At 66.9% G+C, this 220,646-nt stretch carries 201 protein-coding genes, 4 tRNA genes and 2 pseudogenes; 78 read left to right on the top strand and 129 right to left on the bottom strand.

Annotation, left to right across the window (positions count from 1 at the left end):
• From ABLE94_RS01890 to ABLE94_RS01845, 10 genes are all read right to left on the bottom strand, one after another.
• Positions 1-236 (bottom strand): hypothetical protein (locus ABLE94_RS01890; protein ID WP_348807888.1); only part of this gene is annotated, 236 nt, incomplete at its 3' end.
• Positions 237-884: 648 nt separating this feature from the next.
• Positions 885-2,561, bottom strand: a complete 1,677-nt coding sequence (locus tag ABLE94_RS01885) for a phospho-sugar mutase (protein WP_348807887.1) — start codon at positions 2,559-2,561, stop codon at positions 885-887.
• A 48-nt stretch (positions 2,562-2,609) separates the two neighbouring features.
• The gene (locus ABLE94_RS01880) at positions 2,610-3,485 is read right to left on the bottom strand and encodes an SDR family NAD(P)-dependent oxidoreductase (protein ID WP_425476108.1); all 876 of its coding nucleotides are present in this window, start codon (positions 3,483-3,485) and stop codon (positions 2,610-2,612) included.
• A 14-nt stretch (positions 3,486-3,499) separates the two neighbouring features.
• The gene (locus ABLE94_RS01875) at positions 3,500-4,765 is read right to left on the bottom strand and encodes a hypothetical protein (RefSeq protein WP_348807885.1); all 1,266 of its coding nucleotides are present in this window, start codon (positions 4,763-4,765) and stop codon (positions 3,500-3,502) included.
• 16 nt (positions 4,766-4,781) lie between these two features.
• Positions 4,782-5,324: a Cif family virulence factor gene (locus ABLE94_RS01870; RefSeq protein ID WP_348807884.1), complete on the bottom strand. Its 543-nt coding sequence runs from the start codon at positions 5,322-5,324 to the stop codon at positions 4,782-4,784.
• Between the two features lie 24 nt (positions 5,325-5,348).
• On the bottom strand, positions 5,349-5,543 hold the full coding sequence (locus ABLE94_RS01865; RefSeq protein ID WP_348806829.1) for a ferredoxin: 195 nt from the start codon (positions 5,541-5,543) through the stop codon (positions 5,349-5,351).
• A gap of 2 nt (positions 5,544-5,545) precedes the next feature.
• Entirely contained in the window at positions 5,546-6,904 is a 1,359-nt protein-coding gene (locus ABLE94_RS01860; protein WP_348807883.1) for a cytochrome P450, read from the bottom strand.
• Positions 6,901-7,716 carry an SDR family oxidoreductase gene (locus tag ABLE94_RS01855; protein ID WP_348807882.1) on the bottom strand — a complete coding sequence of 272 codons (816 nt, stop codon included), beginning with the start codon at positions 7,714-7,716 and terminating at the stop codon, positions 6,901-6,903. Before ABLE94_RS01855 ends, ABLE94_RS01860 begins: the two co-directional genes overlap by 4 nt.
• Entirely contained in the window at positions 7,716-8,951 is a 1,236-nt protein-coding gene (locus ABLE94_RS01850; protein WP_348807881.1) for a cytochrome P450, read from the bottom strand. Before ABLE94_RS01850 ends, ABLE94_RS01855 begins: the two co-directional genes overlap by 1 nt.
• Before the next feature lie 13 nt (positions 8,952-8,964).
• Positions 8,965-9,555 carry a TetR/AcrR family transcriptional regulator gene (locus ABLE94_RS01845; RefSeq protein WP_348807880.1) on the bottom strand — a complete coding sequence of 197 codons (591 nt, stop codon included), beginning with the start codon at positions 9,553-9,555 and terminating at the stop codon, positions 8,965-8,967.
• Between the two features lie 94 nt (positions 9,556-9,649).
• Between ABLE94_RS01845 and ABLE94_RS01840 the strand changes: the two genes are divergently transcribed.
• The 6 genes from ABLE94_RS01840 to ABLE94_RS01815 all read left to right on the top strand — a co-directional run bounded on the left by ABLE94_RS01840 (position 9,650) and on the right by ABLE94_RS01815 (position 16,955).
• Positions 9,650-11,116, top strand: a complete 1,467-nt coding sequence (locus ABLE94_RS01840) for an aldehyde dehydrogenase (RefSeq protein ID WP_348807879.1) — start codon at positions 9,650-9,652, stop codon at positions 11,114-11,116.
• Positions 11,117-11,423: 307 nt separating this feature from the next.
• On the top strand, positions 11,424-12,161 hold the full coding sequence (locus ABLE94_RS01835; RefSeq protein WP_348806796.1) for an SDR family oxidoreductase: 738 nt from the start codon (positions 11,424-11,426) through the stop codon (positions 12,159-12,161).
• Positions 12,158-13,045 (top strand): NAD(P)-dependent oxidoreductase, encoded by an 888-nt coding sequence (locus ABLE94_RS01830; RefSeq protein WP_348806795.1) that lies wholly within the window; start codon positions 12,158-12,160, stop codon positions 13,043-13,045. Before ABLE94_RS01835 ends, ABLE94_RS01830 begins: the two co-directional genes overlap by 4 nt.
• Entirely contained in the window at positions 13,042-13,464 is a 423-nt protein-coding gene (locus tag ABLE94_RS01825; RefSeq protein WP_348806794.1) for a carboxymuconolactone decarboxylase family protein, read from the top strand. Before ABLE94_RS01830 ends, ABLE94_RS01825 begins: the two co-directional genes overlap by 4 nt.
• 17 nt (positions 13,465-13,481) lie before the next feature.
• A complete protein-coding gene (locus ABLE94_RS01820; RefSeq protein ID WP_348807878.1) occupies positions 13,482-14,864 on the top strand; it encodes an alpha/beta hydrolase domain-containing protein in 1,383 nt (460 codons plus the stop codon).
• Positions 14,865-15,329: 465 nt separating this feature from the next.
• Positions 15,330-16,955, top strand: a complete 1,626-nt coding sequence (locus ABLE94_RS01815) for an HNH endonuclease signature motif containing protein (protein WP_348807877.1) — start codon at positions 15,330-15,332, stop codon at positions 16,953-16,955.
• A 284-nt stretch (positions 16,956-17,239) separates the two neighbouring features.
• Here the strand turns inward: ABLE94_RS01815 and ABLE94_RS01810 are convergent, their stop codons facing one another.
• Genes ABLE94_RS01810 through ABLE94_RS01795 form a run of 4 tightly spaced genes read right to left on the bottom strand, consistent with a single transcriptional unit; the run spans position 17,240 to position 22,279 of the window.
• Positions 17,240-18,361 (bottom strand): alpha/beta hydrolase family protein, encoded by a 1,122-nt coding sequence (locus ABLE94_RS01810; protein ID WP_348806791.1) that lies wholly within the window; start codon positions 18,359-18,361, stop codon positions 17,240-17,242.
• Positions 18,358-19,779, bottom strand: a complete 1,422-nt coding sequence (locus tag ABLE94_RS01805; RefSeq protein ID WP_348807876.1) for a wax ester/triacylglycerol synthase domain-containing protein — start codon at positions 19,777-19,779, stop codon at positions 18,358-18,360. Before ABLE94_RS01805 ends, ABLE94_RS01810 begins: the two co-directional genes overlap by 4 nt.
• A gap of 4 nt (positions 19,780-19,783) precedes the next feature.
• Entirely contained in the window at positions 19,784-21,487 is a 1,704-nt protein-coding gene (locus tag ABLE94_RS01800) for an AMP-binding protein (RefSeq protein WP_348806789.1), read from the bottom strand.
• A gap of 18 nt (positions 21,488-21,505) precedes the next feature.
• Positions 21,506-22,279, bottom strand: coding sequence for a lysophospholipid acyltransferase family protein (locus tag ABLE94_RS01795; RefSeq protein ID WP_348807875.1), 774 nt, complete (start codon positions 22,277-22,279; stop codon positions 21,506-21,508).
• Positions 22,280-22,390: 111 nt separating this feature from the next.
• On the opposite strand from ABLE94_RS01795, the gene ABLE94_RS01790 reads away from it, so the two are divergent.
• The 4 genes from ABLE94_RS01790 (at position 22,391) to ABLE94_RS01775 (ending at position 26,017) form a co-directional block, all read left to right on the top strand.
• Entirely contained in the window at positions 22,391-23,065 is a 675-nt protein-coding gene (locus tag ABLE94_RS01790) for a PaaI family thioesterase (protein ID WP_348806787.1), read from the top strand.
• 3 nt (positions 23,066-23,068) lie between these two features.
• Positions 23,069-24,073 (top strand): alcohol dehydrogenase catalytic domain-containing protein, encoded by a 1,005-nt coding sequence (locus tag ABLE94_RS01785; RefSeq protein ID WP_348806786.1) that lies wholly within the window; start codon positions 23,069-23,071, stop codon positions 24,071-24,073.
• A gap of 24 nt (positions 24,074-24,097) precedes the next feature.
• Positions 24,098-25,033 (top strand): amidohydrolase family protein, encoded by a 936-nt coding sequence (locus ABLE94_RS01780; RefSeq protein ID WP_348807874.1) that lies wholly within the window; start codon positions 24,098-24,100, stop codon positions 25,031-25,033.
• 261 nt (positions 25,034-25,294) lie between these two features.
• Complete coding sequence (locus tag ABLE94_RS01775; RefSeq protein ID WP_348806784.1) at positions 25,295-26,017, top strand: hypothetical protein; 723 nt, start codon at positions 25,295-25,297, stop codon at positions 26,015-26,017.
• 34 nt (positions 26,018-26,051) lie between these two features.
• On the opposite strand, the gene ABLE94_RS01770 is transcribed toward ABLE94_RS01775, so the two are convergent.
• Positions 26,052-26,321 (bottom strand): DUF2277 domain-containing protein, encoded by a 270-nt coding sequence (locus ABLE94_RS01770; RefSeq protein WP_348806783.1) that lies wholly within the window; start codon positions 26,319-26,321, stop codon positions 26,052-26,054.
• A gap of 117 nt (positions 26,322-26,438) precedes the next feature.
• A complete protein-coding gene (locus tag ABLE94_RS01765; RefSeq protein WP_348807873.1) occupies positions 26,439-27,407 on the bottom strand; it encodes an NADPH:quinone oxidoreductase family protein in 969 nt (322 codons plus the stop codon).
• Between the two features lie 59 nt (positions 27,408-27,466).
• Between ABLE94_RS01765 and ABLE94_RS01760 the strand changes: the two genes are divergently transcribed.
• Positions 27,467-28,165 (top strand): class I SAM-dependent methyltransferase, encoded by a 699-nt coding sequence (locus ABLE94_RS01760; protein WP_348806781.1) that lies wholly within the window; start codon positions 27,467-27,469, stop codon positions 28,163-28,165.
• A 136-nt stretch (positions 28,166-28,301) separates the two neighbouring features.
• Here ABLE94_RS01760 and ABLE94_RS01755 read toward each other — a convergent pair whose 3' ends face one another.
• The 3 genes from ABLE94_RS01755 to ABLE94_RS01745 are packed head-to-tail and all read right to left on the bottom strand — an operon-like array spanning position 28,302 to position 31,380.
• On the bottom strand, positions 28,302-29,057 hold the full coding sequence (locus ABLE94_RS01755; protein ID WP_348807872.1) for an SDR family NAD(P)-dependent oxidoreductase: 756 nt from the start codon (positions 29,055-29,057) through the stop codon (positions 28,302-28,304).
• A complete protein-coding gene (locus tag ABLE94_RS01750) occupies positions 29,054-29,992 on the bottom strand; it encodes an alpha/beta hydrolase (protein WP_348807871.1) in 939 nt (312 codons plus the stop codon). The genes ABLE94_RS01755 and ABLE94_RS01750 overlap by 4 nt, the downstream gene beginning before the upstream one ends.
• Entirely contained in the window at positions 29,989-31,380 is a 1,392-nt protein-coding gene (locus tag ABLE94_RS01745) for a flavin-containing monooxygenase (RefSeq protein ID WP_348807870.1), read from the bottom strand. Before ABLE94_RS01745 ends, ABLE94_RS01750 begins: the two co-directional genes overlap by 4 nt.
• Positions 31,381-31,491: 111 nt before the next feature.
• On the opposite strand from ABLE94_RS01745, the gene ABLE94_RS01740 reads away from it, so the two are divergent.
• Positions 31,492-32,094: a TetR/AcrR family transcriptional regulator gene (locus ABLE94_RS01740; protein ID WP_348806777.1), complete on the top strand. Its 603-nt coding sequence runs from the start codon at positions 31,492-31,494 to the stop codon at positions 32,092-32,094.
• Positions 32,095-33,116: 1,022 nt separating this feature from the next.
• Here the strand turns inward: ABLE94_RS01740 and ABLE94_RS01735 are convergent.
• The 6 genes from ABLE94_RS01735 to ABLE94_RS01710 all read right to left on the bottom strand — a co-directional run bounded on the left by ABLE94_RS01735 (position 33,117) and on the right by ABLE94_RS01710 (position 43,027).
• Complete coding sequence (locus ABLE94_RS01735) at positions 33,117-33,971, bottom strand: LLM class F420-dependent oxidoreductase (protein ID WP_348806776.1); 855 nt, start codon at positions 33,969-33,971, stop codon at positions 33,117-33,119.
• Positions 33,972-34,040: 69 nt separating this feature from the next.
• Positions 34,041-37,958, bottom strand: coding sequence for an nSTAND1 domain-containing NTPase (locus ABLE94_RS01730; RefSeq protein WP_348807869.1), 3,918 nt, complete (start codon positions 37,956-37,958; stop codon positions 34,041-34,043).
• Positions 37,959-38,270: 312 nt separating this feature from the next.
• On the bottom strand, positions 38,271-39,308 hold the full coding sequence (locus ABLE94_RS01725) for a prenyltransferase/squalene oxidase repeat-containing protein (protein ID WP_348806774.1): 1,038 nt from the start codon (positions 39,306-39,308) through the stop codon (positions 38,271-38,273).
• Entirely contained in the window at positions 39,305-40,018 is a 714-nt protein-coding gene (locus ABLE94_RS01720; RefSeq protein ID WP_348806773.1) for a class I SAM-dependent methyltransferase, read from the bottom strand. Before ABLE94_RS01720 ends, ABLE94_RS01725 begins: the two co-directional genes overlap by 4 nt.
• Entirely contained in the window at positions 40,012-41,319 is a 1,308-nt protein-coding gene (locus ABLE94_RS01715) for a glycosyltransferase family 4 protein (RefSeq protein ID WP_348806772.1), read from the bottom strand. Before ABLE94_RS01715 ends, ABLE94_RS01720 begins: the two co-directional genes overlap by 7 nt.
• A gap of 28 nt (positions 41,320-41,347) precedes the next feature.
• On the bottom strand, positions 41,348-43,027 hold the full coding sequence (locus ABLE94_RS01710) for an FAD-dependent oxidoreductase (protein WP_348807868.1): 1,680 nt from the start codon (positions 43,025-43,027) through the stop codon (positions 41,348-41,350).
• Between the two features lie 120 nt (positions 43,028-43,147).
• Between ABLE94_RS01710 and ABLE94_RS01705 the strand changes: the two genes are divergently transcribed.
• The gene (locus tag ABLE94_RS01705) at positions 43,148-43,990 is read left to right on the top strand and encodes an acyl-[acyl-carrier-protein] thioesterase (RefSeq protein ID WP_348807867.1); all 843 of its coding nucleotides are present in this window, start codon (positions 43,148-43,150) and stop codon (positions 43,988-43,990) included.
• On the opposite strand, the gene ABLE94_RS01700 is transcribed toward ABLE94_RS01705, so the two are convergent.
• The 5 genes from ABLE94_RS01700 to ABLE94_RS01680 form a co-directional block, all read right to left on the bottom strand.
• Positions 43,965-44,936, bottom strand: coding sequence for an SMP-30/gluconolactonase/LRE family protein (locus tag ABLE94_RS01700; protein WP_348807866.1), 972 nt, complete (start codon positions 44,934-44,936; stop codon positions 43,965-43,967). The two genes, ABLE94_RS01705 and ABLE94_RS01700, sit on opposite strands and share 26 nt — an antisense overlap.
• A 39-nt stretch (positions 44,937-44,975) precedes the next feature.
• Complete coding sequence (locus ABLE94_RS01695; protein WP_348807865.1) at positions 44,976-45,569, bottom strand: DUF3558 domain-containing protein; 594 nt, start codon at positions 45,567-45,569, stop codon at positions 44,976-44,978.
• Positions 45,566-46,471 (bottom strand): DUF3558 family protein, encoded by a 906-nt coding sequence (locus ABLE94_RS01690; protein ID WP_348807864.1) that lies wholly within the window; start codon positions 46,469-46,471, stop codon positions 45,566-45,568. Before ABLE94_RS01690 ends, ABLE94_RS01695 begins: the two co-directional genes overlap by 4 nt.
• A 3-nt stretch (positions 46,472-46,474) precedes the next feature.
• A complete protein-coding gene (locus ABLE94_RS01685) occupies positions 46,475-46,669 on the bottom strand; it encodes a hypothetical protein (protein ID WP_348807897.1) in 195 nt (64 codons plus the stop codon).
• Between the two features lie 165 nt (positions 46,670-46,834).
• Positions 46,835-48,472: a hypothetical protein gene (locus ABLE94_RS01680; protein WP_348806766.1), complete on the bottom strand. Its 1,638-nt coding sequence runs from the start codon at positions 48,470-48,472 to the stop codon at positions 46,835-46,837.
• Positions 48,473-48,671: 199 nt separating this feature from the next.
• On the opposite strand from ABLE94_RS01680, the gene ABLE94_RS01675 reads away from it, so the two are divergent.
• Entirely contained in the window at positions 48,672-50,912 is a 2,241-nt protein-coding gene (locus tag ABLE94_RS01675) for a DUF222 domain-containing protein (protein WP_348807863.1), read from the top strand.
• 7 nt (positions 50,913-50,919) lie between these two features.
• Here ABLE94_RS01675 and atzF read toward each other — a convergent pair whose 3' ends face one another.
• The 5 genes from atzF to ABLE94_RS01650 are packed head-to-tail and all read right to left on the bottom strand — an operon-like array spanning position 50,920 to position 57,705.
• Complete coding sequence (gene atzF / locus ABLE94_RS01670) at positions 50,920-52,581, bottom strand: allophanate hydrolase (RefSeq protein WP_348806764.1); 1,662 nt, start codon at positions 52,579-52,581, stop codon at positions 50,920-50,922.
• The gene (locus ABLE94_RS01665) at positions 52,578-54,566 is read right to left on the bottom strand and encodes a 5-oxoprolinase/urea amidolyase family protein (RefSeq protein WP_348807862.1); all 1,989 of its coding nucleotides are present in this window, start codon (positions 54,564-54,566) and stop codon (positions 52,578-52,580) included. The genes atzF and ABLE94_RS01665 overlap by 4 nt, the downstream gene beginning before the upstream one ends.
• Positions 54,563-55,237, bottom strand: a complete 675-nt coding sequence (locus tag ABLE94_RS01660) for an urea amidolyase associated protein UAAP2 (protein ID WP_348807861.1) — start codon at positions 55,235-55,237, stop codon at positions 54,563-54,565. The genes ABLE94_RS01665 and ABLE94_RS01660 overlap by 4 nt, the downstream gene beginning before the upstream one ends.
• A gap of 26 nt (positions 55,238-55,263) precedes the next feature.
• A complete protein-coding gene (locus ABLE94_RS01655) occupies positions 55,264-56,127 on the bottom strand; it encodes an urea amidolyase associated protein UAAP1 (protein ID WP_348807860.1) in 864 nt (287 codons plus the stop codon).
• 36 nt (positions 56,128-56,163) lie between these two features.
• Positions 56,164-57,705, bottom strand: a complete 1,542-nt coding sequence (locus ABLE94_RS01650) for an amino acid permease (RefSeq protein WP_348807859.1) — start codon at positions 57,703-57,705, stop codon at positions 56,164-56,166.
• 197 nt (positions 57,706-57,902) lie between these two features.
• Between ABLE94_RS01650 and ABLE94_RS01645 the strand changes: the two genes are divergently transcribed.
• Complete coding sequence (locus ABLE94_RS01645; RefSeq protein WP_348806759.1) at positions 57,903-58,535, top strand: TetR/AcrR family transcriptional regulator; 633 nt, start codon at positions 57,903-57,905, stop codon at positions 58,533-58,535.
• Here ABLE94_RS01645 and ABLE94_RS01640 read toward each other — a convergent pair.
• Entirely contained in the window at positions 58,520-59,023 is a 504-nt protein-coding gene (locus ABLE94_RS01640; protein WP_348806758.1) for a DUF4188 domain-containing protein, read from the bottom strand. The two genes, ABLE94_RS01645 and ABLE94_RS01640, sit on opposite strands and share 16 nt — an antisense overlap.
• Positions 59,024-59,060: 37 nt before the next feature.
• Between ABLE94_RS01640 and ABLE94_RS01635 the strand changes: the two genes are divergently transcribed.
• Together ABLE94_RS01635 and ABLE94_RS01630 are read left to right on the top strand one after the other, a co-directional pair.
• Positions 59,061-59,645 carry a TetR/AcrR family transcriptional regulator gene (locus ABLE94_RS01635; protein ID WP_348806827.1) on the top strand — a complete coding sequence of 195 codons (585 nt, stop codon included), beginning with the start codon at positions 59,061-59,063 and terminating at the stop codon, positions 59,643-59,645.
• Positions 59,646-59,650: 5 nt separating this feature from the next.
• Positions 59,651-60,154: a MarR family transcriptional regulator gene (locus ABLE94_RS01630; protein ID WP_348806757.1), complete on the top strand. Its 504-nt coding sequence runs from the start codon at positions 59,651-59,653 to the stop codon at positions 60,152-60,154.
• Positions 60,155-60,242: 88 nt separating this feature from the next.
• On the opposite strand, the gene mmsB is transcribed toward ABLE94_RS01630, so the two are convergent.
• Genes mmsB through ABLE94_RS01615 form a run of 3 tightly spaced genes read right to left on the bottom strand, consistent with a single transcriptional unit; the run spans position 60,243 to position 63,853 of the window.
• Complete coding sequence (gene mmsB / locus ABLE94_RS01625) at positions 60,243-61,112, bottom strand: 3-hydroxyisobutyrate dehydrogenase (RefSeq protein WP_348806756.1); 870 nt, start codon at positions 61,110-61,112, stop codon at positions 60,243-60,245.
• Positions 61,113-61,147: 35 nt separating this feature from the next.
• Entirely contained in the window at positions 61,148-62,311 is a 1,164-nt protein-coding gene (locus ABLE94_RS01620; RefSeq protein WP_348806755.1) for an acyl-CoA dehydrogenase family protein, read from the bottom strand.
• A 9-nt stretch (positions 62,312-62,320) separates the two neighbouring features.
• Positions 62,321-63,853 carry a CoA-acylating methylmalonate-semialdehyde dehydrogenase gene (locus ABLE94_RS01615; RefSeq protein ID WP_348807858.1) on the bottom strand — a complete coding sequence of 511 codons (1,533 nt, stop codon included), beginning with the start codon at positions 63,851-63,853 and terminating at the stop codon, positions 62,321-62,323.
• A 166-nt stretch (positions 63,854-64,019) separates the two neighbouring features.
• Between ABLE94_RS01615 and ABLE94_RS01610 the strand changes: the two genes are divergently transcribed.
• Positions 64,020-64,478 (top strand): flavodoxin domain-containing protein, encoded by a 459-nt coding sequence (locus tag ABLE94_RS01610; protein WP_348807857.1) that lies wholly within the window; start codon positions 64,020-64,022, stop codon positions 64,476-64,478.
• Here ABLE94_RS01610 and ABLE94_RS01605 read toward each other — a convergent pair.
• Positions 64,408-65,322, bottom strand: a complete 915-nt coding sequence (locus tag ABLE94_RS01605) for a DMT family transporter (protein ID WP_348806752.1) — start codon at positions 65,320-65,322, stop codon at positions 64,408-64,410. The genes ABLE94_RS01610 and ABLE94_RS01605 overlap by 71 nt on opposite strands.
• Positions 65,323-65,405: 83 nt before the next feature.
• Here ABLE94_RS01605 and ABLE94_RS01600 point away from each other — a divergent pair, with 83 nt between their 5' ends.
• From ABLE94_RS01600 to ABLE94_RS01575, 6 genes are all read left to right on the top strand, one after another.
• A complete protein-coding gene (locus ABLE94_RS01600; RefSeq protein WP_348806751.1) occupies positions 65,406-65,690 on the top strand; it encodes a hypothetical protein in 285 nt (94 codons plus the stop codon).
• A 26-nt stretch (positions 65,691-65,716) separates the two neighbouring features.
• Complete coding sequence (locus ABLE94_RS01595; protein ID WP_348806826.1) at positions 65,717-66,181, top strand: SixA phosphatase family protein; 465 nt, start codon at positions 65,717-65,719, stop codon at positions 66,179-66,181.
• A gap of 140 nt (positions 66,182-66,321) precedes the next feature.
• Positions 66,322-66,696, top strand: coding sequence for an ArsR/SmtB family transcription factor (locus ABLE94_RS01590; RefSeq protein WP_348806750.1), 375 nt, complete (start codon positions 66,322-66,324; stop codon positions 66,694-66,696).
• On the top strand, positions 66,693-68,363 hold the full coding sequence (locus ABLE94_RS01585; protein WP_348806749.1) for a SulP family inorganic anion transporter: 1,671 nt from the start codon (positions 66,693-66,695) through the stop codon (positions 68,361-68,363). Before ABLE94_RS01590 ends, ABLE94_RS01585 begins: the two co-directional genes overlap by 4 nt.
• 52 nt (positions 68,364-68,415) lie before the next feature.
• Positions 68,416-68,937 (top strand): TetR/AcrR family transcriptional regulator, encoded by a 522-nt coding sequence (locus ABLE94_RS01580; RefSeq protein WP_348807856.1) that lies wholly within the window; start codon positions 68,416-68,418, stop codon positions 68,935-68,937.
• Positions 68,910-69,032: a hypothetical protein gene (locus ABLE94_RS01575; RefSeq protein WP_348807855.1), complete on the top strand. Its 123-nt coding sequence runs from the start codon at positions 68,910-68,912 to the stop codon at positions 69,030-69,032. Before ABLE94_RS01580 ends, ABLE94_RS01575 begins: the two co-directional genes overlap by 28 nt.
• A 20-nt stretch (positions 69,033-69,052) precedes the next feature.
• On the opposite strand, the gene ABLE94_RS01570 is transcribed toward ABLE94_RS01575, so the two are convergent.
• The 7 genes from ABLE94_RS01570 to ABLE94_RS01540 form a co-directional block, all read right to left on the bottom strand.
• A complete protein-coding gene (locus ABLE94_RS01570; RefSeq protein WP_348806747.1) occupies positions 69,053-70,042 on the bottom strand; it encodes an esterase/lipase family protein in 990 nt (329 codons plus the stop codon).
• A 37-nt stretch (positions 70,043-70,079) separates the two neighbouring features.
• On the bottom strand, positions 70,080-70,901 hold the full coding sequence (locus ABLE94_RS01565; RefSeq protein WP_348807854.1) for a variant leucine-rich repeat-containing protein: 822 nt from the start codon (positions 70,899-70,901) through the stop codon (positions 70,080-70,082).
• A gap of 16 nt (positions 70,902-70,917) precedes the next feature.
• Positions 70,918-71,310, bottom strand: coding sequence for a hypothetical protein (locus ABLE94_RS01560; RefSeq protein ID WP_348806745.1), 393 nt, complete (start codon positions 71,308-71,310; stop codon positions 70,918-70,920).
• Between the two features lie 50 nt (positions 71,311-71,360).
• Entirely contained in the window at positions 71,361-72,548 is a 1,188-nt protein-coding gene (locus ABLE94_RS01555; RefSeq protein ID WP_348807853.1) for a DNA polymerase IV, read from the bottom strand.
• Positions 72,549-72,588: 40 nt separating this feature from the next.
• Positions 72,589-73,338: a hypothetical protein gene (locus ABLE94_RS01550; RefSeq protein WP_348807852.1), complete on the bottom strand. Its 750-nt coding sequence runs from the start codon at positions 73,336-73,338 to the stop codon at positions 72,589-72,591.
• A gap of 171 nt (positions 73,339-73,509) precedes the next feature.
• Complete coding sequence (locus ABLE94_RS01545; RefSeq protein ID WP_348806744.1) at positions 73,510-74,325, bottom strand: carbon-nitrogen hydrolase family protein; 816 nt, start codon at positions 74,323-74,325, stop codon at positions 73,510-73,512.
• 7 nt (positions 74,326-74,332) lie between these two features.
• Positions 74,333-76,045 (bottom strand): flavin monoamine oxidase family protein, encoded by a 1,713-nt coding sequence (locus tag ABLE94_RS01540; RefSeq protein WP_348807851.1) that lies wholly within the window; start codon positions 76,043-76,045, stop codon positions 74,333-74,335.
• Between the two features lie 153 nt (positions 76,046-76,198).
• Between ABLE94_RS01540 and ABLE94_RS01535 the strand changes: the two genes are divergently transcribed.
• The 3 genes from ABLE94_RS01535 to ABLE94_RS01525 are packed head-to-tail and all read left to right on the top strand — an operon-like array spanning position 76,199 to position 79,264.
• The gene (locus tag ABLE94_RS01535) at positions 76,199-77,650 is read left to right on the top strand and encodes a PepSY-associated TM helix domain-containing protein (protein WP_425476107.1); all 1,452 of its coding nucleotides are present in this window, start codon (positions 76,199-76,201) and stop codon (positions 77,648-77,650) included.
• A gap of 10 nt (positions 77,651-77,660) precedes the next feature.
• A complete protein-coding gene (locus ABLE94_RS01530) occupies positions 77,661-78,380 on the top strand; it encodes a DUF5134 domain-containing protein (protein WP_348806742.1) in 720 nt (239 codons plus the stop codon).
• A gap of 5 nt (positions 78,381-78,385) precedes the next feature.
• Entirely contained in the window at positions 78,386-79,264 is an 879-nt protein-coding gene (locus ABLE94_RS01525) for an AlbA family DNA-binding domain-containing protein (protein WP_348807850.1), read from the top strand.
• Positions 79,265-79,277: 13 nt separating this feature from the next.
• Here the strand turns inward: ABLE94_RS01525 and ABLE94_RS01520 are convergent, their stop codons facing one another.
• Both ABLE94_RS01520 and ABLE94_RS01515 read right to left on the bottom strand, forming a co-directional pair.
• On the bottom strand, positions 79,278-80,069 hold the full coding sequence (locus ABLE94_RS01520) for a hypothetical protein (protein ID WP_348804894.1): 792 nt from the start codon (positions 80,067-80,069) through the stop codon (positions 79,278-79,280).
• Complete coding sequence (locus ABLE94_RS01515; protein ID WP_348804895.1) at positions 80,056-80,817, bottom strand: HipA domain-containing protein; 762 nt, start codon at positions 80,815-80,817, stop codon at positions 80,056-80,058. Before ABLE94_RS01515 ends, ABLE94_RS01520 begins: the two co-directional genes overlap by 14 nt.
• A gap of 356 nt (positions 80,818-81,173) precedes the next feature.
• On the opposite strand from ABLE94_RS01515, the gene ABLE94_RS01510 reads away from it, so the two are divergent.
• The gene (locus ABLE94_RS01510) at positions 81,174-81,548 is read left to right on the top strand and encodes a VOC family protein (protein ID WP_348804896.1); all 375 of its coding nucleotides are present in this window, start codon (positions 81,174-81,176) and stop codon (positions 81,546-81,548) included.
• A 102-nt stretch (positions 81,549-81,650) separates the two neighbouring features.
• Here ABLE94_RS01510 and ABLE94_RS01505 read toward each other — a convergent pair whose 3' ends face one another.
• The 4 genes from ABLE94_RS01505 to ABLE94_RS01490 all read right to left on the bottom strand — a co-directional run bounded on the left by ABLE94_RS01505 (position 81,651) and on the right by ABLE94_RS01490 (position 87,255).
• Positions 81,651-82,022, bottom strand: a complete 372-nt coding sequence (locus tag ABLE94_RS01505) for a hypothetical protein (protein ID WP_348804897.1) — start codon at positions 82,020-82,022, stop codon at positions 81,651-81,653.
• A 216-nt stretch (positions 82,023-82,238) separates the two neighbouring features.
• On the bottom strand, positions 82,239-83,963 hold the full coding sequence (locus tag ABLE94_RS01500) for an Hsp70 family protein (RefSeq protein WP_348804898.1): 1,725 nt from the start codon (positions 83,961-83,963) through the stop codon (positions 82,239-82,241).
• An 11-nt stretch (positions 83,964-83,974) separates the two neighbouring features.
• Entirely contained in the window at positions 83,975-85,864 is a 1,890-nt protein-coding gene (locus tag ABLE94_RS01495; RefSeq protein WP_348804899.1) for a dynamin family protein, read from the bottom strand.
• Entirely contained in the window at positions 85,864-87,255 is a 1,392-nt protein-coding gene (locus tag ABLE94_RS01490) for a dynamin family protein (RefSeq protein WP_348804900.1), read from the bottom strand. The genes ABLE94_RS01495 and ABLE94_RS01490 overlap by 1 nt, the downstream gene beginning before the upstream one ends.
• A gap of 146 nt (positions 87,256-87,401) precedes the next feature.
• Between ABLE94_RS01490 and ABLE94_RS01485 the strand changes: the two genes are divergently transcribed.
• The 5 genes from ABLE94_RS01485 to ABLE94_RS01465 all read left to right on the top strand — a co-directional run bounded on the left by ABLE94_RS01485 (position 87,402) and on the right by ABLE94_RS01465 (position 91,911).
• Positions 87,402-87,737, top strand: coding sequence for a hypothetical protein (locus tag ABLE94_RS01485; protein ID WP_348804901.1), 336 nt, complete (start codon positions 87,402-87,404; stop codon positions 87,735-87,737).
• 73 nt (positions 87,738-87,810) lie between these two features.
• Positions 87,811-88,380, top strand: coding sequence for an RNA polymerase sigma factor (locus tag ABLE94_RS01480; protein WP_348804902.1), 570 nt, complete (start codon positions 87,811-87,813; stop codon positions 88,378-88,380).
• A gap of 130 nt (positions 88,381-88,510) precedes the next feature.
• Positions 88,511-88,855 (top strand): hypothetical protein, encoded by a 345-nt coding sequence (locus ABLE94_RS01475; RefSeq protein ID WP_348804903.1) that lies wholly within the window; start codon positions 88,511-88,513, stop codon positions 88,853-88,855.
• Positions 88,856-88,902: 47 nt separating this feature from the next.
• Positions 88,903-89,256, top strand: a complete 354-nt coding sequence (locus tag ABLE94_RS01470; RefSeq protein WP_348804904.1) for a hypothetical protein — start codon at positions 88,903-88,905, stop codon at positions 89,254-89,256.
• Between the two features lie 432 nt (positions 89,257-89,688).
• Positions 89,689-91,911: an HNH endonuclease signature motif containing protein gene (locus ABLE94_RS01465; protein WP_348804905.1), complete on the top strand. Its 2,223-nt coding sequence runs from the start codon at positions 89,689-89,691 to the stop codon at positions 91,909-91,911.
• Positions 91,912-92,195: 284 nt separating this feature from the next.
• Here ABLE94_RS01465 and ABLE94_RS01460 read toward each other — a convergent pair whose 3' ends face one another.
• The 11 genes from ABLE94_RS01460 to ABLE94_RS01410 are packed head-to-tail and all read right to left on the bottom strand — an operon-like array spanning position 92,196 to position 101,524.
• The gene (locus ABLE94_RS01460) at positions 92,196-92,729 is read right to left on the bottom strand and encodes a hypothetical protein (RefSeq protein ID WP_348804906.1); all 534 of its coding nucleotides are present in this window, start codon (positions 92,727-92,729) and stop codon (positions 92,196-92,198) included.
• Entirely contained in the window at positions 92,726-93,631 is a 906-nt protein-coding gene (locus ABLE94_RS01455; RefSeq protein ID WP_348804907.1) for a serine/threonine protein kinase, read from the bottom strand. The genes ABLE94_RS01460 and ABLE94_RS01455 overlap by 4 nt, the downstream gene beginning before the upstream one ends.
• 15 nt (positions 93,632-93,646) lie before the next feature.
• Positions 93,647-94,618, bottom strand: coding sequence for an MlaD family protein (locus ABLE94_RS01450; protein WP_348804908.1), 972 nt, complete (start codon positions 94,616-94,618; stop codon positions 93,647-93,649).
• Complete coding sequence (locus tag ABLE94_RS01445) at positions 94,615-95,676, bottom strand: MlaD family protein (protein ID WP_348804909.1); 1,062 nt, start codon at positions 95,674-95,676, stop codon at positions 94,615-94,617. Before ABLE94_RS01445 ends, ABLE94_RS01450 begins: the two co-directional genes overlap by 4 nt.
• Complete coding sequence (locus tag ABLE94_RS01440; RefSeq protein ID WP_348807849.1) at positions 95,673-96,794, bottom strand: MlaD family protein; 1,122 nt, start codon at positions 96,792-96,794, stop codon at positions 95,673-95,675. The genes ABLE94_RS01445 and ABLE94_RS01440 overlap by 4 nt, the downstream gene beginning before the upstream one ends.
• Complete coding sequence (locus tag ABLE94_RS01435) at positions 96,794-97,543, bottom strand: Mce/MlaD family protein (protein ID WP_348807848.1); 750 nt, start codon at positions 97,541-97,543, stop codon at positions 96,794-96,796. The genes ABLE94_RS01440 and ABLE94_RS01435 overlap by 1 nt, the downstream gene beginning before the upstream one ends.
• Positions 97,540-97,851 (bottom strand): MlaD family protein, encoded by a 312-nt coding sequence (locus tag ABLE94_RS01430; protein WP_348807847.1) that lies wholly within the window; start codon positions 97,849-97,851, stop codon positions 97,540-97,542. Before ABLE94_RS01430 ends, ABLE94_RS01435 begins: the two co-directional genes overlap by 4 nt.
• Positions 97,839-98,855 carry an MlaD family protein gene (locus tag ABLE94_RS01425; protein ID WP_348804912.1) on the bottom strand — a complete coding sequence of 339 codons (1,017 nt, stop codon included), beginning with the start codon at positions 98,853-98,855 and terminating at the stop codon, positions 97,839-97,841. Before ABLE94_RS01425 ends, ABLE94_RS01430 begins: the two co-directional genes overlap by 13 nt.
• Positions 98,856-98,860: 5 nt before the next feature.
• On the bottom strand, positions 98,861-99,883 hold the full coding sequence (locus ABLE94_RS01420; protein ID WP_348807846.1) for an MlaD family protein: 1,023 nt from the start codon (positions 99,881-99,883) through the stop codon (positions 98,861-98,863).
• Positions 99,880-100,743 (bottom strand): MlaE family ABC transporter permease, encoded by an 864-nt coding sequence (locus ABLE94_RS01415; RefSeq protein ID WP_348807845.1) that lies wholly within the window; start codon positions 100,741-100,743, stop codon positions 99,880-99,882. Before ABLE94_RS01415 ends, ABLE94_RS01420 begins: the two co-directional genes overlap by 4 nt.
• Position 100,744: 1 nt before the next feature.
• Entirely contained in the window at positions 100,745-101,524 is a 780-nt protein-coding gene (locus ABLE94_RS01410) for an ABC transporter permease (protein ID WP_348807844.1), read from the bottom strand.
• Between the two features lie 245 nt (positions 101,525-101,769).
• On the opposite strand from ABLE94_RS01410, the gene ABLE94_RS01405 reads away from it, so the two are divergent.
• Positions 101,770-102,387: a TetR/AcrR family transcriptional regulator gene (locus ABLE94_RS01405; protein WP_348807843.1), complete on the top strand. Its 618-nt coding sequence runs from the start codon at positions 101,770-101,772 to the stop codon at positions 102,385-102,387.
• A 24-nt stretch (positions 102,388-102,411) separates the two neighbouring features.
• Here ABLE94_RS01405 and ABLE94_RS01400 read toward each other — a convergent pair whose 3' ends face one another.
• Positions 102,412-103,866 (bottom strand): MFS transporter, encoded by a 1,455-nt coding sequence (locus ABLE94_RS01400; RefSeq protein ID WP_348807842.1) that lies wholly within the window; start codon positions 103,864-103,866, stop codon positions 102,412-102,414.
• Positions 103,867-103,980: 114 nt separating this feature from the next.
• Here ABLE94_RS01400 and ABLE94_RS01395 point away from each other — a divergent pair, with 114 nt between their 5' ends.
• Positions 103,981-104,709: a TetR/AcrR family transcriptional regulator gene (locus ABLE94_RS01395; RefSeq protein WP_348807841.1), complete on the top strand. Its 729-nt coding sequence runs from the start codon at positions 103,981-103,983 to the stop codon at positions 104,707-104,709.
• 110 nt (positions 104,710-104,819) lie between these two features.
• On the opposite strand, the gene ABLE94_RS01390 is transcribed toward ABLE94_RS01395, so the two are convergent.
• The 16 genes from ABLE94_RS01390 to rplJ all read right to left on the bottom strand — a co-directional run bounded on the left by ABLE94_RS01390 (position 104,820) and on the right by rplJ (position 127,729).
• On the bottom strand, positions 104,820-108,779 hold the full coding sequence (locus ABLE94_RS01390) for a DNA-directed RNA polymerase subunit beta' (protein WP_348807840.1): 3,960 nt from the start codon (positions 108,777-108,779) through the stop codon (positions 104,820-104,822).
• Positions 108,780-108,862: 83 nt separating this feature from the next.
• Positions 108,863-112,360, bottom strand: coding sequence for a DNA-directed RNA polymerase subunit beta (rpoB, locus tag ABLE94_RS01385; protein WP_348804920.1), 3,498 nt, complete (start codon positions 112,358-112,360; stop codon positions 108,863-108,865).
• 356 nt (positions 112,361-112,716) lie between these two features.
• Positions 112,717-113,514 (bottom strand): hypothetical protein, encoded by a 798-nt coding sequence (locus ABLE94_RS01380; protein ID WP_348804921.1) that lies wholly within the window; start codon positions 113,512-113,514, stop codon positions 112,717-112,719.
• A 257-nt stretch (positions 113,515-113,771) separates the two neighbouring features.
• The gene (locus ABLE94_RS01375; protein WP_348807839.1) at positions 113,772-114,395 is read right to left on the bottom strand and encodes a hypothetical protein; all 624 of its coding nucleotides are present in this window, start codon (positions 114,393-114,395) and stop codon (positions 113,772-113,774) included.
• A gap of 67 nt (positions 114,396-114,462) precedes the next feature.
• Positions 114,463-115,746 carry an MCE family protein gene (locus ABLE94_RS01370; protein WP_348804923.1) on the bottom strand — a complete coding sequence of 428 codons (1,284 nt, stop codon included), beginning with the start codon at positions 115,744-115,746 and terminating at the stop codon, positions 114,463-114,465.
• Positions 115,743-116,987: an MCE family protein gene (locus tag ABLE94_RS01365; RefSeq protein WP_348805117.1), complete on the bottom strand. Its 1,245-nt coding sequence runs from the start codon at positions 116,985-116,987 to the stop codon at positions 115,743-115,745. The genes ABLE94_RS01370 and ABLE94_RS01365 overlap by 4 nt, the downstream gene beginning before the upstream one ends.
• A gap of 58 nt (positions 116,988-117,045) precedes the next feature.
• Positions 117,046-118,377: an MCE family protein gene (locus ABLE94_RS01360; protein WP_348805118.1), complete on the bottom strand. Its 1,332-nt coding sequence runs from the start codon at positions 118,375-118,377 to the stop codon at positions 117,046-117,048.
• Positions 118,377-119,480: an MCE family protein gene (locus ABLE94_RS01355; protein WP_348804924.1), complete on the bottom strand. Its 1,104-nt coding sequence runs from the start codon at positions 119,478-119,480 to the stop codon at positions 118,377-118,379. Before ABLE94_RS01355 ends, ABLE94_RS01360 begins: the two co-directional genes overlap by 1 nt.
• A gap of 6 nt (positions 119,481-119,486) precedes the next feature.
• Positions 119,487-120,566, bottom strand: a complete 1,080-nt coding sequence (locus ABLE94_RS01350; protein ID WP_348807838.1) for an MCE family protein — start codon at positions 120,564-120,566, stop codon at positions 119,487-119,489.
• On the bottom strand, positions 120,563-121,894 hold the full coding sequence (locus ABLE94_RS01345) for an MCE family protein (protein WP_348807837.1): 1,332 nt from the start codon (positions 121,892-121,894) through the stop codon (positions 120,563-120,565). The genes ABLE94_RS01350 and ABLE94_RS01345 overlap by 4 nt, the downstream gene beginning before the upstream one ends.
• Positions 121,895-121,899: 5 nt before the next feature.
• Positions 121,900-122,775 carry an MlaE family ABC transporter permease gene (locus ABLE94_RS01340; protein WP_348807836.1) on the bottom strand — a complete coding sequence of 292 codons (876 nt, stop codon included), beginning with the start codon at positions 122,773-122,775 and terminating at the stop codon, positions 121,900-121,902.
• 2 nt (positions 122,776-122,777) lie between these two features.
• A complete protein-coding gene (locus ABLE94_RS01335) occupies positions 122,778-123,584 on the bottom strand; it encodes an MlaE family ABC transporter permease (protein ID WP_348807835.1) in 807 nt (268 codons plus the stop codon).
• Between the two features lie 6 nt (positions 123,585-123,590).
• Entirely contained in the window at positions 123,591-124,889 is a 1,299-nt protein-coding gene (locus ABLE94_RS01330; protein ID WP_348807834.1) for an ABC transporter ATP-binding protein, read from the bottom strand.
• Positions 124,890-125,078: 189 nt separating this feature from the next.
• Positions 125,079-126,470, bottom strand: coding sequence for a glycosyltransferase 87 family protein (locus tag ABLE94_RS01325; RefSeq protein ID WP_348804930.1), 1,392 nt, complete (start codon positions 126,468-126,470; stop codon positions 125,079-125,081).
• Positions 126,471-126,703: 233 nt separating this feature from the next.
• Positions 126,704-127,096, bottom strand: coding sequence for a 50S ribosomal protein L7/L12 (gene rplL, locus ABLE94_RS01320; RefSeq protein WP_348804931.1), 393 nt, complete (start codon positions 127,094-127,096; stop codon positions 126,704-126,706).
• Between the two features lie 105 nt (positions 127,097-127,201).
• Positions 127,202-127,729: a 50S ribosomal protein L10 gene (gene rplJ / locus ABLE94_RS01315; protein ID WP_348807833.1), complete on the bottom strand. Its 528-nt coding sequence runs from the start codon at positions 127,727-127,729 to the stop codon at positions 127,202-127,204.
• A gap of 718 nt (positions 127,730-128,447) precedes the next feature.
• On the opposite strand from rplJ, the gene ABLE94_RS01310 reads away from it, so the two are divergent.
• Positions 128,448-130,478, top strand: a complete 2,031-nt coding sequence (locus ABLE94_RS01310) for a CocE/NonD family hydrolase (RefSeq protein WP_348807832.1) — start codon at positions 128,448-128,450, stop codon at positions 130,476-130,478.
• Between the two features lie 341 nt (positions 130,479-130,819).
• On the opposite strand, the gene ABLE94_RS01305 is transcribed toward ABLE94_RS01310, so the two are convergent.
• Both ABLE94_RS01305 and ABLE94_RS01300 read right to left on the bottom strand, forming a co-directional pair.
• Positions 130,820-131,569 (bottom strand): tyrosine-protein phosphatase, encoded by a 750-nt coding sequence (locus ABLE94_RS01305; protein ID WP_348807831.1) that lies wholly within the window; start codon positions 131,567-131,569, stop codon positions 130,820-130,822.
• A 50-nt stretch (positions 131,570-131,619) separates the two neighbouring features.
• On the bottom strand, positions 131,620-132,126 hold the full coding sequence (locus ABLE94_RS01300) for a TIGR04338 family metallohydrolase (protein ID WP_348804935.1): 507 nt from the start codon (positions 132,124-132,126) through the stop codon (positions 131,620-131,622).
• A gap of 120 nt (positions 132,127-132,246) precedes the next feature.
• Here ABLE94_RS01300 and ABLE94_RS01295 point away from each other — a divergent pair, with 120 nt between their 5' ends.
• Positions 132,247-133,383: a hypothetical protein gene (locus ABLE94_RS01295; RefSeq protein ID WP_348807830.1), complete on the top strand. Its 1,137-nt coding sequence runs from the start codon at positions 132,247-132,249 to the stop codon at positions 133,381-133,383.
• The gene (locus ABLE94_RS01290; protein WP_348807829.1) at positions 133,274-133,714 is read left to right on the top strand and encodes a hypothetical protein; all 441 of its coding nucleotides are present in this window, start codon (positions 133,274-133,276) and stop codon (positions 133,712-133,714) included. The genes ABLE94_RS01295 and ABLE94_RS01290 overlap by 110 nt, the downstream gene beginning before the upstream one ends.
• Before the next feature lie 42 nt (positions 133,715-133,756).
• Here ABLE94_RS01290 and ABLE94_RS01285 read toward each other — a convergent pair whose 3' ends face one another.
• Both ABLE94_RS01285 and ABLE94_RS01280 read right to left on the bottom strand, forming a co-directional pair.
• Entirely contained in the window at positions 133,757-134,590 is an 834-nt protein-coding gene (locus ABLE94_RS01285; RefSeq protein WP_348804938.1) for a DUF2786 domain-containing protein, read from the bottom strand.
• Between the two features lie 101 nt (positions 134,591-134,691).
• Positions 134,692-135,645 (bottom strand): L-lactate dehydrogenase, encoded by a 954-nt coding sequence (locus tag ABLE94_RS01280; protein WP_348804939.1) that lies wholly within the window; start codon positions 135,643-135,645, stop codon positions 134,692-134,694.
• A gap of 287 nt (positions 135,646-135,932) precedes the next feature.
• On the opposite strand from ABLE94_RS01280, the gene mdo reads away from it, so the two are divergent.
• The 3 genes from mdo (at position 135,933) to madC (ending at position 140,145) form a co-directional block, all read left to right on the top strand.
• Positions 135,933-137,204, top strand: a complete 1,272-nt coding sequence (gene mdo, locus ABLE94_RS01275) for an NDMA-dependent methanol dehydrogenase (protein ID WP_348807828.1) — start codon at positions 135,933-135,935, stop codon at positions 137,202-137,204.
• 325 nt (positions 137,205-137,529) lie between these two features.
• Positions 137,530-138,585: a MadB family AAA-type ATPase gene (locus tag ABLE94_RS01270; RefSeq protein ID WP_348804941.1), complete on the top strand. Its 1,056-nt coding sequence runs from the start codon at positions 137,530-137,532 to the stop codon at positions 138,583-138,585.
• Between the two features lie 18 nt (positions 138,586-138,603).
• Complete coding sequence (gene madC / locus ABLE94_RS01265; RefSeq protein WP_348807827.1) at positions 138,604-140,145, top strand: MadC family VWA domain-containing protein; 1,542 nt, start codon at positions 138,604-138,606, stop codon at positions 140,143-140,145.
• A 179-nt stretch (positions 140,146-140,324) separates the two neighbouring features.
• On the opposite strand, the gene ABLE94_RS01260 is transcribed toward madC, so the two are convergent.
• Positions 140,325-140,576, bottom strand: a complete 252-nt coding sequence (locus ABLE94_RS01260) for an excalibur calcium-binding domain-containing protein (protein ID WP_348805119.1) — start codon at positions 140,574-140,576, stop codon at positions 140,325-140,327.
• Positions 140,577-140,834: 258 nt separating this feature from the next.
• Between ABLE94_RS01260 and ABLE94_RS01255 the strand changes: the two genes are divergently transcribed.
• The 3 genes from ABLE94_RS01255 (at position 140,835) to ABLE94_RS01245 (ending at position 143,665) form a co-directional block, all read left to right on the top strand.
• On the top strand, positions 140,835-142,394 hold the full coding sequence (locus tag ABLE94_RS01255; protein WP_348804943.1) for an amino acid permease: 1,560 nt from the start codon (positions 140,835-140,837) through the stop codon (positions 142,392-142,394).
• An 85-nt stretch (positions 142,395-142,479) separates the two neighbouring features.
• Positions 142,480-143,415: an alpha/beta fold hydrolase gene (locus ABLE94_RS01250; protein WP_348807826.1), complete on the top strand. Its 936-nt coding sequence runs from the start codon at positions 142,480-142,482 to the stop codon at positions 143,413-143,415.
• Positions 143,416-143,524: 109 nt separating this feature from the next.
• Complete coding sequence (locus ABLE94_RS01245) at positions 143,525-143,665, top strand: hypothetical protein (RefSeq protein WP_348804945.1); 141 nt, start codon at positions 143,525-143,527, stop codon at positions 143,663-143,665.
• A 187-nt stretch (positions 143,666-143,852) separates the two neighbouring features.
• On the opposite strand, the gene rplA is transcribed toward ABLE94_RS01245, so the two are convergent.
• From rplA to ABLE94_RS01215, 6 genes are all read right to left on the bottom strand, one after another.
• A complete protein-coding gene (gene rplA, locus ABLE94_RS01240; protein ID WP_348804946.1) occupies positions 143,853-144,569 on the bottom strand; it encodes a 50S ribosomal protein L1 in 717 nt (238 codons plus the stop codon).
• Positions 144,570-144,689: 120 nt separating this feature from the next.
• The gene (gene rplK / locus ABLE94_RS01235; RefSeq protein WP_240860087.1) at positions 144,690-145,124 is read right to left on the bottom strand and encodes a 50S ribosomal protein L11; all 435 of its coding nucleotides are present in this window, start codon (positions 145,122-145,124) and stop codon (positions 144,690-144,692) included.
• A 120-nt stretch (positions 145,125-145,244) separates the two neighbouring features.
• On the bottom strand, positions 145,245-146,132 hold the full coding sequence (nusG, locus tag ABLE94_RS01230) for a transcription termination/antitermination protein NusG (RefSeq protein WP_348807825.1): 888 nt from the start codon (positions 146,130-146,132) through the stop codon (positions 145,245-145,247).
• Positions 146,133-146,259: 127 nt separating this feature from the next.
• The gene (gene secE, locus ABLE94_RS01225; RefSeq protein WP_348804948.1) at positions 146,260-146,754 is read right to left on the bottom strand and encodes a preprotein translocase subunit SecE; all 495 of its coding nucleotides are present in this window, start codon (positions 146,752-146,754) and stop codon (positions 146,260-146,262) included.
• Positions 146,755-146,793: 39 nt separating this feature from the next.
• Positions 146,794-146,866: transfer RNA gene (locus tag ABLE94_RS01220), tRNA-Trp, on the bottom strand.
• A gap of 238 nt (positions 146,867-147,104) precedes the next feature.
• Positions 147,105-148,514, bottom strand: a complete 1,410-nt coding sequence (locus ABLE94_RS01215) for an aminotransferase-like domain-containing protein (RefSeq protein WP_348807824.1) — start codon at positions 148,512-148,514, stop codon at positions 147,105-147,107.
• Between ABLE94_RS01215 and ABLE94_RS01210 the strand changes: the two genes are divergently transcribed.
• Positions 148,513-149,499 (top strand): DMT family transporter, encoded by a 987-nt coding sequence (locus tag ABLE94_RS01210; RefSeq protein ID WP_348807823.1) that lies wholly within the window; start codon positions 148,513-148,515, stop codon positions 149,497-149,499. The genes ABLE94_RS01215 and ABLE94_RS01210 overlap by 2 nt on opposite strands.
• Before the next feature lie 202 nt (positions 149,500-149,701).
• On the opposite strand, the gene ABLE94_RS01205 is transcribed toward ABLE94_RS01210, so the two are convergent.
• A complete protein-coding gene (locus tag ABLE94_RS01205; RefSeq protein ID WP_348807822.1) occupies positions 149,702-150,745 on the bottom strand; it encodes a hypothetical protein in 1,044 nt (347 codons plus the stop codon).
• Between the two features lie 140 nt (positions 150,746-150,885).
• Positions 150,886-151,509 (bottom strand): TetR/AcrR family transcriptional regulator, encoded by a 624-nt coding sequence (locus ABLE94_RS01200; RefSeq protein ID WP_348804952.1) that lies wholly within the window; start codon positions 151,507-151,509, stop codon positions 150,886-150,888.
• 173 nt (positions 151,510-151,682) lie between these two features.
• Between ABLE94_RS01200 and ABLE94_RS01195 the strand changes: the two genes are divergently transcribed.
• On the top strand, positions 151,683-152,870 hold the full coding sequence (locus tag ABLE94_RS01195; RefSeq protein WP_348804953.1) for an aromatic ring-hydroxylating oxygenase subunit alpha: 1,188 nt from the start codon (positions 151,683-151,685) through the stop codon (positions 152,868-152,870).
• A 12-nt stretch (positions 152,871-152,882) separates the two neighbouring features.
• Positions 152,883-154,337, top strand: a complete 1,455-nt coding sequence (locus ABLE94_RS01190; protein WP_348807821.1) for an NAD-dependent epimerase/dehydratase family protein — start codon at positions 152,883-152,885, stop codon at positions 154,335-154,337.
• A gap of 184 nt (positions 154,338-154,521) precedes the next feature.
• Here the strand turns inward: ABLE94_RS01190 and ABLE94_RS01185 are convergent, their stop codons facing one another.
• From ABLE94_RS01185 to ABLE94_RS01165, 5 genes are all read right to left on the bottom strand, one after another.
• On the bottom strand, positions 154,522-155,607 hold the full coding sequence (locus tag ABLE94_RS01185; RefSeq protein ID WP_348807820.1) for a fused (3R)-hydroxyacyl-ACP dehydratase subunits HadA/HadB: 1,086 nt from the start codon (positions 155,605-155,607) through the stop codon (positions 154,522-154,524).
• A 183-nt stretch (positions 155,608-155,790) separates the two neighbouring features.
• Complete coding sequence (gene rpmG, locus ABLE94_RS01180) at positions 155,791-155,958, bottom strand: 50S ribosomal protein L33 (protein WP_005188102.1); 168 nt, start codon at positions 155,956-155,958, stop codon at positions 155,791-155,793.
• Positions 155,959-156,042: 84 nt separating this feature from the next.
• Positions 156,043-156,116, bottom strand: a tRNA-Met gene (locus ABLE94_RS01175).
• Positions 156,117-156,156: 40 nt separating this feature from the next.
• Positions 156,157-156,229 (bottom strand) — tRNA-Thr (locus ABLE94_RS01170).
• 138 nt (positions 156,230-156,367) lie between these two features.
• A tRNA-Tyr gene (locus tag ABLE94_RS01165) sits at positions 156,368-156,448 on the bottom strand.
• A gap of 201 nt (positions 156,449-156,649) precedes the next feature.
• Here ABLE94_RS01165 and ABLE94_RS01160 point away from each other — a divergent pair.
• Positions 156,650-157,141, top strand: a complete 492-nt coding sequence (locus ABLE94_RS01160; protein WP_348804957.1) for a YajQ family cyclic di-GMP-binding protein — start codon at positions 156,650-156,652, stop codon at positions 157,139-157,141.
• 27 nt (positions 157,142-157,168) lie between these two features.
• Here ABLE94_RS01160 and ABLE94_RS01155 read toward each other — a convergent pair whose 3' ends face one another.
• From ABLE94_RS01155 to htpX, 3 genes are all read right to left on the bottom strand, one after another.
• Positions 157,169-157,597 carry a TA system VapC family ribonuclease toxin gene (locus ABLE94_RS01155; protein WP_348804958.1) on the bottom strand — a complete coding sequence of 143 codons (429 nt, stop codon included), beginning with the start codon at positions 157,595-157,597 and terminating at the stop codon, positions 157,169-157,171.
• Positions 157,590-157,817: a hypothetical protein gene (locus tag ABLE94_RS01150; protein ID WP_348804959.1), complete on the bottom strand. Its 228-nt coding sequence runs from the start codon at positions 157,815-157,817 to the stop codon at positions 157,590-157,592. The genes ABLE94_RS01155 and ABLE94_RS01150 overlap by 8 nt, the downstream gene beginning before the upstream one ends.
• Positions 157,818-157,959: 142 nt before the next feature.
• Positions 157,960-158,823 carry a zinc metalloprotease HtpX gene (gene htpX, locus ABLE94_RS01145; protein WP_348807819.1) on the bottom strand — a complete coding sequence of 288 codons (864 nt, stop codon included), beginning with the start codon at positions 158,821-158,823 and terminating at the stop codon, positions 157,960-157,962.
• Positions 158,824-158,945: 122 nt separating this feature from the next.
• Here htpX and ABLE94_RS01140 point away from each other — a divergent pair, with 122 nt between their 5' ends.
• Positions 158,946-159,440 carry a hypothetical protein gene (locus tag ABLE94_RS01140; protein WP_348807818.1) on the top strand — a complete coding sequence of 165 codons (495 nt, stop codon included), beginning with the start codon at positions 158,946-158,948 and terminating at the stop codon, positions 159,438-159,440.
• 34 nt (positions 159,441-159,474) lie between these two features.
• Here the strand turns inward: ABLE94_RS01140 and ABLE94_RS01135 are convergent, their stop codons facing one another.
• Both ABLE94_RS01135 and ABLE94_RS01130 read right to left on the bottom strand, forming a co-directional pair.
• Positions 159,475-159,885: a hypothetical protein gene (locus tag ABLE94_RS01135; RefSeq protein WP_348804962.1), complete on the bottom strand. Its 411-nt coding sequence runs from the start codon at positions 159,883-159,885 to the stop codon at positions 159,475-159,477.
• The gene (locus ABLE94_RS01130) at positions 159,869-160,882 is read right to left on the bottom strand and encodes a polyprenyl synthetase family protein (protein ID WP_348804963.1); all 1,014 of its coding nucleotides are present in this window, start codon (positions 160,880-160,882) and stop codon (positions 159,869-159,871) included. Before ABLE94_RS01130 ends, ABLE94_RS01135 begins: the two co-directional genes overlap by 17 nt.
• A gap of 140 nt (positions 160,883-161,022) precedes the next feature.
• On the opposite strand from ABLE94_RS01130, the gene ABLE94_RS01125 reads away from it, so the two are divergent.
• The 4 genes from ABLE94_RS01125 (at position 161,023) to ABLE94_RS01110 (ending at position 164,658) form a co-directional block, all read left to right on the top strand.
• The gene (locus tag ABLE94_RS01125; RefSeq protein ID WP_348807817.1) at positions 161,023-162,321 is read left to right on the top strand and encodes an FAD-dependent monooxygenase; all 1,299 of its coding nucleotides are present in this window, start codon (positions 161,023-161,025) and stop codon (positions 162,319-162,321) included.
• A 123-nt stretch (positions 162,322-162,444) separates the two neighbouring features.
• Complete coding sequence (locus ABLE94_RS01120) at positions 162,445-163,380, top strand: oxygenase MpaB family protein (protein WP_348807816.1); 936 nt, start codon at positions 162,445-162,447, stop codon at positions 163,378-163,380.
• Positions 163,381-163,592: 212 nt separating this feature from the next.
• Complete coding sequence (locus ABLE94_RS01115) at positions 163,593-164,012, top strand: hypothetical protein (protein WP_348807815.1); 420 nt, start codon at positions 163,593-163,595, stop codon at positions 164,010-164,012.
• A gap of 4 nt (positions 164,013-164,016) precedes the next feature.
• Entirely contained in the window at positions 164,017-164,658 is a 642-nt protein-coding gene (locus tag ABLE94_RS01110) for a DUF3558 family protein (RefSeq protein ID WP_348807814.1), read from the top strand.
• Between the two features lie 100 nt (positions 164,659-164,758).
• Here ABLE94_RS01110 and ABLE94_RS01105 read toward each other — a convergent pair whose 3' ends face one another.
• From ABLE94_RS01105 to ABLE94_RS01085, 5 genes are all read right to left on the bottom strand, one after another.
• Positions 164,759-165,454 carry a demethylmenaquinone methyltransferase gene (locus tag ABLE94_RS01105; protein WP_348804967.1) on the bottom strand — a complete coding sequence of 232 codons (696 nt, stop codon included), beginning with the start codon at positions 165,452-165,454 and terminating at the stop codon, positions 164,759-164,761.
• A 10-nt stretch (positions 165,455-165,464) separates the two neighbouring features.
• A complete protein-coding gene (locus ABLE94_RS01100; RefSeq protein ID WP_348807895.1) occupies positions 165,465-166,631 on the bottom strand; it encodes a glycosyltransferase family 4 protein in 1,167 nt (388 codons plus the stop codon).
• Positions 166,632-166,735: 104 nt separating this feature from the next.
• Positions 166,736-167,281 carry a DUF3592 domain-containing protein gene (locus tag ABLE94_RS01095; protein WP_348804968.1) on the bottom strand — a complete coding sequence of 182 codons (546 nt, stop codon included), beginning with the start codon at positions 167,279-167,281 and terminating at the stop codon, positions 166,736-166,738.
• Positions 167,282-167,321: 40 nt separating this feature from the next.
• Positions 167,322-168,980 carry a 2-succinyl-5-enolpyruvyl-6-hydroxy-3-cyclohexene-1-carboxylic-acid synthase gene (menD, locus tag ABLE94_RS01090; RefSeq protein ID WP_348807813.1) on the bottom strand — a complete coding sequence of 553 codons (1,659 nt, stop codon included), beginning with the start codon at positions 168,978-168,980 and terminating at the stop codon, positions 167,322-167,324.
• 46 nt (positions 168,981-169,026) lie between these two features.
• Positions 169,027-169,908, bottom strand: coding sequence for a type IV toxin-antitoxin system AbiEi family antitoxin domain-containing protein (locus ABLE94_RS01085; protein ID WP_348804970.1), 882 nt, complete (start codon positions 169,906-169,908; stop codon positions 169,027-169,029).
• 251 nt (positions 169,909-170,159) lie between these two features.
• Here ABLE94_RS01085 and ABLE94_RS01080 point away from each other — a divergent pair, with 251 nt between their 5' ends.
• From ABLE94_RS01080 to ABLE94_RS01070, 3 genes are read left to right on the top strand one after another with little or no spacing between them, the layout of a single operon-like run.
• Positions 170,160-170,783, top strand: coding sequence for a class I SAM-dependent methyltransferase (locus ABLE94_RS01080; protein ID WP_348804971.1), 624 nt, complete (start codon positions 170,160-170,162; stop codon positions 170,781-170,783).
• 49 nt (positions 170,784-170,832) lie between these two features.
• Positions 170,833-171,915 (top strand): AbrB family transcriptional regulator, encoded by a 1,083-nt coding sequence (locus ABLE94_RS01075; protein WP_348807812.1) that lies wholly within the window; start codon positions 170,833-170,835, stop codon positions 171,913-171,915.
• Positions 171,916-171,946: 31 nt separating this feature from the next.
• Positions 171,947-173,278, top strand: coding sequence for a saccharopine dehydrogenase family protein (locus ABLE94_RS01070; protein ID WP_348804973.1), 1,332 nt, complete (start codon positions 171,947-171,949; stop codon positions 173,276-173,278).
• A 630-nt stretch (positions 173,279-173,908) separates the two neighbouring features.
• Here the strand turns inward: ABLE94_RS01070 and ABLE94_RS01065 are convergent.
• The 5 genes from ABLE94_RS01065 to ABLE94_RS01045 form a co-directional block, all read right to left on the bottom strand.
• Positions 173,909-174,565 carry a PaaI family thioesterase gene (locus ABLE94_RS01065; RefSeq protein WP_348804974.1) on the bottom strand — a complete coding sequence of 219 codons (657 nt, stop codon included), beginning with the start codon at positions 174,563-174,565 and terminating at the stop codon, positions 173,909-173,911.
• A 44-nt stretch (positions 174,566-174,609) separates the two neighbouring features.
• On the bottom strand, positions 174,610-174,789 hold the full coding sequence (locus ABLE94_RS01060; RefSeq protein ID WP_348804975.1) for a hypothetical protein: 180 nt from the start codon (positions 174,787-174,789) through the stop codon (positions 174,610-174,612).
• Positions 174,790-174,863: 74 nt separating this feature from the next.
• Positions 174,864-176,087: a GNAT family N-acetyltransferase gene (locus tag ABLE94_RS01055; protein ID WP_348804976.1), complete on the bottom strand. Its 1,224-nt coding sequence runs from the start codon at positions 176,085-176,087 to the stop codon at positions 174,864-174,866.
• Positions 176,084-177,616 (bottom strand): oligosaccharide flippase family protein, encoded by a 1,533-nt coding sequence (locus ABLE94_RS01050; protein WP_348804977.1) that lies wholly within the window; start codon positions 177,614-177,616, stop codon positions 176,084-176,086. The genes ABLE94_RS01055 and ABLE94_RS01050 overlap by 4 nt, the downstream gene beginning before the upstream one ends.
• 22 nt (positions 177,617-177,638) lie before the next feature.
• Positions 177,639-178,970 (bottom strand): polysaccharide pyruvyl transferase family protein, encoded by a 1,332-nt coding sequence (locus tag ABLE94_RS01045; RefSeq protein ID WP_348804978.1) that lies wholly within the window; start codon positions 178,968-178,970, stop codon positions 177,639-177,641.
• Positions 178,971-179,318: 348 nt separating this feature from the next.
• Here ABLE94_RS01045 and ABLE94_RS01040 point away from each other — a divergent pair, with 348 nt between their 5' ends.
• Complete coding sequence (locus tag ABLE94_RS01040) at positions 179,319-180,899, top strand: hypothetical protein (protein ID WP_348807811.1); 1,581 nt, start codon at positions 179,319-179,321, stop codon at positions 180,897-180,899.
• A gap of 4 nt (positions 180,900-180,903) precedes the next feature.
• The gene (locus ABLE94_RS01035; RefSeq protein WP_348804980.1) at positions 180,904-182,475 is read left to right on the top strand and encodes an O-antigen ligase family protein; all 1,572 of its coding nucleotides are present in this window, start codon (positions 180,904-180,906) and stop codon (positions 182,473-182,475) included.
• Here the strand turns inward: ABLE94_RS01035 and ABLE94_RS26380 are convergent.
• Positions 182,374-182,595, bottom strand: a pseudogene (locus tag ABLE94_RS26380) (hypothetical protein); the annotation flags it as partial. The gene ABLE94_RS01035 and the pseudogene ABLE94_RS26380 overlap by 102 nt on opposite strands.
• On the opposite strand from ABLE94_RS26380, the gene ABLE94_RS01030 reads away from it, so the two are divergent.
• The 3 genes from ABLE94_RS01030 to ABLE94_RS01020 are packed head-to-tail and all read left to right on the top strand — an operon-like array spanning position 182,510 to position 187,022.
• Entirely contained in the window at positions 182,510-183,544 is a 1,035-nt protein-coding gene (locus ABLE94_RS01030) for a glycosyltransferase family 4 protein (protein WP_425476115.1), read from the top strand. The pseudogene ABLE94_RS26380 and the gene ABLE94_RS01030 sit on opposite strands and share 86 nt — an antisense overlap.
• A complete protein-coding gene (locus ABLE94_RS01025; protein ID WP_348807809.1) occupies positions 183,541-185,829 on the top strand; it encodes a glycosyltransferase in 2,289 nt (762 codons plus the stop codon). Before ABLE94_RS01030 ends, ABLE94_RS01025 begins: the two co-directional genes overlap by 4 nt.
• Complete coding sequence (locus ABLE94_RS01020) at positions 185,826-187,022, top strand: glycosyltransferase family 4 protein (protein ID WP_348807808.1); 1,197 nt, start codon at positions 185,826-185,828, stop codon at positions 187,020-187,022. Before ABLE94_RS01025 ends, ABLE94_RS01020 begins: the two co-directional genes overlap by 4 nt.
• 341 nt (positions 187,023-187,363) lie before the next feature.
• Here the strand turns inward: ABLE94_RS01020 and ABLE94_RS01015 are convergent, their stop codons facing one another.
• Both ABLE94_RS01015 and ABLE94_RS01010 read right to left on the bottom strand, forming a co-directional pair.
• On the bottom strand, positions 187,364-188,746 hold the full coding sequence (locus ABLE94_RS01015; protein WP_348807807.1) for a putative glycoside hydrolase: 1,383 nt from the start codon (positions 188,744-188,746) through the stop codon (positions 187,364-187,366).
• Entirely contained in the window at positions 188,743-190,053 is a 1,311-nt protein-coding gene (locus ABLE94_RS01010; protein WP_348807806.1) for a phenylacetate--CoA ligase family protein, read from the bottom strand. The genes ABLE94_RS01015 and ABLE94_RS01010 overlap by 4 nt, the downstream gene beginning before the upstream one ends.
• Positions 190,054-190,203: 150 nt before the next feature.
• On the opposite strand from ABLE94_RS01010, the gene ABLE94_RS01005 reads away from it, so the two are divergent.
• The 4 genes from ABLE94_RS01005 (at position 190,204) to ABLE94_RS00990 (ending at position 195,340) form a co-directional block, all read left to right on the top strand.
• Positions 190,204-192,384 (top strand): heparinase II/III family protein, encoded by a 2,181-nt coding sequence (locus ABLE94_RS01005; RefSeq protein WP_348807805.1) that lies wholly within the window; start codon positions 190,204-190,206, stop codon positions 192,382-192,384.
• 78 nt (positions 192,385-192,462) lie between these two features.
• Entirely contained in the window at positions 192,463-193,806 is a 1,344-nt protein-coding gene (locus ABLE94_RS01000) for a nucleotide sugar dehydrogenase (RefSeq protein WP_348807804.1), read from the top strand.
• Entirely contained in the window at positions 193,803-194,828 is a 1,026-nt protein-coding gene (locus tag ABLE94_RS00995; RefSeq protein WP_348807803.1) for a glycosyltransferase family 2 protein, read from the top strand. The genes ABLE94_RS01000 and ABLE94_RS00995 overlap by 4 nt, the downstream gene beginning before the upstream one ends.
• Positions 194,825-195,340 (top strand): DUF3558 family protein, encoded by a 516-nt coding sequence (locus ABLE94_RS00990; protein WP_348807802.1) that lies wholly within the window; start codon positions 194,825-194,827, stop codon positions 195,338-195,340. The genes ABLE94_RS00995 and ABLE94_RS00990 overlap by 4 nt, the downstream gene beginning before the upstream one ends.
• A gap of 990 nt (positions 195,341-196,330) precedes the next feature.
• On the opposite strand, the gene ABLE94_RS00985 is transcribed toward ABLE94_RS00990, so the two are convergent.
• Both ABLE94_RS00985 and ABLE94_RS00980 read right to left on the bottom strand, forming a co-directional pair.
• Entirely contained in the window at positions 196,331-197,665 is a 1,335-nt protein-coding gene (locus ABLE94_RS00985; protein ID WP_348807801.1) for a glutamate-1-semialdehyde 2,1-aminomutase, read from the bottom strand.
• Positions 197,665-198,804 carry a class I SAM-dependent methyltransferase gene (locus tag ABLE94_RS00980; RefSeq protein ID WP_348807800.1) on the bottom strand — a complete coding sequence of 380 codons (1,140 nt, stop codon included), beginning with the start codon at positions 198,802-198,804 and terminating at the stop codon, positions 197,665-197,667. The genes ABLE94_RS00985 and ABLE94_RS00980 overlap by 1 nt, the downstream gene beginning before the upstream one ends.
• A 38-nt stretch (positions 198,805-198,842) precedes the next feature.
• Between ABLE94_RS00980 and ABLE94_RS00975 the strand changes: the two genes are divergently transcribed.
• The gene (locus tag ABLE94_RS00975; protein ID WP_348807799.1) at positions 198,843-199,397 is read left to right on the top strand and encodes a dTDP-4-dehydrorhamnose 3,5-epimerase family protein; all 555 of its coding nucleotides are present in this window, start codon (positions 198,843-198,845) and stop codon (positions 199,395-199,397) included.
• Between the two features lie 21 nt (positions 199,398-199,418).
• On the opposite strand, the gene ABLE94_RS00970 is transcribed toward ABLE94_RS00975, so the two are convergent.
• From ABLE94_RS00970 to ABLE94_RS00950, 5 genes are read right to left on the bottom strand one after another with little or no spacing between them, the layout of a single operon-like run.
• Positions 199,419-200,450 carry an NAD-dependent epimerase/dehydratase family protein gene (locus tag ABLE94_RS00970; RefSeq protein ID WP_348807798.1) on the bottom strand — a complete coding sequence of 344 codons (1,032 nt, stop codon included), beginning with the start codon at positions 200,448-200,450 and terminating at the stop codon, positions 199,419-199,421.
• 1 nt (position 200,451) lies between these two features.
• A complete protein-coding gene (locus ABLE94_RS00965; protein ID WP_348807797.1) occupies positions 200,452-201,102 on the bottom strand; it encodes a PIG-L deacetylase family protein in 651 nt (216 codons plus the stop codon).
• Positions 201,099-201,887 (bottom strand): glycosyltransferase family protein, encoded by a 789-nt coding sequence (locus tag ABLE94_RS00960; RefSeq protein ID WP_348804995.1) that lies wholly within the window; start codon positions 201,885-201,887, stop codon positions 201,099-201,101. Before ABLE94_RS00960 ends, ABLE94_RS00965 begins: the two co-directional genes overlap by 4 nt.
• Before the next feature lie 31 nt (positions 201,888-201,918).
• Positions 201,919-203,157 (bottom strand): methyltransferase domain-containing protein, encoded by a 1,239-nt coding sequence (locus tag ABLE94_RS00955; RefSeq protein ID WP_348805121.1) that lies wholly within the window; start codon positions 203,155-203,157, stop codon positions 201,919-201,921.
• A gap of 2 nt (positions 203,158-203,159) precedes the next feature.
• On the bottom strand, positions 203,160-204,560 hold the full coding sequence (locus ABLE94_RS00950) for a sugar transferase (protein ID WP_348807796.1): 1,401 nt from the start codon (positions 204,558-204,560) through the stop codon (positions 203,160-203,162).
• A 542-nt stretch (positions 204,561-205,102) separates the two neighbouring features.
• On the opposite strand from ABLE94_RS00950, the gene ABLE94_RS00945 reads away from it, so the two are divergent.
• Positions 205,103-206,065: a 1,4-dihydroxy-2-naphthoyl-CoA synthase gene (locus ABLE94_RS00945; RefSeq protein WP_348807795.1), complete on the top strand. Its 963-nt coding sequence runs from the start codon at positions 205,103-205,105 to the stop codon at positions 206,063-206,065.
• Positions 206,066-206,081: 16 nt separating this feature from the next.
• Positions 206,082-206,657 (top strand): YdcF family protein, encoded by a 576-nt coding sequence (locus ABLE94_RS00940; protein WP_348807794.1) that lies wholly within the window; start codon positions 206,082-206,084, stop codon positions 206,655-206,657.
• 13 nt (positions 206,658-206,670) lie between these two features.
• Here ABLE94_RS00940 and ABLE94_RS00935 read toward each other — a convergent pair whose 3' ends face one another.
• Entirely contained in the window at positions 206,671-207,876 is a 1,206-nt protein-coding gene (locus tag ABLE94_RS00935) for an EAL domain-containing protein (protein WP_348807793.1), read from the bottom strand.
• A 196-nt stretch (positions 207,877-208,072) separates the two neighbouring features.
• On the bottom strand, positions 208,073-209,131 hold the full coding sequence (locus tag ABLE94_RS00930) for an LLM class F420-dependent oxidoreductase (protein ID WP_348807792.1): 1,059 nt from the start codon (positions 209,129-209,131) through the stop codon (positions 208,073-208,075).
• Positions 209,132-209,344: 213 nt separating this feature from the next.
• Between ABLE94_RS00930 and ABLE94_RS00925 the strand changes: the two genes are divergently transcribed.
• The 7 genes from ABLE94_RS00925 to ABLE94_RS00895 all read left to right on the top strand — a co-directional run bounded on the left by ABLE94_RS00925 (position 209,345) and on the right by ABLE94_RS00895 (position 214,892).
• Positions 209,345-210,595: an inorganic phosphate transporter gene (locus ABLE94_RS00925; protein ID WP_348807791.1), complete on the top strand. Its 1,251-nt coding sequence runs from the start codon at positions 209,345-209,347 to the stop codon at positions 210,593-210,595.
• A 39-nt stretch (positions 210,596-210,634) separates the two neighbouring features.
• A complete protein-coding gene (locus ABLE94_RS00920; RefSeq protein WP_348805002.1) occupies positions 210,635-210,922 on the top strand; it encodes a hypothetical protein in 288 nt (95 codons plus the stop codon).
• A gap of 54 nt (positions 210,923-210,976) precedes the next feature.
• Complete coding sequence (locus ABLE94_RS00915) at positions 210,977-211,288, top strand: DUF3349 domain-containing protein (RefSeq protein ID WP_348805003.1); 312 nt, start codon at positions 210,977-210,979, stop codon at positions 211,286-211,288.
• 159 nt (positions 211,289-211,447) lie between these two features.
• Positions 211,448-211,975, top strand: a complete 528-nt coding sequence (locus ABLE94_RS00910; RefSeq protein WP_348807790.1) for a DUF3349 domain-containing protein — start codon at positions 211,448-211,450, stop codon at positions 211,973-211,975.
• Complete coding sequence (locus ABLE94_RS00905; protein ID WP_348807894.1) at positions 211,972-213,285, top strand: AMP-binding protein; 1,314 nt, start codon at positions 211,972-211,974, stop codon at positions 213,283-213,285. Before ABLE94_RS00910 ends, ABLE94_RS00905 begins: the two co-directional genes overlap by 4 nt.
• A gap of 92 nt (positions 213,286-213,377) precedes the next feature.
• Positions 213,378-214,244 carry a DUF559 domain-containing protein gene (locus ABLE94_RS00900; RefSeq protein WP_348807789.1) on the top strand — a complete coding sequence of 289 codons (867 nt, stop codon included), beginning with the start codon at positions 213,378-213,380 and terminating at the stop codon, positions 214,242-214,244.
• A 363-nt stretch (positions 214,245-214,607) separates the two neighbouring features.
• On the top strand, positions 214,608-214,892 hold the full coding sequence (locus ABLE94_RS00895; RefSeq protein ID WP_348805006.1) for a helix-turn-helix domain-containing protein: 285 nt from the start codon (positions 214,608-214,610) through the stop codon (positions 214,890-214,892).
• An 11-nt stretch (positions 214,893-214,903) separates the two neighbouring features.
• On the opposite strand, the gene ABLE94_RS00890 is transcribed toward ABLE94_RS00895, so the two are convergent.
• Positions 214,904-216,337: an alpha/beta hydrolase gene (locus ABLE94_RS00890; protein ID WP_348807788.1), complete on the bottom strand. Its 1,434-nt coding sequence runs from the start codon at positions 216,335-216,337 to the stop codon at positions 214,904-214,906.
• 227 nt (positions 216,338-216,564) lie between these two features.
• On the opposite strand from ABLE94_RS00890, the gene ABLE94_RS00885 reads away from it, so the two are divergent.
• From ABLE94_RS00885 to ABLE94_RS00875, 3 genes and pseudogenes are all read left to right on the top strand, one after another.
• A complete protein-coding gene (locus ABLE94_RS00885; RefSeq protein WP_425476106.1) occupies positions 216,565-217,494 on the top strand; it encodes a metal ABC transporter substrate-binding protein in 930 nt (309 codons plus the stop codon).
• A pseudogene (locus tag ABLE94_RS00880) lies at positions 217,491-218,256 on the top strand (metal ABC transporter ATP-binding protein). The gene ABLE94_RS00885 and the pseudogene ABLE94_RS00880 overlap by 4 nt, the downstream one beginning before the upstream one ends.
• The gene (locus ABLE94_RS00875) at positions 218,253-219,173 is read left to right on the top strand and encodes a metal ABC transporter permease (RefSeq protein ID WP_348805010.1); all 921 of its coding nucleotides are present in this window, start codon (positions 218,253-218,255) and stop codon (positions 219,171-219,173) included. The pseudogene ABLE94_RS00880 and the gene ABLE94_RS00875 overlap by 4 nt, the downstream one beginning before the upstream one ends.
• A gap of 15 nt (positions 219,174-219,188) precedes the next feature.
• Here ABLE94_RS00875 and ABLE94_RS00870 read toward each other — a convergent pair whose 3' ends face one another.
• Positions 219,189-219,395: a hypothetical protein gene (locus ABLE94_RS00870; RefSeq protein WP_348807787.1), complete on the bottom strand. Its 207-nt coding sequence runs from the start codon at positions 219,393-219,395 to the stop codon at positions 219,189-219,191.
• 537 nt (positions 219,396-219,932) lie between these two features.
• Positions 219,933-220,379, bottom strand: coding sequence for an Hsp20/alpha crystallin family protein (locus tag ABLE94_RS00865; protein WP_348805012.1), 447 nt, complete (start codon positions 220,377-220,379; stop codon positions 219,933-219,935).
• Between the last annotated feature and the right edge of the window lie 267 nt (positions 220,380-220,646).

The following is a 220,646-nucleotide window of genomic DNA, read 5'->3' as shown; positions in this document are numbered from 1 at the left end:
GCACCGGTGGTGTGCACGTTGGTCTGATGGCCCGAGAGCAGCATCTCGTCGTATACGGTGTGCCCGATCCGCGCCGCCGACAACACTTTCCGTGCGATCACTTGTCGTTCCTGGCGTTGCAACGATCGGGCCAGGGCGGTGGCCGCCTCGACGGGGAGGTGATCGATCATGGCCGCGTCGTCGGCGGTCATCGACAACTCTGGTGCCTTGCTACTGCCAATCATGTTGGTGGCCATGATATTCACCTCCTCTGCTCGGTCGGATCAACTGAACTGAGTCAAGTGTAGCGACGACCACCGACAAGTTTTTCCGGCGCGGAATCGGTTGGCGTGGCCCGGTTTGGATGTCCAGTTGCGGAAGTGGCCTCGATACGCGACGAGCTCGCTACGCTCGCGCGGCGCACTCGACCAGCGGGGGTTGCCCACCGCTGGCCGAGTGGGGCGGAGCTTGCGGAGCCCCGTATCGAGGCCACTGTGGTGAGTGGGAGCTGTTGCTTGGGTGGAGCTTTCGACTTGCGGAAGTGGTCTCGACCTCGATAGGCTCGGCCCGGCGGATACGCGACAAGCTCGCTACGCTCGCGCGGCGCACTCGACCAGTGGGGGTTGCGGAACCGGTTGCTTACCCGACACTTTCACCTTGCGAGGGTGGTCTCGACCTCGACAGGCTCGGCCCGGCGGATACGCGACGAGCTCGCTACGCTCGCGCGGCGCACTCGACCAGCGGGGGTAGCTGTTGCGTTGTCGGCATACGGAAGTGGCCTCGACCTCGCCAAGCTCGGCCCGGCGGATACACCGACTCTCAAGATCGCCGGCACTCGGCCAGCGGGGGTTACGTGCACTCGACCAGCGGGCGGACCGGCTCGACCAGCGCGCCTGTCGGTCGAGCTAAAGCTGCAGCAGCGCAGCGAGTTCCGCCTTGATCGTGTCGATGCGCTGTGCTGCGGCTACGCGCGGGATGTCGCCGGCCTCGTCGACGGGCAGGATCACCTCGACGTAGCACTTGAGTTTCGGTTCGGTGCCCGACGGGCGGATGATGACGCGGTCGTCGGCTGCCGTTCGGTACAGCAGCCCGTCCGTCGGCGGCAATCCCGCGTCGCCCAGCGCCAGGTCTGTGTACTGCACCACGGGCGAACCGGCCAGCGACGCAATGCCGTTCGCCCTCAGTCGCGTCATGGCGTCGCCGATCAGCGTCACATCTGCGACGCGGATGCTGAGCTGACCGGTGGCGTGCAACCCGTACATCCGGGCCAGGTGATCGAGTTGATTCTCGAGTGTCTTTCCTTCTGCGGCAAGCTCTTCGATGAGTGTCACGACGCGGACGGCGGCACCGATCCCGTCCTTGTCACGAACCGCCTTCGGGTCGGTGCAGTAGCCGATGGCCTCCTCGTAGCCGAACCGGAGACCGGGGGTGCGCGCGATCCACTTGAATCCGGTGAGGGTCTGCGCCCACCGCAGTCCATGGGCGTCGGCGATACGACCGAGCAACCGGCTCGAGACGATCGAACAGGCCAACACGTCCCCGGACCGCGACGAATCCTCGGCGGCCTGCTCCCCCAGCAGCGCACCGAGCTCATCACCGGTGAGCTGCCGCCAACTCCCGTCGCGTTGCGGGATGGCCACCGAGCATCGGTCGGCGTCCGGGTCGAGGGCGATCACCACGTCGGCGGCCACCTTGACGGCCAGCGCGAGCGCCAGGTCCAGCGCACCGGGCTCCTCCGGGTTGGGGAACGCCACGGTCGGGAAGGCCGGGTCCGGTTCGGACTGCGCCGGCACGGGATGGGCGTCGGTGATGCCGGCGTGATCGAAGACGCGCATCAGTGTGGCACCGCCGACACCGTGCATGGCCGTCGTCACCACGCGCACCGACGACGGTTCCGTCGAGCGCCGGGCCATGGCGTTGACAATGACGTAGAAGTCCACCACGTTCGCTTCGAGGTGAACGATTCCCTCGGTGGTGCGTGGCACCTCATCGGCGGGTGGTGCCACAGTGATGCGCGCGGCGATCTCCGCGTCCGCGGGCGGCACGATCTGCACCCCGGCTCCGTCGGCGTCCGTGGCACGCCCTCCCAGGTACACCTTGTAACCGTTGTCGCCCGGTGGATTGTGCGATGCGGTGATCATGATCCCGGCGTCGGCGCCCGCCCCGCGTACGGTGAATGCCGTCACCGGGGTCGGCAGTCGTTTCGGCAATGCAAGTGCCCGCAACCCCGCCCCCGAGAGCACCTCCAGCGCCGCATCCATGAACTCCGAAGAGCCGTCGCGGGCATCGCAACCCACCACCACGGTGATGTCGTCACCCACCGTGTCCAGCAGGTAGCGCGCCAACCCGGCGGTCGCCCGGATCACCACGGCGACGTTCATCCGGGACTCACCGGCCCCCACCGCAGCACGGAGACCGGCGGTACCGAACTCCAATGGCCCCTCGAAACGTGACGTCAGGTCTGCCAACGCGGCATCGTCGCCGGCCTGCGCGGACGTGATCAGGGTGGTCAGTTCCCTGCGGGTGGCCGCATCCGGGTCGTGCTCGACCCATTCCCGGGCCCGATCGATCAGCGCGCTCATTGCATGGATTGTTCCACGGTGACGCGCCGCCTCGGATCCGGCCCGTCATCACTGTGGAGAGATCGCCTCCGACGCCAGCAACTCGGCCAACTCGGCCATGCTGTACGGCTCGGTCTCCGTGTGGTCACGGTAGGCGATGAAGGTCGGCTGCTGCGGATCGTAGCGGCCGATGAAACCGCCGGACGCGGTGAAGATCTGCCCGGTGATTCCCTCGGCGGCCGGACTGGCGAGGAAGGTGTAGAGCGGCGCAACATATTCCGGCGGAGCCGGGTCGAGGGCCGCATCACGCGTGAAATCGTCGAGGATGCCCCGATCGTGCAGACTCTCGATGTGACGGACGTAGTCATCACCGCTGGACAGCCGCGACTTCGCGCCCGGCATCACCACATTGATCCGCACCCCGAGCGGTTGCAGGTCGCCCGCGGCGGCCAGCGCCAGAGCGTTCACCCCGCCTTTGGCCGCCGGGTAGCCGCTGCCACCGAAGGTCCCCAGCGACGCGGCCGATCCGGTGAGCACGATCGACCCCGAATGTTGCTCGGCGAACACCTTTCCCGAGGCCTGACAGATGTGGAAGGCACTCATCAGGTGGGCGTCGACCTGCTCACGGAACTCGTCGGCGGAGATCGTGAGGACCGTCGAACCGGCGGGTTCGGCGATGCCGGCGCAATTGATGGCGATGTCGAGCGCCCCGAACCCCGACAGTGCCGCGTCGACCATCTTCTCCGCGACACCGGCCTGCCCCGCCGAACCGCACACCCCGACCGCATAGCCACCACCGCCGGTGATCTCGTCGACGGTGGCGGCCACCGCCTCCTCGTCACGTCCGTTGACGACCAGCGACACCCCTCGACCGGCCAGCGCATACGCCACCGCGAGACCGATCCCCCGTGTCGCACCGGCGATCACGGCGACCTGTCCGGCCATGCCCACCCCCGCCATCAGACGCCGCTGGCGACCGGGGTGATCGGAATGGACCGGCCCCGGTCGGTGAACGAGAAGTCGGCCCCGGAACTGAACCGCGCGATCGCCACCTCACCGGATTCCTTCTGCGCGTCACCACCCACGGTGTAGCGCACCCGCAGACCGTCGTCGGTGGTCTCCGCCGCACTGATCGTCCAGTGCGGTTCCACCGCAACACCGATGGCCTGCAACGGCTCACAGTGATCGACGGTGAGCAGCGTGCACCATCCGCCATCGTGCGTCGCCGGCGAATCCGACGGGATGTCGACGATGACGTCGTCGCCGTCGATCGTCGCCGTGACACCGGTGTACTGCCGCGGCCCGAGGACCGGCACCAGGCGGATGACCTCGGCGAGGGCCTGCGCATCCGAACCTAGCCGCAACGCCGACCGCAACCGATCCGCCGACAACCCCGCGATGCCGGTGAACTGTTTGCGGTAGATCTCGGTGACCTGCTCGGCCGATTCGGCGTACCGGCGCAGACTGATCAGGAATCCCAGTGCGAGTAGTTGGTGTTGCAACGCAACCTCTTCAGCGATGCGCACCAACGCCGAATGCGACCATTCGGCGAACTGCAGATCCTCCACCAGGGCACCGCGGTAGTCGACGAGACCGTCGGCGGTCGCGTCGATCGGGCTGAGTTCGAGCTGCGCGGCGTTGGTGGTGAACATCTGCTCCGCATCCACCGGGAGGGGGAGCTCCTCGCGATCGGGTTCGATCGTGACGGTCCACGCGCAGTGCGGATTCCGATCGACGGGACGTCGTGGCGGCCGGTGGATCGGCCGAATCCGCGCACGTCGATTGGTGGCGATCGCGGTGGCGTCGAAGGTGGGGTCCTCGATGTCGTGGCACATCGCGGTGACGTATTCGTCGCCGAGGGGTTCCACATCCATCAGTGCGCCGCAGTGATCGAGCACGAATGATCCGTGGTACTTGTCGGTGATCTCGTACCGGAAGTCCATGAATTGTGGTGGGGCGCCGATGTCGAGTTGCAGACATTTGAACATGTCCTCGACGCCGTCGCCGTCGATGCCGAGCGCGGTCCGCATCCGGTGGGTGTAGACGGGACTGGCGGCCATCCATTCCTCGATGGCCACCTTCGTCATCGTCTCGCGCCCGAAGGCACTGATCAGGTGCGCCATGCCGCTGCGGTCGATCAACTGCCCCGACAGCAACAGTTCCGGCACGAGCCCGGCGAGCTCGTCGCCGGTGAGATCTGAATACGAGTGGGCTGATTCGCTCATCTTCAGTGCGCTCGTCTCACCAGAACGGGACCGGGGCCTTGCCGAACGGATACCAGCCCGGCTGATCTCCGGTGGCCTTCTCGATCCGCTTGAGCATGCCGTCGCTCATGGCGTTGTTCTTCAGCATCTCGATGAACAGCGCCGACACGTTGCCGTAGTCGAAGAAGTCACGCTGCCAGGAGAATTGGAAGTTCCCGGCGTAGCGGAACCAGCTGCCCTGAATCCCTTCGAGGGCGTACCGGCTACCGTCGTCGCGGGTGCCCTCGTACACCTGCTTCCACAGGCCGATCATCGATCCGGTCCGATCGTCGATCACCCACTCCTGGTACGGATACTCCCAGCCCTCGAGACCTTCCATCTCCTGGCCGAGTGCGATCTCCCGGATCTCGTCGCGTCCGACGGCCATGAAGTCCTTGTCCGGCCCGTAGTTCCATCCGTAGGTGGCGTCCTCGGTGTAGAACTCCGCGAGGGGTTTCCAGTCGCCGGCCTTCTCCGCCACGACGTTGGCGTCGAGCCAGCGTTGTTTCATCTCTTCCAGTTCGGCACGATCAAAAGCCATGTTCTCGGTCCTCAATTCTCTCGTTCAGTCGTCTTCGACGATCCGCAAAGCTTGGGTGGGGCAATACATCACGGCGGCCTCGACTTCGGCACGCTGATCCTCGCCGGGATGCGCATCGAGGATCTCCACGTGATCCATCTGTGCCGCAAAGACCTTCGGGGCCTCCAGCTCACACATCCCATGCCCTTGGCACAGGTCGAGATCCACCTCGATGCGCATCATCACGCACCTGTTCGGCCGCGCCGGCGGTAGCGCACCCGGCAGGGTTGCGCCAACTGCACGACCATCTTGGAGTGGTCGTTGTGGTAGGACTCCGGCGGCTGGGCCATCTCGAACTCGTAGTTCTGGAACAGCACCGAGAAGATCGCCTTCAGCTGCATGATCGCGAATTGTGCTCCCACACAACGGTGCCGGCCCGCACCGAACGGAATCCAGGTCCACCGGTTGACCAGATCCTCCTGACGTGGCTTCTCATACCGGTCCGGATCGAAGGAGTCCGCGTCCGGGAAGTCCTCGGAGATCCGATTGGAGACGGCGGGACTGACCGCGATCATCTGACCCTTGGTGACCTCGAACTCCTCGATGTGAAAATCGTTCTGCACCAATCGCATCAAGATGATGAGCGGCGGATGCAACCGCAGCGTCTCCTTGAGGGCGTTCTCCAGCTTCGGCATCTGCCGGGTGTGGGCGAAGGTGTACTCGGGGCGTTCACCGGCAGGTGTGTCACCGTAGATCTCGTCGAGTTCGGCGTACACCTGCGCCATGTACTCGGGGTTGCGCAGCAGTTCGATGAGCGTCCACGCGGCGGTGCCCTGCGTGGTGTGGTGCCCGGCGAACATCATCGAGATGAACATGCCGGTGATGGTGTTGGCGTCGAAACCCACCTGGACGAGCACGTCCATCAGGTCCCGATCCTCTTTGTTCTCGGTGGGATTGGCGATCCGGTCGTTCATCACCCCCTGGATGAACTCGACCAACTCCGCACGTGCGGCGTCGCGGCGGCGGAAGCTCTCGATGTCGGCGTGCATGTCGACATAGGCGATCGGGTCGGTGCCCTTCTCCAGATCGTGGAACAACTCCGACACATGCTTCGTGAGTTGCTCACGGAACTTCCGCCCGATCAGGCAGGCCGACGAGGTGTACAGCGTCAGTTCCCCGAAGAACTCGAGGAGGTCGATCTCGCCGTCCTCACCCCAGTTCGCGATCATCCGCTCTGCCTCATTGGGGATGGTGACCGCATGCTGCTTCATGTGCGCGCCCTTGAGCGCCGAGTTGTGGATCGCCTTCGACCGTTCCTCGGGGCTGGCGTCGAAGACGACACCCTCACCGAACACCGGCGTCATGAAGGGGTAGGCGGCGGCCTGATCGAGATCCTCCTCCGGTGCCCGGAAGAACTCCTCGTTGGCGGCGGCACCGGAGACGAGGACCACCTCGCGGTCGGCGAGCTGGAACTGCCCGACGTCGCCACATTCCTCCCGGACCCGCCAGAACAGGCCGATCGGATCGGACGCGAGTTCGTCGAGGTGGCCGTGTTCGCCGTCGCCACCCGAGACCCGTTTGGGTGTGGTCACCGTGGTCATTGGTCGGGTCCTTCCGATTGTGGGCTGCTGCTGAGTTTGGTCTTGGGTACCGCTCCCTCGGCCTCCACCTCCACCGAGCGCATGTGCGCCCCGCGCGGCATGGTGACCATGGCGGCGACGGCCTGCGCGATGTGTTCGGGGGACAGGAAATTGCCGTGCCGGGCGAGTCCGTGCTTGATCCAGTCGTTGAGCATGTCCTCGGTGGTCTTCGGGTCGAGGTTCATGCCCATGCCGGTGAGGGTCTGGCCGGGCCGGACGACTCCGGCCCGCACTCCGGTGCCCTCGAGTTCGAGTTGGATGGTCGACACCAGGCCGTCGATGCCGGACTTGGCGGCGACGTACGCCGAGGACCACGGTCGTGGGCGGATCGCGACGTCGGAGCCGATGAACACGATATCGCCGCGGGTGCGGTCGATCATGCCGCCGATGACGGCCCGAAAGACGCGGTAGGCGCCGTTGAGGTGGATGTTGATCTGATCGGCGAAGTCCTCGGGCGTGGTCTGGTACGACAGCCCGACGGCCAGATCGCCGGCGCCGAGCACCGCGATCTCCAGATCGCCCAGTGCTGCTTGTGATTTGGCGACGCAGTCGAGCACCGAGGCGTCGTCGGTGACGTCGAGGGGGACGGCGACGGCCTCACCGCCGGCGGCGGTGATCTTGTCGGCGAGTTCCTGCAGTTTCTCGACGCGGCGTGCGGCCAGGGCCACGGGATGGCCTGCGGCGGCGAGCCATTCGGCGGTCGCGGCACCGATGCCGGAGGAGGCACCGGCCACCAGGACCGGACGCCGGGTGGGATGAGGGATGAAGGCCATCAGCGCACCGTCACTTTCACGGGGAGTTCGGCGAATCCGCGGACGTTGACCGAGTGCACGCGGACGGCGTTGTCGATGTCGATGTCGACGGAGGTGATCGAGCGGGCGACCGCCGCGAGTCCGATGTTGGCCTCCAGTCGGGCCAGGTGCGCTCCGAGGCAGAAGTGGGTTCCCATACCGAAACTCATCAGCGCCTGGCTGCAGTCCCGGCCGATCTGGTAGCTCGCCGCGTCGTCGAAGACGTCGTCGTCGCGATTGGCCGAGCCGACGAGCAGCAGGACCCGTTGTCCCGCGGGGATCGTGTGGTCGCCGTAGGTGACGTCGGCGGCCACCCGCCGCAGGACCATCTGGGTGGAGTTGTCATACCGCAGGGTCTCCTCGGTCCAGTCTGGGACGAGGTCGACATCGCTGATCACCTTGGCGAGTTCGGCCGGGTGCCGCCATGCCCAATACAGGGCATTGGCAAGGAGTTTGGTGGTGGTCTCGTTGCCGGCGACCACCATCAGCACCATGAATCCGACGATCTCGTCCTCGGACAGGCTGGTCTTCTCGCCGGTTTCGTCGTCGTCGATCTCGGCGGTGATGAGCGCGGACACGAGGTCGTCACCGAGGTTGTCACGGCGTTCGGCGATCAGCGCGGTGTAGTACTTGTGCAGTTCGATGTAGGCATAGACCGCGGCCTCGGGGATGTCGAGGACGCCCTCTTCACGGTGGAGTAACAGGTCCGATTGCCGGCGCAGGAAGGCGCGGTCACTTTCGGGTACGCCGAGGAGTTCGGAGACGACGTCCATCGGGAGCAGTCCGGCGAAGTCGGCGACGTAGTCGAATTCGCCCTTCTCCAAGCACTTCTCCCAGTGCGCGTCGGTCAGCGCGGTGATCCGTTCGGACAGGTCGTTGACGCGCCGCGGGGTGAATCCCTTGCTCACCAGCTTCCGGATCCGCATGTGCTTCGGATCGTCCATCGCGAGGAAGGACATGGACTTGTGGGCGTCGGGGCCGTAGGACGAGGGGTCCATCGACACGCCCCACGCGTTGGACAGGTTCACCGCGTCACGAAAGGCGCTGCGCACGTCGCCATGCCGGGCCAGCGCCCAGAAATCCTGGGCCTCGTTGTAGTACACCGGCGCGTCGGCGCGCAGCCGCGCATAGGTGGGATACGGATCTTCGTGGAAGTCATAGGCGTACGGATCGAAAGGGATCCGCTGCTCCATGCCGGCGACGGCGAGGTCGGTCATCGGATGTGCTCCATCATTGCGGCTGGTTCTCCATCAGTAGGTGGGCTGCGGCGACAAGGCGATCGGAGGTCTGTTCGTAGCTGAGATGCCCCATCCCGGCGTGGACGAGGCCGCCGGCGTAGAGCATTTCGAGGGCGTCGACGACCGGCCCGGGGTTCTCCGGGTCGACCTCGAGGGCGGCGGCGAGGCGCTGGCGGATGAAGCCACCGATGCGCAGCCGCAGGTGCTCGACGTCGGGGTCGGTGCCCAGCAGTGCGACGGTGACCGCCCCGCCGAGTTGCCCCTCCCCCGCGACCACCAGCGAGACGTCGCGCAGGACCTGTGCCACACGGTCTTTCGGTGCGATGGCCGGGTCCGGTTCGGCGACTCCCTGCGCCAGGCGGCGCCAGAACACCTCGGCGACAAGGTGACTCTTCGACGAGAAGTAGGTGTAGGCGGTCGCCGGCGCAACACCGGCGCGTTTGGCGACCGCCCGGACCGTCAGCCCGTCGAAGCCCTCCTCGTTGAGCACCTCGACGGCCGCGTCGGTCAGTCGGGCAACCGTCTCGGCCTGCTGGGTGGTCAACCGTCGTCGGGTGGATTCCTGGGACACGGGGCTGGACATGTGACCGACGCTACACTAGGTTTGAACGCGAGTCCAGACACCTGTCCAGATGCCCTTCCAGTCAGATGCCCTTCCAGTCATTGGAGCCCAGTTCATGACTCTCAGACCCGAGTCCGCGTCCGACCTCCTCGTCGACGGCAAACTCATTCCCGGTGGCGGCGGCGTTTTCGACGTCGTCAACCCGGCCACCGAGGAGGTGATCGGCGCGGCCGCCGACGCCACCGCCGAGGACATGGACGCGGCCATCGCTGCCGCTCGTCGCGCCTTCGACACCACCGACTGGTCACGCGATCACGCGTTCCGCGCACGCTGCCTCCGACAACTCCGCGACGCCCTGCTCGGCCACGGCGACGAGTTCAAGGCCCTGACCACCGCGGAGGTCGGCGCACCCGCCTTCCTCACCGGCGGCCCCCAGTTCGAGGGACCGGCCACCGACCTCGGCTACTTCGCCGACCTCGCCGAGAACTATCAGTGGACCCGCGACCTCGGCGAGGCCACGCCGATGGGACTGAAGAATCACCGGGAGGTGCGCAGTGAGGCGGTCGGCGTCGTCGGCGCGATCACCCCGTGGAACTTCCCGCACCAGATCAACTTCGCCAAGATCGGGCCGGCGCTGGCCGCCGGGTGCACAGTGGTACTCAAACCCGCACCCGACACCCCGTGGGCGGCGGCGTTGGTCGGCAAGGTGATCGCCGAGGAGACCGATTTCCCGCCCGGCGTCATCAACATCGTCACGTCGTCGGATCATGCTGTCGGAGCACAACTCTCCACCGATCCGCGGGTCGACCTCGTGTCCTTCACCGGGTCCACCGCGACCGGCAAGAAGGTGATGGAGGCGGCGTCGGCGACGCTGAAGAAGGTGTTCCTCGAACTCGGCGGCAAGTCGGCATTCATCGTTCTCGACGACGCCGACCTCAAAAGTGCCTGCGCGATGGCCGCTTTCGCCGTCGTCACCCACGCCGGTCAGGGCTGCGCGATCACCACCCGCCTGCTGGTGCCCCGCACGCAACTCGACGAGGCGATCGCCGCGACCCGCGACGCGATGGCCGGTCTGCCCGCCGCCGACCCGTCCGATCCCGGAACCATCTGTGGCCCGCTGATTTCCGCGCGACAACGCGAGCGCGTCGAGTCCTACATCGCGCTGGCCCGCGAGGAGGGCGGCACCATCGAGATCGGCGGTGGACGCCCGGCCGACAAGGAGAAGGGGTTCTTCGTCGAACCCACCCTCATCTCCGGCCTGGACAACTCCGCCCGCGTCGCCCGGGAGGAGATCTTCGGCCCGGTGCTGGTGATCATCCCGTTCGACGATGACGACGACGCGATCCGCATCGCCAACGACTCGCCCTACGGCCTCTCCGGCATGGTGTACGGCACCGACGAGGACCGGATCAACAAGGTGGTCAACGGAGTTCGTACCGGAACCATGGGCGTCAACGGCGGTATCTGGTATTCCGCCGACGTCCCCTTCGGTGGCTACAAGGCCTCCGGCATCGGCCGGGAGATGGGTGTCGCCGGCTTCGAGGAGTACCTCGAGACGAAGGCCGTCGCCCGGCCGGCGTGAGTCCACCCGCCTCGCTGATCGAGTGCCGCTTACCCGCTAAACGAGATCACCCTCCCCCGCCGGTTGAGTAGCGACGCGCGAGCGAAGCGAGCCCGACGCGTATCGAAACCCCCATCCCCCGTTGATCGAGTGCCGCTTACCCGCTAAACGAGATCACCCTCCCCCGCCGGTTGAGTAGCGACGCGCGAGCGAAGCGAGCCCGACGCGTATCGAAACCCCCATCCCCCGTTGATCGAGTGCCGACGAGCGCCTTGCGTTGAGCTTGTCGAAACGAGTCGGTGTATCGAGATCACAGAAAGAGAACCCCATGACCTCCTCCCGTTTCACCGACAAGACCATGATCGTGACCGGCGCGGCCGGCGGCATCGGCGAAGCCTACGCCCGCGCCTTGGCCGGCGAGGGCGCCAACGTCGTCGTCGCCGACCTCAATGACGAGGCCGGTGAGAAGGTGGCCGCCGACATCGGTGGCCGCTACGTGCACACCGACGTCTCCGACCCGGAGTCGGCGAAAGCGCTGGCGCAGAGCACCGTCGACGCCTACGGCAGTATCGACGGTCTGGTCAACAACGCCGCCATCTACGGCGGCATGAAGCTCGACTTCCTCATCACCGTGCCGTGGGACTATTACAAGAAGTTCATGAGCGTCAATCTCGACGGCGCACTGAACGTCACCCGCGAGGTGTACCCGCACATGACGAACGGCGGCGCCATCGTCAACCAATCCTCCACCGCCGCATGGCTCTACAGCGGCTTCTACGGACTGGCGAAGGTCGGCGTCAACGGTCTGACGCAGCAACTGGCCACCGAACTCGGCGGGCAGAACATCCGCGTCAACGCCATCGCACCCGGACCGATCGACACCGAGGCCACGCGGACCACCACTCCCAAGGAGATGGTCGACGACATCGTGAACCGGCTGCCGCTCAAGCGGTTCGGCACGCCCGAAGACCTTGTGGGAATGTGCTTGTTCCTGTTGAGCGACGAGGCGAGCTGGATCACCGGCCAGATCTTCAATGTCGACGGCGGACAGGTCATCCGGTCGTGAGCGCTGCACAACGCGCCGATGCACCGCGCATCGGCTATGTGGGACTGGGCAATATCGGTGCTCCGATGGCCGCTCGTCTGGCGAAGGCTCCGGGGGGCCTGACGGTTTTCGATCTCTCCGCGGAGGCGGTCGGCAAGCTGGTCGATCAGGGTGCGCAGGCGGCGGATTCGCTTGCCGCACTGGCCGAGACCTCCGACATCATCGGCATCTGCGTGGTCACCGACGACCAGGTACGCACGGTGGTGGCCGGCGACGGCGGCCTGCTGTCGGCGGCGGCTCCCGGCACCGTCATCACCGTTCATTCGACGATCGGCCCGGATACCGCTGTGGAGCTGGCCGAGGTGTGCGCCGCCCAGGGGGTCACACTTCTCGACGCCCCGATCTCCGGTGGCGCGCCCGGCGCCGAACAGGGACGCCTCGCCATCATGGTGGGCGGACCACGCGACGCCTACACCGCGATCAAGGAACCGTTCTCCCTCACCGCGGACATGATCGTGCACGCCGGTGAGCAGGTCGGCGCCGGCACGAAGATGAAGCTGGCCCGGAATCTGTTGCACTTCATCTCGTTCACCGCGACCACCGAGGCATCCCGGTTGGCCGAGGCCGCGGGCATCGACATCGCCAAACTCGGAAAGGTGGTGCGCCACACCGACGCCATCACCGGAGCGGCCGGCGCGATCATGTTGCGCGACACGACCGCCGAGATCGAACCCGACGATTTCTGGTACGGCGTCTTCATTCACGTGCGAACGTTGGGAGAGAAGGACCTGTCCCTGGCATTGGCCCTCGGCGCAGAACTCGGTGTCGAGCTACCCCTCGGAACGCAGGCCTATGAGGATCTGGCACGCGGTCTCGGCGTGCCGCATCACGAAGGAGAGTCATGACCAGCACCGACAGCCCGCAGGCAGCAGCGACACAGACCGAACGGCGACGTCGTGGCCTGGACATGATGACCCAGGTGTACGGCTGGGAGATGTCCGACGGTCCGGGACTGCATTTCGCGCATACCGCCGATCAACTGTTCGCCGAGGTGTGGACGCGTGAGGGCCTGTCCATCCGCGACCGTCGGCTGATCCTGCTCGGTGCGCTCGCGGCCGGCGGGCAGGTCGACGTCGCGGAGATCCAGGCGGGTGCCGCTCTCGGCAACGACGAACTCACCCCGGAACAGCTCGAGGAGATCGCCCTGTTCCTCTGCTACTACGTCGGTTGGCCGATCGGCACCAAGATGAACATGATGTTCGGCGAGGTGATCAAGCGACACCGCAAGGCCACCGCGAAAGCCGCGGCCGACCAGCAGGGCTGACGGATACGATCGAGTACATGACTGCCACGTCCGCACCGACGCAGATCACCTTCACCGAGCTCACCGGGGGAGATGGCCACAACATCCTGTCGGCCAATCCCGGACCGGATCTGTCGGCGGCGGGATACACCGAAACCGAGTACTCCGCATCGGGTCTGGCCCGACGGTTCGCCGCCGACGACGGTGACCTCCGCGAGGTGGACACCGCAGAGTTCGCCACGCGAGTGTTGGTGCGTCGCCCGGAGGACGACGCCGACTTCAACGGGCACGTCGTCGTCGAATGGTTCAACGTGTCCAGCGGAACCGACTCCGCACCCGAATACACCTACCTGGCACCGGAGATCATCCGTTCCGGCTATGCCTGGGTGGGGGTGTCGGCGCAGTACGCCGGCGTCGAGGGCGGCGCCGGATCGGTGGGCATGGATGACGGATCGGCACCGCAACGCCTGGCCGACAAGCATCCTGAACGCTATGCCGCGCTGCATCATCCGGGCGACGGGTACAGCTACGACATCTTCGGCGCGATCGGCGCCGCACTCGCCGATGCCGATGTCGAGGGACATCCGTTGACCGGGTTATCGGTTCGTCGGCTGCTTGCCGCCGGGGAATCCCAGTCGGCGATGGCCTTGACCACCTACACCAATCACTTTGCGCGTCGACACAACGTGTTTCACGGCATCCTGATCCACAGTCGTTCGCTGGGTACGTTGCCACTGGGCGATGCGGGCGGTCCGGTGGACATCACCGAGGCCTACCGCGGTGTTCCCGTACCGATCTCTGCTGATGTCGAGGTACCGGTCTTCGTCGTCCAGACCGAGACCGACGTCCTGACGAACTTCCAGTATGTGCAAGCGCGGCAGCCGGATTCGACGCTTTTCCGCGCCTGGGAGGTGGCCGGCACGTCACATGCCGACATCGCGCAGATCGGCGAGTACGAATCGATGCTGGGGTGTCCGGCACCGGTGAACCGCGGCCAGCAACGCTTTGTGTTGCGAGCGGCGCTGCATCATCTGCGCGAGTGGCTGCGGGATGAGACCGAACCGCCGGTCGCCACACCACTTCTCGTCGTCGACTCCGGCGACGGCATGCGCTTTGAACTCGACACCATCGGCAACGCACGCGACGGCGTGCGAACACCGTGCGTCGACGTGCCGACGCAGATCCTCAGTGGCGTCGTGACCGCCGACGTGCCGCGGATCTGTGTCCTCTTCGGCGTCACCACTCCCCTGCCGCCCACCGTCATCGCCGGGTTGTACACCGGTGACACCGACTATGTGCAGCGGTACGCCGATGCCGTGGACGCTGCGATCGAGGCGGGGTTCGTTCTCTCCGCGGACCGCGATGAACTGCTAGCCGACGCCCGCACCGATCTCGTCGTGGACGCGGAAGCGTTCCGCTGAACGCTGGACCCTTGCGCTGATCGAGTGCACGCAACCCCCCGGCTGGCCGAGTGCGCGCAGCCCCGCTGGCCGAGCGCACGCAACTCCCGCTGGCCGAGTGCCGACGAGCTTGCGAGTCGGTGTATCGAGGCCACTTCCGCATGCCGAAAGCTCCACCCAAGCAACAGCTCCCACTCACCACAGTGGCCTCGACCTCGACAGGCTCGGCCGGCGGATACGGGGCTCCGCAAGCTCCGCCCCACTCGGCCAGCAGTGGGCAACCCTCGCTGGTCGAGTGCGCCGCGCGAGCGAAGCGAGCTCGTCGCGTATCCGCCGGGCCGAGCTCGTCGGGGTCGAGACCACTTCCGCGAATTGACAGCGAAACCGGTCTACCCCCAACCGATTCTGCGCCAACAAAGTTGTCGTACCCCCTCGTTACACTTGACTCAGTTCAGTTGATCCGACCGAGCAGAGGAGGTGAACATCATGGCCACCAACATGATTGGCAGCAGCAAGGCACCAGAGTTGTCGATGACCGCCGCCGACGCCGCCATGATCGATCACCTCCCCGTAGAGGCCGCGACCGCTCTGGCCCGATCCCTGCAACGCCAGGAACGACAGGTGATCGCACGGAAAGTGTTGTCGGCGGCGCGGATCGGGCACACCGTGTACGACGAGATGCTGCTCTCGGGCCATCAATCCAACGTGCACACCACCGGCGCCGTCGACAAAGCCGTCACCGGCAAGGTATCCACCACCCTCGGAGTATCGGTGCCGCAGGCCACATCGTGGATGACGCTCAGCTTCCTGCTGTCAACGCTCCCGACCGTGACCGCCGCATTCCTCGACGGTGACCACTCCCTGGAACGCATCCGCATCATCGCCAACGAGATCGCCGTCCTGTCCGACGACGACGTCCGCGCCTTCGCCGAAACCCGCGCGCTGCAACTGGCCGAACGTAATCAGGCTGATAAGACATTGCGGGATCAGGTCGTCGAGATGGTGATCGCCCTGGATCCCGACGGTGCCGCCGACCGACGCGAAGAAGCCGCCGCACGCGACCAGAACGTGCGAGTGCGTCGGGACACCAACGGGCACTGCAGCATCTCCGTCTACGCCCCCGGAGAAATGGGAGCCCACCTCGCCGCGCGGATCGCGAAAATGATCAGTGAACGGATCTGCCCACGTGATCCGCGTCGTCAAGGTCAGGTGCAGGTCGCGGCATTCGCCGAAATCCAAGGACTACCCGGCGCGTACCTGTCGTGCGAGTGCGGTCGAGGTGACTGCTCCCGGGCGATCCCGCTGCCGGAAGAACCCACCGACCTCGACATCGACCCCGACGACGACGCGACTGATCTGTCTGTCGATGTCGCCGACGATGGGGACGCCGATCCCGAGACGACCGACGATCCCCAGTCGGACGCCGACGTGACCGACGATCCCGAGACGATCACCGACGACGCTGACTGTGACGACGCCGACTGTGCGGCAACGGATACCGTCGAGGCGCAACCGGACACCGACACCGACACCGATTCGCAGTTGTCGCTGTCGTTGATCACCGACCCGTCAGGGCAGCGGGAGGCCCGGCTGGAGTACTTCGGGGTTGTCGACGACGCTCATGCCAGAGCGTTGATCAGTTCAGGACAGTTGGTGACCGTCACCGAGTTTCCCACCCTCGACATCCCCAGCATCAACACCACCACCTCACTGGACCGGATACCGGCGGCATGGCGCCGCCTCGACGATCCGTTCCCCGCGGCACCGATCGACCCCACCGGACACGGCGGACATTTCCTCCCGCCGCCGGGTGCGTTGACGTATCGGATACCGGCGTGGTTGCGGGAGAAGATCATCGAGTTGGATGGCACCTGCCGGTACCCGCACTGCGGGCGACCGGCCAGTGACTGCCAGATCGATCACCTGGTCAAATTCGTGCACCAGGATCCGATCACCGGTGGCTGGACCGTGGAATTCAACCTGATGCCGCTGTGCACCCCGGACCACCAACGAAAACACATGGGCTTGTTGATCCCCACCATGCTCGCCGATCGGGCGGTCATCTGGCGCGATCCGGTCACCGGGGAGACCATCACCACCTATCCGCGGTAGGTCACTGCCGTCGGGTGGTGCTGCGCTGCGATCGGGTTCCAGGACCGTGTTGCGTGGTCTCGAGGCTCGTCGCCCAGGGGCTCCTCGCACCTCGACCGGCGGGAGTCAGGCTGCGCTGCAGTCGGTTTCCGGAACCGGGTTGCGAAGGTGGTCTCGATCTCGACAAGCTCGGCCCGGCGGATATGTTGCGGGAGTGGTCTCGACCTCGACAAGCTCGGCCCGACGGATACGCGACGAGCTCGCCCCGTGACGCCCTGTCCGAGAACCTTCGAATACCCGCGAGCTCAGGTCAGGAAGCTGTCGACGGCGCGGTGGATGTCTCGGGACATGGCATGGCCGACGTGACTTCCGTGGTACCAGTGCACTTTTCCGCCCCAGTGCGCGTGGAGGCGTCGTGCTGCGCCCAGTGAGGTGACGCGGTCGTTGAGGGCCGCGATCACCAGGCGACGATCGGGCGTGGGGTACGGGTCCACCGACAGCGGGTCGATGACGGAGGTGACGGCGGTGACCGGGTCCGAACGCATCAGGGCCGCCAGGTCGCGGCCGCGGGGACCGGCCCGTTCCATGTGATGGGCCAGGGTGCCGTGGACGTCGAGCATCGGCACCACGGCGATGACACCCGACACGCGGGGCTCCAGCGAGGCCACCAGCGCGGCGATCGGTCCGCCCAATGATGTTCCGGACAGCACGATCTCACTCGGATCCCACTGCGAGATCCATTCGATCAGGGCACGGATCTCGGTGACCGCGCGCACCGTGAGCAACACATTGACCAACGGATCCAGGCCCGGATACGCGACGGAACGACGTCGGCGGGCACCGTGCGCAGGGAGAACCGGAAAGGCGACGTCGTAGCCGAGTTGCCCGTACAGGTGTGCGGCCCGGAAGGCGTAGAGATCATCGGATCGACCCTGCGCGGCTCCGTGCACCCAGATCAGCCACCGGCCACCACTCCGACTCCGGCTGAGCACCCGCGCCGAACTGTAGGTTCCCGCATAGGGATCGACGTCGGCAACCGAGGCCGGCAGGAAACCGTCGACCAGATAGTCGACATGATCGAAACGGGTGGTCCCGAACATCTTCCGGGTCTGCGACGCGATCCGCGGAACGCGCGGACGCCGATGAATACCTTCCACACCCAGCCCCGCCAGTTCGGGCGCAACCGCCGCACACCGCTCGACGTATCTCTCGATCGTTTCCGTGGACGGGATCTCGCGGATCACGGAGTTGATGGCGATGAAGAACTCGTCCAGCGCCGTCTCACCGATGGCCCGCGCCCCGGCCGACGTTGGTGGCACCCCTGCGGTGACATCACCGCGGCCGGCGTGACGGGTGCTCGCGATCGCGCGGGGCAACACCCCGGCGAAGAGACCGAGACGTGCAGCCCCCGTGGACCAATCGATCAACGATCGCCCCGAACCAGATCGCCGCCGAGCAGACCGCGATCGGACAGGGCCGCGTGCACCTCGTCGAGGGACTCGGCGACGCGTCGCAGGAACCGGTGTGGATCGGGCATCGACTCCGGTGTTGCGATCAGCCCCATCGACAGCGTGCCGGCGTAACTGTAGGTGGTCAGGTTGACATCGGCGGGTGCGATGGCGAGGGCGAAGGAGATCCAGTCGATCACCTCGACGCCGCCGACCCATCGGGTCTGACGCGGTCCCGGCATGTTCGCGGTCGTGATGGTGTTCATGATCCGAGGCGCCCGGTGCGCGGCGAGGTTACGGAAGGTCGGTGCCAGGCGACCGGTGTACGTCGACATCCGGTCGGTCATCTCGAAGCCCACCTTCTTACGCCGACCGACCGCCGCGGCGCAACTCTCGGCGGTGGCGGTGATCCGTTCCACCGGATCGGCGATGTCGGTGCGCATATACGCTGCGGCAGTGGCGATCTCATTCCCTCGGGTCCGTGTCGACGCGAGATCGCGGCACACCCCGAACACAGTGACCGACCGGTGCGTCAGATCATCTCCGCGATCGGCCAATTCGGACCGCATGGCGCCGGCGATGATGCCGTGCAGGGCACCGTTGACGGTGGTACCCAGCGCAACCGCGATACGTTGGACGTCGGCCAGCGGGATTCCACCGCTCGCACAGACGCGTTCACCGCCCGACGGCGTGTTGAAACTGGTCCGCCGCACGGTCAGGGGACGTGGAATATGTTCGGCGGCATCGGTATCCGAGGCGATCCGGGCCGCTCGCGCGAATGTCGACATGACCCGCGGTATCGCGGCCAGCAGACTCCGCGATTCCCGACGTGCACTGCGGGTGAGGTCGGCTCGGCTCGGCAGGGTGTGCGGACGGCGCACCGGGGCCACCTCGACGACGCCACCCTCCTCCGACGTCGCGGCCATCAGGGTGTTGAGGGCGGCCAGACCGTCGGCGACCGCGTGATGGACCCGCACGACCACCGCCTGACGACCTCCGGCGAGACCGTGCACCAGGGTCAGCGCCCACAGTGCACGCGATCGATCCAGCTGGTGCACAGCGAGTTCCGACAGCGCCGCGTCGAGCTGCGCCCGCCCACCCGGGGCGGGGAGGGAGATCTCGTCGAGGTGGTCGGCCACATCGAAGTCCTCGTCGGCGACCCAGAACGGACGGGCCTTACGCCCCGGTGCGCATTGCACCCGTTGGGTGGCGCGCGGGAACATGCCCAGGTAGTCGGGCAGGACGTCGACCAGTTCGCCCAGCGTCACCGGCCGACCACGACGTCGCGTATCCAGGATCGCCACCTTCAGCGTGTGCATCGGGGTGGTCGGAGTCTCCATGTTGAACATCAGGGCGTCGGGCCCACTGAAGCGTTCGGACCCACTGAAGCGTTCCATCGTCTCAACCCACCTTCCGTTCGCCCGCGGAATCCGAAACCATCTCGCCGAGAGTCCGTTTCACCACTTTCCCGGTGGCATTGCGCGGCAACTCGGAGATGAAATGCACGTCGCGCGGCACCTTGAATCCGGCCAGACGGTCACGCACGTGAGCCCGCAGATCGTCGGCGGTGACCATCGCGTCGGCACTGACGAGACCACCGCCGCGGCGGACCACATAGGCGGCCAGGCGTTGTCCGAAACGTTCGTCGTCGACGCCGACCACCGCGACCTCACCGACGCCCGGACATTCGGCGAGGACCTGCTCGACCTCGAGCGGGTACACGTTCTCTCCGCCGGAGACGATCATCTCGTCGTCACGTCCCACCACGAACAGTCGACCGTTCTCGTCGATCCGGCCCAGGTCGCCGGACACCATGTGCGCGCCGGCGAAATCCTTGGTGTCGTCGGTGGTGTATCCGTCGAAGGCCGAGGCACCGGCGACGACGATGCGCCCGATCTCGCCGGGCGCCACCTCGTGGTCGGCGTCGTCGAGGATGCGGACGTCGGTGCCGACCAGGGGCCGTCCGGCGGTGTCGGGTGCAGCGCGCAGGTCGGCGGGTACGGCGGTGGAGATCAGGCCGGCCTCGGTGGCGTTGTAGCTGTTGTAGACGACGTCGCCGAAACGATTCATGAAGGCCAGCAACGCATCCGACCGCATGCGCGACCCGCTGGCGGTGACGAAACGCAAGGAGGACCCGGTGTACCGGTCGAGCACCTCGTCGGGCAGGTCCATGATCCGTTCGAGCATCACCGGCACCACGGCCAGTCCGGTGGCGCGGTGACGGTCGACGAGGTCGAGGGTGGCCTCCGGGTCGAAGCGGCGGCGCATCACCATGGTGGCGCTCAGCGTGGCCGCGATGGCGACCTGCCCGAATCCCCACGCATGGAAGATGGGTGCGGCGATCACGGTGGGTTCGCCTGCGCGCCAAGGGATGCGGTCGAGGATCGCGGCAAGCGAAGCCACATCGGTGCTGCCGCCACGTCGAGCACCCTTGGGAGTGCCCGTGGTTCCCGAGGTAAGCAGCACGACGCGGCCGGCGCGCGGCGGCGTGGGCACCCGTTGCCCGGCGTGATCGGCGATCACCGATTCGACGGTGCCGACGGCATGCGGCATCGGATAGTTGTCGGGGTCGTCGACCCACGCCCGCAGACAGCGAAGCCGAGGCAGTCGAGCCGCGGCGGAACCGACGAGCTCGCCGAACTCGTCGTCGACGATGAGCAGGTCGGCGCCCTCGCGGTCGAGGACCTCGGCGAACTGGGGGCCGGCGAAACCCGTGTTGAGCAGAATGGCGTCGGCGCCGAGTCGCGATGTGGCAGCCAGGGATTCGACGAGACCGGCGTGGTTGCGGCACATGATGGCCACCCGCGCAGGCCGATCGGGGCGACGCGGCCCGATGAGCTCACCCAAGCCGGCGGCCAGTGCGTCGGCGCGTCGGTCGAGTTGGCCCCAGGTGAGTGAGCCCGCCTCGTCGATGATGGCAACCCGGTCCGGGGTGCGGGCAGCGGCCAGCCCGATGCCGCTGACCGGCGACGGACCGCCGTGCCTCCGCAGGTTCAGGCCCATCCGGACGTAGCGGTCGGGGCGGGCCAGGCTCAGGAACCCGCTGCGCAACAGGACTCCGGTCAGCCAGACGAGGGAACGGAGACGGTCGAGGATCGCGATCATGGTGGTATCCAAGAAGATTCAGCCGAGCACGGGGAGTCGGCGCTTGCGGGCAAGGTCGTCGAGGGCGTGTTGCATGTGCTTGCGGATCATCTGGTCGACCTCGGCGATGTCGGGGTCGGTCCCGAACTCGGCACGGATGTCGATGGGGTCCAGCACGCGTGTGGTCATCTTGGACGGCAGCGGGATGTTCGCCGGTAGTCCCGCGGTGAGCCCGAAGGGAAAGCCGAGCGACAGCGGCGTGCCCTTGATACGCAACAGCTTGTCGAGGCGTAGCAGTTTGGCGAGACCTTCGCCCCGGGTGAGGAACCACTGGGTCTCCTGCGCACCGATGGTGACGATCGGGACGATCGGCACGTCGGCCTCCAGAGCGGTCCGGATGTAGCCGGTGCGGCCGCCGAAGTCGATCCTGGCGTCGTCGCGACTCGGTCGCATCACATCCCAATCACCACCGGGGAAGACCAGCGTCGCGGCACCCGATTCCAGTGCTGCGACCGCGTTGCGCGGATGGGCCCGCAGGAAGCCGAACTTGCTCAGCAGCGCACCGCCACCGACCTGGAACAGGATGTCGTGGGCGAGGGTGTAGAGCGGCCGCGCGGGCCCGAAGTGATCGGCGAAGGCCACCGCGATCAACGGCACGTCGAACGCCAGCAGGCCGCCCGAATGATTGGAGATCAGCAGCGCCCCACCGTCGGGTACCTTCTCCATCCCCTGGACGTCGGACCGGAAGTATCCCTTGGAGATCAGCGACAGCAGGGGCATCGCCTGGCGCACCCAGGTCTCGTCCCACTCCATGGTCGCCTCCTCGCATTTCCCAGAACTAGAACAGGTTCTAGATGTAAATTGGAACACGTTCTAGACGATCTCGCCAGTTCGTCCCACTCGCACACCTCCGGGAGCGGCCCCATGCAGTTCACCCTCGAGGACATCTCCGATGCCGAGATCGCCCGCCGCCGCGGCGTCTATGAGCCGTTGACCGAATCGGTCCGCGAACTCATCGATGCCGCCATCCGCACCGAGGTCCCCGACGAGGTGATCGGCGAGGCGCGTCGACGGATCGACGAGGTCGTGGCGATGTTGCGGGCCGAACAGATCGACGGCCCATACGGCGTGCGCTACACCCCCGACTTCATCGGAATGCCGTGGGGTAACGCCGTCATCGGCGTCCGCAACGCGATAGCGCCACCGCTGCGCACCCGGTTTCACGACAACGAGGTGTCCGCGGAGTTCACCCTCGGCGCGGCCTACGAGGGCCCGGACCATCACGTCCACGGCGGTGTGTGCGCGATGATCCTCGATCACGTACTCGGCGAGGGCGCCAGCCTCGACAACGTGCCCTGCTACACCGGCACCATCACAGTGCGCTACCTGCGCCCCACTCCCCTCGGCACACTGACCGCACGCGCGTCCATCGTCGCCCGAGACGGCCGCAAGAAGATCGTCCGCGGCACCCTCTCCGACGCCGACGGCGTGACCGTGGAGGCCGAGGGTGTGTTCATCGCACCGAAGGACTGGTCGGGGCAGATGCCGCGGAGGGCCGACAAGTACGTCGACGAGAGCCTCGTGGACAAGGAGAGCTGAACGATGCGCGCCGCGGTGATCTCCAACGGAACCTTCCGGGTCGATGACGTGGCCGACCCGGAACCGGGTGACGGCGAACTGGTGCTCAGGGTCGCCGCGACCGGCATCTGCGGATCGGATCTCTCGACGGCGCCGTTTCTCCCCGACGGCAGGATCATGGGTCACGAGTTCGCGGGCGAGGTGGTGGCCACCGGACCGGGGCTGACCGATTGGCTGGGTGCTCCGGTGGCGTCGATGCCGGTGATCGGTTGTCGCGCGTGCCGCGCCTGCCTCGTCGGAGACGTCGCACGGTGCCCGGCGGCGCGAACCCTCGGTCTGGGTGTCCTCGCCGGGTCATTGGCGGAGTTCGTGCTGGTCGGGGCAGCCGAAAGCGTCCGACTGGATCGGCTGCCCGGGGCGCGCGAGGTGACGGGCAATGATGCAGGCCTGGGCGATGCAGCGCTCACCGAGCCGCTGGCGGTCGGCTTGCATGCGGTGACCCGCGCATCCATCGCGCCGGGCGATCGGGTGTTGGTGACCGGCGCGGGGCCGGTGGGTTTGGCCGCGTTGGCGTGGTTGTCGCGGTCGTCTGCCGGCGAGATCGTCTGCAGCGACCCGGTACCCGAACGCCTCGTCGCCGCCACCGACCTCGGTGCCACGTCGACCACCACTCCCGACGCGGTGTCGGCGTCCGAACCCTTCGACGTGGTGATCGAGTGTGTCGGCAAGCCCGGCATCGTTGCCACCGCACTGGAATGCGTCGCACCCGGCGGGCGGATCGTCGTCGCCGGGGTGTGCCTGACGCCGGACGAGTTCATGCCGGTCGCGGCGGTGGTCAAAGAGGTGTCGATGCACTTCGTCTCCTACTACACCAAGGACGAATTCGTCACGGCCGCAACGTCGGTCATGAACGGTTCGATCGATCCGGGGTTGTTCGTCAGTCGCACCGCGGGACTCGACGACCTCACCGAGATCTTTGCGACGCTCAGTGCACCCAACAAGGAACGCAAGGTTCTGATTCGACCCTGAATCGACGCGCGGTAGCGTCGACACATGGGCAGCGACGTTCACCCCGATCGGCCGATCCCCGATCAGCCGGCACCGTTCAGCGACTCCGAGGTCGAACAGATACGCGCGGTCTGGCAGGGATTGGACCTGCCCGGCCTGATCGACGTCCACACCCACTTCATGCCGCGATCGGTGATGGACAAGGTCTGGGCCTACTTCGACTCCGCCGGGCCGCTCATCGGCCGTGAGTGGCCGATCACCTACTGCGCCGACGAGGACGTACGGGTGGCGACGCTGCAGTCGTTCGGGGTGCGTGCGTACTCGTCGCTGGTGTACCCGCACAAACCGAATATGGCGGAGTGGCTCAACGGGTGGGCCGCCGACTTCGCCGCCCATCACCCCGACTGCCTGCACACCGCGACGTTCTATCCCGAGGAGTCGGCCACCGGATACGTCTCGAAGGCGATCGCCGCGGGCGCACGAGTGTTCAAGTGCCACATCCAGGTCGGGGATTTCTCCGCCCTGAATCCGCTGCTCGACGGCGTGTGGTCGCAGCTGGCCGATTCTCAGGTGCCGGTGATCATCCACTGCGGAAGTGGTCCGGCACCAGGACGATTCACCGGTCCGGAACCCATTGCCGCTCTGCTGAAGCGCTTTCCATCGTTGCCGCTGATCGTCGCCCATATGGGGACACCGGAGTACACCGAATTCCTGCACCTGGCAGAGCACTACGAGAACGTTCGGCTCGACACCACCATGTCGTTCACCGACTTCTCCGAGAAGGATGCACCGTACCCGCCGGAACTGCGCCCCCGGCTGCGTGACATCGGCTCAAAGATATTGTTCGGCAGCGACTTCCCGAACATTCCCTACACCTACACCCACGCCCTCGAGGCCGTCATCCGACTCGACCTCGGCGACGACTGGGTGCGCGGGGTGCTCTACGAGAACGCTGCGGAGGTGTTCGGGATCGGCGCCTGAGCGTCGACGCGCGTCAGCCGCGCGCCGCAGTTCTTGACGACGGGGTTCGGCTACCCTGAGCCCGTGTCACCTTCCTCCAGCGACGACATGGCCACTCTCACACCATCTCAATGCTCCACCATGGACCGGCTACGGCGACGAGTGCCGAGTATGTACCGACGGGATGTGTGGTGGGATAAGCCGTACCCATTTCCCAGCAGCCTGACATATGACGATGTGCCGCAATCGTTTCAGACGGTCACCCATAGCAGAGAACGCACCTTGGAGTACCTGCAGCACATGGGCGAGCTGCGGCCGGGCGAGTCTGTCCCTGACCACTGGTTCGACCTGGCAAGCTCGGGACGCGCCGGGGTACGACGCGCCGCGGATGCCCTCCGGGATCACTTCCCCGATACTGCGACCGCGATGACAGAGCTCGTGACGGATGTCAGGGTCGCCCGTTTCACGCTCACGCGGAACCCACCTCGGACCGGGGTCGGGCTTTTCTACCTGACGCGCGCCAAGGACGATGGACGTCCACTGGCCCTGCTGGGGTTCCCGCCGAACCCGTCCGCGGTCGGGGCTCCGACGTTCTGGCCGACCGTCGCCGCGCGGCTCCGCGGACTCGCCGCCGACGTGCACGACGGGCTCGTCGTCTATCCCCAACTGGACTGTGGGCCCGTCCCATCGGCGTACCTTCAGACGCTGGACATCTACGCCCAGGACAACGCGATTCTCGACAACGCTGTCTCGGTGGAGGCCTACCTGGAGGACGGGAGACCCGTCGGCCTGTCAGAGGTGCCCCCGCCACCAAAGATGGTCGTGGCCGCCAATAACGGCATCAACACCGTGTTCATGTTCGAGATCTCAGATCCGCAGGCGAAGGCCTGGTCGTTCGGGGAAACGGTGCTATTGCAGTCGCCGCTACCGATCGACACGCTGTTGGACGACATGATGGCCGAACGCCTGATCAGCAGTTGCCTGCCAGTCGACTCGGCTCCGTAGTCCGCACCCGACATCGGTTCGTCGTCGACGCGCGTCAACCCCGCGCTGCGATCCGCGCCTGCACCTCCGGACGGCGCAGCGGCGGCACCGTCTTCGGCGGCTGACGCCGCTGCGGTAGTTCGGCGAGCAGTTCCCGGGTGGCCGCGGCGACGGCGGTCACCGTCGCCTCGAAGATCTCCGCATTCGCCGCCGAGGGCGCCCGGATGCCGCTGACCTTACGCACGTACTGACGCGCGGCCGCCTCGATTTCGTCGTGGGTGGCCGGTGGTTCCAGCCCGCGCAGTTCGGTGATGTTGCGGCACATGGGGCACTCCTCGGGGGGTCTCGATACGTCTCCTCGCTTCGCTCGTCGACTACTCGACCAACGGGAAGCGTCTCCTCGCTTCGCTCGTCGACTACTCGACCAGCAAGGAGAGCGGGCTCAGTCGGCGATGTGGACGACCGCTTTCCCCAGGATCCGCCCCTGCGCCAGATCCGTCAACGCCTCGGGGAGTTGATCGAGGGTGTAGGTGGTGTTGACCTGCGGACTCAGACCCGCCGCGATCATCTCGGTGAGCTCGTCGTGCAGCAATTCCGGGACGCCGGGATGGGTGCGGACGTACTCACCCCACGCCGCGCCGACGACGGCGATGTTGCGGAAGAGGACGCGATTGAGTTTGACGGTGGGGATGCCGCCGGCGGCGAACCCGACCACCACGTACCGGCCGTCGGGGGCGACCTGGCGCAGCGCCTCGTCGAAGACGTCGCCGCCGGACGGATCGATCATCACGTCGACGCCCTCGGGTGCGATCTCCTTGAGCTTGGCACCCCAGCCCTCCTCGAGTTGCACGATCTCGTCGGCGCCGGCGCCGGCCAGCAACTCCTCGGCACCCTTGCGGTGCACGATGGCGATCACCTTGGCGCCCATGGCCTTTGCCACCATGATCGACGCGGTGCCGACACCGCCCGCGGCACCGAGCACGCCCACCACCTCGCCGGGCGCGGTCTGCGCGCGGACCTTCAGCGCGAAGAGCGCGGTCTGGTAGTTGATGCCCATCGCGGCACCCTGGTCGAAGCTCAGGCCCTCGGGCAGCGGCAGGAGTTGCTCGGGTGCGGCGACGAGTTGTTCGGCGAACCCTCCCACGATGGACGCGACGAGGACCTTGTCACCGGCCTTCACCGACGACCCCTCGGGCGCACTGCGCACCACGCCGGCGACCTCGGTGCCCGGGGCAAACGGGGTGGGTACGCGCAGCTGGTACTTGCCCTGGCTCATCAGCAGGTCGGGGAAGCAGATCCCGCACGATTTGATGTCGACGAGCACCTGGCCATCGGCGGGCGTCGGGTCGGCGACGTCGGTGAGTTCGAGAGCTGACGGGCCGTTCTCTGCGGTGAGTACCTGAGCTTTCATGGCAGCCACACTACGCGGGGAGAACAATCGCTCGGTAGGGAACGGTTACGATCGGTGCCATGACCGCACCGTCGGCCCCGCAGCCGATTTCCGCCCCCTCGCCCGATCGCATCCGGGTGGCCGACGAGGCCCCCGGCTTCATGCCGCTCGACGAGGCCCAGACGTTGTTCGAGATCGCTGGAGAGTATCTGGCACAGCCTGATTCGACGAAGGTGGGCGTGGAGATCGGCACCTATTGCGGTAAGTCGACGGTGTTCCTGGGTTCGGCCGCCGAAGCCGCCGGCGCGGTCATCGTCACCGTCGATCACCACCGCGGATCCGAGGAGCACCAGCCGGGCTGGGAGTATCACGACGAGTCGCTCGTCGACCCGCATGCGGGCACCCTGGACACCTCCGCACGCTTTCGCCGGACGATGTTCGACGCGGGCCTCGAGCAGACCGTGATCGGTATGCTCGCGCCGTCGACCGTCGCCGCCCAGGCGTGGGGCAAACCCGTCGACTTCGTCTTCATCGACGGCGGCCACTCGATGGAGGCCGCACAGAACGACCTCGACGGCTGGGCACCCTGGGTGCGCGTCGGTGGGGCCCTGCTGATCCACGACGTGTTCCCCGATCCCGCCGACGGCGGCCGGCCCCCGTACGAGATCTATTGCCAGGCCTTGGCGACCGGACAGTTCACCGACGTGCGGGTGGAGGGATCACTACGCGTGCTGCGTCGGGACTCCGGTGTCGTCGGGGAGCCCCTGCCCCGCGGATAGAAGGGCACTCTGACGCGACAGCGTGGCCCGGATGTCCCGGTGAGGCAGGGCTGCCCGCTTCACCGAGGTGGCCTCGATACGGCCCTCGTCCCTCGGACCTACTCGACCGGCGGCGGGCCGGACTCGCAGGTCTCGGTCAACCTTCCGCCAGCGCCCGCACCTTGCCGAGTACGTCCGGGTAGCGCTGGAGGTGCGCGCCGCCGTTGAGATCGATGGCAGCGCCGGTCATCCACGTCGACGCGTCGGAGGCGAGGAAGGCGATGGTCTGCGCGATGTCGTCGGGGGTGCCCGCCCGCCCGAGCGGCGTGTTGTCCAGATACTCCTCGGTGAGGCCGGGCACGTAGGCGATTCCGGCGGTGAGCGGAGTGTCCACCAGCCCCGGGGAAACGGCGTTGACGCGCACCCCGCGTTCGGCCAACTCCAGCGCGGCCACCTCGACGAGCATCAGGACCCCGGCCTTCGCCGCGCAGTAGGCACCCATTCCCGCGCCGGGTTGGCGGCCGTTGAGCGAGGCGACGCAGATGATCGAGCCGCCGCCGACGACGTGCCGACCGGCGTGTTTGAGCACCAGGAAGGTTCCGGTGAGGCAGACGTCGACGGTGGTCCGCCAGTGGTCGAGTTCCAGATCGACGAGTGCGCCGGGCATGGACAGGCCGGCGCAGTTCACCACCACGGCGAGATCGCCGACGCCCTCGAAACCCGCTGCGACAGAGTCTTCGTCGGTGACGTCGAGGCGGATGGCGGCGCTCTCGCCGCCGAGTTCCTCCGCGGCGAGCTGCGCGGCGTCGCCGTTGATGTCGGCGACGATCACCCGATGTCCCGCCTCGTGCAGGCGCGTCGCGGCGGCCCGCCCGATCCCCGACGCCCCGCCGATGACCAGTGCCGCCCTCATCCGAGATGCCTTTCCAGGAAGCCGATCTGGTGTGTCACCGCAGCGTCGAACCAGGAGTCGTCCACTTCGGCGAAGATACCGAAATGATCGCAGGGATAGTGACGGACCTCGGCGCGCGCGGCGAATCCCGCCTTGGCCGCCGCGTATGGTGGTGCGCCACGGTCGAAGTCGGCGATCTGCATCAGCACCGGAGCCGCGACGTCGGCGGCGTGCTTGTCGGCGCGGTAGTTGCCGAGTTCCAGTCCGATGGAGGCGTCGACCTCGTTACGCCACGACGGTCCGGCGATCCTCTGGTAGTCCTCGAGGTAGCCGCCGGAAGTGAGTGCGGCCCGCTCCCCCGGCCTGCCGACCACCGGCATCATCACCGGATCACGACCGAGTTTGGCGCCCAACGCACTTGCGATCCCGACTCCGGTGGATCGCAGCATCGACGCCGCACCCACCTGCGGGTAGTGGTGAGCACCGGCCGCGACGCCACTGACCATCGGCACCATCGAGATCACGGCTGCGACATCGTCATCGCCGCGACGGGCGCGTTCGGCGGCGACGATGAGGACGTGTCCGCCGGATTGCGACAGTCCCCAGAGCACCACCCGTCCGCCGTCGACCCCAGGCTGGGTGGCGGCCGCGTCGATCGCGGCGTGATAGTCGGCGACCTGCCCGGACATCGACACCCGTTGGCGTGGTTGACCTTCCGACAGACCGAAGTGCCGGTAGTCGAAGGCGAAGACAGCGAGGCCGGCATCGGCCAACGCCCGGGCGTACGGTTCGAGCCCGGAATCCTTGGTGCCACAGAATCCGTGGGCCATCACGACCACCGGAACACCTGAGTCGGTGCGGAACGGCGAAGTCTCCGACGCCGGGAAGAACCATGCGGCACATCGTGTTCCGTCCGAAAGGAAATCGACGTCGCGGCGGGTGTCGATCGTCGTCATCGTGCCTCCTGTAGGACGTCGTCGCGGGTGACGCTCTCGGCCACGTTCGCCCAGTGCTGGGGTCCGCGGCGTTGTGCACGCTCCCGACCCTGCGGGATCTCCTTGGTCCTCATGTTGTGTTCGTACAGGTAGTGGTCGAGTTGCTGTGTGTGTCGCGGCCGGTCGAGCATGTGGCCGGTGTAGAAGCGCGTGTCGTCGTCGATCACCCGCCGCATCTCGTCCTCGGGTGGCAGGCGGTACTGCCCGACCGCGTACGCCCCGAGCAGTCGGGTCTGACACTCCACGAACGGAAACAGCGTCGGTGTGGCCTGAGCGAAGCCGATGAAGACCGCATCGTCGATTCCCGGGGCGAACATTCGCTTGTACAGGTCGATGCGGTTGTCCGGGGCGCTCAGGAAGTCCCGATCGAAGAACGGAAAGGTGATGTTGTATCCGGTGGCATAGATGATGATGTCGAAGTCGCCCGATGACCCGTCCTCGAAATACACTGTGTCGCCGTCGAATCGATCGATATTGGGCTTGGCGGTGATGTCGCCGGAACCGAGTCGGAGCGGCAGCTCGACCGACTGTGTGGGATGCGCCTCGAAGAACTTGTGGTTCGGCGTCGGCAAGCCGTAGTCCTCGGGACGCCCGGCGGTCAGTGGCTGCATCACCTGCATGAACTTGCGTTGCCACGACGACGGGATGTGCGGACTCATGTGGTAGTACTTGTCCGCCGGCTGCCCGGCAAAGTACTTGGGTACGATCCATGCACCCGAACGCGTGGACAAGGTCAACTCGTTGTCCAGCGCCTTCGACGACAACTCCACCGCGATGTCGGCGGCGCTGTTACCCAGGCCGACGACCAGAATCCGCTTGCCGGAGAAGTCATGCGGGGTCCGCGGATCGATGTAGTGATGGGCGTGCATGGTGGTCCCGGCGAACTCGCCGGGGAAGTCGGGGTAGCGCGGATCCCAGTGGTGACCGTTCGCCACGACGAGCAGATCGAATCGGCGGGTCGTCCCGCTCTGCGTCTGGAGTTCCCACCCACCTCCGTCGAGCCGCTGCGCGTGGGTGATCCCGTTCTCGAATTCGATGTTGTCGAGCAATCCGAATGCGTCGGCGTAGTCATCGAGGTACCGCTTGATCTGGGTGTGGTGTGGGAAGTCCGGATAGTCCGCGGGCATCGGGAAATCCCGGAAGGAGAGTTGATGTTTGGACGTGTCGATGTGCAGCGATCGGTAGGCACTAGAGTGACCGTTGGGATTACCGAATGCCCAGTTCCCGCCGATCCGATCGGATGATTCGAAGCAGGTGTAGTCGACGCCGTAGTCCGACAGCATCTTTCCAGCGGTCAGTCCGCTGATTCCGGCGCCGATGATGGCAGTGCGCGGGGTGGCAACGCGCATGGGACCCCCTAGGGTTGTTGACAGATCTTCAGATCTGTCTACCGCACCGGAGTGGGTGAAGTACACAGTTTCACAGAACTGTCTACTGGGGCATGCCCTAAAGTCGGGTGCATGACCCCCGCCCCGACGACCTCCGTCACCGATCGACTTCTCGACGCGACAGAGAAACTGCTCGCCGAACGCGGAATCCGGGCGACAACGGTGCAGCAGGTCGCCGACCTTGCCGGAGTGTCACGGGCGTGGCTGTACCGCCACTTTCCGGACAAGCAGGCGATGGTGGGCGCCGCGATCGTCCGGCTCACCGAATCATTCTGGACCGACGCACGATCCGAACTCGACGAACTGGGCACCTTCGCCGAACAACTCACCGCCGGGGTCCGCATCGGGCGCGGCGCCTACGACGACCCGGGGACACTGCTGCTGCGCCTGCGCACCGACGAGCCGGACGAGTTCGCCGCCTGCGCCGGAGCGGGTGTGACCGCCCTCGTTCCCGACCTCGCCCTGTTCTGGAAACCGTTCGTGGAGGCCGCCATCGAACGAGGAGAGGTGCACGCCGCCCACGATCCCGACGAGGTCTCCGAATGGGTCGCCCGCATCCTGATCAGCATCGGCACCGCCCCCGGCGCCACCGTCGACGCCGACGACCCCGTATCGGTGCGGCGCCAGATCGACCGGTTCGTCATGCCCGGCCTGCGGGTCGCGCCGGAGTTGTGAGTCCAGCCATCCCGCCAGTCGAGTTGGGTACGTGCCTCCCGCCCGCTGGTCGGGCCGGGTGCGGCCACCCCGTCGGTCGAGCCGGGTGCAGCCACCCCGCCGGTCGCGCCGGGTCGAGCCGGGCGCAGCCACCCCGCCGATCGCGCCGGGCGCAGCCACCCCGCCGTTCGCGCCGGGTGCAGCCACCCCGTCGTTCGCGCCGGGCGCAGCCACCCCGCCGTTCGCGCCGGGCGCAGCCACCCCGCCGTTCGCGCCGGGCGCAGCCACCCCGTCGTTCGCGCCGGGCGCAGCCACCCCGTCGGTCGAGACGGGTGCGAGCGCTAGCCTTGCGTTGAGCCCCGTCGAAACGAGTGCCCGTGTCGAGACCACCGCAGGACGATGCTGGGACGGAACCAGCTGCACCACAACGGGTCTCGAGGCTCGTCGCTAGCGCTCCTCACACCTCGACCGGCGGGTGGGCACCGCCCTTGGAACGGAACCAGCTGCACCACACCAGGTCTCGAGGCTCGTCGCTAGCCCCTCGCGCCTCGACCGGCGGGCGGCAACGGCCGGTGGGACGGAACCAGCACCGGTGCAACGGATCTCGAGGCTCGTCGCTAGCGCTCCTCGCGCCTCGACCGGCGGGTTGGGACGACGGGTGGGACGGAACCAGCTGCACCATAAGAGGTCTCGAGGCTCGTCGCTAGCGCTCCTCGCGCCTCGACCGGCGGGTGAGCACCGCCCTTGGGACGGAACCAGCTGCACCACACCAGGTCTCGAGGCTCGTCGCTAGCGCTCCTCACACCTCGACCGGCGGGCGGGCACGGCCGGTGGGACGGAACCAGCACCGGTACAACGGGTCTCGAGGCTCGTCGCTAGCGCTCCTCGCACCTCGACCGGCGGGTGGGTGCGGCCGGCGGGACGAAACCAGCGCCGGTGCAACTGGTCTCGAGGCTCGTCGCTTGCGCTCCTCACACCTCGACCGGCGGATGGGGACGGCGGGCGGGGACGACGGGTGGGATGTACCAGCGCGGCGGGGACGGTCACACTGGAGCCGGAGCCAATCCCAGTTTTCCGGCCAGCTTGGCGAGGTAGCCGGTCGCGCGTTCGACGGTGTCGTCGGGCAGTCCGTAAAGCACTGTGGTGACTCCGATCTCGCGCCACTTCTCCAGTTTCTCGGGCACTGGTTTGAAGTCGAGGACCACGATCTCGGGGTCGCCGTCACGGCCGGCGTCGGACCAGATCTGTTGCAGCAGTGCCACCGAGCCTTCGATGTCGGCCTCGCCGGGGGTGGTGATCCAGCCGTCGGCACTGCGGGCGATCCACGTGAAGTTCTTCTCGTTGCCCGCCGCTCCCACCAGGGTCGGTATGTGCGCCTGCGGCTTCGGCCATGCCCAACTGGGGCCGAAATCGACGAACTCGCCGTGGTATTCGGCCTCCTCGTCGGTCCACAGGGCGCGCATCGCCTCGAGGTACTCGCGCAGCATCGTGCGGCGCCGCTTCGGCGGCACGTGGTGATCGGCCAATTCGTCGAGGTTCCAACCGAATCCGACGCCGAGGGTGACCCGGCCGCCGGAGATGTGGTCGAGGGTGGCGAGCGTCTTGGCCAGGGTGATCGGGTCGGATTGCACCGGCAGCGCGACCGCGGTGGCCAGCCGGATGCGTTCGGTCACCGCGGCAGCGGCCGCCAGCGTCGTCCACGGGTCGAGGGTGCGCATGTAGCGGTCGTCGGGCAGCGTCGCATCGCCGGTCCGGGGATGCGCGGCGTCTCGACGGGTCGGGATGTGCCCGTGCTCGGGCACGAAGTACGACGCGAAGCCGGCCTCCTCGATCAGTGGGGCGAGGACCTGCGGCGCGAGTCCGCGGTCACTGGTGAACTGAACGATCCCGAATTCCATGCGCTCAGAATAGACAGCCTCCTGGACACCTGTCTAGAACCTGTTGCAGTTTTCCGCGATCGAGCCCCGTCAGCTGCCGGGACACACGTCGACGTAGTCGACGCCCTCGGCGAAGGCATCCCATGTCTGCCGGTCGATGCCGCCCTCGGCGGTACACACGCGGTCGGCGACGGCCTCCACGTCGATCGTCCACCACTGCAGGTCGGAGCTGCCACCGGCGTAGATGGTGTTCTGCGGGTCGATCGTCGGCTCACGCACATAGACCGATTCCGAGGTGATCGACTCATCGGGCGCGATCGGCGTCGGCGCGACCGGATCGCTGATGTTCCACAGCTGGATGGTCTGGGTGCCGCCGACGACGAGGGTCTTGCCGTCACTCGCGATCGACAGCGAACTCACCCGTACGCCCGCCGGCACCGACACCCGCGCCATCGAACTCGATCCGACGTCGATGACCGAGATCTTCTGATCGTCGTCACCGGCGTACAGGTATTTGCCGTCCGGACTGAACTCGACCGCGTTCACCGCACCCTGCGGCGACGTGACCACCTGCACCTCCGTCGGATTGTCGGGGTCGCTGACGTCCCAGCGCGTGATGCGGTGGCGGGCGTCGGCGACGGCGAGACTCGAACCGTCCGGACTGAAGTCGACATCCTCGACGAAGCCCTCCGCCGCGGCGACGGGGGGCCCGATCTCGGTGGGTGCCCGCGGATTCGACACATCCCACAGCTGCAGGGAGTTGTCATCGCTGCCGTTCACCAACATGCCCGTCGACGGCGAGAACGCCAGGGGGAAGGCGTGTCTGGTGTCCAGGCGCAGGGTCGCGGTCTGCTGCGGACTTCGCGGGTCGGAGATGTCGTACAACTCGACCTCGCCACCATTGGTGAATGCGGTCGCCAGGACGGTGCCGGTCCGGTTGAAGGCCGCGACGTACCCGCCGCTGGGACGCAGTGGTCGCCGGATCTGGGACAGTTCGGTGGGGGTGCCGGTGCTCAGATCCCAGAGCAACACCTTCTGGTCGGCGCCGCTGGTGGCCAGGATCTTTCCGTCGGCGCTGACCGAGGTCCGCGTGATCGGCAGGGTATGAGCAGGAGTGGGTGAGGACGGGATGTCCCACGACTGCACGGTTCCCGCACCGCCCGCGGTGAGCACGACGTGCGGGCGTAATTCCAGCGCGGTGAAGAACGCCCCGCCGGTGGTGCGCATCGGAACGCCGAGGGCGGTGAGCAGATTGGGCGATCCGGCGTTGCCGTCGGTGCTGACGTCCCAGCGTTTGGCGGTACCGTCGAGGCCCGCCGACACCAGTGATCGTCCGTCGTCGGCGAAGCTCACCGACCAGATCGCGGCATCGTGGGCACGCACCCGACGCAATTCGGCCGGCGCGCGCGGGTTGGCGATGCTCCAGATCGCCACCTCACCGTCGTCGCGCCCGGCGGCCACGAGCCGACCGTCGGGAGACACCGCCACCGAATGCCATCCGCTGTCCACCCCGTCGCGGATCCGTGCGATCAGCTCCGGGGTGCTCGGGTTGCTGATGTCGACGACGCCGATGGTGCCGTCGTCGGACCCGACGACCATGATCGGTGCGACATCACTGATCGCGACCGTCCGGACCGGGCCGTCGAAACCGCGGACCGCGGAGATCGCGCGATACCCGCCGGGAGCGGTGGTGTCCCACAGGGTCACCACCCCGTTGTCGTGGGTGGTGGCGAGCAGCGTGCCGGCCCGGTTGTATCGCAGGATGTAGGACGTCCCCGACCCGAACGGCGAATCCAGCTCCGAGATCCGACGCGGCCGCGCGACGTCGCCGATGTCCCACACGGTGATGTGACCGTCACCGTCGGCGGAGGCGAGCCGATCACCCTGGGGCGCGAAGTCCACCGAGGTGACGAAGGAGCTGTACCCGCCCATCGGCGGTGATGCGGCGCTGATCCGGCTCGGATCGCCGGCCGCCCACAGCCGGACCGTCTTGTCGTAGCTCGCCGTGGCCAGCAACGATTTCGACGGATTGGCCATCATGTCGTAGATCGATCCGGCATGCGCGGCCTGCGCGGGCGAGGGCAGCGGCAACTGCTGGGTCTGCAGCACCCGCATCTGCGCGAGCGGATCGTCGGGCCGGATCCGCCACGCCCCGACCGCGAGGTGCGCGGCCAGACCCGGGTCGGTCTGTGCGAGACGCGCGGCCGTCGACAGCAATGCCGAGAACTTCGCGTCGTTGCTCTCCCGGGCCAGGGCGGCGTTGGAGACGATCGCGATAATCGCCGCGACCACCGAGATCACGGCCAGCAGGGCCACCGCGGCGATACCCCACCGCCGGCGTCGACGCTGGCTGTCGATATTGCGTCGCGATGCCGCGAGGTAGTCGCGGGTGAGCGTCGGGGCGATCGGGTCGTCGAGCACCGGCGACGCCCACGCATAGCGGTTCGGGTTGTAGAGCAACGACGTCTCACGGCCCTGCCGGTCCCATTCGGCCGCGTCGGCGTCGACGCGCTCGAGGACCGGCGCGATCTCCCGGGTGCGTTCGATGAGGTCGTCGAGCCGTGGCCACGCGGTGAGCACCACGTCGTGGATGATCTGCACCTGCTGGTCGGAGACGGTGATCAGTCGTGACTCGGCGAGCGCCTCGATGACTGCGACGGTGGCCGCGCGGTCGGTCTCCCCCGCGGTCAGTTCGGCCAGCGTGCGGGGACGGCGGGCGGTGACACCGTCGGAGATGTGGATCAGCGATCGCAGCAATCGTTCGGCGATCCGCTGTTGTGCGGGGTCGAAGGCCTGCCACGTCTTCTCCGCGGTGTCGGAGATCGCCGAGGCGACCCCACCGGCGGCGTGATAGCCGGCGACGGTCAGCATGCCGCCGCCACGCGCGGACCACATCTCCGCGAGCACGTGCGCGACCAGCGGTAATTGCCCGGCCCGGTCCTCGACGGGCCCGCGCTGACCGCCGAGCCCGCCGAGGCCACGGAGGTCGGACAGGATCGTCGGCGCGAGTCCCTTGTCGACGCGGATCCCGGACAGTCGGGCCGGTCCGGCGATGACCTCTTCGAGTTCCTTGTCGGTCAGCGGCGGCACCACGATGGATCGCCGTTGCCACGCCGTGGCGAGTGGTTCGATCGTCGAGCACCGTTCGTACATGTCGGCACGCGCACCCACGACGACCACGTGCCCCGGTGTCGACGCCAGCTCGGTGAGCGCGTCGATGAGTCGCTGCACCCGCGTGCTGTGCCGGGACTCGCCGACGAGGACCTGTTCGATCTGGTCGACGACGTGGATCGTCAGACGATCCGCGTCCGCGTGCCCGGTATCGGGCTCCTCGCCGTCCGGGGTGCCCGCACCGGCGTCGGAGCGCCCGGTCTCGTCGGCCTCGTCGGTGAGGGCGATCGCCAGGCGAACCCGCACCGACCATCGGTGTTCGGGCCGCGCGGCGATCCGCGCGATGCCGGCGCGCAGCAACGACGATTTCCCCGCCCCGGACACCCCGGTGACGATGACCACCGCAGGCGTCCGGTCGGCGTGGGCGGCGGCCGCGTCGACGAGTCCGACGAGTTCGTCGAGTACCCGTTCACGTCCGAAGAAGACCGCCGAGTCGGCCGCGGTCATGACGTCCAGACCGCGATAGGGCAACACCGGGGTCGGGATGTCGGGCGCCGGTTGGGGCGTCCGGTCGGTGGCGCGGGTGCTGCGCGCGGCCGACCACCACCGCTGCCACTCGGCCAGCCCCGGGGCGTCGGCACCCTTCGACTGCGCCTGCAGGATCAGCCAGGCGAGGACGGGCTCGAGGGTTTCGAAACTGGCCGGCAGGTGGCGTCCGCGACGCCAGTCGGACAGGCGTTGCACCGTCACCTCGGCACGTCCCGGCGACAGCCGCGCCGCACCGCTGACGGTCGACGCGAGGGTCGGGGATCCGGCCGAGGCGAACAACGCGAGCAGATGCGCACCGAACCGTGCGGGCGCATCGGCCGCAGGCGCATCCGCTCGGCGCGTCGTCATGAATCCTCCCCGTCGCGGCAACCCCCGACCGCGCTTCTGGTCACGAATGTACGAACCCGGTTCCGCCGGGACAAGTCGGAGTGGATCATGTACTCCACATCAGACGAGACTTTTTTCCGGTCCGGAAAACTCGTCCGGACAGTCTAGCTGCGACTATGTCCAGTTTTCCGGATCCGGATTGGCACGGGCATCCGCCGGTGACGTTGACTTGAGTCACTCCCCGGTAGCGATCGGGCCATCGGGTGGAGTGTCGGGGGATGCGCTCTCGTCGTCGTGCGGGGTCGGCGGCGAGAGCGCATTCATTAAGAGCAATCAGCGCCGCGCGGGCAGCCGATCACCGACGTCGCGGAAGATGCCGTTGGCCGCCGAGCATCGGCTCACCGCATCGGCGGCGAGGACCACCGCGGCCGACGTCCAACAACTCTTCTCCACCGGCCACCGTTTGCCGTCGGCGTAGACCAGACCCGTCCAGTACGAGCCGTCGGGGTCACGCAGATGCTGGATCGACGCGATCAACTCGATGGCGTCGCCGGTGTCACCGAGCGCGTCGAGGGCGAGCGCGAGTTCGGAGGTTTCCGCTCCGGTGACCCACGGCCGGTGATCGACGCAGCGGCAGCCCTGGCCGTCGACGACGAACTCCTCCCACCGTCGGGCGATCAGCTCCTGGCCGGCCTGCCCGCGGATCGCGCCGCCGAGCACCGGGTAGTACCAGTCCATCGAGTGCTCCGACGGGTCCTCGAAGACGTCGATGCGGTTGCGGAACGCGTCACCGAGTTTGTCGAAGGCGGCCACCCACTCCGCGTCGGGTTGCCCGACCGCGGCGGCGATGCGGATCGCCGCGTCGAGGGACTGATAGATGCTGGCGTTGCCGGTGAGGAGCGCCTCGTCGAACATCGCGTGGGTGCGGTGATCGCCACCCCATCGGAACGCGCCGTCGGGCCGCTGGAACTTGCACACCAGGTTGATCGCCGACCACACCGTCGGCCACATGCGTTCCAGGAAGGCGTCGTCACCGGTGATGACGTGGTGATGCCACACCCCGACCGCGATGTAGGCGCAGAAGTTGGAGTCGATGCCCGGGTCGGTGACCTCTCCGCAGACCGTGGTGATCGGCCACGACCCGTCGGGGCGCTGATGTCGCCGCGACCAGTCGTAGGCGGCCTCGGCCTCGGCGTGGAACCCGGTCACCGTCAGCGCCATCGCCGATTCGATGTGATCCCACGGGTCGGTCTTGCCGCCGGGAAACCACGGCAACGCCCCCGAATCCTCCTGCATGCCGACGATGGCGGCGCCGGTCGCGACGACCTGCTCGGCGGTCAGCACACCTGCGATGGCAGGTATGCGCCTCATTCCGGCTTGCGCAGATACAGGGCGACGGACTTGCCGATGACGGGATTGAGGACCTGCTCACCCACCCGGGTCAGCCACGGCTTGCTCATCATGTCCCACACCAGCAGCTGGTGATAGCCCTTGACCAGCAGGTTGTTGTCGTTCTCGACGCCGACGGCGCACTTGAGCCACCAGTACGGGGCGTGCAGGGCGTGCGCGTGGTCGGTGCCGGTGACCTCGAGGCCGGCGGCGGTCAGCTTGCCGGCGAGTTCGGAGGCCTTGTAGATGCGGACGTGGCCGCCCTCGACCTCGTGGTACTCATCCGAGAGCGCCCAGCACACCTTCTCCGGCCAGTACCGCGGCACTGTGACCGCGGCCAGCCCACCCGGACGCAGCACCCGCACCATCTCGGCGATGGCCGCCTCGTCGGACGGGATGTGCTCGAGGATCTCCGACATCAGCACGACGTCGAATGTGTTGTCGGCGTACGGCAGCCGCAGCGCATCGCCGACCTCGGCACGCGCCTTCGCCTCGGCGGGCACGTGTCCCTCGGCCATCATGGCGTCGAACATCTCGCCGACGTCGGACATATCCGACTCGGACATGTCGAAGGCGATGACGTCGGCTCCGCGCCGGAACATCTCGAACGAATGCCTGCCTTGTCCCGCCCCGATGTCGATCGCCTTGGTCTGCGGACCCACACCCAGCCGGTCGAAGTCAACTGTCAGCACGCACTCGTCTCCTCTGTCGTTCCCTGCCCGGATGTCGTTGTCTGCCCGGACGCCTTCTCTCGTGCCACACGATCGAGGACCGTGCGGTAATGCTCGGCGGTCTGGGCGGCGACGGCCGCCCAGCTGTAGCGTTCCTCCACGCGGGCGCGCCCGGCCGCACCCATCCGGGCACGCAGGTCGGCGTCGTCGAGTAACGTCGCGATGGCCTGCGCCAATGCCCCGGAGTCGCGGGGCCGGACCAGCCGCGCCGCGGTGCCGTCGGTGCCGACGACCTCGGGGATCGCCCCGGCGCGGGTGGCCACCAGCGGGGTGCCACAGCCCATCGCCTCGACGGCCGGCAACGAGAACCCTTCGTACAGCGACGGCACCACGGCCACCTCCGCCGACGCCATCAGATGCGCCATCTCCTCATCGGAGAGTCCCGAGACCAGTTCGACGCGATCACCGATCGCGAGTTCGTCGATGAGTCGTGCCGACGGACCGTTCGGGTCCAGCTTGGAGACCAGGGTGAGCTTCACGTCCCGTTCGGCGGCCAGCTTCGCGACGGCCTCCAACAGATAGGACACGCCCTTGAGTGGGGCGTCGGCGCTGGCCACGCACACGATTCGGCCCGGCTCGCGGGCCGCGCCGGGACGGAACACCTCGGTGTCGACGCCCAGCGGGATGGTGGTGATGCGGCCGGACGGGATGTCGAACGCCTTGCGGATGTCGACCTCGCTGCTGCGTGAGACGGTCAGCAACTCCGGAATCCGACGCGACACCCGGCCCTGCATCCGCAGGAACGAATGCCACCGCCACGCGGTGATCTTGCGCCAGCCCTTGGCCGCCTTGACCGCGAGGGTGCGGTCGCGGGTGATGGGGTGATGGATCGTCGCGATCAGCGGGAAGCCGGCCTTCTGGATCTGCAACAGCCCGTACCCGAGGCACTGGTTGTCGTGGACGATGTCGAAGTCGTCGCGGCGGTCGGCGAGCAGTCGCGCCACCCGCAGGGAGAAGGTGAGCGGCTCGCCGAAGCTGGCCGTCCACATCGAGGAGACCTCGAGGGCGTCGATCCAGTCGCGGTACTCGCCGGGTCGCGGCGTCCGGAACGGGTCCGGCTCGTCGTACAGGCCGAGGCTGGGCACCTTGGTGAGGGTCACGCCCGCGTCGATCGCCACCTGATCCAGTTCGGGATAGGGCTGCCCGGAGAAGATCTCCACCTCGTGCCCGAGAAGCGCGAGTTCACGGCTCAGATGCCGGACGTACACTCCCTGGCCCCCGCAATGCGGCTTGCTGCGATACGACAACAATGCGACGCGCACTGATCTGGTCCCCGTTTCTCTCGAGCCGTCAGGCCGGTTCGGACTGCGCCGCTGCTTCCAGCGCAGTGATATCCACAAGCTTCACACGTCGACGGCCTCCGGTCTTACCGGCGGTGCGTTCTGCCTGGTCGATGCGCTTCCACCCGTCGAGATCGATGCGGTGTGCACCGCGGTCGGCCACCAGGTCGGCGACGCCCTCGCGGGAGATGGTCGGCTCCGGCAGGGTTCCGGCCACGAAGTCGGCGATCACCGACTCGGCCGTTTCCTGACCGCACAGACGGTTGCGCCCGATACCGCCGGTGGCACCGCGCTTGATCCAGCCGGCGACGTACAACCCGCTGATGACGTCGCCGTCGGCGGCGGCCTGCACCCGGCCCGCGGAATTGGGGACCACCCCGTGCCCCTCGTCGAACGGCAGGTCGGTGACCGGTACGCCACGATATCCGATGGCCCGCAGGACCAACCCGGCGTCGATGTCGAACGTCTCGCCGGTCGGCGTGACCGCGGCACTCGGCCCGGTCGCGTCGGCATAGGTGTTGCGTACACAGGTCAGGGTCTCGACACCGTTGCCACCGGTGATCGCCACCGGCGAGGCGAGGAAGCGGAACACGATGCGCCGGTTGCCGGGGGTGGCCGGACGTTCGGCGAACTCACGGGCCAGCCGGATCTTGGTGGTGATCGTCGAATCCAGGGTGCCGTCGTCGTAGGCGGACTCGGTGGCCGGGTCGAGGACGAGTTCGTCGGGATCGATGACGACGTCGACGCCGTCCACATCGCCGAGGGCGAGGAACTCGCTGTTGGTGTAGGCGGCCTGCGCGACACCGCGGCGGGCCAACACCACGACCTCGGTGATCTTCGAGTCCCGCAACGCGGCCAGCGCGTGGTCGGCGATGTCGGTGCCGGCGAGTTCGTCGGGATCGCTGACGAGAATCCGCGCCACGTCCAGGGCGACGTTGCCGTTGCCGACGACGACCGCGCGCTCCGCCGACAGGTCGACGGACAGGTTCACGTAGTCGGGGTGCCCGTTGTACCAGGCCACGAACTCGGTGGCGGGCAACGAGTTCGGCAGGTCCTCCCCCTCGACGCCGAGCCGCTTGTCGGTCGGCGCGCCGACCGCGTAGATGACCGCGTGATAGCGCTCGGCGAGTTCGTCCTGGGTGATGTGTTTGCCGACCTCGACGTTGAGGAAGTAGCTGAAGTTCTTCTTGGCGGCGACGGCGGCGAATCCCGCCTCGACGCCCTTGGTGGCCGCGTGATCGGGTGCGACACCCGCGCGGACCAGACCGTACGGCGTGGGTAGGCGGTCGAACATGTCGACGCTGACCTGCTGTTTGCGGACGAGTTCCTCGGCGGCGTAGAAGGCGGCCGGGCCGGCGCCGACGATCGCCACGTGCAGTGGCTTGTCGGGTAGTTGCGGCGACTTCTTGGGCGGTACCAGCCCGCCCTCGACGTCGTGATCGTTGTAGTAGTCGGCGTTGATCTGCAGGTACGGCTCGTCGCGTTCGGAGAGCTGATCGTCCGGGATGATCGCCTCGACCGGACATTCGTCGATGCACGCCCCGCAGTCGATGCAGGTCTCGGGATCGATGAAGAGCATCTCGGCGGTGAAGAACTCCGGCTCGTCCGGCGTCGGGTGAATGCAGTTCACCGGACACACACTCACGCACGATGCATCGTTGCAACACGGTCGAGTGATCACATGCGCCATCTGCGGTTTCCTTGCCTCAAGTCGACTAGAACATGTTCTCGTTTTGACCTAGAACGCGTTCTAGTTTTTCCAGTGACTGTATCTTAAGTCTCACACAACAGGCGAGCCACGAGGAGTGGAGTGAGCACCGTTTCGGAACCGGACATTCTGGCCCCCCTCTCCGACCGCAAGGACGGTGCCCGGTACTTCGAGGTCGACTACCGGGTACGTACCGGCGACGTCGATCAGGACATGCGGGTACGACTCGACGCGGTGGCCCGCTACCTGCAGGACGTCGCCAACGACAACATCGAGGCCACCGACTTCGGCGACACCGACCCGTTCTGGATCGTGCGCCGCACCATCATCGACGTCATCCGCCCGTTCTCCTGGCCGGCCGCGGTCAGCGCGCAGCGCTGGTGCGGCGCCCTGTCGACGCGGTGGACCAACATGCGGGTCCGGCTCACCGCCGACCACGAGACCAACCGCTTCAACCCGGACGCGCGTGAGCCCGGGCTGATCGAGACCGAGGCGTTCTGGATCAACGTCAACGACCAGGGCATGCCGTCCCGGTTGACCGACAACGCCTTCGAGATGCTGTCCGCGATGACCGACGAGCATCGGCTGCGGTGGAAGTCCATGAATCCGGAGAAGGCCCCCAACCCCGAGGTGCTGGAACTGCCCGATCGCGTCCACGTGTTGCGCAGCACCGATTTCGATCCGTTCAAACACCTGAACAATGCGGCCTACCTCGCCGCCGTCGAGGACGAGTTGCTCGATCACGGCGACCTGATCGACGGCCCGCACCGCCTGATCGTGGAGTACCTGCGACCGATCGTGCCCGGCACCCCGATCACCGTGCGCCGGGTGCGCGAACCCGATCAGCTACTGATGTGGTTGATGACGCCGTCCGGCGACGCGGCACCGGACGATCTGCAGGTCGCGGCGTCGGTGTCGGTCACGCGCCGCCCGAACGCGGACTGAGCCGGATGATCTGACCGGTCTCGCTCGCGGCCAGAAGGGTTCCGGGGTGTGCCGGGTCGGTGGCAAGAGCTGTGACGGGTACGCCGACGGTGATCGAACACGCTTGTCCCGTATCGATATTCACCAGGTGAACCTGTCCGGTGGTCGATGCGACGGCCAGCGTCGAGTCGTCGATCGCGACGAGGTCGTCGAGGAATCCCGGTGCCGGTGCGGTGAGATCGGCCGCCGTGACGGTGGCGGCCGGATCGTCGACGGGCACCCGGAGCACGCGGCCGGTGGCGCTGACCGTCATGGTCACGTAGAGATCGTCGCCGAGAAAGGTCACGCCGTTGATCCCGGATCCGTTGACCGTTGTCGACGGTGACAGATTCTGCGGTGCGGTGCGCGACCACGCCTCGTCCACTTGCCCGTCGGGACGCAGCCGCAGCAGGCCGAGTGCGCCGTCGGCGACGTACACCGCTCCGTCCGCGCCGACGGCCAGCCCGTTGGGCATCCCGAGTCCGCGCGCGAAGACCTGCGGAACCGGTTGCGGCGCACGGGGATCGTATCGGACCACGGTCCCGGTGCGGGGCGCACCGGGGAGCATGCCGGTCGGCGAATCACCGGCGGCGACATAGAGTTGGCCGTCTTGACCCTGCCGGACGGAGCCCGGGGCATTCAGCGACACCGACGCCGTCCGCCGACCCGACGCGTCATACCGTTCGACGACGTTGCGGAACGATCGTGACACCCACAGCGAACCGTCGTCGGTCACGACGAGATTCTCGGCCCAGCCGTCGAGTCCCGGGCTGTCGATGACGGCTGTCGTGGAGACCGTGGGGCATTGCGGTGTGTCCGCTCGTGCCACCGTCGCCAGATCTGGTGTCACTGTCGTCAGACCCGTTGCTGCGGTGGCGATCACGGTGCCGACGACGACGGCCATCGCCGTCCGGAGTGTTCTGGCCATGACGCTCTCCTCGCTGCCGGTCTGACCGGGGTGGCGGCCTCATTGACCGCCGTTGAGCAGCAATTCCATCAGCTTTGTCGGCGCGGTGCACGGATCGTCGAAGGCGCCGGAACCGACGGGCTCGACCCAGAAGGTATAGATGCCACGACTCGGCGCCTTGGTGGTCACCCCGCACACCGCGGGCCGTTTGGGGTCTCTCGCGGTGAAGGCGGTCTGGCTGGCGATCTTGATGTTCTCGGTGGTGTAGCCGAGTTGTTTGTCGGTGTCCTTCTCCACGTTGAGGTTTCCCCACTCGAACCAGTTGAAGGTGACGTACGCGGTGACCGCTCCGGCGACGAACCATCGGCAGTTGGCGCCGAAGAAGATGGCCTCGGCCGCACTTCCGCCGACAGCCTTGGCGACCTGGTCGGTGGACAGCACCTGACATTCCAGGGTGAGTTGATCGAATTGGTCGGTGTCGACATTGCCCGACTGCTGTGCGGACGAGCGTGCCTCCTCCACCGACAGTGCCTGGCCGTCGACGCTGCGGGTACACGACGCGAGCAGGCCGACGATCAGTGCGGCAAGGACGATCACCACGGCGGTGCGACGACGACGACTGCACTGGGTGCGGGAATCGGTGCGGCCGGTCATTGCGCACGCTCGATCGACATCGTCGACAGTTCGCGTGCCGCGTTGCACACCGCGTCGGAATCGGGCGTCGGCGTCGCGGTGGTGGTGGAGCGCGTGACACCGGCGCTGACCGACCACTCGAAGAAGTCGGCGTCAAACTGGATCCCGATCTCGCAGATCCCGGCATCGGAGGCGATGAAACCCTTGTGCCCGTTGATGTCGATGTCTTCGGTGCTGTCCCGGGAGAGTTGTTCGGTGGCCCGTTCCCGGCCGATCGGCGACCCGCGATACCAGTTGAAGGAGGCGACGGGGCCGGTCGGGCTGGGTCCGGAACTCCATTCGCAGGCCGACGGGTTGTTCACGACGAGGGCCAGATTCCCGAATCCGGTGATGCGGTTGACCTCTTCGGTGGTGACGTTGCCGCAGGCACCGAAGAACGGGCCGGCCCCGGCCGCACCCGGTGCCACGGGAGTGTTGCGAGTGGTGGGCGAGTCGTCGCCGGAATTCGACGAGCATCCGGAGATCAGGATGGCGATGACGGCGGTGAACGCGAGGAGCGCCGGCCCACTCCGGAACCTGTCGAGTTCGCGACGCTCCCGTTTGGTGGGCCGGCCGGCGCCGCGGTCGCGTCGGGGTTGACTGGCGATGATCTCCCGAGACGGGGGTGGCGGCGAGTGGTCGATGTAGCACTCGCCGGCCAGCTGGGCGGAGACGCGTTTGCTGAGGAGTTTGGTGACCTCGACGATGCGGTCGCGGCCGTTGAGGCGGACCTCGACGCGGTCGCCGACGGCCACGTGTTGCGCGGGTTTCGCGGTGACGCCATTAACCCGGACATGTCCGCCGCGGCAGGCGGCGCCGGCCGCCGATCGGGTCTTGGTGAGTCTGATTGCCCAGATCCAGCTGTCGACGCGCGTGGACGACATCCGCTACTTCTGCCGCGTCAGCATGTAGTAGCCGCCCCCGATCGCCGCGATCGCGAAGATGATGGCGAGCCATTCGGCTCCGAGGACCCACAGCACCGCGAAGATCGCGATGGCCGGCGACACCGCGACCGCACTCATCACCGGATGCTGCCGCACCACCTGGCTGACGGCTTTGCTCTTGTTCGGGTCGATGGCCATGGGGATCGGCGTCTCCTTGTCGGCATCCATGTGACTACTGATGCCCCATCCACTGTAACCAACGAAGGCGACGACTCGGCCGCGCAAACCGCCCCGCGTCGGAATTCGATCGCGGGGCGGTGTGCGGCGGGTTGTGCCGCGCGTTCTGTAGAACCCGGGGAACCGTCAGTTGGCGCCGGTCACCGTCGGGGTCGAGCCGTTGGAGCTCGACGTGTCATCGTCGTCGGAGTCATCGGATTGATCGGTGTCGTCGGTCGACCCGGTCGACGGGGTTGCGGCTGTCGAGCGGCTCGTCGAGGTCGACGTCTTGCTGCTCGAGCTTGACGAGCTCGACGAGCTCGCCGTAGAGCCCGATGTCGCCGTCGCCGACGATGAGGTGGTCGACGGTGAGGTGGTTGTGGTTGTGGCCGAATCGCTTTCCGTGTCATCGTCGTCGGTCTCCGAGATCGCCGCGGACCGCAGCAGGCCGGCACTCGGGGTCGTGGACGTCGACGTCAGGGCGCGCGTCGAGACGAGCGACGACGCGGACGTCGAACCGGTCGTGTACGGCCCCAGCGGCTGCAGACCGAACGGGAACGTGCTCTGCGGAATCGAAATGATCGGGATGATCTGGTCGGTGTCGAGATCCCCGAGGGCGATCGTCGGCAATGCCAGGCCGTTGGGGCGGACGGAACCGTTGATCGTGGTTGTCGGGAAGATCGTGATGGTCGATCCGAGCCAGTTCACCGTGACCGGCGCCGACAATCCGTAGTCACTCGTCAGGGCCAGGAGGGAATCACCGCCGAGCGACAGGCGGATGAAGTCCTGGCTGAGTGACGGGGTCTGCCCGGCGAAGATGTCGGTGATGACCTCGCCCAGCACGTTGGTGGTGTCGAAGAGCACCGACGACGGATCGGTCAACGCGAACTGCACCTGCGGAATGCTCTGCAGCTGATCGAGCTTGAAGTCGAAGGTGCCCAACACATTTGCACACGCACCGACGTTCTCGGCGTAGGCCGCTGTCAGTCCGCCGTAGCAGCCGACGGATTGGATGGCGGGGATCTTGAGCCCGGTGTTCACACCAAGAAGGGTCAACGGAATCTCATCGGTGGTCCAGGCATTCGCGATGCCCACCAAGGCGAACGCATAGGCACTGCGACCACCACTAGCACCTGCGGTAGCCAGACTCAGAGGCAAGTACGAGATAGCAGTGGCCTTGCCACCTCCCGACGCGAACGCAAACTGGAAGCCGTTGCCGATTACCGTCGCCGAACCATCAGCAGCGGGAGGAGTCGGAAGCGATGTCGGGAGCCTGAGATCGGAATTCAGCCACTCCAAGAAACCGTTCAGAGCGGTCAGGACACCTCCCGCACTGTCTACAAGCCCTTTCACCGGGTCGTAAACCGCAACTGGAACCAGCTCGATGCTGGTGGGGCTCACGATGGCAATGCCGAGCCCACCCATGTCGGTGCTGGACTGAGTGCAATCCGCTCCGCCGTTGGGGTCGCCGCCTGAAGCGCACATCTCCAGGCGCCACTGTTCAAGGAGTTCAGCCCCGCCGTCGCTCAGCGCGTCCGCGACTACCTGACCAAGTGGATTAGTGGAGTCGTAGTCATCATCCAGCCAGTCAACAAGGGCGGATAAGTCGCTGTAGTCGGCCGCCCGCGCCTGCCCCTCCCCCATGGTCACGCCGATGCCGAGGGTCAGGACGGTGAGGATGGCGATCATCCCGGCGGTGATCCGGCGGTGCCGCCGAGGTCCGCGTTGGGTCCCGGAAAGATGTTCGGGGCGTTCCGTTTCCGGACGCAACGGGGTGGTGCTCATGCAGTGGTCTCCTGTTTCCTTAAGAGAAGCTGAGACAGTTAACCACGAGTAACCCTGCCCACGCACGCGATCCACAAACTCCGTTGATCCACAGATTCCGGGGTGGTCGTGCTCGTCAGAATTTTTTGTCGGTGGCCGTCACTACAATGATGGTCAGATCGAAGAGAGCTTCGACGGTCATCATGTTCGAGGGGCGACGATGAGCACAGTACCTCTATCCACCAGGATTCGTGCCGACGTGCGGGATGCGTTGCTGAACCAGGGCCCGTCTCCGTGGCCTGGATTGCCGGCCGAGTTCTTGTTCGGGGTGGACGTCGATCGGTTGGATCAGCATTCGATCAACGAGGTGCTGGTCGCGATGACCGAGTTGGATCGGTGCCGCTCGTATATGGCGTGGCTGGATTACTTCTTCATCGCGTATCTGGTGACGTGTCTGACCGATCATCGGTTGGATGAGTCGGCGGAGTACGCGCAGATCGTGGCCGAACACATCGCACGCACCCGCAACCTGGCGAACGCGACCACCCGACGGTTGGTTGATGAGGCGATCGTGATGGCCATCCGGCTGCCCAAGACCGGGCGGGCATTACGCGAGGGGCGGATCAGTCACAGTCAGTTCCGGACCCTGATCGACCGCACCAGCCTGCTCGATCCCGGCCCGGCACTGCATCCGAACACCGCACTGGTCGACGCCGCGATCGCGGACCGGTTGTTCGAGCGGACCGGGCAGTGGCCGGCAACCAGCTTGCGGGACATGGCCGACAAAATCGTGTTCCAGCATGCTCCGGATGCTGTGCGGGAACCGCGTAAGCGGAACCTGGAGAAGCGGGGTGTGTTCACTCATTTCGAGGGGGATGGGACCGGGGAGATCACCGGCACCATGTCCGCGGAGAACATCACGATCGCGGAGAAGACGATCAGTGCGTTGGCCGACTGCGCGTGCCGGAAGGATCCGCGGACCCGGCGGCAACGTCAGGCCGATGCCATGTACTCCCTGTTGTCGGGGACGCAGTTCAGGTGTGACTGCGGGCGTGAGGACTGTCCCGCGGTGATCCCGGAGCCGGGCTGTATTCCGGATGTGCAGATCGTGTTGCACGTGATCGCTGATGAGACCACCGCCGCGGCGATCGAGGAACGCCAACGGCAACAGGAACAGCAGGAGCAGCGGGGACGACAGGTGCGGGAGCAGTCTGCGGCCGCGAGCGAATCCGATAGCAGTGCAACCGAATCGGTGGTCCAGTCACAGCGTCCGGAATCGGAATCGGTACCCGAACCCGAGCCAGTCGCCGAGGCCGACGCGGGTCCGGCCCAGATGTCGCTACTCGATGAGAGCGGTCCCTCTGACGCGGACAGTGCAGACGCGGAACAGGCACCGGAACCGGCGCCCGAACCCCAACCGGAGCCAGACGCCGACGTGGGTGCGGCGCGGATGTCGTCGCGTATGGAGAGTCCCGAGGGGAACGCTCCTAACGGCGAGGGCACTCCCGATGCGGCCGTCGCGGACACCGGCGACGACTCATCCGGCGAAACGCCCTTGTCCGACGCTCAGAAGTACATCCAGCGGTTGCGCCGCGATACCGCGCGCTCCAGCGAGGACGCCATCGAGTGGCTGGTGAACGCCGAACGCCGAGCACAGGAAACGGCGGCCACCAGCGCCGACACCGCTTCTACCGATGCCGAATCCGGCTCTGCCGAAACGGTTTCGGCCGCCGAGACCCCGATCGACGGTAACCTCGGCTACCTCGTCGGGCAGGGCGCGGTCATCCCAGAACAGATCCTCGATCTGATCAGCCGATACCCGACGACGATCCGACGGATGGTGCCCAAAGGGGTGAACCCCGAGGACGTCGAACTCCCGAGCGCGTTGCCGTCGGATCCGTACCGACTGTCGACGGCATTGGACACATTCATCCGGATTCGTCACGGCGAGTGCGTCATCCCCGCCTGCCGGGGTAGCGCGTTCGACGGGGATTGCGATCACGTACACGAATACGACCACGAGCATCCCGAACTCGGTGGGCAGACCACCCCCGACGGACTGAACGCGAAGTGCCGTGGCCATCACCTGCAGAAAACGCACTCCCGCTGGCTCGATGATCAGTACCGCGATGAGAACGGTCGGCTGGTCACGGTTTTCACCACCCCGGAAGGGCTGAACATTCCGGGACCGGCGGAAACCCTCGAAGACTTCTTCGGCGGGCTACGCCGCTACCGGTTCGCCGACCCACCCGCCGCGCCACCGACACCACGGGAACCGGGCGTGATCCCGACCAGCAAACGGGATCGGCTCGCCGCCAAGTACGAACGGCGACGCCGCGAACGCGAACGCAACCGCGCCCGCATCACCGACGGCGTGGACCCGCTCAACCCGCCACGCCCGAAACGACGCAAGAAGCGATACCCCGTCGTGCCCGATGACGGCGCACCACCGCCCTTCTGAGGTGGCGTCACCAGCGGTCGCGGTCCAGGTCCTGCCCCTGGGCCGCGGCATCTGCGGCACAACCGAATCCGACGATCCACCGGCCGTCGGACAACTCGACCCTGCCCAGCATCATCGGTTCCGGCAGCGCCGCAAGGAACTCGCCGAGCGCCGCGGTCGACACGATCCACCGTTCGCCGTGAATCGCACGCCCCACGGCCGGATCACGGATCAGACCGGGCTTCGGTGGCGTCGTGTCGAGTGCGACAACGCGATACATCGCGGACGTCGTCAGCTTGCCGACCCATCGGGCACCGCGGTCGGCGAGCTCATGCACCAACGGGCCGCCGGCCATGTGCGCCCCGAACACGGCGAGTTCCACCGTCGTCGCGGCACTCTCGACCCACGTCGGCGCCGATTCCTCGGCACCACCGAATCGTCGGGCGATATCCATGACCACGGCATCCTCGTGCCCGCGACCCAGGAACGTCACCCCGAATTGTGCAGTGCTCCCGTCGGATTCGGTGACAGACCCGGCCGGCACCGCGACCCCGCACAGGTCGAAGAGGTTGCAGAAGTTGGTGTAGGTACCCATCCGGGAGTTCACCCCCACCGGATCGGCGGCGACCTCGGCGATCGTCGGGTGCATCGGCGCCGTCGGCACCATCAACACCGCGGCCTCGCCCCACTGCCGCATCGCCTCGTCCCGCAGTTCGGTCAACTGCGCTCGAGCACGGAGCATCTCGACCGCCGAGAAACGGTCGGCGGCCGAAATGATCGCAGCCACCGTCGGATCGAGCCCGGCCTCTTCAGCCGACCCGACACCGTCGATGAACTCCCCCACCGCGTCATACCGCTGCGCCACCAGCGCGTCGTCGTACAGCAGTTTCGCCGCGGCCAGGAATGCGCTCAGATCGATGGTCTTGACGCGGAATCCGGCCGCCTCCACCCGAGACACCGCCTCGGAGAAGGCATGTCGCCACGCCTCCGACAATTCCGGAAGTTGTTCGGGTACCACGACGACCCCGTCCGTCGGTGCCGCGAAGGACACCTCGGCACCGAAGGGCCGCGGACCCGATGCGTGTGCCATCGCCGCCATCGCACGATCGGCGGTATCCACGTCGGCGGCGAAGATGGTGACCACGTCGTACTCCGCGCACGCGGGCACCACACCGTCGGTCGAGACGACGCCGACGGTCGGCTTCACCCCGACGATGCCCTGCAACCCGGCGGGTACGCGTCCCGAGCCGGCGGTGTCGGTGCCGATCGCGATGTCGGCGAATCCCAGGGCGACCGCCACCGCGGAGCCCGAACTCGACCCTCCGGAGATTCGGTCGGGTCGTCGCGAATCACGCACCGCCCCATAGGGACTGCGCGTTCCGACCAGACCGGTGGCGAACTGGTCGAGATTGGTCTTGCCGATGACCACCGCGCCGGCCGACCGCAGTGCGGCCACCGCAGGCGCGTCGACCTCCGGGGTGTAGGCGTAGCCGGGGCAGGCGGCGGTGGTCGGCACTCCGGCGACGTCGACGTTGTCCTTGACGGCCAGCACCATGCCGGCCAGCAGGCCGCCAGCGGCCACTGCCGCCTCGTGCTCGGCGGCAACGTCGGCCTGGGCACGCAGCGTGGTGAACACCTCGGGACGGTCGGCGGCAGCGATCCGCGCGTAGATCTCATCGATGCGGCTCATGCGGCGAACTCTCCCTTCTGCGACCAACGTTGACGTTCCTCGGCGCGTGCCTCCTCCATGACACCACGAGTCGCGGCGATCGACTCGGCGTTGTCATCGAGGAACTGCTGGTGTGCGCCCAACGAGAAGATGCCGTCGGTGATGCGGGTGCTGTCGCCGCGGCCCGCCGCGACGTCGGCGCGCATGTCCAGCAACTCCTCGGCGCTCACCGGATACCAGCGGATGCGGTCGAAGAACCGCAGCAGCCAAGGGTGTTCGGCGTCGAAGCCGGGTGCGGTCTGCGGATGCCGGTGGTTCCAGACCTGCGTGGTGCGCCCGACGAACTGGTAGCCACCCGGCCCCTCCATGCCGTAGATGCACATGTACGCCCCGCCGATGCCCACGGCGTTCTCCGGAGTCCAGGTACGGGCCGGGTTGTACTTCGTGGTGACCAGGCGGTGGCGCGGATCGAGCGGAACCGCCACCGGCGCACCGAGATACACATCGCCCAAACCCAGAACGAGATACTCGGCGTCGAAGACGATGCGATGCACATCGTCGACGGAATCCAGGCCGTTCATCCGGCGGATGAACTCGATGTTCCACGGGCACCACGGCGCATCCGATCGCACGCCGAGCATGTAGCGTTCAATGGCCTCGCGGGTGGCCGGATCGTCCCAGGACAGCGGCAATTCGACGACCCGGCTGGGCACCACGAGGTCGCCGGCCGACGGCAGTTGCGACTCACATTCGGTCAGCCAGTCCAACATGGCCGCCTGCGACCACACCCCGGGATCGGCCTTGACCTGCAACGACCGGATGCCCGGTGTCAGGTCGACGAGGCCGGTCGGCGACTCCGCCGCGATCCGTTCGGCCAGGGCATGAACCCGCGCCCGCAGCGCCAGATCCAGGCGCATGTCCCCGTATTCGACGAGGATGTTGTCGTCGCCGCTGCGCCGGTAGGTGACCTCGGTGGCGCCGTCGGCGGTGGTGGTACGCCCCAGGATGCCGTTGTCGGTGTCGCCGCCGGCAGAGATGACATGCGCGAAGTGCGCCCGGCGGCCCAGCCCGAGTTCGGCCGGAGAGGCCGCCTGCTCGGCCCGCACGGCCACGAAGCGGACGGTGTCACCGGGTTTCAGCTGTCCCAGCTTCCACCGGTCGGCCGCCACCACGGTGACCGGACACACGAAGCCACCCAGACTCGGCCCGTCGGGACCCAGCAGGATCGGGGTGTCACCGGTGAAGTCCAGTGCCCCAACCGAATACGCATTGTCGTGGATGTTGGACGGATGCAGTCCCGCCTCACCACCGTCGGTGCGTGCCCACCGCGGCTTGGGTCCGACGAGGCGAACGCCGGTGCGGTCGGAATTGAAATGCACCTCATAGGGCGTGGACATCAGGTCATCGATGTCGGCGGGAGTGAAGAACTCCGGTGCCGAATGCGGGCCGACGGTGACCGCCAGCTCCCACGCATTGGTCAGTGCCGGTTGCTCTTCGGTGAGAATGCGGGTGATCAGTCCGGTCGGGGCAGATCCCAGCGCAAGCATGTCACCGTCGGCAAGGTTCCGGCCGTCGTGACCACCGAAGCGCCCCATCGTGAAGGTGGACCGGCTACCCAGGTACTCCTCGGCGTCGAGTCCACCACCGACCGCGATGTACACGCGCAGGCCGAACTCACCGACCATCCCGACGTCGAGCACCTGACCGGCGGCCAGATGCAGCGGAACCCATTGCGGCATCGGCTTTCCGTCGACGGTCACCGGTACCGGCGCACCGGTGACCGCGACCACGGTCGGTTCGTCGAACCGAATCCGCGGGCCGGCCATGGTGGCCTCGAGTCCGGCCGCCGAATCCGGGTTGCCGACAGCGAGATTCGCGAGACGGAAGGACAGGTCATCCATCGGTCCGGACGGGGGCACCCCGACCTTCCAGTAGCCCATCCGGCCCGGCCAGTCCTGAATCGTCGTGAGCGGACCGGCGCGCAGGATCTCCATTGTGGTACTCATCGGGTCACCACCACACGCACCGCGGTCGGATCGAATCCGTTGCACGGGTTGTTGATCTGCGGGCAGTTCGACACCAGCACCAGGGTGTCGACCTCGGCCCGCAGCGCCAGTCGGCGCCCCGGCGCCGACAGTCCGTCGACGATGCCCAACGATCCATCCGGGTCGACCGGCACGTTCATGAAGAAGTTGACGTTGCCGACCAGGTCACGCTTGCCGAGGCCGTGGCGGGCACCGCCGATGAGGAAGTTCTCCACGCAGGCGTGCTGGTGTTTGGTGTGGTGGCCGTAGCGCAGCGTGTTGGACTCCTGCGAGCAGGCGCCGCCGAGGGTGTCGTGGTTGCCGACCTCGTCGGCGACGATCGTCATCAGCGGGGCCGATTCCTGGTCTCGGATCACCGATCCGGTGGTCAGGAAGATGTTGCCCTGCGCAGCGATCGTCGCCTGGGCCGAGTACCGGACCGCGTGGTCGTGTGCACCGTAGAACAGGGTGTCGACGGCCTGGTTGCCGTAGAGATCGACGATGGTCAGCACATCGCCGGCGGCGACGACACCCGACCACGGGGCGCGCGGCCCGATGATCTCGTCGGCGATGACCTGCCCGGGGACGAGTGCGACCTCGGCGGCCGGGGCTGTGGCGGGGTCGATACGAGTGGGGTCGAGAAAGGTGGTCATGATGGTCCTCCCAGACCGGAGATTGCTCAGAAGTGGGCTGCGGCGTGGGCGTCTTCGCTGTTGGCCACGGCGCGTTGATATTCGGGATCGCGGTCGTCGGCGGCGGCGACCAGGTCGCGCAGGTCACCGTCGGCCTGCCAGGCGAGCACCTCGAGGGGCCCGGTTGCGAACTCGGGTGCCGCGTCGAGCGGGTGAGCCGTGTTGGCGATCGCCACCACGACGGGCAGATGCAGCAGTAGCTCCACCGACTTGTCCCGCCCGGCCGATCCCTTCGAGGCGAGCGTGCCGTCCTCTTCGACAACGATCCCGTGGAAGAACGAGAGTGACGGTGCCACGTCGGTGGCGCCGAGACCGTTCTTCGCCGCGGCCAACATGAGCAGTTCACGTCCGGCCGGCGTGTCCGAATAGGCCGCGCCGGAGCCGTATTTGGCCTCGTTTCCGGCGAGTGTGCTGGTGCCGCAGAGCGCGTCGTGATGAGCACTGTCATCGGCGACGACGGTCGCCAGCACCCGCCCCTGGTCACTGAGCAGCGGATGCCCGGTGGTGAGGTAGGCCTGCCACGGCACCTTGACGGTGTCAGCGACGTTGAGTCGTTCCCACGGTGCGTCGGCCCGCCACATCAGGATGTGTGCACAGGCACTTCCGGTGATGTCGCGCAGGCGAATTCGGGTACCGCGGGCCAGCACCTTGGTGGTGTAGCGCCCGCCCGGGACGGTTTCGGCCCAGGTCAAATCGGCGGCGTCGACGCCGGCCGGCGGGTGGGGCCAGCGGGAGGCGGGGACGACCGGCATCGAATCGGTGATGGTGCCGGCCTGGGCGCGGGCGTGTTCCCGGGCGCCGGCCGTGGTACCGGTGGCGGTTGCGCCGGTTGCGGTTGCGGTGGTGGTCATGATCGAAACTCCTTGTAGTGCTGGTGCTCTGCGGCGTCAGGCGCCGACGGTGACGGGCTTGGGATGTTCCTTGCCGCGCGGGAAGCAGGCGATCCCGACGAGGACGGTGGCCACGATGCAGATCGGGCCGGCCCAGCGCAGGATCGGCATCTCGCCGCTCGGGTCGAACACCTCGGCGCGCGGCCAGGCCAGGTTGATCACCATCAGCGTGCCGTAGACCACCGCCAGGATGTTGATGACGATGCCGAATCGTCCGAGCCCGAACAGTTTCTTGCCGGCGGCGTCGGTGGCGACGGTACCCTTCGGCCAGCCCTGGAAGCGGCGGTAGAGCATCGGTCCGGTCACCGCGAGGTAGGCGAGGTAGATCAGGATGATGCACACGCTGGCCAGCGTCGCGAAGATGGCCGAGTTGCCCACGTTGATGACCAGGATCCCGATGCACAGCACGCCGATGAGGATGGCCGGGGCGATCGGGGTTCCGGTGCGGGAGTTGACATGTGAGAGCGTCTTGGAGAACGGCAGCCGATTGTCGCGGGCCATCGAGAACATCAGTCGCGAGCACGCGGTCTGGATGGCCAGGGTGCAGATGAAGATCGCCACCGCGACGTCGCAGAGCAGGACCTTGCCCCAGAAGCTGCCGAGCACGGAGTCGAGCACGTAGGGCAGACCGCCGGTGGCGAGTTCCTCGTCGAGGGTCGGTGCGGCCATCAGGGCGCCGAGCAGCATCAGGCCACCGCCGAGTGCGGAGACGGTCAATGCCATCCGGATGGTGCGGGGCGCGACGCGACGCGGGTTGCGGGTCTCCTCGGCGAGTTCGCCGGCCGAGCCGAATCCGACCATCACATAGGCGGCCATCAGGCCGGAGACGATGAACGCCCAGATGTAGCCGGGCTGCTGGCCGGGGATGCCGGTGTCGAAGACGACGTCGGGGCCGCGCTTGGCGTGGGTGAACAGCGCCAGGATGACGGCGACGACGCCGACGAGTTCGCAGGTGACGCCGATGTTGTTGACGCGGCTCATCCAGCGGACGCCGACGCAGTTGATGGCGGTCACGATGACGAGCAGGATCGAGCCGAGGAGCACGGCGTTCGCGGCGCCCGAGGTGCTGGTCAGCGTCGGGTCGTCGCCGATGATCTGGAAGCCGGTCCAGACGCTGGGCAACACCACCTGCAGGGCGATCGCGGCGGCGGAGGCGGTGACGATCTGGGCGATCATCATGAACCAGCCGCCGAACCAGCCGATCACCTCCCCGCCCATGCGGCGGGACCACTGGTAGATGGCCCCGGACAGTGGGTAGCGGGCGGCGATCTCGGCGAAGCAGAGGGCGACGAGGAGTTGGCCGACGTAGACGATCGGCCAGGTCCAGAAGAACGCCGGTCCGCCGAAGCCGAAGCCGAGGCCGAAGAGCTGGAAGACGGTGGTCAGGATGGAGACGAACGAGAAGCCCGCGGCGAACGACGCGAACTTGCCGAGGGATCGGTGGAGTTGCTGGTCATAGCCGAATTCCGACAGGTCGTCGGCGTCGTGTCCGGTGGTGGGCGAGGGGGTGGCGGGTGGTGTGGAAGATGCCAGGGTCATGCGGATGTCCTTCGAGAGGGCTCCCCGTTGAGCGTTTTATCTGTCGGTTGATAGATAACCGTGAAGCTATTTCTATCAGATGATAGATATGTTGCAAATCGGGAAACCCCGGTGACATCCGTGTTACGCGGCGGCCCCCGGGCGCGGACCGCCTGCGGTCCGTCTGTGGACCTACAGCCGTGGCCTAGGGTGGAGCCATGTCATCCACTCGCGGCGCCGGTCCGGGGCGCCCGCGCCTCGTCGAACCGAGAAGGCGGGGGGCGACGGCACGCGAGGAGATCCTCGACGCATCCGCCGAACTCTTCGTCCGGCACGGATACAGCGGGACGTCGACGCGGATGATCGCGGAGGCCGTCGGCATCCGGCAGGCCTCGATGTATCACTACTTCAAGAACAAGGACGACATCCTCGCCGACCTCCTCGAGGCCACCGTCGTACCGTCACTGGAACGTGCCCGCGAACTCCTCGTCGGCGACGGCCCGGCGATGGACCGACTCCTCGATCTCGCCCGCTATGACGCCGGGCAACTCGTGGACTCCCGCTGGAACCTCGGATCGCTGTACCTGCTGCCCGAGGTCGCCGACGAGCGCTACGCCGAATTCCGTTCCGCGCGCCAGGAATTGGCCCGGGCCTATGAGTCGCTGACCGTCGAGGTACTCGGCGATCCGGCCGACAAGCGGTGCCTGCTGCCGTTCCGGCTCGTCGAGTCGATCATCATGCTGCGCTCCGACGAGGAACGCGGCGAACTCGGCGACCACACCGCCGCCGGCCTCGTCGACACCATCGTCGGCGCCATCGAGATGCTCATCGAGCATCAGCCGAGCGCGTAACGCCGATTCCGCTCCGCCCGCTGCGCCGCGGTCCGCGTGCCCCGGCCCAGCGGCTGCGCACCCACCGCGTCGGCGAGTCCGTAGGGCGGCATGCCGCCGTAGATGGTTTCGTGCTCACCGATCACGTAGGTCTCATGCCAGATCCCGACGGCGTTGGTGTCGGCGTAGCGCTTGGTGAACCACTGCCACGCGGGGCGATGCGGCGCGTCGGGATCGGCGGCGAAGCGACGCACGTCCTCGGCACTGCGCCAGTACGAGACCACCATGATCGACGACCCGACATACAGGCGCGATGACAGCAGGCCCGCCTCCGGATGTCGCTTGAGGAACATCAGCATCCGTGGCATCGCGAGGAACACGCCGAGCCACGCGCGTGGGTGCCACGGCCGCGGCAGGCTCATGCCAATGAGGAAGAGGGTGGTGCCCTCGGGCGGGATCGTGCTGGTCATCCGGCGGGTGTCGGGTCGAGCCATGATGTCGTCTCCCATGTTTTGTAACGATGTTACGAAACGATGTTATGAAACAATTGGAGGCGTGGCAAGACCCAAGGTGCACGACGACGATCTGCGCAGGCGTCTGATCGACGAGGCCACCCGCATCGTCGCCGACAGCGGCGTCGGCGGGCTGTCGGTGCGCGCGGCCGCTCAGGCCGCCGGGACGTCGACGACCGCCGTCTATTCGCTGTTCGGTAGCAAGGACGGGCTGACCCGTGCGGTGCTGGTGCGGGCGTTCGAGCAGTTCGCGGGCGCGCAGGAGGTCGCGACGCGCGAGGACGACGCGGTGAGCGCGCTGGGCATCGCCTACGTCGGGTGGGCGCTGGAGAATCCGCGGCTCTACGAGCTCATGTTCGGACTGTCCACGGTCGGCATCGAACCGTCCGAGGAGACCGAGGCGGCCTCGGCACGGGCGATGGCCCCGCTGCGGCACGCCGCGACCGCGGCCATCGACGCCGGCGTCTTCCGGCCCGCCGAGCCGGCCACCGTCGCGGCGTCACTGTGGGCGCAGGTGCACGGACTGTCATTGCTGCTCTTGGCCGGACGATTTCCCGACGACGCCGACCCCGTCGCCGCCGGGAGTGCGGTGGTCGCGGGCTGGCGTGCCCTAGGCTGATCGTCATGGCCGGGCGCAGCATGAGTTTTGACCCCATCGCCGAGGCGAAGGCGAACTGGGACGCCGCCGGATGGGATGACGTCTCCGACGGCATGGTGGCGGTGACCTCGGTGATGCGCGCCCACCAGATCCTGCTGGCGCGCGTCGAAACCGCGCTGCGCCCCTACGATTTGACCTTCTCCCGCTTCGAACTGCTTCGGCTGCTGGCCTTTTCGAAGCAGGGTGCGCTGCCCATCACCAAGGCGAGCGACCGTCTGCAGGTCCATGTCACCAGCGTCACCCACGCCATCCGCCGACTGGAGGAGGCGAAGCTGGTGCGGCGACTCCCCCACCCCACCGACGGACGCACCACCCTCGTGGAGATCACCGACCTGGGCCGCTCCACCGTCGAGGACGCCACCGCCACCCTCAATCGCGAGGTGTTCGCGAACGTCGGCATGGATTCCGGCCAGATCACCGGCCTCGTCGGGGCGATCCAGTCGTTGCGGCATCAGGCCGGGGATTTCTGAGGTCCCTTCAGAGGTCTCGACGCCTCCTCGGCTGGCGCCTCGTCGGGCTCGACCAGCGATAAGGGAGAGCGCTGTGAGTGATCCGGGGTTACTTGAGCGTCTCGATGATCGCCGAGAAGTCCAGTCCAGCATGCTGTTCGGCGAAGGCCTTGTACAGCTGGGCGGCGTGGGTGCCCAGCGGGGCTCGTGCACCGGTGTCGCCGATGGCGTCCATCGCCAGGCCGAGGTCCTTGTTCATCAGCGCGGTCGCGAAGCCCGGCTTGAACTCGTTGTTGGCCGGCGATCCGGGTTGCGGTCCGGGGACCGGGCAGTTGGTCTCGATGGCCCAGCAGTTGCCGGTGGCGCCGGTGACGACGTCGTAGAGCGCCTGATCGCTCAGCCCCAGCTTCTCGGCCAGCACGAAGGCCTCGCCGACGGCGATCTGCTGCACCGCCAGCAGCATGTTGTTACACACCTTGGCCGCCTGACCGGCACCGCTGTCACCGCAGTGAATGATCTTGCCCGCCATCGGGTCCAGCATGGTGCGCGACTCGGCGAACGCCTCGGCGGTGCCACCGACCATGAAGGCCAGAGTGCCCGCGACGGCACCCTTGACCCCACCGGAGACCGGGGCGTCGACCTGCGCGAAACCGACGTCGGCGGCCCGCTGATGGATCTCCCGCGCGTCGGCCACCGAGATGGTCGAACTGTCGATGAACAGGGTGCCGGTGGCACTGGCCGGCAGGATCTCGTCATAGAGCTGCTTGACGATGCCGCCGTTGGGCAGCATCGTGATCACGACCTGCGCCACCGCGACCGCCTCGACCGCGGTCGGGAAGGTCTCGATGCCGTTGCCCTGCGCCGTTTTCACCGCTTCGGGCACCGGGTCGAAGCCGTGCACGGTGTGCCCGGCCTTGACCAGGTTGGCGGCCATCGGGCCACCCATGTTGCCGAGGCCGAGGAAAGCGATCGTCGTCATTGTCGAATCTCCACCTTGTCGATTGCTCGAGGAATTCAGTTGCCGTGCCGCGCGGCGATGGAACGTCCCACCACCACGCGCATGATCTCGTTGGTCCCCTCCAGAATGCGATGCACACGCAGATCCCGGAGGATTTTCTCGATTCCGTACTCGGTCAGATAGCCGTAGCCGCCGTGCAACTGCAGCGCCTGATCGGCGACCGTGTAGCACGCGTCGGTCACATAGCGTTTGGCCATCGCGCACTGCTCCACCTTGTCGGCCGCCCCGGCATCGAGCGCTCCGGCCGCATGCCACAGCATCAGCCGAGACGTCTGCAGTGAGGTGGCCATGTCGGCGAGCGTGAACCGGATGGTGGGTTCGTCGATCAGGTTGGACCCGAACGCCTTTCGTGACGCGACGTACTCGGCGGCCTTGTCGAAGGCCGCCTGTGCACCGCCGAGCGATGACGCCGCGATGTTGAGCCGCCCGCCGTTGAGGCCGTTCATCGCGATACCGAAACCGATACCCTCCTTGCCACCGAGCAGGTTGGCCGCAGGCACCCGCACCTCGTCGAGGATCACCTGCGCGGTGGGCTGGGCATGCCAGCCCATCTTGTGTTCCTGCGCGCCGAAACTCAGCCCCGCAGAACCCTTCTCGACGAGGAAGGTGGAGATCCCCTTCGGCCCGGAGTCACCGGTGCGCGCCATGATCACGTACAGATCCGACGAGCCCGCCCCGGAGATGAACTGCTTCACCCCGGTCAGGACGTAGTCGTCGCCGACGCGTTCGGCCCGGGTCGCCAGCGCCGCCGCATCCGACCCGGCACCGGGTTCGGTGAGGCAGTAGCTGGCCACCGTGTCCATCTCGGCCAACCGCGGAACCCACTGTGCGCGTTGCTCGTCGGTGCCGTAGGCGTCGACCATCCAGGTGCACATGTTGTGGATGGACAGGAACGCGGCCACCGCCGGATCGGCGTAGGCGAGCTGCTCGAAGATCCGCACCCCGTCCAGCCTGCGCAGGCCACTACCGCCGACATCCTCGGAACAGTAGATGGCCCCCATGCCGAGTTGCGCGGCCTCGCGCAACTCGGCGACCGGGAAGTGATTCTCGGCGTCCCACGCAAGCGCATGGGGGGCAAGACGTTTGGCGGCGAAATCGGACGCGGTCTCGACGATGACCCGTTCGTCGGAGTCGAGACCCGCGTCGGCGAAGGTCGTCACGTGACGGCCTCAGTCCATCGTCGGGATGACGAACTCGGCGCCATCCTTGATGCCCGACGGCCAGCGCGAGGTGACCGTCTTGGTCTTGGTGTAGAACTGGATCGACGCCGGTCCGTGCTGGTTGAGGTCACCGAAGCCGGAGCGCTTCCAGCCACCGAAGGTGTAGTAGGCCACCGGAACCGGGATCGGCACGTTCACGCCGACCATGCCGACCTCGACGCGGGCGGTGAAGTCGCGGGCGGCGTCACCGTCCTGGGTGAAGATGGCGACACCGTTGCCGTACTGGTGATCCGACGCCAAAGCGAGTGCCTCCTCGTAGTCACCGGCACGCACGATCGCGAGCACCGGGCCGAAGATCTCGTCGGTGTAGATCGACATGTCCTTGGTGACATGGTCGAACAGGGTCGGCCCGATGAAGAAGCCGTTGGAGATGTCCTCGTCGCCGTAGGTCTGCTCATCGCTGGTGCGCTCACGCCCGTCGATGACGAGGTCGGCACCTTCCTCGACGCCCCGGCCGATGTAACCGGTCACCCGCTCCAGCGCTGCGGCGGTCACCAGCGGACCGTAATCGGCCTTCGGGTCCAGTGAGTGCCCGACGCGCAGCGCGTTCACCTTGTCGATCAGCTTGGCGCGCAGGCGTTCTGCGGTCTGTTCCCCGACCGGAACGGCGACACTGATGGCCATGCAACGCTCACCGGCGCTGCCGTACCCGGCGCCGATCAGCGCGTCGACGACCTGATCGAGGTTGGCGTCGGGCAGGATGATCATGTGGTTCTTGGCGCCACCGAAGCACTGCGACCGCTTGCCGTGAGCCGCCGAGGTCTCATAGATGTACTGCGCGATGTCGGAGCTGCCGACGAAGCCCAGCGCCTTGACGTCGGGGTGGGTGAGCAGCGCGTCGACGGCCTCCTTGTCGCCGTGGACGACCTGGAAGACACCGTCGGGAAGTCCTGCCTCGGTGAACAATTCGGCCAGCCGCACCGGCACCGACGGGTCGCGCTCACTGGGCTTGAGGATGAAGGCGTTGCCACACGCCAGCGCCGGTCCGGCCTTCCACAGCGGGATCATGGCCGGGAAGTTGAACGGGGTGATGCCGGCGACGACGCCGAGCGGCTGACGGATCGAGTGCACATCGATGCCGGTACCGGCACCCTCGGTGAACTCACCCTTGATCAGGTGCGGGATACCGATGGCGAACTCGATGACCTCGATACCGCGCTGGATGTCACCGAGGGCGTCGGCGTGGGTCTTGCCGTGTTCGAGGGACAGCGTGGTGGCGATCTCGTCGGCGTTCTTGTTCACCAGGTCGACGAAGCGCATCAGCACCCGGGCGCGGCGCTGCGGGTTCCATGCCGCCCATTCCTTCTGCGCCTTCTTGGCGGTCTCGACGGCGGCGGCCACCTCGTCGGTACTGGCGAGGGGCACCTGCGCGGCGACCTGGCCGGTGCTGGGATTGAAGACGTCGGCGAAGCGACCGCCGTCGGCGGCCACCTTGGCGCCGTTGAGGTAGTGCGGGATGGATGTGGTGGAGGATGCGCTCACCGCGAGATCACCTGAATTCTGATCGGGGTCGTGACACGACCAATACTAGGACATCCAAGTAATTGCGCCAAGGGGTGACCAAAGTCCAATGGCATTTCGGCAGGAAAAGAGGCTACCCTTGCCCCTGTTTGTGCGACCTGCGCGCGATCCATCGGAAGGAGTCACCATGTCCGTCGTCATCCTCTACGGCACCGAGACCGGCAACTGCGAACTGGTGGCCCACGCCATCGCCGACGTCCTGGCCGCCGACCACGACCCGTCGATCTACGACATGAGCGAATTCGCGGTCGAGGATCTCGATCCCGAGAACTTCCTCGTGGTGATCTGCTCGACCTACGGTGAGGGTGAACTGCCGACCGGTGCCGAGCCCTTCGCGGCCGAACTCGACGAGGTGGCCCCGGACCTGACCGGTGTGCGTTTCGCCGTCTTCGGACTCGGCGACACCGTCTACGGCGAGACCTTCAACCGCGGTGGCGAGATCATGGCCGAGAAGCTGACCGCGCGCGGCGCCACCCAGGTCGGCGAGCACGCCCGCCACGACAACTCCTCGGCGATCAAGCCGAGCGCGATGGCCGCCCAGTGGGCCCAGGATCTGATCCCGGTGATCGCTCCGGTAAACGCCTGACCGACGGCGCCTCGACGGAGTCCGGCAGGGTGCCGCAACGCACCGCCGATTCCTTCGCCAATTCGACCACCGCACGGATCATCACGGCGAGCACGACGCCGAGGAACAGTGCGGTGGTCGTGGACACCTTGAGGTTCTCCCCCAGTAGGACCACGCCGAGCACCATCGCCACCGCCGGTTCCATGACGTTCATCGCCGGGAACGAGGTCTGCAGGTCGCCGGCCCCGAAGCCCTTCTGCTGAGCGATCACCGCACCCGCGGCGACCACCACGAACAGGTAGATCTCCGGGTGTACGAACATGTGCACCGGATGATGGAACAGCTGGTAGACGATGGTTTTGATGAGTAGCGCCGACACGCCGAACAGGGTGCCCGCGGCGAGCCCGTAGAACAGGGCCCGGTAGTGCGGGGTCGAGCGCTCCGCACACAGCACGCAGGCCACGATCACCCCGATCACCGCGGCGACGGTCACCCAGATCACCAGATCGGGGGGTCGGCGCATCGACGGCTCCGGGCGCGCGATCACCAGGAACGTCGCCACGCACGCCACCAGCACCCCACCCCACGCCCATTCGCGATGTGCCGGATGCCGGCGGTCGGCCCACGCCTCCAGCGGCAGCGCGAAGAGCACCGCGAGCACCACCAGCGGCTGCACCAGCAGGATCGATCCCAGGCCCAGCGCACCGGCCTGCAGGGCGAACCCGGTGATCGCGATCCCCGCACCCAGCCACCAGCCCTTGGTGATGGCCCCCGACGCCCGGGACGCGCGCTGGCGCAGCACGGTTCCGGCGGCGATCATCAGCGCCGCGAGAACCGCGAGAAGCGCGGGGAGCCAGGAGTGCACGCCCACCAGGCTAGGGCATGTCTCCCGCGAGGTGGGCGGTGTCGCTACCGCATCCGTGCGCGCGTCGCTCGTAGGTTGGAGTCATGCGGTTGCGGTCTGAATTGGAACTCCTCGCGACGCTCGACGCCGCCACGATCGGCGCGCTGTGCGCCGATCACACACTGATTCCCGCGGTGATCACCGACTGCCTCGACGAGTCGTGGGAGTGCGACGACCTCGCGGATGCGGCGCAGGCGGCCGGCGACGACGATCTCGCGGATTTCCATCGCCAGGAGGCGGCCGCGTGGCGTGCGACCGCGCGGGTGTTGCGTTCGGCGACGCCCGAAATCCGCTCCGGCGAGCGCCGCACCGAGCGCGGTGTGGCGTGAGTTCGGTCACCCGGACGCTGGTCCTGATGCGTCACGGCAAGTCCGGATATCCGCCCGGCGTCGGCGATCATCAGCGGCCGCTGGCCGACCGTGGACGCCGGGAGGCGGCCCTGGCCGGCGACTGGATGCGTGCCGAGGGCCTGCACATCGACGCTGTGCTGTGTTCGAGCGCCACCCGCACCCGCCAGACCCTGCAACGGACCGGTATCGACGCCCCGACCGAGTTCCTCGACGAGATCTACGGCGGAACTCCCGACGACATCTTCGAGGCGATCCGCATTCATGTCCCGGCCGACGCGGCGACCGTGCTCGTCGTCGGGCACGAACCGGGTATGCCGTCGACGGCGTTGAGCCTGGACTCCGACGGCCAGATCGATCGATTCCCCACGTCGGCGTATGCGGCCGTGACCCTCGGCTCGCCGTGGTCCGAGATCGGCCTGGCACCCGATCCCGACGCCCATCTGGTGGGTGTTCGCGTGCCGCGTTCCTGACTCCCCGTTCCTGACTCCCCCGCGATCCGCGTCACTCATGTTTGGCGATTGTCACCAACCGTCGTACGATGGCTTTCGCGCTTGCGTAATCCATTAGTCCGCAGTATCCGCTCCGGAATCCGCTGCCACGAGGAGACCTCATGACCACCCACGGCTTCTCCACAACCGATCAGCCGCTCTACGAGATCAAGGCCAATCTCTTCAAGGCGCTCGCCCACCCGGCCCGCATCCGCGTCCTCGAGGTGCTCAGCGCCAACGACGACCCCACCCCGGTCAGTGACCTGCTCAAGATCGTCGACATCGGACCGACCACGATGTCGCAGCATCTGGCCGTGCTCAAACGGCATCATGTGGTGACCTCGACGCGCACCGGCAACGCCGTCTTCTATCGGCTCGCCCACCCCAAGATCTCCGAACTGCTGCTCATCGCCCGCACCTTCCTCTACGACACCCTCGGCGCCCAGCGCGATCAGTTCGACGCGATCTCCGCTCTGCCGCCCGTCGTCCGGCCATGACACCGCTCATCTCCCGCGTCCGGCGACTGCTGCCGGGACGCAGCGATTACGCAGGTCTGCGCTCATCGTGGAAGCTCGACATCGTCTCCGGTGTCACAGTCGGCGTCGTCGCACTCCCCCTCGCGCTGGCCTTCGGCATCTCCTCGGGTGTCGGTGCCGCGGCCGGACTGATCACCGCGGTCGTCGCCGGCCTGGTGGCCGCGATCTTCGGCGGTTCGCATGTGCAGGTGTCCGGCCCCACCGGAGCGATGGCGGTGATCCTCGCGCCGATCGTGGCGCAACACGGCCTCGCCAGCATCGCGATGGTGACCGTGCTCGCCGGGCTGATCGTGCTGATCGCCGGTGCCGTCGGACTCGGCCGGGCGGTCACCTTCATCCCATGGCCGGTCATCGAGGGCTTCACCCTCGGCATCGCGGTGATCATCTTCCTGCAGCAGGTGCCCGCGGCCTTCGCGACGTCACCGCCGAAGGGTGAGCGGACGCTGCCGGCGGCGTGGACGGTCATCGTGCACGCCGACTGGGCGGCCGCCGGACGCACCCTGGGGGTGGTGGCCGCCGTCGCCGTGCTGATGGTCGCGCTGCCCCGCATTCACCGGGCGATCCCGGAATCGCTCACCGCGATCGTCGTCGTCACCCTTGTCGTGCGGTTCGCCCACATCGACGTCGCCACCATCGGCGAACTGCCCTCACATCTGCCGGCCCCGACCCTGCCGCACGTCGATGCCGGTGCGCTGCAATCACTGTTCGGCGCGGCGCTGGCCATCGCCACGCTCGCCGCGATCGAATCGCTGCTGTCGGCGCGTGTCGCCGCGACGATGTCGCCGACGGGCCCCTACGATCCCGACCGCGAACTGACCGGGCAGGGGCTGGCATCGGTGGCGTCGGGACTCTTCGGCGGCATGCCCGCCACCGGCGCCATCGCCCGCACCGCGGTCAACGTGCGCTCGGGGGCCCGCACCCGGGTGTCGGCGATCGTGCACTCGTTGTTCCTGCTCGGCGTCGTGTACCTGGCCACCGGCCCGGTGGCGACGATTCCCCTGGCCGCACTCTCGGGCGTGCTGATGGTCACCTGCTTCCGGATGATCTCGACATCGACGATCCGCAAGATCATCCGCTCCACCCGGTCCGACGCCATCATCTTCGTGGTGACCGCACTGATCACGGTGTGTTTCGACCTCATCGAGGCGGTCCAGATCGGCATCGTGGTCGCCGCGTTCTTCGCGCTGCGGCAGATCGCGCGCCGGTCCAGCGTCACCCGCGAGGAACTCCCCGGCCCGGCGCAGCCCGGCGACGAGCACATCGCCCTGCTCCGCCTCGACGGTGCCATGTTCTTTGGTGCGGCCGAGCGCATCTCCTCGACGATCAGCGAGGGGGCCGGCCGATCGAAGGTCTCGGTGGTGATCATCCGCATGTCGCATCTGGGGATGCTCGATGCGACGGGCGCCCACACACTGGCCGAGATCGTCACCGATCTGGAATCACGCGGAATCACGGTCATCCTCAAGGGCGTCCAGTCCGAACACCTAGGACTGCTCAATGGTGTGGGCGTCATCGATTCATTGCGGCACGAGAACCACCTCATGGCCACGCTCGATGAGGCGGTGGCCCATGCCCGCTCACATGTAACGACGCCGACCTCACCAAACGAAGCACTCAGTGAAAGTTAGGATTGCTTTGGACGCGCGTCCACGCGTCACCGAATAGAACTGAGGAGTAAAGATGCGGTTGAGTGTCGCAGAGCGACGCCGACTCGCCATCGAGGCCACGTTGCGAGTGATCGCAAGCGAAGGAGTCGAAAGCGCCACCACCCGGCGCATTGCCGACGAAGCGGGTGTCCCGCAGTCGGGTCTGTTCTATGCCTTCGACAATCGCGATGAATTGTTGGCCGCGGTCGCGGAATTCGGTATCAATCAGGAGTTGGAGGCTCTCACCGAGCGGGTGAGGATGCTCGAGACGGAGTCGACGCCGGCCGGGCTGCCCGCGGAGTCGGTGTTGCGTGCCGGGTTCGAGGCGTTCGCCGGGGACGTCGCCGGCAACGCCACCCGCGAACACGCGCTGATCTCGTTGGGGCTCTACGCCCGTCGCACCCCGGGACTCGAGACGCTCGCCGAATATCTCTACACCAACTACGCCCAACTGGTGGTGCGCATGCTGCGGGAGGGGGCCGCCTCGGCAGCTTCCGGTGGGCGGTCGCCGAGGAGGAGATCGCGCCGGTGGTCATCGCACTCACCGACGGTATGACGCTCGGATACGTCATGACCGCCGACGAACCCGCGATGAAGCACACCGTCGACGCGGCCGTTCGGGTACTGACCACCTATATCGCCACGCCATAGCCGGCCCTGGCCGGAGGCGATCAACCGCCGGTGACCGGGGAGACCGGCACACAGGGCACCGGCGCGGGCGATGACGGATCGAGCGCCCGCAGCACGAGCGCGGCCGACCGCCGATTCGCCACGATCGACAGGTGATCGGAATGGTCGGCCGGGCACCCGTCCTGCACGACGATGTTGGTGACCGATGTGCCGACCGGACCGTCGAGGATCCCCACGTCATACGGCGTGACGATCTCGTCGTGCCGGGTGACGATGTTGGTGTACCGCACGCCCGGCAGATATGGCGTCGGCTCACGCACGGCACGATTGAAATCCCGATCGGCCGGGGCCGGTGAGCATTCCGGACACGACGGCCGGACCGGTTCGGGAATGCCCAGGCGCGCACGGATTTCCGCGATCGCCTCACCGCGGGCGTCATCGTCGTCGGGGCCCTGACGCCAATACGGGGCCAGCGACACATAGTGCGCCACGTGCCCGCGCCCGCCGAGGTATTTCATCCAGTAGGTGGGGATCTCGGTGCCGAGGGAATGACCGACGATGTCGACCTGATCGCTGCCGGTGGCCGCACGCACCCGATCGGCGAATTCCTTGAGCTGCCAGGCACTGTCGGGTTTCGGCCCGAGCCCACCGAGCGCCGACGCCGGCCATGCGGTGCCCAGCGTGCCGTAGGTCGGGACGAACACGCAGTAGCCGGCATTGACCAGCACCGGCGCCATCGTCGCCCAATTGGTCTGTCGCCCACCACCACTGCCGTGCACCAGGATCACCGGACGCGGGTGCGCCGCGGCCGGGCGGCAGGAGAAATCGTTGGTGCCGGGCAGCGAGCCACCGGGGTTCTCGAGCTCTGCGGAGATCCCGGCGAGGAAGTCGTAGGTCACCGGCAAGGGCTGCGACGGCGACGGTTGCGCCGACGCGGTGGCGGTGCCGAGCGCGAGCAGCGCGCACACCGTCAGTGCGCTCAGCAGGCCGCGCGGGCGTCGGTGTCGGAAGCTCACCTCGGCACGATGCATGTCCGCACGGTACGCCCGTCTCGCGCGGCTCGTGCAGTCAGAAGCCGCCGCGACGCCGCGCGACGGCCGCCTTGACCTGCGCGTCGCCGTAGGAGTCGAGCCAGTCGAGCAACCCCGGGTAGGTCGCCGGATTGTTGGCCACCAGCACTCGCAACTCCGGTGCGGCGGCCGCGATCTGCGAGAGGACCTGCGGGTCGGTGGCCGGGTTGGATGCCTGCGCCGCCGTGTAGGGATGGGCCGGTGTCGCCGGCGCAGGCGCCACCGGGTTCGGGGCCATCGGGTTGGGCGCCATCGGGTTCGGTCCGGGATATGCCGGGTTCGGGCCGGGATGCGCCGGGTTCGGGGTCGATCGTCCGCCGAATGCCGGGGCGATCACCGAGCGCCACGCATATGCGGCGTGCGCGATCGTCGTCTGCGGGCCCGCGGCCATCGGCATTCCGGTGGCCAGGAAGAAGGCGTACACGCCGGCGACGATGAACAGCAAGATCGCCACCGGCCAGAACACGAAGATGAGGATCACCGCGAGCACCGCGATGATCCCGCCGCCCACCGCGGCACGGACCGGCGCGCCGGCCGTGTTCGGGCCCTGGGCCCCGAAACCCTGGGCACCGAAACCCTGGGTGCCGGGTCCCGGCCGGCCCGGACCGAAGGGTGCGGACTGTTGTGCCGGATAGGGTCCGGTGGCCGGCGGCTGTTGTGCCGGATACGGCCCGGTCGCCGGTGGCTGTTGCGCCGGATACGGCCCGGTGGGCGGCACGCTGGGCGATTGCCCGGTCGGAGATTGACCCCAGCCGGGTGAGGACTGATACGGGTTGGGCTGCTGCGGGTTCGGTCCGCCGCCGTACGGAGGTGTGGTCATCGTTCTACCTGCCTGCTCAGCACTCGGCCGCGATGTTGCGGGTATCGCTACGGAAACTGGACTCACTCACCAGGTAGCCGGTGTTGGAGTCGAGGTCGTCGGCGTCGGCGCGGACGCCACTGTCGTCGTAGTCCTTGGCCGCACTGATCAGGGCGTCGAGCTCGTCGGTGACGTCGTACTCGGAGTCGTCCTCGAAGGCGTTGACCGCGACCCGGTACGCAGAGCACAGTTCGCTGTTCGTGGTGGAGTAGCTGTTGAACGCCGAGGTGGCACCGCCACAGCTGCCGAGAGCCCCGAACAGCAGGCCGAACACCACGAGCACTGCGGCGACGGTGGGCAGCAGCGGTATCCGATTGACGACATCGGCCGCTTGATTGCGCCCATGGGTTGGTGACGGAGGTGTGGCCATCGTGCCAAATTAGCAATGGCAACCATCGGCGCGATGTCGTCCGTTCGGACTCATTCGTCGTGTTCGTCGTCTTCGTCGGTGTCGGTGGCAGTGTCTGTGTCGACGAGGTCCAGCCGCACGCCGAGCAGACGCACCGGCCGGCCCTGCTCGAATTTCGCGAGCACCTCGTTCACGGCGGCGACGATCGTGTCGCGGTCGGTGGTCGGTGCGGCCAGCTTCCGGGATTTGGTGCGGGTGTAGAAGGTGGCGGTCCGCACGGTGACCGCCACCCGGAAGGGTGTGCGGCCCTCGGCGACGATCTCGCCGAGCAGTTCGTCGGTGAGGTCGGTGGCGGCCGCGGCGATCTCGGCCGGTTCGGTCAGGTCGGTGGCAAAGGTGTGTGACTTGGAATGCGACTTGGCCTCGAAGGGTTCGACGGTGATCGTCGCATCCCCGCCGCCGCGACACAGGACGTAGAGCCAGTTGCCCTGGTGTGGACCGAATCTGGCGATGAGGTCGTCCTTGTCGGTGGCGATGAGTTGCTCGACGGTGGCCACGCCCATCGCGGCCAGTTTGTCCGCGGTGCGCGGTCCCACACTCCACAGGTCGCCGGTCGGCGCGGAACCCATGAGCGGCAACCAGTTCCGTTTGTCGAGCAGGAACACCCCCGGCGGCATCACCCGATCGAGCCCGGCGTCGCGGATTCCGCGTTTGGCGAAGCCGGTGGCCATCTTCGCGCGTTGTTTGTTGTCGCTGATACCGATTCGGCAGGCCAGCCCACACTCGGCGGCCACCCGGTCGCGTATGTCCGAGGCCAGGGCGAGGATCTCGTCGTCACCGGGTTCGTGGTCGCCGGGTTCACTGTCACCGCTGGATATATCACTGCCGGATACGTCACCGATCCCGGCGTACGCCTCGTCCCATCCCCACACCTCCAGCGGATGGCCCATCTGCCGCAACGTCTCCATCACCTGTGCGGAGGCGGCGTCGTAGGCGGACATGTCCAGCGGTAGGTACACCGCATCGGGCATCTTGCGGTACGCGGTACGCAGCGGCATCCCCGCTCGCACCCCCACCGCGCGGGCCTCATAGGACGCGCAGGTCACCACCTTGCGGGCCTCGGTGGGGTCACCATTGCCGCCGACGATCACCGCCGCGCCGACCAGCTCGGGACTGCGGAGTCGCTCGACGGCGACCTGGAACTGGTCGAGGTCGATGTGCAGCAGCCACCGGTGGCGGCGCGGGGTCGACGCGCTCACCCGAGCCAGCCTACCCGGGCAGCTCAGTGCCCGCGGCCGCTCAGGCCGGTTCCGGCGCCGGCAGTCCGGACAGCTTGCAGGCCAGGTGCAGCGAATGCGGGTTGAGGCGGACAAGCGTGAGATCCGAAGTGCCGTGCACCAATTCGACGGCGCCGGCGGTCGGCAGCCGGTGTTCATCGGGTACCGCGAAGATCGATGCGGCATGACCGACGGCCCGGCCCAATCCGTCGACGTCGGATGCCGACAACATCGGAACGATCTGAGAAAGAACAGAATTCATCATCGAACGATCTCGATGCAGGGGTGGCGGGACCAGGTTCAGTGACCGCGACGCCGTCGCGCAGTCGGTGGGATCACTGAGTGCATGGGTGGCCACCAGCAGGAAGGCCAGCCGGAGCAGATCGGCCCGGCGGGGATCGGACAGGGCGACGGCGTCGTCGACCAGTGTCCGCTGCGCACGGACCGGCAGCGCACCCGATGCCGTGCGCAGGGCCGATTCGGCGTCGCGTCGGGTGAGCATGGCGTCGCGCAGCATCATGCCGAGCACGTCCGCGGCGCGGGTGTGCCGATTGATGGAGGAGCGGATCTGGTGGGCCAGCGCCGCATCCGGTCCGGCACCGTCATCCCAGATGGCATTGGGCGACAACATCATTCGCAGCGAGGGCAGGAACAGTAGCGACTCGATGTCGAGCGCCTCGAGGATCGCGGCCGCACCGAGGAATCCGCGTCGTGCACGCGACTGCGCATCCTCGAAACCCTGCAGATCCGCCTCGAAATCCACGTCGGTCATCCCGTCCACATCCCGCCCTGCGTGCGTTTCTCCTGCGCCCCGACGTGCACGTTCCCGGATGTAAGTTAGACCACAGCGCCCGTGATGTCCAGACGAGGCGGATACACCTTCTGGAAACGGGCGTATCCCGAATGTCGTAGTGGCAGTGCGCCGTTCAGAACAGCAAAACGGTCAGTAGAGTTCGGGCCGCCGGTCGGCGAGGTAGGTCCAGCCCGCCCGCGACCGGGTGAGTTCGCCGCGGTCGGCGGTACCGAACACCAGGTGTTCGCCGGGTTCGCCGAGGGCCTGCACCGCCCCGCTGGGGCCGATCCATTCGCTGAGACCCCCGTAGGCCAGATCGCCTTCACGGCCAACGAGATTCGCGTATCCCACATACACCTGGTTCTCCAGGGCGCGGGCCGGCAACAGGATGCGTTGCACATCGTCGTACTCCGGCATGTTGGCGGTCGGGACGCAGACGATGTCGGCGCCGCGCAGCGCCAGCGAACGCACCACCTCGGGGAACTCCACCTCATAACAGATCCCCAGGCCCAGTCGCCAGCGGCCGAGGTCGGCCACCGGGGCGGGAACCGTTCCGGGCGCGAACATCTCGGTGTCGAGGTCGCCGAACAGGTGGGTCTTGTGGTGGGTGGCCAGCAGCCGACCGTCGGAATTGACGAGCCGGATCGCGTTGTACACCTCGCCGGCCACCAGCTCGGCGCACCCGTAGAGCACGGCGAGCCCGTTGGCCGCGCAGATCTGCGACACCGCCGCCGCGATCGGCCCGTCGGGAGCCTCGGCCCGTTCCCGCGCGGCCCGCGCGCCGATGTTGTACCCGCACACGAACATCTCGGGTGTGATCAGCAGGTCGGCTCGCCCGGCGCACGTCGCGGCCGCCCGTCTCAGACGCTCCAGATTGCGTTCCACGATGTCCGGGGTGTCCGGGGGTAGCGGCGTGGCCTGCCAGAGTGCGACGCGCAGAACGTCCGCCGGTGTCGTCTCGTTCATCGTCGCGTCACTCACCGATGTCGATCGGGCCGAGGTCGGCGTACACGTCGCCGGGACCCGGATTCTCGGGTGCGCAGCGACCACCGAAATGCGTCAGCACACCCCACACCGCGTTGAGCCCGGTCTGCACCGCGCCCTCCACCCACGCCGGGGTGAAGGAGACGTCGTCGCCGGCGATGAAGATGCCGCGCTCGGTGTCGGGCAGCAGATGCTGATCGTGGAAATGCCCGTACATGCGGGTGTTGTACCGATAGTGGCCCGGCAGCGCGCCCTTGAAGGCGCCGAGGAAGTTCGGGTCGTCCTCCCACGAGACGGTGATCGGCCGTCCGACGATGTGCTCGGCGATGTCGACGTCCGGATAGATCTTCCGCAATGCCGAGAGTGCCAGGGACACACGGCGTTCCACCGAATGCGGCAGCATCTTGAGCGAATCGCTCATCCACGAGTACGACAGGCAGATCACCCCGGGCCGGTCGGGTCCGTTGTCGAACAGATACGTGCCGCGGGTCAGGCGGTCGGTCAACGTCATCGACAGCACGTCGCGGCCGGTGTCGGGGTCGCGGTCGGACCAGAAGGGGCGGTCGACGAGGACGAAGGTCTTCGACGACTGCATGTAGCGGGTGCGGTCCAGCGCCATCCACAGATCCTGACTGAACAACGACTCGTCGCAATCGATCTCGGTGGACAGCAGCCACGCCTGGCAGGTGGCGACCACCGCGGAGAACTCGCGTCGCTCACCCCACCGGTCGGTGACCTCGATGCGGTCGGGGCCGAGGCGCCGCAGTGCGCGCACCCCGGGTTTGGGCACCCCGCGGTGCAGCGACGACAGCGACGTGCCGACCGGCCAGTGCGCGATCCGGTGCGGTGCGTGTGACCACAGTCGACGCGGAACCTGTTCGACCCCACCGACGATGAGGTATTGGTCGGTGTCGCAGTTGGTGAGCACCACCCGCAGGATCTCGAGCATCGAGTTGGCGAAGTCCGAATCCCAACCGCCGGTTCCGAATCCGACCTGACCGAACAGTTCGCGATGCCGAAAGCTCAGCGATCCGAATTCCGTCGAGGTGGCCAGGAAGTCGTAGAAGCTGCGGTCGTCCCATTCGGCGACGAGGGCATTCCAACGTCGTTTCAGCTCGGCGGTGTCCCGTTCGGCGATGGCCCGTTGCAGACCGGAGAAGCCGGCGATGCGTTCCAGCGCGGCGTCCCAGGCGTCGGAGATCTCCTGGTAGATCGGCGGCAGATCGTCGAGGGTGCGGGCGTAGAGCGTCTCCCCGCCGATGTCGATGACGGTGCTGCCCGCGGCCTCGGTCAGCGGATTGGGGAACGGGCGGATGCGCAGTCCGAAGGTGTCGACGTAGTGGAAGAAGGCGCTCGAGGAGATCGGGAACCGCATGCCACCGAGTTCGGCGACCTCCGGTTCGCCGGGGACGAACGGCTCGGAGCGCAGTCGGCCGCCGATCCGGTCGGGTTCGTACACCACCGGCTTCAGACCGATCTTCATCAGCTCGTAGGCGGCGACCATGCCCGCCATCCCCGCGCCGATCACCGCGACCTCACTGCCGAGCGCCTCCGGCGGCACCGTGCCGATCCCGGCCGGGTGGCCGACCCAGTCGTCATAGGGAAACGGGAAGTCCGGACCGAAGATGGTGATCGGGGGTTCGGTGATCGGTGCCCCAGTGGTCGGTGCCCCAGTGGTCGGCGCTTCGGTGGTCGGCTGCATCCCTCGTAGGGTAGGTCCTCCGGCCACCGCAGGAGGGGAAGTGACGCGCGTCACGGCGATGCCGGGAACTTTCGCGTGGGCAGCACCGACCTCTGACGCGAGACTCGTCAGCCACGGGACTCATCAGCCCCTCGTGTGAAAGCAGGATTCGAGTTGGTCACCACCCCACCCCTGGATGAGGGGTCCGCGCCGGCGCGCTCCTCTGCGTCATCGCCGTCCCCGGGGCCGCGTCGTGCGCGCGGCGCCGCCGACCGTTGGCGTCCGCTGCTGCTGCGCTGGCACTTCTACGCCGGCATCCTGATCGGCCCGTTCCTGCTGGTCGCCACCATCACCGGCACGCTGTACGCGCTCATCCCGCAGCTCGATCGCGCGATCTACAGCCACGAGCTGACCGTCGACGATCCCGGTGGCGCGCCGATCCCCCTCGGTGAGCAGGTGGCCGCGGCCCGCGCCGCCCACCCGGAGGGTTCGATCGTGTCGGTGACTCCGGCACCGGCGGCCGGCGAGACCACCCGCGTGGTGCTGGCCGTCGACGACGTCCCCGCCGATCACAACCGCACCGTCTTCGTCGATCCCTACACCGGCGAGGTGCGTGGCGAGCTGACCAGTTTCGGTGAGTGGTTGCCGGTGCGCGCCTGGTTCGACGATCTGCACCGCAATCTGCACCTGGGTGAGGTGGGCCGTAACTACAGCGAGATCGGTGCGAGCTGGTTGTGGGTCGTGGCGCTCGGCGGCCTGGTGCTGTGGATCGGATACCGGCGCCGCACACACAAACTCAAGCGACTGCTGGTGCCCGATCGTGACGCACCCAAACGCCAACGCACCCTGAGTTGGCATGGCGCGGTGGGTGTTTGGATCATCATCGGCCTGATCGGGTTGTCCGCGTCCGGGCTGAGCTGGTCCCGTTATGCCGGTGAGAACATCGGGGAACTGCGCACCGAGTTGTCGTGGACGACGCCCGGTGTGTCCACCGAAGCATCCACCGAACCGTCCGACGATGCGGCCGCGCATCACGGCGCGGGTGCCGAAACGGCACCGGCCGAGATCGATCCGGCGGCGTTCACCCAGGTCTACGAGACCGCACAGCAGGCCGGTCTGGTCGGCCCGATGGTCATCTCGGTGCCGGCGGCCACGGGTGCGGCGTGGTCGGTGTCGGAGAACGCGCGCGGATTTCCGAGTCACTACGACTCGATCGCCGTCGATCCGCACAGCTATGCGGTGACCGACCGCGTCGACTTCGCGGACTGGCCGTTCATGGCGAAGATGACGACGTGGGCGATCAGCGCCCACATGGGCCTGTTCGGCCTGATCAACCAGATCGTGCTGATCCTGCTCGGCATCGGGCTGATCACCGTCATCTGCCGCGGCTACCTGATGTGGTGGCGTCGCCGCCCGACGAAGGGCGGGCTCCCCAAGGCGCCCGGGCGGGGTTCGCTGAGTTCCCTGCTGCCGGCCGAGGCGCTGGCCCTGATCGTCGTCGTCGCCGTCCTCGGCTGGTTCCTCCCCTGGTTCGGAATCCCGTTGGCGCTGTTCGTCATCGTCGACGCGGTGTGGGGAATCGTGTCGAAGCGGCGCGAGTCCGCGCAACCGGGTAGCGCCGGGTGAGCGCGCCGCGATGATCGCCGACGAGTTGCTGCGGTGGGTCGTCACGATCCTGTTCGGACTGGCCGCGGCGCAGTGCCTGTACCTGATGGTCGTGAAATCGATGCCCTGGCAGGCCTATGTGGGGCATGCACTGCACCTGGTCATGTCGGTCGCGATGTTGTTGATGGCCTGGCCGTTCTCCTCGGACTGGCCGACCATCGGCCCGCTGTGGTTCTTCGTCGCCGCGGCGGTGTGGTTCCTGGCCAGCCTGGCGGTGCCGAACTCGTCGCGCCCTGCCGTCGACTGTGGTTGCGTCCCACCGACATCCACCACCACCGGGCGGGTGGCGGCGGTGTACCACGCGGCCATGATGGGGGCGATGGCCTGGATGTATGCGGTGATGAACGGCAGCCTGCTGCCGGGAACCCCTGCGGCGCAACCGATGGCGTTGGCGATGGGCCCGGGTGGTGTGGGTTCCGGCCACACGGTGGTGCTCGCGCACAGTCACGGTGGCGGCGACATGGGCGGGATGGACATGACCCACATGGCACCGCAACCGGGCTATGTGGCGCCGCTGAACTGGGTGCTGGCGCTCGGGTTCGCGGTCGCGGCGGCCGTCTGGCTGTATCTGTACTTCGATCGTCGGCGACGTGCCGGTGCGCCCGACGACGTGCTGTCCTTCGCCGGCGATCTGTGTCAGGTGTTCATGGCGACCGGCATGTCGATCATGTTCTTCGTCATGGTTGTCTAGGACGCATGGGACGTGTGTATGAGTCGGTGGCACCGCTGTGGGTGACGGCGATCTCGCTGGTGGTCGTGCTGATAGTGGCCTGGGTGTTCGGTGCGATCGCGCGTCGGCTGCTGCGCCGCCGGGCCACCCTCAACGGCACCACCGCGGTCGTGCTGGCGATCATCGGCTCGGCGTTGGGACTGTTCATCGCCGGGGCGATCAAGCCCGACACGCACCTGTGGCAGCCGATCGCGATCGGGTCCGCCCTGCTCGGTTCGATCGCGGTCATCGCCGTCTACGGGGCGGTCGCCGCGCATCTGCAACGCCCCCAACGCGCGGGCGTGGCCGAGTTGATCGCCGCGGGCGAATCCGCGCAGGTCGAGTTCAAGTCGACGGCCCGGATCAACACGCGCACCGGTGAGAAGGATCCCCGGATGGAGCAGGTGATCGTCAAGACCGTGTCGGCGTTCCTCAACGCCGACGGCGGGACGTTGCTGATCGGCGTCGACGACGAGGGCACACCCCTGGGTCTCGACGCCGACTACGCCACCCTCAGGGTGCCCGACGCAGACCGCTTCGAGTTGTGGCTGCGTGACCTGCTGACCACCGCGCTCGGACAGAATGCGGCCACCGCGGTCGACGTGTCCATCGAGGACGTCGCGGTCCCCGATTCCTCTGGGACACAACCGGTCTGCCGGGTGGTGAGCCGACCGTCGCCGCGGCCGGTGTACCTGCGCCCCGGCAAGAACGCCCCACCGGAATTCTGGGTCCGCACCGGCAACTCGTCGCGCCACCTCGGCGTCGACCAGGCCGCCGACTACGTCATGCACCGCTGGCCGTTGGGTGCCGGCGCCGCCCTCGCCGCCCAGGCGCGCTCGGCGGTGCGGTTCTCGGCGGGTGGGTGAGGTCCGGAGTCCGTCAGTCTCCGGCAGTCCGGGCCGGCCGCCACTCCTCGCGGTCGAAGACGAAACCCTCGCAATGACCTTCGAGGCGCAGCAGCAGTCTCAGGTGCGCGTGCGTCTCTGGCGGGTTCGCCCGCACGACTGTGAGAGTATGGTCGCCTCCGTCGAGGACTGAATACACGTAGTCCAGCAATGGACTCGGAACGAACCCGAGATGAAGATCACCATCCATGATCTGGATGGCACGGGGGTCTCTGGGATTGGTCGGATCCGGAAGCAACGTCAGCACATGGTCGTCGGCGAGGCCGGTGATGTGTTCGCTGACCTTCGCACCGCGATGGCGCACCCCGTGTGCCAGGAAGTGCGCTTCGGTCGCACCGGTATCGGGACTGTAGGTCGGTAGCGAGACCAACTCAATCGGATCGCCTTCCCGGTGTCCGCCGGAGGCGGACAGGATCTCCCACGCGTCAGCGTCCCCCGCGAGGTCCAGTGTTGCGAGGTACTGCGGCCGGTCCGGACGCTTCGCGCTGATGACGCGTTCGGCGAAGGAAGGGAACAGTCGAGGTGATGAGTAATGCCGATGACGGTCTCGGAAGCCGATGACCGGTACAAAACCCACTTGATCGGCGACCGCTGCGAGATAGGTGAACTCGTACCTGTCGGCGTCGTCACGACGAACTCGGTCGAGGTATCCGATCGGGCGGTAGGTGCTGTCATCGACGTCTCGCCGGGTGACGATCAACCGCGACGTCGCTGACTGCGGATCGGCGTACGCCGACGACAGGTCGAGCAGATCAGTGGAGGACATCGCGGAGTCGCTTTCGGTTGGTGGTGACAACGGTACGCAAGAAGGTACGGGTCTTGTCTGACATATCCGGGATACGATCAATTACATCGTGGCATGCCCCGAGGTCGACGGCACCAAGTTGCCTGTCCCAGTGCAGACGCGCGTCGGAGGAGCACATCGAGAGCGCCTCGGCTGCGAGATCGACCAAATCACGCGGCCGGCCACCGTCGAAGCGTTTCGTCTGGCCCCGATGACACCACTGCACGACAGACCCATCATCGACACGCGATGCGCGGTTTCTCTCCATCTCCACAGCGGCGAGCGCCGACCCGTGATCGAAACTGGGACCGAGGTAAGTCGCACCCGTGGCCTGGTCTTGTAGGAGACCCCAATTGTGTGCGTGCCGATCGGTGTTGGCGATCCACGCATCGAGCACCAGATACCCAACCCATACGTCGAACGCCGGCCAGTCGGCGTAATCGGTGCCGACAGGACCGGTGATTGCGGCACCTGTCAGCACATCACGAACTGCGCGCAGCGTATGCCCGACGCACGTGTCGGAGTCGAAGTCATCGTCTGCTTCGGCGAGCAGCGATGCACCAGGAGCCCACGACCACCCTGGACGTCGCATGTCACGACTCATTGAGCCACGAACATGCGTGCTCTCGCCCAGCGGGATCACTCTGGCCAACTCGGTGGCGGCCGCCGGAACCCCAACCTGCACTGCCAGCTCGTAACCGACCTTCTCCGCCCAGTCTTCGCCTGACACGAGGACATCTGGGCTCTCTCCACGGGCCTGTCGAGCTCGTGAAAGGACGAGCGTCTTCTCCGTCCTGGGCTTGAACAACCAGTGCCCCACGTACGGTGAAGCTTCAGGAGCATGAAACCACCGCTTTCGTTCATCACCTCCTGGCTCAGACGCGCCACGAGTCCATCCACACAGGTCAACGACGCCGAACATCGATGTCACGAAGCGACAGTAGTACTGCACAATCCCCAACTACGACTCCAACACACGGCCCGACCCCCGCCCGAATCGCGGACCGAAATCGTCCGCAATGCGGGCGATGCTGACTCCATCGGTGCGCAACGCATTCGATCCCTCGACCCGAAAGGCACGTGCTCATGGACTGGACCCTGGAAGTCGCATTTCTGCCCGTCACCGACGTCGACCGCGCGAAGGACTTCTACACACGCATCGGCTTTCACCCCGACCACGATCAGTCGCCGTCCGAGGACATCCGCTTCGTGCAGATGACCCCTCCCGGGTCGGGGTGCTCGATCGCGTTCGGCACCGGCCTCATCGAGGGTCGGCCGCCCAATGCCGGAACCCTCATGCTGTGCGTGTCCGACATCGAGGCGGCCCGGCAGGCGTTGCTCGACGGCGGCGCCGACGTCTCCGAGGTCGACGTGCAGCCGTGGGGACACTTCGTCTACTTCGACGACCCGGACGGCAATCACTGGAATGTGCAGTACCTGCCGTATCGATATGGGAAGTGAGTCCACCGACCCGGTGCGCGCCTCCCCGGCACCTTTCACCTGCTCGGCTCCCACATGCGCGCAATGCATTCCGTGCATGTGGGAGTTGCGCGTGTAGCTACCTCACTTGATGAGGGTCTGGTTGTCCCAGCCGATCATGCTGTCGTCCTGCTCGATCACCAGGTGGTCGATTCCAGCCGCAACGGCGTCGATGACGAGCCGGTCCAGGCAGGCCGATCGGGCGTCCCTATCCGCACAGGCACGGTCTGCGGCGCGGTAGACCCACGCCCGCACTGGCATGCGGCCGATGGCGTCAGCAATCTCGCGTTTACGTGAATCGCGCTCACTACGCATGTGAATGCGGTGCTGGCCCGGCTTGGTGAGACTTCGCAGCGCACCTCGAGTGTCGGCGAAGTCGGCATCGACCATGATCCCCGCCACCAGGACGAACCCTTTCTGCTTCGTCTCGTCGACGAAGATGCGACGCGCGGACACCTGACTGTTCTACCCCCGAATAGCGCGAAACCCCAGTGCACAGTCGTCCGGCTGCGTCTGGGGTCCACTTCCCACAAGCTCAACGCAAGGGGCTTGCCTCACATACTAAGGACCCGTCCGAGGCACCGCAACATGCCGGCTTGACTCACGGGATCTGCACGCGCAACTCCCACATGCACGGAATGCATTCCGTGCATGTGGGAGTTGCGCGTGTAACTACCTCTCCGGATCGTCGAACGCCACGACGATGTGGTCCGCGGGCCCCTTCGGCACCGACGGCGCCACCTCGACACCCTGTGTGCCGCCACGTAATTGCGATCCGTGGCGGCCCACCTTCACCCGGCCATCGGGCATCCGCACGACGGTCAGACCGTCGGGCCACTCGGTGATCTGGTTGCCCGATCGGTCGAGAGATGTCCGCGGTTCACCGAACGGCAGCGCGGACTTCGGGGCCGGCACCGAACCGGGTCGCGGCGGTGCCGGAGGGGGCGCCGGTGGCGGTGGTGGGGGCTGGGCCCGAGTCGCGGGGTTCTCGGCGACGACGCCGGCGGGCACCCGGTGCAGCCCGGCCCACCTGTCGCGGGCGACGACCGTCGGGCCGATCGCACCGAACACGGCGCCCGGTGCCACCGTCGCACCGACCACCAGGTCGACACCGGACAGCACGCCGTCGGCGGGGGCGGTGATCAGCACCGGGGTTGCCGCGGACTGCACCCGGGCGATCGGTTCGCCGGTCCGCACCCGTTGACCTTCCCGAGCGAGCACGCCGGCCACGACGGTTCCGGGCGCCAACGCCGGCATCATGATCCGCACCCCGGTCGCGGCGAACGGATTCGCCTCGGCGGGAACTGCGGCGGTGCCGACCGGGACGTCGATGTTCGTCGAACGCAGCAGCCCACCTTGGGCGACAACGGTTTTCGGATCACCGATCCGACCGATGCGGCCGACCCCGGACAATGCGGCCGCCACGCCGGGGATGTTGCTGGTGCCGCCGGTCAGGTACACCACCGGCAGGCTGGCCCGGCCCGACACCGCGTCGGCACCCTCGATCGCCTGCCGGGTCAGATCAACCGCACGTTGCACGTAGGGCGCGATCATCTCCTCGAATTCGCGGCGGGTCAACAGGATCGGTCGTCGCCCGCCGGGTAGTTCGATCGACGTCCGCGAATCCTCCGACAGGTTCTCCTTCGCGATCCGCACGTGATCACCGAGGGCCAGTGCCGCGGCCGGTTCCCGCAGCAGCGCAGGCAGTTCCGGGTCGAGGCGACCGGCCTCCTCGAGCACCCAGCGACGCAGCCGGGCGTCGAGGTCATTCCCGCCGAGGGTGTTGTCGCCGCCGGACCCGATGACGGTGAACCCACCGCTGTCGTGCGCGAGCACGGCGACGTCACAGGTCCCCGCCCCGAAGTCGAAGACACACATCCGTTCGTTGGCCGCCACGTCATGTCCCTGATGGACGTAATACCATGCGGCGGCCAGCGATTCGGATACCGTGCGGATCTGCTCCGGCCGTATTCCGCCCCGTTGTGCGGCGCTGCGCAGGATCGCCTGACGACGTTCACTCCAATTGTCCGGGTGGGTCAGGATGACGGTGTCGAAGGAGCCGAAACCCGAATACCGCAGCGCGGTCCGGTGTACGTGATCGAGGACGACGCCGATGATCTCCTCGACCGGCCAGAAACGGTCACCGAGTTCGATCTCGCCTTCCACCAGGCGGGATTTCGGGGATTCCTCGTAGGCGTCGGGACGGTGCAGTCGTATCGCGCGGGCGGCGGAACCCACCACGATGTTGCCGCCGTCGGCGCCGACCGCCGACGGCATCGTCACCACATCCGCCGACAGCGGCACGACGACGGGGTCGGCGGTGTCGACCCGGAACGCGGCGGCGGTGTTACTGGTACCGAAGTCGATGCACAACCGTCGCCTACCCTGCGATGCCACGCCCGCCACCGTCAGCTCCCGTCGTCGGACGCCGGCGCTCCGGCCGGTTTCTGTTGCCCGACCGGACGTTTCAACACGGCCACGATGTTCTTGCGGATGGTGTCGATCGCGGTGACCTTGGCCCGCAGCTCCGTCACGGCCTGCTTGCGGTCCTCGGCCGAGCGCTTGGATTCGGCCGCCGCGTCGTTGAGGATCTTCGCCGATTCGGCGAGCGCACTTTCGAGTTGGAGATCGTAGGCCACCCGCAGATCCCCCATCGCCTGCGCGTTGAACGCCTTCAACTGCGACCGCACGTCACCCTTCATGTCGTTGACCGCCTTGGTCAACCATTTGCGGTGATTCTCCTTGCCGGTGCGGGTGGCCCGGAATCCCATCACGATGCCGGCCCACACCGGCAGGGCGATGAAGCCCACGCCGGGGATCAGCGCGAGCGGTCCACCGGAGGCCATGGTGGTGATCAGGATGGGATCGAGGAAGTTCTTCCACGGCGACACCTTCTTCTCACCACGCAGGTGCAGATCCTCCTGCCCCTCGGTGAGGCGGTCGAGCACCGAGACGCGAATCTCACTGTCGGAGAACAACTCGTCGGCGATCTGTTCCACCCCGACGACGTAGGCGGCAGAGACCCGGCGGGCCACCGCCTCCAGGTCGACGGTCATCTGCGACACCAAGTCCTTGGAGGCGCGCGGTATCTCGTAGAACTTGAGCTTGTCAATGCGACGCGACCACTGATCGAAGAGTCCGTCGAACTCCTCGCGCAACATGTCGTCGGAGGTCACCGACAACGCCGCCATGTCCTGCTGGAGGCGGGCCTGCCATTCCCGCTTGTGATCCTTGAGGCCGGCGAGTCGTTCCCGCTCGGCCTCGATCTCGACGCGCACCGCCGGTGCGGCCTTCACCGTCTCGATCTCCAACAGCAGTCGGGTGCGCACCGTGTCGAGTCCGCCGAAAACCACCTGCAGCGCGTTGCGTTCCGGCGCATCCGAGGTGGCACGCACCAACGGGGTGAGCGCGCCGACGAGGTCGGTGACACCGGAGGCGGCCCGCGCCCGCGTGGCCGTCTCGGGGTCGGCGATCGACGCGGCCTGCGCGGCCACCCGATTGGACACCCCGATGATCGGCGCGTGCGCGAAACGTGGTGCGTGCCTGCCGATCAGCGCGCGATTCTCGGCGACGACGGTGCGCCACTGACGCATCACCAGATCGATCTTCGTCACCACGATCACCACCGACGAGATCTCCGCGCCCACCGCACCGAGGAACTCGAGTTCGGGGGCACTCATCGGCGCCGTCGCATCGCAGACCATCACCAGCACACCCGCGCCGCGGCTCGCACTCATCACCGCCTCGACGTGTTCGGGTATCAGCGATCCCACGCCCGGGGTGTCGACGATGACGGTGTCGGGAAGCACCGTCGAGGCGATGCCGACACGCGCCGACACCGCGGGTACGCCGACCGCCACGATGGCATCGTCGGCGCCGGAGGACGCCTGCGCCGTCACCGTCCGGCCCTCGTCGGCACCGCCGACGGTGACCCAGTCGGCGAGTGCGGCGACATCGATACGGTGTGTCACACCGGGGAATTCGATGTCGGCGGCCCCGACGGGCAGGTCGTCGGTGGCGGGCACGTACCGCACGTAGATGCTCGTCGCCATCTCCGTGTCCACGGGCGCCACCGGCGCGTCGGCCGGTGCGCCGACCAACGTGTTGACCAATGAGCTCTTGCCCCGGCTGATCTCGCCGACGATCACCACCGACGCCTCCGGCGGCGCGGCCGCGGCCACCCGCAGCGCACGGTCGGCGATCGCATCGTCACCGTGTTTGCGCAAGGCGTCGACGGCCACCCGCAGTACCGTCGCGGCGCTCGGTGGCGCCTTGCGGGGCGCGGCCTCCTGACTCATCACGCCGTCCACAGGCCGCGGCGGACGAGCTGAAATGTCTGTTCCAGCACCAACAATGCCTCCCGTTCGGCCGAGGAGCCGGCCAGTGATCGCCGACCGCGGTAGTCCACCGCGCGGGACCGGGCGGCCGCGTCGATGTCGGTGGGTGCCGCACCGGGTGGCAGTCCGAGCAACACCCGCACGTCACGCACCGCCACCGCGTGCCCGAGGTCGGCGACCACCTCACTGTCGGGGTGCCACCTCGCGAGGGCCTCCAGCGCGGCGACCTCGCGGAGCCGGTGCAATTCCGGCGCGGACTCGGCGTCCTCGATGGCCACCAGGATGGCGGCGCGATGCGGACTGCGGGTGGCGAGGTCTCGCAGTTCGCCGAGCATGGTGCGGGCCTTGAGCACGTCACCGACGGCGACGAATCGTCGTCCGATCGCCTGCCGGAGATCTCCCACCCCGGAAACCCGTTGCAACCATTCGCAATAGGCCTGCGCGCCGTCGGCGGCGATCTCGGCGCCGTCGTCCATGGCGTAGGTCCCGACGAGTTCCTCGAGCCGGCCGAGCAACTCCACGTCGATGCCCGGCGGCGCCGGCGCGCCACCGTCGATGATCGACAGCAGTTCCCACGTCTCGAGTTTCCCGCGCGCCGCGATCGCGGCCGTCTCCCGTTCGGTGACACCGCAGACACCGGCCTCGGCCATCAGACCCGACACCGGCACCACCGCACCCGCGGTGGCCGCGAACCGGCGCTGGATGCGGCGGGCGATCTCGAGCGCCTTGAGCATCGGTCGCTCGTCGGCGATCAGGTCGGCCTGGGAGATCACCAGGATGGTGTTCTGTGCCGACGCCCCGCAGTTGCGGAGGAACTCGACCTCGTCGGTCTTGGGACCGCCCGCGTCGTCGAGGAGGAAGAGGATGACATCCGGGCGCGGCAACCCCGACCGTCCGCTGAACACCCGCCGCGTGGCGGTCTCGGCGGTGTCGGTGAAACCCGACAGGCCGGGGGTGTCGATGATCTGGAAGAAATCCCGTAACAGCCGCGACGGTGTGTACGCGACGGCATGATCGATGTCGCGGGCCGGCCGCCCGAGGTCGCCGCGCACCGGTCCGGGCACCTCGGTGACTGTCCCGTCCATCCCGATCACCTCGACGCGCTGCGGCGCACCGGCCCGGTACAGGGTGGCCACGCGGGTGCATTCGGCCCGATCGGTCGGTGCCACCCGATCACCGACGAGCGCATTGAGCAGAGTCGACTTCCCCGAACTGACCCGACCCGTCACCGCGACGGTGAGCGGGGCGTCGAGGTCGGCGCGTAACCGCTGCGCCACCTCACGCTCACCGATCCGGGCGACATCGTCGAGTAGTTGCCCGAGCCGGTCGCGTAGGGTCGTGCGCGTTGCCACCGCGTGGTGCCTCCCGTCGGATGTCAGGTCGGTCCGTCGAATCTGGTCGGCCACGGGAACATTCTGGCCCGTGTACTACTCAAAGAGGGTAAACGGGCATCGCAAGGGTGCGCGTATCAAACGACCGACCGGGACGGAGTGCGGCGATGACCGACGACACCGACGACATCGAGACGTGGCTGGCGGCCAACGATCCCGCATCCGACCTGACCGCACCGGACGACGTCTGGGAGTCCGCACTGGCGACCGCATTCGATCCCGACGCCGAAGCCGACGATGACCTGACCGCGCCGGCCGGTGCCGACCCGGCCGACGACGCTGACGGGGTCGACGGTGACGGGGTCGGTCTGGATGAGCTCGACGAGGCCGGCACTGATCCGGACGACGGCTGGATCGACGACGACCTCTCCCCCGCCGATCCCACCGACGACGACCCGTCCTGGGATGGGGACGACTCCGACTCCGGCGACGCCGACTTCTGAGTCGGCAATAGTTCGCTCGCCAAACAACTTTCATCCCATTCCCCAGCCGCGTTCCATCTCCTACGATGAGCGGGTGCCCCCGCACGGCGGCCCTTCGGCCACGTCCGCCTCGTCCCCGGCCGTCGACACCGACACGGCCGGCCTCCTCGCGCGAGCTCAGGGCGGCGATCAGCAGGCATTCGCCGAACTCGTCTCGGCGCAACGTGATCGCATGTGGGCGATCTGCCTGCGGATCACCGGCAATGCCACCGACGCCGAGGACGCCCTCCAGGAATCGCTCGTCGCCGCATGGCGCGCGCTACCCCGGTTTCGTGGTGACGCCCGCCTCTCGACGTGGCTGTTCCGCATCGCCTCCAACGCCGCACTCGCTCAGATACGAAGGCGTGCAATCACTTCCGACATCGATGACGTCGAGCTGGAATCGGCCACCGACATCGCCGGGCAGGTCGTCGTCGCCGACCGCATCGCCGAGGCACTCGCGCAACTACCCGACGCCTACCGCGCCACCTTCGTCCTGCGCGTCTACGGCGACCTGTCCTACGCCGAAATCGCCGAGGCCCAGGGCATCGGGCTGCAGACCGTCCGCAGCCGGATCTCCCGCGCGAGAACGATCCTGTCCGAACTCCTCGCAGATCTGAGGTGATGCCTGAAGGTTCCCACGTGCAGTGGTCCTCCATCGAACGAATGACATCGGCAACCGCTGGAACATTTCGGGGCTGTGCGTGCTCCAACCAGACAGAAGCACAACACCACCTCCCGAAAGGAACCCCACCATGACCACCACCTCCTACACCGACATCGACGGCGACGGCATCAACGAGACCGTTCAGGTCGGCGACACCAACGGCGACGGCGTCAACGACACCCTCGCGGTCGACGCCGACGGCGACGGCATCTTCGAGTACGGCGAGTCCGACACCGATTTCGACGGCGCCACCGACACCGCCGTCTACGACACCGACGCCGACGGCAGCTACGACTACGCCGAGATCGACACCGACGACGACGGGATCACCGACCTCGCGATCGCCGACATCGACGGTGACGGCGAATTCGACGAGGAGACCGCGGTCCCGCTCGACGAGGATGCGGCCGACGACGGCGGCTTCGACGCCTGACCTGACCGATCCACCTTCAACCCACCCACCACCCCAGGAGACATGACATGACCGAACAGCCCGTGGACCTCGACGACGACGGCGTCACCGACGGCTACGCATCCGACACCGACGGCGACGGCGCCATCGACACCGTGGCGGCCGACCTCGACGGTGACGGCGTCATCGAAACCCTCATCACCGACACCGACGGCGACGGGGTCGGCGACCTGATCGAGGTCGACACCGACGGCGACGGCTACACCGACACCGCAGCCCTCGACACCGACGGCGACGGCGAGTTCGAGACCTCCATCCTCGACACCGACGGCGACGGGTACTACGACACCGCCGTCGACGAGGACGGCAACGTCGTCGATCTCGAGGAGTCCGGCGACGACGACGGCGGCATCGACGCCTGAGCCTTCGACTCACCGCCGGCGCACGGGCCCCCGCACTCTCCACGAGTACGGGGGCCATGTCGTTGATCGAGCCCCATAATTCGTTGGTCGAGCGCCCTCATCCCGCCGGCCAAGCACCCACCTCCGCCGGCCGAGCACCTTCGTCCGGCCGAGCACCTTCGTCCGGCCGGGCACCTTCGTCCGGCCGAGACCCCATCCGTCGGTCGAGCCCCATAGTTCGTTGGTCGAGCCCCATAGTTCGTTGGTCGAGCCGGGCGGAGCGCTAGCGGAGCCCGTGTCGAGACCCGGTGACACAAGGCTGGAAATAGCCAGCACCCCAACCACATTCACGCATGCACACCCTGTGGATAGAAAACCCTTGCGATTCACGTAGAAGACGGCTATAATAGAACACACAGCCACAACGGCCTTCTCGGGGGAGGTGACATCAGCATGACAGACACCACCGACAGTCCCATGTCACGACCACTGCAGCTGATGCACCAACTCTCCGAAATCCTGGACGAACTTGCCAAGACTCCGATGACCGCCTGCTCCGACACCGAAGTCATCGAAGCGGCGAAACTGTCCGAACAGATCGCCACCCGCACCCACTTCCAGGGCGACCGCGCGATCCTGGAAATCTCCGATCGCAGTGTGCACCGCAAAGTCGGCAAAGTCAGCCTGTCGAACTTCCTGAACTACGATCTGCGGATCGCGCAACCCACCATGCGCATCGCCCACATGAAGGCCACCGCCCGATTCCACGGACTGACCGGACAACCGGAGGAACCGAAATTCCCGACGCTGTCGACCGCGTATGAGAAGGGTTTGATCGGTCACACCCACCTGTCCGCCGCGTTGGAAGCCCTGGACAACATTCCGAATGCCGTCCCGCATGACAAGAAAGTCGCGGCCGAAGCCACCTTGGGTGAGAAAGCCACCGAACACATCCCCGCCGATATCACCAAGATGGGTGCCCGGATTCTGGCGCACCTCGACCCCGACGGACAGTTGGTGGAGGAGAAAGAACGCCAACAGCGCCGTAACTTGTGGATCAACCAGTCCCGTGTCGATGGGATGGCGAAACTCAATGGGCATCTCCCGCCGGTCACCCGTGCCTTGTGGGACTCCATGTTGGATGCGTGGGCGCAACCTGGGATGAATAATTTGAGTGATCTGGAGTCGCCGACCGGTGCGATCGGGGATGCTGACCCCGATGTGTTGGCGGCGGCGGTCAAGCGTGACGATCGTTCCCAGGCGCAACGCAATCATGATGCCATGCACGTCCTGTTGGTGTCGGCGATGAAAGAAGGCGTGCTCGGCAAAACCCACCGCGGACTACCGGTCGCGTTGATCATCAAAACCTTCCTGCAAGACCTCCTCGCCGGTGCCGGGTATGCCACCACCGCCTCCGGATCCACCATTCCCATCCCGGACCTGCTGAGTGCGTTGGGTGACATCAAGGATCCCAATGATCTGCAGCAGTTCCTGGCGGTGTTCTCCGACGCCATCGACCTCCCGTTGTATCTGGGGCGCGCCCGACGCCTGGCATCCACCGAGCAGCGGATCGCGTCGTTCTCCCGCACCGGCGGTGAAGTTTGCTCGTTCCCCGGCTGCGGGCAACCCGCATCGCATTCGGAAATGCATCACGCCAAAGAGGACTGGGCTGACGGCGGGAAAACCGACATCACCGATCTGGCGCCGGCGTGCGGGCCGCACAACCGGATGGTCGGGCCGAATCCGGGCCAGTACACCACCGGCATCTACGAAGACGGGCCGCTGGCCGGTCGGTGCTGGTGGCAACTCAACGCCGCACCCGGCATGCCGGAGAACCCGAAGATCGTCAACGATCACCCCGACATCACCGCACTCTACGAGCAGAAACTCGACCAGATCCGCGACCAGATCCACCGCGACCACAACGACGCTGATAGTGGTTCCAGCGCAACCGAACCCGCAGACACCGACGTGGTTGATGTCGACGTGGTCGATGCCGAAACTGATGACATCGAAGCCGCCGCCGAAGCAGAGGATGAGACCGAGTCGGTCGATGCCGACGCCACCGCCGACGTCGATGTACCGGCCGATCCCGACGACGAGGACACCGCGTCGTCGTCCGTGGATGCCGAAACCTGGTCCGATCGTGGTGTTTCGAGTGACGATCAGGCTCCGACTACCGGCTCCTCGAGCATCGGCGACAGCCTCGATATCGCAGACAGCGTCGACCAGGACGACGATCACGATGACGATGTGTGCGATCAGTCCGAACCACCCGTCGACGAGTACGATTCAGGCGCAGCCCAATCCGATCCCGTCGAGCCCCGACCACCCGACCAGCGGGACGGGCCCGACGCCGCAGGCGGCGAGCACCCCGACGAACCCGGTGTCACCGACACCGGGGAACTCGAGGACGCCTACGACTCGCCCGGCATCGAGGTCACCGCTGATCCCGGCGATCCCGGCACCGCGGGCACGCTTCATGGTGCCTCGAGTGCCCGTATCCGCGTCCGCGGCACGGTCACCGAAGGACAGGCACGTCAGCACCTCATCCGTATGGGCCGCGTCGAGCCCGAGGTCGAGCGACACGAGATGGACGCCGCCGGCATGTATCCCAGCAACCGGGGCGCACTTGTCCTCGGCGCCATGCTCCATGACGGTCTCGACAGCTCCTGAACCATCCCGTCCCACCGGACCATCCCGAGCGGTGCTACCGCAGAAACGTTGTGGCCGTTGGGAGTTCCAGCCTTGTCTTACGAGGCCTCGACCTCGACAAGCTCGGCCCGGCGGACACGGTCCTCCGTTTCGACGGAGCTCAACGCGGCGGCTATCGCTCCGGACCGGCCCGACCGGCGAGACGGATCGGCCCGACCGACAAGCTGTGGTTGCCGACCAGCGGAAGTGGACTCACCTCGTCGGCGGGCCGGTGGTCGAGCACGCTCATCACTCGTGGCGACCGCTCACGATGACCGTGCTGGGCTCCTGTCTGTTGTGACGCGGTCCGCCACGTCGATGTGCCGCGGTACCAGCAGGACTCCGGCGATGCAGCCGATCACGGCGCATCCCAAGGTAATCCATGGCCACGCGGTGAGCGTCACCGTGTCGGACTGCAGGTCGATGGACTTCCCGAGCGCCGCGGTCCGCAGATCCGCGTCGAGGACGAACCACAGGGCAGCGGCCATTGCGAGCGCCGACGCGGCGATGCAGAGGTGGCCCGCCCGGCTCGGGCGGTAGGACGGAGCGGTCCGCCACAGGGCCACCACCGTCACCAGGCAGATAGCGGCCAGGATCGTCGCGCCCGGCGCCGTGGTGACTCCGAGCACGCGGACACTCTCGAATGCGCCGGGATGGCTGACCGCGTCACCGGCGACGTCGGAGGTGTCGGGAATCGTCATGCCCCGGCCCCGCGCCCACGGCATCAACACGGCGATCGCCGCGACCCCCGAGGTCAGCAACAGCACACCCGACCACCGGCCCCCGCCGCTGCGGCTCACGGCGTCGACGGAGCCGGTGTCACCGAGGGGGCGCCGGGAGTGGCCGGCGCCTGGGTGGGCGCGGCGGAATCGGCGGGCGCGACGTCGGGGGTACCCGTTCCGGTCGAGCCGTCCTGCGCCGCGCCGGCGATCCCGGCCACATCGGTGATCAGCCAGTTGTCGTCACGGTCAAGGGTCACCGTGTAGGGGGTGACGGTATTGAGTCCGGCGGGATTCTGGGTACTCGTCATGTGCGTCGAGACGAAGACCTGCACCACGAACTGCCGATCCGCGCGGACGTCGACCGTCGTCGCGGCGATGAGCGTGGCGGTCTGATTCCACTGCACCTCCTGGATGAGCGGGGTGAGGGTCTTGACCGCCACGTCGAAGCGTGAGGTGAGTTCGGGGGCAGTGCCCTTCTTCAGTGCCGCCGACCAGGGAGCGAGATCCCGGAAGTCGAACGTCGCCGCACCCACCGCATAATCACCGGCGACGCGTTCGGCTGCCGCCTTGTCGGCGGCGAGTTGCTCGGCTGCGCTGAGCTGATCGGACCGCTGACTCAACAGGATCGCGAGCACGGTCGTCGCCACCAACGCGGCCACACACAGCGCGACGAGTCCGACGATCACCGGATGCCGTCGGGGACGCAGGTTCTCGGTGAGTTGCGCGCGCAGCGACGGTGCCGGCGTGACGGCCGGCGGCGCTGATGCGGTCTTGGTGGCGGACTTGGCCTTCTTCTTCTTCTTCTTGGCCGGTGCGGCAACGGATGTGGCGGACCCGGAATCGGTCGACACCTCCTCGGTGGCCCCGGTCGTGTCAGTGGCCCCGGTGTCGGTGGCCTCGGTCGTGTCAGTGGCCTCGGTGAGGTCGGTGATCTCAGTGATCTCGGTGGTCTCGGTGGTCTCGCTGATGTCGGTGGACATGGGCTGCTCCTCGTCTCAGTTCGGGATGGTCACGTTCAGGCGCACGCTGTCGCCGGGCAGCATCTGCATGACCCGGTCGACCAGGGCGGCGATGTCGAGATTGGCCAGCGGGCTGCCCGACCGCTGCGCCGCGGGCAGTAGGGTCTGCGCCAGCGAACCGATGGGCGGTGCGATCGTCGCCACCAGCGGCGCCGCCCGGTTGAGCGTCGGCTTCCACCGCTCACCGATGAGTTCGCCGCCGCGGGTGAAGTCGGCGAAGGGTTTGACGCTGGTGACCACGCGCCGCAGACTCTCGCCCGCGTACAGCAGTTCGGGGCTCGTCGCCCGGAGCGCCGGCCCCACCCAGTCGGCGCGTTGCAGGATCGACGTCGCATTGCCGATGACCGTCACCAGCGCCGGTTGCGAGTAGATCATCGTGGCCGCGAGCAACTGGGCGGCCGGAGCCAGGCGGTCGACCGCGTCGTCGGTTCCGGCGAGCGCGGCCGACAGGGTCTCGACGAGCCGATTGACCAGACCGGGATCGACCTGATCGAGCAACTTCTCCGCCGACCCGAGAAGCTCGGGCACCGATGCGGGCACCTCGACGGCGGTGGCCGCGACGTGGTCGCCGTCGGCGAGAACCGCTGTACTGACGGCACTCTGGGGTGTCACGACGATGCCCGATTCGCCGAGCATCGACTGCGCGGACAGGTCGAATCGGCTGTCGACCGGGATGTCGTAGCGGGCGTCGTAGGCCACGGAGATCTGCACCGCCGATCCCTGATAGCTCACCGAGGTGACCTCGCCGATGTCGACGCCGCGCAACAGCACCGCCGAACCGGCATGCAGGCCATTGGATGTCGGGACGGTCATGGTGACGGTCGTCGTGTCGTCGAGAGGTCGCACGTCGAGGACACCGAGCGACAGATACGCCACCGACGCCACCAGCACCGCAACGGTTCCCACGATGGCGGCGATGTTGCGGACGAGCATCGCGGTGCCGGTCATCGCAACGCCCCCATCATCCGCAGCACCGACGCCACCGAACGCGTCACGTCGGCGTCGTCGAGGGTGACCTGGTCGACGGAGATCGCGCCGTCCTTCACGAACGGCACGATGTCGGTGCGCGTCACGTCGATCAGCGCGCCGATGTTGCCGTTGAACTGCGTCGAGTGGGCCGAGTAGCTCCGCAGCAGCGGAACGAGTTCGTCCAGGAAGGGATTGAGTTGGGCCAGTCGCGGGGTCAGCCAGCTCAGCCCGGCGGCCAGCGCACTGGATCCGGCGACCAGTTTGAATCCCTCGTTGACCGAGTCGAACACCGCGCGTATGCCGAATTGGCCCTTGTCGCCGAAGGAGTACCCCAACGCATCGGGGTTGGCCGCCATCTCGGCCGAGGCCTTCTGCAGGCTGGTGATCATCGCGTCGAGATCGCGCGTGCCCGCAGCCAGGTCGGTGATGTCCTGCGCGCCGACCCGGGATGCGCCGGCCAGGTCGCCGCCGGTGTCCACCGACTCGTTGATCTGCCGGATCGAATCCTGCACGCGCAGAATCGATCCACCGGACATGAAGTCGGCGAGGTTGACGATGATGTCCTCGACCTGCGGGCCGGGATCGGTGTCGGCGATGCCGATCACCGCGCCGTCGGGCAGCATCGACGACGACGGAGAAGTCCCCTCGGGCGGGATCAGCGCCACATAGATGTCGCCGAGCAGTGTCGACTGCCGCAGTTCGGCGGTGGAACCGGCCGGTACCCGGGCCTGCGGTGCGAGGTCGATGCTCAGGCGTGCGGCGTCGGGCACGAGACCGATCGATTGCACTGTGCCGATCTGTGTTCCGCGGGCCAGCACCCGCGCGCCGAGCGGCAGGTTGACGACGGAGGCGAAGTCGACGTAGAGGGTCGAACCACCCGATGACGCGGTGAGCCGCGGCAGCAGCGTGACCGGATTGGTGCCGGCTCCGACGATCGCCGTCACCAACGCGGCGACGACGGCGAGCACGCACATCGCCATCGTCAGGGCACTGCGTATCCGGGCACCGCGTATCCGGGCACCGCGGCGCGCGATCATCGAGCACCTCCCTGCACCAACCGGGCGACGACCTCGGTGAGGTTCACCTCGGCGACCGACCCGGACGACGGGTCGCAACCGCCGGGATCGGCGCGATTGACCAAGGCGCACAACGCCGCACTGTCGGGGGTCCGCACCGCGACCCGCGGTGCGCGGTAGGACACCTGGAACGCGGCGGCCTTCCGGTTGATCGTCGTCGCGAGATTGGTCGCGATCCCGGGTGTCTTCTCCAGGATGGCGGTGAGGTCATCGGTGTGGGCGATCGCCACGGTGACGAAGGGCATGGCGACATCGGCGGTGTCGAGCACCGGGGGCAAGACATTGCCGAGGAGGTCATCCAGGCCGGGTCCGGCCTCTCCCAGACCGTCGAAGATGTAGACGAAATCCTCGAACAGCCGGGCCATGAAGAACGTCAATGATGCTGCGTTGACCCCGATCTCACGGATGGGATCCCAGTTCTGGTCGGCGACGTCGGTGAGGACGGCCAGGTTGTCGAAGACGGTGCGCATCTGGGCGAGGAAGTCCTTCGGGTCGGCCATCAGCCGGGACAGATTGGTGATCGTGGCGTTGATGTCGGGGCCGGTGCCGTCGAACTGTCGGTCCACCGCGGTGAGCAGTCCGCCCACCGGGGCGGCGGAATCCGTTCCACTGCCGCCGATCTCGTCGAACATCGTGGTGAAGGACGAGAACGCCGCGCTCACCGAGATCGGTGTGTAGGACCGGCTGCGCGGTATGCAGTCGCCGCCGGCCATCGTCGGTCCGCCGCGGGCCTGCGCGTCGACGAGTTCGAGCCGGCGGTCGGCGAGCACCGAATTGTTCACCGCGACAACCCGTGCCGTGGCAGCGATCGGCCGGTCGTCGTCGATGGACATGTCGACGGTGACCTGCCCGTTGTGCGGCGCTATCCCGGTCACGGTACCGACGCGGACCCCTCGGATGTTGACCGCGTTGCCGACGTAGAGTCCCGCCGAGTCCGGCAGCTGTGCGCACAGTGCTCGTTTGTCGTTGTCGGACAACCGGAGCCAGACGACCACCGCACCGATCATGAGCGTGACCACCAGCAACGCCGCGATCAGCGCCGCGACGCGACCACGGGGACGCACCACCCGGACGCTCATCAGCAGGTCCGTCCGGCGATCGGGATGCAGACGACGGAGTCGTCGATCACCTGGTCTCCGAAGTCCAGCGACACCCCGTTGGGCGTGACGATGGCGGAGAGCCTGTCGGCGATCTCGCGGAGTTGCCGGATGGCCTCACCCATCTTCGTCGACATCTCGTTGACCTGACCTGCCGTCGCGGCGAGCTGATGCAGGGGCGGACCGATCCGGGTCTCGTAGGGTTCGCCGAAGATATCACCGACGTAGAGGACCATCTCGGCGAGTGCATCGTAGGTCTGGATACCGCGATCCTTGTAGCCGATGATCAGCGGCAGCACCGAGCGGATCCGGCCGATCATCTCGACGATCGTATCCCGCTGCGCGGCAAGCGTTGTGGTGTACTCCCCACCCAGATCGGCGATGGATTCGAGTTGCTGTTGCTGTTCGTCGAGGAGTGCGGTGATGTCGGCGGCATTCGACAGGATGCCGCGGACCGAGCCGGGTGCGGCATCGAGACTGTCGGTGGCCGCGACGGCGGTGTCGCGCATCGTCAGCGCGTCGATCCGGCTCGCGGTGGAGGCGGCGGCGTCGAGGACCTCACCGGTCGAGTACGGGATGGTTATCCGATCCTTGGGAATGGCGTTGTCGCCCAACGGTGCTGTTCCGGCCGGCAACAGCGCGACGTAGGCGCCGCCGACCACGGTGAGCATCCGGACCTGCATCGAGGTCTGGTCGCCGAGGAACACCGACGAGTCGACGTCGAGGGTCACCTCCACCTCCCCCTCCCCCCCTCCCCTTCCCCCTCCCCCAGGGTCACCGCGGTCACGTCACCCACCGGTATCCCGGCGACCCGCACCTCGGTGCCGCCGGTGATTCCGCCGCTCTCCTCCATCACCGCGTGATACTGGGTGCGCCCGGGTGGCCGAAGATAGAACATCGACGTCACGGCCACCAGGATCACCACCACGACCACCAGTCCGATGGCCCAGGCGAGTTCGCCGCGGCGCCCGATCTCGTCACGGACCGCGAAATCCTCGATGCGGGTGCGCAGGGACGCACCGCCGGTCAGGCGCGACACAGCGTCACCTTCCCGCCGCCGAGCAGCACGGTTCCCATGGCGGGCAACGCCATCCGGCCGTGCGAACAGTTCGCGTCGATCCCGGACTGCCCCATCGTCGCGTTGATGGTGGCGAGCATCGTCGGCACCATCGACAGCGTCTCGGTGAGGCGTGTGGTGTCGGGGATGAGTTCCATCAGCCGGGCGGAGATGTGATCGTGCCCGCCGAGGCCGAGATCGAAAGTGCTCTTCATCAATTCGACGATGGGCGGAAACACCTCCGAACCCGTTCCGAAGGCCTTCTTGAGGAGGTCGAGACGATTCTCGAGCGTGTCGAACAGCATGCGCATGCTCGACATCAGGGTGGTGATCATCGACGACTTGCCCTGCAACTGGTCGGACACCACACCGAGGTTGGTGAGGATGACCGTGATCATGGCGCGTTTGTCGGTGGCGAACTGGGTCAGTCGATCGATGTCACCGAGCACCGCACCGATCCCGACGCCGTCCTCACCCTGGATCAGGTGCAGCAGGTTGGTGGCGAAGGTGTTGAACACGGCCGGGTCGGCGCCGACGAGGATCGGCCGAAGACCGTTGAACAGCTTGGTGATATCGAAGGAGCCGACGGTCTTCGACGCCGGGATCACCGCGGCCGGGTCGATCGGGGCGTCGGACGAACCGCCTGCGCCGCCTTCGGTTTCGGTGATCGCGAGATACCGCTGACCGACCAGATTCTGAAATCGGATGGCGAGTTGGTCGTGCCCGGTCAGCCGGTTGCTCGTGCGCACCGAGAACGTCACCAGCGCAAGCCCATCGGACTGCAGCTCGATGTCGTTGACCTTTCCGACCGCGACACCGCGAATACGGACGTCGGCGTTCTCGTGCAGACCGAACACGTCGGTGAACTCGGCCCGGTAGGTGTCGGTGTCGCCGCCGACGGGCCGGTTGATCGCGGTGACGATGGCATACAGCGCCAGGATCACCACGGCCGCCACGAGAAGCAGACGCATGACGGCCGAACGCACACTCCTCACGATCCGGCCCCCGATCGTGCGAGCAGCTGGCTCATCGGGGTCGAGAAGCCGGGCACCAGATCGACATTCACCTCGGTCGACAGGGTGGTCCTGCCGGTGCGCGGGTCGGTGTGGAAGGCGCCGCCGAATCGGTCGATCAGCTCGGCGAGCTGGGCGGGGGTGACCCCGCGCAGCGCGGTGCCCAACGGCGTCGTGAACGCGTTGACCAGATCGAGGGTCGCCCCGAACGGGCTCATCCCGTTGAAGAGCGCACCGAGCCCGGAGAACAGATCACCGATGTCGCCGATCATGCTGGTCACGCTGGCGGTGTAGGCATGGTCGGCCAGCAGCGGATTGGTCAGCGTGGTCTCCAGACCGGTGATCGCCGACGCACCCGCCACCGCCACACCGTCGAAGGCGTCGGTGGCGCCCGGCAGTAGGGTGCGTATCCGGGCGGTCTGTCCGCGTTGCAGGGTCTGCAGCGCGACGGTGGTGGCGGTCATGAACGGTGCCAGCCGAATGGTGGTGTCGCTCAGATCTTTCAGCAGATCGCTGAGTTCGGGGGTGAGCACCGGCAGGGTGACGCCGCCGGCGCTGCGCATGACGGCGGTCATGGTGTTGTCGGCCGGCGGCGCCGCCAGGGTGATGACGCTGCCCGGTCCGACCGCCCTCCCCGTCGTCGCCGGACTCAGTCGCACGGCGTCGGAGCCGAACAGGTTGCGGGAGACGAAACCGACCTGTGAGTCGTCGGTCAGCTCGCCGAGGTGGTCGCCCTGGGCGCAGATCGTCAGGCGGGTGGAGTCGGGCCGGGAGATGTCGAGATCGCAGACGGTGCCGATCGTCTCCCCGCGGACGTCCACCGGCACCCCGTTCTGGATGCCGTCGGGCACGCTCGGTGCGACGATGTCGAACTCGACCATTCCGTCGTCACCGGAAAAGGGCTGGACGACAAGCAGTGCCACGATCGCAACGATGGCCGCGACCGTCAGCAGTCCACGGATGCGCAGGGTACGCGCGGAACGCTCCCGTCCTCGTGTCATGTGAAGTTCAATCCCGAGTTGAGGCCCCAGAACATCAGCGACATCGCCATGTCGGCGGTGACGATGAGCACGAGACTGGCCCGGATGGCCCGTCCGGAGGCGATGCCGACGCCTTCCGGGCCGCCGTGGGCGAAGAACCCGTAGTAGGTGTGCGCGATGATCACGATCACCGCGAAGACAACGACTTTCAGCGTCGAATAGATCACGTCGACCGGACTGACGAAGGCCTCGACGTAGCGGTCGTAGGCGCCGGCGGACTGCCCGTAGAAGACGCTGACCACGATTCGTGAGGACAGGTACGCCAGGCACAGCGACACCAGGTAGAACGGGACGATGGCGAGCACACCGGCCACCACGCGGGTGCCCACGACGAACGGGATCGGCCGAATGGCCTGCGCCTCAAGGGCATCGATCTCCTCGGAGATCCGCATCGATCCGATCTCGGCGGTCATCCGGCAGCCGGCCTGGGCGGCGAATCCGACGGCGGCGATGATCGGGGCCATCTCGCGGGTCGCGGCGTAGCCGGTGATGAGCCCGGCCATCGGGGACAGATTCAGCGACGACAGGCTGGTGACGCCGAGGATGCCGATCATCCCGCCGACCGAGAGACCGAGGATCGCCAGCACACTCGCGATGCCGCCACCGACCATGATCGAGCCGTTGCCCCAGGTGGTCTCGGCGAAGGCCGCCATCGTCTGGGTCCGGTAGGCCCGCACCGTGTGTGGCAGTCCGGCCAGCACGTCGAGGACGAAACTCGTCTGGCGGCCGATGTGTTCGAAGGGACGTCCCGCCGACCGGCCGGCGCGCGACAGGCCGGGGAAACGGGTGCTGGGGACGAAGCCCGTCGTCTGCGGGGCCACGTCAGATGACCTGCACCGGGATGAACAGGGCCGTCACCTGCGTGATGATCACGTTGATCACCATCGACGCGACGATGCCGAGGACGACGGCCGCGTTGACCGCGTCGGCCACACCGCGGGCGCCACCGGCCGCTTCGAGGCCGCGGCGCGCCGCGATCACCACGACGACGAAGCCGAAGACGACGGACTTGCCGAGGCAGATCCACAGGTCGGTGGTCGAGGCGTAACTGCCGAAGGACTGCCAGTACGATCCGGCCACCACGCCCTGGCCGGTGATGGCCACGATGAAACTGGCGGCCACGGCGATGACGATGATCAGGATCGAGAGCACCGGCGCCACCAGCACCATGGCGACCATGCGGGGTGCGACGAGTCGTCGGGTCGGATCGATGCCGAGGACCCGCATCGCGTCGATCTCCTCGCGGACGGTCCGCGCACCGAGGTCGGCGGTGATCGCCGAGGCCCCCGCCCCGCCGAGGAGCAGGGCCGCGGCCATCGGTGCGCCCTGCTGGATGACGCCCATGCCACCGACCGCGCCGGCCATCGAGGTGGCGCCGAGATTGCTGGTGAGGCCGCCGATCTGGACCGCGATGATCACGCCGAACGGCACGGCCATCAGCAGTGCCGGCAACACGGTGATGCTGAGCAGGAACGAGGCCTGGATGACCGCCTCGCGGATCGGGAATCGGCCGCCGACGATGTCGATGGCGGCGATGAGCGGGGTCCGCGCGCCGAGCCGAACGGTGCGGCCGAAGCTCTGGGCACTGGCGGCAAGTGGCACTGTCCGCGCCTCCCCTCACACCCACAGGCAATCAAGCATTTGCTTGGTTTTGGAACGCATGATGCGTCCTGGTTTCAGATTCTGTCCCGGCGAGTATCACACATGGATGTGTCTCGTGTCACACGACCGAGGCCCGGGGTCCGGAATGTCCTGATCGACACCGGCATTGCAGATGCGGTTCCCGATCGACGATCGTCCCGGCCACTCAGACCGACTGACACACCATCGTGCGGTAGATTCACCCCGTGACCGGTCTCACTCCTCCACGAACGCGGGCGGACCGACGCAGCTCCATCGAGAACGGGCAGGCCGAGTCGATCACGGCCGCGGCCATCGTCGAGTTCCGACGGTCCGGGGTCCGCCGCGCCAGCATCGACCGCATCGCCGCCGAGGCCGGCATCAGCCGCAGCACCCTCTACCGGCGATTCCCCACCAAGGAGAACCTGCTGGCCGAGGTCATCCAGCGACTTCGCCGCGACTACGCGCGCGAGATCGACGTCGCGGTCGGCGGCCGGGACCCACGCACCACGGTGATCGAGACCTTCGTCATCGGGGTGACCGGCTTCCGCTCCGATGACCTCATCCAGAAGATCCTGGCCGATCAGCCCGATGCGCTGGAGATGTTCGTCGGGTTCGAGGCCCCCCAGGTCGAGGAGATAGTGGAGTCGTTCAGCCGGGGCATCGCCGGAACCCTTCGCAAGGCGGGTGCGTCGATGCCCGACACCGACCTGTGGCAGGTCGCCGAACTCGTGTTCCGGTTGATCACCTCGTTCGCACTGACCCCCACGCCCGCCCTCGACACCGCCGACGCCGACGCGGTCCGCGCCTACGCCCGGATGTTCATCGCGCCGCTGGTCTGGTGAGGTCGCCGCGCGCGGCGGCGGGGCTCAGTGCGCCTCCTCCACCGAATGCGAGTTGGTCAGCGTCAGCGCACCCCACCCGGCGACGACGCCGACGATGACGGACAGTACCGCGTAGGTGATCCGCTCGCCGTGGAAGAACGACGCCACGAGTTCCGGACTCCACACCCCGCTCGGCAGGCTGACCGTGACCAGGGCGGCGATGAACGTGCCGACGACGGCGGTCCCGATGCTGGTGCCGACCTCCTGTGCGGTGTCGTTGAGCGCGGTGCCCATCGAGGTCCGGTTCTCCGGCATCGCGTCGACGAGGGCGACGGCACAGATGGTCATGACCGTCCGCAGGCCGATGGTCATGACGACCATGCACACCGCGATCGCGGGGTATCCGTGATCGACGCCCCAGGCCAGACCGGCCAGGGAACCGGCGAGCAGGATCGCACCGACGACGCACGCGATCCGATGCCCGTACCTCTTGGCCAGCCCCTCCGAGATCGGGGTGGCCGCGATCATCGTGACGATCATCGGGAGGTTGGCCAACCCGGCCTTCATCGGGCTCCAGCCGTAGGCGTACTGGAAGTGCAGGATCAGCCCGAACATCACCCCGGCCATGGCGATCGAGGTGCCGATCTGGGCGACCGCCGCGCCGCGGACGGTGCCGAACCGGAAGATGGTCAGGTCCAGCATCGGCTGTGCGGCGCGTCGCTCGTGCCAGACGAAGGCGACCAGGGCCACGATCGCGCCCACCGCGCATCCGATGGTCGGGACCGAGACCCAGCCGTGCTCGACACCGCTGGTCAGCATGTAGCAGGCGGCCCCGATGGCGCCGACGGACAGCAGCGCACCGGGCAGATCGAGCCGGTCGCCGGTCAGGTCCTCCGCGCGGTCGGCGGGAACGCCGGCGCGCACCCCGATCCAGGCGATGAGCGCGATCGGGGCGTTGATCACCAGCAGCCACTCCCACCGGAGATGGGCCAGCACGGTGCCGCCGAGCAGCGGTCCCAGGATGAAACCACTCATGCCGACGATGATCATGATCGTCATCGCACGCATCCGCAGCGTGTCGGACTCGAAGAGCCGGAACACCAGCGAGTTGGTGATCGGGGCCATCGCGGCGGCCGCGATGCCGAGGGCGGCGCGCAGCACGATCAGCTCACCGGCGGAGTTCACGAAGATCACCGCGAGGCTGATCAGCCCGAAGGCCGCGAGTCCGTAGAGCAGCACCCGACGCCGGCCGAGTCGGTCGGCGGCCGACCCCGCGGTGAGCAGCAGGCCACCGAAGGTCAGCGAGTACGCGCCGGTCACCCACTGCAGGGCGGTGGTGCCGCTGCCCAGGTCACGGCCGATCGTCGGCAGGGCGATGGTGAGCAGGGTGTTGTCGACCATCTCCACGAAAAAGGCCATACACAGGGCAGCGAGCGGAATCCAGGCTGCCCGCAGCGACCCGTAGGTGCGGGTCGGGAGCGATTCGGTTGCCGAGGTCATCGGAACCACCTCCTTCAGTATCGAACGTTGTTCGTTTCTCGAACGTGGTTCGATCATAGAACGCCGTTCGATATGTCGCAAGGCCGCGGCGGGCGGTGTGATGAGATGGGTGTCATGGCACCCGGAGCACGCACCACCCGTCGGCGCGCATCACATTCGATGGAGACCGTCATCGAGGCGGCCGTGGCCCTACTCGACGAGTCCGGTGAATCGGCCCTGACCTTCCGCGCGCTCGCCGCCCGACTCGGCGGCGGCGTCGGCAGCATCTACTGGTACGTGTCCAACAAGGACGAACTCCTCGACCGCGCCACCGACCACGTGGTGGCGGGCATCCTCGCCGACCTGGAGAACATGCGCGACGCCGAGGATCCGATCGACAACATTCGCGCGATCGCCGAGACCGTCTTCGCTGCGATAGTCCAAAGACCTTGGCTTGCTGCGTATTTCATGCGCAACACCACCATCCAGTCCAATGCGCTGGAGCTGTACGAACGCATCGGTGAGCAGGCGATGCGGCTGGATCTGTCCCCGCGGCAGGCCTTCCACGCGGTGTCGGCGGTACTCGGCTACGTCATCGGCGTGGCCGCCGACCTGGGCCAGGAACCGCCCCAGGAGGTGATCGACGGCACCACCTCACGCGAGGCCTACCTGGGCCGGGTGGTCGATCAGTGGCGGGCACTGGACGCGGCGAAGTACCCGTACATGCACTACATCGTCGACGAGTTCGAGGGCCACGACGACGCCGACCAGTTCCGGTCCGGCCTCGAACTCATCCTGGCGGGGCTGCGGTTGCAGGCCGGCCGGGGTGAGGACGCCGCGTCGGCGGAGAGCTCGCGCGGCTGATCCCCGGTCGCGATACCGACACACCGACACACCGACGACAACGGCCCCCACACCGAAAGGTGTGGGGGCCGTTGGTCTCTGACGCTGCGTCGTGACGCCGCGCAGAGTGACTAGCGGTAGTCGCCCCCGGAGAAGCCGTAGTCGTCGAGCGGCACCGCAGCGCCCGACGGGGCACCGAAGGTGCCGTCCGGGCTGTAGTAGGTGTCGTCGTAGGCGGGCATCGCGTACGCCGCGGCGCGCGCCTCCTCGGTCGGCTGAACCTGGATGTTGCGGTACCGGTTGATGCCGGTACCGGCCGGGATCAACTTACCGATGATCACGTTCTCCTTCAGACCGATCAGCTTGTCGCTGCGGCTGTTGATGGCCGCATCGGTCAGGACACGCGTGGTCTCCTGGAACGACGCCGCCGACAGCCACGACTCGGTTGCCAACGAGGCCTTGGTGATACCCATCAGCACCGGACGTCCGGCCGCGGGCTCGCCACCCTCACTGACCACCTGACGGTTCGCGGACTCGAACTCGGCGCGCTCGACGAGCGAACCGGGCAGGAACTCCGTGGCACCGTGATCGATGATCGTCACGCGACGCAGCATCTGGCGCACGATGGTCTCGATGTGCTTGTCGTGGATCGACACACCCTGGCTGCGGTAGACCTCCTGGACCTCGTTGACCAGGTGCACCTGCACCTGACGCGGACCCATGACGCGCAGCACCTCATGCGGGTTCGCCGAACCCTCCATCAGCTGCTGACCCACGTCGACGTGGTCACCGTCGGCGAGCAGACGCTCGGAGCCGTCGTCGTGCTTGAACACACGCAGACGCTGACGCTTCGAGATCTTGTCGTAGACAACCTCTTCCGATCCGTCATCGGGGATGATCGTGATCTTGTAGAAGCGGTCGTCGTCCTCCAGACGCACCCGGCCGGAGACCTCCGCGATCGGCGCGACACCCTTGGGCACGCGCGCCTCGAAGAGCTCCTGCACACGCGGCAGACCACCGGTGATGTCGTCACCGACGCCACCCTGGTGGAAGGTACGCATGGTCAGCTGGGTTCCGGGCTCACCGATCGACTGGGCGGCGATGATACCGACGGCCTCGCCGATGTCGACGAGCTTGCCGGTGGCCATCGAACGGCCGTAGCACATCGCGCACACGCCGGTGCCGGTCGCACACGTCAGGACCGAACGGACCTTCACCGAGGTGATGCCGGCGGCCAGCAGTGCCTCGATGGCCGGGTCGCCCAGGTCGTGTCCACGCTCGACGATGACGTTGCCGTTCTCGTCGAGGGCGTCGGCGGCGAGGGTGCGGGCGTAGGCGCTGGTCTCCACATGCGCGTCACGGATGATCGAACCGTCCGGCTGCTTCTCACCGAGCGACACCACGATGCCGCGTTCGGTGTTGCAGTCGGTCTCGCGGACGATCACGTCCTGGCTGACGTCCACCAGACGACGGGTCAGGTAACCCGAGTCGGCGGTGCGAAGTGCGGTGTCGGCCAGACCCTTTCGGGCACCGTGGGTGTTGATGAAGTACTCCAGCACGGTCAGGCCCTCACGGAAGGAGGACTTGATCGGACGCGGGATGAACTCACCCTTCGGGTTGGTCACCAGACCCTTCATGCCCGACAGGTTACGAACCTGCGTCAGGTTACCGGTGGCACCCGACTTCGGGATCATGATGATCGGGTTGTCCTCGGGGTAGTACTCCTCCATGACCTTGCCGACCTCTTCGGTGGCCTGCTTCCAGATCTCGACCAGCGCGTCGCGCCGCTCATCCGGGGTCAGGGCACCACGCTGGAACTTGCGCTCCAGGCCATCGGCACGCTCCTCGTAACGTTCGAGGATCTCGGTCTTGGCCGGCGGCACGAGCACGTCGGCCATCGACACGGTGACACCCGAACGGGTGGCCCAGTAGAAGCCGACGTCCTTGAGCTTGTCGACGGTCTGCGCGACGACGATCATCGGATAGCGCTCGGCGAGATCGTTGATGATCGCGGCCTGACGCTTCTTCGGCATCTGCTCGTCGACGAACGGGTACTCGATCGGCAGCAGCTCGTTGAACAGCACCCGACCCAGGGGCGTGATGGTGGTCCACGGCTGCCCGTAACGCCAACCGTCCGGATACTCGGCGGCCTCGACGTCGGCCGGCGGACGCTGGTCGGTCAGCCGCACCTTGATGCGCGACTGCACGGTCAGCACCCCACGGTCGACGGCCATCATGGCCTCCGACGGGCTGGAGTAGACACCCTCTTCCGGGGTGTCGGCGGTGGCCGCCCGGTACTCGCCTGCCGCACCCTCCTTGAGGGTGGTCAGGTAGAACAGGCCGGTCACCATGTCCAGACGCGGCATGGCCAGCGGGCGACCCGAGGCCGGCGAGAGGATGTTGTTCGAGGACAGCATCAGGATGCGGGCCTCGGACTGTGCCTCCGCGCTCAGCGGCAGGTGCACGGCCATCTGGTCACCGTCGAAGTCGGCGTTGAACGCCTCACACACCAGCGGGTGCAGCTGGATGGCCTTGCCCTCCACCAGCTGCGGCTCGAAGGCCTGGATACCGAGGCGGTGCAGCGTCGGCGCACGGTTCAGCAGAACCGGGTGCTCGGCGATGACCTCTTCGAGGACGTCCCACACGGCGGGACGCTGACGCTCCACCATGCGCTTGGCCGACTTGATGTTCTGGGCCTGGTTGAGATCGACCAGACGCTTCATCACGAACGGCTTGAACAGCTCGAGCGCCATCAGCTTGGGCAGACCGCACTGGTGCAGCTTGAGCTGCGGGCCGACGACGATGACCGAACGGCCCGAGTAGTCGACGCGCTTACCGAGCAGGTTCTGACGGAAACGACCCTGCTTGCCCTTGAGCAGATCGCTCAACGACTTCAGCGGACGGTTGCCCGGTCCGGTGACCGGACGGCCGCGGCGGCCGTTGTCGAACAGGGCGTCCACCGACTCCTGCAGCATCCGCTTCTCGTTGTTGACGATGATCTCGGGGGCACCGAGGTCGATCAGTCGCTTGAGGCGGTTGTTGCGGTTGATGACGCGGCGGTACAGGTCGTTCAGGTCGGAGGTCGCGAAGCGGCCACCGTCGAGCTGCACCATCGGACGCAGCTCCGGCGGGATCACCGGCACGGCGTCGAGCACCATACCCAGCGGCGAATTGCCGGACTGCTGGAAAGCGGCCACGACCTTCAGTCGCTTGAGCGCACGCAGCTTCTTCTGGCCCTTGCCGCTGCGGATGGTCTCGCGCAGCGACTCGGCCTCGGCGTCGATGTCGAAGGTCTCCAGGAGCTTCTTGATCGCCTCGGCACCCATCGCACCGGTGAAGTACTCGCCGTAGCGGTCCTGCAGCTGGTGGTAGAGCTTCTCGTCGATGATCAGGTCACCGGGGGCGAGCTTGACGAACTTGTCCCACAGTTCCTCGAGACCGTCGAGTTCACGCTGCGCGGCGTCGCGCATGCGCTTCATCTCACGCTCGGCACCGTCCTTGACCTTGCGGCGCACGTCGGCCTTGGCACCCTCGGCCTCGAGTTCGGCGACATCGGCCTCGAGCTTGGCCGACCGCTCGTTGAGGTCGACGTCGCGCTGATCGGCGACAGCCTTCTTCTCGACCTCCATCTCGGCCTCGAGCGTCGACAGCTCGTTGTGACGCAGCTCGTCGTCGACGGAGGTGATCACGTAGGCGGCGAAGTAGATGATCTTCTCGAGATCCTTCGGCGCGAGGTCGAGCAGGTAGCCCAACCGGCTCGGCACACCCTTGAAGTACCAGATGTGGGTGACCGGTGCGGCGAGCTCGATGTGACCCATCCGCTCGCGGCGGACCTTGGCCTTGGTGACCTCGACGCCGCAGCGCTCGCAGATGATGCCCTTGAAGCGCACACGCTTGTACTTGCCGCAGTAGCACTCCCAGTCGCGAGTCGGTCCGAAGATCTTCTCGCAGAACAGGCCGTCCTTCTCCGGCTTGAGCGTGCGGTAGTTGATGGTCTCGGGCTTCTTGACCTCGCCGTACGACCAGTTGTGGATGTCATCGGCCGTCGCAAGACCGATCTTCAGTTCGTCGAAGTAGTTGACGTCGAGCACTCTATGCCTTCCCTGAGCAAGCTCTTGAATTCGACTGAATGGGGGTGACACGTGGGGGCTTGTGCAGCCCCCACGTGCGCTGGTCAGTTCGCGAGGTCGTCGACCGTGGCCGACTCGTTGCGCGACAGGTTGATGCCGAGGTTGGCCGCGGCGCGCTCGAGATCCTCGTCGTCGGTGTCAGCCATCTCGATCGCGGCGCCGTCACTGGACAGCACCTCGACGTTGAGGCAGAGCGACTGGAGCTCCTTGAGGAGCACCTTGAACGACTCGGGGATGCCGGGCTCGGGGATGTTCTCGCCCTTGACGATGGCCTCGTACACCTTCACGCGGCCGACCACGTCGTCCGACTTGATCGTCAGCAGCTCCTGCAGGGTGTAGGCGGCGCCGTAGGCCTGCATGGCCCAGCACTCCATCTCACCGAAGCGCTGGCCACCGAACTGGGCCTTACCGCCGAGCGGCTGCTGGGTGATCATCGAGTACGGACCGGTCGAGCGGGCGTGGATCTTGTCGTCGACCAGGTGGTGCAGCTTGATGATGTACATATAGCCGACCGACACCGGGTACGGGAACGGCTCGCCGGAACGACCGTCGAACAGCGTCGCCTTGCCGTCGCCGTTGACCATCACCTCACCGTCGCGGTTGGGCAGCGTCGAGGACAGCAGTCCGGTCAGCTCCTCCTCACGCGCACCGTCGAACACCGGGGTGGCGGTGTTGGTGTCGGGAGCCGACGAGTACATGTCCTCGGGCAGCTTCGACGCCCAATCCGGCACACCGTTGGCGACGTCGATGTTCCAGCCGGCCTTGGCGATCCACCCGAGGTGGGTCTCCAGGATCTGGCCGATGTTCATACGACGCGGCACACCGTGGGTGTTCAGGATGATGTCGACCGGGGTGCCGTCGGGCAGGAACGGCATGTCCTCCTGCGGGAGGATCTTGCCGATGACGCCCTTGTTGCCGTGCCGGCCGGCCAGCTTGTCGCCGTCCTGGATCTTGCGCTTCTGCGCGACGTAGACGCGGACGAGTTCGTTGACGCCCGGGGGCAGATCGTCGTCGTCGTCACGGCTGAACACGCGCACACCGATGACCTTGCCGGTCTCGCCGTGCGGCACCTTCAGCGAGGTGTCGCGCACCTCGCGGGCCTTCTCACCGAAGATGGCACGCAGCAGACGCTCTTCCGGGGTCAGCTCGGTCTCGCCCTTCGGGGTGACCTTGCCGACCAGGATGTCGCCGTCGCGGACCTCGGCACCGATGCGGACGATGCCGCGCTCGTCGAGATCGGCGAGCACCTCGTCGGAGACGTTCGGGATGTCCCGGGTGATCTCCTCGGCACCGAGCTTGGTGTCGCGGGCGTCGATCTCGTGCTCCTCGATGTGGATCGAGGTGAGGGTGTCCTCCTCGACGAGACGCTGGCTCAGGATGATCGCGTCCTCGTAGTTGTGACCCTCCCACGGCATGATCGCCACGAGGAGGTTCTTACCGAGGGCCATCTCACCGTTCTCGGTGCAGGGGCCGTCGGCGAGGACCTGGCCGGACTCGACGCGCTGACCCTCGTCCACGATCGGACGCTGGTTGGCGCAGGTGCCGTGGTTGGAGCGGGCGAACTTGCGCATCCGGTAGGTGTCGCGGGTGCCGTCGTCGGCCATCACGGTGATGTAGTCGGCGGAGACCTCCTCGACCACACCGGTCTTGCCGGAGACGATGACGTCACCGGCGTCGACGGCGGCACGCAACTCCATGCCGGTACCGACCAGCGGCGACTCGTTGCGCACCAGCGGCACGGCCTGACGCTGCATGTTCGCACCCATCAGGGCGCGGTTGGCGTCGTCGTGCTCGAGGAACGGGATCATCGCGGTCGCGACGGAGACCATCTGACGCGGCGACACGTCGAGGTATTCGACCTGCGCGGCGGAGACGAACTCCACCTCCGAGCCCTTCTTACGCACCAGCACACGATCGTCGGTGATGTTGCCGTCGAGGTCGTAGGCGGTGTTGGCCTGCCCGATGAGGTAACGATCCTCCTCGTCGGCGGTCATGTACTCGATGGTGTCGGAGACGACACCGTCGATCACCTTGCGGTACGGGGTCTCGATGAAGCCGAACGGGTTGACCCGCGCGTACACCGACAGCGAACCGATCAGGCCGATGTTCGGGCCTTCCGGGGTCTCGATCGGGCACATGCGGCCGTAGTGGCTGGGGTGCACGTCGCGCACCTCGAGGCCGGCGCGCTCACGGCTCAGACCACCCGGGCCCAGCGCCGACAGACGACGCTTGTGGGTCAGACCCGACAGCGGGTTGTTCTGGTCCATGAACTGCGACAGCTGGCTGGTGCCGAAGAACTCCTTGATCGCCGCCACGACGGGACGGATGTTGATCAGGGTCTGCGGGGTGATCGCCTCGACGTCCTGGGTGGTCATGCGCTCACGCACGACACGCTCCATACGCGAGAGGCCCACGCGGATCTGGTTCTGGATCAGCTCGCCGACGGTACGCAGACGACGGTTGCCGAAGTGATCGATGTCGTCGACCTCGATCGGCACGTCGAGCGACTCCGGCCCTGCCACCTTGGCGAACGACACGGTGTGCGGGTCGGCGTCGTGCAGGCGCACCAGGTACTCGACGGTCGCGGCGATGTCCTCACGGGTGAGGGTCGCCTCGCCGGTCATCGGGTTGTCGGTGAGACCGAGCTTCTTGTTGACCTTGTAGCGGCCGACGCGGGCCAGGTCGTAGCGCTTCTCCTTGAAGAACAGGTTCTCCAGCAGGTTCTCCGCGGACTCCTTGGTCGGCGGCTCGCCCGGACGCAGCTTGCGGTAGACCTCGAGCAGCGCCTCGTCCTGGTTGGCGGTGTTGTCCTTCTCCAGGGTGGACATCATGATCTCGGAGAATCCGAAGCGCTCGGAGATCTCCTCGTTCGTCCAGCCGAGGGCCTTGAGCAGCACGGTGACCGGCTGGCGGCGCTTGCGGTCGATGCGGACACCGACGGTGTCGCGCTTGTCGACGTCGAACTCGAGCCAGGCGCCGCGGCTCGGGATCACCTTGACGGTGTGCAGCGTCTTCTCGGTGGTCTTGTCGATGTTGGCATCGAAGTACACGCCGGGGCTGCGCACGAGCTGGCTCACCACGACACGCTCGGTGCCGTTGATGATGAAGCTGCCCTTGTCGGTCATGATCGGGAAGTCGCCCATGAACACGGTCTGCGACTTGATCTCACCGGTGTTGTTGTTGATGAACTCCGCGGTGACGAACAGCGGCGCCGCGTAGGTCATGTCCTTGTCCTTGCACTCCTCGACGGAGGCCTTGACCTCGTCGAAGTGTGGGTCGGAGAAGGACAGCGACATCGATCCCGAGAAGTCCTCGATCGGGGACAGCTCGTGCAGGATGTCTTCGAGTCCGCCGGTGGGGCGCTCGTCGCCGCGGCTGATCGCCTTGGCGCGCCATTCCGGCGATCCGACGAGCCATTCGAACGAGTCGAGTTGGAGATCCAGGAGGCCCGGTACCTCCAGGGGTTCGCTGATTTTTGCGAACGAGGCGCGGTGTGGTGCGCCGGGGATGGTGGTTGAGGTGGACTGGCGGTCGACTGCCAAGGTGCGTCCTTCCAACACGATGTGTTCACTGCCTAGCGTGGTGTGGCTGATAGGGCCGTTCGCTGGTGACAAACCTGGATCGGCGATCACCGCAGCTCACACAAGGTGACTGGAAGGAGAATCGTTAGATGGACAGGAGGCAGCCAGCGCAACGTCCAACTATAGCAGGAAAGAGACACCCTATGTCAAGCAGGCGTGAACGCAACCGCCGACCGGTGTCGTGAGAGCGAGTCGCGCGATGGCTGCCGACGCGATATTCGCTGGTGACAGATTGGCCCGCCGGGGGCCCCACGTCAAGCGCTACGCGCAGATTTGTGGAAGAAAAGTTCGAATGACACCGCGATTTTCACGACTGTCTACAGGTCGGTGAACTTCTCGACGAGCCACTGGTCACCCTGCTTGACCATCGACACCTGATACCGCGAGATCAGGCTCTGCGTCGGCGCGCCGTTGGCGGTGCCCGACACGACGAAGTTCACCAGGAGGGTGGCCGTCGAGCCGTCGGCGTCGCCGGACATGTCCGACACCCCGATCGCGTCGACCTTGCAGTCGTTGGTCACCTCTTGCTGACCGAACTGCTCCTTGATCGCCGGCACCGCGGTGTTGAACTGACTCAGCGCCTCACCGGTCATCATCGGCCGGACCTCGCCGACCCACTTGTCGAAGTCCTTGCTCCGGGCCGAGTTGATGGTGCAGATCTTGGTCTGCGCCTGACCGGTGAGATCGGTGGTCGCGGCCTGGTCGATGAATGCCCGGTTGGGACCGATGGTCGCGCCCGGATGCAGTCCGAGTACCAGGGCGACGATCCCCAGCACCACCGCCACCGCGCCGACGATCGCGATCAGCCGCGTCGAGTACCAGGAGAACTCACGGGAACGCTTCTGGGACTTGACCTTTCGGCCCGGACCCGTCTTGCTGCCGGCTTTCCCGCCGGCCGACTCGGGCTGCGGTTTGATCGTCGACACACGCGCCACCGTCCGCTTCTTCGCGGTGGGTTTGGTGGTGTCGACGGTCGTATCGGGTTTGGTGGTGTCGGCTTCGGTGGCGGCGTCGGACTTCGACGCGTCGTCCTCGGCCTCCTCGTCGTCCGCGTCGGCCGCGTCGTCCTCGTCACGCTTGGTCAGCGAGACGGTGGCCTTGTCGGTCGCGGACACGGGAGCGCTGTCAGTGGAATCTTGAGCGCTGTCAGTGACCTCGGGAGCGCTGCCAGCGGAGTCCTGAGCGCTGTCAACGTCAGGCAGAGCGCTGTCAACGTCAGGCTGAGCGCTGTCAACGGTGTCTTGAGCGCTGTCAGTGACCTCGGGAGCGCTGTCAACGTCAGCACGAGCGCTGTCAGTGACCTCGGGGCGCTGCTGCGAGCCGGCGACCTTGGGTCGGTAACCGGGGCGTCGTTGTTGTGGTTTGCGGGCCATCAGTTACCACCTGCCGGAGCCTGGGTCGGGGCGGGTGTGGCCGCCGACTCGGTGGGAGCAGCGCTGGTCGAACCGTCGTCGGCGTAGGAGATGCCGTCGAGCGGGCTCACCTTGATGGCCTTCCAGGTGTCGTCGAACTTCTGCATGCCGACCAAAAAGCCCATCGTGCTCGGCGTCTCGGTGGCATGACCGGGCATCTTGCCGGTGACGGCGAGGTACACCAGGATCTGCGCGGTGCCGTCGTCGGCGCTCACCTCGGTGGGAGCCGAGCGAACCACCCGCGACGTCGTCGAACCGACCTGGTCACCGGCGGACTGCAGCTGCGGGTCCAGCGTGGCCACGACCTGCTGACGAACCTGCTCGAGCGCGTCGCCGGCGAAGCTGGCCTGCAGCCGCTGGTTGAACGCATTCATGTTCTTCGGGTCGATCGTCGTCACATTGAGCATGGCCTGCTCGGCGGCGCCGGTGGCGTCGTCGCGGGCCTGCTGCGCCGGGTTCTCCACCGCATACACCTGGTATGCCCGGTACCCGTAGTACGCAACGCATCCCAGCGCCGCAAGCAGCGCAAGCATCACGAGACCCGCAGCGAACTTGCGGATCAGGACATCATTCTTCGTCGTCATCGCGCGTCACTGTAACGATCGGACCTGAGAGGTTGCCAATCACGCCAACCGCTCCCCTGCCGCCGCGTCACCCGCCCACGCCGTAGCCGAATCCACCCGGCTTCACCGGACGCACACCCAACAGATAGGCAAGCTGGGTGGCCAGCGGATTGAGGTTCAGCTTGTCCGGATCCTTCTTCGGCGTGGAGTCCCACGGCTGCACGGTGTCCGGATTCGCGTACTCGACGCGCTGCGCGCTCCGCACACCGGTCGGATTGCCGAACGGCACGTCACACGACGCGTTCGTGTTGAACGGGAAGTCGTCGTAGCGGATGTCGAAGGTGGGGTCGCGCTCCTTGATCTTCTTGATCATCTCGTTCGTGCTCTCATAACCCTTGGTGCACGCCGGCGGGTTGTTGGTCTCCAGCACGATGCCGAAGTGGATCTGCCCGTCACCCGGTGCCGGGGAGTGGCTGCCCGCCGACACTGCCGAGAGCATCGCGAAGGTCCCCGACGTCATGAAGGTGGCCGGCTGGATCTCGCGGGCCACCCCGGCCAGATCGCCGACGACCTTGCCCAGATCGTTGCCGTTCTCCTGAATCAGCTCCGAGAGTTGCGTCGCCGAGGCGATGCCATTGGTGAGCAGCCGGCGCACATCCGGATCCGCCGACGCCAGCGTCGCGGTGACCAGGTTCAGGTTGCGTGACCACGTCAGGATCTCGTCGGACTGCGCCGCCTGGGTGGACAGCACCACATCGGAACTCTGGATCAGCGAGATGGTGTCACTGAGATTGTCCGCACCCGCCTTGGCCAGGGTGTTCAGCGAGTCGACCAGCCGCGTCAGGTTGTCGCTCTGCCCGTTGAACGCCTTGCCGAGTTCGACGATGACGGTGTGCAGATCGTCCACCGGAATCGAGTCGGTGAAGTTGACCGCGGAGGCCACCACATCTTCCAGCGGCGCCGGGATCGACACCTTGTCCGGTTCGATCGTCGACCCGTCCTGCAGGTACGGACCCGACGTCGACTCGGACGGCTGCAGATCGATGAACTGCTCACCGATCGCCGAGCGTTCGGCCACCACCGCGACCGCCGACGCGGGGATGTCCGGGCCGTCGGAATCCATCTCGAGGGTGACGTTCACGCCGGTCTGCGTCAGTGTCATCGCACCCACGCGACCGGCCGGGATACCCATGTAGGTGACCTCGGCGTTGGTGAAGATGCCACCGGACTGCTTCATCTCGGCGGTCACCGTGTAGGTGCCCACGCCGACGAGCTTGTCCAGGCGTGCGTACTTGGCGCCGACGTAGACGATCGCGAGGATGCCGACGACGGTGAAGGCGATCAACTGGATCTTCACGAGCTTGCTGATCATGAACTCACCCCCATCGACGCCAGTGTCTTGTCGAGAATGCCCTGTCCCTGGGCCGGCACCGGGGCGTAGGTGGCCGGATAGGTACCGCCCGACGGCGGTGTGTTCGGCCCGGGCCGGGAGTTGCTCGCCGGCGGCAGCAACGTGACCGTCGGCCACCCGTACCGCGGACCGTTGCCGTTGTAGTACGGGTTGGCGCTGTTGACCGGCACCTGGTGACGTTTCGGCGGCGAATAGACCGGGTTGCCCTGGCCGACGCCGAGCGCCTCGAGCTGGTTGAGCGTGCGCAGATCCAGCGTCATGAACAGGTTGGTCGAATCACCTTGCACCGCGGGCAGCAACGAATCCGGGAACGGATGGGTCAGCATCAGCGGTGCCGAGGTGATCAGATCCGGTGCGGCCTTGGACAATTCGGTCAGCACCGGACGCAACGCCTTGAGGTCGGTGACGATCTCCTCACGCGCCCGGCCGAGCACATCGGTGCCGACCTCGCCGAGCTTGTCGAGCTTGGTGAGCAGATCCACGAACTGCGGACGCTGCTCCTCGAGCACGGCCACACCGGCCGGGAGCTCCTTGAGGATGCGGTCGATCTGCTCGGTCTGCGCCGCGGCCCGCGACGACAACTTGTCGAGTCCGTCGATCGCGGTGATGATGTCGTCGCGTTGCCGGTTGAGGGAGGCGATCAGCGTCGAGGCGTTGTTCAGCAGCCCCCTCCACTGATTGGTCCGGCCCTCGAACGCCTTGTTCAGTTCGGTGACGATCGGCTGCAGCTGATTGAGGCCGCCACCGTTGAGCAGCATCGACAGCGCACCGAGCACCTGCTCGATGTCGGTGGCGGTGCGGGTGCGGTCCAGCGGGATCGGCTGATCCGAACCCTGCCGCGGCGCCGAGGTGTCCTGCGCCGGGTCCTCCAGCGACACGAACTTCTCGCCGAGCAGCGAGGTCTGCTGCACCGCGGCCCGCGCCTCATCGGACAGGTCGACCTCGTTCTTCACCTTCACGGTCACCAGCGCATACCACTGGTTGTCGGGCACCTCGATGCTCGTGACGCGGCCGACGGCGATGCCGTTCTGCTTCACCGCCGACTGCGGCACCAGATCCAGGATGTCGCTGAACTGGATCGTGTAGGTGCGTGGATTGTCACCCACGTCGACGCCGCCGGGCAGCGGGATCGACTGGATACCGTTGCTGCCGCATCCGGCCACCAGCACCACCATGGTGAGCGCGGTGAACGCCCACACCATCCGGGCACGGATACCCCGCAGCCGCAGGGGTTTCCGAATCGATTGCAGACTCGCCATCTCAGTTCCCCCCGTTCCGGGTGCTCGGGGCGGTCGAGGTCGACGCAGGCGTCGGGGTGGTCGAGGTCGCTGCCGGACCCGGATTGAGGTTCTGATCGGGCGTGCCGGGAACCGTGCCCGGCACCGGGTACTGCTGCAGCTTGCCGTTGCTCATGATGCCGAACGGCAGCACCGGCAGGATCGGGGTGAGCACGTTGTCGTTGATCTGGTCGGCGATGTTGACGCACTGGTTGATCAACGGGGCGAGGGTATCACTGAACTGCGTCGCCGCCGGGTTGCCCGGCAGCAGCTGCCCGAGGTCGAGGAACTTGCACTGCGGGGCGAGCAGATTCTGCAGATCCGGGAGCGTCAATCGCATGGCGAGGGTGCCGGACTCGGCGTCGTAGGCGTTGATCAGGTTGTTGATCGTCAGCGGCAGCACCGTCAGCACCTCCTTCAGCGAAGTCTTCGTATCGAGCAGGGCCTGTGTGGTCGGCTGCAGATCCTTGAGCGTCTGACCGATCTGCTCCCGGTTGTCCTGCACGAACGTCGCCACGTCACCGAGGGCGTAGGACAGTTTGTTCAGGGCGGTGGCCAGCTGCTGACGCTCCCCGGCCAGGAAGCTGTTGAAGTCGGCCATCTGGGAGTTGAACTGGCGCACCTGCGCGTCGTTCTCCCGCAACGCCCCGACGAAGGTGTTCAGATTCTTGATCGTGTCGAACAGGTCGCCACTGGAATCCGACAGCGTGGTGCTCGCCTTGGACAGGTTCTCGATGGCCGAGCCGAGCTTGTCGCCGTTGCCGTCGAGGTTGGCCGCGCCGGTGCGGATCACCTCGGTGACCGCGCCGTCGGAGTTCGCGCCGTCCGGGCCGAGTGCCTCCGACAGTTTCTGGACGCTGGCATACACCTGGTCGATCTCGACGGGGACCATCGTCTGATCCCGCGAGAGCGTGATGTCGTTGCCGGCCTTCGGGCCGCCCGAGTAGGCGGGGGTGAGCTGCACGTACCGGTCGGCGACGACCGACGGGATGATCTGCACGGCCTTCACGTCGGCGGGCAGGTCGACGCCGCGGTCGACGGTCATCGTCACCTTCACGTTGTCACCGTCGGGTTCGACGGAGTCGACCTTGCCGACGGCGACGCCGAGGACCCGGACATCGGAACCCTCGTAGATGCCGACCGACCGTGCGAACGTCGCGGTGACCTTGGTGGTGCCGAGGGCCGAGAACAGCCACCACAGCACTCCGGCGACGATCATCGCGATGATCACGCCGAAGATGATGTAGACGATGTGACGTGGGGTGAACCAGCGGCCGGGTCCGGCCGTGGTGGTGAGATCGGGAGCGGCCGACATCATCCGGTTGCCTCCGTTCCACCGTTGTTCTGCAGCACCTGCTTGTTGGGCAGTCGCGTCGTGTTCTGCTGCGGCAATGCCGGCGGCAGCAGGTTGGTGACCACCATCTCGAACCAGCGGCCGTTGCCGAGCACGTTGGCGTAGAGCCGGTAGAACGGCGCCATGTTGGTGATCGCCGCCCGCAGGTTCGCGTTCTGCTTGGTCAGCAGTTCGTTGACGCCCTTGAGCGCATCGAGTGCCGGGCCGATCTGCTGCTCGTTGTCACGCACGATGCCGGTCAGTGCCGTCGACAGACTCGTCGTACTGGCCAGCAGCGCGGAGATGTTCTTCTGCCGGTTGTTCAGTTCGTCGAGCAACTGACCGGCGCCGGCGATGAGCCTGACGAAGGTCTCGTTGCGGTCGGCGAGGATCTTGGAGGTGTCCTTGGTCGCGGCGAGCAACTTCTGCACCTGCTGATCGCGGCTGGCGATGGTGTTGGACAGCCGCGATATGCCGTCGAGTGCCGGCCCCATGTCGCCGGCGGTGCCGGAGAAGGCCTCCGACAGCGTCGACATCGACGTCGCCAACTGATCGGTGTCGAGATCCTCGATCTGGGTGGTCGCATCGGAGAACGCCTCGATGACGTCATACGGGCTGACCGTGTCGGTCAACGGCACACCCGGATCGGCGAGCTCGCTGCCGCGCGGGTTGAGCGCGAGGTACTTCTGCCCGAGCACCGTCTTGATCTGGATGGACGCCTGCGTCTGGTTGCCGATCCAGGTGTTGGACACGCGGAAGCGGACGTCGACGCGGTTGCCGTCGAGGGCCACGTCGGTGACCTCGCCGACCTTCACGCCGGCCACCCGCACCTCGTTGCCGGATTTGAGCCCGGCGGCCTCGGTGAACTTTGCCGTGTAGATGGCGGCCTGACCGACCAGCGGCAACGACGTCAGATAGAACGCCGAGATCGCCACCATGAGCAGGATCGCGATACCGATCCCGCCGATCGACACGGGGCTGCGATGACCCCCGAATCGACGATGCGGATGCGTGTTCTGCTTCGGTGCCGGCGCGGACTCGGCCCCCTGGGAGCCGTCTGCCGCGGTGTTGTCATGCTCGGTCATCTCTCATCACCCCCCGGGCTGTCCGTCTTTCCAGCATCGGGTCGCCGCGCTGGTGTAGAGCACATGGTTGATGTCGGGCAGCGGTACCACCGGCTGCGTGAGCAGGGTCGACTTGCCGTTGCCGGCCACCACGTCGATGCCGCACAGATAGAACTGGAACCACGATCCGAAGGTGGCCGCGCGCCCGATCTTCTGCAGCTTCACCGGCAGGTTGGTGAGCAACTGGTTGACGTCGTCGCTGCGGGCGTTGATCTGATCGGCCAGCGATTTCAGTCCGGCGATGTCACCCTGGATGGCCGGTCGCGACTGCGACAGGATCGACGCGGTCACCGTCGTCAGGTTGGACACCGACGCGATGGCCGATCCCACCGAACCACGTTGCGCCGCAAGGCCGGTCACCAACTGCTCGGTGTTGTCGAGCAGCGAGGTGAAGTTCTCGTCGTTCTTGTTCACCGTGTCGAGCACCTTGGTGAGGTTGACGATCAGATCGCCGATCACCTTGTCGCGGTCGGCCAGCGAATTGGTCAGCGACGAGGTGGACGAGATGAGGCTGGAGATGTTGCCGCTCTCGCCCTGGAAGATCTTGATGATCTCGTCGGACAGGGTGTTCACGTCCTCCGCCGAGAGCTGCCGGAACAACGGCTTGAAACCGTTGAACAGTTCGGTGAGGTTCACCGCCGGATGCGTGTCGCGGACCTTCGGGTCGGTACCGAAGGTGAATCCGGGCGACACCGTGTCATCGGCGTCGCCGGCTCCGCGCTCGAGCGCCAGATACCGCAGACCGGTCAGGTTGCGGTACCGGATGTAGAGCTGGGTTCCGGCAGGCAACGAGCGGTTGACGTTGAACTTGACCATGGCCTTGTTCTGGTCGTACACCGCCACATCGGTGACCTGGCCGACGCGCACACCGGCGATGCGCACGTCGTCGCCCTTGTTGAGCAGGGCGGCGTCGGTGAAGACGGCGTTGTACTTGCTGTCGCCGTCACCGCCGGCATTGGCGATGGTCAGCGCCAGCAGGCTGGTGGCCAGGACGGTGACGACCGCGAAGGTGATCAGTTTGATCAGCGGTCCCACGAGAGACTTCACTGGATGTGCACCTCCGCACCGGCCAGCGCCGAGCCACCGAGCATGGCGACCCAGGTCGGCACGTCCGCCGGACGGGTGCCGGTGGCGCTGCCGTAGATGAGCTTGAGCTGGGTACGGAAATCCGGGTCGTCGAAGGCCGACTGATGGATGACGCCCACCGGGGTGGTGGTGAACTGCGGTTGCGGCAGCGTCGGCACGTTACGGGGCCCGGCATTCCGGGACGGCGGCTGGTAGGAGCCGTCGGCCAGTCCACCGCCGGGGTACTGCGGGAACGGACGACCATTGGTCGCCGGTTCGTAGCAGACCGCGGGCGGATCGGTGTCGAAGAACCGCGGCTCGTCCTGGTTGGGCAGGTACCGGCCACGCGGATTCACGAACTGCAGGTTCACACGCACACCCGGATTGTCGGTGTCGGCACCGACGATCTTGCGGGACTCCGGGACCAGCGTCGCGAAGTTGTGGAATGTGCAGACGAACGTCGGTGACTGCTTGGCCAGACCGGTCAGCAACTGCTCGGAGTCGACGAAGAGGTCCACCACGTTGTTGCCGTTGCGCTGCAACCAACCGGTGGTGTCGGTGGCGGCGACGCCGAGCGTGGCGATGAGTGTGCGCAGGTCACCCTGACGTTCGACGATGGTGTTCGACGTGGTCCGGAAACTGTCGAGCGCGTCGATGACGTCGGGTAGGGCCTCGGAGTAGGTCTGTGAGAAGGACGCCAGCCCCTGGATCGTGCCCTCGAGCGCCGGGAGATTCCGGTTGATGCCGGCGAACACGGTGTTGAGGTCCTCGACGGTGGCGCCGAGCTTCTCGCCACGCCCCGACAACGCCTGCGACAGCGAGGTCAGGGTGACATTGAGGTCCTGCGGCGGGATCGCGTCGAGCACCGGCAGCAGTTTGTCGAACAGATCCTGCAGTTCCTTGGCGTTGCCGGAGGAGTCGGTCTCGATCGTGTCGCCGTTGGTCAGCGTCGGACCGCCGGTCGTCGTCGGCACCTGCAGGTCCACATATCGCTCACCGAACAGCGTCTTGGGCAGGATGCGTGCGGTGGTGGTGGCCGGGATCTGATCGGCCATGGCCGGGTTCAGGCCCAGCTCCACGTTGACGCTGCCGTCGGCAGCGGGGTCGACCGAACGCACCTCGCCGACGACCACGCCACGTGCCTTGACGTCGGCGTTGGCCGGCAGTGCGTTGCCGACCGCGTCGGTCTTGAGGGTCACCGTGGTGAAGTCGGTGAACGTCTTGTTGAACTTCATGATCGTCACCGTGAAGAACAGTGCGACCACGACCAGGAATGCGATGCCGAGAAGACGGCGGCGCAGCGTCGCCATCTCGGCTAACCCCCCACTCTGACGGTCGTCGTGGTTCCCCAGATCGCCAGACCGAGGAAGAAGTCGAGCACCGCGATCAACACCAGTGCGGCACGGACGGCGTGTCCGACGGCCACGCCGACGCCGGCGGGGCCACCGCTGGCGTAGTAGCCGTAGTAGCAGTGCACCAGGATGATCACGAACGCGAAGATCAGGACCTTACCGAAGGACCACAGCACGTCCGCGGGCGGTAGGAACAGGTTGAAGTAGTGGTCATAGGAGCCACCGGACTGCCCGTTGAACACGGTCGTGATGACGCGGGAGGCCAGATACGCCGACAGCAGGCCCAGCACGTAGAGCGGGATGACGGCGATGAACCCGGCGATCACCCGGCTCGACACCAGGAACGGGATCGACGGCACCGCCATCGACTCCAGGGCGTCGATCTCCTCGGAGATGCGCATGGCGCCGAGCTGCGCGGTGAAACCGCAGCCGACCGTCGCCGACAACGCCAGGGCCGCCACCAGCGGCGCCACCTCGCGGGTGTTGACGTACGCCGAGAGGAATCCGGTGAGGGCCTGCGACCCGATCTGGTCGAGGGCCGCATAGCCCTGCAGGCCGACGACGACGCCGGTGAATCCCGACATCAGCACCATCACGCCGACGGTGCCGCCGATGACCGCGAGTCCACCGGAGCCGAAGGCCACCTCGGCCAGCAGCCGCAGCACCTCACGGGTGTAATGCACCAGCGTCCGCGGGATCCACACCAGGGTGCGGCCGTAGAAGGACATCTGATCGCCGGCGCCGTCGAGGATCTTCAGCGGTTTACCCGCGATCTTCTTGGCCTCGTACAGGTAGTACTCCGGGCGGCTCTTGGCGATGGTCACGCCACTGTCGGCCACTGCTAGCTCCCCTTCGGCGGGACGATCTGCAGGTAGACCGCCGTGATGATCAGGTTGGCAAGGAACAGCAGCAGGAACGTGATGACGACGCTCTGGTTGACCGCGTCACCGACGCCCTTCGGACCACCCTTCGGGTTGAGTCCCTTGTAGGCGGCGATGACTCCGGCGATGACACCGAAGATCGCGGCCTTGACCGTCGAGATCCACAGGTCGGCGAGCTGGGCCAACGCACCGAACGACGCGAGATAGGCGCCGGGTGTACCGCCCTGGACGACGACGTTGAAGAAGTAGCCACCGCCGATGCCGACGATCGCGACCAGACCGTTGAGCAGGATCGCCACCAGCACCATGGCCAGCACCCGCGGCACCACCAGGCGCTGGATCGGATTGATGCCCAGCACCTCCATCGCGTCGATCTCCTCACGGATGGTCCGTGAGCCCAGGTCGGCGGCGACCGCCGACCCGGCCGCACCGGCCACCAGCAGCGAGGTCACCAGCGGCGATCCCTGTTGGATCACCACGAGCACGCTGGCGGCGCCGGTGTACGACTCGGCGCCGAGCTGCTTGATCAACGACCCGGTCTGCAGCGACACGATCGCGCCGAACGGGATCGCGATGAGCGCCGTCGGCAGGATCGTCACGCTGGCGATGAACCAGGCCTGCTGGATGAACTCCCGGAACTGGAAGGGCCGGACGAAGGTCTGGCGCGCAACGTCGACGAACAGCTGAACGATGTTGCCCGTCTGGGCGAGCGCGCTCGTTCCGGCTGCTGCGATCTTGTCCGCGCCACGCGTGGTGGCATTGGCCATTCTGTGTTAACTCCGCCCGCCGCCGTGTTTCGGTGTCTTGGTGGTGTCGACCTGTTGGGTCGCCTGCTCCGCTGGCGGCACGTCCCACTGCTGGGTGGGAGCGTCGTTGCCGCCGAAGTCGTAGGTGTCGGTCTCGTCACCGGGGTACTGCTGTGCGAAGTTCTGTTCGTCGCGCTGGTAGACGTCGGTCGGGGCGTCGGCGACGGCGACACCGCCGGCCGCGGACGTCCATTCGCCGCCGGAACCCTGCGCGGCGTACTCGCCCTGTCCCTGTCCCTGTCCCTGTTCGCGGGCGTGGGCGTCGTTGGCGGCGCGGACCTCGTCCTCCTTGGCCATCGACTCGCGGATCGCGCGTTGGGCGTTCTCCGGCAGCGACGGCAGAAGCTCGAGCACCCGCTCACGGTGACGGGCCACCGCCTTGCGTTCGGGCATACCGGGATTGGGCTGCACCTGCGGGATGATCTCGGAGAAATCATCCTTGGTACCACCACCGGCGATACCGGCGGCCTGCATCGCCTCTTCCTGCTTCTGGACGGCCTCGTCCTTCTCCTCGGACATACCGATCGGACCGAAACGGTCACCGGCCAGGAACTGCTTGACCACCGGCTGCTCGGAGGTGAGCAGCTGCTCACGCGGACCGAACATCACCAGCTCCTTACGGAAGAGCATGCCGATGTTGTCCGGGATGGTGCGGGCGATGTTGATGTTGTGCGTCACGATCAGGATCGTCGCGTCGATCTGGGAGTTGATGTCGATCAACAACTGCGAGATGTAGGCGGTACGCACCGGATCCAGACCCGAGTCCGGCTCGTCACACAGGATGATCTGCGGATCCAGCACCAGCGCACGCGCCAGACCGGCACGCTTACGCATACCACCGGAAATCTCACCGGGCAGCTTGTCCTCGGCACCGGCCAGACCGACCAGGTCGATCTTCTCCATCACGATGTCGCGGACCTCGTTCTCCTTCTTCTTCGTGTGCTCACGAAGCGGGAACGCGATGTTGTCGAACAAACTCATCGAACCGAACAGCGCACCATCCTGGAACAGCACACCGAACAGCTTGCGGATCTCGTACAGCTCTTTGGCCGAACACTGGGTGATGTCGGTGCCGTCGATGATCACCGACCCCTGCTCGGGATGCAGCAGACCGATCAGGGTCTTCAGGAACACCGACTTACCGGTACCCGACGGACCCAGCAACGCACTGACCTCACCTTCCGGCAAGGTCAACGTCACATCACGCCAAATGTTCTGAGAACCGAACGACTTCGTGAGCCCCTCGACACTGACCTCAACACCCACTGCATTCCTCCAGACGATCTCTGCCCCCAGTGACACTTCGGTGTGAAGTGCCACTCGCCGGCGACATTTGTGGTTGGGGTCACTCTAACGGACTGACAGTTCGCGACCCACCACACTGTTGTCGAACCCTGTCCAGCGTGGAACGTGAGGGAATCTACCGCTCGGTAACTTATCCCTCGGGCGATGACATTAGCGGATCGAATCGAATCCGGCAAGTGGGCCCGGTCCCATCTGCGGCGGCGACGTGAGCCGCGCCTCTTTCTTTCCCGACCCCTCCCAGATCTCGCGGACCCGCGCGAACGGCAGCCACCAGGAGATCACCAGGACGAGGAGCAGCCAGATCAACGACGAGTTGCCGTAGATGTTCTCCCACCATCCCCAGCGCAGTTCGTTGAGCTGTGCGCTCGGCAGGAACAACGACGGGCCGGGCAGTTGCGCCACCAGACCCAGCACACCGAGCGCGATGAACACCCACGCGACGGTTTTCGACGAGACCCCGGCGATGGTCGGCGGGGCATCGGGTTGCGGCTCGTCGTTTTGCGGCTCCCGCAGCGCTCGCAGAGCCCGTACGCCGACGACGAGGAACACCAGGATGTACACGCTGGTCAGCACCCAGTGGTGAATCCAGGCGGCCGGGGTGGCCAGCAACGCCACCGCCCAGGCGGCCAGGAAACACAGTTCGTACTCGCGGCGCTTGGCCAGATGCCACGCGAGCACCAGACAGTAGAGCCCCGCGATCGCGCACAGCGGCAGCCACCAGTGCGACCGCTGACTGTCCGACATCCCCATCCGGGCCAGCACGCCGGCGATGCCCTGGTTGTAGACGAAGGCGAGCCCGCCGATGCGGTCCGGGTCGAACACCGTCGAGGTCCAGTACTTCAGCGAATCCGCCGGAACGATCGCCCACGCGATGCCGGTCGCGACGACGAATCCCACCCCGACGTTGATCGCGGCCCGCCACTGCCGTCGCGCGATGAAGTAGATGATGACGACGGCGGGGGTCATCTTGATCGCCGCGGCGATGCCGACCAGCAGTCCGCGGTAGGGCTCGGCCCACGCGGGCCGCCGATCCCAGAGGGTGTCGGCGATGACGAGCCCGGCGAGGATCAGGTTGATCTGCCCCAGATCCAGCGTGATCCGAACCGGCTCGAGCTGGTAGGCGATACCGGTCAGCAGCATCGTCGCGCCGATCGGGAGGTCACCACACCCGACGCGGCGCAGCAGCACCCGGATCAGCCAGAACGTCAGCAGGCACCCGATGACGAGGAAGATCACCGACAGCACCCGCACCGGCAGCCAACTCATCGGCACGAAGGCCAGCGCCGCGAACGGCGGATAGGTGAACGGCAGGATGGAATCGTTGGCCTGCGGCATCGGACCGTCGTAGAGATGCTGCCCGTGAAAGAGGAACTGGCCGCCGTACCGATAGATCTGCAGATCCACCGGCGGTCCCCAGTACTTGGTGGGGCCGAGATGCACCAGCCACGGCTGTCCGAACACCCGGCACACCCCGAGGAACAGGACGACGGCCCCGATGATGTTGATGGCCGTGAACGCCCGACGGGGCAGCACTGCAGTCACGCGCGGAAATACTAGTCGGCGACGGTTCGACGAGGGTTCGCCGGTTCCCCCTCGGCCGCTCTCGGACCCTTGCGTCGACAGCGCTCACCTCCCCACTGACAGCGCCCACTTCGACGCCGACAGCGCCCTCGGACAGCACGAAACCCGGGACAGACTCGCTGTCCCGGGTTTCGCGGGTATGTGTCAAGCACGCGCGTAAGCGCGGTGACCCACAGGCGCCGAAGCGCCTCGAATCACTTGACGGAGACCTTGGCGCCGGCCTCTTCGAGCTTGGCCTTGGCAGCCTCGGCGGCGTCCTTGTCGACCTTCTCCAGGATCGCCTTCGGAGCACCCTCGACGAGGTCCTTGGCTTCCTTCAGGCCCAGGCCCGAGACAACCTCGCGCACGACCTTGATGACCTGGATCTTCTTGTCGCCGGCAGCCTCGAGGACGACGTCGAACTCGTCCTGCTCGGCAGCAGCCTCGGCGGCACCGCCGGCAGCCGGAGCACCGGCAGCCGCAACGGCGACCGGAGCAGCCGCGGTGACCTCGAAGACCTCTTCGAACTTCTTCACGAAATCGCTGAGCTCCAGCAGGGTCAGTTCCTTGAACTGATCGATGAGCTCGTCAGCGGTGAGCTTCGCCATGGTGGCGTCCTTCCTGTCTGTCCCCGGTTCGGGGGTAAGTCATCCCGACCGGGATGGGGTGTCTCCCGCGGAGCGGGAATGGTTCTTGCAGTGGCGAGTGGGGTACTACTCGCCGGCTTCTTGCTGCTGCTTCTCCTGCAGGGCCGCGGCGAGGCGCGCCACCTGCGATGCCGGCTGGTTGAACAGGCCGGCAGCCTTTGCCAAGTTGCCCTTCATGGCACCGGCGAGCTTGGCCAACAGGACCTCGCGGGTCTCAAGGTCGGCGATCTGTTCGATCTCGGCCACGGACAGCGCACGGCCGTCCATGAACCCGCCCTTGATGACGAGAGCCTTGTTGTCCTTGGCGAACGTCTTGATCGCCTTCGCGGCCACCACCGGCTCGCCTTCGATGAAGGCGATCGCGGTCGGGCCGGTGAACAGCTCGTCGAGCCCTTCCACGCCCGCCTTCTCGGCGGCACGCTTCACCAGGGTGTTCTTGGCGACGGAGTAGGTTGCACCCTCACCGAGGGAACGACGCAGTTCGGTGATCTGGCTGACGGACAGGCCACGGTACTCCGTGACGACTGCAGCCGTGGCGCCCTCGAACTGCTCGGCGATCTCTGCAACTGCAGAAACCTTGTCGGACTTGGCCATACTTCGCCTCCTTCCTCATCACTCGAGTTGAGTTTGGTCAGGGTTCAAGGCAGAGGACCGAGGTCGGGATGACCCGAGAGAGACGACAAACGCCCCGGCACACAGAAAGGCACGGGGCGTCACACTCAGAAGCTCGCCACAGGGGCGTGATCTTCGGTTGTTCCTCGTTCTCCCTGCGTGGGCCGCCGACTTTCGTCGTCCTTCGATCGGGATCGCTCCCGATGACCAACGGTCTCTGGTTGAACCGATACGACGCGGCATTGCGCGTCACACCGAGAGACAACGGTACCGGAGCGCGAGTCGACAACCAAATCCGTGAGCCGAGCCCTCGCCGGCCGAAGCACTCGTCTCCCCTCGCCGGCCGAACGACTCGTCTCCCCTCGCCGGTCGAGCCGCCGCGAGCCCCCCAGGGCGAGCGGCGAGTCGAGACCCCTGGCCATGGAGCTGGAAACCAACCACCCCGTCATCCATCCGATCACCCCACCTGTCCAACTGGACGGTTTTGCCCCCAAACGCCAACCTGTGACCTGGGCTTTTACCTCCGTGACACAAATGCGTCCGACCTGGTTGCCTATCCGATACCTGCCATGCACTATCGTCGGCGGTCGGAAGTGATGTGCGACACAAAGTGTAAGAGCAGTTTCACTCGCTTCCGCGGACACGAGGGGGTGTGACGCGGCGTCCACGCCGTCGGGCATCCCAGGCAGGGTGAAGCGCCATGACGTACCAGCTGGACACCAGTTCGATTCCCCGTGCGACGCCGCAGCGTGCGACGCCGGTCGGTGCCCCACACTTCGGCACCCCACACTTCGGCACACTGCCCCTCGGCGATCCCACCGGCGGCGCCGACGGCATCCGCTGGCGCGAGGCCGTCGACGGCGAGCAGACCTACCCGCGCGTGGTCATCGACCGCGACGTCGCGATCACCATGAGCGACGGCACCCGCCTGCGCGCCACCGTCGTCCGCCCCGCCAACCGCTTCGGCCAGACCGTCCTGACACCCTATCCGGCCGTCGTCAACATCAACCCGTACAACCGCGCGGCGGTCGACCTCATCGACACCACCACCCACGCCCCGGTCCTGGGCAAGGCGCTGCGGTCGGCGTCGGCGTCCATCGACGCCACCGGCACCGCCCTGGCCGGACTGACCCGGCTCACCGGCACCCTCGCCGGCGGCATCCTCGACGTCTTCGGCATCAACCGCTCCCTGGTACAGAGCGGATACGTGCAGGTGATCGTCGACGTCCGGGGCACCGGCGCCAGCGAGGGCAAGTGGCAGATCCTCGGCCGGCGCGAACAGCAGGACTCCGTCGAGGTCATCTCCTGGGCCGCCGAACAGGAGTGGTGCAACGGCAAAGTCGGATTGGCCGGCTGGTCGTATTCGGCGATCAACTCACTGCAGGCCGCCGACAAGCGTCCCGCCGAACTCGGCGCCGTCTTCGCCGTCGAGGGCTGCGACGACATCGTCCGCGACATCTACATCACCGGCGGCATGCCGTCGGCGTTCATCCCGCTGTGGTTGTCGGTGGTCAACATCCTCAAGTGGGTGCCCAATCCGTCGACCACCCTGCGTGACGTCCTCCGTGGCGATTCGCTGAAGTTGCTGCGTGATCGCATCGCCTCGCCGGCAACCGAAATCCCTTCTCTGCTCTGGGGATTCCTCACCGCCCGCGACGACCGCATCTTCGACGACCCCTACTTCGACGAACGCGACCCGCAGGTCGACCGCATCGACGCCCCGACATTCACCGTCGGCGGCTGGCACGACCTGTTCGGCCGCAGTGCCACCGGCATCTACGAGCGGATGACCCTCGAGCCCGGCCGCAAGCAGATGCTGGTCGGCGACGGCTACCACTTCGACGTCGGCACCGGCCAGGGCGGCGCGTCGGCCCCGCCGCGGCTCGATGTCCTCGAACGCGCCTGGTTCGACCGGTGGCTCAAGGGCCACCGCAACGGCATCGAGTTCTACGGCCCGGTCACCATGCTTCAGCAGGGCGGATCCTGGACCGCCGGAACGGCTTTCCCGCGCAACGGGGTGCGGCCGGTGAAGCTCTTCCTCACCGAGGAACCGACCGACACCGCCACCCACGCCGCGCACGACGGATCGTTGAGTTCATCTCCCGCACAAGGCATTTCGTCACTGCATGTACACCCGGACCTGCGCGGCCTGGTCTCGCGCGACATGACGCAGGTGACCGCGGGCGCGTCGATGGTGTTCGGTGACCGCTTCAACCTCGACGCCCGCTTCCAGGAACGCGGCGGCCTGTCGTTCACCAGCGCACCGGTCACCGAGGCCACCCAGGTCAGCGGTGCGATGAACCTGCGCCTGAACGTCGCCACCACCGCCCACGAGGCGATCTGGGCGGTCACCGTCAATGATGTTGCGCCCGAAGGCACTTCGACAGTCCTCACGAACGGCGCACTGTCATCGTCGAATCGCGCCCTGGACCGCTCGAAGTCGACCTACGCCTCCGACGGCAGCCTGCTCGGCGCCCACCACTTCCTGTCCCGCAAGCGCAAACTGCCCGTGCCCGCCGACGAACCTGTCCGCATCGACGTCGACCTCGTGCCCACCGACGCCGTCCTGCAGCCCGGGCACCGCCTGCGCGTCGACGTCTACGCCGCCAGTTTCCCCCGGTATCTGACCGTGGTCCCCGACCTCATCAAGGCACGCGGCCGGCAGCAACGCCTCGTCCTCGATCCGGACAAGCCGAGCTACCTCACCTTCTGCGCGGGCGGCACCTGGTAGCCGCGTCGAGTGGGCACCCAATTCCGTTGGCAGCGCCCTGAATTCCATTGACAGGCTAGACCGGCGAAAACCACCCACCCCACCTCACGCTGGTCGAGCAACCACTTCCCCCGTTGGTCGAGCAACCACTTCCCCCGTTGGTCGAGCAACCCCTTCCCCTGCTGGTCGAGTAGCCCCGAGGAACGAGGGGCGTATCCGCCGGGCCGAGCTTGTCGAGGTCGAGACCACCCGCAACCCGACAACCCGACCACCCCAACAACTCACAGCCCCGACCCACCCGGCCTAGACCCGGCTCGACCAGCGAAAAGCCGCGCACCCCAGCAGATCTCGAATCTCCTCGATCAGTGGTCGGTCACAAACCGCTCCGCAAAGCGGGTCAGCAGATCCGGTCCGATCCCGCACGCCGCCAGGTATCCCGCCGTGTCACCGTGTGTCGCGGCCATCGCCGCATCCGCCGACCGCAGGTAGTCGACGTGCACTCCGAGGTAATCGACGGGAATCGATTCGGCATCCGGATGTCGGCGAATCACCATCTGCCGCAGGTGATCCACCGCGTCGTTGCTGCGGAGATAGTCGGCGTGCACCGCCGTCTCCGGCACACCGGCGGCCCGCAGCACCGACGCCACCGCCCAGCCGGTGCGGTCCTTGCCGGCCGCGCAGTGCACCAGCACCGATCGTCCGTCGGCGATCGATTCGACGATCGCGAGGATCGCCGCCGACGCCCCGGAAAGGTTCGGGTAGGTGCGGTAGATGTCGGACATGTGGCCGCGCACCGCGTCGGCGGACATGCCACGTGCGGAGAAACTCGAACGGTCCACCGCGAACGGCAGCACCCGCCCGCGCACATGCCCGGGCAGCGCGTCGTAGCCCTCCGCGTCGCATTCGGCCGGCGCGCGCAGGTCGATCACCTCGTCGACGCCCAGCGCGGTCAACGCCGCCCGGCCGTCGTCGTCGAGGTCCCCCAGGTGCGCCGACCGCAGCAGCATCCCGGGCCGGACCGACCGGCCGTCGGCCGTCGGCAAACCCCCGACGTCACGCACATTGAACGAACCGGACAGCACGAGATCGTCGCCGGAGATCGGAAGCCCCATGCCGCCCACCGTAGCGGGCAGCTCGGGGACACCACACCCGGGACCGCAGATCACCCCACCCCGGAATCCGACAGGATCACCCGATAGACAAATCCCGCTTCCGGCCCGAGAACGGTACCGACCAACTCGGTGAGCGTCAGCACGAATCCGCGCCCGTGCGCCGGACCGTCGCCGTCGTCGAGGTGATGCGCAAGCTCATGCAACACCACCAATTCCCTTAGGGCCCAACGCCCTTCGCGGCTTTCCGGGATCGCGATCTCGGCAAGCGCCCAGCGGTACTCGGCGGCCCGATAGCCCCGGCGGGCGCGCACCGTCACCGGGACACCGGCCCGCGGGAATCGTTCCCGCACCGCGGGCATCGCCAACACCCGGGCAACGTAGTCGCCGACCGCATCGGCCGACGAGAACCGCGCCTCGCTGGGCAGCGTCAGTTCGGTGCCGGCGATCTGCACGGTCCGCGACGTCCCGACCGACCCCTGCGCGGCCCGATCGAACATGCGCAACACCAGCCGTTCGGCCTCGTACAACTGCGAGCGCCCCACGTCACGCGGGCTCATCGGATCGGCTCCCCTGCGCTCACCTGCCCGATGGTATCGGCGCCACGCCGACACCTCGCATGTCGATGTCGCGCGCGACCACTACGATCTGCACAGCCACACCCGCGAAAGGAATCACCGATGGACCCCGTCCAGTCGCCGCCATTCCTCGGGCGCATGCGGCAACGCGGGCTCGCCCTGTACGACCGGGGACTGCAGGTGCCCGGCGCCCGTCTGATCCTGCGGATGATCGGCGACATCGCGACCAGCGGACTCACCGACCGCGCGATGACTCTCGCCGCCCAGGCCTTCACCTCGGTGCTGCCGTTCGCGATCCTGATGACGACGGTGCCGATCGGTCGCCGCTTTCTGGACAAGGCCTTCGAGGGCTTCGGGATGAACCCGGAGAACCTGGGCCTGCCGCCGGTGGACACCACGCAGCGGCTCGGCGCATTCGGCTGGTTCGGCGCACTCATGGTGATCGCCGGCGCCACCTCCCTCTCGCGCGCACTGGGCCGCATGTACCTGTCCGCCTGGCAGGTCGAGAAACTCAACTGGCGCGGCTGGTGGCGCTGGGTGGCGGTGCTGTTTCTCATCCCCGCCGCCGTCGTCGCGCAGGGGCTGATCACACCGGTACACGAGTTCAGCCTGATCGGACGCACCTGGTACGGCTTCGGGGTGACCGGACTGATCCTCGAGATCATCGGCACCGTCATCATCTGGTCGGTGCTATGGACGGTCATCCCCCGTCTGCTCGTCTCGACGCAGGTGCCGATGCGCCTCCTGGCGGTCAACGGTGTCCTCACCTCGATCTTCATCACCATCTACCTCATCGGCAGCCGCGTCGTGCTGCCCCGCACGATGCCGGAAACCACCCGCCACTACGGGACGCTCGGTGTGGTGTTCGTGACCATCAGCTGGTTGTTCTTCTACACGTGCATCCTGGTGGCCTCGGCCACCATCATGAACACCATCGTCACCGACGACGGTTTCCTGGGCCGTCACCTCTCCCGCTTCACCGGCCGGCCGACCCCCTTCCCCCCTGCGGCTAGCATCGCGTTCGGGGTCCGTCCCGCCACGTCCACCGATGCGGGCGACGGTCCCCGCCATGATCCGGTACCACAGGCGGAGCCGACGACGCACCGCGAGAAGGAGACGGGAGCCGACGATGACGCCCACCACGCATCCGAGAAGAATGAGGCGCGCCGCGACGGCCGCGGTCCTCGTCGCCCTCGCCGCGATCCCGACGGCCTGCGCGGCGACGGAGAACACCGTTGAGGACGCCACGTCGTATTCCACCTCGGTGAGCAACGCCCCGGCGCCGGGCACCCTGGACACCCTCGCCGACGACGTCGCGGCCGCCGGGCTCCCGGTCACCGGGCGTCACACCGGTTCGGCGCAGGACTGCTCCGACGCCGGTTGCGGCGGCATCCTGATCACCGAGCAGTTCACCCTGATGCAGTTCGAGAGCACCGGCCGCGCCGAGCTCTACGCGGGTGAGCACACCGACGCCTTCCAACTCCTCAATGTGGTCGTCACCTTCCCCGCGTCGGTGAGCGACGAGCAGCAGACCCGCTACGAGGACGCCATCGAGCACGCCCTGAACTGACCGGGACCCGATTCGCCACGCCCCGAACCGGCCCACGGCGCGTCACGACCCGAGTTGCCCACGCGGCGCACCGAATTGGGGGTCGGCGCCGATCTTGGCCCGACGACCGGCCCGGTCACCGGCCTGCCGCGCCCCCGCCGAATAACCCGCCGACGCACTCGTCGGCCGCCAGGTGCCGCGTGCGGTGGATTCCGACCGGTAGAAGTCGGTCACCTCGATCTCCTTGTTACGCAACACCACCGCCGTCGACGACGCCGAACCCGCCACCTCCGGATCGTCCCCGGCGATCGCCTCGGAACGCTGCTCGTCGCGCGCCACGGCCAGTCGCTTACCGATCCGTTCGGCGAACGCCGACTGGAAGTTCAGCCGGGCAGTAATGGGCGCCAACGGTTTTCGCTCCACCACCCGCCGCGCCCGCCACCCGCTTCCCCGTCGGACGATCCGCGCCGACTCCTCGTCGCGATACTCCCCCGACCGCAGGTAGGCGTCGCTGGCCGCCACCATCTGCACCAGCAGGGAGGTGTAGAGCGCCTCGCACATGTCGATGTCGGCGGCGTAGCCGTAGGCCAGCACGAACGTCGAGTTCCCCGCGACGTCGACGGTCACATCGTTGGCGCGCGCGATGGCGACGAACAGTTGCACGTAGGTTTTCAGGCCCCGTTTGCCCGGCTCCCCGATGGCGATCTGCCGTGACACCGGGGTGGCCTTCGCCCGGGCGGCCGGATCGTGCGCCCGCGCCACCGCCAGGTCGATCGAGGCCGCGGTGGCCAATCGTTGGGCGGCGGCCATGAAGGTCTCCGCCTCGTGCGGGTTGTCGGTGTTCTCCGCCTGGCGCAGCAGTCCGGCGATCCGGGTGAGCAACTTGTCATCGCGCATACCGATCAGACTATTTCGGTGGGCGCCGGGTTCCACGCCGAGGCGACGTCATCCACACCCCGACGACATTGTCCACAAACCCTGAGACGAACCCGCCGGGTCTACAACCCGAACTTCGCCTGCATCGCCCGTAGCGTCTCCGCCGATTTCATCAGCCCCTCGCGCTCGCTCTCGGACATGGCGATCTCCAGCCGCATCTGGGCGCCGGCCCGGTCGACGATCGTGGGCAGCGACAGACACACATCCTCGAGTCCCTCGAAGCCCGAGGCCACCGTCGACACCGGCAGCACGCGGTGCTCGTCCTTGAGGACCGCCTCGACGATGCGGGTGGCCGCCAGGCCGATCGCATAGTTGGTGGCGCCCTTGCCCTCGATGATCTTGTACGCGGCGTGCACCACCTCGTGGTGGATCTCCGCGCGCACCTTCTCGTCCATCGCGTCGTAGCCGGGCAGTGGCTGCCAATCGGTCAGCGGCACACCACCGATAGATGCCGAACTCCACAGCGGGATCTCGGAGTCGCCGTGCTCACCGGCGATGTAGGCGTGCACATTCTGCACCGCCACCCCGGCATGCTGGGCGATGAGGAAGCGCAGCCGCGACGAGTCGAGTACGGTACCCGACCCGAACAGCTGATTACGCGGCAGTCCACTGTATTTCAGCGCCGCATAGGTGACGATGTCGACGGGATTGGTCACCATGATGTAGATCGCATTGGGGGCCACCTCGATCAGGCCCGGCATGATCTTCTGGGTGAGTCCGATTGTCGCCTCGGCGAGTTCGAGTCGCGACTGTCCGGGCTTCTGCTTGGCGCCGGCGGTGAACACCACCACGTCGGCGTCGGCGCACACCGAGATGTCGGCGCCGCCGATGATGTCGGTGCGCGGCACGAACTCCAGTCCGTGCGACATGTCGAGGACCTCGGCGGTCACCTTCGGTTCGTTGATGTCCATCAACGCGATCGTGCGCGCGACGCCCCGGATCAGCGACGCGTACGCCACGGCGGTTCCGACCGCGCCGGCCCCGATGATCGCCAGCTTCGTCCCTCGTGTGTCCATCACTACCTCCACGCTCGCTCGGCCCCTCCTCCAGTCCTATCGCATCCGCCTTGCCGACGCCGCACATCGGCGGTTGTTGTCACCCAAGCTTCACGCTGCCGAACGGGAGTTCCCTTTTCTCCCGGGGTGCCCAGAGGGATGACCGGCGAACCTGACCTTCCGGACAGTTTCCCACTCTCCTGCTGGACTGATCATCTGTGTATGTGTTCAGGTGTTCTTGTGGGAAGTGTGACGACCGCTACATGCTCGAAGAGTCACCCCGTACCGACACAGGAGATTGAGGATTCATGGCCATCGAGCTGAATCAGATCTGGGACTTCCCCATCAAGGACTTCCACCCCTTCCCCAACGCCAAGCTCGGCGTCGGCGCCCACGACATGCTCGGTGTCGAGGCCAAGAATCTCGGCATGACCCGCGTGTTGCTGATGACCACCGGCCTGCGCGGCTCGGGCATCATCGAAGAACTCAAGGGCAAGATCGAATACCAGGGCGTCGACGTCGTCCTCTACGACAAGGTCGAGTCCAACCCCAAGGACTACAACTGCATGGACGCCGCCGCGCTCTACCAGAGCGAGAAGTGCGACGGCATCATCTCCGTCGGTGGCGGTTCGAGCCACGACGCCGCCAAGGGCGCCCGCATGGTGATCGCCCACGACGGCCGCAACATCAACGAGTTCGAGGGCTTCTCCAAGGCCACCAACAAGGAGAACCCCAAGCACATCGCGGTCTCGACGACGGCCGGCACCGGCTCGGAAACCTCCTGGGCCTACGTCATCACCGACACCTCCGACATGAACAAGCCGCACAAGTGGGTGGCCTTCGACGACACCTGCCTCGTCGACCTCGCGATGGACGACCCGCTGCTGTACTACAGCTGCCCCGAGCACTTCACCGCCTTCTGCGGCTTCGACGTGCTGGCCCACGCCTCCGAGCCCTACGTCTCGCGCCTGGACTTCGCCCCGTCGCTCGGCAACGCGAAGTACTCCATCGAGCTGATCCGCGATCACCTGCGCACCGCGGTGTACGAGCCCCGCAACCTCGAGGCCCGCACCGGCATGATGCACGCCCAGTACATCGCCGCACAGGCCTTCAACTCCGGCGGCCTCGGACTCATTCACTCACTGTCCCATGCGGTTTCGGCGTTCTACGACAGCCACCACGGCCTCAACAACGCCATCGCCCTGCCGCGCGTGTGGGAGTACAACCTGCCCAGCCGCTACAAGCGCTACGCCGACATCGCCAAGCTGCTCGGCGTCGACACCACCAACATGACCACCGTGCAGGCCGCCGACGCCGCGGTCGAGGAGGCCATCCGACTGTCCAAGGACCTCGGCATCCCGGACAACTTCGGTCAGCTCAGCGTCAACAGCTACGAGAAGAACCGGATGAACACCGGCAAGTACGAGGGCCGCGGCGACACCATGGACACCTCCGACAAGCAGATCCGCGCCATCGCCGAGCACATGATGGACGACTGGTGCACGCCGGGCAACCCGCGCGAATGCACCGTCGAGTCGCTCATCCCGATGGTCACCCACGCGATGACCGGCAGCTACTGAGGTAGTTCGCCGCGCTCGGCCGGTCGAGCCGCCCCCTCTCGCCGGCCGAGCGCACTACCTGCCGAACGAGCCCGACCTCTCGCCGGTCGAGCACACTGCCCGCCGAACGAGCCCGACCTCTCGCCGGTCGAGTAGCCTCGACCGAGCGAAGCGAGGCCGCGGCGTATCGAGACCCCCGGGAGCCTGAGCAACTCCCGGGACACGTGGATCGGTCCGGGTGAGGTCATTGACCTGACCCTTCACCCGGACCGATCCACACCTTTCCTCCCCCAACACCCGCTCTGCCCCAATACCTTTGATCACCGCACCGTCGCGAAGAGGAGCCATGTCGGAACCCTCGGCCCTGCCCGGCCCGTCCACCGAATTCGAGAGCGTCGACGACATCGTCGACGCGCTGGCCGGCCAGGGGTACCTCATCGACGCCGACCTCGCCGTGGTCGTCCACCTGGCCACCCTGCTCGACCGGCCACTGCTGCTCGAGGGACCGGCCGGCGTCGGCAAGACCGAACTGGCCAAAGCCCTTGCCGCAGCATCGGGTCGGGATCTGATCCGCCTGCAATGCTACGAGGGACTCGACGAATCACGCGCCCTCTACGAATGGGATTACGCCCGCCAACTCCTGCACGTGCAGATGTTGCGCGACCGCATCGGCGCCGAGCTGGCCGAACAACCCACCCTCGCCGCGGCGTCGGCGGCGCTGGCCCGCACCGAGGTCGGCGTCTACACCGAGGATTTCCTCGTCGCCCGCCCGCTGCTGGCCGCGATCCGCTCGGCCACGCCGACGGTCCTGCTCGTCGACGAGGTCGACCGCACCGACGAGGCGATGGAGGCGGTGATGCTCGAGGTGCTCGCCGAACGGCAGGTCACCGTCCCCGAACTCGGCACCTTCACCGCACGCTCCGCACCGTGGGTCATCCTGACCTCCAACGACACTCGTGAACTGTCCCCCGCCCTCAAACGCCGCTGCCTGCACTTCCAGGTGGCCTACCCCGACGCCGCGCGGGAATGCCGCATCGTCGGCGTCCGCGCCCCCGAGGTGGAGGAGTCGGTCATCACCGAGATCGTCGACCTCGCCCGCCGCCTGCGTGATCTGCCGCTACGCAAGAGCCCGTCCATCGCCGAGGTCATCGACGCAGCCCGCGCCGCGTCGTTCCTCTCCGATACCCGGGACGCCGACGGCACCGTCCTCGACCGCGCGCTGTTGTCTCTGCTGGTCAAGTTCGGCAGCGATCTCGATCTCGCGCGCCGCGAACTCCACACCCCCACCGCGGCAACGTCATCGGGCTCGGCACCGATCGGCACCGACGGGTCGGGTCCGGCGGGTTCGGTGACCGCCACCGCCTTCGGCGCCGGACGCGCCCGCAGTTCGGCCCGGCGCTGAGGCTCGAGGCCGGCGACAATGGCGTCCCCACAACATCATTCATCCCTCGAGCCGACGCGGGAGAACACCGTCGACCGCCTGGCCGTCCTGTTCGGCCGGGTCCTGCGCCGCTTCGGGGTGAACGTCTCCCCCGCGGAGGTCATCGAGATCCGCCGGGTCATCGGCATCATCGGCGGCGCCGACCCACACCGGTTGCGGGCCGGCCTGCGTTCGGTGAGCGTCAAATACGACTACGAGACAGCGGGTTTCGAGTACGCCTTCGACGTCTTCTTCGGCGGCGCAGACATTCCCGACGACGATGAGCCACTGCCCCGGCCCCGCGGCGCGGCCGCCGACCTCCCCGACGACATCGTGTGGGACGAGGATTTCACCGGCGCCGCACGACGGATCGGCGCCGACGAACACACCGACGAGATCGGTGATCTGATGGTCGACGACCCCGACGCGGCCGAACGTCGCGGTGAGAGCGCGCACCGTGAGGAGAACGACTTCACCGTGTCGGCGGGAACCGAGGAACTCGGCGTCGACCAGAACTCCGGGTCGGTGCCCGGCGGCGTCACCTTCACCATCGACGTCGACGAGGCCGACTCCTCGACCGTCGGCGAACTCGTCGGCACCGCCACCCGCGTCCACGGCACCCCTCTCGGAATCGATGGTGCCGCAGCCATTCTCGCGGCGCTCGACGCCTACGACGCCCGGCGCGCCTACGGCACCGACGGCGCCGAGGGCCTCGACGACCGCGAGCGCGCCGAGTTGGAGCGCGCCCTCGAGGCATTCGTGGAAGCGCTCTCACAGCGCCTGGGCGAGGCGGCCGCCACCGATCCCGACGATTCCGACGACCGCCCCGTCACCTCCGATCAGGCCGACATCGACCGCGCCTGCCATCGCCTCATCCAGCGGATGCGCGGCGCCCCCCTGCGCACCGTCCGCCACACCGATCGGGGTGGCCTCGACATGCGTCGCACCATGCGTTCGGCCGTCGCCACCGACGGTGTGCCCTTGGAACTCTGGCGCCGCACCACCCGGCCCGGCCCGGTCCGGCTGCTGCTGCTGGTCGACGTGTCACTATCGGTGCGGCCGGTCGCCGGCTTCCTGCTCCGCCTCGCGCAGACACTGCATCGGCACGGCGACCGCTGCGAGGTGATCGCCTTCGTCGACGACCCGATCCGCGTCACCGACGAGCTTCGACGCAGCGACGGCGAGTCCGCGCTCACGTCGGTCCTCGCCGCCGACGGCCTCGACCTCGCCGCCACCAGCGACTACGGCACCATGCTGACGCATCTGTTGGCCCGATACGGCGATCTCATCGGTCCCCGCACCTCGGTGGTGGTCGCCGGAGATGCCCGCAGCAACGGCTTCGACCCACGCGTCGACCAGTTCGCCGAGCTGTCCCGCCGCGTGCACCGCATCGCCTGGATCACCCCGGAACCGCGGCGCTACTGGAACCAAACCGGCTGTGCCCTGGCCGATTACATCGAGTACTGCGACGCCTTCGTCAGTGCCCGCGACGGCGCCGAGCTCGTCGAGCACGTCGACGAACTCGCCGCGGCCCTGCGCTGATCGCGCCCTCGTCACCACTGACAGCGCTCTCTCCCACGTTGACCGCGCTCTCCCCCACATTGACAGCGCTCTCCCCCACGTTGACAGCGCTCTCCCCCACGTTGACAGCGCTCTCTCCTGCGTTGACAGCGCTCTCTCCTGCGTTGACAGCGCTCACCACACCACTGACAGCGCTCAGCTCAATGCTTCTCGCAGGCGATCCCGTCCTTGTCACGGTCGCGGGCCGTGTTCGCCTTGTAGACGTCGTCGTTGACGGTGAAGTTCGTGACCGGTGTGCCCGACGTCGAGTCGACCGCACCGGCCTTGCCGACTCCATGTGGGTAGTCGGCGTTGAGAGCGGCACAGTTGGCGTACGTCGTCGCCGCGTCGGCCGGGACCGCCACCGCGAACGGCGCGGCCACCACCGTAGATGCTCCGACACACATCATCATCCGTAAGCGACGCACCACCAACAACCACCTTCACATCGATCGATAAAGTCCGGTCGGCGATTACGCCCGGCACTCCTGCCGGACCACCAAAGGGTTCGAAGCCACAGGCACCTGACAGGAGGGCCGGGACAACCGTGCCGCCGCGACCGCGCATACCCGGCACATCGGACACCACCCAGCACCCGGGGTCAACGCGGTCTATGTTTCGGACAGAGCAGTGTCGCTCGCCGAACCACCGAAGAACGCGAAGGACACGTCATGCCCGAGGGCCACGAACAATACTCCGACGACGAGGCCCACCTCGCCCGCCTCGGCTACACCCAGGAACTCCACCGATCATGGTCGGGCTTCTCCAACTTCGCGATCTCCTTCTCCATCATCTCGATCCTCGCGGGCTGCTTCACCTCGTTCGGGCTCGGCTGGAACAACGGCGGCCCGGCCGCCATCGCCTGGGGCTGGCCGATCGTGTCGATCTTCATCCTGCTCATCGGCCTCTGCATGGCCGAGCTGGTGTCGGCATACCCGACGTCGGGTGGAATCTATTGGTGGGCCTCGAAACTGGGTGGCGCCAAGGCAGGCTTCTACACCGGCTGGCTGAACCTGATCGGCCTCGTCGCCATCCTCGCATCAGTGGCCTACGGCGCAGCCACCTTCCTCGATCTCACCCTCGGCACCTTCAGCCAGTCCTGGCTCGACGGCTACAGCCTGACCCGGGTGTTCATCATCTTCCTGATCATCCTGGCCGTCGCCGCCCTGATCAACATCTTCTCCGGGCACCTGCTGTCGGCGATCAACAACATCTCCGTCTGGTGGCACGTGATCGGTGCTGCCGCAGTCATTCTCATCCTCTTCCTCATCCCCGATCAGCACGCGTCGTTCTCCGACGTGTTCGCCAAGACCATCAACAATTCCGGGATCTTCGGTAGCGAGACCTCCCCCGCCGGGTTCATCCTGTACGTGCTGCCGATCTCGGCGATCCTCACCCAGTACACGATCACCGGCTACGACGCGTCCGCGCATCTCTCCGAGGAGACCAAGGGTGCCGCCGGAGCCGCCGCCAAGGGCATCTGGCGGTCCATCGCCTACTCGGCCATCGGCGGCTGGATTCTGTTGCTGAGTTTCCTTTTCGCCGTACAGGATTCCGACGCCGTATCGGCGTCGGGCGGTGCGGTCGCCACCATCTTCAGCCAGGCACTGAGCTCCAAGTGGGCCGGACTGGTGCTGCTGATCTCGACCGCCGGGCAGTTGTTCTGCACCGCCGCCTGCCAGACCAGCGCGTCGCGAATGATGTTCGCGTTCAGCCGCGATGGCGCCGTTCCCGGCCACAAACTGTGGTCGCAGGTGCGCGCCAACGGCATGCCCGCCAACGCCGTCATGATCACCGCGGCCGTCGCGGCCATCATCACGCTGCCCGCCCTCGTCCCCGTCGACATCAACGGGGCACCCGTGCCGGTGGCCTTCTTCGCGGTCGTCTCGATCGGCGTCGTCGGTCTCTACCTGTGCTTCGCGGTGCCGATCTTCTTCCGTTGGAAGGCCGGTGACGACTTCGAGGCCGGTTCCTGGACTCTGGGTTCCAAGTACAAGTGGATCGCCCCGCTGGCCCTGATCGAGATCGCACTCACCTCGATCATCGCCCTGTTCCCGACCTCCCTCGGCGGCATGCCCTGGGATCCGGGTTTCGCCTGGAAGTACGTCAACTACACCCCGCTGCTCGTCGGCGGCGCATTGATCCTGCTGTACGTGTATTGGCATGTGTCGGTGAAGAAGTGGTTCACCGGACCGATCAAGCAGGTGGAGGCGCAACCCGAGACGGTGTGATGCGTCAACCGCTCCCGGCACCCCGGGCGTCGCTGTTAGCCTTGCCCCAACCGTCGCATCCGCGGCGCGCTGGGAGAGGACAACGATGTCACTTCACGAGGTCGAGTTCACCTCACACAACGGGCGCGACACCATCTTCGGCTGGATCTACGTGCCGGTGCGCCCACCGGTCGGGATCATCCATCTCATCCACGGCCTCGGTGAGCATTCGCGGCGCTACCTGCCGCTGATCACCAAGCTCCTCGACGCCGGCTTCGTGTTGGCCGCCGACGATCACGCCGGCCACGGCAAGACCGCGATGACCACCGGCATCTGGGGCGACGCCGGCGACAACGCCGACGAGGTGGTCCTCGCCGACGAACGCACCCTCGCCGCCCGGGTCCGCGAGCAGTTCCCCGACCTGCCGTATGTCATCTTCGGACACTCGTGGGGTTCGATGATCGCCCGAGGCCTCGTCGCCGGCGGCAGTGACGGCGTCGCCGGCCTCATCCTGTGCGGCATCGCCGCGCAGATGCACGGCATCGAGAGCCTCGTCGACCGCACCGCCCTTGCCGCCGAACCGGATCCGGAATCCCCGGTCGGCGAGGCGTATCTCGGCGCGCTGTTCGACGGTTTCGTCTCCCGCTACGGCGAGAATCCGGGTCCGACCGATTGGGTTGCCCGCAACGCCGACGTCGTCCGCGATCACGCCACCGATCCGTTCAACAATTTCGGCGCCCCGATGTCGGTGCGTTTCATCCGCGGCTTCGTCGACCTCTACGACACCGCCAACGGCGACGGCTTCTACGCCGGCGCTCGCCCCGACCTGCCGGTGCTGATCCTCGCCGGCGACGCCGACCCGGTGACCAACTACGGCGAAGGCGCCTATCACGTCGCCAACCGCCTCATCGGCACCGGCCACCCCGACGTGCGCACCCGTGTCTACACCGGTTTCCGCCACGAGGTGCACAACGAACCCGAGATCCGCGACGACGTCGCCGGCGAGATCATCGCGTTCGCACAGCGATGCGTCGCCGAGTAATTCGTCGCCTACCCCGACCTACCACATATAACCGGGACCGCTCAGCCGACTCACGTCAATAATTGTCGCGAGCAGGCGTATTCATCCCGGTTATATCGGCTCCCGCAGCATGATCGGTGATGCGACGCGCTACGCCGCACAGATGCACGGCATCGAAGCCCTCGTCGACCGCACCCGCCCCCGCCTCTACGACACAGCCAACGGCGCCGGCCTCTACGCCGACGCTCACACCGCCACCAACCAGATATAACCGGGACCGCTCAGCCGACTCACGTCAATAATTGTCGCGAGTAGGCGTATTCATCCCGGTTATATCGGCTTCCCCCAGCATCATCGGCGATGCGATGCGATATGACACCCCCACCAACACCGAAGCCCCCGACCACCATTGGTGATCGGGGGCATCGAAGCTGTTGCGCTACAAGCGACTACGCAGATCAGGCCTGCGGAGCCTCGGCGAAGTTCCGGGTGACCGCCGGGTCGACCGGGATGCCCGGGCCGGTGGTGGTCGAGACGGTGATCTTCTTGATGTAGCGACCCTTGGCAGCCGACGGCTTGGCACGCATGATCTCGTCGAACGCGGCGCCGTAGTTCTCCGCCAGCTTGGTGGCGTCGAACGATGCCTTGCCGATGACGAAGTGCAGGTTGGCTGCCTTGTCGACGCGGAAGTTGATCTTACCGCCCTTGATGTCGTTGACGGCCTTGGTGACATCCGGGGTCACGGTGCCGGTCTTCGGGTTCGGCATCAGGCCACGCGGTCCGAGGACACGCGCGATGCGGCCGACCTTGGCCATCTGATCCGGGGTGGCGATCGCGGCGTCGAAGTCCAGCCAGCCGCCCTGGATCTTCTCGATGAGATCCTCGGCGCCGACCTCGTCGGCTCCGGCGGCGGTGGCCTCGGCGGCCTTGTCGCCGACGGCGAACACGATCACGCGGGCGGTCTTACCGGTCCCGTGGGGCAGATTGACGGTGCCTCGAACCATCTGGTCCGCCTTGCGGGGGTCGACGCCCAGCCGGATCGCAACCTCGACGGTCGCGTCGGTGTTCTTCGACGAGGTGTCCTTGGCCAGCTCAGCAGCCTCCAGCGGGCTGTAGAGCTTGGACTTGTCGACCTTCTCGGCTGCTGCCGTGTAGGCCTTGCTCTTCTTGCTCATTGCTCTGTTCTTTCTCCGTCGTCACGACGGGTGTGTGGTGCGGACCGAGCCGGCCCTCCCACGGGGATTGTTTCCGCTGATCGAGTAGCCCGAGGCGCCAGCCGAGGGCGTATCGAGATCTCAGCCTTCGACGGTGATGCCCATGGACCGAGCAGTACCGGCGATGATCTTCGCGGCCTGGTCGATGTCATTGGCATTGAGGTCTTCGGCCTTGGTCTTGGCGATCTCGCGGACCTGGTCCATCGAGACCTTGCCGACCTTCTTGACGTGCGGCTCGCCGGAGCCCTTCTGCAGGCCTGCGGCCTTGAGGAGGAGCTTCGCGGCCGGCGGGGTCTTCAACTTGAAGTCGAAGGAGCGATCTTCGTACACGAAGATCTCGACCGGCACGACGTTGCCACGCTGCGACTCGGTCGCGGCGTTGTACGCCTTGCAGAACTCCATGATGTTCACGCCGTGCTGACCAAGCGCCGGACCCACGGGCGGGGCCGGGTTGGCGGCGCCTGCCTGGATCTGGAGCTTGATGATCCCGGCGAGCTTCTTCTTCTTGGGAGGCATCTCTAGTTCCTTGTTCTGTTCCTTGCAAATCCACGTCCGCTGGAGGCGTGGAAGTTCTTATGTCGTTCTCCGAACGTTCTGCCCGTTCCCTGAGGTGCGAGCGAAGCGAGCCTCGAAGGGTCAGATCTTCTCGACCTGATTGAACCCGAGCTCGACCGGGGTCTCGCGACCGAAGATCGAGACGAGCACCTTCACCTTGCGCTGCTCGGCGTTGACCTCCGAGATCGACGCGGGCAGCGTGGCGAACGGGCCGTCCATGACGGTGACCGATTCGCCGACCTCGAAGTCGACCTCGATGGTCGAGGTGACCGCAGCGGCTGCCGCCTCGACACTCTCGCCGGCCGACGCCGCCTTGGCCGGAGTCTTCTTGGCCTCGGTGCGCGGCAGCAGGAACTGCAGCACCTCGTTGAGGCTCAACGGCGACGGCTTGGAGGTCATTCCGACGAAGCCGGTGACGCCCGGGGTGTTGCGCACCGCGCCCCACGACTCGTCGTTGAGGTCCATGCGCACCAGGATGTAGCCGGGCAGCACCTTGCGGTTGACCTTCTTGGGCTGGCCGTTCTTGATCTCGGTGACCTCTTCGGTCGGGACCTCGACCTGGAAGATGTAGTCGCCGACGTCGAGGTTCTGCACGCGGGTCTCGAGGTTGGCCTTGACCTTGTTCTCGTAGCCGGCGTAGCTGTGGACGACGTACCACTCGCCCGGCGCGCGACGCAGTTGCTTGCGCAGTTCCTCGGCGGGGTCGACCTCTTCTTCGGGCTCGTCGGCGGGAGCGTCCGCGGCCTCGTCGGCAGCTTCGACGGCGGCCTCGCCACCCTCGACGGCAGCCAGCTCGTCCTCGGCGGCCTCGGCCTGCGCGTCGACGCCCGGCTCGTCGGTCTCGTCGACAGCCTCATCGACGACAGCGTCGTCAACAGCGTCATCGACGACGACGTCGTCAACAGCCTCATCGACGACGACGTCAGCGGCGTCGAACTCAGTCGTTTCGGTGTTGTCCGGGGTGCTCACTGCAGCCCACGCTCCTCTTTCATGTGTTCGGGTCGGCCGTCATCGCTGGGACCTTCCCGGGTCGGCCACTCGGACCGTTCCGGTTGGCACCCTCCGACCGACCGGCGAACTCACCTGTGGTGAGTCGCTAGCCGAACAGCCAGAGGACGCCCTTCGCGAAGGCGAGGTCGATACCGAAGATGAAGGCGGTCATCACGATGACGAAGACCAGGACGACCACGGTGTAGGTGATCATCTCGCGTCGCGTCGGCCAGATGACCTTCTTCAGTTCGGAGACGACCTGCTGCAGAAAGACCCAGATCCGAACGATCGGATTGCGGCTCTCCGCAGGAGACGCCTTCTTCTTGCGTTCCTTGACGGCGACCGCGGTTCCGCCAGCGGAATCGGTGTCGTCGTCGGAGCTGTCGGTGGCAGACGCAGAACGACGACGCCCCGACCGCTTACCCGTCGGCCGGAGATCCTTCTCGGCCTCCGCGTCCTTGGTCAGCGAGGTCTTCTTCTCAGCGCTCGTGTCGTCGGAATCCTCGGCGGCGGCATCGGCCACATCGAGCTCGTCGGCCGCCGTGTCGGCGGTCTCCTCCGCGGCATCCTTGGCGCGGGCGGCTCGATCTCGCTTGCTCACCTTCGAGGTTCCTCTCGTCTACGTATGCCCTCTCCAGGGCAGGGGCGACAGGACTTGAACCTGCAACCTGCGGTTTTGGAGACCGCTGCTCTGCCAGTTGAGCTACGCCCCTTTGTGACGGTCGTCGTCCGGGGAGTAACTCTCCGAGCGTCGATGGTCACCGTCTCGATCCACCCTACGGATCTCCCTCAGCCTTCGACCGGTCACCCCGGTGCGAACGCTTGCCGACAAAACCAACGCGCCACCCTACGGGTAGCGCGCAAGTCAAAGTCAATCGAGACACTTCAGTGTAGAACATCGGCGACGTCGAACCCAAAACGCCCTCGGCGCAGCCCGGCGTGGCCGCCCGCTCACCGGCTCTCGACGAGAATCCGCACCGCCTCGTCGTAGCGTTCTACCCCGGTGGCCCCATAGGTCAGCCGCACGAAGGAGCCGTTTGGTTCGGCCGGGAACCACTCCCCACCCGACGAGATCGCCAGGCCCGCGGCCAGCGCCCGCGCGGCGACGACGTCGGGGTCCGGCACGTCGTCGAGGCCGCGAGCACCCTCGAGCCGCACCCACAGATGCAGCCCACCGCCGGGCGGGGTGACGTCGAATCCGGCCGACCGCAGTGCCCCGACGAGCGCGTCGCGTCGCTCGCCGAGTCCACGCGACAGCGCCTTGACGTGCCGACGCCACGCCGGCCTGCTGACGACGTCGAGCGCCGCGGCCTGCAGGATCGGCGACACGAACAGATCCGAATGCGCCAGGGCCTGCTCGATCCGCAGCCGGGCCGGACCGCGGGCCATCACCGCCGCCACCCGCATGGTCAGCGACATCGACTTGGTCAGCGACCGGATGTACACCACATGTCCGTGGACGTCGGCACTGGCCAGCGGACGTGCGGGCCGATCGATGCCGAAGTCGTGGGCCCAGTCGTCGTCGATCACGAAGGCCCGATGCGCGGCGACGACGTCGAGGATCTCGGCACGCTGGGCGCCGGTCCACTGATCGCCGGTCGGATTGGCGTAATTGGGTTGGGCGTAGAACAGCCGCGCCCCCGACGACGCGAACGCCGCGTCGAGGTCGGTTGCGGTGGGTGCGCCGTCGACGCGTGGCACCGGAACGATCACCAGTCCCGCCTGCCGGGCCGCGCCGATCGCACCCCAGTAGGTGGGTGATTCCATCACGATCGGCTCGCCCGGCGCGGCGAGCGCCCGAAAGCTCGCAGCCAGCGCCGCCTGACCACCGGAGGCGATCATCACCTCGGACTCGTGCCACGCCGATCCACCGTCGGACCCCGCCTCGCTCACCTCGCCGGCGAACCAGGCACGTAGTTCCGGCAGTCCGGCAACGGGCGGTCGGCGGTAGCTCTCCTCCCGACGAGCCGCACGTCCGAGTGCGGCGGCCACCTCGCGCCTCGGTAGCAGTGACGCATCCGGATAGCCCGAATGCATCGCGATGGTGTCGTGCGGCACCTGCCGCAAAGTCGACCCCACCGGCGAGGCACCCGAGCGCCGCGGCCCGAGTGCCGCGGTCTGCCACGCGACATCCGCACCCCGGCCGGCCGCCGGCCGCGCGCGGACAAAGGTGCCCAGACCAGGGCGGGTGTCGACGACGCCGTCGGCGACGAGGATCGCCAGCGCACGCTGCACGGTGACCGGGCCGGCACCGAACTGCGCGGCGATCTCGCGGGTGGAGGGCAGCCGCGTTCCCGGCGTCGCGGAGGCCGCCAGGGAACGCAGGTGACGAACGATCCGGTCACTGCTATCGTCAGACATGAATGTTAATAGTAGCGCTATCGCGCCGTCACGCCCACCGCTTTCCCGCCAGGGTCCGACCACCACCCACGGCCTCGCCTGGGGACTGCTGGGCGTGGTCGCATTCTCGTTCACCCTCCCGTTCACGCGGATAGCCGTCGGTGGCGACGCGGGCGCCGGCCTCGACCCGATCGTCATCGGCTGCGGACGAGCCGTCATCGCCGCAACTCTCGCCGCCGTCGTCCTCCTCGTTCGCCGTGTCCCTGTCCCGTCGCCCGGGCAGTGGTTACGGCTGGTCCCGGTGTCGGTGGGTGTGGTCGCCGGCTTCCCGATCCTGACGTCCCTCGCCATGCGGCAGACCACTGCGGGACATGCGGCCGTCGTCATCGGTCTGCTGCCCGCGGCGACAGCGGTGGTCGCCGTCCTGCTCACCCACGAGCGCCCGACACCGAGGTTCTGGCTCGGTGCGACGTTGGGTGTGATCGCGACCGTCGGGTTCACCGTGGTGGCACACGGATCGCTGGGCGGAGGCGGCGTCAGCGACGTGTACCTGGTGGCGGCGGTCGCGCTCGGCGCACTGGGCTACGCCCAAGGCGGTCGGATGTCCCGCGAGATCGGCTCGTGGCAGACGATCTGCTGGGCCCTGATTCTCGCGTCGCCGGTAATGCTCGCCGCCACAACGGTTGCGCTGGGTACCCGCCCGGTGCATGCGACGCCCGGACAATGGGGTGCGTTCCTGTATCTCGCGGGGATCAGCATGTTCCTCGGCTTCTTCGCCTGGTATCGCGGACTGGCGATCGGCCCGATGACCACGGTCAGTCAGATCCAGCTCGTGCAGCCGGTCCTCAGCGTGATCTGGGCCGTCGTCCTTCTCGGGGAGCAGCTGACCCCGGCGCTCACAGTCGGTGGTTGCGTGGTCATCGGATGTGCGGCCTTCACCGTCCGGTCCCGAGTACGGGATCGAACGACAGGCCCCGGCCCCGCATTCGTGGATCCACGAGGGTGAAGACCGTGATGTTGAGGTAGGGAACCACTCCCAACGCCGGGTGCGACGTCGACAGTTCGGTGTTCCACACCCACCACTTCAGTTGCGGCGGTCGGCGGACGTCGACACCGATTCCGTCCACGTCACGTTCTGGCCGTGGGTAACGGTGGCCTGTTTCGGGATCACCTGCCTGATCGGAGCCATGCTCGTCCCGCGACAGCGCTCAGACGTGCACGGTGAGTAGCACGGTCGCCGCGTGACGGCGGACGAAAACCCATCGCGAGGACAGACCCGCCATCGCTACCCCGACTTCGCCTTCGCCGATCGCGAACATCCTCGACGGTGACAGTTGTGTCGCAAGAACGTGATCGAGATGCGGTCGGCTCGCCAATACCCGTTCGAGCGAGGCGTATTCGAGCCCACCGTTGAGGTGATCGGCGAGGTATCGCCGCGACAGCACCGACAGGACCACCTCGTCGGACATATCTGACATCAGGTCGACAATCTCGCCGAGGCGCCCGAGCCATCCCATCGACGACGCCACCCTCGCGCGGTAGGCCTCGGGTCGGCCGGTGGTGCCCACGACGTCCCGTAGCTGCGCGGCGACATCGTCGGGTATCGCGCTCAACGCGTCGAGGACCGCACACCAGTCCAGGCCGTCCGCCGGCACAACGTCACAGATCCGCGCGGCCACCGCAGCCACCGCAGCCGGTCCGCACTCCATCAGCAGGCCGATGGCATCCGCGCGGATCAGTGGCGAGGACTGCGGCTCGGCGATCGCCCTCATCAGCTCGTCGGTTCGAGCAGCCGGCGACAGTGCCGCCAGCCGGGCGTTCTCCAACCGTCTGGCTGCGATGGCGGGAAACTCCTGCACGAGCCTCTCGGGCGGAACACTCCGCACGATCTGCTCGTCGTCTCCGTTGAGGACCACGATGAGGAAGTCGGGACTGACCGCCTCCATCGCCCGCAGGTAGCGCGCCGCCTCGTGGCTCGCGGTCACCAGTGCGGCGAAGTACCGTTCGACGACCCCTTCCCACCGCCCGCCACCGGAACCGATACTCGCGGTGACCCGACCGGCCCACGCATCGGCGTCACGTCCCGGATCGTGTTGCCACGACCATTCTTCGGGACACCAGTCCGGATGCCTGGCGGGCTCGTCGTCGATGGCAACCGACGGGAACAGGATGAGCATGTCGCGGACGTGGAAGTCGAAGAGGGCAGCGCGCCGCGGTACCCGAGTCGCATTCGAGGAAGTCCACTTCGCCACCGCTGCAACTATTTCGGCGATCGCGAACCGTTCGAACTCAGCCCAATCGACGCGCGGCCGGTCCGGGTGCACAACGGCGACCGAGTGTGCAGGTGTGCCTGAGCCGTTTCCGTCGCGGGGACCCGGCCCGCACACCGGCCTCACCGGCTACATTCCGGGATCGGATTACGTTGCGGTGCTGCGACGCTCGGCGCCACCCAGCGGCGCAGGTACGCCCTGAGGTCGCCACCGTGACGCGGCGGATGCCCGGGGTCGGCGATCAGGGTCTGCAACATCCGGAGCATGTGCTCGACCAGTTCATCCAGGTCGCCGTCGGACCAGCCGGCAGTCGCCCAGTCGACGTCGAACTCGCCGATGATCGACCTACCCAGTGCAATTGCTCCCGGCGAGGTGACCTCTGCGAGGAATCGCGACGACTCCTCCCGCCCAAACAACAGTGCGAATCTCTGGTTGCTGCGCAGCAATTCGAGAGTCACCGCAATGCCCTCGACCACCGCGTCGGCGGGATCGGTCACCCCGTCCATCGCCGCGGAGAGTTCGCGGAGGAACCCGGAGGTACTGCGCTCGGCGGCCGCCTGCAGGATCGCCCCGCTCGAGTCGAAGTAGCGATACACGGTTTGGCGCGTCACTCCCAGTCGGCGCGAGATCTGGAGGATGTTGACCAGTTCCCGCTCGTCCATCATCTCCATCGCTGCCGTCAGGATCCGCTCGACCGCTTCCTCGTCATCGTTCGGCGCGGCGCCGGACCAGCCGTGCGTTCGCATAGGTCACCCTCTCAAGTGGCGTCATCGACAGGCTATGTCACTCAAGCCCCAAAATGACTAGACACTTCCCCGAGACAGTGTATGGTCTACCGCATGGCCGCGATCACATTTGCCGCGCGCCTATTGCGCACCACACCTTCGATACCCATGACAACGAGGAGGTCAGCAGCCCGATGACCACCACATCACCCGAGGGACTCGCCACCGAGCCCACGCCGCTCGGCTGGGACCTCACCCGTCGCGCCCTCGAACTCGCATCGACGCAAACCACCGACATGGCCGCCGACACATTGCGCGTGCCGCTCGACTACTACCGCGACGACTCTCTGACCGACCGCGAAGAATCGACGATCCTGCGTCGGGTGCCGATCCCAGTCCTCGCCAGTGCACAGATCCCCGACAAGTTCGATTACGTCGTCCGCTCGGTGATCGGCGATTCGCTGCTGATCACCCGCTCCCGCTCGGGTACCGCGCACGTGCTGCTGAACTACTGCCGCCACCGCGGTGCGATGCCTGCGTGCGGTTCGGGAAATGCACGCCGGTTCACCTGCCCGTACCACGCGTGGGTCTATGACAACACGGGGCGATTGAAGGGCGTACCGGGCGCTGCGGGATTCGACTCGATGAACCGGGACGACTACGGTCTCGTCGAATTGCCCAGCGAGGAACGCCACGGATTCATCTGGGCGGTGCTGTCGGCCGACGCCACCATCGACCTCGACTCACATCTCGGACCGATGGGAGCTGAACTCGCACAATGGAATTACCAAGATTTCCGCTACCACGACGAGAGGTTACTGACTTCGGACGTCAGCTGGAAGGGTGCGCTCGAGGCGTTCGCCGAGGGATATCATTTCCCGTTCGTGCACGGCAACAGTCTCATCGGCATGAACACCCTCGCCAACACCCATGTCTACGACGAGTTCGGTGACCATCACCGGATCGGTTTCCCGTTCAACTGGATCGGACAGCTCGAGGGCACCGAACCTGCCGACAACTGGGACCCGGTTGCGCAGATGGGCATCATCTACTGGGTCTATCCGAACCTGATCCTCGCCAACAGCCCCGTCGGCGTCGAGGTGATCGACATCCTGCCGGAGAAGTCAGCCACCCGCTGCACGGTGCGCCACAGTTGGATGGCTCGCTACCCGGCGACCACCGACGAGCAACGCGAACTGTACGACGGGATCTTCTCCCAGGTGCATTCCGCCGTCCGTGACGAGGATTTCGCCATGCTCCCCCAATGTGGGGAGGGTGTCCGGCGTGGCCAACACGACCACATGCTGATCGGCCGTAACGAGGTCGGGGTCCAGCACATGGTTCGCGTGATGGCCGACAAACTCGGCATCTCGCTGGGATAGTGGGTTGGGACCATGAAGACGTTGGTCACCGGGGCTTGCGGTCTCGTCGGATCCGCGGTCGTTCGGGAGTTGCTCGATCGCGGGAACAGTGTCACCGCAACAGATCTCGACGTCAAAGACAACCACAGGGTGGTCGCGTCGCTGCAGGTACATGCAGCGACGACCAGCGGTTCGCTCGATGTTCGCTGGTGCGATCTGACCACTGCGTCAGCGTCGTCACAACTGGTCGCCACGACACAGCCAGAGGCAGTGGTCCACCTTGCGGCGCTGATCCCGCCGTTCTGTTATGCGCGTCCGCAGCTGGCGCGGGCGGTCAACGTCGACGCGACACGACACCTCGTCGACGCCTGCTTGGCGAGCCAGGCGTCACCGCGTTTCGCGCTGGCGTCGTCGATCGCGGTTTACGGTTCTCGAAATCCGCACTCGCAGAACGACCTTCTGAACGAGAGCACCCCGCGTCGACCCAATGATCTGTACGGCGGCCACAAATGCGAGGCCGAGGACATCCTGACGGCCTCGGCGCTGGACTGGGTGATTCTGCGCCTCGGCGGGGTGATCTCGGCCGGCCAGACATTCGACCTCAATCCGGATCTGATCGCATTTGCCGCTGCGCTGCCCGGTGACGGCAGACTGCAATCGGTCGCCGTCGGCGACGTCGCCCGGGCATTTGCAAGTGCGTTGACCACCGATCGGTCCCGGGAGGTCTATCTCGTCGGGGGCGATCCCTCACACCGGCTTCGCCAGGAGGAACTCGCCGAACGCACCGCCGCGGCCGTCGGAATGGTCGGCGGGATGCCCCCCGCACGGCCCGGTGACCCCGCACAGGACGCCGAGTGGTTTGCCACCGACTGGATGGACACCACGCGCGCGCAACAGGTGCTCGACTATCAGCGGATCACTTTCGACGAGTCGCTCGCGCAGGCCCGTGCGTATAGCGGACGGCGTCGCCCTCTGTTACGTGTCCTCGCACCGCTGGCCAATCTGGCCCTGCGCCTACGCTCGCCCTATCGGGGATGGCCGGGAAAATACGCCGATCCGTGGGGTGTCGTCGCCGCACGATGGGGAGCCCGGGCCCGGACACACCTGTCCCCGACAGCATTGGGCCCGACAGCACTTCGGTGTCGGTTACCGATCGACCGGAGTAGATGGCTTACCGAAGATCAGTCGGGCGTATCCCTCCGCGATCGACGACTGCTATGCGGCGTTGGAGTGGGTCATTCTCGGCATCCTGGCCGTGCCGCCGCCGAACCCGAATCGGACGCACTCACCGTCCTCAAGACCCGGGCCGAGGAGCTCTCACGCGTGATCATCGAGTGGGCACGCGACCGCGGCGAGATCGGCCCCGGCGACATCCCGTCGAGTGGGCGCTTTTCCGTCGAGTGGGCGCCCTTTCCCGTCGAGTGGGCGCCCTTTCCCGTCGAGTGGGCACGAGCCGCGGCACCGCCCGGACCTGTTGCCCATTTCTAGACATTCTCGAAGTAGAGCCCGACCAGCGACCTGGGCTTTTGCCGAAAATGACTCGGCGCAATGTCTAGAAATGGGCAAGCCCGGAGGCCCGCAACCCCCGGACTCGCTGACGGCGCTCCCGCGGTCGTTGACAGCGCCCTATCCAACGTTGACAGCGCTCACCTCACCGGCGACGGCGCCTACGTCAGTTGAACTGAACAACCGCCTGCGCACGTCCGAAGATCTTGCGGTCGCCCTGCTTGCCGACGATGGCGATGGTGCCGCGCCGGGTGTCGGGGTCCAGCGACTTGATCTTGCCGGTGAAGTCGACGGCCGCACTGTCGTCGGCGGGCACATACACCGGGCTGGTGAAACGCACGTTGTACTCGCAGAACGCGGCCGGATCGCCGATGAATTCGGAGATGAAGCTTGCACCCAGCCCCATCGTCTGCATCCCGTGGGCGACGACGTCCTCCATCCCCGACGCCTTGACCAGGTGATCGGAGAAGTGGATCGGGTTGGGATCGCCGGCCACACCGGCATAGTTGGTGAGGTTGCCGCGGGTCAGCAGGAAACGCTTGGCCGGCAGTTCCTGCCCGACGGTCAGCGTGTCGAAGTCGACGGCCGCGTACGCGCCGGGACGTTCCGTCGGATCGGGCAGCTCGTACCGGCCGGGCTCGGGTTCGACGGTCCGCGCAACCTGCGCCGGCGGCGGAACCTTCATCATCACGTGGTCCAGCGACTCGGCGAGCCGCGGATCGATCTCCATGCCCGGGCGCGCGGCCAGCGACGTGTAGGTGGTCATCACCGGCTCGTCGTGCTGATTCCAGATGACGTTCTTGGTGACCATCAGGTCGATCATCTCCGGGCTGGTGACGTGCCGGAACGAGTCCAGCGACACATCACAGATCAGGCGGTCGCCGACCTTCATCGGACGGTGGTAGATGAGACGCTGATCGGTCTGCATGATCTGCCACAGGTCATAACCGGTGATGACGTCCTCGAAGAGCTTGCGCTGGGCGATGATGCCCAGCACCGACACGTAGGTCGGCGCGGCGACCAGGGTGTCATGCCCCATCTGCTTCGCCTCGGCCTCATCCCAGTGCACCGGGTGGGTGTCCTGCACGGCGAAGGCGTGCTTGCGGACCTCCTCGCGACCGATCTCGTAGTAGTCCTCGACGGTGTAGTTGAAGCCGACCAGCGACTTGGTGTGCTCGGCGATCTCCTCGGGAGAGAGCTTGCCGCCGTCGGTGGTCAACGCCGTCGTCCGTTCCTCGGTGCTCTGTGACATGGGATGTGGGCTCCTTACTCGCCGCTCCCGGTGTGGCTTAGACGATATGGACGACGATGTGGACCGACCGGGCATGGGTCACATCGGGTGGGGCCGCTGAGGCGTCCACAAAGACTTGCGGGCCGCCTCATCGAGGCGGCCCGCAGTCTGTGAAAACTTATGTCGGAATCGCCGACGACGAGGTCAGCGCGATTCTTTGTGTGCCTGGTGCGTGCCGCAGTTCGGGCAGAACTTCTTGATCTCGAGGCGATCGGGATCGTTGCGACGGTTCTTCTTGGTGATGTAGTTGCGGTGCTTGCACACCTCGCAGGCCAAGGTGATCTTGGGCCGCACATCGGTTGAGGAAGCCACGGTTGTCCTTCTTTCACGGGGGTGGTGCGTTGTTGGCGCTCGCGCCCCCGTGTCCCCGGGCCGCCGCGGGCGCTGCGTGTTGTGTAGCGGTGGAGGGACTCGATCCCTCGACCTCACGATTATGAGTCGTGCGCTCTAACCAGCTGAGCTACACCGCCTTGGCGGCCTGAAAACCCGTACGGGCGTCCAAGTCCAGCGAGCCCCCTGACGGAATCGAACCGTCGACCTTTTCCTTACCATGGAAACGCTCTGCCGACTGAGCTAAGGGGGCGTACCCGTTCCGCTCCGTACCAGGTGGTCCGGGGCGGCTCGAGAGCCTTAACGAGATTACACACCGATCCGGCGGCGCACCAAATCGCCTGCGTCCAGGCAATTGGATGGCACGTCGCGGACGACGATCTCCTCGTTGTGGCAGATGCAGGATTCGAACCTGCGTAGCTTTCGCGACGGATTTACAGTCCGCTCCCATTGGCCGCTCGGGCAATCTGCCGTGTGCTGTCTCCGCGACCGTGACGACCGCGTGAACAACGTCGTGAAGAATACAACGAACCCTCCCGGTCAGCGCAAACCAGCAGCTCAGGACGCTTTCCACAGAGGGCCCGGCGACGCCGACGCGCCGGTGTCGGGTCCACATCGGCCCGGTCGGCACAACCGTCAGAGCCCGAGGGTCGGACCCGATAGGCTGACAGGTATGGCTGATTCATCGTTTGACGTGGTGAGCAAGGTCGACCGCCAAGAGGTCGACAACGCACTCAACCAGGCCGCCAAGGAACTCTCGCAGCGCTACGACTTCCGGGGCACCAACACCGGCATCGAGTGGTCCGGCGAGGAGGGCATCGTGCTGACCTCCGACGCCGAGGAGCGCGTACAGGCCGGCCTCGAGGTGTTCAAGGAGAAGCTGATCCGGCGTGACATCTCGCTGAAGGCCTTCGACGCCGGCGAACCCGTCGCGTCGGGCAAGCAGTACAAGATCACCGGCAAGCTCGTGCAGGGCATCGACTCCGAGCACGCCAAGAAGATCTCCAAGAAGATCCGCGACGAGGGCCCCAAGGGCGTCAAGGCGCAGATCCAGGGCGAGGAACTGCGCGTCTCGTCCAAGAAGCGTGACGACCTGCAGGCCGTCATCGCCCTGCTCAAGGGTGAGGACTTCGGCATCGCCCTGCAGTTCGTCAACTACCGGTAACGCCTGCCGCCACGCGTCCTCACTTCATCAGACGAGCGTCAGCACCGCCTGCTGGTCGGACGGCGTGAGAACGCGCGCGATCTTCGCGTCGAAGGTGATCAGGCGACCGGAGTGGCGAGCCGCCAGATTGACCAGGTGCAGATCTGTGACCTGGCGAAATCCTGCGAGACCGCTCAAGTCGACGGCGGCCTGCGCGAGCGACGAGTCGTCGGGCAGGAACACAGCACGTTCATGCTCGCGAATGGAGCGCAGCGTCTCGATCGCGGCCTCGGCCTCGACCGCTCGGCCCATCACGACCTTGTTCAGTGCCATCCGGAGTAGGCCCGCCTCGGTGATCGGCGTCGTCGCAAACCTCGCTACCGACCTGAACCAGTCCTGAGCTGCGTCGTGATGAATGTGGCCGGGGTGCACGAGCGCGACCAAGACATTGACGTCGGGCAGATCGAGGTCACTCATCAAGCATCGCTTGGGCCACCATCTCATCGGTCACAACGTGTCCAGTCGCCGCCGGCAGCAGGACCAGCCCACTCTTGTCGGTCGACGCCGACTGGGTGGTGGACATGCCCGCGATGGCGAGTTCGGAGACCGCCTCACCGATGCTCTTGTTCTGCCCTTCGTTGACTCGCGCTCGGGCAGCCGCAAGTACACGCGGGTCGATATCCAATGTGGTCCTCACGCACTCAGAGTAGTGCATCACTCATCACGCATCACTTACGCGATCCCCAGCCCAAGGCCTGCACGCCCGCCCGGAAACGCAAACAGCGCGATCCGGCTCGACGACGACGATCGCCGTCCCGACGGCCTCACCGACGAGTCGGCTACCTCCCCGAATGCGGGCCTCGCCGCGCCATCTCCTGAAGCCGGGCGATGCGCTCGGCGGTCGGCGGATGTGTAGAGAACATCTTCGCCATCCGGTCGGTGGCCCGGAACGGGCTCTCGATCATCGCGTGACTCTGCGCGACGATGTCGGGCTGCGGCGGCAGCGGCGCCGCCTGGATGCCGCCGGAGATCTTCGCCAACGCCGACGCCAACGCCAACGGGTCGCCGGTCAGTTGGGCTCCCGACTGATCGGCCTGGTACTCCCGCGACCGTGACACGGCCAGCTTCACCAGCGTCGCCGCGATCGGCCCGAGGAAGGTGATCAGCAGCAGCACAAGCGGATTCGCGCCGTTCTCGCGGTTACCGCCGAAGAACAACGCGAAGTTCGCCAGACCGCTGATGATCGCGGCCATCGCACCGGCGATCGAACTGATCAGGATGTCGCGGTTGTAGACATGCGACAGTTCGTGCCCGAGCACCGCGCGCAACTCCCGCTCGTCGAGCAGGCGCAGAATCCCGGCGGTGCAGCACACCGCGGCGTTCTTCGGATTACGGCCCGTCGCAAAGGCATTCGGTGACTCGGTCGGGCTGATGTACAGCGCGGGCATGGGTTGGCGTGCCTGCGTGGCCAATTCGCGCACGATCCGATAGAGCACCGGCGCCTCCACCTCGGTCACCGGCTGTGCGTGCATCGCCTTCAACGACATCTTGGCGCTGTTGAAGTACACGTAGGCGTTGACCGCGACGGCCAGGATCACCGACCCCCACAGCACCGTCGGATTCCGGAACGCAGCACCGATTCCGACGATGATCGCCGACATCAGACCCAGCAGGGCCGCCGTTTTCAATCCGTTGAAATGCATCAAATCCTCGTTCGTTCTGGCCACAACCGATGTGGAGTGTCCAGTCTGTCAAACGATCCAAGGGTCGGTTAGGTTTCCTCGCCGCGTCGAAGGCGGATTTCACTCGCTACACTCGAGCCCCGATGACGCGCACTCCCATCCCGGTGAACCAGGTCACCTTCGAGTTGTCCAGCTGGCCCACCCGAGGTGTCGACGACTCCCCGATCGCCGTCCTGACGCCCCACGTCGATGGCGTCAGCCTGATCGGCATCGTCGCCGATTACGAGCGCAACCTCGGGAACGAGTTCGCCGGCGACTATGCCGGCTTGATCCCGCGACACTTCAACTACGGCGACATGGCCGAGTATCTTCTCGGCCGGACACCAGGCCAGTGGCCCGAACCCCACGTTGCCGCATTGCTCGGGTGCTCGTGCGGGGAGGTTGGGTGCGGCCCCCTGTTCGCCCGGGTCACCATGTCGGAGACCGCCGTGTCCTGGTCTTTCTCTGGTCAACGCCGCGACATCGATCACTCGAAGTTCGGGCCGTTCCTCTTCGACGCCACGCAGTACGAGGAGGCGGCGTACGCGGTGCGCGACCGCCTCGCGGCCTGGCCACCTGCCTACGACGAGATGCCCTGACGCGGTTGATCGATCGTGGCCTCCGCGGCCCGCGTCAGATCGGTATCCACCCCGGCCACCACCCCGGCACGTTGTCCGGCGGGCAGATCGGTGCCGGGTAGTCGCCGCCCGGATTGTGTCGCCAGGCGACGTAGACCCACGCGACGGCCACGGCAAGACCACACGCCAACGCCAACGCGCCTGCCACGCTCCGCCGCGACACCAGCGCATACGACGGCAGCATGGCGACGGCCAGCACGATCAGCAGGAACGGCAGATCGAAGAACAGCAGCCCACCGCTGTTGGCCGCGGCGTTGACGCCGACATCACACGCCGACCACATCGCCGCCAGCAGGTAGACGACGCCCAGCGCCACCGCGGGTCCGGCCACCGCGACGACCGCCCATCCCGCGATCACCCAACTGGGCCGCGGCCGGGGACCGCCGACCTCAGCCGGTGCGTTCAATCGTGTAGTCCACCAGCGAACTCAACGCCCGATGCGCCGGCCCGGTCGGCAGTTGCGCCAGTTCGGCATTCGCCTCGTCGGCGTAGGCGCGCAGCTTGTCCTTGGCCGCCACCATCCCACCAGATGCGTTGAGCAGATCCAGTGCCTCGGCCACCTCGGCGTCGTCGGTCAGCGGCCGGGCCGCACCGTCGACGAGGAGCAGTTCCCGCAATCGATCCGAGGCCGCGTCGTCGCCCTGCAGGGCATACAGCACCGGCAGGGTGTGCACCCCCTCACGCAGGTCGGTGCCCGGGGTCTTACCGGAATCTGTTGTGACAGAGCTGATGTCGATGATGTCGTCGGAGACCTGGAACGCCGTTCCGATGATGTCACCGATGCGGGAGAGGCGTTCGATGTCCTCCGACGTCGCATCCGCGGCCATCGCACCGAATCGTGCCGCCGCCGCGATCAGCGACCCGGTCTTCTCCCACACCACCTTCAGGTAGTGATCGATCGGGTCCACGCCCTCACCCGCGCCGACGGTCTCACGCATCTGACCGGTGACCAGCTCGGCGAAGGTCTCGGCGATGATCCGCACCGCGTCCGGGCCCAGCGTCGACACCAGCCGCGACGCCCGCGCGAACAGGAAATCGCCGGAGAGGATCGCGATGCTGTTGGTCCAGCGGGCGTTGGCGCTCTGCGCGCCGCGCCGCATCGGTGCCTCGTCCATCACGTCGTCGTGATAGAGCGTGGCGAGGTGGATCATCTCGACGACGGTGGCCGAGGTGATCACCTCGTCGGCATCCGGACGCGCCCCGAACTGCGCGGCGAGGATCGCGAACATGGGCCGGAAGCGTTTGCCGCCGGCGCGGGCGAGGTGCGTCGCCGCCTCGGTCATCACGTCATCGCCGGAGGCCAGCTCGGACAGCAGCAGGTCCTCGACCCGCGCCAGCGACGACCGCACGGTCTCGGCGAACTCGTCGGACCCCAGGTCCACGCCGGTGAATGTCGACTTCACGTGCTGCGCCACTCCATCTCGAGAAGGTGCCGGGACGGCCCGCACCACCGCGCAGGCCGCACTGTCTGCCGCCAGCCTATCCGTAGCCACCGACGACGCCCGACACACGTCACCGCGGCGCGCGCCGACATACTGGTCGGGTGAGCACCGCGCAGCCGCCGACCGACCGTCCCGACACCGCCGACGTGCTCGTCGTCGGCGCCGGCCCGGCAGGCTCGGCCGCGGCCGCGCACGCCGCGGCGGCCGGTTTCGACGTGGTGCTCGCCGACGCGGCGGTGTTCCCGCGCGACAAGACCTGCGGCGACGGCCTCACCCCACGCGCGGTCGCCGAGATGGCCACCCTCGGACTCGACGGACTGCTCGCCGACCGCCCCCGCCTCAACGGCCTGGAACTGCACGGCTGGGGTCGGGCCGTGTACGTGCCGTGGCCGTCCGGGCGCTTCCCCGGCTACGGCAGTGCGGTGGCGCGACTCGAACTCGACGACGCGATCCGGGAGCTCGCCGTGGCCCGTGGCGCGCGGATGGTCTCCGGCGCCAAGGCCGTCGACGTGGAGATGGACGGTGATCGCCTCAGTGCGGTCGCCTTCGCCACCGCCGACGGCCCGCACACCATCCGGGCGCGGGAGGTGATCGTCGCCGACGGCGTGCGTTCCGGCCTCGGCAAACTCCTCGGCCGGCAGTGGCACCGCGACACCGCCTACGGCGTCGCCGCCCGCGCGTACGTCCCGTCGACGCGCGCCGACGCCACGCTGATGGGTTCGCACCTGGAGTTGCGTGGACCCGACGACACCCTGCTGCCCGGCTACGGCTGGGTGTTCCCCCTCGGCGCGGTCGACTCCGGCCCGATGACCGCGGTTGCCCGGCCAAAGGGTCACGGCCTGCTCAACATCGGCGTCGGAGCGTTGGCGACGTCAAAACGACCGGCGCACATGGCACTTCGGCCGGTGCTCGAGCATTACGCGCGGATGGTCGGCGACGAGTGGCAGATCGCCGGCGACCCCGTCCGGATCGCGTCGGCACTGCTGCCGATGGGCGGTGCGGTCAGTGGGGTGGCGGGTCGCAACTGGATGCTCATCGGCGACGCCGCGGCGTGCGTGAACCCGCTCAACGGCGAGGGCATCGACTACGGCCTCGAGACCGCGCGGTTGGCCGTCGCCCGACTCGGCGCCGGCGATCACACCGACGCCTGGCACGCGACCCTCGTCGAGCATTACGGGCTCGCGTTCTCCGCCGCCCGACGCCTCGCCGGACTGCTCACCATGCCGCAGACCGTGCCCATTCTCGGGCGCCCCGGCATCCGCTCCCAGCGACTGATGTCGCTGGTCGTGCGCGTGATGGGCAACCTGATCACGCCCGAGGACACCGACCTCGTCGCCCGCGCGTGGCGGTCGGCGGGACGGGTGTCCACGAAGGTCGACGACGTGCCGCCGTTCGCCTGACCGCGTCCTCATCGTCCGACCTCCCCCACCCTCCGGACAGGTAGGGCCCTTCGACCCAAGCGCGAAGACACATATTTGATAATATGTTTCAAACACGTCAGCCGAAGTCATCGAGGGAGTACCGTGCCGACCGCATCATCCGTCGCATCCGCGATCGCGGATCGCATCAGCGACCGCCGCGCCGAGCGTTACCGCCTGCGCAACGACCTGGCGGCCACCGATCCCGCCGGCGACCCCGAGGCGTATGCCCGCGCACTGGGCACCCTGGAGTATCCGTGGGGTATCACGATGGCGCTGAGCTTCGCCCTCTTCCGCACCTACGCGGTCCCCTCCATCGGCGATCTACTGTGCGACACAGGCGAATTCACCGAACGCACCCAGAAACGCTACGACGACACCGTGCTGCTGCTCGACACCCCCGTCGAGTTCGGATTCGCAGACCCCAAGGGCCGCTCCGCGATTCGCCGCATCAACCAGATGCACAGCATGTACGACATCTCCAACGACGACATGCTCTACGTCCTGGCCACCTTCGTCGTCTGCCCGGTCCGCTGGGTCGCCGACTACGAATGGCGGCCGTTGCGCCGCAACGAGATCGACGGCCTCACCGAGTACTACCGCAAACTCGGCAACCACATGGCCATCAAGAACATCCCGGCCACCTACGAGGAGTTCGAGAAGTTCCTCGACGACTACGAACTCGCCCACTTCGCCTACTCCGCCGACTCCCGCAGGGTCGCCGACTCCACCCTCGACCTCCTCGCAACCTTCATGCCGTTCCGCCTGCTCCCCGCATGGTTGGTGCGCCGCCTGTCCTTCGCCCTGATGGACGACCGCCTCCTCGAGGCCTTCCGCTACCCCAAGCCGACCGCCGTCGAACGCGTCCTCGCCCGCACCGGCCTCAAGGCCCGAGGCCTGGCCATCCGGTTCGCCGCGCGTCCGCGCACCACCCCGCAATACGGCCGCGACATGCAGCAGATCCGTTGCTATCCCAAGGGATACGACGTCGATCAGCTCGGCACCTTCTCCCCCGGCTGCCCCGTCCGTCACGCCGGCTGAGCAGTATCCGCAAGAACGTGGGCCCTGTTGGACGTCGTGGGTGGTAGCGCACCCACGTTCTCCACAAGCCCCACCCTTCGCATGGCCACCACACGACGAACGCCGCCCATCCACAAGTGGTGCGGTTACCCCGCCCGATCTGCGAACTTCTGCTTAGAATGCGTGGACGCCGTGGATCTGGCCGCCACGGGAGTGGCCAGAAGGGGGAGAACATGACGGACTTCTTCGTACTACCAGGCACGCGAGTGCCCCTCGAGGGCTCCGACATGCCCAGCTATCGCCCCGGCGACGACGGTCAGATCGGGCTGGGCTCTTCTCCCGGCGGAGACGGTAGCGTCGTTCAAGTCGTCGACGCCGAGTGGGGACGCCGCGCTGCCGTGGCCAGGGGGTTGGCGGGGGAGTTGGCTGCAGTGGCGGACAGCCTCTCGCAGGTCAATTCCGGGAATCACTACGGCGCGGTTCCTGAAGGTCAGACCATGTTCGACGGTGTCGGCGCGTTTATTGGACTACTGAACTACAACATTCGTCGCCACGTTTCATTGCTCAACGACGTGGCAGCCCAATGCGTAGCCGCAAACGCCGAACTCCACTCTGCCGACAGCCAGGGCGGAGAAGGACTCTTACAGGCCTAAGCACTTGTCGAGCCTCCGACGGACGATCGCTGTTTTCACCGCGTCACTTTGCGCAACGATTGCAGGCTGCGCAATCTCTTCCCCACAGGCGCCTGAACCCGAGCAGGCAACAAGTCCACTGTCATCCCAAGCCACAACTACCCGACAAACTGACGAGGCCGGGCGCCCCCTCCCGTTCGAGACCGAATTCACCGAACGCTGGAGCAACCTCAATGACGGTTCAGCGTACGAGCCGTGCACCGCGCTCGACGCCAATGATGCGGCGGGGCTGGGCCTTGATCCTGATTCCGTCAGGGACGTCGCGCTAGCCAACTACCAAACAGCCCGAGGATGCGGCTGGCACTTCGCTGACGCAAACACCTCCACCCTCTCCCAAGGTGTAGGTAACGAGCTGCCCCTGCCGCAGTACAAGAAGAAGTACGCCGTCAACATCAACTGGCTCTACGACACCGCCATCAATGGACGGACCGTGGCCGTGGGTGAGCCGAAGGGCTTGCAGTCTCACTCTTGTCTCACAGCCGTCCAGTCCGGCAGCGCAATCGTAACCACGAGCGTCATCATCAGCGTCAACCCGCCCCCCACCCCCGAAATCTGCTCCAAGGCAATCGCTTTCACGCGTGCGACGATCGACAAGATGCCACCATGACCCAGACCCAGCCCCCCACCCCGGCCAAACCTGGGTCCTCCACGAGAACCTGGATGCTGTAGCACCCAAATTCTCCAACACCACCCAACTTTGGTGACAGCTACACCCGAATCCCCGAATGAATGGCCGCGATCCCACCGGTCATGTTCTGCCAGCGAACGTTGGTGAAGCCGGCGTCGCGGATCAGGTCACCGAGGCCGAATTGATCGGGCCAGGCCCGAATCGATTCTGCGAGATACACATACGCGGCCGGGTTGCTCGACACCTTGGTCGCCACCGCCGGCAGCGCCTTCATCAGATACTCCATGTACACGGTCCGGAACGGCCGGAACGTCGGCGTCGAGAACTCGCAGATCACCAGTCGCCCACCAGGTTTCAACACACGGCTCAGCTCACCCAGTGCAGTAGGCACGTCGTGGACGTTGCGTAAGCCAAAGGAGATCGTCGCCGCGTCAAACGACTCGTCGGCGAACGGCAACTGCATCGCGTCGGCGGCCACCTTGGGCACATCCCGGTCGGCCCCCGCCTTGAGCATGCCGAGCGAGAAATCCGCGGCCACACACTTCGCGCCCGACGTCGCCAACTCGACCGTGGACACCGCGGTGCCGGCCGCGAGGTCGAGCACCACGTCGTCTGGTGTCAACGCCAACGCCTTGCGGGTCGCCTTGCGCCAGCGTCGATCCTGCGCAAACGACAGCACGGTGTTGGTGATGTCGTAGCGTTTCGCGACGCCGTCGAACATCGCCGCGACCTCGGCCGGATCCTTGTCCAGACTCGCACGATCGGTGGTAGCCATGGCGACCACGCTACCCGGCCAGCCGCTGCCCCTCCGACGCGATCCCACCACGCCCATCCCGCTCGGCGATCACCGCCCGATAATGCCCCACCAACTCCTCGCACAGCGCCGGCCACGTCCGCGCCCGGACCGCCGACAACCCGGCCCGACCCATCGCCGCCCGCTGCACCGGATCACGCAACGCCTCGACCGCCTCGCCGACCCGATCGGCATACGTCCGCGGATCCAGCAGGAATCCCGTCGACATCGGCGTCACCAGATCCCGCGGCCCACCGGCATCCGGCCCGATCACCGGCAACCCGCTGGCCATCGCCTCCTGAATGGCCTGGCAGAACGTCTCATGCTCGCCGGGATGGGCGAAGACATCCAGCGACGCATACGCCCGCGCCAACTCCTCGCCGCGCAGCTCGCCGGTGAACACCGCATTCGGGCACATCCGCGACAACCGCGCCCGCTCCGGCCCGTCGCCGACGATCACCAACCGGATCGAATCATCGGCATCCAACCCGGCCAGCCGCTCCACATGCTTCTCCGGCGCCAACCGCCCGACAAACCCGACCACCAGCCGGCCATCCACATCCCACGACGCCCGCAACACCTCATCGCGTCGCGACGGCGAGAACTGTGCCGTATCAACCCCCCGCGCCCACCGATGCAATCGCGGAATACCATGTGCGGCAAGATCATCCATCGTCGACGTCGACGGTGCCAGGGTACGGTCACACGCCATGTGCACCCGCTTGGTGTAGCGCCACGCGGCCTTGCCCGCCATCTGCATCCGATACGCCTGCGTGAACCCCGCGACGTCGGTCTGAAACACCGCCACCGACGGCACCTGCAGCCACTTCGCCGCCACCGCACCCGCCCCGCCGACCACGAACGGCGACGCCAGATGCACCACATCCGGCCCCACGTCACGCAACGTCCGGTACAACGCCGGCGTCGGCACCCCGACCGGCAACGACGTCACACCGGGAAAATTCATCGACGGCACCGTGTGCACCGGCGTCCGACGCCCCACCAATCGCGGCGCCCGCCGCCCCTCACGCTCCGAATCCGGAGCGATGACGACCGCGCAATGGCCGGTCCGCTCCAGATGGTCGACCACCCGCAGCACCGAGTTGACCACCCCGTTGACCTGCGGGAGAAAACTCTCCGTCACAATCGCAACGCGCATGGCGCCATCGTCACCGTCGCCGATGACCCGCGAGAAGGCGCGACGTGACATGCACGCGAACTCCCCGCAAAATCTCCGACAGACCGACCTCTAGGTGGACTTCCTCACGCCTGCACCGAAACCCGCTCACCGGAAGGGCCGGAACCATCCGATCCGGCATCATCCGACGCAACCTCGTCCGGCCCGCCATCACCACGCTCGGCATCGCCACGCTCGGCCCCACCACGCCGACGCCGCCATTGCCGGTTCACCTCGGCGATCAGCAACATCAACGCGATGACGACGAGCCACGCCACCGCCGCCACCGACGCGGCCGGGATGATCGACAACGCCGCCGTCCGCCCGGCAGGTCTCGCCAGGTCGGGATTGGTGGTGTCGTATTCGACGCTGATCCGCTGCCCGGTACCGAGTTCGGTCGGATACAGCAGGCCCAGCCGCGGACTGTAGATCTGCCCGTCCGGGGTCTGGAAATACGCCACCGCATGCAGCCGGTCCGCCGACACGATGTCGGCCATCACGGTGCCCTTGTTGCGGTCGATGGCGGCGTCATTGCGGTAGGCGGCCACCACGATCGCCCCGGCCATCACCGTCACGATCAACCCGAGCACCAGCAGCGTCTTCTGTACGCGCCGCAGGATCGTCGGATTCATGACAGACAGGATACGTCGCCGCCCCACCGACCCCGCGCCGCTACCGCAGCCGCGCCACGATGCCCGCGTGCACCGCCCGCAGTCGCTCCCGGTCGGTGACCACCTCGATCACCTCGATGCCCTCACCACCCGGCTCGGCCAGCACCGCCGACACCTCACCCACCTCGACCCGCCGATGCGGCAGATGAAAACCCGCGCACAACGACGCCAGGTCCGTCCGGTGCGGCGTGCCGAAGACCCGCTCGTACGCCCCCGCGTACGGGCCACTGTTGAACCGCGGATCCCCCTGCTCGAGCAGCCCGAAGATGCCACCCCCGTCATCATTGGCAACGACGATCCGCAACGATGTCGGCCGCGGCTCCCCCGGTCCGACGATCAGTCCGGTCGCATCGTGCAGGAACGTCAGATCCCCCATCAGGGCGACGGTCCGCGCGCCCGGATGGTCGATGTCGTGCGCCAACGCCGCACCGATCGCCGTCGAATTGGTGCCGTCGATCCCGGCGACACCCCGGTTCGACAGCACCCGCACACCCGCCGGGACCCGCCCGGCGAGGGCGATGTCGCGGATCGGGTTGCTCGCGCCCACCACCAGCTGATCGCCCGGCGCCATCGCCGCGCTCACCGCCCGCGCCACATGCAACCCGGTCGGCGCGCCACCCGCATCCAGCTCGGCGTCGACCGCCCCGAGCGTCCGCTGATGGATCTGCGCACACTCCTTGAGCCACTCCTCACGCGGTTCGCCGACGGCCTCCACCCGCGTGCCCGTCGCGTACACATTGCCCGACACATCCGGCCATCGCGGGCCGGTGGTCACCGCGTACACCTGCACGTCCGGGTCGGCCAGCAGGCGTGACACCCCGCGGTGCAGCGTCGGCCGGCCGCAGATGATGGCCTGCCTGGGTGTGAGCGTGTCGAGCGCGAGGGGATGCAGCGGCGTCGACGGATGCGGTGCGGTCGGCTCGGCCACCGTCGGCACACCGGCCAGCTCCGGATACCACCCGGCACCGTGACCTGCGACGACGACGGTGTCGACGGACAGATCGATCGGCAACGGGATGTCAAGTTTGCCGACCGGCGCCTGCGTCCACGGCAACCCGCCCGGTCGGCCGGCGAACTCGCCGAACGCGTCGTCGGGTTCGGACCCCGGCCCCGGGACGAGGGGTTCACGCAGCGGGATGTCGAACTGCACCGGCCCGGCGTTACCGGTGCGCGCACCGCGCGCCGCGGCCAACACACGCCCGACCGCCGAACGCCACTGACTGTTCGTGTCGACGTCGGCCTCGGCCAGTCCCAGACTGATCGCCGCCCGCACCTGCGTGCCGAAGATGCCGAACTGTTCGACGGTCTGATTGGCCCCCGACCCGAGCAGCTCGTAGGGCCGGTTCGCGCTGACCACCACCAGCGGCACCCGCGCATAGTTCGCCTCGAAGACCGCCGGACTCATGTTGGCCACCGCGGTACCGCTGGTCATCACGATCGGCACCGGCCGCCCCGACGACGCCGCCAATCCCACCGCCAGATATCCCGCCGACCGCTCGTCGATCCGCACATGCAACCGCAACGACCCGGCCACGTCCGCGGCATGCAAGGCGAACGCCAGCGGCGCGTTCCGCGACCCGGGGCACAGCACCGCTTCCCGGACACCGCCGCGCACCATCTCGTCGACGATCACATGCGCCTGCAGGGTCGAGGGATTCATGCGATCCAGCGTAGTAGTGCCCGCACGAGGGCCCCGGTCGCGGCGGTCAGTCATCGGTCAGTCGACGATGGTGCCGCTCGTTCTGCAGGATCTGCTCGATGTCCTCGACGGTCTCCTTCCACCCATACAGGACGTCGTCGTAGGTCAGGCGCAACGGATCGAGTCCTTTGGTGAGAGCCTTACGATCCCGTCGGCGGTCCTTGCGGTAACTCTCCAGGCTGGTGTGGTGAAGCTCGCTGTCGCATTCGATGAGCAGGTTCTCCACCCGGAGGTCGACCAATCCGACCCTGCTGATGGGCGGTTGCACGATCACCACGTAACCGAGCCGCCGCAACCGCACCCGGACGATGGTCTCGGTCCCCGACATCGACGCCGGATCGCACTCTTCGAGGAGCATCCTCATGTACTCGTCGACGCCCGGCAGCATGGCGATCAGCCACTCCACGTCCAGGCCGTGCATGTTCATCACCGAATCGCAGACCACGATCCAGTGCTCGTCGGTCATGCAGTGCGCCGCTGCTGCCAGCGCCACCATCAGCGGATCGAGGATCGTCGTAACCGGGGTCGGTGACCCAGGTGGCCGGCAGCATCCTGCCCATTGACGAGTCGCCGCCTTCCCCGTCCGGACATGCAGTTGGTCGTAGCCGGGCGGCACCCAGATCCCGTACTTCGTCAACGCGGTCGGCCCGCTCACTGCGCCATACCGTCGCGCTGCGGCGATGGCCTCAAGGTCGGCTCCCGGGGTGGCAAACCATCCGCGCCGGATCTGCTCGAGTTCTTTCCGCCGCACCATTCGCTTGATGTCGGTATCGGTCACTCCCGCCGCGAGCAGCTCCGGTCGGGTGCTGACGCCCAATGTCACGATCTTGTCGATGTTGTTCGTGTTGTCCATGGCCATTGGACGCAGCAGGACCCCGTGTGGCTCCATCGAGTCCAGCTTGGGGATAAGACGATCTCCGAACCGCGTGCGCTCCACCCGGACCCGCTTCACATCAATCCCATCAGACACTGGTGCCTCATCCGCCACATCCGTGTCACGGAGGATCCCCGGGCGCCCACCCCTGTGCCCATTTCTAGACATTCTCGAAGTAGCCCCGCAGCAAAACCCCAGGTCAGCGCGATCTGCTACTGAGCGGGATGTCTAGAAATGGGCAGAGGGTTCGGCCTACCCTCACTTCCATGGCCCCCGGCTTCTATGATCGCCACATTTTGCCGCGTCTGATCAACCTGACCTGCGGTTCGTCGCTCATCCGACCGTTACGAACCACCACCTGCGCCCCACTGACCGGCCGCGTCGTCGAGATCGGGTTCGGTTCCGGACTCAACGTCGCCGCCTATCCCGACACGGTCACCGAGGTCGTCGCCGTCGAACCCTCCGACGACGGCTGGGCCCTGGCCGCCGAACGCGTCAGCACGGCCACCGTCCCGATCACCCGCGCCGGCCTCGACGGCCAGTCACTCCCCTTCGCCGACAACACCTTCGACTCCGCGCTGTCCACGTTCACGATGTGCACCATCCCGGATCTGTCCGCCGCGCTGTCCGAATTGCGCCGCGTCCTCAAACCCGGCGCCCCGCTGTGTTTCCTGGAACACGGCGACGCCCCCGACTCCCGCGTCCAACGCTGGCAGCACCGCCTCGAACCGATCCAGCGCCGCGTCGCCGGCGGCTGCCACCTCACCCGCGACATCCCCGCCGCCCTGACCGACGCCGGCTTCACGATCACCGACATCGACCGCTTCTACCAACGCGGCACGCCCCGCACATTCGGCGCCATGTCGCTCGGCACCGCCCACGCGTCCTGAGCCACCGCACCCCACGCACCTGAAGAACTCCCCGCCTACCCTGGACCCAATGCGCCACCCGACCCTCCTCCGCTGGATCGGGTTGGCACTCCTCACCGCGATGGCCACGGCCCTCCTGCAACTCCTCGACGTCGACGCCGCAGCATTGTTTGCCGGTCTGGTTGTCGCCGCGGTACTGGCCATTGCAGGTGTGGCACCCCGCGCCACCGCCGACAACCCGGACCCACCCGTCATCCCGCGGCCCTTGTTCCTGGCGTCGCAGGGTGTACTCGGCGTGTTCATCGGAACGATGGCCGACCCGGACACCCTCGCCGGACTCGGCTCGGCGTGGCTGCCGGTGCTCGTCGTCGGCCTGGGCACGCTGGCGCTGTCGGTAGTCGGCGGCATGCTGCTCGGCCTGCACAAACAGGTCGACACCCTGACCGGCGCCCTGGCCCTCGTCGCGGGCGGCGCCTCCGGATTGGTCGCGCTGACAAGGGAACTCGGCGGCGACGAACGCATGGTCGCCGTCATCCAGTATGTACGCGTCGCACTGGTCACCATCACCATCCCGCTGATCGCGACCATGGTGTTCCATGCGAGCGCCGACGGTGTGGTGGTCGCGTCCCCGTCGGCCGGTGACCAGGGTTGGGGCCTTCTCCTGCTCGCCGTGTGCATCGGGATCGGCCTGCCACTCGGCCGTCTCATCCACCTACCGGCCGCCGGCCTCCTCGGCCCGATGGCCATCGCGACAATCATCGAACTCACTGGGATCGCCGGCGACGCCGCCGTCTCCGGCATCCTCCTCGGCCTTGCCTACGCGGTAATCGGCTGGCAGGCCGGCCTCGGTTTCACCCTCGACCGCCTGCGTGCCATCGGCCGCGTGCTGCCGTTCGCCATCGTGTTGATCCTCGGCATCGGCGTCGGCTGTGCACTCCTCGGCGTGCTGCTGTCGGCGTGGACCGGGGAGTCGATGTTCGACTGCTACCTCGCCACCACCCCCGGCGGCATCTACGCGGTGCTCGCGGCTGCCACCGCGGCCGGTGGGAACGTGGCGTTCGTCGTCGCCGCGCAGATCCTGCGGGTCCTGTTGATGCTGTTCGTCGCACCCTTCGCCGCCCGATGGGTCGCGCGGCGCGCCACCCCACTGTGATCGGGCTCGCACGGCGACTAGGCTCGCCACCATGACTAGCGGGGAAAGTGTCAGCGCAGACTTCACCGATGACGACGTCACCGAGGAACCCACGGTGGCCGAGAGTGCCGAGCAGTCCGACCGCGAGTTCGACGTCGTCGTCTTCGGCGCCACCGGATTCGTCGGCGCGCTGACCGCGAAGTACCTCGCCGAGCACGCGCCCGCCGGCACGAAGGTCGCCCTGGCCGGGCGGTCGGAAACCAAACTCGCCGACGTCCGACGCCGCCTCGGCGGCCACGCCGCGCACTGGCCGTTGATCGTCGCCGACTCGTCGTCACCGAGTTCGCTGGACGCGATGGTCGCGCGCACCCGCGTCATCTGCACGACGGTCGGCCCGTACCTGAAGTACGGTGAGTCGCTGGTCATCGCGGCCGCCTCCGCCGGCACCGATTACGTCGACCTCACCGGCGAGGTCCCCTTCGTACACTTCGCCATCGACAAGGCCCACGAGACCGCCCAGGCCACCGGCGCCCGCATCGTCAACTCCTGCGGATTCGATTCGGTCCCTTCCGATCTCGGCACCTACCTGCTCTACCGCAAGGTCAGCGACGACGACGCGGGCACCCTCACCGACACCACCCTCATCCTGAAGTCCTTCCGCGGCGGGGTGTCCGGCGGCACCATCGACTCGATGCGCGTGATCGCCGAGCAGGCCAAGGACTCCCAGACCCGCCGTCTGCTGCTCAACCCGCAGGCGTTGTCCGGCACCCCCGGAAACACGCCCAAAGTGGCGATGTCGTCGGAGCCCAGCGACATCGCGATCGTCCGGGCCCGCAACGTCGACCCGTCCCTGCGCGGCACGCTGGCCCCGTTCTTCATGTCCTCGCACAACACTCGCGTGGTGCGACGCTCCAACGCCTTGCTGGACAACGGCTACGGCCCTGACTTCCACTACGCCGAAACGATGAACGTCGGCTCGATCCCGGGTGTCTCGACGCTGGCCGCCGGTGCCGTCGGCGTGGGGGTGGGCGCCTTCCTCGGCCTGATGAGCTTCGGCCCGACGCGCCGCCTCCTCGACAAGGTCCTCCCCGAACCCGGCGAGGGCCCCAGCGAAAAGGCCAGGGACAACGGCTACTTCGTCACCGAAACCTACACGCGCACCAGCACCGGCCGACGCTACCGTTCGACAATCCGCGCGAAAGGCGACCCCGGCTACAAGGCGACAGCCGTCATGCTCGGCGAATGCGCCCTGACCCTGGCCCTCAACCGCGACAAACTCCCCAAGCTCACCGGCGTCCTCACCCCCGCCGCCGCCATGGGCGACGCCCTCGTCGATCGCCTACGCGGAGCCGGAATGACACTGGAAGCCGAAGAGCTGAAATAGGTTTCGCCCGGCCACCGGGCGAGCCACCCGCCGCCGAGCCACCCCCGCCGCCGAGCCACCCCCGCCGGTCGAGCTACCCCCGCCGGTCGAGCCGCTGCGAGCCCCCCAGGGCGAGCAGCGAGTCGAGACCACCGCAACCCGACAACCCAACACTCCCCCCGCTGGCCGAGTGCCGACGAGCCTGCGAGTCGGTGTATCCGCCGGGCCGAGCCTGTCGAGGTCGAGGCCACCTCCGCAACCCGACAACCCGACCAGCCCAACACCTCCCCCGCCGGCCGAGTGCCGACGAGCTTGCGAGTCGGTGTGTCCGCCGGGCCGAGCCTGTCGAGGTCGAGGCCACCTCCGCCACTCGACAACCCGACCAGCCCAACACTTCCCCCCGCTGGCCGAGTGCCGACGAGCCTGCGAGTCGGTGGATCCGCCGGGCCGAGCCTGTCGAGGTCGAGGCCACCTCCGCAACCCGACAACCCAACCAGCCCAACACCTCTCGCAGCCGACAAGTGACCTCGATACGGGCTCCGCAAGCTCCGCCCTACTCGGCCAGCGGTGGGTCCCGAGTGCCGACGTGCTTGCGAGTCGGTGTATCGCCGGGCCGAGCCTGTCGAGGTCAAGCCCACCGTGCTGAAACCCCTACGCCTGCCCCGGCTTCAACGCAATGAACAGCGCGTCGAGCTCGGCACACAGTCGATCACCGTCGTGCAGCGTCCCTTTCACGAAAGCCTTGCGCCCGTCGAGTTCTTCCACCCAGGTGTGCATCCGCAGCGGGATCTCCAGTGGCGTCAGCGACCGGTAGTTCACCGTCAGGTACGCGGTGCGGGTGATGCCCTGAACCTTCAACGCCGATGCCATGCCGCCGAGGTCGTCGAAGGCGACGGCGACGTGCCCGCCGTGGGCGGCCTTGTTGCCGCCGAGATGGAAGGGCCGGAAGGTGACCGCGGCGACCACTCCGTCGGGCCCGCCTTCGGTGATCTCAAAGGGCGGCAGCGTGATGTTGCCGCGGGCCGGCAGGTCGATGCGGGTACCCGCGGGCGTCTGCCACTCGTCGATCTGCACCTGCTCCAGGCGCGCATTCAACCCGCGCATCTGATCGATGAAATCGGCGACCATGTCGTCGGGCGGGCACGCATACCGCGCCAGATCCATCATCCGGCGGATCTCCTCGTTGAGTTCGCCGTACCGCGGCCCACCACGCTCGGTGGTGATGTCCATCCGCCCCCGGAACCCACCCTCGTGGGGTGAATCGTCGTCGGCGGGCTGAGCCCAATCGTTCTGCGGCGCGGAGGTCATGCCTCACACCGTATCGGCGGGCCACATAGGCCACGTCGGCGGCGTCACTCCCGGCGGCGCACCCGACCGGCGCCGACAACGGCATGCGGCCCCGTGGTGTCCTGCGTACGGGTGGCCTCCCGACGATCGCGCAGCCGGATCATCGCACCGATGAGAAGGGCGGTCACCACCGACAACGCCACCCACACCAGGGCGACGAGCAGCACGATTTCCCACACCTTCACCACCCCAGGGTGCCAAAGAAACGGACGAAAGTGTCCCCAATCCGAGGGACACGCGCGGAATTGTCAGCAGTCCCTCAGCTTGCGGCTCGGCGGCTCTCAGGTTGCATCGCGCGATTCCACAGCGCCACGGTCACGCCCCAGAGCTCATGATCACCACGTCGGCCCACCGCATCGGTGTGCTCGATCAGCAGTCCCTCCCGCTCGAAGCCGAGGTCGGCGAGCACATCCGACAACGCCGAATCCGGCACGGAGACCACCGCCACCCGACGCAGCCCCCGTACCGCAAAAGCACGGCTGACCAGCGCATTCACCACCGCGGCCAGTGACCCGTCGGTGCCGGGACGCAAGTTGAACCACGCAGTCACGTGTGAGGAGAGCTCATCGAGTCCCCGTAGTCCGCACACCCCGACCGGGACGTCGTCGACGGTCACCGTGAACGTGGCATCACGTCCGGACCGCGCGGTCAGGACCACCCCCGACGCCTGGACCGGCCGGCCGACGACGCGCTGCCGTCCGATCCTGCCCACCATGCCGCACACGCCGGTGCAGATGGCCCCGAACAGATACCGCAGCCCGTCACCGCCGGTCGACCACCGCCAGTACCGCGGCCACTCGGCCCGCGACATGTGGCGTCCAACAGTGGTGCCATCGGGGTCGAAGTACCGGCTCAGGCTCCGCGTGACGCCCTCGGGGGGCACCGTCGACAGGCGCAGGGTCAGCTGCAGATGGTCCCGTTCGACGCCGTCGGCACCCACCCGGAAGTAGTTCCGCATGAGCGCCTCCTCGCGGAAGCCGCCCTTGCGGCAGGCACCGGCGGCACGGACGTTGCCGACGCACACCGGCGCCGTCACCCGTTCCGCGCCGAGCGTGCCGAACGCGAAATCCGACACCAGGGAACCCGCGAGAATCGCCAATCCCGACGATGCGAGCGTCGAGTCGACCCAGATCCCCAACTCCGCCGACCGGCCCGGCCGGTCGATGTCGGTCAGCGCGCACTGGCCGCGCAGTTCACCGTCGACGTCGATGACAAAACCCACTGACCGTCCCGACCGCGCCTCACTACGGTTGCGCAGGCACTCCCGCAACCACGCGCGGTCGGAATGCCTCTGCTCCCACCGCAGCGGCGAGTACGCCCAGAACGGTTCGATGAGAAGGCGGTCGCGCACCCGGATGTCACGCCAGGCGGCGACGTCGTCAAGGCGCGGCGGACGCAGCACCACCCGATGCTCCCCCATCGGCCACGGACCCAACTGCAGATGCGACAGATCGGGTCCGGACCTACCTCTGATCAGCGTCATTCCCGCGCCCCGATCCGGATGCGTGTCCCGATGAGACGACACACGGCACGCATCTGCGTCGGCATCGCCACCAGCAACGCGGCGGCGTACACCGTCACGAAGAACACACCGCCCACCGCCAGGAACGCGACGCCCACGATGACTCCTCGCGAATCTGAATGCAGCACTCCATGTTCGAGCGTCCATGCGGCCACGGTGGCCACCGTGGCACACAGCAGCGACGGCACCGTGGCCGCGATCACCTCACGCCAGGCGAAGCCGACCATCGGGCGTGCGAGGAACACACAGGTCATACCCACGACGATCGCGGTCACCGAGGCCGACAGCGCCGCACCCCACAGCCCGAACGGACCGATCAGCGCCAGTAGCAGGCCGATACCCAGGATGACCTCAACCGCGGTGTACCAGTTCAGAAGTTGGGTACGCCCGGTCCCCTTGATGGCTTCCTCGCTCACCGAGATCAGGGCCTTGCCGACGCCGAGTCCCGCCATCGCGACGACGACGACGCCCGCATCCCGCCACTGCTCACCGAAGACCACCACCACCGCGGGTTCGCCGAAGGCGATCATCATGCCCGACAGGGCCGCCGCTCCCAGCATCGCCCACTGCAGGGCTCGCAGGAAGGCCGGTTTGAGTCGTTCCGGGTCCGACTTGAGCCGTGAGAACGCCGGAAACAGTGCGATGGCACCGACTTCGATGATCGCGCGTTCCGGCATCGCCGAGACCCGTTGCCCGTAGCGGAAATTGCCGAGGTCGGCCTGGCTCAGGCCGCGGCCCACCACCACCGACTCCACCACCGATTGCACCCGGGCGCCGATCATGCCCAGTACCAACGGCATTCCGTACCGCGCCAGTTCCCGCCACAGTCGTACCGAGGCGCGGCCCCGGCGGGGCCGCCAATCGGTGATCACCCACAGCGTCGCGACCCACGCAACGTAGGACGCATAGAAGCCGGCCACCATCGCCCACACACCCCACCCGGCGGCGGCGGTCCCGACGGCCACCACGGCGTACACCACCGCAACGGTGGGGCCGACAATCAGACGCCGCTTGACGCTGAACTCTCGCTGCAGCAACGCTTCCGGCACATTGGTGAACGAGTACAGGAACAACACACCCGAGGTGGCGGCGGCGATGAGCGCCACCTCACTGCTGTGGAAGGCCCACCCGATGAGCGGGCTCGCGGCCAGGGTGAGCAGACTCATCCCCAAACCGGCGATCGCCGTCACCCAGAACACCGTCTCCGCGGCGTCCTCGAGTTCGTTGTCGCGGTGGATGAGTCCCGAACGCAACCCACCCTCCACGAAGTTGCCGAGGAATGCCGCGACGACGGTGCCGGAGATGAACAACCCGACTTCCGTCGGCGTCAGCAACCGGGCCAGGGCGATGGTCTGGGCCAGGGTGACGATCTCGCCGAACACCAGTGCCGCCGCCGACGCCGCGGCGACATTGCCGACGACGCTCGACATCGACCGTCCGTCGTGTGCCTCGTCTTCTTCGGATACATAGTCTTTCGCGTCGGTGCTCATCGCACCACCCACTCGTCGATGCTCACGTGTCGGCCCGCCCGGTCATCGCGGCGTGTCCCGCCGCCACCGAGTCGAGAAGCCCATAGAGCGTGTCGGTGCTCGCCGCGATCTGCTCGGCTGCCCTGGCCCGCAACGGCTCTCGCACCTCGTGCGCCGAATCCCAGGCGTCGGTCAGCGCACCGGTCAGGACGGCCTCGAGGTCGGGATCGTCGAAGTGAACCACCGTGATCCCGGTACCGAACATCTCGGCGAGGCCGTAGAACTTGTCGTCGTAGTAGGCGGTGGAGGTCAACGCGACCACCGGAATACCTTGCGACAGCGCGAATACCGCAAGATGGTAGGCCCCGGTCAGCACCACTCGACACGCGGTCACACGCTCGATCACCGCCGACGGATGCGCATACTTGTGCGGCATCTCACGCACCTTCGGGTACCCGGCGACCAGTGGCAGCGTCGAGATCCGATCCTGTGACTGGTACTCGGCGATCGCCAGTGGCGCGATCGCCCCGTCGTGTGCGGCGGCGACGGTACGCACGACCCGACCGACGCACTCCTGCGCGGCGAGCGCCACCGGCGAATAGTCGGCCACCCGCAGACACACACCGATATCGGTGCCGACCTCGTCGGTCCGCGCACGATAGGCCAGTTCGATGGCGTCATCGCCGGTCACCACCACCCGGTCGCCTGACACACCCAAGGACTCGAGGAGTGCTGGACCGCGACGGCCCTCGCGCAACGCGATCACCGATGCCGCACCCAACGCGCCCGCCGCCCGTTCCCGCAGCGCGGGATCATCCAGCGGGCCGAGTCCCTGCCCGACCAACGCCACCGGAACACCGTGCGCCACGGCATGTTCCATCAGGCCGAACACGCGATTGGACTGCGCGCGATCGGCGTCGGTGAGGTAGCCACCGCCCAGCGCGATGATCACCGTGGCCGCTTCGGCGGCCGCGAACGATCCGCGGGTCACCGCCACCCGCGGCGGCGGAGGCACCATCTCCTCGGGGCGGCCGATCAGCACCCGCCACGCCCGGCGCAACCGGTTGCGCGCACCACGTGCCTTCTGCGGCAACCACACCCGAACGCACAACACGGCAATCGCGATCGGCCCCACCAGTTGCGGACCGATCTGCTCGGCCAGGTTCTCCCACCACGTCGGCGGACCCCACGGGTCGGCGTCGCCGACGGTGATCGCCTCGACGTCACCGAACAACGCGCGCAACAACATTGGCGAGTCGGTGAGCACCGCCACCCGCGCACCGGGCCACCGGTGACGGATGCGTTCGATGGTCATCTGCATCATCGCCATGTCCCCGTGGTTACGGAGCCAGTACTCGCTGTTCTCGATGAGCACCCGTGGTCTGGTTCCCCCCACGACCACAGATGCCGCAACTTCCCCCATGAAATTCTCCGAACTCTTCTGCCCCGGAGACCTCGGCCTACCTGTGCCGATGCACCCCCCGGCGCTCCCCGGCATGACGGAATGGTCACGCCGTTTCCCCCGCGCCCACTTTACTGTAATGCACAAAAGATGGTTCACTTGTCGGAGGACAGTCCTCGGTGAGCATGTGACACGCGTCTGCGTGTGTCACATCAGGGAGGCACCGACGCTGTCCACACGTCCGGGGGGACGCTGACAAGCGAAGACACAGGATGCCCGATTTTGGGGGGGCCTCCGCGTACAGACGCGAAGGGAAACATCGTGAATACGAGCAGCTTTGCTGCGATCCATTGGGATCGCATCTGGCGGCGACGCTATCTCGTCGCGGCCATAGCGATAGTCATCACACTGGTCGGAACGGTGTCGTCACTGACCACCGCGACCACCTATTCCAGTAAGGCCACTCTGTCGGTTGCGTCACAAACCCGTGCGCCGGAACAGGATTCGTATCTCGCGCAGGGATACATCAACTTCTTCAACGATCCCGCCTACCAGGCCACCCTGCGCAGCATCGCCGCGGTACCCGCGGATGTCACCTTTGTCGCGTCGTTGGCCGGGCCGAGTCCGTTGATCTACATCACCGCCACGTCCACCGACTCCGCACAGGTCGGCCCCGCGGCCGGACAGATGGCCACGGCCTTGGAAAACACCGTGAATGACGCAATGCGGGCAGAACAGGATCGTTCGGTCGCCGCCATCCGCAAACCCTTCGACGACATCCGCAGCGCCAGCGGGGTGATCCCACAGCAATCCCTGGCGCAGTTGGAGGACCGCATCTCTCAGATCACCGGCGACTCCACCAACCAGGTCACCGCACTCGACCTGCGGTCCGAGGTGTCCACCGCCGGTGGACCCAGCCTGATCACCATCGCGCTGGCATTGCTCGCCGGCCTGGTGGTCGGCGCCGGTGTCGCACTGGCCTGCGGCATCTTCACCCGCCGGGTGGATTCCGCGCACGACCTGCACGCGATGACCGGCCTCGAGTCGCTGGCGACGGTACCCACCTCCGAACCGGCCGGCACCCGCAGTCTGCAGCATCTCGCCGTCGCACTCGATCACCGCGCCGACCCCACCACTGCACTGATCGCCTTGTGCGGCACCAGTTCCGACGATTCCACCGCACACGCCGCAGAAGTGGTCGCGCGCACCTGGCGACGCTCCGGACTGCAGGTGGCGATCATCGACGCCACCCACGGCCGTGACGACGACCCGACACCGGAGACCTTCCTCGCCGACGACTCCGAGGACTTCCTGGCCCTCGAACTCTCCGACGACGCACCACCGCCGGCCGCGGCGCTGCGCTCCCTGCTCGACGGAGCTGGTGACCGCTACGATCGCATCCTGATCATCCTGCCGCCCATCACCGAATCCAGTGATGCACAAGTACTCTGCAGCGTCGCACGCGACTGCGTGCTGGTGGTCGACCAGTCACGATCCACCAACGCCACGGTCGGTTCGACCGTGGCGTTGCTCCGACAGGTGGACGCCACCATCCTCGGCACCGTGTTCGTCGAGCATCCGCTCCCCGTCGTCGGGCGACTTCCCCGGTTCGGTACCGGCGGTGAGGCCAGGGCCACCTCGGACACCACGGATGACGTGACCCCACCGGCGGACGACATCGACACGCCGGCAGCCGACATCGACACGCCGGCAGCCGACATCGACACGCCGGCAGCCGATGTCGACGCGGAGAACACCGACGCCGCCGAGTCCGACGCGGACGCAGCCACACCCGACGAACCGGACGTGGCCAGCCACCCGACCTGGCGTGAGTCCCGCGGATCGGATGCGGACGCACACGGGCGCAGCGAACCCGCCATGCAGTCCGCCGGCACACGCTGATCCGGTGACATCGGTTCCGATCCCGCTCGCGCACAACAGATCGCGGGCGATCCGGGTCATCGTCGCTGCCTCGGTGGCGGTCGTCGTCGCCGTCGGTGTGCTGGTCGCTCCGGCACAGTTCCCGCTCTTGGCGGCCCTCGGGGTGATCGCGATCGCAGCTGCCGCTGCCGGTTTGGTCAATCCGCAGATCGCGGTCGCCTACCTGCTGGTGGCCATGTTCGGCCGCATGGCCCTGAGTGCGATCGCCCCGGTCGATCCGTTCGTCCCCGCCTTCGCCGGAGTGCTGCTCGCGATGCTGCTGTGGCTGTCCGCACGCCACGGCGCGCTGCCACGACCCACCTGGCTCGACGCGATGATGGTCGGCTACCTGCTGTGGAACATCTACTCCTGGTGCGCGCCACACGATCTGTCGGTCAACTATCCGCTGACCGACACCGACCTGTCGGTCTACCGTTTCATCCTGACCGGCACCGCGATCCCGTTCACGATGTACCTCGTCGGCCGGATGGTCTATCGCAGTGAGAAGTCCGTCCGGGTGATCATCTGGATGACCGGCGCCTTCGGCGCGTACTCCGCGCTGATGAACATCTGCCAGTTCCACGCACCAGCACTGGTGTTCCCGCGGTACATCGTGACCGCTCCGAACTGGGCCGGGCGCGCCAACGGCATCTTCAATCAGCCGGTCGCCAACGGGATCTGCCTGATCGCCGGGTTCCTCGCCGTCATCACCCTCGCCACCGATCCACGTCTGCGGTCGGTCTGGATTCGGGTGCTGCTGTATGTGGCGGCCGGGGCGATGGCCTACGGCATGTACCTCACCTACACGCGGGTGGTGTGGTTGGCCTTCGTGATCATGATCATCGTGGGGGCCGTTCTCGCCAAACCCCGCACACCATATGTGATCTCGTTGCTGGTGGTCATCGTCGGCGTGATGGCCACATGGAGTCGGCTGACCAGCAGTGACCGGTCGGCCGGCGGTGTCGCGTCGGTCAACGAAGTCGACGACCGGCTCAACTCACTGGCCACCTCGTGGTGGGCAATCCAGGAGAAACCGCTGTTCGGTTGGGGGATCGGACGCTTCACCGCGCTCAATACCCTGCACCATCAACGGTTCTCCGAGGACATCCCGTGGATGCGCGGGTTCGGCATCTCCTCGCACCAGAACGAGGCCGGGATCTTCGTCGAGCTCGGGATCATCGGCGTCGGGCTGTGGCTCGCCGTCCTGGTCCTGTTGGCTCTCGCCCTGGTTCGCGCCGTCCGTGCCCTACCCGACGCCGGAGTCTGCGGCCGAAACCTGGCGTTGCTCGCCGCGCTGACGATGCTCACCCTCGTCATCGCCGGCACCACCGTCGACCTGCGGTTCTTCGACTTTCCCAATGCGTTGGCATTCCTGCTCGCCGGCATCGCGATCGGGTGGTACGAACGCAGCCGCGGGCCCGGTGCCGGCACCATTCAGGTCGGCACCACTCAGGTCGGCACCACTCAGGTCGGCAGGGGCCAGGTCGGCACAGGTGCGATCGGCTTCCCCGGAAAGGTGTCCCACGCCGGAGAGGTCTCCCATGTCGCCGTCCACTGACCTGCACGCCGCCACCGACACCGAGGTCCTCTGGGTGTCCACCTCGCTGGGCACCCGCGGTGGGGTGTCGTCGGTGGTGCGGGAGTTCACCGCCACGCAACTCTGGTCGGACTGGCACATCCGTCACATCGCCACCCACCGTGACGGTTCCGTCCCCACCCGGGTGCTGACCTACCTGGCCGCTCTGATCACGGTGGCCCTCACCCTGATTCGACGACCCCCCGCACTGGTGCATCTGCACACGGCGTCCTACGGCAGCTTCGTCCGCAAGAGTCTGCTGCTGTGGCTCGCCCGGGCGCGTCGGGTCCCGGTGGTGATGCACGTCCACGGCGCCGAGTTCCACCTGTTCCATGAGCGTGCACCCCGCCTCCTGCAGGCATACATCGCCGAAACCCTCTCCGCCGCCGACTGTGTCATCGCTCTCGGCCCGCAGTGGCGCACCCGATTGTTGGCCATCGCCCCGAGGGCACACGTCGAGGTGCTGCCCAATTCGGTTCGCGTGTCCGATGACTCGGTCCTCCGCCGCGCGGACGATCCGCTGCGGGTGGTGTTCCTCGGTCGCGTCGGTGACCGCAAGGGCACCTTCGTCCTGCTCGACGCCTGGGCGCAGCGCTCTGCTCAGGTGCCCGCACGGCTGACCATCGCAGGCGACGGTGACCTCGACCGCGCCCGCACCGTCATCGCCGACCACAGTATGTCCGAATCGGTGTCGCTGACCGGCTGGCTCTCACCCGAGGACACCGAGGCGCTGCTGCGCCGCGCCGACATCGTGGTGTTGCCGTCCCGCAACGAGGGTTTACCGATGGCGGTGCTCGAGGCGATGGCGCACAGCGTGACGGTGATCGCCACCCCGGTCGGCGACATTCCCGATGTCCTCGACACCTCCTGCGGCGTACTGATCCCCGTCGACGATCCCGCCGCGCTGGCCGCCGCGCTGGATGCATTGCTCATCGACGACGCCCGACGCAATCGCCTGGGTGATGCTGCCCGCGAACGCATTCGGGAGCGCTTCGACATCAACGCGGCCACCGCCACTCTCGACTCCATCTATCAAAGGATTCTTCGATGACGACCGGATTGGACTCGCGGGTCCGGGTCCTGCACGTGGTTCCCGACCTCGGAGTCGGTGGCGCCGAACGCCACGTCGCCACCCTGATGCCACGACTGGACCCGCAGCACTTCGTCCCCTCGGTCATCTGCATCGGCCAACCCGGCGCGTTGTTCGACGACCTGCGCTCCACCGGCATTCCGGTACGCGCCATGCGATTCGGAAAACGCCAGGCCCTGCCCGCACTGCTCGGCCTGATCTCCGAATTCCGCCGGAACCGGCCCGACGTCGTCCTCGTCCGCGGCTACAACGCCGAGATGCTCGGGCGGATCGCCGCCTGGATCACCGGCGTCCCGGTGTCGGTGGTGTGGGTGCACAACGACGGCGACATCGAACCACGTGGGCGTGTCCGCATCATCGCCGACGCGATCCTCGACCGCGTCACCGACGCGTACTTCGGTGTGGCCCAACGGCAACGCGACTACATTGTCAACGAGCTCGGACGGCCGGCGGAGAAGGTCACCATCATTCACAACGGCGTCGACCCGGCCGCATTCGATCAGGACCGCGATCGGTCGGTGGCGCGTGACCTCGGGGTCTCCGACAGCGAGCCCCTCGTCGGGATCGTCGCGGCGTTGCGCCCGGAGAAGGATCACCAGCTGTTCCTGGCCGCCGCCGCGCAGGTGCGTGCCCGAATTCCCGACGCCCGCTTCCTCATCGTCGGCGACGGCCCGATGCGCGACCGGCTGCACGAGTTGGCCAAGGCTCACCACCTCGACGACGCGGTGATCTTCACCGGCGCGCGTTCCGATATTCCCGCGGTGCTGCGGTCGCTCGACTTGTTCGTGTTGTGCTCCTACAGCATCGAATGCTTCCCGATGGCGTTGCTCGAGGCGATGGCCTGCGCGGTGCCCGCCGTGTGCACCGACGTCGGCGGGGTCAGCGAACTGGTCGACGAGGGCCGCACCGGTCATCTCGTTCCTCCGCACGATGCGAGTGCGCTCGCGCAGCAGATCATTTCGACGCTGTCCGATCGGGACCGACTCGCCGAGATGGGCCGCAATGCCCGCACCCGGGTGGAGACCGAGTTCAGTCTCGACGGCGCCGTCGAATCGACGCAGCGGCACCTGCAGCGCCTGGTGGCCACCCGGGGACCGAGAGAACCGATGACGCTGACCGTTGTCCTCGACGTCACCGAGGTCGGCGGCGTGGAACTGCTTCTGCTCGACCTGTTCTCGCACTTCGACACGAACGTGATCCGCCCCCGGGTGGTGTGTCTACGCGGCGAGGGTGCGCTGACGCAACGCTTCCGCGACGCCGGCTTCGAGGTCGCCGTGATCGAACGTACCGGCCGGTGGGATCCGCGTCGCCTCACCCGGCTCGTCGCCGACCTGCACCGGTCACGCACCGACGTCGTGCTGGTCACCCATCATCACCGTGCGTCGCTGGCCTTCGGCCGGGTCGCTGCCCGGATCCGCCGTATCCCCAACATCGTCGCGGCCCACGACATGGACCTGACCGACGTCGGCGGCCGGGTGCTACCCCGCTGGGCGGTCGACACCCTGTGGGCCAGTCAGGCATTGGTGCTGCTGAGTCATGCGCAGGGTCGCTACCTGCACGACCAGGAGGGCGTCGGCACCTCCGCGATCAGCCGCACCTGGGAGGTGGTGATCCCCAACGGGATCGTCATCCCGCCGCCGGTCGACGACGCCGAACGGGAGTGGACTCGAGTCGATCTCGGCATCAAGCCCGACGACTTCGCGATCGCGATGGTGGCCCGGTTGTCGTCTCAGAAGGCGCACGAGGTCGCCTTCCATGCGCTGTCACGACTCGTGCGCACCCATCCGAACGCGCGCCTGTTCGTGATCGGTCAGGGTGACCGGGAGAAGGAATTGCGCGTTCTGGCTTCCTCTCTGGGCCTCGACGAGCACATCGTGTTCACCGGCGTCCGCAGCGACGTCACGGACCTGTTGCCGGCCTTCGATGCAGGCTGCCTGTCGTCGCTGCACGAAGGTGTGCCGCTCGCGGTCATCGAGTACATGGCCGCCGGGCTCCCGGTTGTGGCCACCGACTGTGGTTCGTTGAGCGACATGGTCACCGACGGCGTCAACGGCTACCTCGTCGACGTCGGCGACGCGGACTCGATGGCCGAACGCCTCTCCGCCCTCGCCGCACATCCCGAACTGCGGAAACGTCTCGGTTCGGCGGGGCGTCGGCGCGCCGAGAACGACTATCAGATCACCAAGACCGCACACGACTATCAGAATCTCGTGTCGGCACTCGCACGCAGAAGGGCCCGATCATGAAGCGCCACATCCTCATCCTCGTCGAGAACCTGTCGGTTCCGTTCGACCGGCGGGTCTGGCAGGAATCACGCGCCCTCGTCGACGGCGGGCATCAGGTGACCGTGATCTGCCCGCAGGGCTCCGCCACCGACACCGCACCCGAGGAGACCATCGACGGGGTGCGCATCCTGCGATATCCGTTGCGCGCGGCCACCGGCGGTCCGGCCGGGTATCTGCGCGAGTACGGCCTCGCCCTGTGGCACACCACCCGCCTGGCGCTGCGGGTGCGACGCCACGAGCGCATCGACGCCGTGCACGCCTGCAATCCCCCGGACCTTCTGTTCCTGGTGGGCCTGCTGCTGAAACTGCTGGGCGCCAAGGCATTCGTCTTCGACCACCACGACCTGGTGCCCGAGTTGTTCGAGTCCCGCTTCGGCGGCCGCAATTGGCTCTACCGCGCGACACGGGCCGTGGAGCGGGTGACCTTCGCCACGGCCGACGGGGTGATCTCCACCAACGAGAGCTACCGCAGCGTCGCCATCGAACGGGGCAAGATGTCGCCCGACGCGGTGCGGGTGGTGCGCAGTGCCCCCGACCTCGATCGGTTTGTGATGCGCACACCCGATTCCGCTCTGGCGCAGGGCAAGAAGCACCTCGTCGCCTACCTGGGTGTGATGGGCCCGCAGGACGGTGTCGACTACGCCATCCGTGCGCTGAAATACCTGCGCGCCGAGATCGGCCGCGACGACGTGCACGCGATCTTCATGGGAGCCGGCGACGCCCTCGACGAGATGATCGCTCTCACCGCCGATCTCGGACTCGACGACATGGTCGAATTCACCGGCCGCGTCCCCGACGAATACGTACAGACCTGCCTGTCCACCGCCGATGTCTGCCTCTCACCCGACCCGCTCAACCCACTGAACAATCTCTCCACGATGAACAAGGTGGTCGAATACATGGCGATGGGCCGCCCACTGGTCTCCTTCGACCTCGTCGAAGCACGGGTCTCGGCCGGCGACGCCGCAGTCTACGTCCCCGCCAACGACGAAGCCGCCTTCGCCGAAGCCCTCAACGAACTCCTCGACAACCCCGAACGCCGAGCCGAGATGGGCACCCTCGGCCGATCCCGAGTGGAATCCCAACTCTCCTGGGCCACATCCCAACACAACCTGCTCGAGTTCTACGAAGATCTGTTCACCCGCACCAGTTGACCGATCGCTTCTCTCCGACACAGCCAGCGAAACCAGCTGCGCCCCAGCGCAAGCCCCCTCCCGCCGGTCGAGGTGCGAGGAGCGCCAGCGACGAGCCTCGAGACCACCGCAACCCGACAACGCGACCAGCCCAACACTTCCCAGCCCCACCCCACCAGGTCTCGACACGACCTCCGCTAGCGCTCCGGTCGGCTCGACCAACGAAAAGAGCTGCACCACAGCGTAAGCCCCCTTCCGTCGGTCGAGGTGCGAGGAGCGCCAGCCGCCGCGTTGAGCTCCGTCGAAACGACGAGCCTCGAGACCACCGCAACCCGCGCTGGAAGCCACCCAGCGCCCAGCCTCTACCGCACCAAGACGACACCATCACGCGCACCGATCGCCACCCGCTGCACCGACCGCCCGTTGTTGACCACCGGATCCTGAGTTCCCTTGAGGTGGCGGTACGGTCGCTCGAGGTCGATGCTCACCGGTTCATCCGTCGTGTTCACCAGCACGATGCCGTGATCAAAGTCGCGTCGGTACACGCCTTCTCGTGGTGAGCCGGTCCCCGTTGACGTCCGCGCCGACAGCGCGGCCATGTCCGGATCGGCGACGATCGGCTTGCCCAGGTAGCCGCGGCCGAGACCACCACCGTCCAATTCGTCGTAGTACCGAACCTGACCGTAGTCGGCGCCCATCGGCGCCCACCAGCCGTTCTGCAGCAGGGTCAACGTCAGGAACAGTCGCGCACGGGCATACCTCGACCCCACGGGCCCCCGGACGGAGTCGATGGTCATCCCGACGATCGGTTGGTGAAGCTGCGACGACGTCTGTGCCGCAACATAAGCCGTGAGGTCGTCGTCGATCGACCGATCGGCCAGCGGGTCGGCGAAACTCTCGAACACCCGGCCGTTCAACCGTTGCTCGCTCAGGGTGCGATCACCGTTGGCGATGAGGATCGCATTTCCCATGCGGGACCGCATGATCCGTTCGGCGCTGCTGAGTCCGCGATCCAGCGGCCCGCCGGGTCCCATGATCTCGTCGGCCGGTTCATCCTTCCCATCGCCGTCGATATCCCACGCAGCGGCGTCGGCGGTGTAGATCCGTTCGGCCCACACGTCGAGAAACACCCCGTCCCACAGCCCGGTGTCCCAGATCTGATCCACCACGAAGTTCGCCGCGTACTCGGCGTAGGTCTGCCCGTTGACCCGCGGCGCCTGGTCGGTGAGGTTGGTCATCACGTGACCGGGCCACTCGTGCACCGGTTTTCCCGACGCGGTGTAGGACAACCACTGTCGCGGAAATCGGCTCGTGGTGGAGTTGCTGAACTGCCACAGGGTGTACGCGTTCTGCCAGTACCCGCGGGACCCGGTCCGCGGCATCTTGTCCACCAGGTTCACATACGCCAACAGGATGATTCCCGGGTGCCGGGATCGCAGGTCGGCGAAGAAGCTGCGTGGCAGCCGGTTCTGCCATTCGGCGTCGACAACGACGATGTCGTAACGGGCCAGCGTGTCGAGCGTCGGCAGCTTGTCCTGATCGAGGACATACGTTGCGGTGCGCGGAAAGTCCGGGCTGATGACCTGCGTCTGTGCGGTATCGGTCACCGCCGCCGACGACGACGATCCGATCGTCGCCCGCCACGACGACGCACCGCCACCCCCACACGCCGACAGCCCCAGCACCAGCGCGGTCAGCACCGCAGGCACCGGTCCCCATCGACGTATGAAGCGCGGACGCGTCATCGTCCGCCGATCACCACGGCAGGTTTGAGCTTCCCGCTCGCCGGACGTGGGATGGACTCGAGTTCCCGGATGGTCACCTGTTGTCCGGCACCGAAATACGTGGCGACGTTGTTGTGGATCTGCGCGGCGATCTCCACCCGGTCATACCCCCGACCGGGCACCACGCGCACCTCGAACTCGCCCGGCGCCAGCTGCGCGATCTGTACCTCCCGCAGTCCGACGAGATCGTCGACGATGGTGGCGGGCAACGGCAACGGCCGACCATCGAGAGTGTGGAAGGCGTCTTCGCTGCGCCCGTCGATGCTCCCGATCTGCGGAAACGGCCGACCACACGGACACGGTGTCGTGGGCGTCGGCCCCACCTCGTCGCCGGTTCGGTACCGCAGCAACGGGAAACCGTAGTTGTGCAACGCGGTCCCGACGATCTCCCACCGGTCGGTGGCCCCCGAGACCGGCAGCAGCTCGACGATCCCGTAGTCGCTGAACACGTGGTGGCCGCCGGCTTCGCAATTGCCGGTGAGGGCAACCCGTTCGGTCTGGCCGTAGTGATCGACGATCGGCCCGACGAACACATCGCGCATCAGGTCCCGTTGTCGCGCGCTCATCACCTCCGACGAGGTGATCAATGCCCGCACCGGAAGTCGACGCCCATGTTCGGCCAGCAACGCCGCCAACAGGGTGATGCTCGACGGCCAGCCCTCGATGGCGTCCGGGCGGAAATCCTCAATCGCCGTGACGATCTCGTCGAGATGATCGGCGGTCAGGTTGTAGCTGGACACCAACAGTTGACGGGCACCGGGAACCTCCTGGGTCACCGCGCCGTCGGTGCCACCGGCCCAGCCGCGCAGAATCACCCGCCGCGCCGACCGCGGCAGCCCGAACCATCCCCATTGTCGTTCCAGCGCACCGAGTTCATACACCGACGACCCGGGCGTGCGGTACACCGTGACCGCCTTACCGCTGGTACCGCTGGAATGCGACCGCCACATCACGCTCGCCGGATACACCCGGAAGTCGTCGGGCCGTTCGACCAGGTCATCGCGTGTGATCAGCGGCAACAACGCCAAGTCGTCCAGCGTCTGAATCGCCCCCGGTTCGATGCTGTTGTCACGAAACCACTTCCGATAGAACGGTGACCGACGGGCCGCAACCGCCACCACGGCACGTAGCCGTCGCTCCTGGTATCGGCGTAACTCGGCCTCGTCGGCGTTCGCCATCCGCGACAACGTCACACCCGAACTGATCCGCAGCGGATGTGCCCGCCGCAGACGATACTTGAGACTTTGCGATCCCCCCGGTGGTGCCATAGCACTCCCCTATGCCGTTATAGTCATGTACTCGAGATGTGTGAGTTCGGATGTCGCCCATCCGCCACACAGTCGGCGTTCCCCCCGCTGACCTCACTGAGACTACCGTGTCGCCGTCGTCTTGCGCGATACCTGTACGAGGGGAAGCCGATGTCCAGATTGTCCTGGTACGCCGATCGGTTGCGTTCGATGTCGCCGGCCGAAATCGGTTGGCGGGTCGTCACCACCGCGCGGTCACGGTCACCGCTGCCGACCCGACCCGCGCGCCTGACCGCGCAGGAGTGGGGCGCCGCGCACGCCGCATTCCGTGCCGGGCACAATCGTCCGATCCTGCTCGACCGCGCCCGCGCGCAACGCATCGCCCGCGAACATCCCCGCGACACCGCGGCATTGATCGCCGCCGCCGACGACGCGGTGGCGCTGCGTTTCGGCTGGTTCGGTTATCCGACTGCGCAACTGGCAACCCCCGTCGACTGGAATCACGATCCCGTCGCCGATGTCACCTGGCCCTCGATCGCTGCGTCGCGGATCGATCACCGCACCGCCGGCGGCGACGTCAAGTGGATCTGGGAACTCAACCGGCTCCAGCACCTCCCGTGGCTCGCCCAGGCATGGCTGATCACCGGTGACGATGTCTACGCCAACGCGGCGTTCGCGCAACTCGATTCGTGGATCGCCCAGAACCCACCCGGCACCGGGATCGCGTGGCGCGGCGGTTTCGAGGCCGGGGTGCGCGCGATCTCGGTGGCGATCGCCCTGCAGGGCCTGCGTGAGAGTCCGCAGTTCACCGAGGACCGTTTCGTCGCTGCCGCCGGCATCCTCGCGGCGTCGGCGCAACGTTGCTGGGCCGGTCGCAGCCTGTTCAGTTCCGCCAACAATCACCTGATCGGGGAGATGGCCGGCCTGGCCACGGTGGCCCTGATCCTGCCGGACCTTCCGGATGCGCAGCGCTGGGAACGCAACGCGGTCCGCACCCTGATCACGCACGCCAACCGCCAGATCCTGCCCGACGGATCCGGCGCCGAGCAGGCCGTGGGCTACCAGATCTTCACCGCCGAACTCCTTCTCGTCGTCGCCCGCCTGATCGCGTTGCGCGACGGCACGGCGCCGCCGGCACTCACCGACGCCATCGGGCGCAGCACGCGATTCCTGGCCGCGACCGTCGGCACCCACGATCCGGCCCCTCGCTACGGTGACGACGACGAGGGTTTCGCTCTGCGTCTCGACGCCGAACCGACCCGCACGGTACGCAGCCACCTCGCGATCGTCGGCCGCGCACTCGGCGATCGGACCCTCACCCGTCGCGGCACCGAATCACTCACCGGCGCATGGCTCGCCGATCCCCACGCGCCACACTCGGAAACCACGGTCCCGGACTCCTTCCACGCCCCCGACGCCGGGCTGGTGGTGCTGCGCAGTGGCCGTCGACGCCTCACCATGGACGTGGGACCGCTCGGCTTCCTTTCGATCGCCGCCCACGGGCACGCCGACGCCCTGTCGATCACCCTCGCCGACGACGGTCGGGAGATCATCACCGATCCGGGCGCCGGCAGCTACTACGGCACCCCGCAGCGCCGAACGGTTCACCGCGGCACCCGGGTTCATGCGACGGTCACCGTCGACGGCGCCGACCAGTCGGTGATCGGTGGCCCGTTCCTGTGGAATGACCACGCGGCGGTGCGCATTCGGTCCGTGGATCTCGAGGCTGGCATCGTCGACGCCGAACACGACGGTTACCAGCGACTTTCGCAGCCGGTCACGCATCGGCGTTGGCTGATCGCCGCTCCCGACCGCCCCGAGATCGTCGTCGTCGACCTGCTGACCGGCACCGGATCCCACCGTGCGACGGTGTCGTGGCCGCTGGCGCCGTCGATCCACGCCGACACCGTCGCCGCCACGGATGGTGACGAGACCGGCGCCGCGGCTGCCACACTCACCGATCCCCGCGATCGGCAGGCTGGCACCCATCACCTGGTCACCGCCGCCACCACACCGCTGCGCACCGAGGTTCACCGCGGTGATCCCGCATCGCATCTGGGGTGGTGGAGCGAACGCCTCGAGAAGGCGATACCGGCAACCCTGCTGGGCATGTCCGGCCACGCGGAGTTACCGATCGCGATGGTGAGTGTGCTCACGCCGGACGAGCCGGTGACCGAACTCACCATCCGCCAGAACACCGATTTGTCCGAGTTTCCACAAGAAAACTTGGTGATTGACTGGCGTTTTCACGCGCAAAGCCATAGCCTGGACATTGCCATCGCCAAGGACGGAGTCGTGTTGGGGGACACGAGGGGACCCGGAATTCGCGAGCGGGCCGTCGGATCGACGTGACTCGACGGGGGGACATCACAAACATATATGGGGGGAACCTTGACGGTTCACGTTGACGACACACGCGCTGAGGTGCATGTGTCGAACAGTGTGGTGGGGGCCGCACGACTCAGCATTGTGGGACTCGGCTATGTCGGGTGCGTATCCGCGGCATGCTTTGCGCAGCGCGGCTTCCCGGTGATCGGGGTGGACGCCAACCCGGAGAAGGTCGAGTTCGTACGACGCGGCAAAGCGCCGGTCGTGGAGGAACTGATCGGCGAATTGACTGCCGAACAGGTCAATTCGGGCCGACTGACGGTTTCGGCCGACACCGCCGCGGCGGTCGCGGCCACCGACATCACCCTGGTGTGTGTCGGCACGCCATCCGCGCCGAACGGGGCATTGAGCACCGCGTACCTCGAACGCGCCACCGAGCAGATCGGTGCCGCCCTCGCGGCCAAGGACGCCTGGCACGTCGTCGTCTATCGCAGCACCATGGTGCCCGGGACGTGCGAAAACCTGCTGATCCCGATCCTGGAGCGGACCTCCGGCAAACGCGTCGGCGTCGACTTCGGCGTCTGCGTCAACCCGGAATTCCTGCGTGAGGGCACCAGCGTGCGTGACTTCAACGAGCCTCCGAAAACCGTGGTCGGACAGTCCGATTCGCGCAGTGGCGCGATGGTGGAGGCAATCTACGACGGCCTGCCGGGGCCGCGGTTCCGGGTGCCGATCGCGGTCGCGGAGATGATGAAGTACGTCGACAACAGCTTCCACGCCCTCAAGGCCGGTTTCGCCAACGAGGTCGGCGCCATCTGCGCGTCCCTCGGCATCGATTCGCACGAGGTGATGGACATCTTCCTCGCCGACACCAAACTCAACATCAGCCCGGCCTATCTGCGTCCCGGATTCGCCTTCGGCGGCTCCTGCCTGCCGAAGGACGTTCGCGCGCTGACCCACGTGGCCCGCCGCAACGACGTCGAGGTGCCCGTGTTGTCGAATCTGTTGTTCTCCAACGAGGCTCACCTGCGGCGCGCCGTCGAGGCGATCATGCGGCAGCACAAACGCAAGATCGGGATCTTCGGACTGTCGTTCAAACCGGGCACCGACGACCTGCGGGAAAGCCCGCTGGTGGAGTTGGCCGAACGTCTGTTGGGCAAGGGATTTGACGTCAAGATCTTCGACAGCAACGTCAACCTGTCCCGTCTGATGGGCGCCAACCGCGCCTACATCGAGGAGCGGTTGCCGCACCTGGGTGAACTGTTGACCGGGGATCTGTCCGCGGTCGCCGAGCACGCCGAGGTCCTCGTCATCGGATCGCAGGATCCGCAGGTGTCACACATGCTCAGCACCCTCGACGACGACCGCCTGGTGCTCGACCTGGTGCGGGTACCCGAGGCGCACGGCCGTCGGGACCGGTTGAACTACACCGGAATCGCGTGGTGAGTGCCCAACTGTCGTTCCTCACGACGGCGTGGGGAACCGAAGATCTCATCGCCGCGACCATCGAGTCCGTGCAGGCCCAGACCTGCCCGGACTGGGAACTCGTCGTCGTCGACAACGGCGAATCCGACGCGATGGCCGAGGTCGTCGGCCGGTATGGCGCCGACGATCCGCGGATCCGGCTGGTGCGCCAGCCCAATCGGGGCTATCGCGGCGGCGTGATGGCCGCGGCGGCCGCCGCTTCGGGGGAGTTCGTGTGCGTCCTCGACAGCGACGACACGCTGCTCCCCCGGTTCGTCGAGCGGGTGTTGGCGACCTTCGACGCGGAACCCGGCGTCGCGGCGGTCGGCGTGGACGCCCACCGATTCGGCGAACCCGATGTGTCGGTGAATCTTCCGGTCGACTACATGGCGTCGGTCGGTGTGCATCACCCGCCGTCGCCCGATACGCCGCTGACGCTGGTGGACGTGCTGTCCGGGTGCGTCCCCTACTATTGCGCGGCCATCCGCCGCTCCGCGTGGGACACCGTCGAGGGGTACGACCCGCAGGGCACCGGGATGTCCGATGTCGACGAGTCGGTCATCATCTGGTGCCGGCTGGTGCGCGAGTTCGATGCTCGGCTGCTGCCGGAGGTGTTGGCGCGGTACCGACTCCGGTCGGATTCATTGTCGCGGGACCCGGCCCGGGTGGAGCGGTTCGAGAACGAACTGATGCGGTCGTTTCAGGCGGGTGCGGGGACGTCACTGTCCGCCGAGGAGGCAGCCGCACTGGATTCAACGTTGCGTCGGCTGCGGTACCAGCAGCAGATCCGACGATCCCGTCACGCGCTCCTCGAGGGCGACGCGTCAGCCGCCAAAATCGCTGCACGCGATGCCTTCCGCCTGCGTCGCACCGCACGCGCCGGCACCATCTACGCCGGATTGTGCGTCGCACCCGGCGCATTGACCCGCATCCACCCGGCCAAGCAGGCCATCACCGCGCGCACCGAGGTCGCGTTGGGTCGCCTCCGGAAGAGTTCGGCATGACCTATCCGACGATTCTCCGCCGCGGCACCGGAGCCGTTCTCGCCATCCCGGTGGCGACGGCTTTGGCGGCCTGCGGATCATCGTCGGACACCGCGTCCGAATCGTCGGCGCCGGCGATCTCCGATCCGTGTACCGCCGTCGGCGACAACCTGATGCGCGAACTCGACCTCAACCCGGCAACCCGCACACCCGTCGCCCCGGCGGCCACCGAGACCAGCGCCTGTGAGGTCTCGTCCTCGGACACGACCGTGCGTCTCTCCCAGTCGACGACCACCTTCGAGGCGTACCGGGACTCCCATCAGGGCAACCTCATCGGCGTCAACGTCAATCAACGCCCGGCCGTCATCGTCCGCAGCCAATCACAATGCACCCTGGCGATGAAGGACAACGCCGGAATCACCTCGCTGCGAGTCACCGTGAGCGTCACCGCCCTCGAATGGGGCATGAACCCCTGCGGCCACATCGAGTCCTACGCCACCACCATCGAGCCGACGATCCCGCCGCTCGCATAGCTCCCGCTGGCCGAGTGCGCCGCTCGAGCGGAGCGAGCTCGTCGCGTATCGAGGCCACCCCGCCGGCCGAGTGCCGACGCCACCTCCCGCTGGTCGAGGAGCGAGGAGCGCAAGCGACGAGCCTCGAGACCACCGCAGCCCGACAACCTGACCCGCCCAACGACTCCCAGCCCCATCTCACCGGGTCTCGACACGGGCTCCGTTTCGACGGAGCTCAACGCGGCGGCTGGCGCTCCGCCCGGCTCGACCAACAAATGAAAGCCCATCACAGCGGGTGGTCACCTCGCCGGCCCAGACCCGACGCAACCCCCGCTGGCCGAGTGCCGACGAGCTTGCGAGTCGGTGTATCCGCCGGGCCGAGCTTGTCGAGGTCGAGGCCACCCCCGCCAGCCGAGTGCCGACGCCACTTCCCGCTGGCCGACTGCCGACGCCCCTCCCGCTGGTCGAGGAGCGAGGAGCGCAAGCGACGAGCCTCGAGACCACCGAAAGCCGACAACCCGACCCGCCCAACAACTCCCAGCCCCACCCCACCGGGTCTCGACACGGCTCGTCGTTTCGACGGAGCTCAACGCGGCGGCTTGCGCTCCGCCCGGCTCGACCAACGAATGAAAGCCCACCACAGCGGGTGGTCACCTCGCCGGCCCAGACCCGACGCAACCCCCGCCGGCCGACGCTACCCCCGCTGGCGGAGTGCCGACGCAACCCCCGCCGGCCGACGCAACCCCGCTGACCGAGTGCCGACGCCCCTCCCGCTGGTCGAGGAGCGAGGAGCGCAAGCGACGAGCCTCGAGACCTCCGAAAGCCGACAACCTCACCCGCCCAGAATGTCCCAGCCCCATCTCACCGGGTCTCGACACGGGCTCCGCTGGCGCTCCGCCCGGCTCGACCAACGGATGAACGCTCGACACGGCTCGTCGTTTCGACGGAGCTCAACGCGGCGGCTTGCGCTCCTCACCGGCTCGACCAACGGATGGACCCCGCCGGCCGACCTCACAACCTCCGCGGCTCCGCCTTGGCGCGTAACGCCGGCGCGACGGGCCGACCGTTGAGCAGTCCCTCCACCGAACCCGCCTCCAGGGCTTTGCGATACGCCGGCAGTGCGCCGCGGACGGCGTCGATGGTGTCGTCGATATCGCGGTCGGTGTGTGCGGCGGAGGTGATGAACGACTGCCCGAGCACACCGCGACTGATCAGTTCCTGCAGGAACAATGTCCGGAACTCCTGCGACGGTGCGCCCGTGTGGTCGCGGGTCAGGAAGATCAGGCATGACGGCCGGCCGACGGCCTGGAGGTACTCGCCGATCCCGAACTCGGCGGCCACCTCGTTCACGCCAAAGGCCAGCCGGCGACCCGCAGCCTCCATGCGGCGGATCGGATCTCGCTCCTCATACGCCTGCACCACCGCCCGAAATGCCGCGAGCGAACCGGTTTCCGGACCGTGCGTCGTCGACAGCAGGAACACGCGGTCGGCGTCGGTGTTCAGCCCGCCGAGCTCCATCAACTCAGACCGGCCCGCGAGCGCGGCGATCGGGAATCCGTTGCCCATCGCCTTACCCCAGCACGACAGGTCCGGCCGCACCCCATACACCGACTGTGCGCCATGCTCCGACCACCGGAAGCCGGTGATCATCTCGTCGAAGATCAGCACCGACCCGTACCGATCACACAGCGCGCGAACACCTTCCAGGAACCCCTCGGCGGGTTCGGCCATCGCCGTCGCCGCTTCCAGGATCACCGCGGCAATCCCGTCGGGGAACTGCTCGAACTGCACCCGCAGCGAGTCGAGGTCGTTGTAATCGAACCGCACCACCGGGTCGGTCGCCGACGACGGGATACCCGCATTCATTCCGGTGGTTCCGATGAACCAGTCGTCGACGGAGAAGAACGGATGTGTACACGCCGCCACCCGCTCCCGCCCGGTCGCCGCACGCGCCAGCCGGATCGCCGCGGTCGTCGCATCGGAGCCGTTCTTGGCAAACTTCACCATGTCGGCGGTGGGCACCAACCGCAGAAAGTCCTCGGCGGCATCCACTTCCAACGTCGTCGGTCGCGAGAAGCTCATCCCCTCGAGCATCGCGGAGTACGCCGCGTCGATCACCGGCCGATACCCGTGTCCCAACGTCACCGACCGCAATCCGATGCCGTACTCGACGAACTCGTTGTCGTCTGCATCCCACACCCGAGCACCGTGACCGTGCACGATGATCGGCGCCATCAATTCCGGATACTGGTCGGCGGCACGAGCATACGTGTGCGCCCCACCCGGGACGAGTCGATGCAACTGTGCCTGAAGCTGATTGGAACGCTCGAAACTTCGCTCGGTCATCACACCTGCACCTCCCTGACATCACCGGAGACTCTCGTCCCGCCGGCGGTCGCGACACCGGTCCCGTTCAGATCGAGTCCGTCGACGTACCACCTCCCGGACAGTTCCGGATACCGTGTGCTCACCTCGTCGAGCAGGTCGGGCACCGTCAACAGGACTCGATCCGGTTGCGCCGCGATGAGTTCCTCCGGCGAGATGATCGGGATGTCGGTGCCGGGCATGCGCCGTCCCCGTTTCCCCGGGGACGCGTCGGCGACACCGGCCACCAGCGACGTGTCGGCCCCGGCACGATGGAATAGCGCCACCGCCCGCGACGCGGCGCCATACGCATACACCGACTCCCCGGCCCCACGCGCGGCCTCGAGCCACTCCCGTAGCACCGCCGTGTGTGCGTCGACGGCATCCTGCAAGGCCGTCGGGTCCATTCCCCGCAACACCGCGCTTTCGTCGTCGGCGATGGCGCGCAACGTCTCCGACGGCGCATGCACACCGAGACGTGCCGCCACCAGCACCGTCCCGCCGTAGAGGTCATAGCGCCACGCATCCACCGCCGACATCCCGCACACCCGCAGCAGAGTCGTCATCGACCGCAGCGAGTAGTAGGCGAAGTGCCCGTGCCGTAACGCATTCCATTGGCCTTCACGCATGATGGTCGCGAACGAGTGAAAGTGCATCAGGAGCACCCCATCCGGCGCGGTCGATGCGACGCGCCGGGCGAAGGCTGCCGCCTGGTCCGGCTCATGCATGATGCCCAACGAGTCGAGTACCACGTCGGCACAGTCGGATTCGACAAATCCCCGCTCCGCCAGTAACGGCAACCATGTCCCGCCGTGCGGGCTACCGAACTCCCGCACGGTCTGTCCCCGCAGATAGCCCGCTGCGGCGACGTCGGCAACCGCTGCCGCCGCCTGATCCCGCAGCGCCTGCGGCTCCACCCCCCGCGGCTCGGCGGTCACCGTGTCGTCGTCGGCGAGCTGCGCCAGACCACATGCCGCGCACCGATCCATCGCCAATGGATGCGATGTCTCCGCTGCGGTCACCGGCGCGGCCGCCAACGGAAAGTCATCGGCCGCCGGCACCTGTCCCAGATCCAGAATCCGTCGCAGTCCCCACGATCCGCATCCCCGGCACCATTTCATGCTCGATTCCTCCTGTCGCGCATGCCATCATGAAAGACGTGATCATCGACACCACCGATCTTGCCGACGTGCTGCTGATGCGGCCCACCCCATTCCGGGACGACCGCGGCCTGTTCACGCGCACCTTCGACGCCGAGATCTTCGACGAGACCCTCGGCCGCCCCGGTGCCGCAGCGCAGTTCCTGCAGGATTCCCAATCCCGTTCGGCGCAGGGCGTGATCCGCGGCATGCACGGGCGTTCCGGGCGTGGCGAGGCGAAACTCGTCCGCTGCGCGCACGGCGCGGTGCACGACGTCATCGTCGACATCCGCCCGGATTCCCCGACCTTCGGTGCGCAGCAGGCCTTCCTGCTCGACGACGTCGAGTTCGCCCATCTCTACATCCCTCCGGGTTTCCTGCACGGCTTCCAGGCGCTCAGCACGGTCGCCGATGTCTGCTACCGCATCGACCGGCCGCACGATCCGAGCGAGGACATCGGTGTCCATCACGCCGACGCCGACCTGGCGATCGCATGGCCGCAACCGATCACGACGGTTTCTGCGCGTGACGCCGCCGCCGGCAGCTGGGCGGCGCTGACCGCCCAGCTGACGTGACGACCCCACCGTCGGGCACCGTCAGCGTGCAACCGCGCCCAGCCGTCGCATCGAGTCGTCGAGGACATCCGCGGCGCGCAGCCGCTCCAGGGTCGCCAGCCGCACGAACCGCTGCGTGAACGCCTCCTGGGTCAGCCCGTACTCGGTGTAGGCCTTGGCCAGTTCGGCGGCACCGTCGGCCACGCTCCACGCGGCGGTGAACCCGATCTCGTCGCGCGCCTTGCTGAAATCGACACGGTAGGAGCGGGTGTCGGCGCCCGTCTCCCCGGTGATGGCCAGCTTCGATCCGGGTACCGCGTCGACGACGTGTTCGGCGATCTGCGCGACCGTCAGATTGTTCACCTCGGTGCCGACGTTGTACGCCTGCCCCGACACCACGTCGGCCGGCGCGGTGAGGCATACCCGGAACGCCTCGGCGATGTCGCGGGCATGCACCAGCGGCCGCCACGGCGTGCCGTCGGAGAGCACCTTCACCTGCCCGGTGAGCACCGCATGCCCGACGAGATTGTTCAGCACGATGTCGGCGCGCAACCGCGGCGAGAAGCCGAATGCGGTGGCATTACGTAGGAACACCGGGGTGAAACCGGAGTCGGCGATCGCGGCGACGTCACCCTCGACGCGCACCTTGCTCTCCGCGTACGGCGTGACCGGCCGCAGCGGCGCATCCTCGGTGACCAGACCGTCGCCCGCCGCCCCGTACACCGAGCACGTCGACGCGTACAGGAAGCGGGACACCCCGGCCTCTTTGGCGGCCTTTGCCAGCCGCACCGAGCCGTGATGGTTGATGTCGTGGGTGATCTCCGGCGCCAACGATCCCAGCGGATCGTTGCTCAACGCCGCCAGATGGATCACCGCGTCGAATCCGACGAGGTCGGCGGGTTCCACGTCACGCAGATCCCGCGAGATCGCCGGCGGATCGTTCGGGTACGGACCGAGGACGCTGTCCTCGAAGTAGCCGTTGTCCAGTCCGGTCACGTCGTGACCGTCCGCAGTCAGGATGGGCGCCATGACCGTCCCGAGGTAGCCCAGGTGGCCGGTGAGAAGTACACGCACGTCAGTTTCCTCCGAAGTCGATGACGGTTTTCGCGACGACGAACGCCTCGGCGTAGCGGACGCGGCATTGCACACCACGAATCCGCATGAGCCCCAAGAACGTTTCGTCGTCGAACCAATCCCGGTCCACCTGCGACGGGTAGCACTTGTGCAGCAGCCGCACCTTCTCCAGCGCGGTCTCGGTGGTGACGGGATGGTAGTGGGTGGGTGTGGGAGTGTCGTTCTCCCACTTGATGATCTCGTAACCCAGGATCATCTGGTCGCGGAACTCGGTGGGTGCGAGTGTGGCGAGTTCCCGGTGATCCTGATGGGCGTCGTCGGGCTGGGTGGCGAACACCAGATCGGGCTCACACCCTCGACGGAACTGTGCCAGTGACTCTTTGAGCCGCTCCCAGTGCGCGGGTGTGCGCCCGTCCGGCAGGTCACCGATGTGCACGTCCAGGTCGGCGCCGGGGCAGAACTCGCCCAACGCCTCCACTTCCTCTGCGGCCCTTTCGGTTCCGGCACCGGTGGCGACGAACACCTGCACCCGGAGCCCGGGGTTGTTCCGGCACAGCGTCAGCAGTGTCGCACCCATCCCGATGGCGATGTCGTCGCAATGTGCTCCGAGCACCGCGATTTCGCGCAGCGTCGCGAACTGCGAAGCGATCACGCGGGAACCGTTTCGTGATCCCACAGCATCCACGGCCGTTCACCGCGGTGGTAGGCGGCCTCGAGTTCGGCGCGTTCTTTGAAGGTGTCGGCCGGTTTCCAGAATCCGGCGTGCTTGTATCCGAACAGGCGGCCCTCCTTGGCGAGGGTGCCGCACGCATCCTCGACGAGGTCCCCACCCTCGGGCAGCAGGTCGAACACTTCCTGGCTGAGCACGAAGAATCCGCCGTTCTCCCAGATCGGCAGCTTCGACACGGCGGTGATGCCGCCGACGTGACCGTCCTCGGAGATGTCGACGCAGTGGAAGGAGGACTGCGGTGGCACGATCAACATCGAAGCAGCACAACCGGATTGCTGGAACTTGTCGACGATGACGTCCATCGGCGCGTCGGAGAGCACGTCGGCGTAGTTGGCCAGGAAGTACTCGTCGCCGTCGAGGAACGGACGGACCCGACGCAGCCGCTCGCCGATCGCCGACTCCAGGCCGGTGTCGACGAAGGTGATCGACCAGTCCTTGATGTCGGAGTCGAGGAGTTTCACCTCGCCGCCGTCGATGACGAAGTCGTTCGACGCGGTCTCGCGATAATTCAGGAAGTAGTCCTTGATGTGCGTGGCACCGTAGCCCAGGCACAGGATGAACTCGCGATGCCCGAAATGCGCGTAATACCGCATCACATGCCAGATCAGCGGACGCGGCCCCACCATCTGCATCGGCTTGGGCACCGGATCATCGGAGCTGTTGCGCATCCGCATCCCGTATCCCCCACAGAACAAGACGACCTTCATGATTGCTCCCCCTCGGAGTCGATAGTGTCCGCTACCCGGCGAATTCCGGTGTAACTGTGTGCAATTCAGGCAGCGGATACACCAGCCGCCCTCCCCATTCCCCCACGAAACGCAGCTGCTCGGTGATCTCGGCCTCGAGATTCCACGGCAGCACCAGCACCACATCGGGCCGGTCCTTCTCGATCTGCACCGGATCCAGGATCGGAATCCGGGTGCCCGGCGTGAATCGGCCGTGCTTGTACGGGTTGCGATCGACGGTGTACTCCACCAGATCCGGTCGTATCCCGCAGTAATTGAGAAGCGTGTTGCCCTTTCCGGGCGCGCCGTAGCCGACGACCTTGAGTCCCTGTGCGCGGCAGTCGAGCAGGAACCGCAGCAGATTCTGCCGCAGGCTCTCGGTGTGTGCGGCCAGGCCCAGATAGCCGGTCACGTCATGCAATCCGTCGGCCTCTTCGGCGGCGAGCACCTCCGCCACCCGCGGCGACGGTTCGCCGGCCGCCTCGTCGGGCCGCGCCCAGACCCGGATCGAACCACCATGCGTGGTAAGCAATTCCACGTCGACGACGCGCAGTCCGGCGGTCGCCAGCGCCCGCGCCGCCGACAGCACCGTGTAGTACTGGAAGTGTTCGTGATAGATCGTGTCGAACTGGCCGAGTGTCACCAGGTTTCGGGCGTGATGCACCTCGATGCTCAACCAGCCGTCGTCGGCCATCAACCCACGCAGTCCCTGGGTGAATCCCAGCAGATCGGGGATGTGCGCGTACACGTTGTTGGCCACCACCAGATCCGCCGGTCCGTGCTCGGCGCGGACCCCTAGCGCGGTGTCGACACCGAGAAACGCGGTCTCGGTGGGCACCCCGACCGTGCGGGCGGCCTCGCCGACGTTGACCGACGGTTCGATTCCCAGGCACCGGATTCCGCGGTCTACGGCGTGCCGCAGCAGGTACCCGTCGTTGCTGGCCACCTCGACGACGAACGACTTGTCGTCGAGCCCAAGACGTTCGGCGGTGTCGTCGACGAACGACTTGGCGTGCGCCACCCAACTGTCGGAGTACGACGAGAAGTACGCGTACTCGGTGAAGGTGTCTTCCGGGGTGATCAGCGCCGGGATCTGCAGCAGCAGGCAGTCCTCGCACAGCCGAAGATGCAGCGGGAACGTGTTTTCCGGCTCGTCGAGGTTCGCCGGCGTCAGGAAACGCTCACACGGCGGGGTTGCGCCGAGGTCGAGGACGCTGCGCATCCGCTCCGACCCGCACAGACGACAGTGCAACATCAGTAGGCACCTTCCTTGGTCACAACGGCTTTGACGGTGCGCCACAGGATTGCGGCGTCGCCCATGATCGACCAGTTCTCCACGTAGGACAGGTCGAGGTGAACCGACTCCTCCCACGACAGGTTGGAGCGTCCCGATACCTGCCACAGTCCGGTCATTCCGGGCTTGACGAGCATGCGCCTCGCGACGCGACCGTCGTAGAGTTCGACTTCCTCGGGCAGCGGCGGCCGCGGACCGACCAGACTCATCGTCCCACCGAGCACATTGAGCAACTGGGGTAGCTCGTCGATGCTGTAGCGGCGCAGCAGTTTCCCGAAGCGGGTGACGCGCGGGTCGTCGTGGATCTTGAACAGCACACCGGAGCCCTCGTTCTGATCGAGGAGTTCCTGCTTGCGCAGTTCCGCATCGCGGTACATCGACCGGAACTTCCACATCCGGAACGGTGCGTTGCCCATGCCGACGCGTGTCGCACGGTAGAACACCGGTCCGGGCGAGTCGAGTTTGATCAGCAGCGCGATCAGTGCCAGCACCGGCGCGATCAGCAGCATCATGACGGTGGCGCCGCCCCGGTCGACGAGGGCTTTCCGGAACCGGGTGGCGGCCTCGTACTGCGGTTTGTCGATGTGCAGCAACGGCAATCCGGCGACCGGGCGCACCATCATGCGTGGGCCGGCGATGTCGGTGATGCCCGGCGACACCATCATCGAGACACCGACCTTCTCCAGGTCCCAGGACAGCTCCCGCATTCCGGCATGTCCGAGGGCTTCCGCCGAGGTCACCGCGACCACGGAGGCGCCACACGCCTGCACGGCAGCACCGACGTCGTCGAAGTCTCCGAAGACGCCGACCTCGGCGTCGTCAACGATCAGAGCGGTCTCGGCCGGCCGCATACGCGCGGTCGGCAGGCACGCCCCGGCGACGTGCAGACCGAGTTCGGGGCGGGCAACCAGATGACTGATGAGGTGTGTGGCGGAGCGGGTTTCGCCGACGACGAGGACTCGCTCGATGAAGTCACCGTCGGATCGTCGGCGCGCCAGCCACTTTCGCCACAGCCAGCGCGATACCAGCAGGGCCACCGTGCCGACGGGCAGCGCCATCGCGAAGAATCCGCGCGAGACGTCGAGTTGCAGGGCGAGCGCCAGTATCGCCAGCACTCCGAACACCGACAGCGACGCCGAGACCACGCGACTGTATTCCACAGAACCAGAACCGATTACGCGTCGATCCAGCGTCTGGTACACCCGCAGTGCCACCATCCAGGCCACGATCAAGCAGATCGAGATCGCCGTAACCGGCAATCCCGCCGAACCCGACGGCTCGGTGTCGAAACCGAACCGCACCGACTGCGCCACGAACACCACCGCGGTGATCGCGATGAAATCCGTCCAGCCGAGCGCCATCGCATAACGCCGTAACACGTCCGCCGAAACTGACTGTGCAGCAGACGAATTCAACCACCGCAGGTGCTGTGCGCGCGTCTTTCCCCCCGTCGTCTCCCGCGCAGAAGACGACGCCGTAGGCGTCACTATAGATCTCCCCCTCAAGAAGAATCACTTGTCCCGGCCCGTCATCATCACTTCGCAGCCCCCCAGCCGCGTCCCCACCGTGATGAGAAAAGCCAAGCAGAAATGTACTCCTTTGAACGGCCCGAGGCAATAGAACCGACAGCTCGCACCGGCCGCCGCGCCCACTGACAGCGCTGTCTCGAGAATCCGCGGGGCACGAGGGAATTCACGTTGGTCCTCCGGCCCGTCTGCCCATTTCTAGACATTCTGCGAGTAGAGATTCGGCAAAAGCCCAGGTCGCGGGGGTGGGTGTACTCGGCGAATGTCTAGAAATGGGCACGGGGTGTGCTCGACCTGCGAGATTCGTGTGCGTCCGCCGTCAACGGAGAAGAGAGCGCCGTCAACGCCACCCCATCCGTCCCCGATAACCTGTCTGCATGAGCACCGCAGCGGCGCAGTCGCAACCGTTCGACCCGACCCAGTGGGCAACCGTCCCCGGATTCGACGACCTCACCGACATCACCTATCACCGGCACGTCGGTGCGGGTCGAGCGAACGGCATCGTGCGGATCGCGTTCGACCGCCCGGAGGTGCGCAACGCGTTCCGGCCCCACACCGTAGACGAGCTCTATCGCACCCTCGATCATGCGCGCCGCAGCCCCGACGTCGGCACCATCCTGCTCACCGGCAACGGGCCGAGTCCCAAGGACGGCGGTTGGGCCTTCTGCAGCGGCGGTGACCAGCGAATTCGGGGTCGCTCCGGCTACCAGTACGCCACCAGCCACGACAGCGACGTCACCGCCGCCGGGGCGCACACCGTCGACGAGGCCCGCGTCAAGGCCGAGGGCGGTCGGCTGCACATCCTCGAGGTGCAGCGCCTGATCCGCACCATGCCCAAGGTGGTCATCGCCGTCGTCAACGGATGGGCGGCCGGCGGCGGTCATTCCCTGCACGTCGTCTGCGACCTCACCCTCGCCTCCCGCGAACACGCCCGGTTCAAGCAGACCGACGCCGACGTCGGCTCCTTCGACGCCGGGTACGGCAGCGCCTACCTCGCCAAGCAGGTCGGCCAGAAGTTCGCCCGCGAGATCTTCTTCCTCGGCGAGTCCTACGACGCGGAGACGATGCACCGGATGGGGGCGGTCAACCGCGTCGCCGACCACGCCGAGCTGGAGACCACCGCCATCGAGTGGGCGCGCACCATCAACGGCAAATCGCCCACCGCACAACGCATGTTGAAGTTCGCGTTCAACCTCGCCGACGACGGACTGATGGGTCAGCAGGTGTTCGCCGGTGAGGCCACCCGCCTGGCCTACATGACCGACGAAGCGGTCGAGGGCCGAGATGCCTTCCTGGAGAAGCGTTCTCCGGACTGGGACGCGTTCCCCTACTACTACTGACCCACGCCGACCACGTATGCTGCGCCGACTCCTGATCACCCTGATCGTCATCGTCGTCGGAGGGCTCACCGCCTTCTACGGCCTGGGCTACCAACTGTTCTACCGGGATCACTCCGATCAGCTGCGTCACGTCGACGCGATCGTCGTGCTCGGCGGCGAGCACGACGGTCGCGAGGACTACGGAATCCAGCTGGCGCGTGAGGGTTACGCGAACACGGTGGTCATCTCCAACCCGGAACTGGCCATCCCGCCGGAGTACCTCGAAGGCACCTATCAGTTGATGCAACGCGTATGTTCCTCCAGCACAGCGCAAATCGAGGTGATCTGCTTCAAACCCAACCCGTCGACGACGCGCGGCGAGGCGATGGAGGTGCAGCGACTTGCCGCCGAACGCAATTGGCACTCGGTGATGGTCATCAGCTGGCGCTACCACATGGTGCGCGCCCGCTACATCTTCGGCCAGTGCTTCGACGGTCAGACCGTTATGAAACCCGTCCCACGTTCATACACAAGCAATTTCGGTTTCTGGACCAAGGAATTCGCCTACCAGTACACCGCACTGGGCAAGGCCGCGATCCTCGGCTGCGACTGACGCAGCAGAACACTCACCCCTTCAACGACCCCAACGCCGCCGGCCGCCCGAACAGATAGCCCTGGGCGTAGTCGAAACCCAGCGTATTGAGGATCGGGATCAACTCGGGCGATTCCACTCCCTCGGCGACGGTCCGCAGTCCGGTGGCCTGGGCGAGGTCGCAAATGGTACGGGTGATCGCCACCGCGACCGGATCGACGAGTAGCTTGCACACCAACGCGATATCGACCTTGAGCACCGCGATCGGCAGATCCTTGATGTAGCTCAGGGCGGAGTACCCGGCACCGAGGTCGTCGATGCACACGGTGCAGCCGACCGCGCCGAGCTGTTCGATGGTGCGGCCCGCCTGACTCGGCCTGCGGATGATCTCGTCCTCACGCACCTCGACCCAGATCCGGTCGAGGGCGATCCCCTTCTCGGCGGCCGCATCGACGATCGCGTCCACACATCGCGGGTCCAGGAGCTGACGCTCCGACAGGTTGATCGCGACGAAGGCCTTGGGGCAGTGGTTGGCGATGGCGCCCGAGGCGAGCGCCGACACCGCGGTCGCCAACGAGTCCCGCGTCACCGGACGCAGCAGCGCCGTCTCCTCCAGAAACGGGAAGAAGGCCGACGGGCCGTACAATTGCCCGCCCGAGCCGTACCACCGCAACAGGGCTTCATACCCGGCCACCTCACCGTCGCCGAGTGAGACGATCGGCTGGTAGTGCACCCGGAAGTCGCTCGGCGTGGCGCGGGCGAGCAATTTCATCTGGGCGGCCTCGTCGTCGGTGACCGCGATAAGTGCGTCGTCGACCACCACGACCCGCGACGCCGACTTCAACGTCCGCGACAGCCCTCGATGCCCGAAGCGCACGAGCTCGCCCCAACTCACGGCTTCTGTCAGCATCCAGGCACCGACCACACCGAGGCGGACGTCGACATAGTTTGGCCGCTCGCCCGTGTCGATGAGAATTGCCCCCGCCTCGAAGCGACTCCGCAGCGCATCCAGTGCACCCGGTCCGCCGTGTGGGATCAGCAGCGCGAACCTCGTCGTCGACAGTTCGACGACGGTCACCTCCGCATCGATCGCCGACACGGTCTCGTCGATGTGCCGACGCGCCACGGCAACGGCAGCGGAATGCCCCAGCGTGGACGCCAGCCGATACATGGGGTCGACCTTGATGACCGCCACCACCGCGTCGGGCGTCGGCTCACCGACGACCCGCTCACGCTCCATGACTCCGCCTGCCCCCTGTGTTCCGGCCGCCGCCGCGCGCCACGACGCTAAACCCGAATGATTCCACGCCGCAGAACGCTTCGCACAACCGAATACCCGATTGACCACCGATTTCGCAAAGTCAGAAAGCCGCAATGTGGTTCACCGCTCGGGGCCGTGGCGAAATGGGTCAGGCGATCCATCCGACGGCCCACCGTCAGCCGAAGATCTCGGCGAGCTGCTCCATGTCGGAAACCCGCTCGGCATGGGTGGGCGCCAACGGTCCGGCCAACACGACGGTGACCCCGGCGTTGCGGAACGCCTCGACGCGTTCGGTCACCAACGATTTCGGCCCGATGAGGCTCATCGCCCGCACCAGGTCGTCGGGCACCGCCGCGGCCGCCTCGGCCTTCTTGCCGTCGAGATAGAGGTCCTGGATCTCCTTGGCCGCGTCGGCGTAGCCGTACCGCACGGCGAGGGTGTTGTAGAAGTTCTTGCCACGCGCACCCATGCCGCCGATGTAGAGGGCGGCGTGATTGCGCACATGCTGCATGGCGCGTTCGATCTCGTCGGCATCCTCGGAGATCCGCGCGCTGGCGCCGACGACGATGCCGAGGTCGGGTAGCGACGGATCGCGCTTGGCCTTACCCGCCGCGAGGGGCTCACCGAAGGCGAGGTCGACGTACTCGGGATGGAAGAGGAACGGCTGGAACTCCTCGAACATCTCCGCGGCCAGTTCGGTGTTCTTCGGGCCGATCGCTGCCAGCAGCATCGGGATGCGATCGCGCACAGGATGATTGATGATCTTCAGCGGCTTACCGAGTCCGGTGCCGCCGTCCTCCTTGGTCAGCGGCAGTGTGTAGTACTCGCCCTGATAGTCCGACTTCTCGCGGCGCCAGATCTTGCGAGCGATGTCGGCGTGCTCGCGGGCCCGTCCCACCGGGTAGTCGTACTTGACGCCGTGGAAGCCCTCGATCACCTGCGGCCCGGAGGCGCCGATGCCGAGGATGAAGCGTCCGCCGCTGATGTAGTCCATGCCGGCCGCGGTCATCGCGAGATTGGTGGGTGTGCGCGAGAACATCGGCAGGATCCCGGTCTGCAGTTCCATCTTCTCGGTCTTGGCGGCGATGTAGCCGAGCTGGCTGACCGCGTCGAAGCTGTACGCCTCGGGCACGGAGATCCGTGCGACACCGGCCTTCTCGAAGTCGACAAGGTTGTTGATGGTCTCGCGGAAGTCGCCCGCGTAGTTGATCGGCATCCCCAGCTTCAGCGTCATGCCCGGATTCTTCCACACCGTCTGCCGACGACGACGTGCCCGTACGATCGCTCGGTCGCGTCACTCCTGGTATACCCAGGGGGGCAATTAGATGAACAGTTGGTGAACAGGCGCGCTTACCGGGTGAACTCGCAGGTCAAACCGCTATCATGATCGGATCCAGATGAGCCGAAGTTTAGGCGGATCGCCCCTGAGAGCCGCATGATAATCCGCATGAGCGGAGAGATGCTGATACTTGTGCTGCTGATCATCACGGCACTCGGCTTCGACTTCACGAACGGCTTCCACGACACGGGCAATGCCATGGCGACATCGATCGCCACCGGCGCACTCAAGCCCAAGGTCGCCGTCGGGATTTCGGCCATTCTGAACCTGGTGGGTGCGTTCCTCTCGGTCGAGGTCGCTGCCACCATCACCAAGGGCATTCTGAACCTGCAACAGACCACGGGTCCCGACAGCGGCGAACTGGTCGCGGGCATCAGTGCCACAACAGCGTTGCTGATCATCTTCGCCGGCCTCATCGGCGGCATCCTGTGGAACCTCTTCACCTGGCTGTTCGGCCTGCCGTCGAGCTCCTCGCACGCCCTGTTCGGTGGTCTCATCGGTTCCGGCATTGCCGCCCTTGGCCTCTCGGGCATCAACTGGACCGGCGTGTGGACCAAGATCATCCTGCCCGGTCTGATGGCACCGATCATCGCCTGCATCGTCGCGACCTGCGGCACCTGGCTGATCTTCGCGATCACCAAGAAGATCGCCGAATCCCACAAGGAAGCCGGTTTCCGGTACGGCCAGATCGCCTCGGCGTCGCTGGTCTCCCTCGCCCACGGCACCGGTGACGCCCAGAAGACGATGGGTGTCATCGCGATGGCCCTGATCGCCACCGGTCACCTCGAGGCCTCCAGCGTCAGCCACGGCCTGCCGTTCTGGATCGTGTTCACCTGCGCCGGCGCCATCGCGCTGGGCACCTACCTCGGCGGCTGGCGCATCATCCGCACCCTCGGCAAGGGCCTCGTCGAGATCACCTCGCCGCAGGGTATGGCCGCCGAGGCCAGCTCCGCCGCGATCATCCTGACCAGCTCGGCCGCCGGCATGGCGCTGTCGACGACGCAGGTCGCCACCGGTTCGATCCTCGGTTCGGGTGTCGGCAAGAAGGGCGCCCAGGTCCGCTGGGCCGTCGCCGGCCGCATGGCCGTCGCCTGGGTCACCACCCTGCCGGCCGCCGGCATCGTCGGCGCCGTCTGCTTCGGCATCGCGCACCTGCTGGGCAACGTGCTCGGCGCGCTGGTCATCTTCGCCATACTGATCGCCCTGTCGGTGTTCATGTGGTACCGCGCGCAGCAGAACAAGGTCGACTCGAACAACGTCAATGCCGAATGGGACGAGAGCACCAACTCGATCATCCCGGCCGAGATGAACACCGAGTCCGTCGACACCACCAAGCCCGGCTCGACTCCGGTCGCCTGAACCCCGTCATCTCCTGACCAGTAAGGACACTGGAATCCCATGACAACTCTCGAAGCGATCGGCAAGGTCCTGATCGTCGGATTGATCTTCGGTGCGGGACTGCCGGCCCTGTTCGCGGTGGGACTACGCGTGCACGCCGCCGGCATGGGTGACGCCAACGCCGACGGCTCCGTCACCGCCCCCAACCCGTTCCTCAAAGCGGTCGGTTACCTGTTCTTCGCCATCGTGATCGCCGCCATCGTGTTCGGCATCCTGTGGATCACCCGGCAGACGCTCAACTACTACTTCGACATCAAGATCTTCCCCGAGTGGGCCTACAAGAAGTAGTTCGACCGTCCACGTCGTCCGCCCGAGTCATCGACTGATCCGCAAGAGGACTTGATGAGTAACACCTCGCTGTTCGAATCCGCCGTCAACTGGATTCGCAAGGGGTACCCGGAAGGCATCTCGCCCACCGAGTTCCCGCCGCTGCTGGCCTTGCTCATCCGCACGCTGAATGAGGAGCAGGTCACCGACGTCGCGCTGCGCCTGGCCCGTGAACACGATCTCGATCGGCCGTTGTCGGAGACCGACATCGCCGACGCGATCGCCAAGGTCACCTCGGAGATTCCGACCGACGACGAGATCAATCAGGTGGCCGGTCGTCTGGCCGCCGCCGGGTGGCCGCTGTCGCACCCGACCGCGAACGTCTGAGCGCCTCGCCCGACATTCCGAAGCGCCCGAACCCGGCCGACCTCGCATCGAGGCGGCCGGGTTCGGGCATGTGAACCAAACGTGGCGATCACCGTCGTGGCCCCTACAATCGCGACAGGGGGCAGTCGGGATTCGTCCGATGAAGAGAGGTGGTCACTCGTGGCCGATCGACCGTTGGTGGGGCGGATCATCGACTGGCTGCGTGCCGGGTATCCCCACGGTGTCCCCGAACGCGACTACAACCCGCTGCTCGCCATCCTGCGCAGGCAACTGTCCGAAGAAGAGGTCGAGCACGTCTCCGGCGAACTGATCTCCGAGGCCGCGCCGCCCCCCGAACCGATCTCCAAGATCGACGCCGGCGTCAAGATCACCGCCGTCACCCACGAACTCCCCCACGACGACGACGTCTCCCGCGTGCAGCACTACCTCGAAGAGCACGGCTTCCCCTTCGACGACGCCCCGTTGGCGCCTCCGGACCCCTCCCCTCCGGCCGGCTCATCCCCCTCCAACCCTTCCGCTGGTCGAGGCGCCCCTTCCGACGGTCCGCCGTCCCCTCCCGCTGGCTCATCCCCTCCCGCTGGTCGAGGTGCGAGGAGCGCTAGCGACGAGCCTCGAGACCACCGCACCGACGCACCCAACCCACCCACCGATGACGAAACCACCGACAACCCCGAGGACCAGCCCTGAGGCCCCTGCAACCCCTCCCGCTCCCACCGGGCCTCGCCGTCCTCGACCGCCTCGACGACCTGCGCGCCATCCTCGACGGAACTTCGGCGTTCGCGCCGGTCCCCGCCGACGACCCGCGCACCACGCAACTCCTGCATGACGCCTTCGCCATCGGCACCCCGATCGACGACGAGGTGTCGCTGGTGATCGCCACCTCCGGCAGCACCGGCACGCCCAAGGGTTCGCAGCACACGCCCGCCACGCTCGCCGCATCGGCCGCCGCAACCGCCACACACCTCGGCGGAGAAGGCAATTGGCTGCTCGCGCTGCCGCCGCACCACATCGCCGGCCTGCAGGTGCTGTTACGCGCCCTGGCCGCGGGCTTCACCCCTGACGTCCTCGACCTGAGCCTCGGCTTCGATCCCGACGCCTTCGCCGACGCCCTCGAACGCTTCGACGGTCCGCGGCGATACACCTCGCTGGTGCCCACCCAGCTTGTGAAGGTGCTCGAACATCCGCGCGCCACAACAGCTCTCGCCAAGGTCGACGCGCTGCTCGTCGGCGGTGCCGCGACGCCGGAACCGTTGCTGCGCAAGGCCCTCGACGCCGGCATCCCCATCATCCGCACCTACGGCATGAGCGAGACCGCCGGGGGTTGCGTCTACGACGGCATTCCCCTTGACGGCGTGCACCTTTCACTGCTCGACGAGAATCCCGATGGTGTCGGCCGCGTCGTCATCACCGGCCCGATGGTGGCCCACGGATACCGCCTGCTGCCGGAGCATCCGGCGTTTCCAGCATCTCCCCCTCCCCCCGCCGGTCGAGCCGCGGCGAGCCCCGCCGGCCGAGCCGCTCCCCCCGCCGGCCGAGCCTCTCCTCCCGCCGGTCGAGCCGCGGCGAGCCCCCCAGGGCGAGCCGCGAGTCGAGACCACCGCAACCCGACAGCCCAGCGGATGGCCACCTTCCGCACCGATGATCTCGGCCGCATCGACGACAACACCCTGCGCATCATCGGCCGCGCCGACGAGGCCATCTCCTCCGGCGGGCTGACCATCGTCCCGCAGGTCGTCGAGGCCATCATCGTCACCGACCCGGCAGTGAGCGAATGCGCCGTCGTCGGCCTCCCCGATGACCGCCTGGGCGAGAAGGTGGCCGCGGTGATCGTCGCATCGGAAACCGTTGACACCCAACGCATCCGCGATCTCGTCGCAACCCGCCTCGACCGCTACGCCGCACCGCGTGAGATCTTCGTCGTCGATGAACTCCCCGTCCGCGGCCCGGGCAAGGTTGATCGACGGGCACTACGCGAGCGGTTCGGCCAAACGTCGTAGAACGTCACCCTATGGCGTGACGTTCTACGACATCTGTGAACACCCCAGCCAATCGATGGAACCGCGAGGCCCTCCCCCGCGTCCAACTTCGCATGACTCTCCCCGCTTCCCTGCGCAGCCTCGCTCTCGAACACGACGGTGTCCTGGTCGCCGACGACTTTCGTTCCCGCGGAATCAACCGGGCCGCCGTTCACCGACTCGTCCGCATCGGCGACCTCCTGCCCGTAGGTCGTGGCATCCACCGCGTCGCTGCACATCCCCTCACCATGCGTACGCGTGTCCGGATGACCGCGCATCGCGCCGGCGGAAAGGCCGTCGTGTGCGGTCACGCCGCCGCGTGGTGGTGGGGCGCAACGGACAAGTGCCCCAGCCAAATTGCGATCACCGTGCCCCCTCGCTATCAGGCCTGCGTTCCTGGCGCGATCATCCGTCATCGTCAGCTCCCCGCCGACGACGTGGTCATCAACTGCGGCCTCAGGGTGACGTCGCTGGCGTTGTCGGTGCTGGAAGCCGGCATGGAGGTCGTCGACTCAGCACTTCTCCGGGAGAAAGTGACCGAGGAGCAGCTCCGCGCCGCGGTTGATCGACGACGAGGCTCCCGCGACGTCGAGCATCTGCGAAAGATCCTGCTCGGAATCGGGTCCGGGGCACGATCGGCTGCCGAGCGCGAAACGGTCCGCATCTTCAAGCGCGCCGGCATCACCGGGTGGATCGCAGGTCTACCTGAGCTTCAGTACAAGATCGACTTCGCATTTCCCGAACAGAAGGTCGCCGTCGAGATCGACGGCATCGCCTCTCACGCCAACGACGCCCACCAGTTTCAGCATGACAGGCGTCGCAACAATGACCTGTCCGATGTCGGGTGGAACGTCCTGCATTTCACCTGGAAGGACCTCATCGAAGATCCCGACTACGTCATCAAGACCGTTCGCAACGCTCTGGCGGTCGCCGCAGCCTGAACCCACCACGACCGAGAACGTCGCGGAACGTCACTCCATAGCGTGACGTTCCGCGATCAGTTTCAATGGGCTGTGCACCTGTCGGGTCAGCAGCCTGGTGGTGGGTCGGAAGCCAAAGCATCACCGACCGCCTCGTCCCCGACTGCTTGGTCACCGGACGGCCGCGACCGCCTGCGCAACAAGCCTGGCGAGTGGTAGCCTCGTCGACGGATATACTGGTATCGATATACGATCGTGGCGTGTCGCGGAACCAGAAATCCGAAGCACCCATCGAATGGGGACGCAACGCGATCTCGACACCGGCAAACGGCGCTACGCCGAGGCTCGTGAAATCGCCCGTCACCGTAACCCCCAGGAGAACCAATGAGCGTCTGGGACGACATCATGGACACCCCCGCCGAGGCCGAGAACATGCGCGTCCGCGCCGCGCTGATGCGGGCCGTGCGTGAACGCATCACAACCTTCGGCTGGTCGCAGACCGTCACCGCCACTAACCTCGGTATCACCCAACCTCGCGTTTCCGAACTCATGAATGGACGCGTCTCCAAGTTCAGCCTCGACGCCCTGGTCACCCTCGCCGACAAGGTCGGTGTACACGTCGCGATCGTGCTCGACGCTGACCCCGAATCGACAGCCGCACAGCCCTGAGCTGTCCACAATCACTCCGACGCCTCGACGGCGGGCACACCGGACTCCGCCGACGTGGCGGCCTCCTCTGAGGTCGACGCGCCGGCTCCGGGCGACTCGGTGACCGTCGCCGGCTCGGACGCCTCGGCACTGGACTCGACCGCTTCCTCGCTGGTCGTACTCGCCGCGCTCGTCGTCGTGGCCGCCTCGGAGGTGGGTACGGACGGTACCGCGGTGGCCGAGGGTGAGACCGAGGTCGCGGTCTCGACACCCGAAGCATCACCCGCCGCCTCGTCCCCGACCGCCTCGTCCCCGACCACCTCGTCACCGACGGCCACGACGCTGCGCGCCGTCGTCGACGCTGCAGCAGCCGCCGCCATCGCCTCCTCGATCTCCTGGGCGTCGTTGTCCTCGTCGGCGGCCCACGCGATCCAGTTGTGACCACCGTTGGCGTAGCTGAACGAGATCGGCAGTTCCTGGAGGATGGCGAAGCCTTGCAGGAGCGCCGTCGACACGAGCGCCCCGACCTCCAGCACGATCCCCAACGCCAGGCCCTGCACCGCAGCCGGCAGCAGGACCGGCAGCAGTTCCGGCGTCTCCTGCGCGACCTGCTGGATCAACGTCCACGCCGTCGACAGTTCGCGCTCGGTGGGGATACCGGTGCCGGTGGAGATGATGACGGTCTGCCCGTTGGCCTTCGCCTCGGCGATCCGTTGCGGCACATCGTTGTCGTCCCAGGTGTTGCCGGACGCCAGCGGCAGTCCCCACATCGCCCAGAGCCCGTTGGTGATGTCGGCGCGGGCGATCTGGATGAGTGGAATCGCTATCCAGCCAATGGGATTGGCGGTCTGGTAGTAGCCGGAGTAGGAGCGGATGACGGTGAACACCTCGGGATGATTCAGCCCGAGGATCACCGCGGGCGCCCCCGACATCGACACCCCGACGATCGCGTTGTTCGACGTCGAGACGTCGAAGTTCGTCGCCAGGTACGCGGGGAGCTCAGTACCGACGAACCCGTCCCACTGCAGCGCGGTGTCGCCGCCGGTGGGTGCCTGTTGCCAGTCGGTCATCCATTCACCGGCACCACCGGCGGGCATCACCAGATTGGTGCCGGTGGAATACGACGACACCGCACCCGCGTCGGCGGTCGACCACGTGCTGTACTCCGGGTTCGCGCCGAGTCCGTCGAGGAAGTAGACGGCCTGTTCGGTCTCGTCGGCTTCGTTGTCGGAGGCGCGGACCTGCACGACGACGTTGCGCCCCAACGATTCTGAGTAGAAGGTGCAGGTCTGCACGTGCTGGGCCTGCTCCTCGGCGGTGCGCCAGACGCAACCGTCACGCAGCCGGTCGGGGTCGACGGCCCACGCATGACTCGTCACGCCGACCGTCATCGCCGCCGCGGTGCACGCCGCGATCGACGACACCAGCACCCGACGCCGCACGCGATGAGACCAGCGAATTGGCATGGCGGAGGACCCTTTCCGGCTTCCCCCAACTCAGCTGTGACGCGCCACCTCGACACGCACGATGGCAACACCGTTGCCGCAAGGGACATTACGGGCACCTGCGCACCGCTGCAGCACAACTCCGGCATTTGATCTCGCAACGCGAACAATTGGTCGAGCAAAGCCGTCACACCGGTCGGTTTCGCCGGGCTTGCACGAATACGGGTCACCGAACTTATGATGTAGGCATGCCCAAACATGGTCTTCGAGTGTTGACACTTCTGACCGCCGCGCTGATGGCCGCGTGGACGGTGACCGGATGCTCGGGCACCTCCGGCGCCGACGGCGACAAACTCGTCGTGCTCACCACGTTCACCGTGCTCGCCGACATCTCCGCCAACGTCGCCGGTGATCGCCTGCGGGTGGAGTCGATCACCAAACCGGGCGCGGAGATCCACGGCTACGAACCCACCCCCGCCGACGTCCGCACCGCGTCGACGGCGTCGTTGATCGTCGACAACGGCCTCAACCTCGAGGCGTGGTTCGGCCAGTTCGTCGAGGATCTCGACGTCCCGCACGTCGTAGTCAGCGCCGGTGCCGACCCGATCCCCATCGCCTCCGACGCGTACGCGGGCAAACCGAATCCGCACGCCTGGATGAGTCCGGTGAACGTCGGGATCTACGTCGACAACCTGGTGACCGCGTTCACCGACCTCGATCCCGATGGTGCGGAGACCTACCGGGCCAACGCCGCCGCCTACAAGCAGCAACTCGACGGCGTCCAGGACGACCTCGTCGCCGCGCTGCAGGAACTGCCGGCCAACGAGCGCGCCCTGGTCACCTGCGAGGGCGCGTTCTCCTACCTCGCCCGCGACGCCGGCCTCACCGAGCACTACCTGTGGCCGGTCAACGCCGAATCCCAAGCGACCCCGCAACAGGTCGCCGGTGTCATCGATGTCGTTCGCGAGCAGGGCATTCCGGCGGTGTTCTGCGAGTCGACGGTGTCGGACAAGCCGATGCAGCAGGTGGTCTCGGCCACCGGCGCCCGCTTCGGCGGCACCCTCTACGTCGACTCGTTGTCCGAGGCCGACGGCCCGGTGCCCACCTACCTCGACCTCATCCGCCATGACGTCACCACCATCGTCACCGGCCTCACCGGAACCGCACCCGCGTCATGACCGCCACCGACACCGGCTACGCCATCGACGTCGACGACTTGACCGTCCGCTACGGCGACGTCCTCGCCCTGCACGACACCACCCTGCGGCTTCACGCCGGCACCGTGTGCGGTCTCGTCGGGATGAACGGCTCAGGCAAATCCTCGCTGTTCAAGATGATCATGGGTCTGATCACCCCGCAATCCGGTGGCGTGCTCATCGACGGTCGCACCCCGGCGCGGGCCCGCCGCGGCGGAATCGTCAGCTACGTACCGCAATCCGAGGACATCGACTGGTCCTTCCCCATCTCGGTGCGTGAGGTCGTGATGACCGGCCGTTACGGACATCTCGGGTTCACCCGGCGTCCCCGCCGGCGCGATCACGAGGCGGTCGACGAGGCGCTGCGCCGCGTCGAGCTCACCGAGTTCGCCGACCGACAGATTGGCCAATTGTCCGGTGGGCAACGCAAACGGGCGTTCGTCGCCCGCGGTATCGCGCAAGGCGTCCATTCTGCTCCTCGATGAGCCGTTTGCCGGTGTCGACAAACGCACCGAGGCCACCATCATCGCGCTCCTGCGGGAACTCGCCGACGACGGCGCCACCGTGCTGGTGTCCACCCATGACCTGCAGGCGCTGCCGCAGTTGGCCGATCAGGCCGTGTTGCTGATGCGCCGGGTGCTGGTGCATGACACGCCGGAGCGAGTCATCGCCCCGGACAACCTCATTCGCGCTTTCGGACTCGATCCGCTGGACGACGCGCCGGTCACCGGGGAGGGACGATGATCGACCTGCTCGTCGACCCGTTCGCCTACGGATTCATGACCCGCGCGCTGTCCGCGACGATCATCGCATCGGTGGTGTGTGCACTGCTGTCGTGCTGGTTGGTGCTCATCGGCTGGTCGCTGATGGGCGACGCGGTCTCGCACGCGGTGCTGCCCGGCGTCGTCCTCGCCTACATCCTCGGCGCCCCCTTCGCGTTGGGCGCCATCATCTTCGGATTCCTCGCCGTCGGGTTGATCGGCGCGGTCCGCGACCGTGGCCGTGTCAAGGAGGACGCCGCGATCGGCATCGTGTTCACGACGCTGTTCGCGTTGGGCTTGGTGCTGATCTCGGTGACTCCGAGTCAGACCGATCTCAACCACATCATCTTCGGCAACCTCCTCGGCGTCTCCCGAAGCGACCTGCTGCAGATCGCGATCCTCGGCGGCATCGTCGCGGTCGTCCTGCTCGCCAAACGACGCGACTTCACCTTGTACGCCTTCGATTCCACGCACGCCTTCGCCATCGGCCTGAGCCCACGAGTCCTGGGCGCCACACTTCTCGGGCTGCTGGCCCTGACCGCCGTCACCGCGCTGCAGGTGGTCGGCATCGTCCTGGTGGTGGCCATGCTCATCATCCCCGGCGCCACCGCACATCTGCTGACCGACCGGCTCCCCCGGATGCTGATCGTCGCCCCAGCCGCCGCAGTCGTCAGCGGCGTCGTCGGCCTCTACATCTCCTACTATCAGGACACCTCACCCGGCGGCATGGTCGTTCTGACACAGGGCATCTTGTTCACCCTCGTCTATCTGTTCAGCCCGAAGTACGGGATCGTGACCGGCTGGTTCACTCATTCCGCCAGTCGAGCCGCCGCAAGGCACGGGGGGCGTATCCGCCGGCCCGAGCGCGGGACATCCCCCGCGCGCATCCCTGGTCAGTGACAACCGCACCATCGACTATCCACGGCGGTCCCGGTACTCGTCCGGGTCGTCGGACCCGACCGGCAGAGCCTGTTCGGCCAGGTCGGCGTCGGCGGCTTCGACGGTCACGCTGTCGATGTCGGGCTCGCTGATGTCGGCATCGGCCGGATCGACCGACAGACATTGCTCCACAACGTCCGCCACGTCGGAATCAACCCAGGCACGCAAGCGATCGACTGGCATATGAATCCCACCTTTCGACTAAGGCCGTACTCGTTAACGAATACCTCTGGCAGGGAGGGGTTCTCGGTTCCCGACGACCCGGAACCACCTCACCTGACCTTCGAGATATCACTGTGCGATCGGAATCTTCCTGTGTCACCGGCTTTCACGCGGCGACACCGATCACCTCCTCCCACTATCGGTCGATTCCACGGGCTTGGGCGTCCGGCATCCACCACCGACTAGGCGGTGCGCGCTGCCGACCACCGCGCGACGACGGCCGCCGTCCGCCGCCATCACCGTCGGGATTCTCGGTGCCACCGATCCGCCGCCGAGCCGCACGACCGAACGCTGTTGTCGTTCTGGACCGTGCGACGCAACGGCATCGGCGTTGGTGGGCAGCGGCAAACAGTGCGTCGATCTCGGCGGCCAGCCAGGCCTCCTCCGGCTCCAGAATCTCAGGAAGTCCTTGCGTGACAACCACATCGAGGCAATCCGTCATGTCCATAACCTCTACTGATCAACTCACGTCTCATGGAAACGGAAGTCGATGGGCCCTCAGCCCGCCCCGGCGGTGATCTCCTGGCGCCCTGCCCCGGAATGGCCGATCTCGATCTTGCGGGGTTTGGCCTGCTCGGCCACCGGAATGGTCACGGTCAGCACACCATTGTCGTAGGCGGCCGAAATCCTGGCCGGGTCGACGCCGTCACCGAGGGTGATCTGACGGCGGTAGGTACCCGAGAATCGTTCGCTGGCCAGCCATTGCACTCCGTCGTCGGACCGAGCACTGCGGTGTGCCGACAACGTGAGCACTCCGTTGTCGACACTCAGGTCGATCGAACCGGGATCTGCACCGGGTAGGTCCGCGACCAGCGAATAGTGATCATCGACCTTGAACACGTCGATGGGCATGAACCGGGGAGTACGCCGGGTAGCAACCGGCTCCCCGGCCAACACGCCCCTTGCCCAGTCATCAACAGCAGCAAAAGGATCGACACGCAGCACAGCAAACACCTCCTATGTCCAGGGATGCCGCCAGGTTGACGGCACCACACTCACCATCACTGCGTGCCGACAGATTAGCACTCCCACGTGACGAGTGCCAAGACCTTTCCGAAGAGGATTTCGCCCAACTACGCACGCGTGCAGCATGACTCGTCGGACCCAACATCACCCGAATCATCTCCGGCAGTCATGCTGTGGTTTCCGTCGGCCGAGTCCGACCCCGCCGGTCCGGTAGACCGACCCGCCAGTCCGGTAGACCGACCCGTC

The organism is Gordonia sp. VNK1 (assembly GCF_040049135.1).
In the GTDB taxonomy this organism is placed as follows: Bacteria; Actinomycetota; Actinomycetes; order Mycobacteriales; family Mycobacteriaceae; genus Gordonia; species Gordonia oleivorans.
This window is presented reverse-complemented; position numbering and strand designations above follow the sequence as displayed.

Bases quoted from the DNA above. Each gene is read 5' to 3' on its own strand.
- ABLE94_RS01885 (WP_348807887.1), bottom strand. From the start codon at position 2,561: ATGAGCGCGCTGATCGATCGGGCCCGGGAATGGGTCGAGCACGACCCG.
- ABLE94_RS01880 (WP_425476108.1), bottom strand. From the start codon at position 3,485: ATGGCCGGACAGGTCGCCGTGATCGCCGGTGCGACACGGGGGATCGGT.
- ABLE94_RS01875 (WP_348807885.1), bottom strand. From the start codon at position 4,765: ATGAGCGAATCAGCCCACTCGTATTCAGATCTCACCGGCGACGAGCTC.
- ABLE94_RS01870 (WP_348807884.1), bottom strand. From the start codon at position 5,324: ATGGCTTTTGATCGTGCCGAACTGGAAGAGATGAAACAACGCTGGCTC.
- ABLE94_RS01865 (WP_348806829.1), bottom strand. From the start codon at position 5,543: ATGCGCATCGAGGTGGATCTCGACCTGTGCCAAGGGCATGGGATGTGT.
- ABLE94_RS01860 (WP_348807883.1), bottom strand. From the start codon at position 6,904: ATGACCACGGTGACCACACCCAAACGGGTCTCGGGTGGCGACGGCGAA.
- ABLE94_RS01855 (WP_348807882.1), bottom strand. From the start codon at position 7,716: ATGGCCTTCATCCCTCATCCCACCCGGCGTCCGGTCCTGGTGGCCGGT.
- ABLE94_RS01850 (WP_348807881.1), bottom strand. From the start codon at position 8,951: ATGACCGACCTCGCCGTCGCCGGCATGGAGCAGCGGATCCCTTTCGAT.
- ABLE94_RS01845 (WP_348807880.1), bottom strand. From the start codon at position 9,555: ATGTCCAGCCCCGTGTCCCAGGAATCCACCCGACGACGGTTGACCACC.
- ABLE94_RS01840 (WP_348807879.1), top strand. From the start codon at position 9,650: ATGACTCTCAGACCCGAGTCCGCGTCCGACCTCCTCGTCGACGGCAAA.
- ABLE94_RS01835 (WP_348806796.1), top strand. From the start codon at position 11,424: ATGACCTCCTCCCGTTTCACCGACAAGACCATGATCGTGACCGGCGCG.
- ABLE94_RS01825 (WP_348806794.1), top strand. From the start codon at position 13,042: ATGACCAGCACCGACAGCCCGCAGGCAGCAGCGACACAGACCGAACGG.
- ABLE94_RS01820 (WP_348807878.1), top strand. From the start codon at position 13,482: ATGACTGCCACGTCCGCACCGACGCAGATCACCTTCACCGAGCTCACC.
- ABLE94_RS01815 (WP_348807877.1), top strand. From the start codon at position 15,330: ATGGCCACCAACATGATTGGCAGCAGCAAGGCACCAGAGTTGTCGATG.
- ABLE94_RS01805 (WP_348807876.1), bottom strand. From the start codon at position 19,779: ATGGAACGCTTCAGTGGGTCCGAACGCTTCAGTGGGCCCGACGCCCTG.
- ABLE94_RS01800 (WP_348806789.1), bottom strand. From the start codon at position 21,487: ATGATCGCGATCCTCGACCGTCTCCGTTCCCTCGTCTGGCTGACCGGA.
- ABLE94_RS01795 (WP_348807875.1), bottom strand. From the start codon at position 22,279: ATGGAGTGGGACGAGACCTGGGTGCGCCAGGCGATGCCCCTGCTGTCG.
- ABLE94_RS01790 (WP_348806787.1), top strand. From the start codon at position 22,391: ATGCAGTTCACCCTCGAGGACATCTCCGATGCCGAGATCGCCCGCCGC.
- ABLE94_RS01785 (WP_348806786.1), top strand. From the start codon at position 23,069: ATGCGCGCCGCGGTGATCTCCAACGGAACCTTCCGGGTCGATGACGTG.
- ABLE94_RS01780 (WP_348807874.1), top strand. From the start codon at position 24,098: ATGGGCAGCGACGTTCACCCCGATCGGCCGATCCCCGATCAGCCGGCA.
- ABLE94_RS01770 (WP_348806783.1), bottom strand. From the start codon at position 26,321: ATGTGCCGCAACATCACCGAACTGCGCGGGCTGGAACCACCGGCCACC.
- ABLE94_RS01765 (WP_348807873.1), bottom strand. From the start codon at position 27,407: ATGAAAGCTCAGGTACTCACCGCAGAGAACGGCCCGTCAGCTCTCGAA.
- ABLE94_RS01760 (WP_348806781.1), top strand. From the start codon at position 27,467: ATGACCGCACCGTCGGCCCCGCAGCCGATTTCCGCCCCCTCGCCCGAT.
- ABLE94_RS01755 (WP_348807872.1), bottom strand. From the start codon at position 29,057: ATGAGGGCGGCACTGGTCATCGGCGGGGCGTCGGGGATCGGGCGGGCC.
- ABLE94_RS01750 (WP_348807871.1), bottom strand. From the start codon at position 29,992: ATGACGACGATCGACACCCGCCGCGACGTCGATTTCCTTTCGGACGGA.
- ABLE94_RS01745 (WP_348807870.1), bottom strand. From the start codon at position 31,380: ATGCGCGTTGCCACCCCGCGCACTGCCATCATCGGCGCCGGAATCAGC.
- ABLE94_RS01740 (WP_348806777.1), top strand. From the start codon at position 31,492: ATGACCCCCGCCCCGACGACCTCCGTCACCGATCGACTTCTCGACGCG.
- ABLE94_RS01735 (WP_348806776.1), bottom strand. From the start codon at position 33,971: ATGGAATTCGGGATCGTTCAGTTCACCAGTGACCGCGGACTCGCGCCG.
- ABLE94_RS01730 (WP_348807869.1), bottom strand. From the start codon at position 37,958: ATGACGACGCGCCGAGCGGATGCGCCTGCGGCCGATGCGCCCGCACGG.
- ABLE94_RS01725 (WP_348806774.1), bottom strand. From the start codon at position 39,308: ATGAGGCGCATACCTGCCATCGCAGGTGTGCTGACCGCCGAGCAGGTC.
- ABLE94_RS01710 (WP_348807868.1), bottom strand. From the start codon at position 43,027: ATGGCGCATGTGATCACTCGACCGTGTTGCAACGATGCATCGTGCGTG.
- ABLE94_RS01700 (WP_348807866.1), bottom strand. From the start codon at position 44,936: ATGGCCAGAACACTCCGGACGGCGATGGCCGTCGTCGTCGGCACCGTG.
- ABLE94_RS01695 (WP_348807865.1), bottom strand. From the start codon at position 45,569: ATGACCGGCCGCACCGATTCCCGCACCCAGTGCAGTCGTCGTCGTCGC.
- ABLE94_RS01690 (WP_348807864.1), bottom strand. From the start codon at position 46,471: ATGTCGTCCACGCGCGTCGACAGCTGGATCTGGGCAATCAGACTCACC.
- ABLE94_RS01685 (WP_348807897.1), bottom strand. From the start codon at position 46,669: ATGGCCATCGACCCGAACAAGAGCAAAGCCGTCAGCCAGGTGGTGCGG.
- ABLE94_RS01680 (WP_348806766.1), bottom strand. From the start codon at position 48,472: ATGAGCACCACCCCGTTGCGTCCGGAAACGGAACGCCCCGAACATCTT.
- ABLE94_RS01675 (WP_348807863.1), top strand. From the start codon at position 48,672: ATGAGCACAGTACCTCTATCCACCAGGATTCGTGCCGACGTGCGGGAT.
- atzF (WP_348806764.1), bottom strand. From the start codon at position 52,581: ATGAGCCGCATCGATGAGATCTACGCGCGGATCGCTGCCGCCGACCGT.
- ABLE94_RS01665 (WP_348807862.1), bottom strand. From the start codon at position 54,566: ATGAGTACCACAATGGAGATCCTGCGCGCCGGTCCGCTCACGACGATT.
- ABLE94_RS01660 (WP_348807861.1), bottom strand. From the start codon at position 55,237: ATGACCACCTTTCTCGACCCCACTCGTATCGACCCCGCCACAGCCCCG.
- ABLE94_RS01655 (WP_348807860.1), bottom strand. From the start codon at position 56,127: ATGACCACCACCGCAACCGCAACCGGCGCAACCGCCACCGGTACCACG.
- ABLE94_RS01650 (WP_348807859.1), bottom strand. From the start codon at position 57,705: ATGACCCTGGCATCTTCCACACCACCCGCCACCCCCTCGCCCACCACC.
- ABLE94_RS01645 (WP_348806759.1), top strand. From the start codon at position 57,903: ATGTCATCCACTCGCGGCGCCGGTCCGGGGCGCCCGCGCCTCGTCGAA.
- ABLE94_RS01640 (WP_348806758.1), bottom strand. From the start codon at position 59,023: ATGGGAGACGACATCATGGCTCGACCCGACACCCGCCGGATGACCAGC.
- ABLE94_RS01630 (WP_348806757.1), top strand. From the start codon at position 59,651: ATGGCCGGGCGCAGCATGAGTTTTGACCCCATCGCCGAGGCGAAGGCG.
- mmsB (WP_348806756.1), bottom strand. From the start codon at position 61,112: ATGACGACGATCGCTTTCCTCGGCCTCGGCAACATGGGTGGCCCGATG.
- ABLE94_RS01610 (WP_348807857.1), top strand. From the start codon at position 64,020: ATGTCCGTCGTCATCCTCTACGGCACCGAGACCGGCAACTGCGAACTG.
- ABLE94_RS01600 (WP_348806751.1), top strand. From the start codon at position 65,406: ATGCGGTTGCGGTCTGAATTGGAACTCCTCGCGACGCTCGACGCCGCC.
- ABLE94_RS01595 (WP_348806826.1), top strand. From the start codon at position 65,717: ATGCGTCACGGCAAGTCCGGATATCCGCCCGGCGTCGGCGATCATCAG.
- ABLE94_RS01590 (WP_348806750.1), top strand. From the start codon at position 66,322: ATGACCACCCACGGCTTCTCCACAACCGATCAGCCGCTCTACGAGATC.
- ABLE94_RS01585 (WP_348806749.1), top strand. From the start codon at position 66,693: ATGACACCGCTCATCTCCCGCGTCCGGCGACTGCTGCCGGGACGCAGC.
- ABLE94_RS01580 (WP_348807856.1), top strand. From the start codon at position 68,416: ATGCGGTTGAGTGTCGCAGAGCGACGCCGACTCGCCATCGAGGCCACG.
- ABLE94_RS01570 (WP_348806747.1), bottom strand. From the start codon at position 70,042: ATGCATCGTGCCGAGGTGAGCTTCCGACACCGACGCCCGCGCGGCCTG.
- ABLE94_RS01565 (WP_348807854.1), bottom strand. From the start codon at position 70,901: ATGACCACACCTCCGTACGGCGGCGGACCGAACCCGCAGCAGCCCAAC.
- ABLE94_RS01560 (WP_348806745.1), bottom strand. From the start codon at position 71,310: ATGGCCACACCTCCGTCACCAACCCATGGGCGCAATCAAGCGGCCGAT.
- ABLE94_RS01550 (WP_348807852.1), bottom strand. From the start codon at position 73,338: ATGACCGACGTGGATTTCGAGGCGGATCTGCAGGGTTTCGAGGATGCG.
- ABLE94_RS01545 (WP_348806744.1), bottom strand. From the start codon at position 74,325: ATGAACGAGACGACACCGGCGGACGTTCTGCGCGTCGCACTCTGGCAG.
- ABLE94_RS01540 (WP_348807851.1), bottom strand. From the start codon at position 76,045: ATGCAGCCGACCACCGAAGCGCCGACCACTGGGGCACCGACCACTGGG.
- ABLE94_RS01530 (WP_348806742.1), top strand. From the start codon at position 77,661: ATGATCGCCGACGAGTTGCTGCGGTGGGTCGTCACGATCCTGTTCGGA.
- ABLE94_RS01525 (WP_348807850.1), top strand. From the start codon at position 78,386: ATGGGACGTGTGTATGAGTCGGTGGCACCGCTGTGGGTGACGGCGATC.
- ABLE94_RS01520 (WP_348804894.1), bottom strand. From the start codon at position 80,069: ATGTCCTCCACTGATCTGCTCGACCTGTCGTCGGCGTACGCCGATCCG.
- ABLE94_RS01510 (WP_348804896.1), top strand. From the start codon at position 81,174: ATGGACTGGACCCTGGAAGTCGCATTTCTGCCCGTCACCGACGTCGAC.
- ABLE94_RS01495 (WP_348804899.1), bottom strand. From the start codon at position 85,864: ATGAGTCAGGAGGCCGCGCCCCGCAAGGCGCCACCGAGCGCCGCGACG.
- ABLE94_RS01485 (WP_348804901.1), top strand. From the start codon at position 87,402: ATGACCGACGACACCGACGACATCGAGACGTGGCTGGCGGCCAACGAT.
- ABLE94_RS01475 (WP_348804903.1), top strand. From the start codon at position 88,511: ATGACCACCACCTCCTACACCGACATCGACGGCGACGGCATCAACGAG.
- ABLE94_RS01470 (WP_348804904.1), top strand. From the start codon at position 88,903: ATGACCGAACAGCCCGTGGACCTCGACGACGACGGCGTCACCGACGGC.
- ABLE94_RS01465 (WP_348804905.1), top strand. From the start codon at position 89,689: ATGACAGACACCACCGACAGTCCCATGTCACGACCACTGCAGCTGATG.
- ABLE94_RS01455 (WP_348804907.1), bottom strand. From the start codon at position 93,631: ATGTCCACCGACATCAGCGAGACCACCGAGACCACCGAGATCACTGAG.
- ABLE94_RS01450 (WP_348804908.1), bottom strand. From the start codon at position 94,618: ATGACCGGCACCGCGATGCTCGTCCGCAACATCGCCGCCATCGTGGGA.
- ABLE94_RS01445 (WP_348804909.1), bottom strand. From the start codon at position 95,676: ATGATCGCGCGCCGCGGTGCCCGGATACGCGGTGCCCGGATACGCAGT.
- ABLE94_RS01440 (WP_348807849.1), bottom strand. From the start codon at position 96,794: ATGAGCGTCCGGGTGGTGCGTCCCCGTGGTCGCGTCGCGGCGCTGATC.
- ABLE94_RS01420 (WP_348807846.1), bottom strand. From the start codon at position 99,883: ATGACACGAGGACGGGAGCGTTCCGCGCGTACCCTGCGCATCCGTGGA.
- ABLE94_RS01400 (WP_348807842.1), bottom strand. From the start codon at position 103,866: ATGACCTCGGCAACCGAATCGCTCCCGACCCGCACCTACGGGTCGCTG.
- ABLE94_RS01395 (WP_348807841.1), top strand. From the start codon at position 103,981: ATGGCACCCGGAGCACGCACCACCCGTCGGCGCGCATCACATTCGATG.
- ABLE94_RS01375 (WP_348807839.1), bottom strand. From the start codon at position 114,395: ATGACGACGAAGAATGATGTCCTGATCCGCAAGTTCGCTGCGGGTCTC.
- ABLE94_RS01370 (WP_348804923.1), bottom strand. From the start codon at position 115,746: ATGATCAGCAAGCTCGTGAAGATCCAGTTGATCGCCTTCACCGTCGTC.
- ABLE94_RS01365 (WP_348805117.1), bottom strand. From the start codon at position 116,987: ATGGTGTGGGCGTTCACCGCGCTCACCATGGTGGTGCTGGTGGCCGGA.
- ABLE94_RS01360 (WP_348805118.1), bottom strand. From the start codon at position 118,377: ATGTCGGCCGCTCCCGATCTCACCACCACGGCCGGACCCGGCCGCTGG.
- ABLE94_RS01355 (WP_348804924.1), bottom strand. From the start codon at position 119,480: ATGACCGAGCATGACAACACCGCGGCAGACGGCTCCCAGGGGGCCGAG.
- ABLE94_RS01345 (WP_348807837.1), bottom strand. From the start codon at position 121,894: ATGGCGACGCTGCGCCGCCGTCTTCTCGGCATCGCATTCCTGGTCGTG.
- ABLE94_RS01335 (WP_348807835.1), bottom strand. From the start codon at position 123,584: ATGGCCAATGCCACCACGCGTGGCGCGGACAAGATCGCAGCAGCCGGA.
- rplL (WP_348804931.1), bottom strand. From the start codon at position 127,096: ATGGCGAAGCTCACCGCTGACGAGCTCATCGATCAGTTCAAGGAACTG.
- rplJ (WP_348807833.1), bottom strand. From the start codon at position 127,729: ATGGCCAAGTCCGACAAGGTTTCTGCAGTTGCAGAGATCGCCGAGCAG.
- ABLE94_RS01310 (WP_348807832.1), top strand. From the start codon at position 128,448: ATGACGTACCAGCTGGACACCAGTTCGATTCCCCGTGCGACGCCGCAG.
- ABLE94_RS01305 (WP_348807831.1), bottom strand. From the start codon at position 131,569: ATGGGGCTTCCGATCTCCGGCGACGATCTCGTGCTGTCCGGTTCGTTC.
- ABLE94_RS01300 (WP_348804935.1), bottom strand. From the start codon at position 132,126: ATGAGCCCGCGTGACGTGGGGCGCTCGCAGTTGTACGAGGCCGAACGG.
- ABLE94_RS01295 (WP_348807830.1), top strand. From the start codon at position 132,247: ATGGACCCCGTCCAGTCGCCGCCATTCCTCGGGCGCATGCGGCAACGC.
- ABLE94_RS01290 (WP_348807829.1), top strand. From the start codon at position 133,274: ATGACGCCCACCACGCATCCGAGAAGAATGAGGCGCGCCGCGACGGCC.
- ABLE94_RS01285 (WP_348804938.1), bottom strand. From the start codon at position 134,590: ATGCGCGATGACAAGTTGCTCACCCGGATCGCCGGACTGCTGCGCCAG.
- ABLE94_RS01280 (WP_348804939.1), bottom strand. From the start codon at position 135,645: ATGGACACACGAGGGACGAAGCTGGCGATCATCGGGGCCGGCGCGGTC.
- mdo (WP_348807828.1), top strand. From the start codon at position 135,933: ATGGCCATCGAGCTGAATCAGATCTGGGACTTCCCCATCAAGGACTTC.
- ABLE94_RS01270 (WP_348804941.1), top strand. From the start codon at position 137,530: ATGTCGGAACCCTCGGCCCTGCCCGGCCCGTCCACCGAATTCGAGAGC.
- madC (WP_348807827.1), top strand. From the start codon at position 138,604: ATGGCGTCCCCACAACATCATTCATCCCTCGAGCCGACGCGGGAGAAC.
- ABLE94_RS01260 (WP_348805119.1), bottom strand. From the start codon at position 140,576: ATGATGATGTGTGTCGGAGCATCTACGGTGGTGGCCGCGCCGTTCGCG.
- ABLE94_RS01255 (WP_348804943.1), top strand. From the start codon at position 140,835: ATGCCCGAGGGCCACGAACAATACTCCGACGACGAGGCCCACCTCGCC.
- ABLE94_RS01250 (WP_348807826.1), top strand. From the start codon at position 142,480: ATGTCACTTCACGAGGTCGAGTTCACCTCACACAACGGGCGCGACACC.
- ABLE94_RS01245 (WP_348804945.1), top strand. From the start codon at position 143,525: ATGATCGGTGATGCGACGCGCTACGCCGCACAGATGCACGGCATCGAA.
- rplA (WP_348804946.1), bottom strand. From the start codon at position 144,569: ATGAGCAAGAAGAGCAAGGCCTACACGGCAGCAGCCGAGAAGGTCGAC.
- rplK (WP_240860087.1), bottom strand. From the start codon at position 145,124: ATGCCTCCCAAGAAGAAGAAGCTCGCCGGGATCATCAAGCTCCAGATC.
- ABLE94_RS01210 (WP_348807823.1), top strand. From the start codon at position 148,513: ATGAATGTTAATAGTAGCGCTATCGCGCCGTCACGCCCACCGCTTTCC.
- ABLE94_RS01215 (WP_348807824.1), bottom strand. From the start codon at position 148,514: ATGTCTGACGATAGCAGTGACCGGATCGTTCGTCACCTGCGTTCCCTG.
- ABLE94_RS01200 (WP_348804952.1), bottom strand. From the start codon at position 151,509: ATGCGAACGCACGGCTGGTCCGGCGCCGCGCCGAACGATGACGAGGAA.
- ABLE94_RS01195 (WP_348804953.1), top strand. From the start codon at position 151,683: ATGACCACCACATCACCCGAGGGACTCGCCACCGAGCCCACGCCGCTC.
- ABLE94_RS01190 (WP_348807821.1), top strand. From the start codon at position 152,883: ATGAAGACGTTGGTCACCGGGGCTTGCGGTCTCGTCGGATCCGCGGTC.
- ABLE94_RS01185 (WP_348807820.1), bottom strand. From the start codon at position 155,607: ATGTCACAGAGCACCGAGGAACGGACGACGGCGTTGACCACCGACGGC.
- ABLE94_RS01160 (WP_348804957.1), top strand. From the start codon at position 156,650: ATGGCTGATTCATCGTTTGACGTGGTGAGCAAGGTCGACCGCCAAGAG.
- ABLE94_RS01155 (WP_348804958.1), bottom strand. From the start codon at position 157,597: ATGAGTGACCTCGATCTGCCCGACGTCAATGTCTTGGTCGCGCTCGTG.
- htpX (WP_348807819.1), bottom strand. From the start codon at position 158,823: ATGCATTTCAACGGATTGAAAACGGCGGCCCTGCTGGGTCTGATGTCG.
- ABLE94_RS01140 (WP_348807818.1), top strand. From the start codon at position 158,946: ATGACGCGCACTCCCATCCCGGTGAACCAGGTCACCTTCGAGTTGTCC.
- ABLE94_RS01115 (WP_348807815.1), top strand. From the start codon at position 163,593: ATGACGGACTTCTTCGTACTACCAGGCACGCGAGTGCCCCTCGAGGGC.
- ABLE94_RS01105 (WP_348804967.1), bottom strand. From the start codon at position 165,454: ATGGCTACCACCGATCGTGCGAGTCTGGACAAGGATCCGGCCGAGGTC.
- ABLE94_RS01100 (WP_348807895.1), bottom strand. From the start codon at position 166,631: ATGCGCGTTGCGATTGTGACGGAGAGTTTTCTCCCGCAGGTCAACGGG.
- ABLE94_RS01095 (WP_348804968.1), bottom strand. From the start codon at position 167,281: ATGAATCCGACGATCCTGCGGCGCGTACAGAAGACGCTGCTGGTGCTC.
- menD (WP_348807813.1), bottom strand. From the start codon at position 168,980: ATGAATCCCTCGACCCTGCAGGCGCATGTGATCGTCGACGAGATGGTG.
- ABLE94_RS01085 (WP_348804970.1), bottom strand. From the start codon at position 169,908: ATGGAGCCACACGGGGTCCTGCTGCGTCCAATGGCCATGGACAACACG.
- ABLE94_RS01080 (WP_348804971.1), top strand. From the start codon at position 170,160: ATGGCCCCCGGCTTCTATGATCGCCACATTTTGCCGCGTCTGATCAAC.
- ABLE94_RS01075 (WP_348807812.1), top strand. From the start codon at position 170,833: ATGCGCCACCCGACCCTCCTCCGCTGGATCGGGTTGGCACTCCTCACC.
- ABLE94_RS01070 (WP_348804973.1), top strand. From the start codon at position 171,947: ATGACTAGCGGGGAAAGTGTCAGCGCAGACTTCACCGATGACGACGTC.
- ABLE94_RS01065 (WP_348804974.1), bottom strand. From the start codon at position 174,565: ATGACCTCCGCGCCGCAGAACGATTGGGCTCAGCCCGCCGACGACGAT.
- ABLE94_RS01055 (WP_348804976.1), bottom strand. From the start codon at position 176,087: ATGACGCTGATCAGAGGTAGGTCCGGACCCGATCTGTCGCATCTGCAG.
- ABLE94_RS01050 (WP_348804977.1), bottom strand. From the start codon at position 177,616: ATGAGCACCGACGCGAAAGACTATGTATCCGAAGAAGACGAGGCACAC.
- ABLE94_RS01025 (WP_348807809.1), top strand. From the start codon at position 183,541: ATGACGACCGGATTGGACTCGCGGGTCCGGGTCCTGCACGTGGTTCCC.
- ABLE94_RS01020 (WP_348807808.1), top strand. From the start codon at position 185,826: ATGAAGCGCCACATCCTCATCCTCGTCGAGAACCTGTCGGTTCCGTTC.
- ABLE94_RS01015 (WP_348807807.1), bottom strand. From the start codon at position 188,746: ATGACGCGTCCGCGCTTCATACGTCGATGGGGACCGGTGCCTGCGGTG.
- ABLE94_RS01010 (WP_348807806.1), bottom strand. From the start codon at position 190,053: ATGGCACCACCGGGGGGATCGCAAAGTCTCAAGTATCGTCTGCGGCGG.
- ABLE94_RS01005 (WP_348807805.1), top strand. From the start codon at position 190,204: ATGTCCAGATTGTCCTGGTACGCCGATCGGTTGCGTTCGATGTCGCCG.
- ABLE94_RS00990 (WP_348807802.1), top strand. From the start codon at position 194,825: ATGACCTATCCGACGATTCTCCGCCGCGGCACCGGAGCCGTTCTCGCC.
- ABLE94_RS00985 (WP_348807801.1), bottom strand. From the start codon at position 197,665: ATGACCGAGCGAAGTTTCGAGCGTTCCAATCAGCTTCAGGCACAGTTG.
- ABLE94_RS00980 (WP_348807800.1), bottom strand. From the start codon at position 198,804: ATGAAATGGTGCCGGGGATGCGGATCGTGGGGACTGCGACGGATTCTG.
- ABLE94_RS00960 (WP_348804995.1), bottom strand. From the start codon at position 201,887: ATGAAGGTCGTCTTGTTCTGTGGGGGATACGGGATGCGGATGCGCAAC.
- ABLE94_RS00950 (WP_348807796.1), bottom strand. From the start codon at position 204,560: ATGGCGCTCGGCTGGACGGATTTCATCGCGATCACCGCGGTGGTGTTC.
- ABLE94_RS00945 (WP_348807795.1), top strand. From the start codon at position 205,103: ATGAGCACCGCAGCGGCGCAGTCGCAACCGTTCGACCCGACCCAGTGG.
- ABLE94_RS00940 (WP_348807794.1), top strand. From the start codon at position 206,082: ATGCTGCGCCGACTCCTGATCACCCTGATCGTCATCGTCGTCGGAGGG.
- ABLE94_RS00935 (WP_348807793.1), bottom strand. From the start codon at position 207,876: ATGGAGCGTGAGCGGGTCGTCGGTGAGCCGACGCCCGACGCGGTGGTG.
- ABLE94_RS00930 (WP_348807792.1), bottom strand. From the start codon at position 209,131: ATGACGCTGAAGCTGGGGATGCCGATCAACTACGCGGGCGACTTCCGC.
- ABLE94_RS00925 (WP_348807791.1), top strand. From the start codon at position 209,345: ATGAGCGGAGAGATGCTGATACTTGTGCTGCTGATCATCACGGCACTC.
- ABLE94_RS00920 (WP_348805002.1), top strand. From the start codon at position 210,635: ATGACAACTCTCGAAGCGATCGGCAAGGTCCTGATCGTCGGATTGATC.
- ABLE94_RS00915 (WP_348805003.1), top strand. From the start codon at position 210,977: ATGAGTAACACCTCGCTGTTCGAATCCGCCGTCAACTGGATTCGCAAG.
- ABLE94_RS00900 (WP_348807789.1), top strand. From the start codon at position 213,378: ATGACTCTCCCCGCTTCCCTGCGCAGCCTCGCTCTCGAACACGACGGT.
- ABLE94_RS00895 (WP_348805006.1), top strand. From the start codon at position 214,608: ATGAGCGTCTGGGACGACATCATGGACACCCCCGCCGAGGCCGAGAAC.
- ABLE94_RS00890 (WP_348807788.1), bottom strand. From the start codon at position 216,337: ATGCCAATTCGCTGGTCTCATCGCGTGCGGCGTCGGGTGCTGGTGTCG.
- ABLE94_RS00885 (WP_425476106.1), top strand. From the start codon at position 216,565: ATGCCCAAACATGGTCTTCGAGTGTTGACACTTCTGACCGCCGCGCTG.
- ABLE94_RS00875 (WP_348805010.1), top strand. From the start codon at position 218,253: ATGATCGACCTGCTCGTCGACCCGTTCGCCTACGGATTCATGACCCGC.
- ABLE94_RS00870 (WP_348807787.1), bottom strand. From the start codon at position 219,395: ATGCCAGTCGATCGCTTGCGTGCCTGGGTTGATTCCGACGTGGCGGAC.